This is a genomic window from Thioalkalivibrio thiocyanodenitrificans ARhD 1 (genome assembly GCF_000378965.1).
Taxonomy (GTDB): Bacteria; Pseudomonadota; Gammaproteobacteria; order Ectothiorhodospirales; family Ectothiorhodospiraceae; genus Thioalkalivibrio_A; species Thioalkalivibrio_A thiocyanodenitrificans.
The window spans coordinates 2,394,134-2,619,021 of the sequence record NZ_KB900536.1; the positions used below are offsets into that span (position 1 = coordinate 2,394,134).

The window sequence follows — 224,888 nt, forward strand, 5'->3', positions numbered from 1 at the left end:
GCGTCACCCGTTCCGGTTGTGGGTCGTATCCAACTCGCCGGGACACGGTGCCTCGCCCATCGACTCCCAACTGGGCCTGGAGGTGGTCATGCCCGGCCGCGCCGAGCTCACCCCGCTGTGGCGACAGATGTCCCCACCCTGAGGCGTCGCGTGTCCTGGATCTCCGCCAGGACGGCTGCGCGCCGCCGCGTGACGCGGACTATGGCGTGATCCGGGAACCGATCGACCCCTTCGACCATCCGGGCGCCGAGGACCGTTCACCGGCTGGCCTTGCCCAGGTGAATGGGTCGGCCCAGCGTGGCAAGCGCGGCCTCGTGGACCGCCTCGGACAGGGTGGGATGCGCGAACACCGTGCGGGCCAGATCCTCACCCGAGCCGCCCAGCTCCATGGCGATCACCCCCTGGGCGACGAGTTCCGATGCCTGGGGGCCGATGATATGCATGCCCAGGATGCGGTCGGTCTCCCCGTGGGTGAGTATCTTGACCATCCCCGTTGTCTCATCCATGGCACGCGCCCTGCCTGACGCCGCAAACGGAAACACGCCGGAGCGATAAGGGGTGCCCGCGCCCCGCAGGGCCTGTTCGGTGCGGCCCACCCAGGCCACTTCCGGCAGGGTGTAGATGACGTTGGGAATGGTCTCGTAGTGCATGGAGGTGGCCTGACCGGCGATGCGCTCCGCCACCATGATGCCTTCCTCGGAGCCCTTGTGGGCCAGCATGGGACCGCGCACTGCGTCGCCCACCGCATATACCCCGGGCTGTGTGGTCGCGCAGTAGTCGTCCACATGCAGCATGCCCCGTTCGTCCACCACCAGTTCCACCTCGGGCGCCACGAGTCCGTCGGTAGCGGGCCGGCGGCCTACGGCGACGATGAGCCGATCGAAGCGCTCCTCGTGCGTACCCTCACCGTCCTCGTAGGTGACCGCCACCCGGCGTTTCCTGCGGTCGACACTGGAGCCGGTGACCCGGGCCGCGAGCCGGATATCCAGTCCCTGGCGGGTGAAGACCTTGAGGGCCTCGCCGGAGACCTGTTCGTCACAGAAGTTGAGAAAGTTCTCCTGGGCCTCCAGCAGCACCACCTCGGCGCCGAGGCGCCGCCACACGCTGCCCAGTTCCAGGCCGATCACGCCCGCACCGATGACCCCGAGCCTTGCGGGCACCTTGTCAAAGGCCAGCGCCCCGCTGGAATCCACCACGTACTCCCCGTCATAGGGCGTGCTGGAGAGTTCCACGGGCACCGATCCGGGCGCCAGGATCACGTGCCCTGCCTCCAGCTCCCGGGGTTCCCCGTCGTGCGGGGTGAACCGTACCCGCCCCTGTCCCGCGAGCTGCCCGTGGCCCGCAAGCCAGGTGACCTTGTTGGCACGGAACAGGCTTTGTATGCCCTGGGTGAGATTGGCCACCACCCGGTCCTTGCGGGACATCATGGCACCCAGGTCCAGTTCCAGTCCCTTCAGCCGCACTCCGTGCTGTTTGAGACCGTGGCCGGCATGCTCGAACTGTTCCGAGGATTCCAGCAGTGCCTTGGAGGGGATGCACCCCACGTTGAGACAGGTTCCGCCGAGGCGGTTCTTGCCGTCGGAATCCTGCCAGCGGTCGATGCACGCCGTCGACATGCCCAACTGCGCGCAGCGGATGGCCGCCACATAGCCGGCGGGTCCGGCACCGATCACGATCACGTCGTATTTGTTGCTCATGGGGCCTCTCGGTGTATCCGTTCTATGGCGGACTGTCCGTCCGTGCCTGCAGCCGCGAAGAAACGTTGGCTCGGAGGGCCGGACGGACAGAACAAATGCGGATGGACAGGATGGTTATGAAACGTGACGTCTTGCGCCCGACATGCGGACATTGCGCGCATCCGGAAAAATCCGGTTCATCCTGCCGATCCTTTTCGCGTTGCCGGCTCAGACCTCCAGCAGCAGCCGGGCCGGGTCCTCCAGCAGATCCTTGATGGTCACCAGGAACTGCACCGCTTCACGGCCATCGACGATGCGATGGTCGTAGGACAGGGCCAGATACATCATGGGCCGGATCACCACCTGACCATTCTCCGCCATGGGCCTTTCCTGGATGCGGTGCATGCCCAGAATCGCACTCTGCGGCGGATTGATGATCGGGGTGGAGAGCAGGGAACCGAACACCCCGCCATTGGAAATGGTGAACGTGCCGCCCGTCAGATCATCCATGGACAGGGTACCCCCTTTGGCCTTCTCGCCGAACTCGGCGATGGTCCGCTCCACGTCGGCCATGGAGAGGGTGTCCGTGTCCCGGAGGATGGGCACCACCAGGCCCCGGGGCGAGGAGACCGCAACGCCGATGTCGAAGTAGCCGTGGTAGACGATGTCCTTTCCGTCAATGGAGGCGTTGACCTCCGGGAAGCGCCGCAGGGCCTCCGTGGCCGCCTTGACGAAGAACGACATGAACCCCAGGCGCACGCCGTGGCGCTTCTCGAAGGCCGCTTTGTGCTGCGTGCGCATCTCCATCACCGGCGCCATGTTGACTTCGTTGAAGGTGGTGAGAATGGCAGCGCTCTGCTGAACCTCCAGAAGGCGTTCCGCGATGCGGGCGCGAATCCGGGTCATGGGCACGCGCCGCTCCGGGCGCTGCCCCGCGGGGGCAGGGGCCGGGCGCGGTGCCTCCGCCTTTGGCGCGGGGGCCGGCGCTTCCCGCGACTCGGGGGCCTCTTCCCGCTTCGTCTCGTCCTGCTCCGCCGTTTCCAGGTGACGCAGGACATCCTCCTTGAGTATCCGGCCGTCCTTGCCGGTGCCTTCGATGGCCGAGGGGTCCAGATCGTGTTCCGCCACCAGCTTGCGCACTGCCGGACTCAGGGTGACCGAACCGGCGCTGTCCCTTGCCGCCGAGGTTGCCTCCGCCCCGGCCTTCCCGCCGGTATCCTTGCCCCTGGCCCGGCGCTCGCCGCCTGAGTCCCCCTGCTGCTTCCCTGCGCCGTTGCCGGCACCTTTGCCGATGCTGCCGATCACCTGACCGGCGGTCACCACATCGCCCTCCCTGGCCGAGATCTTCTCAATGACCCCGTCGGTGGGCGACGGGACCTCCAGGACCACCTTGTCCGTCTCGATGTCCACCACGACCTCGTCACGCCTGACCTGATCTCCCTGGGCCTTGTGCCAGGTGACGATGGTGGCGTCCGCCACCGATTCGGGTAACTGGGGGATCTTCAGTTCGGTGCTCATGGGTTGTCCTTGCGTTGTTCTTCTGGCTGAGAGTCTGATGAAGTTCTACTTGAGCGGCAGGCCCAGGGCCTTGGCCACCAGCGCCTCCTGCTGGCGCACATGCACGTCGTGATGGCCGACCGCGGGTGATGCGGATGCGGGCCGGGTGACGTGCTGCAGGTAGCGTTCCGGGCCCAGCAATGCGCGCATGTGGTGCTGGCTGTGGTACCAGGCGCCCTGGTTGCGCGGTTCTTCCTGGGCCCAGACGAACTCCTCGGCCCGGGTGTAGGGCGCGAGCGCCGCCGCCAGCTCGTCCTCGGGGAACGGGTAGAGCTGCTCGATGCGAATCACCGCCACGTTGTCCAGTGACTCGGCGCGCCGCTTTTCCAGCAGGTCGTAATAAAGTTTGCCGGCGCACATGACCACGCGTTTCACCTTGTTCGCCGCGAGGTCGTCGATCTCGCCGATGGCGTTGTGAAAGCGTCCTTCGGTGAAGGCCTCCAGCGGACTGACTGCAAGCCGGTGGCGGAGCAGGCTCTTGGGCGTCATCACGATCAGCGGCTTGCGGTAGGGGCGTAGCATCTGGCGGCGCAGCAGGTGAAAGATCTGCGCGGGCGTGGAAGGGACGCACACCTGCATGTTGTGCTGGGCGGATAGCTGCATGTAGCGTTCCAGCCGCGCCGAGGAGTGCTCCGGTCCCTGCCCCTCGTAGCCGTGGGGGAGGAACATGACCAGCCCGCACAGGCGGCCCCATTTCTGTTCGCCGGAGCTGATGAACTGGTCGATGACCACCTGGGCGCCGTTGGCGAAGTCGCCGAACTGCGCCTCCCAGATGACCAGGGTATTGGGGGCCGATGCGGCGTATCCGTACTCGAAGGCGAGCACCGCCTCCTCGGAGAGCAGTGAGTCGATCACCAGGAACCGGGAATCCTCCTCGCCCGTGAACTTGCGCAACGGAATCCAGCGCTCGCCGTTATTCTGATTGAAGAGCACGGCGTGGCGATGAAAGAAGGTGCCGCGCCCGCTGTCCTGTCCGGAGAGCCTGACCGGATAGCCCGCCTCCAGCAGCGAGGCATAGGCCAGCGTCTCGCCGAAGCCCCAGTCCGCCGGCAGTCCGCCGGCTGCCATCTTGCGCCGGTCATCCAGGATCTTGGCCACACGCGGGTGCAGTTCGAACCCTTCCGGCAATGGCTCCATACGCCGCCAGATGTCGCGCAGGGTGTCCAGGCTGAGGCTGGTATCCGTGGGCTGGCTCCATTCCTGATCCCTGAACGGTGTCCAGTCGGCCACCGGGTGGTTCGGCGTGGGCTCCTCGCGCAGGTGCGGCACCATGGCGTCACCCGCATCCAGCCGCGCCCGGCAGGTGTCCTGCATGGCGGACACCTTGTCCTCTTCCATGACGCCCGCCTCCACCAGGCGCCGGCCATACAGGGCGCGCGTGGTGGGAAGTTCGCGGATCGCCTGGTACATGGCGGGCTGGGTCACTGCCGGCTCGTCGGCCTCGTTGTGGCCCTGGCGGCGGTAGCAGACCAGATCGATCACCACGTCCTTCTTGAAGGCCACGCGGTAGTCGAAGGCGACCTGTACGGCGAACACCACTGCCTCCGGGTCGTCGCCGTTCACGTGCAGGATGGGTGCGTTGACCATCTTGGCCACGTCGGTGCAGTAGTCGGTGGAGCGTGCGTCCCGCAGGGTGCTGGTGGTGAAACCGATCTGGTTGTTGATGACGATGTGCACCGTGCCCTTGGTGGAGAAACCGCGGGTCTGGGACATGTTGAGCGTTTCCATGACCACGCCCTGTCCGGCGAAGGAGGCATCGCCATGCAGCACCACCGGCAGGACCCGCTCACCCTCAGCATCCTGGAGCCGCGTCTGGCGCGCACGCACGGACCCTTCCACCACCGGCCCCACGATCTCCAGATGCGAGGGGTTGAAGGCCAGCGCCAGATGCACGGGACCGCCGGGCGTGTTCATGTCCGAGGAGAAGCCCAGGTGGTATTTCACGTCGCCGGTGCCGGTGGCATGGTGATGCACGCCCTCGAACTCCTGGAACAGCTCCTGGGGTGACTTGCCCAGGATGTTGACCAGTACATTGAGCCGGCCCCGATGGGCCATGCCAAGGACCACTTCCCGGGTGCCCGCCGCCCCGGCGCGCTGGATCAGATCGTCCAGCATGGGAATCAGGCTCTCGCTCCCTTCCAGGGAGAACCGCTTCTGGCCCACGTAGCGGCTGTGCAGGTAACGCTCCAGACCCTCGGCGGCGGTGAGCCGGTCCAGGATGTAGCGCTGCTGTGCCGCCGTGAATCCGGCCCGCCCGCGCGTGCCCTCCAGGCGCTTCTGCAGCCAGCGCTTCTCCACGGTCTCGGGGATATGCATGTACTCGGCGCCCATGGTCGCGCAGTACGTGCTTTCCAGGATGTCCAGGATCTCCCGCAGCGGCGCCTCAGCGGGACCGCTCAGGGAGCCCGTGTTGAACACGGTGCCCAGGTCCGCCTCCGAGAGCTGGTGGTGGGCCAGCGAGAGTTCCTCGGGCGGTGCCGGCTGATTGATACCCAGGGGATCGAGCCGGGCCTTGCGGTGGCCCAGGAAGCGATAGGCGTTGATGAGCTGAAGCACCCGCACCTGCTTGCGCTCGTGCTCCAGGCTGCCCATGGCCTGCCCGGCGCGCGGGTGGCGCGCCTCAGTGAGCCGGCGGAACTCTTCGCGCACCTCGCTGTGCGGGATGTCCGTGGCGGCCGCGGCCCCACCGGGAAGTTGTTCGAAGTAGCTTCGCCAGGCGGCGGGCACGCTGGCCGGGTCGCGCAGGAAGGATTCGTAGAGGTGGTCCAGGTAGGTCGCGTTGCCTGCGTCCAGATGAGAGGTGCTCCACCGGGCCCGTAGCCCGGCACCGGAACTGGAATCGTTCATTTGATGCCGTCTTGTGACTTGAAGTGAATAGTGGACAGGCCACCAGCGCATCCGGCGAACCCGCCCGCCCGAGTTTCTCTCCCTGAAATGCCGCCGGCCGTGCCGGCCCCTTCAGCATACACTGGTCTGTGGCACGACAGTGTCCAAACATTGGTCCACACATATACATAGACGTTCCCGGCAGCGGCGTCCATGCCCATAGTCTCGTTACATGCCCGTTCGTGCGCCGTGACGGGGGCCTCCATCTGCCGAAGCGGCGGCCCGGTTTGATAAACTGCTCCGATGGACGTCTCCTCCCTCCTCGATTCCCTCAACGCCGCCCAGCGCGAAGCCGTGAGCACCGATCCGGGGCCGGTACTGGTGCTCGCCGGCGCCGGCAGCGGCAAGACCCGGGTCCTGACCCAGCGGATCGCGTGGCTGATCCAGGTGGAGGGGCTGTCCCCGCACAGCATCCTCGCCGTGACCTTCACCAACAAGGCCGCCGCGGAAATGCGCGGGCGCATCGAGGTGTTGCTGGGCATGCCCGTGCGCGGCATGTGGGTGGGCACCTTCCACGGACTGGCCCACCGGCTGCTTCGCGCCCACTGGCAGGATGCCGGCCTGCCCCAGGGTTTTCAGATCCTGGATGCCGATGACCAGTTGCGCATGGTCAAGCGGGTATTGAAGGCCCTGGAACTGGACGAGGCCCGCTGGCCGCCGCGCCAGGCCCAATGGTTCATCAATGCCCGCAAGGACGAGGGGGTACGCCCGGCGCATATGGAGGACCATGGCGACCCCGTGAACCGCCAACTGGTGCGCATCTACAGCGCCTACGAGGCCGCCTGCCGGCGCGCCGGCGTGGTGGATTTCGCCGAACTGCTGCTGCGCGCCCTGGAGCTGTTGCGCGATACGCCCGCGTTGCTGGAGCACTACCGCAGCCGCTTTCGCCACATTCTGGTGGATGAGTTCCAGGACACCAACGCGATCCAGTACGGCTGGCTGAGGCTGCTGTCCGGCGACCGGATTCCCGTGTTTGCCGTGGGGGACGACGACCAGTCGATCTATGGCTGGCGCGGCGCACGCATCGAGCATATCCAGCATTTCAGCCGGGATTACCCCGGGACGCGCGTCATCCGCCTGGAACAGAACTACCGTTCCACGGGCACCATACTCAGGGCTGCCAATGCGCTCATCGAGCACAACCAGGGACGGCTCGGCAAGAAACTCTGGACCGAGGACGCCGAGGGCACGCCCATCGCGCTGTACGCCGCGTTCAACGAACAGGACGAGGCGCGCTTCGTGGTCGGGCGCATCCAGGAGTGGTCGCGGACAGGGGGCCGCTACAGCGACGTGGCGGTGCTCTACCGGTCAAACGCCCAGTCCCGGGTGTTCGAGGAATCCCTGATCCAGTCCGCCATACCCTACCGTGTCTACGGGGGCTTGCGCTTCTTCGAGCGGGCCGAGATCAAGGACGCCCTGGCCTACCTGCGCCTGGTGGCCAGCCGCGAGGATGACGCCGCCTTCGAGCGGGTGGTCAACCAGCCCGCCCGGGGACTGGGCGAGCGCACCCTGGCCCTCATCCGGGAGCAGGCGCGGGCGCGTGACCTGCCGCTGCGGGCCGCCGGCGCCGAACTGCTGGCGCAGGGCGGTCTCACGGCCCGGGCCGGCAATGCCCTGCAGGGTTTCCTGGCGCTGGTGGATGCGCTCACCGCGGCCTGCCGGGATTTGCCGCTGCACGAACAGGCGGAACACGTCATCCGGCACTCGGGCCTGCGGGATTTCTATGCCGCGGAGAAGGGCGAGAAGGCCCAGGGCCGGCTGGAAAACCTGGACGAGCTGGTGAGCGCGGCCCGTGGTTTTGAGCACGACCCGGAGGCCCACGGTGAGATGGATACGCTGACCGCATTTCTCGCCCACGCGGCCCTGGAGGCAGGGGAAGGCGAGGCGGCCGCGTTCGATGACTGCGTGCAGCTGATGACGCTGCATTCCGCCAAGGGCCTCGAGTTTCCGCTGGTGTTCATGAGCGGCATGGAGGAGGGGCTTTTCCCCCACCGCATGTCGGTGGAGGAACCGGGACGCATGGAGGAGGAGCGCCGCCTGGCCTACGTGGGCATCACCCGCGCCCGCCAGCAACTGGTGCTCTCCTACGCGGAGTCCCGCCGGCTGCACGGCCGGGAGACCTATGGCGCCCCGTCGCGCTTTCTCGCCGAGCTGCCGGCCGGGCTGATCGAGGATGTACGACCCAGGGCGCGCATCAGCCAGCCGGTGTATCGCCGTTCCGAACCGTCCTCCGAAGGCGCCGGAGACGGGCTGCGGGTGGGCGTGCGCGTAGCTCACCGCAAGTTCGGGGAGGGCATCATCACCGACTGCGAAGGTCAGGGGGCCAATGCGCGCATCCAGGTGCATTTTTCCGAGCACGGCGCCAAATGGCTGGTGGCGGGCTATGCGAAGCTGGAGAAGGTGTCCTGACCCGCGATGCAGGATCCGGTGGGCGTGGTGGAAGGGCGAACGGCCGGCGAGGCGTGCAGCGCAGAGGTGACGCGAAGGCCGCCCGGCGGAGGCCGGGAAAACCGCACCGGTCACCGGACCCGAATGCCGTCGCCGCCGGAAATTTTTGCCGAATGCCGCCGTTCGGCCGCAGACGTGCCACAATAAGTGCTGGATACATCACGTTTTTCCCTGCAAGCAGTAGGGAAGTGTTGTGAGGGTGCCATCATGATTCGGAACGCCTCCGGGCGTGGACACAGTGGTGCGGTGGTACGGCGCATCGGTACCGCCGAGAGCGGCGGCAGTGACGGGGGTTCGGGCGATACCCGCTACCGGGGCCATATGCGGCTGTTTATCGTGGACGACCAGTCCACGGGCCGGCGTATTCTCACGGAACTCATGCAGGGGGTCTGGCCCGGGATGGAGATCACCGCGTTCTCGGACCCTGAGGCCGCCCTGGCCCAGGTCCGCGAGACCATGCCGGACCTGATCGTCACCGATTTTCGCATGCCCCGGATGAGCGGTGCGCAGTTCATTCGCGCGGTGCGTGCGCTGCCCGGCAGCGCCGAGGTGCCCATCGTGGTGGTCACGGTACTCGAGGACCGCAACGTGCGCTACGAGGCCCTGGATGCCGGGGCCACGGATTTCCTCTCCCGCCCGCTGGATCCGGTGGAGTGCCGCGTCCGGTGCCGCAACCTGCTGCGCCTGCGCCGTCAGAGCCGCCTGGTACAGCACCGTGCCCGGTGGCTCGAACGCCAGGTGAATGCGGCCACACGGGAGATCCTGGACCGTGAGCGTGAAACCCTGTTGCGCCTCGCCAAGGCGGGGGAGTATCGGGACGAGGGCACCGGCAATCACGTGCTGCGCATGGCGCGCTACGCGCGGCGGATCGCCGCCCGGCTGGGCCTGGACGACTCCGTGTGCGAAACCATCGAACTGGCCGCGCCCATGCACGACATCGGCAAGATCGGCGTGCCGGATCACATCCTGCTCAAGCCCGGGCCGCTGACCGCAGACGAGCGGGCGATCATGGAGCGTCATACGCTCATGGGCCACGAGATCCTGAAGGATTCCGCCTCGCGGTACATGCAGATGGGGGCAGTCATCGCCCTGGGCCATCATGAGCATTGGGACGGCGGCGGCTATCCGGGGGGCCTTGCAGGGGAGAAGATCCCGCTGGAGGCACGCATCGTCGCCGTATCCGATGTCTATGACGCGCTGCGCTCCATGCGGCCCTACAAGCCTGCGTGGTCCCGGGAGGCCGCCTGCGAATATCTGCGTGATCAGGCAGGGCGGCAGTTCGACCCCGATTGTGTCAACGCCTTCCTGGCGGTGTTTGAGGAGATCGTGACCATTGAGCAGGGCTTGCGTGATCCCGCCTCGGATGGGAGCATTTTCTGACCATCCGGCCTGCGCGCCGCCCGCCGGCACTCCCTGTGGAGTCCGGCGAAACCGGCGGATGCGTGGGGTCCGAACGGGCCACCCGCACGCAGCGCGCCCCGAGATGCCGGATGCATAAGGAACAGGGAGGGCCCCATGGCCGGTCCGACCGGGAATGACAACGACAAGGCGGTGTCGGGCCGGCTGAACCGGGTCCCCGGGTTCGCGGCTCTGCTCGGGCGCCTGCGCCAGCGGCCGGACTCCGAGCACCAGCAGGCACTGGTGCGCCTGATCATCGGCCTGAGCGTGTTCACCTACTTTCACACGCCGTGGTTCGCCAGTGTGGTGGCGCCGCCCGCCCTGGATTACGCCCGTCTCGGCAGCACCCTGTTCCTGGCGTTCTCACTGGCCATTCTGCTGGCCATCCTGCTGTGGCCGGAACGCAGCCCGTCGCGCCGCGTGCTGGGCATGGCCGGCGACATGACCGGCGCCTCGCTGAGCCTGCTTCTGGGGGGCGAGGCCGGCACGCCCATCCTCGTGGTGTACCTGTGGGTGATCGTCGGCAACGGTTTCCGCTACGGGGTCGGTTACCTGTATCTGTCCACGGCCATGGCGCTGACGGGCTTCGCCGCCGTGTTCGTGCTCAGCCCGTTCTGGTCCATCCACCCGGTGTTCAGTCTGAGCATGATGATGGTGCTCGTGCTGGTGCCCCTGTATACGGCAAGTCTGCTCAAGAGCCTGCACGGCGCCATTGCGCGGGCCAATGAGGCCAATCAGGCCAAAACACGTTTCCTGGCCAACATGAGCCATGAGCTGCGCACCCCGCTCAACGGGGTGATCGGCATGAGCGACCTGCTGATGGATACGCGGCTTGATACCGAGCAGCGGGAACTGGGCCGTTCCATCCATACATCGGCCAAGGTGCTCCTGGGGCTCATCGAGAACATTCTCGACATCTCCCGCATCGAGGCCGGCAAGCTCTCCACGGAAACGGTGGATTTCGATCTGCATCGCCTGGTGCGCGGCACACTGGCCATGTTCGAGGCCCAGGCGCGCGCCAGCGGGCTGCACCTGTCCGCCCACGTGGACCCCGATGTGCCGTTTGCGCTGCGCGGCGACGCGCAGCACCTGCGCCAGGTGCTCATCAATCTCATCGGCAATGCCCTGAAGTTCACCGAACGCGGAGAGGTGGAGGTGACGGTGCGGGCGGCGGGCGGCGAGCCGGACATGCCGCGTCTGCACTTTGCCGTGCGTGATACGGGCATCGGCATCCCCGAAGCGGCCCGGGCGCGTATCTTCGAGACCTTCGAGCAGGCCGATGCGTCCACCACCCGGCGATATGGGGGCAGTGGTCTGGGCATCACCATTTCCCGCCAGTTGGTGGAACTGATGGGCGGGGACATGGGGCTCCACAGCGAGGTGGGATCGGGCACCACCTTCTATTTCGAGATCCCGTTCGAGCGCCAGTTCCCGGCCGAAGGCGGCGAGCCCGTGCGGCTCGGCGGCGCGGGCGGGCGGATCCTCGTGCTCGCCGAATCCGATGTCCGATCCCGGCTGTGCCGGGTCCTGGAGGGCTGGCATCTGCGCCCGGACGCGGTGTCCAGTCCGGTCCAGGCCATGGCGCACCTGCTGGAGCCGGACAGTCTCGCCCATGACGTGGTCCTGGTGGATCGTCGCACCCTGGGGGCTGATCCGGCGGAGTTTCTGGGTCTCCTGCGCCGGGAGCCGTCCCTGGCCCGTGTGCCCGCCATCCTGCTCGATCATGAACCGGGTTCCTCGCCGCGTTCGGTATGGCTGCGTGCCGGCTATTCCTCTGTTCTGGATCTGCCGCCCGACAAGACGCGGCTGTTCAACGCCCTGAACGCGGCGCAAAGTGAGATGGAGCCCGCGGAAAACGTCATCTCCCTTGCTGATCATTACCGGGCGCGCGCAGGCAATGCCAGGGCCTTGCGCGTGCTGGTGGCCGAAGACAACGTGGTCAACCGGCAGGTCATCTCGGGCATTCTCAGACGGGCCGGTCACGAGCCCTTTCTAGTGAACGGCGGCGAGGCGGCCCTGGACGTGCTATCCGCACGGGGCGGGGACTTCGATCTCATGATCCTGGACCTGAACATGCCGGACACGGGCGGGCTGGAGGTTCTGAAGATGAGCCGGTTCATGGGCGGAGACGCCTGTCCGCCGGCCGTTATTCTCAGCGCCGACGCCACGCCGGACGCGCTGGAGGCTTGCCGCAACGCGGGTGCCGCCGCCTATCTCACCAAGCCGGTGGACGCGGCGCGCCTGCTGGATACGCTGGCGGGTCTGTCGGTGCAAGCCGCCCCGGCATCGGCAAACACGGCGGCGACGGACAACACGACGACACGGGAGGTCGATGTGCTCAACACACACGTGCTGGATGGTCTGGTCAGGCTCGGGTCGGGTCCCCTGTTCCTTCGGGATCTCCTGGAGGGTTTCAGGCGAGACGGGGAGCAGCAGCTCCGCGATCTGAAAGCCGCCGTGGATCAGGCCGATTACCCGCGCATGCGCGATGCGCTGCACGCCCTGAAGGGCAGCGCCGGCGAATTGGGAGGCGCCCGGCTCGTGGGGCTTTGCCAGGGGGCCGAATCGCTCAAGCCCTACGAGATGGGCACGGGGTCGCCGGCTGCGCGGGTCAACGAGATCGAGCAGGCGTTTCTTGACACCTGCTCGGGTGTGGACGCCTACCTGCGCGAGTGCCGCGACGCAGCCACCTGAACCCCCGTGGACCGGACCGAGGGGTGCAGCCGACACCCCCGGATACGCATCGGCCACCTACGCTGCCTTGAGCATGCGCCGTTCCTGCTGGTTGGTGAGGCGCTGCATCATACGCAGATCCCGCTCGCCCAGGTTCAGGGCCGCGTCCACCCACACCTCGGTGATCCCCAGCAGCTCTTCCCGGGTCACCGGGTTGCTCAGCGCCCTGGCCCTGCGCAATGCCCGGTAGCCGTTGCGTGCCCGGTTCTCCCGGGCCACGTAGTCGTAGACGGCCTTCTCGCCTTCTCCGTCCTCGGCCAGCACATCCACCACGCCCATCTCGTGCAGCGCCTCGGCGGTGTATACCTGGCCGGACAGGATCAGGCGTTCGGCCCGGGTCGGACCCAACCGGCGGGACAGCAGGCTGTAGGCCCCCATGCCCGGGAAAAGGTTGAACAGGATCTCCGGCAGGCCCAGCCGGGCGCTGCGCTCGGCCACCAGCACATGGGCCGACATGGCGCCTTCGAAGCCGCCGCCCAGGGCATCGCCCTGCACCAGGGAGATGGTGGTGATGTCGCGCCCGTCGATGCCGCTGATGTGGGTCCAGAGCATGTCGATGCAGGCGTGGGCATAGGTGCGCAGTCCCTCCCGGTCCCCGGTCTCCACCAGGGTGCGGAACAGGGACAGGTCCCCGCCCAGGTTGAAGATGCCGGGAACCTTGGAGGCCAGCACCATGTAGTCGACGCCCGAATCCCCGGGGTCGTCCAGACGGTGGGCCATGTCATCCCGAAAGCTGCCCAGTTCGGACAGCAGCCCGGGGGTGAAGCAGGGGCGCGGTGTGGCATGCATGTAGTACCACATGATGCGGTACCGGGTGTCGTGCCAGGTGGACAGGCTGGGTTCGTGGCTGCCCTGGGGATGTTCGGGCGCCTGGATCTGGGGCAGTTGGCTCATGGTGTGCTCCTTTGGGGTGGATGTTCCCCGACGATTGATGGGGCGAACACACTGATAATAGGGCGGATTCACGGAAGTTAGGAGCATGCCGGACCTGGCGGGGGTGTCCGGCCTCCGGTTCATCGGTCCGATGCGAGGCGGGACAGGCGGCGGCGGGTGCCCGGCACGCAGGCCCTGCCCGGCGGATCAATCCACCCAGCAGCGCTGTAACCGGGCTTCTTCGCGGATGCGGGTTTCGACTCGGGCCCGGGCGCCTGCGCCGTCCTGACCCAGTGTGAGGGCCTCCAGCCAGGCGTCCAGGGCCGCCCGGCGAAGCAGCACGGGCCAGGCGCCGCGTTCGATGGCCTTGAGCGGGCGCAGGCGGCGGTAGGCTTTGAGCAGGGCGCTGACCAGACCGTGGTCCAGCGCACCCTCCGGCCCCGCGCAGCAGTCGTGGGCGGCCACCGCCACGTCCAGGAGCAGGGCATGGCGGCAGGCATGGCCGAAACCGGTCAGCCCGACACCGCCGTCCGGGCCGGCCACCAGCCGCCGGCGATTGGGCGCCCCGTGGATAATGCCCTGGGGCAGGTCGCCGAAGCGGTAGAGGCCCTGAAACCGCACTTCCTCGTTCAACAGGTGCCGTTCCCGGGTTGGCAAACGGGGTGCCAGGGCCTCGGCCGTCTGCCGGCGCCACTGGTGACTGCGGTGCGGAGGCCGGGACGGGACGAAATCCAGGCCGGCCAGATGAACGCGTCCCAGCAACCCCCCCACGCGGGCACAGTCGCCCGGGGTGAACGTTTCCAGGTGCCTTCCCTCCGGCCAGCGTACCAGGGCGCCCGGGTACGCCCCGAGAGGGCGGATCCAGCGTCCGTCCCGGTCGCGCACCACGGTGGGCACCGGCAGCCCGTGTCCGGCCAGGTGCTCCAGCAACGCTTCCAGGAACGTGTCGCTCATGCCCGGGCCGACCAGCCAGAACTGCCCGGCGTCGGTGATCACCCGCCCGCGCCGGCCGCGCCGGCCCGGATGAAACGCCTGCAACCGGCCCAGCGCGTAGTTGCTCAGAAACTGTTCCAGTTCCTCCCGGGTGGGAGGGGGTCCGGAGGGGGGCGGGAAGCGGCGTGCCGGCGGTGCCGCACTCACCAGCGAAGGATCGTCCAGGCCGGGATCATCAGGCGCGGGTCCAGTTCGTGGGAGCGTGTCTCCAGGTTGCCGTCACCGGAGGTGTCGACGAGGTAGTACGGCGGCCCCGTTCTCGGCGTGACGCGCACCATGTAGAGCTGCCCGTGCAGGCGATACTCCTCGATGATCTCGCCATCGCGCCGGATGATGGTGACCTGGGGCTCCATGATCTCCCGGGTCACCTGCTCGCTGTCATCCAGCAGAGGAGGCGGCGGCGGGATGTCCTCGGCGGCCGCGAGGCCGGGCAACAAGAGCAGGGCGGCAAGCAGTACGCGTTTCACGGTCAGAGCTCCATCAGCTTTTCTTTCTCTTCCGGGGACGGCTCGAATCCCCGGGCCTCGTAGTAATCGAAAATGGCGTTGACCGCCGACTTGGGGTCGTCCACCAGGGTGTAGAGTCTCAGGTCCGATTCATCGATGGTGCCCTGTGCCACCAAGGTGTCCTCGAACCAGGCCAGCAGACCCTTCCAGAAGGCGCTGTGCACCAGGATGATGGGGATGCGCCGGGTCTTGCCCGTCTGCACCAGGGTCAGGATCTCCGCCAGTTCGTCCAGGGTACCGAACCCGCCGGGCAGCACCACGTAGGCGGAGGCGTACTTGACGAACATCACCTTGCGGGAGAAGAAGTGCCTGAAGGCCAGGGAGACGTCCTGGTAGGGATTGGCCTGCTGTTCGTGGGGCAGTGCGATGTTGAGGCCCACACTGGGGGACTTGCCGCCGAAGGCCCCCTTGTTGGCGGCCTCCATGATGCCGGGGCCGCCGCCGCTGACCACCGCAAAACCCGCATCCGACAATTCCCGGGCGATGTCCTCGCCCAGCTGGTAGATGGGGTTGCCGGGCTCGATGCGTGCCGAGCCGAAGATGCTCACCGACGGCTTGATGCGCGCCAGCCGCTCGAAGCCCTCCACGAACTCCGCCATGATCTGGAAGATCTTCCAGCTCTCGCGGGTCAACGCGGAGTCGTCGATGGGCTGGAGCCCCGGGTGCTCGGAACGGGAGGTGGGATTCATGGTTCTGAAGTACTCGAAATGGTTGAATCCTAGCTTATCCCCAAACCGGGGTCGGGTAAAACGCCGGGTGGGATGGTTGGCGTGGAGGTCGCAGAGGAAGGCTTATGCATTCTGTTCTCCGCGACCTCTGCGCCTGCGCGACCTCCGTATTGAATCACGTAGCGTACTCTTTCCCACATGATCCGGAATGGCCGGTGCTTTTCCAATTGAGGCGCACACGCACCATAATGCTGCCAGAGATCTGAACCGCCGGAGTGAGAAGCCGTGAGCAAGACGCCGCCCCTGGTGCTGGTGGACGGGTCGTCCTACCTGTACCGCGCCTTTCATGCCCTGCCGCCGCTGACCAACGCACAGGGGCAACCCACGGGGGCCGTCTACGGCGTGGCCAACATGCTGCGCAGGCTGCTCAAGGACTACGCCCCCGAACACGTGGCGGTGGTGTTCGATGCCAAGGGCAAGACCTTCCGGGACGAGATGTACGCCGAATACAAGGCGACCCGCCCGCCCATGCCCGACGAACTGGCGGCCCAGGTGGGGCCGTTGCACCAGTTGGTCGAGGCCATGGGTCTGCCGATGCTGGTGATCCCCGGCGTGGAGGCGGATGACGTGATCGCGACCCTGGCCCGCCAGGGGAAGGAGCACGGCCTGGAGGTGGTGATCTCCACCGGTGACAAGGACATGGCCCAGCTGGTGGAGCCCGGGGTGACCCTGGTCAACACCATGACCGGCACCACCCTGGATGCCGACGGGGTGAAGGAAAGGTTCGGGGTGCCGCCCGAGCGCATCGTCGACTATCTGGCGTTGATCGGCGACACCGTGGACAACGTGCCCGGGGTCGACAAGGTGGGCCCCAAGACGGCGGTGAAGTGGCTCGAGGCCTACGGAAGCCTCGACGGCATCATGGAGCATGCCGACGAGATCAAGGGCAAAGTGGGCGAGAATCTTCGCACGGCCCTGGACCATCTGCCCCTGTCCCGGGAGCTGGTCACCGTGCGCCGGGACGTGGAACTGGGCGTGACTCCCGAGGGCCTGCGCCTGGGCGAGCCGGACCGCAAGACGCTCAAGGATCTGTTCACCCGCCTGGAGTTCCGTACCTGGCTCAAGGAGCTGGAGTCGGGTGAGGGGCACACGCAGGCCGCTACAGACGATCCGCCCGCCGTTCAGTCCGCCCAGACCTACGAGACCATTCTTGATGAGGCGGCTCTGGACGCCTGGATCGGGCGCCTGGAGGCGGCAGCGCTGTTCGCCTTCGACACCGAAACCACCAGCCTGGACTACATGCAGGCGCAGGTGGTGGGGGTGTCGTTCGCGGTCACCCCGGGCGAGGCGGCCTACCTGCCGCTGGCCCACGACTATGCCGATGTGCCGAACCAGTTGCCCCGGGACGGGACCCTCAAGCGCCTCAAACCCCTGCTGGAGAGCGCCAGGCACAAGAAGCTGGGTCATCACCTTAAATATGACCGCAATGTGTTGCTCAACCACGGCATCGAACTGGACGGCATCGCCCACGACACCATGCTGGAGTCCTACGTGCTCAACAGCACCGCCAGCCGTCACGACATGGATACGCTGGCGGAGAAGCACCTGGATTACCGCACCACGCACTACGAGGACGTCGCCGGCAAGGGCGCGAAGCAGATCCCCTTTTCCCAGGTGCGCCTCGAGGACGCTACCCCCTACGCGGCCGAGGATGCCGACATCACCCTGCGGCTGCATGCGCACCTCTGGCCGAAGCTCGAGGCCGCCGAGGGTCAGTGCCGAGTGTACCGGGAAATCGAGATGCCGCTGGTGCCGGTGCTCTCGCGCATGGAGCGAACCGGGGTCAAGGTGGACGCGGACCGGTTGTTCGCCCAGAGCCACGAGCTCGCCGAGCGCATGGGCCAGATCGAACGCGAGGCCCACGAGGTCGCCGGCGGGGCCTTCAACCTGGGCTCGCCCAAACAGATCCAGGAGATCCTGTTCGAGCGCCAGAAGCTGCCGGTGCTGCGCAAGACCCCCAAGGGTCAGCCCTCCACTGCCGAGGACGTGCTCGAACAGCTCGCCCTGGACTATCCCCTGCCCAGGCTGATCCTGGAGCACCGCTCGCTGTCCAAGCTGAAATCCACCTACACGGACCGGCTGCCCGAACGCATCGACCCGGACACGGGACGGGTGCACACCTCCTATCACCAGGCGGTGGCCTCCACCGGGCGGCTGTCCTCCTCGGACCCGAACCTGCAGAACATCCCGATTCGTACCGAGGAAGGCCGCCGTATCCGCCAGGCCTTCGTGGCCCCCGAGGGCCGGCTGCTGGTGGCGGCGGACTACTCCCAGATCGAGCTGCGCATCATGGCGCACCTGTCAGGCGACGAGGGGCTGCTCAAGGCCTTCGCCGAGGGCCGGGATATCCACCGGGCCACCGCCGCCGAGGTGTTCGGCGTGCCCCTGGACAAGGTATCGGGCGAGCAGCGCCGGGCCGCAAAGGCCATCAACTTCGGGCTGATCTACGGGATGTCCGCGTTCGGGCTTGCCCGGCAGCTGGGCATCGAGCGCGGCGAGGCCCAGGACTACGTGGACCGCTATTTCGCCCGCTATCCCGGCGTGAAGACCTACATGGAATCCACCCGGGAACAGGCCCGGGAAGCGGGCTACGTGGAGACCCTGTTCGGGCGGCGGCTTTATCTTCCGGACATCAACGCCCGTAACGGCCAGATCCGCGCGCAGGCGGAGCGGGTGGCCATCAACGCCCCCATGCAGGGCACCGCCGCGGACATCATCAAACGGGCCATGATCCAGGTGGATAACTGGATTCGCGAATCTCGAATACCGGCTGCCATGATCATGCAGGTGCATGACGAGCTGGTGCTGGAGGTGGAAGAGGGCGCCGTGGACGACGTGCGCGAGGAACTGTGCCGGCGCATGTCCGGGGCCGCCGAATTGAAGGTGCCCCTCCTGGTGGAGGCGGGCATAGGAAAGAATTGGGATGCCGCACATTAGTCAGGGGTGAGGGGTGAGGAGGTAGGCGTGCAGGCGTCGGGGTTGCGGGTCGGGCAAAAAAAGCCCCGGCTGGCGCCGGGGCTCAAAAAAGGCTCAACTTGGGGGAGTCTGAGCCATCCACCCGCTCAGGGAGGGAAGCGGGGAAGCGCCGGGCTACAGCGCTTACCGATTATGACCGGGCGCCTGAAAAAAAGTTCTCACCCGATCGGTCGGTGACCGGAAATGTGAGCTCTGTCCGGGCTACCGCCGATCCGTCAACCGCGTGCTGCTGCCCGGGCCACCGCCGCTCCCCCGAGAACCGGACCGCCCGGTCAGGTCGCCCGCCGTGCCGCACCGCCTTCAGATATCGGAAATCCCTCACATTTTCACCCTTTCTGGCCGAGTTGCCGGGGGCCGGTAAAACTTTTCCGGTGCAAGCGTTGTCATAATGAACAAGCGCTCTAGCCCGGCGCTTCCCCGCTTCCTCCCCTGAGCGGGATCTGGCTCGAGCCCCCCAAGATCGAGCCTCCATGGTGCCCCGGCCGCCCGTTCTTCCTGAACCGGCCGCCGGGGTTCTTTTTTGGCGCCTTGCCGGGAAACCGCGGGGCACGTACTCTTCAATCCCTGATGAGCGCATTCGCCCCGCCACCCAAATCCCTGATCCGCCTCACCGGCAAGGCACTGGGGGATTTCCGTATGATCGCCGACGGCGACCGGGTGCTGCTGGGCGTCTCCGGCGGCAAGGACTCCCTCAGCCTGCTGCACCTGCTGCACCATTTTCAGCGCCGGGCCCCGGTGCGCTTCGACCTGGCAGCGGTCACCATCGATCCCCAGAGCGAGGCCTTCGACCCGTCGCCGCTGATCCCCTACATGGAGTCCCTGGGGGTCGAGTACCACTACGTGCGTGAGCCCATCATGAAGCTCGCGACGGAACACATGGACAACGACTCCTACTGTGCCTTCTGCTCGCGCATGAAACGCGGCCTGATGTACCGCACCGCGCGGGAGCACGGCTTCAACGTGATCGCCATGGCGCAGCACCTGGACGACCTGGCGGAGAGCTTCCTCATGAGCGCCTTCCACGGCGGGCGGCTCAAGACCATGAAGGCCCACTACCGCATCGATGCGGGCGACCTGCGGGTGATCCGGCCGCTGGTCTACGTGCGCGAACGCCAGACGGCGGATTTTGCCGGGGCGGCCGGATTGCCCGTGATCAGCGAGAACTGCCCGGCCTGCTTCGGCATGCCCACTCAGCGCCAGCATATGAAGGAACTGCTGGCCCGGGAGGAGGCGCAACTGCCGCGTCTGTTCCGCAACCTGCTTTCCACCCTGAGGCCGCTGATGTCGGAGGGCCTTGAGGACGTCCCGGAAGCACCGGCCGCGCCGGTCCGCAGGCAGGCCTGATCCGCCCGATGGGCGGCCTGCTGCTTCGCGCGCTGCTCGGCCTGCTGGCCCGCCTGCCTCTGCGATGGAACCATGCCGTCGGCGGGACCCTGGGCTGGCTTGCCTGGGTCTGTCCCAACAGCTTGCGGCGCATCTCCGAAGCAAACCTGGCCCGGTGCTTTCCCGAACAGGATAACGCCTGGCGCCGGCGTGTGGCCCGGGCCAGTCTAATGGAGACCGGCAAGGCGCTCACCGAGGCCCCCTGGCTTTGGCGCGCCGGGCCGGAACGTATCCGGGCCCTGCTTCGGGGCATTGAGGGTCAGGCCCATCTGGATCGTGCCCTGGCCGAATCCCGGGGTGCGTTCCTGGTTTCGCCCCATCTGGGCAGCTGGGAGTTCGCCGGCCTGCATCTGGCCACCCTGGGGCCCATGACCAGCCTGTACCGGCCGCCGCGCATGCGGGCCCTGGACGCCCTGCTGCGCGCCTCGCGGGAGGCCACCGGCGCGCGATTGGTGCCCACCACGCCGAGCGGCATCAAGGCCCTGCGCCGGGCGTTGGCGCAGGGCGAATACATCGGGATGCTGCCGGACCAGACCCCCAAGGGTGCCAGCGGCGTGTTTGCGCCCTTCTTCGGGCGGCCGGCCTACACCATGATCCTGCTTGCCCGCCTCGCCGGCCCCGCGCGCACGCCGGTGGTCTTCGGTTTCGCCGAACGCCTGCCCCGGGGCGGCGGCTATCGTTACCACGCCATCCCTGCCCCCGGGGGCCTCTACAGCGAAGACCCGGAAACCGCCGCCACCGCCATCAACCAGGCGGTGGAGACGCTGGTGCGCAAGTGTCCGGAGCAATACGTGTGGAGCTATAAGCGGTTTTCCAGGAAGTGGGAAGTGTGAATCGGGAAGTAGGAAGCAGGGTGTCTGGTTTCTCTTCCCACTTCCCGATTCACACTTCCCACTTCAATAGACGTTGCCTTCTCCCGCCGGGCGCGTCTTGAAGAACTTGAGTGTCCACAGGTACTGGGCGGGATCGCGGCGCACGACCGCCTCGATCGCCTCGTTCATGCGCCGCGCGTCCTCCTGCGCGTCGCCGCTCGGGAAATCCCCCATGGGTGGCTCCAGGCGCATCTCGTAGACGTCCTCATCCGGCCGGTAAATGCTCAGGCTCGGCAGCACGGCGGCGCCGGTGAGCTTCGCGAGCCTTCCCAGCGCAGGCAGCGTGGCCTTGGGCACCCCGAAGAACGGCACGAAAACCGAATGTTCCGGACCCAGGTCCTCATCCGGCAGGTAGTAGAAGAAACGCCCCCGACGGATATGACGAAGCGCGGGGCGCAGGCCCTGCGCCCGGGCGAAGATGTCGCCGCTGTACTGGGTACGGCTGCGGTGATTGATCCATTCCACCACGGGGTTCTTCATGGGCTTCGCGAAGGACACGCCGTCGTGGATCTGGCTCATGCGCAACCCGCCGAAATCCAGGGCCGGCGCGTGGGGGGCCAGTATGATCACCGGCCGCCCCGCCTCCCGGCAGGCCCGGTAGTGTGCCTCCCCCGTCAGGCGGATCCGCTGCGCGTGCACCCCGGGACCGCGAAACCACAGCATCCCGTAATCCAGGAAACACTGGGCGGTGATGCGAAAGTGTTCGCGCAGCAACCGCTCACGGGTGCTTGCATCCATCTCCGGAAAACACAGTGCCAGATTGACCGAAGCAATGTGCCGCCGCCGTGCGGAGAAACGCCACATGAGGACGGCGAGCCCCCGGCCCAGGGCCCGTACCAGCGGGCGCGGCAGCATGCTGATCAGCGCCACCACCCCCAGCCCCAGCCAGGTGGGCCAGTAGCGGGGATGAAGGAGGCCTGCGTGAAACGGCGCTCGATACGCTTCGGGGGCCGGGCCGGCCGGCGCCTCAGCCATCGGCACCGCCCAGCTGCTTCAGCGAGCGCCGCCGGAAGACCTGCATCTCCTTGGATGCCTGCTTGTCGCCCCGGGCCTCGGCCACGGCGATCCCCTCATCCAGGGCCTCCACGGCGGCCTGATGTTCGCCGCATTGTGCCAGTGCCTTGCCCAGCAACGTCCAGGCCGCCGAGTACCTGGGATCGTGACCCAGGGCCGCGCGCAGGTGGGGCACCGCCTCGGCGGCCCGGTCCTCGGCCAGCAGCGCGTTGCCCAGGGAAAATCGGAGCATTGCATTGTCCTGCCCGGCATCGAGCATGGATTGGAATTTCTCGATCATGGTCATGAGGACAAGTATAAGGATGAAGGATGAAGGATGAAGGATGAAGGATGAAGGATGAAAGTGAAAACCGGCGCCGACCCGCGGAAGTGAGGTGAATTGGGCGCACGTTGCGCAGGCCCCGGCCGACATCCTCCACCGCGCCCTCTTCCCGGTAAGCCAGTGGCAGCCGTAGGATGGGCAAAGCGAAGCGTGCCCATGCGGTCCCCGAGCGGCGTTCGCAACTCTTTCTTCCAACCGCCTCTGCCCCTCCCTCCTGACCCCTTACCCCTCTCGTACACTGACCAGGTACGCCACGTTGCGCAGGCCGCGGCCGACATCGCCCACCACGCCCTCCTCACGGTAGGCCAGCAGGCGCAGGGGCGAGAACAGGTGCAGGAGTTCGTTGGGGGCGAGCAGGAAGTCCGGATTGGACGGCCCCGCATCGTCCACCTTCTCGCGGGTAAAGGTTTCGTAGAACAGCAGGCCCCCGGGCCGCAGGGCCTCGCGGAGCGCGGGGGCCAGGGTCCTGTCGAGGAAATAGGACACCACGATCACGTCGAAGGTACCCTTTTCGGGCGGAGCGTTCTCCACGTCCCGGACCGACGCGGCCAGCGGCAGCCCGCGCGTGTGCGCGTGCCGGTTGAGCTTGTCCACGGCCACCGGCGAGATGTCCCAGGCCTGCGTTTCGAGTCCCAGACCGGCCAGCATCTGCGCGTTGCCCCCGAGCCCGGCGGCCACGTCCAGCGCGCGTCCGGCGGCGGGCAGCAGATGCCCGAATTCCGCCAGCACCCGGCAGGGTGTGGCCCGCGCCACGTCCGCGTCCTGGTAACGGGCATCCCATTTGTCGCGCAATGTGTCGGTCATGCGTCTCGCACGGCGATTTCCCGGGTTCAACTGCGCCAGAAGGCCGGGGTGAGGAGCACCAGCACGGTGAAGATCTCCAGGCGGCCCATGACCATGGCCAGGCACAGCATCCACTTGGCGAAGTCGTTGATGTCCGCGTAGTGGGGGCCCACGTCTCCCAGGCCGGGCCCGAGGTTGTTCAGGGTGGCCGCCACGGCGGAGAACGCCGTCACCTGGTCCAGGCCGGAGGCCATGAGCGCCAGCAGAATGATGACATACACCGCCACGTAGGCGGAAAAGAACCCCCACACCGCCTCGACCACGCGGCTGGACAGGGCGCTGCGGCCCACCTTGACGGCGATCTCCGCGTTGGGGTGCACCAGGCGCAGCACCTCGCGCTGTCCCTGCTTGAGCAGCAGCAGGATGCGGATGACCTTGATGCCGCCGCCGGTGGAGGCGGCACAGGCACCCACGAAGCTGGTGAGGATCAGCAGTACCGGCAGAAAGCCCGGCCAGTTGTAGTAATCCGTGGTGGTGAAGCCCGTGGTGGTGCCGATGGAGACCGCCTGAAAGATCCCCTGGCGCAGGCTGTCGCTCCAGCCTGCCGTTGTGGTGGTGTAATAGAGATAGCCCACGCTGATCGCGGACACCGTGGCGACGATGGTCACGTAGGCACGGAACTCCGCGTCCTGCCAGTAATGCGCGATGGTCACCCCGCGCCATGCGAGAAAATGCAATGCGAAGTTCACGCCGCCCAGCAGGATGAACGTGACCGCCACCGCCTCCACCGCCGCGCTGTCGAAGTGTCCCATGCTCGCATCATGGGTGGAAAAGCCGCCCAGGGACACCGTGGAGAAGCTGTGCGCGATGGCGTCAAAGGGCGCCATGCCCACGGCCCAGTAAGCCGTCGCGCAGGCCACGGTGAACCCCAGATACAGGTACCACAGGGCCTTGGCGGTCTCGGTGATGCGCGGGGTGAGCTTGGTGTCCTTCACCGGCCCCGGCATCTCCGCCCGGTAAAGCTGCATGCCGCCCACGCCCAGCATCGGCAGGATGGCCACCGCCAGCACGATGATGCCCATGCCACCCATCCACTGCAGCTGCTGGCGATATATGAGGATGGCGCGTGGCAGGTCGTCCAGTCCGGAGATCACGGTGGCCCCGGTGGTAGTGAGCCCGGACATGGACTCGAACACCGCATCGGTCACGGAGATGGCCAGCGATTCGTCCAGGTAAAGAGGCAGGGCGCCGAACACGCCGAGCACCATCCAGAACATGAACACGACCATGAAGCCGTCACGCAGGCGAAGTTCCTTGCGCACCCTGTAGACCGGCACCCAGATCACCAGACCCGTCAGCAGCAGGATGCCGAAGGCCTCCAGAAACGGCCACATGGCCTGTTCACCGTAGTACAACCCCACCGCGGCAGGCGGCAGCATGGCCATGCTGAACAGCATGATCAACAGGCCGAGAATGCGCTGGATGACTGTTATCTGCATGAAGGCAGTGGCAAGTGGCAAGTGGCAAGTGGCAAGGGACAGCAAAACGCGCGCTTGCGCGCGCCTCCCTTGCAACTTGCAACTTGCAACTTGCCACTCATAGGAACGTGACGCTCACCGCGAACAGGCGCTCGACCTCGTTGATGCGGCGCTTGTCCACCAGGAACAGGATGACGTGGTCCTCCGCCTCGATGACGGTGTCGTGGTGGGCGATGATCACCTCGTCACCGCGTACCAGCGCGCCGATGTTGCAGCCCCGGGGCAGTTTCAGTTCGTCGATGCGCCGGCCCACCACCTTGGATGTCTTGGAATCCCCGTGCGCCACCGCCTCGATGGCCTCGGCAGCCCCGCGCCGCAGGCTGTGCACGGCCACCACGTCGCCCCGGCGCACGTGGGCGAGCAGGGCGCCGATGGTCACCTGCTGCGGCGAGATGGCAATGTCGATGGCGCCGCTCTCGACCAGGTCCACGTAGCTCGGCCGATTGATGATGGACATCACCTTCCTGGCGCCCAGTCGCTTGGCCAGCATGGCCGACAGGATGTTGGCCTCGTCGTCGTTGGTGAGTGCGCAGAAGACATCCGTGTTGTCGATGTTCTCCTCGAGCAGCAGATCCTCGTCGGCGGCGTCGCCGCGCAGCACGATCACGTTCTCCAGAATCTCGGAGAGTTCCCTGGTGCGCTCCCGGCTGCGCTCAATGAGCTTGACCTGGTACTTGCCGGAGAGCGCCTGGGCCAGGCGCCTGCCGATGTTGCCGCCGCCCGCGATGATCACCCGCTTGTAGGGTTTGTCCAGTTTGCGCAGTTCACTGGTGATGGCGCGGATGTTCTTCTTGGCCGCGACGAAGAACACCTCGTCGTCGGCTTCGATCACCGTACTGCCTTCGGGGAATATGGGCGTGTCACGCCGGAAGATGGCCGCCACCCGCGTCTGGATTCCGGGCATGTGCTCGGACAGTTCACGCAGTTCGTGTCCCACCAGCGGCCCGCCGTAGTAGGCCTTGGCGGCCACCAGCTGTACCCGGCCGTCGGCGAAGTCCAGCACCTGCAGACTGCCGGGGTGCTCGATGAGCCGCTGGATGTAGGTGGTGACCAGTTCCTCCGGGCTGATCAGCACATCGATGGGCAGGGCTTCCTGGGAGAACAGGCTGCTGTGACACAGGTACTCGGAGGCCCGTACCCGGGCAATCTTGGTGGGCGTGTGGAACAGGGTGTAGGCCACCTGACAGGCGATCATGTTGGTTTCATCGCTGTTGGTGACGGCGACGATCATGTCCGCGTCCCTGGCGCCGGCCTGTGCCAGCACATCGGGGTGAGAACCCACGCCGACGATCCCCCTGAGATCCATGCGCGCCTGGAGTTCACGCAGGATGTCGCCGCGGACATCCACCACGGTGATGTCGTTGGCCTCGTGGGAGAGACTCTGGGCCACGGATGTACCCACCTGCCCGGCGCCAAGGATGATGATCTTCATGAAGCGCGATTCCTCGCGAAAGGTGTTCGGCGACGCATTCTATCAGCCATCACCGCGCGTCTTGCGCGGTTCGATGCCCAGGGCCTTAAGCTTGCGGTACAGGTGCGTGCGCTCCAGACCCACCCGTTCCGCCAGTCGCGTCATGTTGCCCTCGGCCCGTTCCAGCTGATGCAGCAGGTAGCCCCGTTCGAACTCCTCCCGGGCTTCGCGCAACGGCAGGTCCACGGGGATCGCGCCCGGTGCGGTTTCGGCCGGACCGCGCAGCCCGCGGCCGGAGAGCGCGAACTCCACTTCACTGCCGCTGACGTCCTCGCCGCTGCCCAGGATCAGCAGGCGCTGCACCACGCTGCGCAGTTCGCGCACGTTGCCGGGCCATTCGTGGCGGCGCAGGCGCTGCATGGCGTCGGGTGCGAAATGCCGCAGCGGCAACCCCTCGCGTTCGTGCAGGCTGGCGACAAAATGTTCCACCAGCACCGGCACGTCCTCCCGGTGCTCGCGAAGCGGCGGAATATCGAGGGGCACGACACTCAGGCGATAGAACAGGTCCTCGCGGAACGCGCCCTCACGCACCAATGCTTCCAGGTCCTTCTGGGTCGCGGCCACCACGCGCACGTCCACGGCCACCGGCTCGCTGCCGCCCACCCGGTTGATGCGTCTCTGCTCCAGGGCGTTGAGCAGGCGGCCCTGGATCTGCAGGTCCATGTCGGCCACCTCGTCGAGGAACAGCACACCGCCGCTGGCGCGCTCCAGCAGGCCCTGGCGTACCCGCTCGCCCTGTTCCTGTCCCAGCAGTTCGACGGCGGACTCGTCCGGCGCCAGGGAGGCTACCGCCACCTCGACGAAGGGATGTGCCCGGCGGCTGCTCTGGCTGTGCAGATAGCGGGCGAATGTCTGCTTGCCGACGCCGGCTTCACCGCTGATCAGCACCCAGGTGTCGTGCTGCGCGATGCGCCGCACCTGAGCACGCAGGTCCTGCATCAACGCGCTCTCTCCCTCGGGATAGGCGGCGCGCTCCAGCTGCTGGCGCAGGCCCACGTTCTCCCGGGCGAGTTGGTCCGCTTCCAGTGCCCGGGATACGGTGAGGATCAGCTTGGCCAGTGACAGGGGTTTCTCCAGGAAGTCGTAGGCCCCCAGCCGTGTCGCCTCCACGGCGGTCTCCACCGATCCGTGTCCGGACATCATGATGACCGGGAACTCCAGGCTGCCGCCCTCCTGCCATTCCTTGAGCAGTGAAATGCCGTCGCCGTCCGGCATCCAGATGTCCAGCAGGACCAGGTCAGGAGTCCGGGCGCCGCGCCGTTCCCGGGCCTCGGCCAGGGTGGCCGCCACTTCCACCTGGTAGCCCTCGTCCTCGAGTATCTCCTGCACCAGGGCCCGGATATCGGGCTCGTCGTCCACCACCAGGATAGTCGGTTCGTTCATCCGGCCTCCCGGGCGCTGTGACGCTCGGCCGCGGCCTCGCTGCTGATGGGAAGGCGGATGGTGACGCATGCGCCACCGCCCTGCCGGTTCTCGGCCCACACCATGCCGTTGTGCTCTTCGACGATCTTCTTGACGATGGCAAGCCCCAGGCCCGTGCCCTTGGGCTTGTTGGTGACATAGGGCTCGAACAGCCGGGGCATGAACTCCTCCGGTACGCCGGGTCCGTTGTCACGCACGGACAGTTCCACCACGCTGCAGCGGGCCTCCTGGACACAGCGGGTCTCCATCTCCAGGCGGGGATTCTTCACGCCCTCCAGGGCCTCCAGGCCGTTCTTGATCAGGTTGTGCAGCAACTGGCGCATGCGCCCGGCGTCCGCCTGGATGTCGGGAAGTTCGTCCGCCAGGGTCAGGGTCAGGCGGTGCCTGTCGTTGCCGTACAGGTCCGCCACCTCGCGCACGAGGTCGTTGAGACTCAACGGGTGTACGGACATGTGCGGCGTGCGCGCGTAGTCGCTGAAGGCGTTGACCATGGCCTTCATGGCTTCCACCTGCTGCACGATGGTATGGGTGGCGCGCTGGAGGACCCGGGCCTGATCGGTGTCCATGCCGGGCAGCAGCTTGCGTTGCAGGCGCTCGGCGGAAAGCTGGATGGGCGTAAGCGGATTCTTGATCTCATGGGCCAGCCGCCGGGCGACCTCGCCCCAGGCGGCATCCCGCTGGGCCTGCAGCAGTGCAGTGATGTCGTCGAACACGATCACCACTCCGCCGTGGGCGCCGCTGCCGGTCGGCAGTGCCACACCGCGGCACATGAGCACCTTGCGCCCGCCGCTGCCGAACACGGTGATCTGCGCCCGCCACTCGTCCTCCTCCCGGGGGAGGCTGGTGAGCTGCTCGTTGAATCGTTGGACCAGCGCGTTCTCGAGACCGATATCCGCCAGCTTGTGCCCGATCCGGTTCGTAAGGTCCGCCTCCAGGATCTGCGCGGCGGCGGCATTGGCGGTGCGCAGCACCCGCTGGGGATCCAGGGTGACCACGCCGGATGACAGATGCTGCAGGACGGTCTCCAGGTAGGCGTGCTGGCTCTCGGCGAGGCGCCGGCTGCGTTCCGCCTCGTCCCGGGTTGCCGCGAGCGTGGACGTCATGGCGTTGAAGGAGCGCACGAGGAATCCCAGCTCGTCGCGCTGGCTCACGGGCAGTTTCTTGTGGTACTCCCCTGCCGCGACCCGCCGCGTGCCTTCCGCCAGCTCGCGGATCGGCGCCACCAGCCGCCCCGCCGAATAGAATGCCGCCCAGACCGCGGCCAGTACGGACACCAGCAGGGCCAGTGACAGGGTGATGGCGAAGCTCTGCTTCAACGGTGCCCGCAGATAGGCGAATTCCTTGTACTCGGAAAAGGCGTCCTGGACGCTGTCCGCCAGCGCGCTCATGCGGCCCTCCACCGGATAGATGGCCTGCAGGATTCGGCCCTCGCTGCCCGGGCGCTGCGCGGCCACCGGCACCACCACCCGGATATAGAGGCCGGTGTCGTACACCGGCTCAAGCGCCACGTAGTTCTGCCGCTGGGCCAGCACCAGGAAGACCTCCGGACTCGGGAGACTGGGCAGTCTGCGCACTGTATCCCCGATGCTCGAAGCGACGATGCGGTTGTTGCTGCCGATGAGCGTCAACTCGCTCGCCCCGCTTCGCTGGCGCAGGTCGTTGAGGGTCAGCGGGGCCAGGGCGTCGGACACGTCCACCAGTTCCTCGGCCAGCCCCTCCGTCTGGCGCGTGAGCTGTCGCGTTCGAAGGTCCAGCGAGGAACGCGACAACTCCAGGGCGTCCTCCAGGGCCTTCTCCACGCGCACGTCGAACCAGCTGTCGATGCCCTCGTCCAGGAATTTCATGGAAAAGTAATACACGATCGACACCGGCGCCAGGGCCAGCACCACGAAGATCAGCACGAGCTTGAGGGTGAGCCGTGAACCGGGTTCGCGGTTCACCGCCTGGCGCACGGCCTGATACACCTTGGTGCCGATGAGCACGGACAGGAAGACCAGCCCGAGCGTGTTCAGCAGCAGAAGCCAGATGTAGAGGCGTTCGAACCGCTCGGAGTTGCGCGCCGCGTCGCCCATCACGTAGAGCGACCCCAGCAGCAGCACGAAGATCACCGCCATGGGCAGCAGACCCAGCGAGAGACGTTTCAGCGCAGCGACCATGTGTACCAATCACTCACCGGACTCCAGTCCGGGGACAGATAGGCCCGCACCCGCAGGGGCAGGGGCAGGGCGTCGACGGCGATCCGTGCCCTGAGGCGGCCGTCATACTGACTCTCCCGGTTCAGGAGGCTGGCGTCCATCAGGGGCAGGGCCTCCAGCTCACCGAGAAACGCCAGCACCGAGGAGAATCGAAAAAAACTGTGCTGCACACCGGTATTGAGATGGGTGACCAGATACAGGCGGCTGAGGGCGTGATACTCCAGCCGGTAGCGCTGGACGACCGTGGCCACGTGGGCGTCCAGCCACCAGGCGCGCACACGATGGACGTCCACCTGGACCTCGAACACCAGGGCCACCCCGTTATGCAGCGCGTCGCTCAGCGCGGGACTCAACTGGTACCGGATGCCCGCATTGAGTTGATACACTCCATCCACCAGTTGTGTGCGCGCAAAATCCACGGAAAACAGCGGTTCTTCCTTCGCCTCGACCGGCCCGGCGAAGCCCGCTATCAGCCATCCCGCGAGGAGCAGGCCCGTGAGGCGCAGGGGATGTAGGGGGGCAATGATCAAGTCTTTCTCAGCCTGGCATAGTAAAAGCCGTCCATGTCCTGCTCTCCGGCGAGGATCTGGCGACCAGGCGACCCGGGGCGCCCCCAGCCGCCGGAGATCGGGGCCTCCTCCGCATCCGGATAGGCGCGCAGGAAGTCGCGTACCTGGCCTGCGTTTTCCTGCGGCAGCATGGAACACGTTGCATACAGAAGCATACCCCCCGGGGCCAGCAGGGGCCAGAGAGCCGCCAGCAGTTGTGCCTGGCGTGTCACCAGGGGCGCGATGTCCGATTTCTGGCGCAGCACCTTGATGTCCGGATGACGGCGGATCACGCCGGTGGCGGAACAGGGTGCGTCCAGGAGAATGCGATCATAGGGGCCGCCCTCGTGCCAGGCACCGGGGACCGCTGCGTCGCCCGCCACCAGGCGCGCACGGCGGCCCGCGCGCACCAGGTTTTCGCGTACCCGTTCCAGGCGTTCGGCATCCACGTCCAGCGCCGTGAGGTCCAGTGCCCCGCCCGCGGATTCCAGCAGGTGCAGCGTCTTTCCGCCGGGCGCCGCGCAGGCGTCCAGGACCCGCATGCCGGCCCGGCACTCCAGCAGGGGCGCGGCCAGTTGTGCGGCGGCGTCCTGCACCGACACCAGGCCCTCGGCAAAGCCCGGCAGCTGCGCCACGTCCACGGGCGTTTCCAGCGTCAGCGCCGATGCCACCGCCAAGTGCGCCCGGGGTTGCATCCCCGCCGCCGTCAGGGATGCCGCGTGCTGTTCCCGGGTGGTGCGGGACAGGTCCACCCGCAGGGTCATGGGTGCCTGCCGGTTGAGGGCTTCGCCGACCGCCTCCCAGTCATCCGGCCATGCGGACTGCAGTGCCGACAGGAGCCAGCCGGGTAACGACAGGCGTGCCGCCGGTTCCCGGTTGATGGCGGATTGCAGTGCCGCGCCTTCCCGTTGCGCCCGGCGCAGCACCGCGTTCACGAGCCCCACGGCCCAGGGTTTGCCCAGGCCGCGGGCGAGCCCGGCGGCTTCCCGGATGGCAGCGTAGTCAGGCGTGCGCAGGTGCAGCAGTTCGCACAGGCCCATCTCGATGGTCAGGCCCACGTCCCGGTCCTTGGCGCGCAGAGGTTTGCTGAGCAGGATCCCGGTCAGCGCCTCGAGCTGGTGATGCCAGCGCAGGGTGGCGAAACACAGGGCCTGGGCAAAGGCCCGGTCCCGGGGCGCGAGCGGGGCCAGCAGCGGCGGCAGCGCATCGGACAGGGAACTGCCGTTGAGCATCACCTGCTTGAGTGCATTGAGGACGATCTGGCGGGGAGACACGGTTTGGAAGTGGGAGGGTTGAATTGGGAAGTGGGAAAAATCGAGGCGAAGTGTGATCCTAGTGTACTGCTTCGCCCCTGCGGGTACATTCAGACTGGCGGTGAGGAAGTGGGAAGAGTGAACTGGACGGGGCCAGAAAGTCATGTGTCCCCGCAGTTCCCTCCTCGCTGCTCCCACATCGATTTCCCACTTTCCGATTCACACTTCCCACTTCTCAAGCCGTTCCCCGAGCAGGGAACGGCTGTTGAGCACCTCGTGCGCATCCAGTGGCCGACCACCGGGGAACTGCACCCGTGTGAGGCGCAACAGTCCATCGCCGGTGGCCACGTCGATGCCTACCGGGCCCTCGGCCACCACGGTGCCGGGGGGCGCGGTGACCGGCGAGGCCACGGGCCGTGCCTGCCAGATGCGCAGGGGTTGGTCGTCCAGGTGGGTGAAGGCCACCGGCCACGGGTTGAAGGCACGCACCTGCCGGTCCAGCGTCGCTGCCGCCAGGAACCAGTCCAGTTGCGCCTCCGCCTTGCTGAGCTTGCCGGCATAGGTGGCCAGGGAGTCGTCCTGCGGCTCAGGCTCCAGACGGCCCTTCACCAGGGCCTCAAGACAGGTGAGCAGCAGGGCCGCTCCCTGGATGGCGAGGCGATCGTGCAGATCCTGGGCGGTGTCGGTCGGGCCGATGGGCGTGCGGGCCTTCATCAGCATGTCGCCCGTGTCGAGGCCCGGCGCCATCTGCATGAGCGTGACGCCGGTTTCGGTGTCGCCCGCCAGGATGGCGCGCTGGATGGGGGCCGCACCGCGCCAGCGGGGCAGCAGGGAGGCGTGGATGTTGAGGCAGCCGTGCTCGGGGATGTCCAGCACCGCCTTCGGCAGGATCAGCCCGTAGGCCGCCACCACCATCACGTCCGGCGCGTAGCCCCGCAGCCGCTCCTGCACATCGGCCGACTTGAGGCGCTCGGGCTGCTCCACGGCGATGCCGTGCTCCAGGGCGACCCGTTTCACCGGGCCGGGCATGAGCCTTCGCCCCCGGCCGGCCGGCCGGTCCGGCTGGGTGTAGACCGCCGCCACCTCGTGGGGCGAGTCGATCAGCGCCTGAAGTGCCGGCACCGCAAACTCGGGCGTGCCGGCGTAGACGATGCGCAGCTTGGGGGTCGAAGGCAAGGTTAGGCCTCGGGGTCGTAACCGCGAGAATTTAATGTCAGATGGCGTGCTGGCGGTCGATGTTCCTGGGCAGGTTGCCCTGGCGGGCCAGCTTTTCCAGCTTCTTCTGGATGCGGCTGCGCTTGAGCGGCGAGAGGTAGTCCACGAACAGCTTGCCGTCCAGATGATCCATCTCGTGCTGGATGCATACGGCCAGCAGGCCGTCGGCGTCCATCTCGCAGACTTCTCCATCGCGGTTCAGGGCGCGCACCCGCACCCGGTCGGCGCGCCGCACGGTCTCGTAATAGCCGGGCACTGACAGGCAGCCCTCCTCCATTTCCTCCTCGCCCTCCCGGGAGAGTATCTCCGGGTTGATCAGCACGAGGGGCGCATCCCGGTTCTCTGAGATGTCGATGACGATGACCTGGCGCTGTACGTTGACCTGGGTCGCGGCCAGCCCGATGCCCGGGGCCTCGTACATGGTTTCCAGCATATCGTCCACCAGCCGGCGGATGTCGTCGTCCACTTTTTCCACCGGCACGGCGCGTTTGCGCAGTCGGGGATCGGGAAAATGAAGGATTTCAAGTTTGGCCATGACCGCTTATCCGCTGTTCGTCCGTCTCTGGGGGATATTCGTGCAGTAGTGCAAGTTTTTCTGCTAATGTAGTGATCATACTAATATAATGTGGTCAGCCGAGGGCTATTCAAGCTGGCCGGAACAGGGTGCCGAGGAGCCGGCGCCATAGAACAAGCGACTGACAGGGGGAATGATGTCCGCCAATATTTCGCCTCGCACCGCACGGAGGGTGTCCGCCGCCGTGTGTATTCTAGCGTTACTGGGCGCCGGATGCGCCAGTAAGGCGCCGGACCCAGCCCCCGAACCCACCGCGGCGCCGCAACCGGCCCCCGCACCGACGGCCGCGCGTCCCGCGCCGGCCCCGGAGCCGGCCCCGAACCCGGCCCCCGCGATCCGCGAGAATGCACCGGAGCGCTATGTGGTGCAGCGCGGTGACACCCTCTGGGACATCTCCAGTACATTCCTGCATGATCCATGGTACTGGCCGGAGATCTGGTACGTGAACCCCCAGATCGCCAACCCCCACCTTATCTATCCCGGGGATGTGATCAGCCTGTACTACGTGGATGGACAGCCCCGGCTGACCGTGGATGGCGGTCCGCGGGTCCGCCCCACCGAGCGCCTGTCTCCCCGGATTCGTACCGAACCGCTGCCCCCGGCCGCGGAGGTGCCCATCCAGAGCATCCATCAGTTCCTGATGCGTCCGCGGGTGGTGACCGAGGAGGAGCTGGATCAGGCCGCCTATCTGCTCGCCTCCCAGGACGACCGCCTGGTGTTCGGTGCCAATGACCGGGTCTATGTACGCGGCATGCCGGAGGCCATGGAGGAGGAGCGCTACGGCATCTTCCGCAAGGGCGTCGAACTGCGGGATCCGGAAACGGACGAGTTCCTGGGTTTCGAAGCCATCCCGGTCGGTGATGCCGAGGTGGTGCGCGGCGGCGACCCGGCGACCCTGATCATTACCCGCAGCGACCGGGAGGCCCTCAAGGGGGACCGCCTGCTGCCCCTGCATAACGGTGACCAGGACTTCGTATTCACCCCCCACTCCCCGCCCCGGGACGCGGACGGCCGGGTCATCTCCCTGTTCGACGCCATCAGCCAGATCGCCCGTTTCCAGGTGTGCGTGATCAACCTGGGCGAGCGCGACGGCATCGAGCAGGGCCATGTGCTGGCCACCTACCAGAGCGGCCGCGTGGTGCAGGACCAGTTCGCGAGCCAACGGGGTGAGCCGGTGACGCTGCCCGACGAGCGCATCGGACTGATGATGGTGTTTCGCACCTTCGAGAAGGTGAGCTACGCCCTGGTCATGGAATCCACCCGGCCCATCCAGGAAGGCGACGCCCTGCGTCACCCCTGAGGGCCGGTTCGTGGACAGGGACGTCCTCGAAGACTGGCTGCGCCTCCGCCATGCGCCAGAGGTGGGTCCCGCCACCCTCGCCCGCCTGCTTGCGCGGTTCTCCACACCCGGCGCCATTCTCGCGGCCCCCGGTGGCCAGTTGCGTGCCCTGGGGCTGGGTGACCGGGCGCTGGCTGTCCTGGACGGGCGCGAAGTGCCGCCCGGCGTGTCCGCCGATCTGCGGTGGGCCGAAGGGGCGGATCATCACATTCTGACCCTGGACGACCCCCGATACCCGCCCATACTTCGCGAGATCGCCGCGCCGCCGGGGGTCCTGTATGTGATCGGGGACCCGGACGTGCTGGCGGACCCGCAGTTGGCGGTGGTGGGCAGCCGCCACCCCACGCCCGGCGGCACCGAGTCGGCCCGGGCGTTCGCCGCCCACCTGGCCCGCTCGGGACTGGTGATCACCAGCGGCCTGGCGCTGGGCATCGATGCGGCGGCCCACCAGGGGGCCCTGGACGCACATGGCGCCACGGTGGCGGTGATGGCCACCGGCCCCGACCGCATCTACCCGGCCCGCCACAAGGATCTGGCCCATCGCATCGCCCGCGGAGGCGCGCTGGTATCGGAGTTCCCCGTGGGCACCCACGCCCGCGCGGAGCATTTCCCACAGCGCAACCGCCTCATCAGCGGCCTGTCGGCGGGCACCCTGGTGGTGGAGGCGGCGCTCGGCAGCGGTTCCCTGATCACCGCACGCTGTGCCTCCGAACAGGGCCGGGAGGTATTCGCCATGCCCGGATCCATCCACAATCCGGTGGCCAGGGGCTGTCACCGGCTCATCCGCCAGGGCGCCAAACTGGTGGAAACCGCCGACGACGTGCTGGAGGAACTGGCGGCCATTCTGCGTCCGGTGACAGCGGCTGCGGCGCCGCCGAGCCCTGCGGCGGATGATGCGCAAGTCTCTGATGAAGCGCGTGATCCGGACCACGAACGGCTTCTGGAGGCCATGGGTTTCGACCCGGTGACCGTGGATCAGATGGTCTCGCGCACCGGATTGACCGTCGAGGCCGTTTCCTCCATGCTCCTGCTCATGGAGCTTCGCGGTCAGGTGGCTTCACTCTCCGGCGGACGCTACGTTCGCCATCAGCCGGAACCCTGAGAATGAAAGAAAACGTGCTAGACGTGCTCATGTACCTGTTTGAAAACTATGTTGACGAGGATACCGAGATCGAGCCGGACCGGACCCAGCTTCAGGACAAGCTGCTGGAGGCGGGTTTTCCCGGCGCGGAGATCGACAAGGCCTTCGAGTGGCTGGAGAACCTGGCCAACCAGGAGGACGCCATCGGACATCCCGTCAACGGCACGGCCCTGCGCGTCTATACCGACCGTGAGGCCGAGCGGCTGGATGCCCGTGCACGCGGCTTCCTGCTGTTCCTGGAACAGAACGGCGTGCTCGGCGCGGCCACCCGCGAGCTGGTGGTGGACCGGATCATGGACCTGGAGGCCGAGGATATCAGCCTGGATCAGCTCAAATGGGTCACGCTCATGGTGCTGTTCAACCAGCCGGACCAGGAGGCCGCGTATACCTGGCTGGAGAGCATGATGTTCGAGAGTCCCCCGGAGTTCCTGCACTGATGCCCCCCGTTCCACACAGGGGGTGGCCGGTCCATGGGTAATCACCTGGTCATCGTAGAATCCCCCGCCAAGGCCAAGACCATCAAGAAGTACCTGGGACCCGACTTCGAGGTGATGGCCTCATACGGGCATGTGCGCGACCTGGTGCCCAAGGAGGGTGCGGTGGATCCGGAGCACGGCTTCCGGATGAATTACCAGGTGATCGAGCGCAACGAACGCCACGTGGACAGTATCATCAAGGCGCTGCGCAAGGCCGATTCCCTGTTGCTGGCCACTGACCCGGACCGCGAAGGCGAAGCCATCTCCTGGCACCTCTACGAGCTGCTCAGGGATCGCGGCGCGCTCGACGGCAAGGAGGTCCGGCGGGTGGTATTTCACGAGATCACCCAGCGGGCGGTGAAGGATGCCATCGAACACCCCCGGGGCCTGTCCTTCGAACTGATCAACGCCCAGCAGGCGCGCCGCGCCCTGGATTACCTGGTGGGTTTCAATCTTTCGCCGCTGCTGTGGAAGAAGATCAAGCGCGGTCTCTCCGCCGGCCGGGTGCAGAGCCCGGCGCTGCGCATGATCGTGGAGCGCGAGGAAGAGATCGAGCGTTTCGTCAGCCGCGAATACTGGACGCTGGAGGCGGACCTGGACAAGGGCGGCGAGGGGTTCAACGCCAAACTCCATACCCTCGACGGCCGCAAGCTGGACCAGTTCGACATCGCCGACGAAACCGCGGCGAACAGCGCCCGCGATACCCTGCTCTCCGCGGCAGGCGGAAGGCTGCGCGTGGCCCGCGTGGAGAAGAAGCAGCGTCGGCGCAACCCGGCGCCGCCGTTCACCACCTCCACCCTCCAGCAGGAGTCGGTGCGCAAGCTGGGATTCTCCGCAAGCCGTGCCATGCGCGTGGCCCAGCAGCTCTACGAGGGCGTCGATCTGGGGTCCGGGCCCGTGGGCCTGATCACCTACATGCGTACCGACTCGGTGACCCTGGCCGGCGAAGCCCTGGCCGAGATCCGAGGCCTGATCGAGCAGCGCTACGGTCGCGACAAGCTTCCCGAACACCCCCGCCAGTACAAGACCAAGGCCAAGAATGCCCAAGAGGCCCACGAGGCCATACGGCCCACCTCGGCCATGCGTGTGCCCGATGAGGTGAAGCGCCACCTCACCACGGACCAGTTCAAGCTCTACGACCTGATCTGGAAGCGCACCGTGGCCTGCCAGATGCTGCATGCCACCCTGGACACCGTCTCCGCGGATCTGGCGGCCGGCACTGACCGCCACCTGTTCCGGGCGTCCGGGTCGTCGGTGCGCGATCCTGGTTTCATGGCCGTCTACCGGGAGGGCCGGGACGACGCCAAGGAGGAGAGTGACGAACGCATCCTGCCGCCGCTGTCCGAGGGCGATACAGTGACGCTCCAGGCACTTCGCGCCGAACAGCATTTCACGGAGCCGCCGCCGCGCTACACGGAGGCTAGCCTGGTGAAGACCCTGGAGGAATACGGTATCGGCCGCCCCTCCACCTACGCAAGCATCATCTCCACGCTGCAACAGCGCGAGTACGTGGAGATGGACAGCCGGCGTTTCATCCCCACGGATATCGGGCGCATCGTGAACGCCTTCCTGACCCAGCATTTCGCCCGGTACGTGGATTACGATTTCACCGCCCGGCTGGAGGACGAGCTGGACGAGATATCCCGCGGCGAGAAGGAATGGATTCCCGTGATGGAGGGTTTCTGGAGCGCTTTCCGGGATCAGGTCCAGGAGAAGGAGGCCACGGTGACCCGCGCCGAGGCCGTGCAGGCCCGCGAACTGGGCACCGACCCCAAGAGCGGGCGCCCGGTGAGCGTACGCATGGGCCGCTACGGGCCGGTAGTGCAGATCGGCACCAAGGACGACGAGGAGAAGCCCCGCTTCGCGGGCCTGCCCCCGGGCCGGAAGATGGACCTGGTCACCCTGGAAGAGGCGCTGGAGCTGTTCAAGCTGCCCCGGGAACTGGGCGAGACGCCGGAGGGCGAACCGGTCCAGGTGAACATCGGGCGCTTCGGCCCCTACGTGAAGTTCGGCGGCCGCTACGCCTCGCTCAAGCCCGAGGACGATCCCTTCACCATCGAACTGCCCCGGGCCTTGGAGCTGGTGGCCGAGAAGAAGGAAGCCGACGCCAACAAGTATATCCGTGTCTTCGAGGATGCCGGGGTGCAGGTGCTCAACGGACGCTACGGTCCCTACATCACCAACGGCAGCAAGAACGCCCGCATCCCGAAGGACCGAGACCCCGCGAGCCTGACGCTGGAGGAATGCCAGGCGCTGCTGGCAGCCGCGCCCGAGCGCAAGGGCCGCCGCGGTGCCGCGAAGAAGGCCGCGCCCGGGAAGAAGGCGGGCCCGAAGAAGAAGGCGGCCCCGAAGAAGAAGGCTGCGGCCAAGAAGCGGGCCGCGCCCAAGAAGAAGTCCACGAAGAAATCCGCGGCGAAGGGCTCCGGTGCCAAGTCCGGCGCCGCCTCCCGTGAGTCCGGGGCCGGCATCCCTCGCTGAACCGGGCCATGACCCGCCCCGCGCCCCCGTCCCACCGCCTGATCAGGAGCCCGAGAAAGGCCGCCGCGGTCATTCGCAGCGGGGGTGTGATCGCCTACCCCACAGAGGCGGTCTTCGGCCTGGGCTGCAACCCGCGCGATCCCGTGGCCGTGGCGCGCCTCCTGGCGATCAAGCGCCGCGATCCCGCCAAGGGGCTGATCCTGATCGCGGCAGATCCCGAACAGTTGACACCGTATCTTCGTTCCCTGGACGAGGCCGCCGATGCCCGTGCCCGGGCCGCATGGCCGGGCCCCGTGACCTGGCTGTGGCCCGCCCGCCCCGGGACGCCCCGCTGGCTTACCGGTGAGCACGATACCCTGGCCGTTCGCGTCACCGATCATCCGCTTGCCGCCGAACTCTGCCGGCATGCCGGGCCCGTCGTGTCCACCAGCGCCAACCTCGCCGGGGAGGAGCCGGTCCGCACCGCGGCAGCAGCGGTAGCCGGCCTTGGGCGCCTGCTGGACGGTGTCCTCGCCGGCCCCGTGGGCGGCCGGGACCGCCCCAGCGAGATCCGGGACGTGCTGACCGGCGAGGTCATCCGGGGTTAGTAAGCCTTCCGCCGTCACCCGCAAGAGCCCCCCCTTGACATGCCGCCACAGCCCGCCACGCTCCTGACAACTGACAACTGACAACTGACAACTGACAACTGACAACTGACAACTGACAACTGACAACTGACAACTGACAACTGACAACTGACAACTGACAACTGACTAATCCCGATACGCCCGGTACTTACGCACCGCCCCCCACAGGTTCCAGAACAGATACATTCCATTGGCAGCCCAGGCCAGGCCGGCGGGCCACGGCGGCAGTGACAGCATCACGGTCAGTGACAGCAGCACCAGCGATGCAAGATACAGCCACCACTGCCGGCGTGCATGGGATTCGGGGATGATCTGTCTCATGTTGGGCAGCCCGGCCTGATTGCCGCGCCGGTTGGTGAGGTGCAGCCAGATGAGAAATGGCACGATCTTGTAGAGCATGCCGTTGACGGCCGCCGTGGCGAAGCCGGCCAGGAACAGCACCCCGATCAGGACCTCCACCCGCGCGTCGGGCCGGTAGAGCCACACCACCCAGGCCAGCACGGCCAGCAGCAGCGAGCCCATGGCCACGCGCCAGAAGTCCAGTGTGGCGTCCGGGATCCGGCGGCGCCGGAACTGCTGCAGCCGGAGTGTCCACAGGCCGAAAGCCGCCAGGGTTGCGGCCAGCAGCAGTGAAAGCCAGACCGACGGCCACAGACTCCACAGGGACAGCAGGAGCACCACCAGCGGCACCAGCGCCCGACGCAGCCACCCGGGATAGGGCGAGGTGAGCTGGAACATGGGCACCACCTGGTAGGCGACCCCCATGATCAGCCCCGTGATCCAGACCAGCGAGGCCCAGCCGATGTGAAGGCGGGTCATGGGATGAGCGAGCGGCACCTGCCAGCCGGACCGCCACAGCAGCCAGATCACGAGCGCCACGCTGCCCAGCAGGGCCAGCAGGGCCAGCGCCATGGCGGGGATGGTCTCGTGGCGGGACCCGGAGCGCCACAGGGCATGGCAGCATACGGTGACGAACAGCAGTATCGCCATCGCCAGGAGCGCGCCACCGGACTGCAGCCCGATCTGCCATCCCCGGCCCATGCCGGCCACCAGCAGCACCGTGCCCGGTGTCCACAGTCCGTACAGCACCCGGCTGAAACCCTCGGGCCGTGGCAGGCGCGCGCCGGCCAGTACGGGCACCAGCTGCTGGACCGCGCCCGCCATGCACATCCCCAGAAAGCCCAGGGTCAGCATGTGGGTGAGCGCCAGCATCGCCGGGCTCCAGCGGGTTGTGAACAGCCCGTCGGGGGCGAACATCAGGGTCAGCCCGGCCGCCATAAGAAACAGCGGCGCGGTGAGAAAGAAGCGCAGTGGCACCCACAGGGGCGGGGTCTGTGAAAGACTGAGCGCGCCCGCGTTCACGCCGTCATTCGTGCCAGGGGGGCAGGGATGCGGCGGCCGCCCGTGCGGCCCGTGCGGCGCCGTCGTCGTCGCGATGCCAGATGAAGACCTCGCAATTGTCGGATCTGCGGCGGGTGTCGCTGTCGAAGCCCTGCGCGTCCAGCCAGGGGTAGAGGTGCAGGGGCTTCATGCGGTGGACCATGTGCAGGTACTGCCCGTCGCCCAGGCCCCGTGCGGCCTCGATGGCCCGCTGCAGGGGTTCGGGCGCCTCCAGTGCCGAGACATCGAGCAGGACCTCGCTCATTGCAGATCCCGCATCTGCCGCAGCAGTTCCTCCAGCCGGCCGGCGAGCATCCGGTCGGTCATGGGATAGAGCATCTGCTCCTCCTTGGCATTGTGCTGCTGCATCAGGATCAGCAGGGTCTCCGATGCGCCCAGGTAGTCGTCGAAACGACCAACTGCCAGTGCCTCGCCCATCTGCCCGAACAGTTCACGCATCTGCCCGTGCTCGTGGCGCATCACCGCCGTCGGCCCCATGCTGTTGCCGGTGGCCTCCTCGAAGGCCGGGAACAGGACATCCTCCTCCATGCGCAGGTGGTGTTCCATGGCGTCCACGAAGCGCGTGTGGGCGTCGGCCGCCTTTGCGTCACGTGCGGCCGCCGCCTGCTCGGCCACGGCAAACAGTTCGTCGCAGCGCTGATGATCGCCGCCCAGATACTCGCTGAATGTGTGCATCGATGGTTTCCTCCTTGGTCGCCAGAATATCCGAGTGTCGGGGTCGGGAACCATGATCACGGTCAAGCGCGCGCGCCGGCCGGCGCGGATCCGGTGTGCCCCCGGGGCTGGAGATTACTGCGCGCAGGCGGTACCGTGCATCTTCGATTCCGGACAGACCGCCCGCGCCATGACCGAACACGCCGCCATTGACCCTGTCATCGACTATCTCACCGGACTCCAGGAGCGCATCTGCCGGGGTGTTGCCGGCGTGGACGGGGAGGGGGCCTTTCTCGAGGACAGCTGGACCCGGGCCGAAGGCGGCGGCGGGCGCAGCCGGGTGTTATCGGAAGGGCGCGTGTTCGAACAGGCGGGTATCAACTTCTCCCACGTCATGGGCGACAATCTGCCGCCCTCGGCCACGGCCCATCGTCCGGAACTGGCCGGACGCCGTTTTCAGGCCACCGGCGTGTCCCTGGTGATTCATCCCCGCAATCCCCATGTGCCCACCTCCCATGCCAACGTGCGTTTCTTCATCGCCGAGAAGGAGGGTTGCGATCCCATCTGGTGGTTCGGCGGCGGGTTTGACCTGACGCCCTACTACGGGCAGGACGAGGACTGCGTGCATTGGCACACCGTGGCGCGGCGGGCCTGCGAACCGTTCGGTGCCGAGGTCTATCCGAGATACAAGCAGTGGTGTGACGAGTATTTCTTTCTCAAGCACCGCAACGAGCCCCGGGGCATCGGCGGTTTGTTCTTCGATGATCTGAACGAGTGGGGTTTCGAGCGCAGCTTCGCCTTCATGAGAAGTGTCGGTGACCACTACCTGGACGCCTACCTGCCCATCGTGGAGCGGCGCATGGCCACCCCCTACGGAGACAGGGAGCGTGATTTCCAGCTCTATCGGAGAGGGCGCTACGTGGAGTTCAACCTGGTCTACGACCGGGGCACCCTGTTCGGCCTGCAGTCGGGGGGGCGTACGGAGTCGATTCTCATGTCCCTGCCGCCCCTGGTGCGCTGGCGCTACAACTGGCAGCCGGAGCCGGGCACGCCCGAGGCGCGCCTGTATGCGCACTATCTCAAACCAAGGGACTGGGTCTGAAGACGGTGGCCGGGAAGGGTGATTCGTCCCGGCGCGCCTGAATCCTGAGACACGACACTAGTGCAGCCTGTCCTGGGGCAGGCCTTCGAATCCGGTCAGCGCGGGTGCCGGTTCCGGGAAGGTCACCGGCCGCGGCTCGTCCGCGGGCAGGCCCAGATAATGTCCCTGCACGTGATCGACCCCGATGCCGCGCAGGATCTGCAGGACCTCGTCGCATTCCACGAACTCGGCCACGCTGATCAGGCCCATGGCGTGCACGATGTCGTTCATGGCGGACACCATCGTGCGGTCGGATTCGTCCCTGTGCAGATCACGGACGAACTGCCCGTCGAACTTGACGATGTCCACCGGCAGTTGCTTGAGGTGAGACAGGGAACAGAACCCGGTGCCGAAATCATCCAGGGCGAAGCGTACGCCCAGGGTGCGCAGGGTGTCGATGAACTCGCGGGCGGCGGAGAGATTGAGGATCGCGCTGGTCTCGGTGATCTCGAAGACCAGGCAGGTACGGTCCACGGTGGTGGCGCGAACCATATCCTGGATGCGCTTCAGGGTCCCCGGATCGCCCAGGGTGCGGCCCGACAGGTTGACGTTCAGGACCACGTTGCGACCGTCGGCATGCAGGGCACGGAGTTCCCGGAGGGCACGCGCCACCACCCTGGCGTCGATCTCCGGGATCAGGCCGAAGCGTTCGGCCACGGGAATGAACTCGCCGGGCAGGATCAGACCGCCGTTGCTGCCCTTGAGCCGTATCAGGGTCTCGTACTGCTCCCGGGGGCGGCGACCGCCGCCCCCGGCCACCGCCAGGATGGGCTGGAACTGGAGGACGAACGTGTCCCGTTCCAGCGCCTCCCGGAGTTGTTCGACGTAGGCCAGATCCCGCCCCATGAAGGCGCGTACATCCTGCTCGGGTTCGCACACGTGGAACTGGTTGCTTCCGGCCTGCTTGGCCACATGGCAGGCAATATCGGCGTTGGCCAGCACATCGGCCGGGGTCTCGCTGCCGCGTCCCAGCCAGGCGGCCCCGATGCTGATGTTCAGCCGGTAATTGCGCTCGTCCACCCGAAAGACGGTTTCATGGAGCAGGCGTCGCAACGCCTCGCTGACACGGTTCAGACCCTCCGCGTCCGTCTGGGGCAGGATCAGGGCGAACTCGTCCCCGCCCAGCCGGGCCAGTACCAGTTCCTCGCCCAGGTGCGCACGCAGGCGCCGGGATACGTCCACCAGCAGGGTATTGCCGACCAGGTGACCGGCCGTGTCGTTGACGTACTTGAAGCGGTCAAGATCCAGGACCAGTACCGCGCTCTGCAGCCCGGTGGCCTGACAGCGGGCGTGTTCCGCTTCCAGCGCCCGTTCCAGGTAGCGCCGGTTGTACAACCCGGTCAGTTCATCATGCTCGGCCTGCCAGTGCAGCTGCGCCTCCATGGCATTGCGCTCGGAGATGTCCTGGAAGGCCACCACCGAACCCCTGTCCCGGTAGGATTCCACCAGCGGCTGAATACTGCCCTCCACGGGTATCAGCCGCCCCGAGCGGTGCCGGAACACCGCCTCCCAGCTGCCCAGGGTGTCGCCCCGGGCATACGCCCGGCTGAGCGGACATCGCTCGGGCGGCACCGGACGTCCCTGGCGATTGACCGCGTGGAACAACATGTGGGCCGACTGGCCCATGACCTCCTCCGGTCCGGAAATGCCCAGGATGCTGCATGCGGTCGGGTTGATGAACGTGATGCGCCCCTCGGTATCGACGCCGTAGATCCCGTCGCCGGCCGAGGTCAGGATGGCCTCCAGGCGGGAACGTCCGGCCTCCACCTCCTTGTGGGCCAGGATGGACCGCCAGAGTGCCCCGATACGTGCGAGAAAGAGGTTCTCCGCCTCGTTCTTGAACAGGCATTCCACAGCACCCGCTTCCAGGCAGTTGCGGATCACCTCGTCGTTGTAGACGCCGGTCAGGACCGCCAACTCCATGTGGGCGGTCCGCGGGTCCGCCCTCAGGCGGGCACAGAGCCGGTCGCCATTCTCCCCCGGCATGAAGTGATCCACCACGGCCAGGTCGAAGTGGTCCCGGGTCGCCAGCTCGAAGGCGGAGCCCGGGTCCGCGCAGGATTCCACCTGATAGCCCTCCCGGCTCAGCAGGCGGTGATAGAAGAAGCGTACGCTGGGGGAGTCGTCCACCAGCAGGATCCGGATACCCCGGTCCGGGCGGGCGGGTGCCACCGTGGCGGGGTTGAGCATCAGCGCCAGGGTACCGCCCACCTCATGATGGTCATCCCACGGGACCAGGGCGGAGAGGCGGCGCTCCTGGACCCACCTGACCAGCGGGTCCGCCAGCTCCTGTGTCAGCAGCACCACGGCCAGATGGGCATAGTCGGGTTGGTTCAGGCAGGCGAGCAGAGGATGTGCCGATTCGCCGGGCACCGCGGACCAGCCCAGCAGAACGCCGTCTACGTCCGATGTCCCGGCAGTGTCCGTGAGCCGCGCCAGCGCAGCCGCCGGGCTGTCGAACGCCACGGCCTCGAACCCGTGCCTTTCCAGGCCCCGGCACAGGATGTAGCGAAGTGTCGTTGATTCCTCCACCACGACGATGCGGTGCATGCCGGGCCCCATCCCCTTGTTTATCAATGCCATTTATATCCGGTAACAGTAGCCCAACGCCGTCACTGCGGCCAGCCGCCGGTCGAATCGCCCGACGAGCGGTGCCTGTTGCAGCGAAATCATACCCGATGTCGCCAAGCGCGGTTCGAAGCGCGATGGGATCCCGGCGCCCGGACGGGACGCTGTCCGGCCTATGCCGAGGCCCCGGAAGCGCATCGCCCCATGCATGGCGGGCGGCCTTCGGCTATCCTGTGGCTGCCGCTTGCGGCGCAGGCATCACCCATCCTCCGGAGTTTCGCAGCATGTCCCAGTACAACGGCTATTTTCCCCTGTCGCGCCCGCGGCGCATGCGCCGCGATGCGTTCTCCCGGCGCCTGATGCGGGAACACCGGCTGACCACCGATGACCTGATTCAGCCGGTGTTCGTGCTGGAAGGCCGCGAGTGCCGCGAACCGGTGCCGTCCATGCCGGGGGTGGAGCGCCTGTCGGTGGATCTGCTGTGCCGCGAGGCCGAGGCCTGCGCCTCGCTCGGCGTGCCCGCCATGGCGCTGTTTCCGGTCACGCCCCCGGAGGCAAAGAGCGAGGATGCGGCGGAGGCCTTCAACCCGGAGGGGCTGGCCCAGCGGGCGGTCCGCGCCGTCAAGGACGCCGTACCCGAACTGGGGGTGATCACCGACGTGGCCCTGGACCCGTTCACCACCCACGGCCAGGACGGACTCATCGACGACACCGGTTACGTGATGAACGACGAGACGGTGGATGTACTGATCCAGCAGGCCCTCTCCCACGCCGAGGCGGGTGCGGACGTGGTGGCCCCCTCGGACATGATGGACGGCCGCATCGGCGCGATTCGCGAGGCCCTGGAGGAGGCCGGGCATATTCATACGCGTATCCTTGCCTATTCCGCCAAGTATGCCTCCGGCTACTACGGTCCCTTCCGCGACGCGGTAGGTTCCGCCGCCAGCCTGGGTGCCGGCAACAAGTACACCTACCAGATGGATCCGGCCAACGGCGACGAGGCCCTGCGGGAAGTGGCCATGGATCTGGAGGAGGGCGCCGATATGGTCATGATCAAGCCGGGCATGCCCTATCTGGACATCGTGCGCCGGGTCAAGGACGCGTTCGGCGCCCCCACCTTCGTCTACCAGGTGAGCGGCGAGTACGCCATGCTCAAGGCCGCCGCGCAGAACGGCTGGCTGGACGAGCGCGCCTGCGTGCTGGAGGCGCTCACCTCCATGAAGCGCGCCGGTGCCGACGGCATCCTCACCTATTACGCCCGGCAGGTGGCGGAATGGCTTAAAGACAGTGGCTAGTCTCAAGTGGCAAGTGGCAAGGAAAATCAAGGGCCGTTCTCCCTCACCTTCAGGGAGAGGGCCGGGGTGAGGGTGGTGTTCCTTGCCACTTGAGACTAGCCACTAGCCACTGATCTTATGGATTATTACGCCGTCATCGGCCACCCCATCGGCCACAGCAAGTCGCCCCGCATCCACGCGCTGTTTGCCGAGCAGACGGGGCAGGCGCTGCGTTACGAGGCGGTGCTGGCGCCGCTGGACGGGTTTGCGGGCACCGTGCGTGATCTGGTAGCGCGGGGTTATCGGGGCTTCAACGTCACGGTGCCCTTCAAGGGCGAGGCCTTTGTGCTGGCCGACGAACTGACGGACCGCGCGCGGCGCGCCGGGGCGGTCAACACCCTCAAGGTGGAGGATGACGGGCGGCTGTTGGGGGAGAACACCGACGGCGTGGGGCTTGTCACCGATCTGACCCGCAACCTGGGTATCCGGTTGCGCGACCGGGAGGTCCTCGTGCTGGGCGCGGGCGGCGCGGTGCGCGGTGTGCTGGCGCCGTTGCTGGCCGAGGGGCCGGCGGGGCTGCACATCGCCAATCGCACGGGCAGCCGGGCGGAGGAACTGGCCCGGGATTTCGCGGACCTTGGGCCGGTTACCGGCGGGGACCTGGACAGCCTGCGGGGTCGCCATTCACACCTGTTGATCAACGGCACCTCCGCCGGGCTGGATGATGAGGTGCCGCCGTTGCCCGATGACCTGTTGCGCCCGGGGGTGGATTGCTATGACATGATGTACGGGGATCGGCCCACGGCCTTCCTGCGCTGGGCCGTCGCCCACGGCGCGGCACGCACCGCCGATGGCCTCGGCATGCTGGTGGAACAGGCCGCCGAGTCCTTCGCCCTGTGGCGGGGCATCCGGCCGAGGACGGCGCCCGTGATCCGGGTCCTGAGGCCCGTTCAGCCCTGATTCATTCAACCGAGGCATCATGAAATTCAAGGTTCAAGGTTCAAGGTTCAAGGTTCAACGTTCAAGGTTCAATGTTCAACGCTCAAGGGTGCGTGCCCCAAGCCAATGAAATCCGCATTTCCAGCCTTGAACCTTGAACCGTGAATTGTGAACCGCCTTTCCCGGAGATCGCCATGAACAAGCCGCTTCTCACGCTTCTGCTGGCCGGTATCGTCGGCTTCACAGGCTGCACCACGCTCGACCCGTACACCGGCGAGGAGCGGACCAGCCGCGCCACCCAGGGGGCGCTGATCGGCGCCGCCGCCGGTGCGGTGATCGGCAATGTCACCGGCCGTCGCGATCGCACCAAGCGTGCCATGATCGGCGCCGGCATCGGCGCGCTGGCCGGCGCCGCTGTGGGCAATTACATGGATCAGCAGGAGGCGGAACTGCGCCGGGAGCTGGAAGGCACGGGCGTGAGCGTCACCCGCGACGGCGACCACCTGATCCTCAACATGCCGGGTAATGTGACCTTCGACGTGAACCGGGACGAGGTGAAATCGGAGTTCTACGAAGTGCTCAACTCCGTGGCCCTGGTGGTGAAGAAGTATGACAAGACCGCCATCGAGGTGGCAGGGCACACCGACAGCACGGGCACCGTGGAACACAACATGGGCCTCTCGCAGCGTCGGGCCGACAGCGTGGCCCGCTACCTGGCGGGCCAGGGCATCCAGCCGGTGCGCATCGACACCATCGGCTTCGGGCCCCACCGGCCCGTCGCCGACAACAGCACCGCCGGGGGGCGCGCCCTCAACCGGCGGGTGGAGCTGACCCTCATTCCGCTGACCTGAGGCCTGGCCGGAAGGCGTGAGGTGTCAGGCGAAAGGGGTGCGCCCGTGCCTGCGCGCGATCCCTCCACCCCTCGCCTGATGCCTGACCTGTCACCTGTCACCTGTCACCTGTCACCCCTCACCCCTTCCCGAGCCCGGGCACTCGACGGTTCCGGCGAACATTGTCTATCCTCGGACGACACAGGCGTTCGTTTCGAGGATTCCTTCCATGGATCGCAGGACCCTGCGTGGGGTGGTGATCGAATGCGTCACCGGCGACATCGTGCGCCAGCCGGACATGGACGCCATCGTGAATGCAGCCAATGCCCAATTGCGCCCGGGCGGCGGTGTCGCCGGGGCGATCCATCGTGCGGCCGGCCCGGGCCTCGATCAGGAGTGCCGCGAGTTCGCGCCCATCGAACCGGGCGAGGCGGTGATCACCAGCGGGCAGCAGCTCCCGAACCGCTTCGTGATCCATTGCCTGGGTCCCGTCTACGGGCGGGACGAGCCTTCGGACAGGTTGCTGGCCGCCTGCTACCGCAATGCCCTGCGCCTGGCCGACCAGGCGGATATCGGGGCGCTCGCGTTTCCGGCGATCTCCACGGGTGCATTCGGTTTTCCCATGGATGCCGCCGCCCGCATCGCGATTGGCACCGTTGCCGATGAGGCATCGAAACTGCGCTCCGTCCGCCACGTGCGCTTTGTCCTTCACGATCCGGAGGATCAGGCGCTCCACGTGCGGGTGCTCCAGGAACTCGTCGGGTAACGGGACGACCGCGACCGGCAAATGCGGAGAATCCGGTCATGCGTCCGAATGGCGGTTCTTCAGACGAACATAGTGCTCGGCGGAGTAGCGCAGGTATTCGCGTTCGCGGTCGGTGAGTTCCCGCACCCGACGTGCCGGGCTGCCCTGCCACAGGTAACCGCCCTCCAGGTGCTTGTCGGGTGTGACCAGGCTGCCGGCCCCCAGCAGGGTGTCCGGTTCGATCACCGCCCCGTCCATGACCACGCTGCCCATGCCGATCAGGCAGCGCTCGCCGATGGTGCAGGCATGCAGCACCACCTTGTGCCCCACGGTCACGTCGTCACCCACTAAGAGCGGCAGGCCGCCGGGCATGAACCGGCTGTCGTGGGTAACATGCAACACCGAGCCGTCCTGGATATTGGTGCGCGCCCCGATCTCGATGCGCTGAATGTCCCCCCGCACCACCGTCATGGGCCAGATCGAACTGTCCGCCCCGATGGTCACCTCCCCCACCACCAGCGCCATCTCGTCCACCCACGCACTGGCGTGGATGTCCGGCACATGCCCCTCAAACGATCGGATCATTTGTTCCTTCCTTCTAGCCACTTGCCACTGCCTTATCTCATGGTCACCAGCTCTTCCGCGCTGGTGGGATGCAGCGCCACCGTATCATCCAGGTCCTGCTTGGTTGCACCCATGCGAATGGCCACAGCGAAACCCTGGAGCATCTCGTCGGCGCCGGGGCCGATGATGTGCGCGCCCACCACCTTGTCCTTTGCCCCCACTGTGATGAGTTTCATGGCCGTCATCACCTTGTGCTCCGTCAAGGCGTGAAACATGCCGGTGAAGCGGGTCGTGTAGACCTTCACCGCATCGCCGTGAGTCTCGCGGGCCTCGTCCTCGGTCAGCCCCACGGTGCCGATGGGCGGGTGGCTGAACACCACGCTGGGGATGTTCTCGTAGACGAGCCGCCGCTCGGGCTGTCCGCCGAACAGGCGGTCCGCCAGCCGGCGCCCGGCGGCGATGGCCACGGGCGTCAGCGCAGGCCCGCCGGTGACATCGCCGATGGCGTAAACGCCTTCGACATTGGTGTTCTGAAATCCGTCCACCGGGATGAAGCCGTCCCCGTCCCGGATGACACCCGCCGCATCCAGGCCAAGGTCCGCGGTGTTGGGCTTGCGCCCCACGGCCCAGATCACCGCGTCGTACTCACCGCCGCTTTCCGCCTGTTCGCATGCCACGCTGATGCCGCCCGCGGTCCGCGTCAGCCCGGTGATGGCCGTGCGGGGCAGGACGTTCACGCCGTCGGCGAGCATCTGTTCCATGAGCGTGTCGCGCAGCATGGGGTCGAAACTGCGCAGAAAGGTCTCGCGACGCAGGTACATGCTCACCCGGGTGCCCAGGGCATTGAGCATCCCGGCCAGTTCCACGGCGATGTACCCGGCGCCGATCACCGCCACCCGTTCGGGCCGGTGCTCCAGGGCGAAGAAGCCGTCGGAGTCAATGCCCAGTGCGGCGCCCGGCACGTCCGGGATCACCGGCCGACCGCCTACGCCGATGACCACGTGATCGGCACTGATGCGGCGCCCCTCCACATCCAGGGTCCGCGGCTCCACGAAGCGAGCGTGGCCCGGGATCTCGGCCACGTCGGAGTCCTCCAGGTAGGTGTGATACCAGGTGTTGATGCCGCTGATGTAGGCCTCGCGCCTGCGCGCCAGTTCCGCCCAGTCGAAGCCTCCGACCCGGAGGTCGAAACCGTAATCCGCTGCGTCGCGCAGACGGTGCGCCAGGTCTGCGCCGTACCACATGATTTTCTTGGGTACGCAGCCCACGTTTACACAGGTCCCGCCCAGACGCCCGGACTCCACCACCGCACAGCGTGCGCCGAAACGGGCGGCGCGCTCGGCCACCGACAGGCCGCCGCTGCCGCCGCCGATGGCGATCAGGTCATAGTGTTCGGACATGGTCTCTCCTCAACCGGAAGGTTTCGTTTGGTACACTCTACGGCCCCTGCGACCGGAAGCGAAAGTCCATGCCCTCCGCCCTCGAACGGCTCAAGGCCTATGCCCTGCTGGTGCGCCTGCACCGCCCCATCGGCATCTACCTGCTGCTGTGGCCCGCGCTCTGGGCGCTGTGGGTGGCCGCCGAAGGCTGGCCCCGGCCGGACGTGCTGCTGATCTTCATCGCGGGTGTGGTGCTCATGCGCTCGGCCGGCTGCGCCATCAACGACTACGCCGACCGCCACATCGATCCTCATGTGGCCCGTACCCGCGAACGGCCCATCGCGTCGGGGCTCGTCTCGCCCCGGGAGGCGCTGGCGGTATTCGTCGTGCTCTGCCTGCTGGCCTTCGTGCTGGTGCTGTTCCTCAACCGGCTGACCATCCTGCTGTCCCTGGTGGCGGTGGTGCTGGCGGGCAGCTATCCGTTCATGAAGCGCCTGCACCACCTCCCCCAGGTGCATCTGGGGGCGGCCTTCGGCTGGGCCGTGCCCATGGCTTTCGCCGCCCAGACCGGTGAATTTCCGCCGCCCGTGGCCTGGCTGATATTCATCGCCGCGGTGTTGTGGGCCACGGTCTATGACACCTTCTACGCAATGGCCGATCGCGAGGATGACCTGCGCCTGGGAGTCAAATCCAGCGCCATTCTGTTCGGTGAGGCGGACCGCATGATCACCGGCATCCTGCAGCTTCTGCTCCTGTGGAGCCTTTGGCTGGTGGGCCGTGAGGCCGGGCTGGGCCTGTGGTACTGGCTCGGGCTTGCCGTCGCCGCCGGCTCTGCCCTCTACCAGCAGTACCTGATCGTGGAGCGCCGGCCCGCCGCGTGTTTCCGGGCGTTTCTCAACAACCACTGGTTCGGCGCGGCGGTGTTTGCAGGCGTGTTCCTGGACTACCTTTTGAAGTGAGAAGTGTGAATTGGGAAGTAGGAAAAAGACCTCAATTCGCACTTCCCAATTCACACTTCCGACTTCATTTCCTACTTCCCAATTCACACTTCCCACTTTGGCGCGGGCGTAGAACCTACGCCCGCGCCAGGACCCACACCTCCACCCGCTCCACCCCGGCCCGCCTGAGCAGGAGGGCGATCTCGCCCGCCGTCGAGCCGGTGGTCATGACATCGTCCACCAGGGCCACGCGTTCGGGCGGGGCGCAGGCAAGGGCGGGCGACAGGGCGAAGGCCTGGCGCACGTTGCGGCGGCGTTCCCGGCCGCGCAGGCCCTGCTGGGATGGGGTGGGGACCACGCGCCGGATCAGGGCCGGGGCCACCGACACCCCCAGGCGTCGGCCCAGGGGGCGGGCCAGTTCCAGGGCCTGATTGAATCCCCGCTCGCGCAGGCGCGCGGGATGCAGCGGCACCGGCAGGATCAGTTCAGGCAGGGGGTCCGGGACGGACAGGGTGTCGGCCCACAGGCTGCCCAGCAGACGGCCATGGGCCAGACGCCCCCGGTACTTGAGGCCGGCGATGAGGCGGTCCACGGGTGGCGCATAGTAAAACAGGGCACGGGTGGCGTCGAAGGCCGGCGGGCGCCGCAGGCAGGTACCGCACAGGGGGCCGGCGCGGTCGGGCAGCCGGCGGGCACAGGCGGCGCAGCCGTGCCGGAACCAGGGCAGTTCGGCTCGGCACGGCGCACACAGGTCCAGATCCCCGTGGCCCGGCGCCCGGCACACCAGGCACACGGGCGGGTAGAGCGCCCGCACCAGTGCCTTCGTCAGCCGGCCCGCGATGCGTACCGTGGCTCCGGGTACCTTCCCTGTCCCATTCATCGGCCTTCCTGTATATTGGCCCGTCCCGATGGCAACACACTGTATCACTGCGCCGTTTCATGTCGAAGCCTGAACCGAGGACCGTGCCGGCGCGATCGGCCCGTACGGCGGCCAAGTTGTTCAATTACGGCAATATCCTGGCCGTCCTGATGCCGTTTCCGCTGATCATCTTCTGGTTCGGGGCGTCCATGTTCGTCTATGCCATGAACCGGCATCACCCCAACGAGCGCGTGGGTCATTACACCCAGCAGGCCGCCTACCGCTTCTACGGGATTGTGGGCGCGCTGATCGTGGTGGGCACGTTCTTCCCCCCCCGGGTGAGCTACTTTCTCACCTACTGGGCGCTCACGGCGGCCGTGCTGATACCGTGGTCCATCATCGACATCATTCGCATCAACCGGGAAGAATGGCACGATGTGGTCATCCCCGAGGAGTAACGGCATGAGCGAGATCCGTCACGACTGGCAGGTGGAGGAGATCCTGTCGATGATGGGACGGCCCTTCAACGACCTGCTGTTCGCGGCCCATACGGTGCACCGGGCGCATTTCGATCCCAACGCCGTGCAGGTGAGCACCCTGCTGTCCATCAAGACCGGCGCCTGCCCGGAGGACTGCGGCTACTGCCCCCAGAGCGCCCACCATGACGTGGCGCTGGAGCGCGAGCGCCTGCTGCCGCTCGACGAGGTCATGGAAGCCGCGCGCAACGCCCGCTCCCACGGGGCCAGCCGCTTCTGCATGGGCGCCGCCTGGCGCAATCCCACCGACCGGAATCTCGAACGCGTGGTCGAGATGATCGAGGGCGTCAAGTCCCTGGGGCTCGAGACCTGCATGACCCTCGGGATGCTCAGCGAAGCCCAGGCCGCCCGGCTCCGGGAGGCCGGCCTCGACTACTACAATCACAATCTCGACACCTCGCCGGAGTTCTACGGGCAGGTGATCACCACGCGCACCTACCAGGACCGGCTCGACACCCTGGCCCATGTGCGTGATGCGGGCATCAACGTGTGCTCGGGCGGCATCCTGGGCATGGGGGAATCCCGGCACGACCGGGCGCGCCTGCTGCAGCAGCTGGCCAACCTGCCGAAGCACCCGGAATCGGTGCCCATCAACAACCTGGTGCAGGTGGAGGGTACGCCGCTGGCCGGCACCGAGCCCCTGGACCCGTTCGAGTTCGCGCGCACCATCGCCTGCGCGCGCATCATGATGCCCGCCTCGCACGTGCGCCTGTCCGCCGGACGTGCCGGCATGACCGATGAACTCCAGGCGCTGTGTTTCTTCGCCGGGGCGAACTCCATCTTTTACGGGGACAGGTTGCTCACCACCCCGAACCCGGCGGAGAACCACGACCGGCAGCTGTTCGAGCGTCTGGGCATCCATCCCATGGAGGCCGGCGACGAAGGCGCCTCCTGCGAGAACTGCGGCGGGGTGGACATCCACGCCGCGTAGGCCCGATCGTGGTGCCGCGTCCGGGCCGCGAACGATGAAGGTCGAGGTGGAAGGATGAACAACCGGTCCCCCGCCCCATGAGCGGTTTCACCGACCATTTCGCCACCGTCTCCGATGGCTACCGGCGCCATCGGCCCGGCTACCCGCCCGAACTGTTTGCCTGGCTCGCCGACCGCGCGCCCCACCGGCGGCTGGCCTGGGACTGCGCCACCGGCACCGGTCAGGCGGCGCGGGAACTGGCCCGCCACTTCGATCGGGTCGAGGCCACCGATGCCTCGGCGGCGCAGATCCGCAAGGCGCGGCCGTGCGACGGCGTGGTGTTCCGGCTGGCGCCCGCCGAGGCCGGCGGTCTCGGCGATCACAGCGTGTCCCTGGTCACGGTCGCCCAGGCGCTGCACTGGTTTAATGTCGATGCGTTCTACGGGGAAGTGCGGCGGGTGCTTTGCGCCGGCGGGCTGCTCGCCGTGTGGACCTACGGGCTCGCGCGCACCGGCGAGCCGGCCATCGATGCGTCGCTGGCGGCGTTCCACGACACGGAGCTGGGGCCGTACTGGCCGCCGCAACGCCGCCATGTGGTCAACGGCTACCGCGACCTTCCCTTTCCCTTCGACACACTGGACACCCCCGGCTTCACCATGCAACGCCATTGGAACCTTGAACAACTCACGGGCTATCTGGGCACCTGGTCCGCCGTGGCCCGGTGCCGCGAGGCCACCGGCACGGAGCCCCTGGATGCGCTTCGCCGGCGGCTCGCGCCCCTCTGGGAAGACCCGGCCGCCGTACGCGCGGTGCGCTGGCCCCTGACGCTGCGCGTGGGCCGGGCGGGCTCCGGCCCTTCCCATGCGTGATCTGGCGGCCGAACTGGACGAGCGGCGTGCGCGCGGGCTGTACCGCAGCCGGCGCATCCTGGAGGGTGTGCAGAAACCGGTACAGGTGGTGGACGGACGCAAGGTCGTGGCCTTCTGCTCCAACGACTACCTGGGGCTGGCCGGCCATGCGAAGGTGGTCGCCGCCTTTCGCCATGCGGTCGGCACCTACGGCGTCGGCGCGGGCGCCGCGCACCTGGTCAACGGTCACACCCGGGCGCACCACCAACTGGAAGAGGAACTGGCCGCCTTCACGAACCGTGAGCGGGCGTTGCTGTTCTCCACCGGTTACATGGCCAACATGGGCGTGGCCCAGGCCCTGGCGGGCCGGGGTGATCATGTCCTGGAAGACCGGCTCAACCATGCGTCCCTGATCGATGCGGGGCTGGTCTGCGGCGCCCGCTTCCAGCGTTACCGCCACGCCACGGGCGTCGATCTGGCCCAGCGCCTGGCCACCCTGGAGGCCACCGGCGAGCGGCTGGTGCTCACAGACGGCGTGTTCAGCATGGATGGCGATCTCGCCCCGCTGCCGGAGCTGTCCCGCATCGCCGCCGCGCACCACGCATGGCTCATGGTGGATGACGCCCACGGCCTGGGCGTGCTGGGCGCCACCGGCGCCGGCAGCCTGGAGCATTTCGGCCTGGACGCAGGGGAGGTGCCCATTCTCATGGGCACCCTCGGCAAGGCCTTCGGTACCGCCGGTGCCTTCGTGGCGGGCAGTGAGGCGCTCATCGAGACCCTGATCCAGTCGGCACGCACCTACGTCTATACCACGGCCATGCCGGCCGCCCTGGCCGAGGCCACCCGCGCCAGCCTGCAGATCGTGCGCACCGACGGCAGGCGCCGGGAAAAGCTGGCGGCGCTGGTGGCGCGATTCCGCGAGGGCGCGGGCCAGATCGGGCTCAGGCTCATGGAGAGCCCCACGCCCATCCAGCCCGTGCTGGTGGGCGACAGCGCCCGCGCCGTACGGATGAGCGAACACCTGCTGGAGCAGGGCATGCTGGTGCCCGCCATCCGCCCGCCCACGGTGCCCGAGGGCACGGCACGCCTGCGTGTGACCCTGAGCGCCGCGCACACGAAACCCCAGGTGGACCGCCTGCTGGAGGCCCTGGAAGCAGCGCAGGGTGCCGAGGCGCCCGCTTGAAACGCGGGCCGGGCATCGTTCACGTCATTCGTTCGGCCAGATCCTTCGCCGATTCGGTGCCTTCGCGGCGCAGACCCTCGGCCACGCCTGCCCGGTCTGCCGCGGAGCGGTCCTGGCTCAGCTTGTATTTGCCGAGCAGCCGGGTCAGGGGGATCTCGATTCCCACCACGCCGTTGATCATCCGCAGCAGGTAGTCGGCCGGCGCGTCAGACAACTGCCACGCCGGGTTTCGGCCCGGTTCATGCCGACGGGTCAGTTGTTCCAGGTGGCTGCGCAGCCACGCGCGATCCTGGATCACTTGCAACGCGCCGTAGGCGTGCACGACCATGTAGTTCCAGGTAGGCACTGCCCGTTGCGTTTCCTGCTTACCCGGATACCAGTTCGGGGAGACATAGGCGTCCGGCCCCTGAAAGATCACCAGTGCCTCGGTGCCCGGGTCGGCTTCGCGCCAGAGCGCATTGGCGCGTGCCACATGGCATTGAAGCGTGCCGCGGGGTCTCTGGGCGGTATCCAGGATGAAGGGCAGATGGTTGGCCTCGATCCCGGCCGGCCCGAAGGTGACGAGCGTACCGAAGGGGCGTTGACTGATCAGGTTGTGAAGGACATCCGCGCGGGATTCCTCGAAGTGCGCCGGGATGTGCATGCAGGTCTCCGTTGGTGCGTCATCGTGTCGAACCGGACGAATCCGGAAGGTACCCCACCGGGTCCAGAGGGGAAACAATTTCAACCGAGTTGGCCCGCACGGCCTGTCTTGATTCCTCCGCACGGGGCGTCTAGGGTAAAAAAACGACCATCTAGAGCGCCTGCCGTTCCGGGGTTTTCGGCCTTGCATGTCCTGCGGGGCGGTTGGCAGCCTTTTCGGGAAACCACGGATTCCAGCGCACCCGGTCTCGTGCACGCCACTGGAGAGTTGCTTGATCCCTTCGAGCCTGCAGCACCGCCCATTTCGCCGCCATGCCCGCACCCTCTGGCTGCTGGTCCTCGTGGTGTCGTTCCCCGGCGTGCTGCACGCCGGTTCCCATGCGCCGGAACTCAGTGCCTCCCCGGACCTGGCCCGGGCGGGGTACTTCCATCTGCGCTGGGCGCTGGACGATGTGGATGTTGACCGTTACACGGTGGAAGAGGCCGCCGATCCGGACTTCACCGATCCCGCTGTGCTCTACGAAGGCGCCGACCGCGCCACCGTGATCAGTGGCCGCAGTGACGGCACCTTCCACTTCCGCGTGCGCGCAAGCCTGGCCGACGGCGGCGAATCCGGGTGGAGCGATACGCAGACCGTGGAAGTCGTCCATCATCCCCGGGCCCAGGCCATCGGGTTGTTCATCCTGGGCGGACTGGTCTTTCTGGCCACGGTGGGTCTCATCGTCGCCGGGACGTCTGCCGGCCGCCGTGCGGCGGGGGGCGCGTGATGCGGGCCGGGGTGCGGCCAGTGCCTGAACCCGCCGGGCGGATGCCGGGGCGGTCCGCATGAGGGTCCAGGAAACCGCGGTCCTGGATCCGGGCCTGGCCTGGCTCCTGATCGGGATCTTCACCGCCCTGTACGTGGGCCTCGGCATCTGGTTCGGGCGGCGCGACAAGGAACTGGACCAGTTCGTTCTGGCGGGCAGAAAGGTGGGCCTGGCCGTGGGTACGGCCACCGCCATGGCCACCTGGGTGACCAGCAACACCACCATGATGGCCCCGCAGTTGGCCTACCAGATCGGCATCTGGGGCATGATCGGCTACGCCTTCGGCTCCGTGGGCCTGCTGCTGTTCGCTCCGCTGGCCAAGCGCATCCGCACCCTCATGCCCTACGGCTACACCAGCGGCGACTTCGTGCGCCTGCGCTACGGCAACCTGGGTTGGCGGGTGTTTCTCGCCATCTCGGTGTTCTACAGCTTCGGCTGGCTGGTGAGCCTCGGCATGGCCGGCGGCGTACTGATCCACGCGCTGTCCGGCATCCCGTACTGGCAGGGCATGACAGTGATCCTCGCCGCATGTGTCTCCTACACGCTGATCGGCGGGTTCCGGGCGGTCATCGGAACAGACTTCATCCAGTCCATCCTGATCCTCATCGGCCTGGTGGTGCTCGCCTGGCTCGTCATCGGCGGCGTGGGTTTCGACGAGATCCACGTGAGCCTGGAACTGGAGCGCCCGGAACTGCTGAACCTGCTCATGCCGGCAGCCATCATGTTCCTGTTCAACAACCTGCTGTTCGGGATGGGTGAGATCTTCCATTCCAACGTCTGGTGGACACGCGCGTACTCCTTCCGGGAGGGCGTGGGCATGTGGGCGTACCTGCTGGCCGGTATCTTCTGGCTGCCCATTCCCATCGTCGCCGGCTTCGTGGCGCTGGCCGCGCCGTCTCTGGGCGTGAACATCCCGGCGGCGGACATGGTGGGCCCGATCGTGGCCTCCGAGCTTCTGGGCCTGACCGGGGCGATCATCGTGCTCGTGATGGTTTTCGCAGCCTTGGCCTCGAGCCTGGACTCCCTGCTGGCCGCCACCGCCATGCTGGTGGTGCGCGACATCTATCACCGCCATTTCCGTCCCCAGTCTTCCGCCCAGCACCTGCGCACGGCCACCAAGGTCACGATCCTGCTGCTGGGTGTGATCACCTGGCTGCTGTGTCTGCCGCGCATCACCACGCTGGCGGAGTTGCTGCATTTCACCGGCGCGTTCGTTGCCAGCACCATCTGGCCCATCGCCGCCGGGTTGTACTGGCGGCGCACCAACCGCCTGGGGGCAACGGCCGCCATGGCACTGGGCAGCGCCGCGGGCATTACCGCGTACTTCCAGATCGGTTTCTATGTGGCGGCACTGGTGGGCGCCGCGGTGTCCATGGCCGTGGTGCTGCTGACCACCTGGCTCAGACCCCAGGACTTCGACTGGGAACAACTCAGGGAGCCGCCCCCCGATGATCACTGACAGGAGTTGAACGCCATGGCCTCCGTGGGATTTCTCGGCTATCTAGTGACCGCGGCCACCGTGCTGACCACTCTCGCGATGTTCGTCCTGCTCGGTCTGCTGGTGCGGGATTGGGTGAAGGGCACCTTGTGGTGAGATTTCGTCGCGGGGCGTCTGTACGCGCGGGGGCGGTCGGACACCCCTCTGGGCAACGACGGTGCAGCCATCCGGTGTACGGACATCGGATGTGTCCTTCCCCTGTAGGAGCCCGGTCCTCCGGGCGATCCCACCGGGGCTGGCCGATCGCCCGGAGGACCGGGCTCCTACAAGAGCGGATCGAAGCCGATTCGACTTTTCCTGGACAAGCAAGAGAAAATCTCCGGGAGCGATTTTGCGCGCAAGCCCCGAAGGGGTGAGGCGCGTGGACGCACCGAACAAAAGTAGCTCGGGCCCCGCCCAGCGGGGTTCGAAACGCCTTTGACATCGATGCAGTATCGGCCCCAATGCACGTAAGGCCCGCCGACTCAACGTGAACCCTGATCCTCCCCCGGCCTAATCCCAGTCAATCACGTCCAGCACCAGCTGCACGTCCTCCAGGTATCTGCGGGCCGGGCGCGGCAGTTCGATCACGTAGCGCGCGCGTACCCCGTCCGGCGGGATTTCCTCCACCGGGTCACGCATGATGGTGTCGGTGTTCTGCCAGCGATAGGTGAAAGGCTTGTCCGCCGTCTCGTCTCCCAGCGCCAGTTCCAGTCGATCATCCAGGAAATGATCGCCCTCGAAGCGGGAATTGCTGAACCGCCGCTCGCGTTCGTAATGGGGCTTGATGGCCAGGTCCACCACCCAGCGTGAGTAGGCGTCCCCCGAGGCGGCGCGGTGCTCGCGCCGGTGATCCCTGTATGCGAACAGGTAGCCGGTGTAGAGGACACGATCCCGGCTGCCTTCGGGCTCGTAGTGATCGCCCGCCGCCGAGAGGGGCATCTGTTCGGCGGTGAACTCGCGCTCGTTGCGCATGTCCAGGTATCCGGCGATGCCCCGGATGGCGATGCCCACCTCGATGGTCAGGTAGCGCAGCACATCGCGCCGATCGGTGCCGGGCAGGCGGCCGGACACATGACCGAAACGCAGCCGCGCCTGGAAGGACGCGTTGCCGAACAGGAAGCGGCGCAGGTTCTGATAGCCTTCCTCGCTGTTGACGATGCCGAGCGGGCCGGAATGGGCGCGATGCACGTAGGCCCGGGGCCCGCTGTAGACATAGGCGTTCTCGGTGAGCACCAGGCCGTCGCTCTTCGCACCCACCGCAAGGCGCGATCCGCCCACCACGTAATCCGCCGCATTGGTGCCCACCAGGCTGAAGGTGCGCTCCACCGGCGGGGCATATGCACAGGGCCTGTACACATGCGGCTCGTCGGTGTCATCGAGGCCCAGGTAGCGGCGCATGTAGCGCGGCGTGAACTGGTCCTCGCGCATGCCGCCGGTCATCTCGCGCACCCAGTTCACCGGCGCCAGGCCGCCCCGGAAACGGATGCCCCGGTGAGGGGTGCCGAAGGTGAACAGCTTTTGCACCTTGACCGGCTGCAGCAACTCCGGCGCCACGCCCGGGTTGCGGTCCGGCGCGGCGTACTCCTCGAGGAAGCGCGGGTTCTGCAGGTAGCAGCGGGAGATGAGCCCGCCCATGCTGTGCGCCACCAGATTGACCCCGAAGTCATCGGGGCCGCCGCAGGCCAGCCGCACCTTGTTGAGAAACACCAGCAACTGCACCGCGTATTGGGGAAAGACCGGACGCGCCTCGTCGAACAGGGCGGCCTCCGGATCGTAATAGCGGAAGATCCACAGGGTGCGGCGCCAGTCGGTGCCTGTCGGTACGCTGTCCGGGATCGGCTCCCCCTGCGTGGAGGCGAAGCGCCCGAAGGCGTCCACGTAATCGTGGTCCTTCATCAGGCGGATGACCGGGCTTTCGAAGATATGCATCTCCGGGTCGCGGCCCATGCCCTGGCGGCACTGGGTCGAGCCCAGGTTGAACCCGTAATAGGGCAGGTTGAAGGTCTCCTCCACGGCCTTCGAGGTCATGGCATAGCCGCGCACGTACACGATGGGATACGGGGTGTTCATGGCAGCGTCTCCTTGCTGTGTGGTGGGTCCCTTGCGTGGGCTGCGGGCGCGGCCTTCGCGCAGTTTGCAGGTGCCCTCAACCCTGCGCGGTTGCCGGGACGCGGGACAACCGGGAGCATAGGACACCCCGGCGTCCGGGGCAAAAAGTCCCGGTGCTCCAACGTTTCGGGGATTGGTGCCCCGGTCCCGTCGAAGCCGGCACGGGTTTCCGTGGCCGGGTCGATGCGTATACTGGGGGCACACCCGCCGTGTGTTTTGCCCGATCGAACGGCGCCGGCCCGGGTCTTGGGGGCCGGGCGCGCGCTGACCGGGGCATGGCGGGATTCGACGGCCGGTACTTGCCGGCCCCGGGGGGGCAATCATTTCCACGCCGTAAACGGGAACGACCTGTTTCCCGTCGCCGGCCTTGCGCGCGTCGGCGGCTGCACAAAACATCATTTCCCGGATTTTCCGGTCGGGGGGCGGAGTTTTCATGATCGATGGACATACACGCGCGGCTCACCGGACGCAGGGTCCGTCAGTCCACCGGGGCAGCGCCGGGCGTGCGGCACCCGCCGCCGGCATGACGACGGCGATATGCCGGTTCCTTGTGCTGAGTGTGATCGGGTTGTGTATCGCCATGTATGCGCAGCACGCACGCGCGGACACCAGCGACACCCTCCGGGTGCAGCTGTTGTGGGAACACCAGAGCCAGTTCGCCGGGTTCTACGTGGCGCAGGTGCGCAGGCATTTCGAGGCCGAGGGACTGCGGGTTGAACTCATCCCGGGCGGCCCGGGCATCAATCCCATCACCGAACTCCAGGAAGGCCGGGCGGATGTTGCCATGTCGTGGCTGGGCAACGCCTGGGTCCGATCGACACCGGACAGCCCTGTGGTCAACATCGCGCAGATCCTGTCGGGTTCGTCGCTGGCCGTGCTTTGCAGGATCAGCATGGGGGTGCTGACGCCCGCCGACATCCAGGGCAAGCGGGTGGGTCACTGGGGACTGGGTGACGAGGAGATCATCCGCCAGATGCTGCGGCGGTTGGATGCCCCACGGGATTCGGTGGTGCTCGCGCCCCAGGCGCCCGGCGGGGTGGACCTGATTGTGGGCAATGTGGATTGCGCCAGCGCCATGGCCTACAACGAGTACTGGCAGGTGATGCAGGGCGGCGTGCCGCCCTCGGACATCATCATGGTCAGTCCGGAGGTCTTCGGTATCCCCCATATCGAGGACGGCCTCTATGTGATGGCCGACCGGCTCGAATCCCCGGAGTTCCGCGCGCAGATGGTCGGCCTGGTCCGTGCCCTGCGCCAGGGCTGGCGCGAGGCGGCCATCGCCCCCACCCTGGCGGTGGAGTCCGTCCTGCGTTTCTCGGAGGACCTGGACCGGGACCATCAGCGGCACATGCTGGAGACCATGCTCAGCACGATCCCCGACGGGGATGATTTCGGTCACTTCGACCTGGCACGTTACGACGCTGCGGTCGAAAGCTGGCTTTCGAACATCGACGGCGCCGAGACCCCGCCCCGGATCTGGACCCACATGATCTGGAATCAGCTCCGGGCCGAGGATGGCGAGTACACGCCGCTGAGCGCCGCCACCCAGCACTATTCGGCCCGTGTCATGGCCCATCCGGCCTTTGAGGCCTTCGTGCTGTTCGGCGTGCTCGTGTTTGCCTTGTCCGGCGTCCTGGAGGCCATCAACCGGGGCTATGACATGTGGGGGCGGCTGATTCTCGCCTTCCTCTCCGGCATCGGCGGCGGCACCCTGCGGGATCTGCTCATCGGCGGCGACCGCATCCCGTTCTACTATGTCAAGGATCTCTCCTATCCCCTGGGGATCCTGCTGGTGGTCGTGGGCGCTTCCGTGGTGACGTCCATCTTCCAGGGCTCCCACAAGAGCCGGGCGTTCAAGCAGACCAAGAACTACGCGGACATCGTGGGCTTCTCCGTGCTGGCCACGGCCGGTGCGCAGATCGCGGTGGCCTCCAACATGCCCTGGTACTGGGCGCCCATCTGCGCCGCGCTGACCTGCGCCGGCGGCGGCATGCTGCGTGACATCGTCATCAACCAGGAGCCCAAGACCTTCAAGGGCGTTATCTACGAGGAGGCGGCGGTCGTGGGTGCGCTGGTGTTCCTCGCCGGCATGTTCGTCGCCGACCGCTTCGAAGGGTCGGCCATCCCCGTCTATCTCAGCGTCGCGGTGTGCGTGCTGGTGATCATTGCGATCCGGGTCGCCGTCCACAAGTTCGATATCAAGTACCCGCGGCTGCAGATCTTCCACAAGGCACGTGCCGGGTAACCGGTCCGTGTGACAAGGCGCGCCGCCCGTCTGCGTTCGCATGCGGCGCCCTGGAGATGGCACCTCGCCTGCGTCGCCATGATGGTTGCCGCCTCCGGCTTGCGCATCGCAGGGACGCAACAGTCGGGGAAAAGGTTCCCGTGCCCGCCCTGTGCATTCCTCAGCCGCAGGTGACCGGCGGAACCGTGCATGGACGGGAACTCTGTCTCGCCCTGATGCGTCCTTGGGGCACCGGACACCCGCGTGTCCGGGTCTCAGACCACCCAAGTGGGGGATGCACTCATGCAGATTACAGCGCAGAAAACTGAAGACGCCGTAGACCGGCTGGAGCTTGAGCACAAGGTCAAGGACATGTACCGGCGCGTGGCCGAAGAGCCCGGCGGTGAATTCCATTTCGAGATGGGCCGCAGGCTCGCCGAACGGCTGGGATACCCGGCGGCGGACCTGGACCGGATTCCCGCGCAGTCGGTGGATTCGTTTGCCGGTGTCGGCTACCACCTGGACCTGGCGGACATCGGCCCGGGGGCCATGGTCCTGGATCTCGGCAGCGGATCCGGAATGGATACCTTTATCGCGGCCCTGAGGGCGGGACCGCAGGGTCACGTGCTGGGACTGGACATGACCGAAGCTCAGAGAGTCAAGGCGCTACGCCTGGCAGAGCAAGCGGGCATCGGCAACGTGTCATTTTGCGATGGCTACATCGAGGCGCCGCCTTTCGGGGATGCCGGCTTCGACGTGATCATCAGTAACGGTGTCATCAACCTGTCGGCAGACAAGCAAGGTGTATTCAACGAGGCGGCCAGGGTGCTGCGGCCTGGCGGCCGGCTGGCGTTGTCCGATATCGTGACCGAAGCGGCGCTGCCGATGGAGGTGAAATGCGATGCCACCCTTTGGGCCGCCTGCATTGGTGGTGCCATGCAGGTGGACGACTACCAGCGCGCGATCGAATCGGCCGGTCTGAATGTTGCGCTGGTGTGCCTGAATCCGCAGTATGGTTTTCTGACCGAATCGGCCGCCGGCGCCAGTGATACCTGGGGCGTCAAGAGCATTTCGCTGGTGGCGGTGAAGCAGTGATGCCGGGCCGGCTCGCCGTCGCGGGTTCAGTGTCTGCACACCGGACATCGCCCGGGGGCTCTTGCAATTATCGGGGGGAGACGCACGTCGATGCCAACCATTATCCAGCGCGCGATTGTCGGGGTCGGACTGGCGTTCGTCCCACTGCTATGGATCATGCCGATGGCATGGGCGGACGACGGTGCCTCCGGCCGCCTCGAAGTGCGAACCGATCCCGGATCGGGCCTTACGGGCTGGCACTGGGAGGGGCAGCGCCTGGCAGTGGAGCTGGCCCAGCTGCTGCCGGACCAGACCCGTGCCTTCTTCATGGGGCGTGGTTTCGATGCCGATCAGGCCGACGGGATCGCACAGACCTGCGTGTTCCAGAGCATCATGCGCAACCATGCCGACGATGTGCCGCTGCAGCTGGATCTTACCCGATGGCGCACACATGGAGCGGACGGCGAGGGCCGTTTGCGGCTCAACCGGGAATGGCAGGAGGCATGGCGCGCGCAGGGCGCGCCGGCGTCGGCACGCATCGCGTTTCGCTGGGCCCTGTTCCCCACCCGGCAGCACTTCGAGCCGGGTGACTGGCTCATGGGCATGATCATCTTCGACCGTGTGCCCGGAGACCGGTTTGATCTGGAGCTGCGCTGGACCGAGGACGGCCGTGAACTGCGCCGGATCCTGCCCGACATTCAGTGCGCGCCGGATGTGCGTGTCCCCGCATCCTGACCCGGAGGTGTCATGATTCTCCACAGACCGCTTCTGTTCGCCGTGCTGTTCACCGTTATGATCCCGGTCACTTGGGCCGGGGAATCCGTGCGTGGGCATCTGACCCCCATGCCCGGAACGCCGGCGGCGCCCGGGTTCGTGCTGGAGGACATGGACGGACAGGTGCACCGACTCGAGCAATATCGGGACCAGGTGGTGGTGGTCAACTTCTGGGCGACCTGGTGTCCGCCGTGCCGCGATGAACTCCCTTCCCTGCAGCGCCTGTGGGAACGCATGCGTGACGAGGGCGTGGTGGTACTGGGCATCAATATCGGCGAGGACGCGGACAGCATCTTCCTGTTCACCGCGGACTATCCCGTCGACTTTCCCCTGCTGCTGGACCAGGATTCCGCGGTCATCGAGGCGTGGCCCGTGGTGGGCATACCCACCACGTACATCGTCGACCGGCAGGGCCGCCTGGCCTACCGGGCGATCGGTGCCCGCGAGTTCGACGAACCCGCGATCCGCGCCACCCTGCGCGGCCTCCTCGAAGATTGATCCGTTTCGGGCGCGGGATCAGTCCTTGTCCTTCACCGGTTTCCCGTACAGTGCGCGCAGTTCGTCCTTGGCCTGTTCAAGCACCGCCCGGCGGTCTTGCGGGAGATTCCTGCCGGCGCGGTTGATGTAGAAGTTGAGCATGGACATGGCCGAGCGGAAGGGAGTGCTCCTGCGGCGTTCGCTGCGCTCGGCGGAGCGCTTCAGGGAGCGTGCGATTTCCCGCGGGTCGTCCAGGGAAAAGACGCCCGCTTCGAGGTCGAGAGCGTGGCTGGTCTCCGTGACCTGGTGCGACCAGTACGTGGATTTTCTTCTGGCCATCGCGCCTCCCTCCGGACGCCATGCCGCCTGATCTTCGTCGGGCCGGGCCGAGGGCGCCGCTACTCGGCGTGCAGGACCTGCTCCAGAATATGGTGAATGTCCTCGCGCCAGGCGGCAAAGGTTCTCGCCAGTGCCTCGTCGGGAAAGAAGGCGGAGAAACTCTCCGGGTCGTAGGTGATCATCAGGGTTTCCTCTTCCTCGGCGAAGAGCACGATCTTCCAGGGCAGATAGGGAATCATCTCCGGGTGCCGTTCGGTGATGGCCTGCACCTCGTCGCCCCTGCCGAAGAAGACCACCCGGTAGCGGTCGGTCTCATAGCCGCTTGCTGTGAGGCCGACGTCCACGCGTTGTACCCGCGACACCGTATAGCCATGGTCGCTGATGGCCTTCTGCACGGCCAGCATGGTCTCCGGGAAGGACTGTGTCGACCGCACCATGATCAGTTCCGACGCGGCAAGCTGAGTACCGGCCAGCCATGCGGCAAGCAGCATGAACCAGGTGAGCGCGCGTCTCATAGGGTGGCCTCCTCCAGGATGTCGCGGTAGAACGCGTACATCTCGTCACAGAGCTGATTGAGATAACTGTTGTTGAACAGCGGGCTCAGGTACTTGGGGTTGATGGACATCACCTGCACCACGCCGTCGCGCTCCACCACCGTCACCCGGCAGGGCATGAACAGGCCCACCCGCGGGTCAATGGCAAGCGCCTCGTTGATCTGCTGGAAATTGCAGAAGTAGACCATCTGCTGCTGCCGATTCTCCCGGCCCGGTTCCACCATGCCCTCGTCCAGGTACTGTTCGCGGATAATGCGGAAGTTCATGCCCACCGCTGCACGCTTCACGTTCTCCAGCGTGGTCGCGAAGTCGTGATTGGATTCGTACATAAGCACCGGACTGTCCGCCTCCAGCCGGATCGCGGTGACGGGCGGCGGCCGGTCCTCGAAGCTGCGCACGAAGCTGACGATGTCGTCGATGTCTCCTTCCTCCAGTCCCAGGTCCGTCACGGAGGGCATGGGGGTGCCCTCGCGGCCCTGCATCAGGGTGCGCTTGATCATGGCGTCGGTGGCGGCCTTGAGGAAGCCGGGATTGTTCAGGGCCGGGGCCAGGATGGGCAGGTCGCGCGGGCGTGAGAAAGTCACCCCCGTGCCGGGGCTGCCTTCGCCCCGGGCACCGTGGCAGCTTGCGCAGTGTGTGCCGAACAGTGCCTCGCCCCGTCGCGGGTCGCCGATGACCGGGGCCGTGGACAGTTCGGGGGCCGGGGGGCCGAAATCGCGGATGTAGTCGACGATGGCCTGCACTTCGGTATCGCTCAGGCGGTCGAATGCCGGCATGACCCGGCCCGGCCGGCCGTGGCGGATGGTCGCGAACAGATAGCTGTCGGGGACGTTGGCCAGGAAGTCCTCCAGGGCCAGGGGTACCCCGACGCCGCCCCGCCCGTCCGAGCCGTGGCAGGCCGCACAGTTCCGGGTATAGAGCTGCTCACCCTCGGGCACGGCCTGGCCCCAGAGCGGTGAAGCGGCCAGCAGTGATGGCAGCAGCCATGCCACGAACCATCCGAGTGTTCTCCGTCTCATGGGCTGCAGATCTCCTGTCGTCATGGATGCCCCTGGGCATGACACGCCCGCCGACCGTTCATCGTGCACCGGATCCGCCGGTGACGGAAGCTTGGGTGGGGCCAGCGCCAGGGCGGGTGGCCGTGGGGGCTGAACGAATCTTCACGAAGATCGGCGCCGGCCGCATTGATGTATATCAATCGCGACTAATATTCGAAATTCATGATTTATCTGGGTGGCGCGTGTCACCGGGGATTTCACCCCCCGAAGTGGCACCCCGCCGCCGTGCCTGCGGTGTTGGTCCGGTGAACTAGACTCTTGGCCAGAGGGGAAACAAGGAACACCGCGGACCGGCAGCCCCGGGATCCCGGGGCTGCCGGTCCGCCCGGCTGCCTTGTCGTACCGGGCTTCTCCGGCGCCGGCACCACGGCGCCCCGGCCTGGTCGGAATCCAAACTCAAGGGCCAGGGATGAGCGAACTGATCCGCCTGCTGGGTCCGCCGCACATCGAGCGGGACGGGACCCGCCTGCCGGGGCCTCGGGGTGCCAAGGCCTGGGCGCTGTTCGCCTATCTGGTGCTGCGCCGCGAAGCCCCCGGTCGCCGCCATCTCGCCGAACTGTTCTTCACCGAAGCCGAGGACCCGCTCGCCGCCCTGCGCTGGAACCTGTCGGAGCTGCGCCGCGCCTTCGCCCGGCCCGATGCCTTCCGGGGTGACCCGGTGGAACTGCGCCTCGGTGGCGGGGTCGAGGTGGATGTGCTGCGCCTGCTCTCCGCGACCCCCGAGGACCTTGCCGCCATGGTCATCACCGGGGGAGAACTGCTGGAGGCGATCTCCCTGGACTCGAACCCGGCCTTCGAGCCCTGGCTGCTGGCGGAACGCCGGCGTCTGGCCACGGTGGTGGAAGCGGCGTTGCGCGAACAGGTCCTGCTCCGCCTCGCCGCCGACGACGGGATCGAGGCCTCGCGTACGGCTGCCCGTCTCGTCGCGGCCAACCCGTTCGAGGAGGGGCACCACGAACTGCTGGTCCGCAGTTTTCTGGCCGCCGGCGATCGTGATGCCGCCGCCGGGCATGTGCAGGCCTGCACCGATCTGTTCCGCCGCGAACTCGGCGTCGAGCCTTCACGACGTCTCCGGGATCTCCTTGGCGCGGGGGCCGTCGGCGCAGCGCTGCCGGTCGGCGGCTCTGCCACCGCGCGGGCGCAGATGGAAGCGGGCGAGGCGGCACTGGCCGCCGGCGCCACCCAGGCCGGGATCGACCTCCTGCGGGGCGCGGCCCGCCAGGCCGCTGCGGTGGGCGACGATGCGCTCTCGGTCAGGGTCGGGCTGGCCCTGGGGGGTGCGCTGGTGCACACCATGCGGGGCCACGAGGAGGCCGCCACGGTGCTGCACAAGGCGGCCGACGCCGCCTGTCGCCTGGGCGATCGCGTCATGGCGGCCACCGCGTATCGCGAGATCGCCTTTATCGACGTGCAGGCATGCAGGCGACAACGCGCCCGTGTCTGGCTGGACCGCGCGGAAGCGGCCGCCGAGGGCTGGCATGATGAACTCGCCTCCATCCACGGCGTGCGCGGCATGGAACTTTCGGATGCCGCCGACTATCCGGAGGCCATCACGAGGCTGGAGCAATCCCTGGACCATGCCCGCAGAATCCAGGGGCAGCGCCAGGCAGCTCTGTCCGATTCACTGCTGGGGCGCGTCTACCTGCTCACCGGGCGCTATGCCGAGGCCCGTGCCCATCTGGAGCGGGCGGCGCAGGCCGCCGAGCGCGTGCGCTGGCTCGCATTCCGGCCCTGGCCGGAGGCCCTCCTGGCGGAAGTGGACATCGAAGAGGCGCGTCTGGATGCGGCGCGCGACAGGCTCGAACACGCCTTCGCCATGGCCTGCCAGCTGGGCGACCCGTGCTGGGAGGGTGTCGCGGCCCGTGGACTGGGGGTGCTGGAGGCGCGCAGGGGGGATCATGACCTGGCGCTGACCTGGCTGGTCGACGCCCGGCATCGCTGCCTGCGTCCCGCTTCTCCCTACCAGTGGGTGCATGGCTGGATCCTGGACGGCCTCGCCGACGTTGCCCGTGTGGGAAATGCGCTTCAGGCAGCCGACTGGGCCCGTGCGCTGGAGTCCCTGGCGACCCGTGGTGCCATGCGGGAATTCGCGGTCCGTGCCTGCCTCCACCGCCATGGCCTGGGCGACAGCCAGGCCATGCGCGCGGCCCGTGTGCTGGCGGCCGACATCGACAACCCGCAATTGCGGCAAAGGATTCACTGAGGTCCGGGCGCCATCACACGCCCGTTCACACGCCGGGAGGCCAGGATGGTTGCGTGCGGGGCGGCGCGCCCCGCGGCACATCCAACGCACGAGTCGGGGATCTGTGCCCCGGCTCCCCGCCCGGAGGAGATCATCATGTCACTCTATGAGGAAATCGGTGGAGAACAATCCATTCAGACCGCGCTGGACCGTTTCTACGACAAGGTCATGGACGACCGGCGCGTGAGCCGCTTCTTTGACGGGCTCGATGTCCAGCGTATCAAGCACAAGCAGAAGGCGTTCCTGTCCATGGCCTTCGGCGGTCCGGCCGATTACGACGGCCGCGACCTGCGCGCGGCGCACGAGAGGGCCGTCTCCCAGGGCCTCAGGGAGGCGGAGTACGAGGTGTTCATGGGGCACTTCCGTGACACCCTCGAAGAGCTTGGCGTGCCCGACCCGAAGATCCGGCAGATCCTGGACATCGCCGCCACAGGCCGCGACGACGTCCTGAATCGTTGACCCACCAGAACGGAGGATGGCAACCATGCCCAGATACGTGATTGAACGAAAGCTCGGCGATGTCAGCGAAGCGCAACTGCAGGAAGCGGCGGCCTACTCAAAGCAGGTGCGCGAAACGCAGTTTCCCGATGTGGGGTGGGATCGGTCCTATGTCGTGAAGACCGATGCAGGGCTTCATACCTTCTGCATCTACGAGGCGGACAATCCGGAGCGGGTCGTGGAGCATGCCCGCGCCGCCCGGCTGCCCGCGGATGCCATCCACGAGGTGGTGATGGTCGTGGATCCCGCGGCCCTCTGACACCCGTCCCGACACCGTGGTGTGAACGGACCCGGCGGTCTCAACCGTCCAGCTCGGGATAGCGCCGGAAGATGCCGTCCTCGTTGAAGGCGATGCGCCGGCCGGACTGGAGATAGGCGGCAACCGCCGGGTGCCGCGCGACGCGCTCGTGCAGGGCCGTGAGCCCGGGGAGCGACGGATCCAGGCGCGTCATCATGGCGGGGAAGGCGTAGCGCAGGCCGGCCATGATCTGGAACATGGACAGGTCCACGTAGGTCAGCGAGCGCCCCGCCATGTAACCGCGGCCCGAGGTGTTGCGTGCCAGCACCCGCTCGAAGTATCCGAGCAGTTCCGGACCCCGCTCCATGGTGAAGTACAGGGCCCGCCGCTTCGCCTCGGGCATCTGGTCCTCATAGTAGAGCGCGGCGCCCGCAGGGTGGTGGGTTTCGTGCACGTCCACCAGCAGGTCCTCCACCGTCAGCTGAAGCTGATGCAACCACAGCCGCGTGGCCCCGGATTCGGGCGCCAGCCCGAGGCGGGGTCCCAGGAAGTGAAGGATATTGGCCGTCTGCGCAATGATCCGCCGGCCGGCACGAAGGAACGGCGGTGCGAACGGCGGACGCGCCAGGCCGGGATCCTCCAGCACGTCCAGCATCGCCTGCATGTCCTCGCGGGCCACATCCACGTAGTCGGCCCCGGCCGCTTCCAGGGCCAGGCGCACGAATTCACCGCGTCCCTGGATCGAGGGCCAGTAGAAGAGCTCGTACTTCATCGGGGTCACCCTCCGGACGGCATGGCGGCCCGGGCGCGAGGCCGGAAACCGGCTCCCCGGGCCCGAGTCCGGCCCCCATCTCTCACGGATTGACGGAGTGTAGGCCACGCCTGCGATGTCTTGCGCGCCGCGCACCCCGCGGGCGGCGGGAGATGCGGGTCCGACGACGCCCCCGACCCCCGATTTGGCCGCAGGACGTGACCTTGCCATTATGGACCCGGCGGAATGGTCGCGGCGGCCCGGTGTCAGAGTCACGGTATCGAGCCGCATACGTTCCCGCCCCAACACCTGTGAGCGGAGCAAGGGTGTCTGAAACCTCACCGCCATCGCGCTGGCTGTACCGTCTCGTGAGCTGGCATGAGCTGCGACTCATGCTGGGGAACCTGGCCCTGATCACCGTGCTGCTGGTCATGGGCAGCCTGTTGAGCCGGGTGAACTCCGGGGCGGTGCTGGCCGGCTGGACGCTGCTCTGGCTGCCGCTGCTGCTGCTGCTCTACTGGCGGCGGCGCATGGCTCGGCTCGCCTGGCTCAGGGTTCATCTCAGGGACGGGAGCCCCTGGTATGCCCGGCTGCGGGGCGGCATCCTGATGCTGCTCGGACAGGCTCTGGTGGCGGGAGTGCTGGCCCTGGCGCTGTTGATTTCCCTGGCCCGGGGTGTCCCGCCGTCCACCTGGATCGTGCTGGTCCTGTTCGTGCCGGTCTGGGCCATGGCGTGGAGCGGTCTCGGGCGGTACCTGCGCCGCCACGCCAGCGCCGAGTTCCTGCCGCTGACCGCCGCACGGACCCTTGTCCGGGTTTCCGGTGCGGTGCTGCTGCTGGGGCTGGCGACCTGGGGCCTGTGGCGGCCCCTGCCGGACCTGGGCGCGATGACGCTCCATGAGGCCGTGCGCCACCTTGCCGGCCGGCAGGAGGCCCAAAGCCCGTTCCTGGCCCACCTGCTTGCGTTCGCGGCCGCGCTGGACGGTGTGCGCCACTGGCTGGCGCAGCACTGGTTCGACGGTTTGCCCGGCATGGCCCTGCAGTTCCTCGCATGGGTGGTGGTACTGGTCCGGGAGTGGCTGTTCATCTGGCCCTATCTGCTCCTTTGCGAAGCCCTTTCTCATGTAGCCTGTGGCCATGACTACCGCGACGAACCCCAACCATCCGGCACCTGACACCGACCACCGCCGCCTACCGTACCTGGCGGCGGTCATGGCCGCCATGGCCGCGCTGCTGTGGACCCTGGCGGCGCAGGATCCCTGGGGATGGCTGTTGCCCGGGCGCGTGGGCATCGAGATCGACCGGCAGGTCTACCTGGTGCCGGAACGTGATCTGAACCGTCTGTCGCAATCCCGCCCCGACTGGCTGTCCGACGCCGAGGCGCAGGCCCTCGCGCGCATGGGGCAGGGGGTGAACCGCGAACTGGACAGGCTGTTCGAGCGGGTGCACGGCCGGGTGCCCGGGTTCGTCGACTGGTACTACTCCATGACCGGCGTCACCCTGCGCCTGATCGCCGCTATCCCGAACCCGTTCGGGGGCAACGGGAGCGATGTCCTCTCCGGCGCCGTCACGGACCATCTGTTCCCGGCGAAGGCCTGGCAGGCGGAACTGGCTGCTCTCGACGAGGCTGTGGTCGAACTCTACGGCCGGGAACTTGCGGCGCTCGAGGACCGGTGGCTTGCCTGGCTTGCCCGGGAGCTGGCCCCGTACCGGCGGGACGAGCCCCTGCCCCCCGGCCAGGCGACCATCGACCTCAATGAGCGTGTGCAGGTGCATGTGGTGGATATCCTCGAAGCCGACCGGATCGGCATTCAGGCGGCTGCCGGTCTGGGTGCCGGCGCCCTGCTGGCCAGGGGCGCCATCGCCCGGGTGAACGCGCGCGTGGCCAGCGCCCGGGCCGCCGCCCGTCTGGGCGGCCGTGGCACGGCGGCCACCGGCGCCGCGGCCTGCGGCGTGAGTGGCCCCCTCGCCATCGGCTGCGGCGTGGTGGTGTTCACCGGCATCACCCTGGGCACGGAATGGGCGCTGCTCAGGGCCGACGAGGCGCTCAACCGGGAGGCCCTGGAACAGGCCATGCACCGGGGCGTCGATGCCCTGCGCACGTCCATGATGGAGTCCTACGGCCAGGAACTGCTGGGCGGTCTTGAAACCGATCTGGGCACCCTGGCTGAGGGTGTCCAGGGGAGCCTGCGGCCCATCGACCGGATTCGTGGGCCGGATGCCGGGGAGGCCCGTCCCATGCCGGCGCATCCTCGGGCCGACTGATCCGCGCCGGGGGTGCCGGGTGAGGATTGCCCGGATCCGGATTCAATCCGGTTCCGCGGCCGGTCCCGGATGCCGGCACGCCCAGGGTCACGGCAAGTGATGGCTGAATTCCGGAGGTCTGTTCGATGCGCATGAAATGGGTGTTCCGGCTCATCGCCGGGTTGTTCCTGTCCGCCTGGATGGCCGGGACGGCACAGGCGCAGTTGCCGGGACCGGCGCTCTGGGAGGTGCGCGACGGGGATGCCGGCCTGGTGATCATGGGCTCCGTGCACATGCTCAGGCCGGACACCCGGTGGCTGCGACCGGAGATCGGGCAGCGTTTTGACGAAACCGCCATGCTGGTGCTCGAGATCGCCGACCTGCAGGGCGCGGAAGCCGTAACGACGCCCATCGTGCTGCGCAAGGGTTTCTATCCACCCGGGCAAAGCCTTGCCGACGAACTCAGCCCGGATACCTTCGAACGTGCAGTGTCCCTCGCCGAGGACCTTGGCGCCGGCGGGGGCGGGTTCGTGCGGATGCGTCCATGGCTGGCCGGGATGGTCCTCACGCAGCTCTGGGCCGCCAGTCACGGCTACGATCCCGGTGCCGGCGTGGACCGGTATTTCAGCCGCCGCGCCGCGGCGGCGGGCAAGCCGGTGATCGGGCTGGAGACCGTCGAAGAGCAGATGGACCTTCTCATCGAGGGGCTGGGAGACGACGGCGAGACCATGATGAAACAGACCCTCGGCCAGCTTGAGGACCCCGGGTACATGGACGCGCTGGTGGGGGGCTGGCTCAAGGGCGACATGGAGGCGCTGGAGCAACTCATGCGCGAAGCGTTTGCCGGCTTCCCGGAATCCCATGAAGTGTTGATCGCCGCCCGGAACCGGCGCTGGGCCGAAGCCATCGGGGACCTGCTCGCCACGCCGGGCAGCGCGTTCGTGGTCGTCGGTGCCGCCCATCTGGTGGGTCCCGACAACGTGCTGGACCTGTTGGAGGCGCGCGGATATACCGTCACGCGGCAGTAGCGCACCCGGTGTCCGGGGCCTCCCCGGGCCGGTGTCAGGGCTTGTCGTTGTCCTTGCGGGCCGAGACGCCGGCGGTCAGCGCATAGCGCATGGCGTCCTCGAGCGACAGGTCCAGCGGTTCGATGCGCTCGCGCGGTAGCATGAGGGTGTAGCCGCCGATCTGGTAGCTCATGGGCATGTAGACCGCCACGGTGCCCTCGCCGCCCAGGTTGTCCGGAAGCCCCTCGAAGTCCTCTCGGGTGAGGAAGCCCACCAGCCTGAAGTCGGTCCCGGGCAGCGTGACCAGCACGGCCTGGCCGAAGCGCTCCCGGATGTCGCCGGCGAGCAGCCTGGTGACATCGCGCACCGTGCCGTGGATGGTCTTGACCACCGGGATGCGCTCCATCAGGTGCTCCATCCAGTCGAACAGCCAGCGCACCGCGTAGGCGCGCAGCAGGATGCCCAGGGCCAGGATCAGGGCGATGCCTGCCAGGATCCCCAAACCAGGGAAGTACAGCAGATCCGGGAGGATCGCCTGCAGCAGTCCGCCCAAGGCCCACTCGGCCGTGCTGCCCAGCCACCAAAGCAGGACCATGGTCACCGCAATGGGCAGGATCGCGGCAAGGCCGGTGAGAAAGATTCGCGCAAGAAGTTTCACGGCGGCCTCCGGAATGGAACGGGTAGCCCGATACTATCGCACCCGCCGTGTATGTCACGGGGCGCACCCCGCATCCGGCGTATCACGGGGCGCGATACGGCCGGTGTAGAGCGGGTCGCATGAGGACTCCGTGAGCAGCGCGACTCCCCGCTCCAGCAGATCGACAAACGGGGCGGTCAGGGTGACCAGCACATTGGGCTCGTCGATCGCCGGGTCATGGGATCCGCCCTGGATACGCTGCTCCACGACGGCGCAACCCTCGGGGTTGAAGTGGGTTCTGCGGTGTGGACGCCGGTCGACCGGGCGCTTCACCGCGCTGGCATCCTACCGCCTACGCTCACTCGAACTCCCGTCCCACACAGCCACGCTTAGATGCAGGATACTTGCGGGACACGAGACTAGAATGCCAGGTGTGAGCATGGCCCGCGCAACATCATTGCGCCCTGCGCCCGTGTGCGCCGCCCTGCTCGGCGCATTGATGGCGTGCCCGGCAGTTGCTGTCGGGCAGGGTGCCGACCAGCCGTCCGACGACCCCGGTCAGATGACGCGTCGGGGTGCGGATCACGCATCCGGGCCGCGGACGGATGACACGCGCCGTAGCGCCGCGGGAAGTGCCCGCCGGGACCGGGCCGTTTTTCTCTATGGGGGCCAATGGAGCGCCACCCGTTTCGTCGAGATCCTCCAGCTGCAGACGGATTTCCGGAATACGCATATGGGCGCCATCGGGGTTTCCCGGATCATGCGCCGGTTCAACCGGCACCTGCACCTGGAGGCTGAGGTGAACGTGGCCCGGCACCGGGGCATGCAGGCGCACTTCGAGGTGAATGCCGCGGTGAGTCTGCGCTGGAACACCTTCCCCTGGGACCGGGTCGTGGACACGTCGCTTGCCTACGGCCTGGGGCCCTCGTTTGCGTTGGATCGTCCGCGGATCGAGGAGCGCCCGGACCGCCCCGCGAGTCGCGTGCTCGTGTTTATGGTGGGAGAACTCGCCCTCGCGCCCCCCGGTCACCGGAACGCATCCTGGGAAGGATTCGTCCGCATTCACCATCGATCCGGGATGTTCGACGTGGTCAGCGAGTCCGCCGGCTCCAACTTCGTGACCGCGGGACTGCGCCATCGGTTCTGAGCCGGGGTCAGGCCCTGCGTATCGGTGAGATATGCGGGTTAATGCCCCCGCCTGCCGCGTTCGACCCGTGTGATCCGGCCGTCGACCAGGGTGACGACCCGGTAGAAATCCCGGGGGCCGAAGTTGTAGAGCCATTCCTGTTCCAGGGCCAGGCTCCCGTGACCGGGGGCTTCGGGGAACGTGCGAATCCACCGCACCCGCATTTCCCGGTCATCCGGGTCACCGCAGCGCGCATGCAGCTCCAGGAGTGTCATCCCCTGGCGCAAGGCATGGGGCGTGCATCGGCCGGGCGCATCCGGATTGAAGCCGTAGCCGTGGGATTGCACAGAGGCCAGGCGTGAGGCGCGGAAGCGAAGCTCCTGGATGAACCGCCGGCGCCCGAAGTTGTAAAACCACACCTCTTCGTAGGGCAGGACCATGTAGGTGCCGAACAGGTGCTCGCGTACCGGTACCCGGAGGTCCGGTTCGCCGCAGACCGCCCGCACGTCGAAACGCCGGTCCCCCGCCGAGACCAGTCCCCCGTCGCAGCGCAGCCCTGCGGCGGCCGTGCCGGTCAGCATGGCCACCGCCACCAGACACAGGGCGGTTGCGAGTCGTTTCATGGCGGAGTTCCGGTGCCTGCCGGGAATACCGGGTTGGACCGCACCCATCCGGTCGAGTGCCCTTGCGCAACCGCCTGGGGCCGGACTGATCTCCGGGCACGGGGGATCAGGTTCATTCAATGCGCTGGTTACAGTGCCGGGGGGCTCAACGCTCCCCCGCTGGAGGTTCTGAGCCTTCTCTTGACTCTGCGCCGGTGGTTGCTTCGTGATCCAAGTCGTCCTGTCCAGGCTTCAAGGCGTCCCTCGGCGCTTCCGTTGCAACGGCCGGGAGAGTCACCGTTGAAGGGGTGTCAGGTTCTTGCGTTTCTTCCGAATCACGGTGTGCCGGGTCCTCCCTTCGGATCGATGGCGGTGCCGGTATCCAGGCCCGCGGAAGCTTACCTCTGTCCATATGCCCAACCTGGACCGTGTGCCCACGCGTACACCAAGCGACGCCAGCATCGAGTGGCGAAACTCCTGGACCGCCCCCATTGCCGCCAATACGATGGAGACTGCCCGTTGCTCCCGATTGCTATCGGCAACGACCGGAATGAGGCGGGCTCGCTCGCCCTTTGAAAAACACTGTGGCAAGTCCATTATTATTCCCCCTTTGGTATGTTCGGGCGATCCCGTCCCCTGGCGGACTCTTTCTGAAACGCATCACTGAACGCGGCTGCCAGTATTCCTGTGGGCATGGCAATAAGCCCAATGCCGGCGATGGCCGTGACCCCGGCAAACGTTCGCCCAAGGACCGTGACCGGTGTGACGTCCCCATAACCCACTGTCGTGAGGGTTGCGATGCTCCACCACAATGCGCGCGGAATGCTGCCGAAAGCCTCCGGCTGGCGGCCGCCTTCCACGACGTAAAGGGCGCTTGCCGAGAATACGAGCAGTAGGCCTGCTGCGATCACGCTCACCAGTAGTTCGTACCTCCTGGTATGGGTCGCGCGGATCAGGGCCGAAAGGGCCATGCTGAACCGCCCCAGCCGAGCCAGGCGTAACAGCCGTGCCAACTTGAGAAGGCGAACAAGGAAGGTGTTGTGCGTACCGGCCGTGATGATGAATGGGAGGATGGCGGCCAGGTCCACAAGCGCCCAACCGGTGAAGACGTGGCGCATGCGACCGGCAAACCCGCGATACCGGGACTCTTCGCCCGCCGCGTAAAGCCGCGCCAGGTATTCGACGAGAAACAACGATACAATCGCCACTTCGAGCCCAAAGAACAGGCTGCTCGCCTGTTGGGTCAGGAAGGGTTCCGTTTGATCACCTCCATGCCTGCCATCTCCCCCATACGCATCCACGCCATGATCCTGCGCTACCTCTACCTGCTGCGCGGGTCCTGGCCGCGCATCCTGGAGCTGGCCTACTGGCCCACGGTGCAGATGATCCTGTGGGGATTCATCACCCGGTTCTTCACGGGCCACAGCGAGTGGGTGGCGCAGGCGGCGGGAATTCTGATCGCGGCGGTGCTGCTCTGGGATGTGCTGTTCCGGGCGCAACTGGGGGTGACGCTGCCGTTCTACGAGGAGATGTATTCCCGCAACCTGGGACATCTGTTCGTGAGCCCGCTGCGGCCCTGGGAGCTGGTGATCTCGCTGCTGGGCATCAGCCTGGTGCGCACGCTGATCGGGGTGATCACGGCGGCGCTGCTGGCCATACCGCTGTATCACTACTCCATCTTCGACATGGGGCTTCCGCTGCTGGCCTTCTTCACCCAGTTGCTCGTGATGGGCTGGGCGCTGGGACTGATGATCAGCGCGCTGGTGCTGCGCCTCGGCATGGGCGCGGAGAGCCTGGCGTGGGTGGGCGTATTCGCCCTGGCGCCGTTATCCGGGATCTACTATCCCGTGGACACACTGCCTGGCTGGCTGCAGCCCGCTGCGCTGGCCCTGCCGTCGGCCCACGTGTTCGAGGGGATGCGGGCGGTGCTCATCCGCGGCGTCTTCGACACGGGCCATTTCCTCGCCGCACTGGCGCTCAACGCCCTGTACATCGGATCGGGGGTGGTGCTTTTCCTGTGGTCGTTCCAATCCGCGCGGCGGCGGGGGGCCTTACTGCAGATGGGGGAGTGAGCGTGCACTGCATTCGACCGCAAAGCGAGCGCTATTCCTCGCAGCTGTAGCCCAGCAGCTCCAGCCCTTCGGTGAGGTAGTCGGAGACCATCGGTGTGGCGATCAGGTAGTCGGCGGTGTTGGGGGTCCAGTTGTCCTTGGCGTCCTCCACGGCCATGTCCCACTCGTCGGTTTCGTAATCGCCCCGGCCCAACCACATGAGCGCGACGATCTGCACCTGCTGTTCCGGGTCCAGATCGTCGATCTGGGTCTTCAGGTCCAGGAAGGTCATATCGTCCGCGTGGTCGGCGAGCACCTGCATGGCCCAGTCGTCCCCCGGATTGCCCGGCTCCTCCGGGATCACCACCTCCTCCTTGGCGTGGAACTCTCTTGCGCGGCTGATAATGGCGCAGACGATGTCGGGATTCATCTCCAGCATGTGCACCTCCGGGGCTTGATCAAGGCCGTTCCTGCACGGCCCCGGTGCCGTCGGGTAGCCGGGGCATGACCGTTAGCATAGATCACCGCGCCGCCGTCGGGGCGGTCATTCTTCAGTGTCCTCCTGAACCAGCACCCAGGGCGCGGCCACCACGGCCCGGAACCGGGATGCGCGCGCCTGCCAGTCCCGGGCCTGCCGGTCCGTGGCCGGACCGACCTGCCCAGCGTCGATCCATGCGCTCACGGTGTCGCGATCGTCCTCCACCATGCGGGCCGCCACCTCCACCAGGTCCAGTTCCGGTGCCACATGCACCACTCGCCCCCGGGCGAAGTGGCGCTCCAGTTCGGGCCACGTGACGGGCCCGGTCTCGGCGGTGAGCCGGGCACGCAGTCCGGAGGCGGTGTCATCGGGTGCAACGGGCATAGGGAAACGCGCCAGTGGAAGGTCGAAAGCGGAAAGATACAAGAAAAGGGCCGTTCTGACAGGTCTTCGGGAGATCAGCGGAGGGTGCATCCCCCCTACCCGGGCGGGTGATCCCCGCCGTCGCCATCGTCGGTGTCCTGGCCCCAGGCCCCCACCAGATCGCGGATCTGCTGCTCGTTGCGTGAACCCGTCAGTACCCGCTCGATCCGGCCCTCGCTGATCACCACCAGGGTGGGCGTTCCCAGGATGCCAAAGCGCCGGGCCAGTGCCCGTTCTTCCAGGGCATTGATCTTGACGATGTCCTTGCGGGTGTCCAGCAACGGGTTGATGACCATGGAGGTGGTCCCGCAGACATGGCAGCCGGGCCGCCAGAAGTAGAGGATCAGCCGGGGCTGCTCCAGCAGCTTCGCGTTCACCACGTCATCCAGGCGCGGGGCACTCCGGCCCCGCTGGTTGCGGGTGCGCCAGACCAGCCAGAACTGCGACGCAACAAAGGCGCCGATGAACAGCAGGAAGTAAAGGCCGAGCCGGTCCATGATCCTTGTATACGCAATATTTGGAGAAAGGACACATTCCGGGGCTTCTCCGCGGCTCATTCCCCGGTCCCCGTTCAGTCCCGGTTCAGTGGCGGGCAGGCAGTCTGACACTGGCGGGCAGGGTGCCCGCAATCGAGAGGAGAAGCCGTCATGCGCAAATCCGTCTTCCGGTTGGGCGCCGGCGTACTGGGCGCCGTTCTGCTGCTTCCGGGCGCCGCCCTGGCGGGCCATTACGGCCACGTCGTCCCGGGCAGCGTCACCACCATCACCTACACTACCACCCATGTGCGCGGTGGGCCGCCGGCCTGGGCCCCGGCCCACGGCTATCGCCAGAAGCGTGCCCCCCGCCACCGTGTGCGCCACTACAAGGGCTATCGGCAACCGGTGGTCGTCTACCCGGCCCCGGTGCACAGGGCGCCGGCATACCGGGCCCCGGCCACCGTCTATCACGGACCGGCCGGTCACAGCACGCTGGACTTCAGCATCCGCTACCGGACGCGGTTCTGAGGCCGGGCATTGCCGTCCGCGGATTCAGGCTGCATTCAGGGCGCCCGGGGCACCCTGGGCGTGGCAAGAGCCCCCAGGTGGAGGAGAAACTGTCATGAAACTGCGACTCACGGTACTTTCCCTGACGCTGGCCGGCATGGCCATGGGCGGTGCCGCCCAAGCCTATGATCGTCCGTCCGGCGTGTTCTACGACCAGGCCCGGGTGGTGGACGTGCGGCCGGTCATCGAGGTGGTGCGGGTGGCCGCACCCGGCCAGGAGTGCTGGACGGAACCGGTACGGCACGTTCAGCAGACCGGCCCGGACACCGGCGTCTATACACTCACCGGCACCATCATCGGCGGTGTGCTGGGTAACCAGATCGGCAAGGGCAACGGACGTCGCGCGGCCACCGCGGTGGGCACCGTGGCCGGCGCCATGATCGGCAGCGACATGGCCCGCAGCCGCCAGCAGACCCGGGTCTACACGACCCATGAGCAGCATTGCCGGACGGTGGAGCGTTTCTACGAGGAAGAACGCCATGCGGGCTATCGCGTGACCTACCGCTATCGCGGGCAGGAGTACACCCGCACCATGGCCTACGATCCGGGCGACACGGTCCGGGTGAGGGTGGCGGTGGACCCGGCCGATTGAGGCCGGCGCCGGCCGGTGCTTTCCTGACGGGCCGGAGGCGGTACACTGGGACGCTATGCCGATGCATGTCACGCTACCGCCTCCTCGCCCCGCCCGCCGTTGCCGGATCGCGGCAACAGGGGGGCTGCTGGTCCTGCTGCTGGGGCTGGGCGTCCCGATGACCCCTGTCACGGCCATGGCCGCGCCGCCGCTTCCCGGCGGGGCGTTTCCCGAGCTGGCCCAGGCCGACGGGGTCTCCCTGAATCAGGCGGTGGCCCAGGTACAGCGGCGCACCGGCGGCCGCGTGCTGTCGGCCGAGACCCGGACGGAGAACGGCGTGCCGGTGCATCACATCCGCGTGCTCACCGACAATCAGCGGGTGCGCACCATCCGCGTGGACGGGCGTACGGGGGAGTGGCTGTAATGCGCGTCGTGGTGATCGAGGACGAGGCCCCGCTGCGCGAGCAGCTTCGCGAGCGCCTGGAATCCGAGGGCTGGATGGTGGATACCAGCGCCGACGGTGAAGATGGCCTGTTCCGGCTCACCGAGTATCCCGTGGACGTGGCCGTGGTGGATCTCGGTCTGCCGCGCCTGCCGGGACTCGATGTCATCCGCCGGCTGCGCGCCGGGGGCGGGCGGGTGCCGGTGCTCATTCTCACCGCCCGCAGCCAGTGGCAGGAGAAGGTGGAGGGGCTGGAGGCCGGTGCCGACGATTACCTGGCCAAGCCGTTTCACATGGAGGAACTGGTGGCCCGCATCCGCGCGCTGGCGAGGCGTGCCGCGGGGAGTCCCGACGGGCGTCTCACCCTCGGCCCCCTGGTGATGGACACCGGTGCCCAGACCGTGACCCGGGATGGTGAACCCGTCGTGCTGACCTCCTTCGAATACCGGGTGCTGGAATACCTGGCGCGCCACGCGGGCCGGGTGGTCTCCAAGCAGACGCTGACCGATTATCTCTATGCGCACGATGACGACCGGGACAGCAATGTCCTGGAGGTGCTCATCGGCCGGCTGCGCCGCAAGCTGGACCCGGACGGGACCCTTGCCCCCATCGAGACCCTGCGCGGCCGGGGCTACAGGCTCAATCTGGTTGACGACGGAGGGTCATGAGTTCCCTGAGCCTGCGGGTGGGGTTCATCGCCGCCCTGGTGGTGGCGGTATTCGCCGTACTCACCGCGCTGGCCCTGGAACGCGCCTTCCGCGAGAGCGCCGCCCAGGCCCTGGATGAACGGCTGCACGCTCAGCTCTACCTGCTCATGGGCGTGACCGAGGTGGATGAGGACGGCCGTGTCACGCTGCCCGAACGGCTGCCCGAGGCGCGGCTCATGCTGCCCGGGTCCGGGCTGGTGGCGGAGGTTCGGGCACCGGACGGCACGCAGTTGTGGACCTCGCCCTCGGCCCTGGGCCATGGCCCGGAGGGGGACGATTTTCCTTTCCTGGTGAGTCTCACCGTGCACTGGGAACTGAGCGAAGGTCTGCATCCGCTGGAGTTTCGCGTCAGGGAGGACCGTGCCGCCTTCGAGGCGCAGATCTCGGGATACCGGCAAAGTCTCTGGGGCTGGCTCGTTGCCCTGGCCGTGCTGTTGCTCGCCGCCCAGGCGTTCGCCCTGCACCAGGGGCTCAAGCCCCTGCGCCGGGTCGCCCGGGAGCTGAGGGCCGTGGAACGGGGCCACCAGGCGGGCCTCCAGGGGCACTATCCGGTGGAACTCAGGGGCCTGACCGAAAACCTCAATGCGCTGGTGCGCCACGAACGGGCGCAGCTGGCCCGCTACCGGGACGCGCTCTCCGACCTGGCGCACAGTCTCAAGACGCCGCTTGCGGTGCTGCGCGGCACCCTCGACACCCGCGAGCTGGACCGTGCGCAGGTCCTGGAGCAGCTTGAGCGCATGGAGCGCATCGTGGCCTACCAGTTGCAGCGGGCCGCCACCTCGGGGCGCAGCGCCTTGACCGTGCCGGTGCCCGTCAAGCCGCTGGTCGAACGCCTGGCCACGACGCTCGCCAAGGTCTACCCGGAACACGACGTGGCATTCGAGTCCCGGGTCCCCGGGGACCTGCAGTTTCGCGGCAATGAGGGCGACTTCATGGAGCTGATGGGCAACCTGCTGGACAACGCCTGGAAGCATGGCGGCAGCCGGGTGCGGGTGGACGCGGGGCCGGACGGCAAACGCCTGGAACTCGCGGTCTGCGATAACGGCCCCGGCATCCCCCCGGATCAGATCCCCACCATCCTCAGCCGTGGCGGCCGCCTGGACGAGCAGGTGCCGGGTCAGGGTATCGGACTGGCCGTGGTTGCCGACATCGTCGCCGCCTACGAGGGCAGGATCGAGATCGACCGGGGCCCGCTCGATGGCACCCGTGTACGGGTATGGCTGCCGAGCGGGTGAAGCGGGCATTAAGGCGCAGAGGCAAGATACAAGAAACGGCGCACTGGAATTCACTTGTATCTTGCGTCTGCAGGGCCCTTCAGGCCCTGCCCACATTCACATCCGTTGGCGCGTGATAGTAGTCGCTGTCCTGGGCCATCTGTTCCACCACGCGCTTGAGTTCGGCCACCCGCTGTTCGGCGGTGGCGACGGGCGCGCAATCCTCGCACATGGGGTCGCCACAGGGCTGACGGCTGTAGAGCCAGTAGTGCACGGCGCCGGCAAGCAGGCCGTCGGCGACGTCCCAGGGATGGTTGTCGGGGGCGTCGGCCGCGAGCCGGTTGGCCAGCTCCACGGTTTCCGTGGCGGCGGTTTCGTAGATGTCGGGGATGTCATTCATCAGGGAGAACCTCGGGCAAGAGCGTCCATTCTATCAGACACGCACCGCCACCAGCGGTACCAGCCGTTCCGTGGCGCTCAGCCCGCCGTGCACCGCCACCATGCGGCGCGGGCCTTCCTCCGGAACCCGGTCGAACACCATCCAGCCGTCGTGCATGAGCAGCGCGTAGTCCCCCACGCGTCCCGACAGCGCGGGGTGCGCCGGGCCGGGCCCGAACCATCCGGCATTCAGGAGTTCACGGCTGTCCGCCAGGGTCAGGCAGTAACCGAAGCGGGCATTGACCAGTTCGCGGAAACGTTCATGAAGCCCGGGGCGCACGTATGCGAAGGCCACCCGGGGTTCACCGCACAGGGGATGGCGAAGGCAGGCGGTGATGTCTGGATGTGCGTCCAGATCCAGGCGCAGCGGCGCGTCGATCATGCCGTGATCGGCGGTGAGCAGCACCAGGGTGTCACTGCCGGACAACCGCTCCAGGAGCTGCGCAAAGCCCGCGTCCAGCGCGCCAAGGTGCGCGCGCAGCTCCGCGCTGTCGGCGCCATGCAGGTGGCCCAGGCGATCCAGGTCCGGCCAGTACGCGTAGGTGAATCCGGGCGACCCCAGCACCGCGCGCCGTGTCCCCTGAAAGAAACCCTCCAGGTCCTCGTAGACGTGGGACCGGGCCGCGCGGGTCATGCTGCGATTGAACGGGGAGTCGGCGATGGCGGCCGGACTGACGCAGTTGACCGGCACCGCGAGGTGCTCGAACAGGGGATCAAGGCCCAGCAGTTCCCGGGGTGTGATGTCCAGGTCCGTATACGCCGGCCCGTCGCCCCGCGGATGACCGGGCAGCACCGCCATGACGGTATCCAGCGATTCAAGATACATATGCCAGCCGGTCAGACCGTGCCGCGCGGGCGGCTGACCCGTGAGGAAGCAGGTGATCCCCGCCGCGGTGGTGCTGGGGAACACCGACGACAGGCTGAGCGCGCGGCATCCGCGAAGCGTCGGACACGGCGCCCGGCCGTTGAGCATGGCGTCACCCAGGCCGTCAATGACCATCAGCAGCACGTGTCGATGCCCGCGCACGGCCTCGGGCGGCAGGTGGTCGAGGTGGGGGCAGTCCGGGGATGCGGGCCGCCTGTCGTCGGACAGGCCCAGTGCAAGACTCATCATGAGATTGGCGACATTGTCACCCGAGTAATCCGGGACCCTCCAGCCGGGTTGCAGCGTGACGCCCGATGGCGTGTGCGTGGACAGGATCTGGGTGCCGGACATGGATTTGAGCGTAGCGCGGGACGGACCGGTTGGCCAGACACGCGTGCGCGCCGGACACGGGGTGTCGGGTGATCCGTGTGCGACACCTCTGCGGGTGATTGCATCGCGCATGCGGTGGGACACGGTGGATTGCCACCTCGACGGCGCATTGTGCACCTGCGTAAACGGCCCTCCGGGGGCCGCCGGCGTTCCTCCGGACCCGCGAAAAAAAAGTAGCGCAGAGGCGAAAAGTTGCGTAGGTTGTACCGGTGGCGGATCGTTTGTACGGTATCTCGTGCGCTGGCAGTCCGGTGGCTGTCGTCACGAAAGGGCCCGCAAAGACCTGCGCATCAACGGTAAGTGTTCAATATTTTTGTTTTGAGGTAGGAGTCCATGGCAACTGGTACTGTGAAGTGGTTCAACGAATCCAAGGGGTTCGGTTTCATAACTCCCGATGACGGCGGCAAGGACGTGTTCGTCCACTTCAGCGCCATCAGCGGTTCCGGATTCAAGACTCTGGCTGAAAACCAGAAGGTCAGTTTCGATGTGCAGGATGGCCCAAAGGGCCCTCAGGCAGCAAACGTCGTAGCAGAGTAAGACCGGAAATCGTATCCGGGAGGGCCGTCACGGCCTCCCGTATGAGCCCCGCCCGAGGCGGGGCTTTTTTTGTGCGCCCGGCACGGGCGCACTCCTGGGGGTGCAAGTCCCCCCGTAAGCTGGCCACAGCGAACGAAGCGAAGCGCAACTGCGGAAGGGTGACCGACCGTGGGGAGGAAGCGTGGAGCGTAACCCGGGAGCCGATGGACAAGAACCGGATACAAGGCGCTGCCGAGCAGGGCGAGCGGGCAAGAAGCCGCGAAGCTCTCGTGGCCAAGGCGAAGCGGCGTAAATGCGGCGGTTGTGCGGTGAAGGGGTGCGTTCTTACCCGGGGAGATCTCGCCTTGTGCCTGAAAGGGCGACGGTGTAGAGCCGGAGCGAGAAGTCAGCAGAGGCCGTAGTAGCTGCCAACAAGGGGCGAAGGGCCGAACGAGAAGGAGCGTCAAACGCCTTGTCGATGAGAACGGTAGAGCATCAGATGCCCGCATCAGCGGGGCGGGTTGTGAACGGCCAGGGTGAAGCCCTGCCCCGAAGGACCAGCGATGAAACCGGCCTCCCGCGACGAGGATCGGAGGACGCAGGGCGGGACCTGTTGGCGCAGGCGCTCGCGAGGGAGAACATGCAACGCGCCTGGAAGCGCGTGAAGGCAAACAAGGGAGCTGCGGGTGTTGACGGTCTGGACATAGCCCGGACGGGAGAACACCTCAAACACGCATGGCCGAGCATCCGGCAGCAGTTGCTGGACGGCACGTACAGGCCGCAGCCTGTGCGGCGCGTGGGCATCCCGAAGCCGGACGGGAGCGAACGGGAGTTGGGGATACCCACCGTCACCGACCGTCTGATTCAGCAGGCACTGCTGCAAGTGCTGCAACCGCAGATTGATCCGACCTTCAGCGAGCACAGCCACGGGTTCCGTCCCGGTCGCCGGGCGCGGGACGCGGTGCTGGCCGCGCAGCGCTACGTGAGCCAAGGTTGCCACATCGTGGTGGACATCGACCTGTCGAAGTTCTTCGACCGGGTCAACCACGACATCCTGATNGAGCGCCTGAGCAGGCGCGTGAACGATGCCGGGGTCATCCGGCTGGTGCGTGCCTACCTGAGCGCGGGCATCCTGGATGGCGGTGTGGTGATCGAGCGCGTGGGGGGGACGCCGCAGGGCGGCCCGCTCTCGCCGCTGTTGGCCAACGTGTTGCTGGACGAAGTGGATCGAGCGCTTGAACGCAGAGGCCATCGCTTCGCCCGCTACGCCGACGACTGCAACGTGTACGTGCGCAGTCAGAAGGCGGGCGAGCGGGTGATGCGTCTGCTGCGGCGCTGTTACGACAAACTGCGCTTGCGGATCAATGAATCCAAGAGTGCGGTGGCCCGCGTATTCGGCCGCAAATTCCTTGGTTACGCCCTGTGGCGGTCCGGGGATGGCGAGGTGCGACGCGGGGTGTCGGAAAAGGCGCTGGAGGCGTTCAGGCAGAGGGTCAGGCAACTGACCCGGCGCAACAGCGGGTGCAGCATGGCAGAGGTGATCGGCAGGTTGCGCAGTTATCTGCTGGGCTGGAAAGGGTACTTTGGGTTGGCGCAAACCCCCAGTGTCTGGCGCAGGCTGGACGAGTGGATACGCCGCCGCCTACGGTCCTTGCAGCTCAAACAGTGGCGACGCGGCAAGACGATCTACCGGGAACTGATCCGGCTGGGAGCCAGTGCCCGGGTGGCGCAATCGGTGGCGGCGCTGAGCCGCCGCTGGTGGCATAACAGCCTCTCTGCCGTGCACCACGTGCTGACGATTGCCTATTTTGAGCGGCTGGGAGTGCCGCGTCTCTCATGACCTCAACTTCTCGAACCGCCCGGTGCGGACCCGCATGCCGGGTGGTGTGGCAGGGGAACGGTCAGCTATGCTGACCGCCCCTATGCCGATTCGGACTTATATACTTGACAAACCTACTGGATGGATGTACAGTCAGCCTATATTGAGGGGAACGCTATGTGTGATCTGACTGCTCCTGAATTCCAGAACGAGGATATCGCCCGGGAACATATCGAGGCGAGCCGTTGGCCAAACGGCCCTGTGTGCCCGCATTGTGGTGGGACAGAGCGTATTTATCCGATAAAACCGAATGAAAAGAAGAAGATACGAAAGGGCCTGTATAAGTGTAATGATTGTGAGAAGCAATTCACGGTAACGATCGGGACAGTATTCGAGGGTAGCCGAGTGCCCTTGAACAAGTGGCTGATGGCGATTCACCTGATGTGCGCGAGCAAAAAAGGGATTAGTTCCAATCAGTTGCATCGCATGCTCGGTGTCACCTATAAGACAGCGTGGTTTATGACCCACAGGATTAGGGAGGCGATGCGTGAAGACGCCCCTTCCCCGATGGGTGGTGCTGGCGGTACGGTTGAGGTGGACGAAACTTTTTGGGGCAATACAAAGCCGAAAGGCGATAAGAAGGGCCGTGGTTACCACCACAAGGAGAAGGTACTTACTCTGGTTGAGAGGGGTGGGCGTGCGCGGTCTTTCCATGTGCCGTCTGTTAATGCCAAGACGCTTCGACCGATACTGAGGGCGCAGATATTGGCAGACACTCACGTCATGACTGACGAGGCGGGCCAATACTGCCATACTCGGGAACCAATGACGGCTGACTTTGCCCAGCATAGCTACGTCAAGCACGGCCTGGGTGAATATGTTCGTGGGGACGTACACACGAATACGATTGAGAGTTACTTTGCGATCCTGAAGAGGGGGCTGAATGGGACTTTCCACCATGTCGGCGCCCATCATCTATGTCGCTATATCGGAGAATTCGACTTTCGGTATAACTATCGAGCTAACCTTGGATATAGCGATAAGGATCGCGCAGCGGCTGCTCTCAAAGGCATAGAGGGCAAACGTTTGATGTACCGGGACTCACTACCAAGATGATTGATCTTACTTTTCATGTAGAAGGCATTGATGAGGACGACGGAGACGTCAGACTCAAGGCTTTCATTGATCAGTTATCTGCTCTCCGCAAAGCATTAAATGCAGCGGACGAGATAGTTACACATTCCGAAAAACCGACAGCGATTTACCGTGTTTCTGGGTTGAGTCATGAAAGTCCTGCGGCTGTAACACTAACGGCTACCCCAACTGATTCTAAACACGATTACACCGGGAGTGTGGTTGATTACTTCGTTAATGGTATTAATACCATACGAAATAGCGAAGACCTCCCGGAAGACGCCACAGAATCTTTTCTTGATAGTGTAACTAGCTTGGTTAATGGGTTAGATAAAAAATTCAAAAGGATGTGGATTGATGTTAATGGAAAGAAAAGGGTTTCTATAGACGGGAGTCTCGCGTCTGCCCTTAATAAGGTACTTAGCCGTACCATGGTGACCTACGGCACGGTTAACGGCATTGTTGAAAGGTTTAATAGTCACAGTGAACCTCATTATTTCTATCTCTATTATCCTTATACAGGGCATGCCGTTAAATGCATTTTTCCTAAAAGCATGTTGATGCTTGCTGCCCAAGCGGTAGAGAAGAATGTCACAGTAACCGGCGAATTAAAAATTCGAGACAAGAAGTTTCATCCGTCCGAGTGCGTGGTCAAAGATATAGAAATACACCCAAGCGATTCTGAATTGCCTTTAATGAATGATCTTATTGGTGTAGCCCCAGACGCTACTGGGGCAGAAAGTACATTTGAATTTATACAAAAAATAAGAGATGAATGGTGGCATTAGGAGACGGCATATACTGGGATTCCTGTATTTTCTATGCGCTATTGAAGGGTGAAAAGCATAGGGATGGTGAATTAGAGGCTATAAAGCGGCAGGCGAAAGCGTTTGATGAAGGTAATCTGTATATAATTACCTCTTCAATAACATTGACGGAGGTAATGCCAGCTAAGTTGGAGCAGGCACACCAAGAACTTTTTGCTGGGATGCACAAACGGTCTACGTTTGTCTGGGTAGACGCAAACCCTAAGGTGACCGGATTAGCGGTGGAGTTGCGTACAAAGTTCGTAAAAACTCAACCAATTACAGGAAATAATCTCTGGTTAAGTACGCCTGATGCGATTCATATAGCTTCTGCAATATCGGTTGGAGTGCCTGAATTGATTACCCTTGACGGGAATGATAAGCCCAAACTCAAAGAGACATCTATGCTGGAGTTTAGCAATGAAATTGAGGCTCAATATGGGCTGAAAATTATGCGGCCGGACACTACTGGGCAAATCGACTTGTATGAATAAGAAGCGAAAAAAATCAGATCAGGAGAAAGAACGGCATGACCCAGAAGAAGTGCTCAAACGAATGCTAAGAACACCCCCGCCCAAGAAGGAAAAGGGTGACAGAAAGAAGGAGGAGCCGGCTGCTTAGCCGGCTTTTTTATGGTGCACTGGTCAGATTGCGGGATTTACAGCGGTAGTGGAGAGTGCGATTGTGGTGCTGCTAGAGCTGGCAATAAATTCTATTCATCGCTTTGTCATCACGCTTGTATCCTGGTCTCGCACTGGAAAATCGCTGTCCAGATAGCGATACGCCGAGCATTTCGTCGGTGTGGAATATCTTCCAGCCTTGAGCATCCCCAGACGAGCTTGATCCGCCGGCTTGGTAAGCGCGTAGCGCGTCATGCCCCTGGGCATCTTCTCCGTGGGCGTGGGGCTCAACAACGCGGCGATAACCGTGATAAGTGAATTCAAGCAACCGCATTTCTCGGATTGCTTGGCAAATTGTTTGATTCACCATCCGAACATTCCTGCCCTAACTCACTGTTCATGCTATAGGGCGTGAGAAGGTTTGTAAAATATATAGGTCCGTTTTTTTTACCCCGATTCAAGGTTCAAGATGTACAAGTTTGGTAATTACCCGACACACGGGGCCTCCGGCAGTTGATCATGCCGCCTTTTTTTCCACGTTGGCGTCGTCCTTGGGGACGATGGGTGGAAGCTTCTTTGTGCCGAGCGCTTCGCGCAGCGCCTGAGCAGGGGTTCGGCCCTTCAGGCGATAGCCCTGATGGCTGCGCCTGAGGTTGTAGAACTCGAGGAACCTGTCCAGATCGCGCTGGATCTCCTCGGGCGAGAGATACCAGGTCTGGCGCCCGGCGACGCGGAAGCATTCATCGAGCAGCGTGCGGTTCATGCGCTCGACAAAACCGTTGGTGCGTGGGCTGCGGATCCTGGTGGTGCGATGTTCGATGTCATGGAGCGCCAGCAGCAGCTCGTAGGGGTGCTGCTCGGGACGCCCGCAGAACTCGCGCCCGTTGTCGGTGAGGATCGCTTTTACTGCCACGCCCAAGGTCTCATAGAAGGGCAGCACCCGGTCATAGAGCAGATCAGCCGAGGTGATGGGCATCTTCGAGGTGTAGACCTTGGCGAAGGCGAGTGAACAGAAGGCATCGACCACGACCTGGACGTAGACCTTGCCGACGCCCTTGAGGGTGCCCCAGTAGTAGGTGTCCTGGTTGAGCAGTTCTCCGGGGCCATTGGTCTCGACATGACGCATACGGAACTCGCAGGAATGGCGCTCAAGCAGGCGGACCTGGGCATCGGAGAGCACGAAGGTGTCCTCTTGGGCCCGGGCCTCGAGGCGCAACAGGCGCTTGTGGCGGGTCTCGAGATCGTGGCGAAGCCACACCCCGCGCACACCGGAGGGGCTGACGTTGACATCCCGGAGGCGCAGCTCATTGGCGATGCGCTGGGCGCCGTAAGTGGGGAACTCAAGGCAGAGCGCGAGGATCGCCTCCTCGACCTCGGGGGCGACCCGGTTGGGGTGGGGGTTTCTGGGCCCCCGGCGTTGCTCGATGAGGGCGCCCACACCGCCCACCTGGAAGGCCCGGCGCACCTCGTAGAAGGTGTCTCGGTGATAGCCCATGATCTTGCACGCCTTGGACACATTGCCCAGTTCCTCGGCCAGTTGCAGCAAAGACAGCTTGCGCTTGGTACTCTCTGTGACTGCGGTCATCGGGAGTTCTCCTTGGTAGATGGATTGTCTGGCGACTACCAATCTACCGGAGACCCCGGTGCCCGCCCTAATCAGGGCGGACTGTCGGAAAATTACTCAACTAGCTCATCAAGATTCAAGATTCAAAGGCGGCACTGAGGTTCATGCCGGGCGCCCGCCCCTTTGAATCTTGAATCTTGAACCTTGAATCGCCTCTCCCCCCTCCCTTGCAGGCTACGAGTGCCTTCGGTAAGGTCGGTGGGTTTCAGCAAGTCGCCCCTCCAAGGAGTATCCATGTCTGCACTGATCTGCGGTTCCATCGCCTACGACACCATCATGGTCTTTCCCGACCGGTTCAAGAACCACATCCTGCCGGACAAGGTGCATATCCTGAATGTGTCGTTCATGGTGCCGCAGATGCGCCGGGAGTTCGGCGGCTGCGCGGGCAACATCGCCTTCAACCTCAAGCTTCTCGGTGGTGACCCCGTGCTCATGGCCACCGTGGGCGGGGATTTCGCCCCGTACGCCAACTGGCTGGACGAGAACGGCATCAGCCGCAAGCACGTGAAGGTGCTGAACGACATCTACACCGGGCAGGCGTTCATCACCACGGACCAGGACGACAACCAGATCACGGCCTTCCATCCGGGCGCCATGAGCGAGTCCCATCAGAACAAGGTGAGCGATGCCGACGGCATCACCCTTGGCATCGTCTCGCCGGATGGCCGCGACGGCATGATCCAGCACGCGGAACAGTTCGCGGAAAGCGGCATACCCTTCATCTTCGACCCGGGCCAGGGCATGCCCATGTTCGGCAGAGAGGATCTGGTGCGCTTCGTCGAGCAGGCCACCTGGGTGACGCTCAACGACTACGAGGCCCAGCTCATGTGCGAGCGCACGGCACTGAGCATCGACGAGCTGGCCACCCGCGTGGAGGCCCTGGTCGTGACCCGGGGCGGCGAGGGATCTCTCGTCTACACCGGGGGTAAGTGTCTGGAGATTCCGTCCGCGAAGGCGCGCGAGATCCAGGATCCCACCGGTTGCGGCGACGCCTACCGCGCCGGCCTGCTGCACGGCCTGCTGCACGGCATGGACTGGGAGACCACCGGACGGATCGCCGCACTCATGGGCGCCGTCAAGATCGAACACCACGGCACGCAGAACCACCGTTTCGACCGCGACGGCTTCGCGGAGCGCTTCCAGCGCGAGTTTGGCTATCGGTTTTGAGATCTGAAACGAGCTGCGACGGAAAGGCGAACCGCGACGCAAAGACGCGAAGGCGCAAAGGTTCGCAAAGATTTGTCGGATTTAGGGAAGGCCGGCTAACGCCGGCCTTCCCCGCGGGCATTACTGTCTTTTAAATGCTCAAGAGACTTTGCGTTCCTTTGCGCCTTCGCGCCTTTGCGTCAAGGCTTTTAACCCGCCCAAATCAGGCCAGGCGCAGATCCGGCTCCACGTCCTCGTAGGCGTTGAGCACGTCCTCGCTGCCGGGGTCCACTTCCACCAGGCTGACCGGGTAGCCCCAGAGGTTGGCCAGGTGGCGCAGTACCATCAGGGTGCTGCGCTCCTCCAGCAGGCGGCCGTCCAGGATGCGATGCTCCAGGATCAGGCGGCGGTCGCCGGTCAGGTCCACGTCCACCACCTGGATGTCGGCTTCATGGCGGGCCAGGTCATACTGCGCGGCCAGCGCGCGGCGCACGTCGCGGAAACCGGCCTCGTCGTGGATGGCCTCCACTTCCATTTCATCGTCATCGGCATCATCCAGCACGGAGAACAGGCGCCACTCGCGCATCATGCGCGGACTCAGGAACTGCAGGATGAAGCTCTCGTCCCGGTACTCCGCCCAGGCGGTCTTCCACGTGCCCAGGGGGTCCTGGCAACCGGCGATGTCCGGGAACCAGCGGCGGTCCTCGTCCGTGGGGTGCTCGCAGATGCGCTTCAGGTCCTGAAGAATGCCGAAGCCCAGCGCGTAGGGGTTGATGCCCGAGAAACGCCGATCATCGAACTCCGGCTGGAATACCACGTTGGTGTGGGCGTGCAGGAACTCCATGAACGCGCCGTCGGTGATCTGCCCTGTCTCGTGCAGGCGGTTCATGATGGCGTAGTGGACCGTGGTGGCGCAGCCCTCGTTCATCACCTTCGTCTGCTTCTGGGGATAGAAGTACTGGGACACGACCCGCACGATGCGCAGGATCTCGCGCTGCCAGTGGGCCAGCCGGGGCGCGCGTTTTTCCAGGAAATACAGCAGGTTTTCTTCCGGCAGGCCGAGCTTCCTGCGCCGGGCATCCATGTCCGGATCCTCGTCCCCGTCTTCGGGCGCGCGCTTCGGCAGCGTGCGCCACAGATCATTGAAGGTCTGTTCCTCGAAACGGCGCCGTTCCCGCTCACGTTCCATCTCCCGCCTGAGGTTGAGAGGCTGGCGCCGGGGATAGCGGTGCACGCCGTGGCTCATGAGCGCGTGGGCGGCGTCGAGCACCTGCTCCACAGCGCGGGCGCCGTAGCGTTCCTCGCACTCGCTGACATAACGCTTGGCGAAGTCCAGATAGTCCAGGATCGAGTCGGCGTCGGTCCATGCCTTGAAGAGCTGGTTGTTCTTGAAGAAATGACTGTGGCCGAAGGCGGCGTGGGCCATGACCAGGGTCTGCATGGTCATGGTGTTCTCTTCCATGATGTAGCACAGGCATGGGTTGGAGTTGATGACGATCTCGTAGGCCAGCCCGGTCATACCCTTGCGGTACATCATCTCGTCCCGGGCGAAGTGCTTGCCGAAGGACCAGTGCCGGTAGAACAGCGGCATGCCCATGGAGGAATAGGCATCGAGCATCTGCTCCGAACTGATCACCTCCACCTGGCTGGGGTAGGGGTCCAGACCCATCTCGTCCACCGCGATACGCTCGATGGCGTCGAAGGCCTTGCGCACCAGGCGGTAGTCCCAGTCGGGGCCGGTGTAGATGAGCCGGGCGTCTTTCTCGAACTGGCTGATCATGTCAGGCCCTCAACTCCGCGGGCGTGAACAGGTCCTGGAACACCGGGAAGATGTCTGCGCGCTTCTTGACCCGGCGCATGGCCATGGGATGACCCGCCGCCACCAGCCGCTCGTAGACCTCCCACAGGTCGGAGGCCGCCTCCCAGCCCCGCTCCTCGGCCACCTCGATGTAGGCGAAGTAGCGGCATACGGGGAGGATCACGTCCTCCAGCATCTGTACCACCGTGGGGTTGTCGGCAGGCGTGTTGTCGCCGTCGGAGGCCTGGGCGGCGTAGATGTTCCATTCCGCCGGCGAGTAGCGTTCACGGACCACGCGCTCCATTTCCCGCAATGCCGGAGACACCAGGGTGCCGCCGGTTTCCCGGGAGTAGAAGAAGGTCTCCTCGTCCACCTCCTGTGCGATATGGGTATGGCGGATAAAGACAATGTCCACATGCCGGTAACGCCGCTCCAGGAACAGGTACAGCAGCATGAAGAAGCGCTTGGCCAGATCCTTCATGTCCTCGGTCATGGAGCCGGAGACGTCCATCAGGCAGAACATCACCGCGCGGGAGATGGGCCGCGGGGTGGGGACGAAGCGGTTGTAGCGCAGGTCGATGGGGTCGATGTACGGGATCAGGCGCGAGCGCCGGGTGAGCGCCTCGCGCTGGCGGATAAGTTCGCGCAGCTGCTCCATGTCCTTGCCGGAGCGCTCCAGTCGGTCGATCTCACGGTCAAGGGCCAGGATCTCGTCGCGTTTGGGCCGGCGCAGCGCCAGTCGCCGGGACAGCGAGTTGCGCATGGTACGGGTGAGGTTGAGGCTCGACGGCGAACCGGACACCGAAAAACCCGCCCGCTGGATGCCCTGCTGCTCCACCTTGGAGAGTTGGGTGCGGGCAAGCTCCGGCAGTTCCAGGTTCTCGAAGAACAGGTCCAGGAATTCGTCCCGGCTCACGGTGAACTGGAACTCGTCTTCCCCTTCACCGTCCGGGCTCCCCTCCGGGCCGGGCCCGCCGCCACCGCCGTCGGGGCGCGGAATGCGGTCGCCGGCATGATACTCCTTGTTGCCGGGCACCACGTGCCGGCGCGTGCCGGTGCTCCGGTCCTTGCGAAACGAGGGTTCCTGCAGTCCGTCCGAGGGGATGCGGATCTCCTCCTCGCCCTGGCCCACCTCGGTGACCTTGCGCCGCGCGGATACGTCGCGCACCGCATCCAGGATCTGCCGCTTGGCCCTTCGGATGAAGCGCTGGCGATTGGCCAGGCTCTTGTCCTTGGGGTTGAGACGCCGATCAACGATGTTCACCACAGGTGTGACCCCTCCGGCGGGTGTTCAGCCCGCCTGCTTGACGCGCATGTACCATTCCACCAGGCGGCGCACCTGACGCTCGGTGTAGCCCCGTTCCACCATGCGCTGAACGAAGTCGCTGTGCTTGCGCTCCAGGTCGGAATCCGCCTTGGTGCCGAAGCTGATCACCGGGAGCAGGTCCTCCACCTGGCTGAACATGCGTTTCTCGATCACCTCGCGGATCTTCTCGTAGGAGGTCCAGGAGGGCATCTTGCCGCCCTGGGCCGCCTGGGAGCGCAATGCGAACTTCACCACCTCGTTGCGGAAGTCCTTGGGGTTGGCGATGCCGGCGGCCTTCTCGATCTTGGACAGCTCCTGATTGAGGCCGGGGCGGTCGAGCATCTGTCCGGTATCCGGGTCCTTGAAGTCGTGGTCCTCGATCCACGCGTCGGCGTACGCCACGTAGCGTTCGAACAGGTTCTGGCCGAAGTCGTGGTAGGACTCCAGGTACGCCTTCTGGATCTCGTTGCCGATGAAGTCCGCGTAGCGCGGTGCCAGCTCCGACTTGATGAACTCCAGGTAGCGCCGCTCCGTCTCCTCCGGGAACTGTTCCCGGCGAATGGACTGCTCCAGCATGTAGAGCAGATGCACCGGGTCGGCGGCCACCTCGCGGTTGTCGTAGTTGAAGGTCTCGGAGAGGACCTTGAAGGCGAAACGGGTGGAGACGCCGGTCATGCCCTCGTCCACGCCCGCCACGTCCCGGTATTCCTGCATGGACTTGGCCTTGGGGTCGGTGTCCTTGAGGCTTTCGCCGTCGTAGGTGCGCATCTTGGAGTACAGGCTGGAGTTCTCGTGCTCCTTCAGACGCGTGAGCACGGAGAACCGCGCCAGCAGGTCCAGGGTGGCCGGGGCGCAGGGCGCCTCGCTCAGCTCACTCGTGCGGATCAGCTTGTCGTAGATGAGCCTTTCTTCCGTGGCTCGCAGGCAATAGGGCACCTTGATCACGGAGATGCGGTCCAGGAAGGCCTCGTTGTTCTTGTTGTTGCGGAACGCCTGCCACTCGGCCTCGTTGGAATGGGCCATGATCACGCCCTGGAAGGGGATGGCGCCGATGTTCTCGGTGCCCACGTAGTTGGCCTCCTGGGTGGCGGTCAGCAGGGGGTGCAGCATCTTGATGGGCGCCTTGAACATCTCCACGAACTCCAGCAGCCCCTGGTTTGCGCGGTTGAGCCCGCCCGAGTAGCTGTAGGCGTCCGTGTCGTTCTGGCTGTAGAGCTCCAGCTTGCGGATGTCCACCTTGCCCACCAGCGACGAGATGTCCTGATTGTTCTCGTCGCCCGGTTCCGTCTTGGCGATGGCGATCTGGCGCAGTTTGGACGGATAGATGCGCACCACGGAGAAGCGCGCGATGTCGCCGCCGAACTCGTCCAGCCGCTTGACCGCCCAGGGCGATATGAGACCGGTGAGGCGGCGTTTCGGGATGCCGAACCGGGCTTCCAGGTCGGCGCCGTGGGTCTCCGGGTCGAACAGACCCAAGGGGCTCTCGAACACCGGAGAGATCTCGTCGCCGGCCTTGAGCACGTAGATGGGATGTTTCTCCATGAGGCTCTTGAGCCGTTCCGCCAGGGAGGACTTGCCGCCGCCCACGGGGCCCAGCAGGTAGAGGATCTGCTTGCACTCCTCCAGGCCCTGTGCGGCATAGCGGAAGAAGCCGACGATACGCTCGACGGTCTCCTCCATGCCGTAGAAGTCCTCAAAGGCCGGATAGACCTTGATGGTCCGGTTGAGAAAGATGCGTCCCAGGCGCTCGTCCTTGGCGGTATCGAGGACATTGGGTTCGCCGATGGCGGCAACCAGCCGTTCCCCGGCGGTCGCGTACATCAGGGGGTCGTCGCTGCAGGCCTCCAGATAGGCGGCCAGCGGCATCTCCGATTCCTGGCGCTTCTGATACTCCCGAGCATACTGGGCAATCAGGGTTTCTGCGGAATCCATAACGTCTTTACCTCCTCGTCAGGACGCAGTGTGTGGCCAATTCGGCCATGCAATATGAGGGCCATGGCAGAGAACGAACCGCGCGTTCGACCCTCGGACGCCGCCTGGGGCGTGTACCCGATGTGTTCCGGTCAGCGGTATGGCTTTGGCACGCCGGACGCGCGCCCGTTTCCCGGCACTTCACCTGCTCTATTGGACGCCCCGGAGCCGATGCAGTTCCGATGCCCATTCCGGGGCGGGGCGGCGCCGTGCACCGTGACGGTACGCCTGCGCCCCCGGGTTGTGCGGAGGAAGTCAATTCGGAAAACCGGCGGCGGGGCGTCGGGTTATGCAGCACAAAACCTGACTGAAAACGATGGATCACGTCATCAACCGGCCGGCACCCGTGTCACGGTACATGGACTGGCAGTTCCTCCCGCGACCGGCGAAGGCGCTGCCTGCTCCCCTAAAGCTTAGTACAGGTGAAGGGGCAGTGAGAAAGACAATTTACTCATCCGACGAACGCGCCGTTTTGTCAAGTGAGGTGTGACAGGGGAATGTGAGAAGGGTGAATTGAGAAGTGGGAATAAAAATCGATATCGACCACCTGCGTCACCCGTCCGGGGTGAATCCTCCTTTTTTCGCACTTCCCAATTCACCCTTCTCACTTCAAAAGCGCCATCGGCCTGAACTGCAGCGTGTGGAACATCTCCAGGTAACGCTGGGTTTCCGCACGCTCCAGATTGGTCACATACTTCCAGAAGCCGTAGATGCGCGACAGGGTCATCATGCGCTGTGCATACAGGCGCCAGGTATAGCGTTCCTCCACCCGGCTGATGGCGGCCCGGGAGACGGCATCCCAGTGCGCCGGGTCCGCGGCGCAGCGCTCCAGGAACTCCGCGAGCTGTATCGCCGCGTCCTCGCCGTGATTCGGGTCGATATGAAAGCCGCTCTCCCCGTGTTCGATGATCTCCAGCGGGCCGCCGTAGCGGGTGGCGAAGGTGGGCAGGCCCGAGGCCATGGCCTCGATCACCGTCAGGCCGAAGGCCTCGAACAGGGCCGGCTGCACGAAGACCCCCCGGTGATCGGCGATGCAGCGGTAGATCTCGCCGGATACCGTCTTGTCCAGGCGAACTCCCAGCCAGCGTACGCATCCGTCCAGGCCATGCTCGTCGAACAGCGCGTGCATGCATTCGATCTGGGTCTGCTCCTCCCGGTCGTCGGAATGATGCGGGTCCACGGCACCCGCCACCACCACCAGGTTGGCCTGATTGCGCAGCTCCGGGTGTTCGGCATACCAGGACACCAGGCCCGTGATGTTCTTGATCCGGTCCAGGCGCGCCATGGTGAAGATCACGGGGCGGCCGGGATCCGACAGCACTCCCCGGGCATCGTCCCGGGGCCCGCCGAAGATCATGTCCTCGATCTCGCCGTGCAGTCCGCTGATGCGGTGTTCCGTGTCCGTATACGGAAAGTACACGCGCTCGTCGGCGCCCGGCGAGACGATGTTGAACTTGGGGTCGAATACGTTGATGCCGTGCACCACCCGATACAGATCCGGCATGGCAAAGTGCATGTAGCTCTCGTACTGGCCGATCTCGTCGTTGGTGCCGGCGATCTCCTGGTAGGTGCTGGTGATGATGAAGTCCGCCGAGTTCATGGCGATCAGGTCGGCGGTGAACTGCGTGGCGAAGTGGTACTGGGCGTCGTTGTCCTTCCAGTAGAGATCCGAATAGAGGTACTTGGTCTTCTCCAGGGCATGGGCGATGTTGCATTGGGTGACGTGCATGCGCGCCGAGAGCAGAGAGGCCACCAGGTTGCCGTCGGAGTAGTTGCCGATAATCAGGTCGGGCCGCCCGCCCAGGTCCGCCAGAATGGTGCGTTCCACCTCGTCGGCGAAGCGCTCCAGGTAGGGCCAGATCTCGAAGCGGGAGATCCACTGGGGGATGATCTCCCCGTCGTCACTTCGGAACGGCACCCGCAGAATGCGCGCGCCCTCGGTGCCGGAGATGGCCTCCTCGGGCTCATCGCAGGTGGTGCCCCGGGCCTCCGGGATGAGGCGGGTCACCACGCGGATGCGGGGCTCGATCTCCAGGCCCTGCTCCGAGAGCCGGTCGCGCATCTCGCGCTCCAGCGCCCTGACCTGGTCCAGGATGTAGACCACCTGTCCGCCCGTGTCCGGCAGGCCGAGCACGCCGGCCTGGCCGAAGAAGCCATGGGGGGAGAGAATCAGGAGGCTGAAGATCATGGGGATGCGCGCCAGGAAGCGCTCCAGGCTCTCCGGAGACGGGGCCTCGAGCAGCTCCGAAAGCAGGCGCAGCGTGTCCAGGACCCTGCCCGCGTCCCGTCCCCAGCCGGGTTCGAAGCCCAGATGCTGCAGTTCGTGGGCGATCTCGGGCCAGGCGGTCTCACGGCGCTGCCGGGACAGGTATTTCTCCGCATCGCGGATGGCGGTGCGCAGGGCGTCCACGTTGCCGATGTGGTCGTTGATCATCAGCAGCCGGCCGTCGCAGCGGTGCTCGCGCAGGAACAGGAACAGCTTGTCGAGCCCGCCGTTGGCCCGATCGAACAACTGGCTGGAGAGCTTGCGGTTGAGAAACTCCATGCCGCGTCCGATGGACCGGGTCTCGCGCATCTGCGGGAACTCCCGGTTGAAGGGTTCGATGTCGAACTCCAGCGGCCGCGTGTGACGCGGCGCGGGGCAGACCAGGTGCTCCTTGATCTCCAGGAACCGGCTCACGGTGAGTTCCTCCACCCCCAGATCATCCGCGTGAATGCGCACGAACGACCAGCGTCCGATGCGCGGGCGCAGGGCGAGACACACCCAGGGGGCAGCCAGGACCGCCTCCTGGCAGTCATCCACGATGCGCGCCAGCGGGCTGTCTGCGAGTCCGGCGTCGTCCTGCTCCAGGCAGAGGGCGTCGAACACGTCGCGTAGCTCCGAGCGCAGCAGGAAGGGGCGGCCCAGGGAAAGGTAACGCCGCAGCAAGAGGTAGGCGGCCTCGCGTTGTGCCTGCAGGCGGTCCTGAAGCTGCTGGGTCATGGGGGTCTCCGAAGGCGGGCGGGAGGCACATCCGACACCGGCGCCCGCGTTGAGTTTGTGGCGTGCCAGATGTTATTGTACAAAAATAGTTTGTTGCAAACAGATACTGTAAGCCATGTCCATGACGCATTCCTCCGTGGCCGGATCGCCGGGTCCCGACGATGCCCGCACCCCGCCCGCCGGCGTGCAGTCGGTGATCCGCCAGTTGCGCGTGGTCTACCGTGCCCTGCAGACCCATTCCCGCAGCATCGAGAAGGCCTGCGGGGTCAGCGCCGCGCAACTGTGGGCGCTCTGGGAACTGCGCCGCGCGCCGGGCCTGAGGGTGGGGGACCTGTCGCAACGCCTGTTGATCCATCCCTCCACGGCTTCCAACATGCTCGATAAGCTGGAGGACAAGCGGCTGGTGGAGCGCCGCAGGACGGGCATGGACCAGAGGGTCGTAAGCCTGTTTCTCACCGACCGGGGTGAAACCCTGCTCCGGGCGGCGCCCGCGCCGGCGCAGGGGGATCTCAATCGTGCGCTTCAGGCGCTGCCGGAACAGCAGCTGGCCGCCCTGGAGTCCGGCCTGGCAGCGCTGCTGGAGCGCATGGAGGCGCGTGATGAGCGCGCGGCCCTTCGCCCCATCGCGGGGGATGAGTAACCAGTCACGTACGCCGCAGCGGTCTGCGTTGAGTATGGGGACCTGTGCGCGGTTCCATCCGGCATGTCCGGGAGGAGCACAACGATACATGAATGAAATCAGAGTCAACTTCGAACGCCTGCGCGAGGATGTGCAGAGTCTCTCACGCATCGGCCAGAAGGAGGATCAGGGGATCCACCGCATGGCCTTCAGTGACGGCGACCTGGAGGGCAGGCGCTGGTTCCGCTCGCGCATCGAGGACGCGGGTCTCGATGTCTTCGAGGACGGCGCCGCCAATCTGCACGCGCGCCTGGACTGGGACGGCAAGCGCGCCAGCGTGATGATGGGTTCGCACCTGGACACCGTGCCGGGCGGGGGTCCGCTGGACGGCGCGCTCGGCGTGCTGGTGGGCCTGGAGGTGATGCGCACCATCCAGGAGGCGGGTGTCCCGCTCAGGCATCCCCTGGAAGTGGTGGACTTCACCGACGAGGAGGGCCGTTTCGGCGGCCTGTTCGGTTCGCAGGCGATTGCCGGGCAGCTCACGCCGGCGACCATCCACAATGCCCGGGATCTGGATGGTGTGGCCCTCACCGAGGCCATGGCCGCCTGGGGTCTGGATGCCAACGCGGCATTGTTCGCGCGCCGCGCACCGGAATCCATCCATGCCTATCTGGAGCTGCATATCGAACAGGGCCCCGTCCTGGACCGCAACCATGTGCCGATCGGCATCGTGGATGCCATCACCGGGCTCTTCAAGTGGGATGCGCACTTCAGGGGCCAGACCAACCATGCGGGCACGACCCCCATGGACATGCGTGCCGACAGCTTCCAGGGCCTGGCGGAGTTTGCCGGCGAGATCAATCGCATCCTGGAGGAACACGGCAGCCCCCACAGCCGCGCCACCATCGGCCGCGTGGAACTCAAGCCCGGGGCCGCCAATACGGTGCCCGGCGAGACCGGCTTCTCCCTGGATGTGCGCGACACCGACGGGGAGACCCTGAGGAACCTGGCGGACGCGTTTCGCCGTACGCTCTCCGCCCTGGCGCGCCGGCGTGACCTGATGTTCGAGTTCGAGGTGCTCTCCGAGATCCCGCCCACGCGCTGCGATCCCGGTCTGGTGCAGCTGCTGACCGAGACCGCCGATCGGCTGGGCCTAGAACACCTGCGCATGCCGAGCGGCGCCGCGCATGATGCCCAGATCATGGGCTCGGCGACGCGCACCGGCATGATCTTCGTGCCCAGTATCGAGGGCAAGAGTCATTCGGCCTCCGAGTGGACACCGTGGGAAGACATCGAGAAAGGCGCCAACCTGGCGCTTCACGCCATCCTTCAACTGGCCGCTGCGGATGCGGGCACGACCACCGGGGAGCAGCAAGCGAAGAGGAAGAAGGCATGAACGACAAGCCGGACAACGTGACCGACCTGTCCAGGTTCGACAACGTCGACCCGCTGCGTGATCAGTATCGCGATACGCTGATCACCAACCGGGAACTCAAGCGTGAGCTGGGGGCGCACCATGCGGCCCTGCTGTGCATCGATCTCCAGTATCTGGATGCGGCGCGTGGCCACGGGGTGTTCGCGTACGCGGAGCGCCCGGGTGTGCCCAGGGAGGCCGACGAGTATTACTTCCATCGCCTGGAGACCCTGGTGCTGCCCAACGTGCGGCGCCTGCAGGATGCCTTCCGGGCCGTGGGCCTGGAGGTCATCCACACCCGCATCCAGTCGCTCACCGCCGACGGGCGCGACCGGGGCCCGGGCCACAAGCGGCTCGACCTGCACGCCGCGCCGGGATCCAGGGAGGCGGATTTCCTGGAGATCGTGGCGCCGCAGGGCGACGAGATCGTTATCAACAAGACCGCCAGCGGCGTGTTCACCTCCACCAATCTGGAATACGTGCTGCGCAACCTGGAGATCACGTCCCTGTTCGTGGCGGGCGTGTACAGCAACGAGTGCGTATCCACGGCCATCCGCGACGCCTGCGACCTCGGGTTCTACGTCACCCTCATCGAGGACGGCTGCGCCACGGTGACCCCGGAGATGCAGAAGGCGACGCTGACCACCATCAAGGACCGCTATGCCCGTGTCATGACTACGGACGAGGCGCTGGCCGAGATCGCCAAGGTGGAAGAGGCCTCCTGAGCCGGGAAAGAGCCGCGCCAAAGACTATAAACAGGGAATCACCCCGTAATCCGTCGCGTTGACCATTGTTCATCCGTGACCCGAAGAGAGGCACGCCATGGTAGTTCCAAACGATCCGCAGCTGGAGCGTCCGCTGCAACCCAAGGACGGCACCGCAGGCATCGAACGCCCGCGCGCCCTGTTCGAAAGCCTGCCCGAGGACCCTCGCCCGCTGATGTCGCTGTCCAGCCGTCACGTGGTGTCCTCGCGCCAGTTCGACCGGGACACGCTGCTGCAGGTGTTCCGCCTGGCCGCGCAGTTCGAGAGTACGCCGGCGCTGCTGCACCCGCCGCTGGCGGGCAAGATCCTCATCAGCGCTTTCTATGAGCCCAGCACGCGCACCCGCCTGTCCTTCGAGAGCGCCTGGCATCGGCTGGGCGGGGACATTATGTCCATTACCGATCCCAAGAGCACGGGCATGGCCAAGGGCGAATCCCTCTCGGACATCGCCGAGATGTTCAACAACTACGGGGATGTGATCGTGCTGCGCAACAGCGAGGCCGGCTCCATCTACGAGATGCTGGACTCCCTGCGCATTCCCATCATCAACGCCGGTAACGGGATCGATGAGCATCCCACCCAGGCAATGGCGGACGTCTACGCCATGCTCAAGTGGCGCCCCGAGCTGGCTCGCCCGGACCTGCCGGCCGCAGAGCGGATCCGGATCGGCATCATCGGCGTGCCGAGCCGCATGCGCACGGTGCGAAGCCTGTTGCTGCTGCTCACCCTGTTCTCCTCGTCCGTCGAAGAGGTGGTGATCCTCAGCCGGGAAGACGATCTCTTCGACGAAGGGCAGCGCGAGGAGTTGGCCGGCGCGGGCCTGAATATCCGGGTCGCCACGGATCTGGATGGTGAGTTGCCCGGTCTGGACGTGGTCTACATCAACGCCATCGCCTGGGTGGGCGATACCTTCGAGGCCATGGGCATGGACATGCGCCTGACCCCCGATTCACCGCTCAAGGAAGGTGCGATCATCCTCCACCCGCTGGCGCGCGGCGAGGAGTTGTCCACGGACCTCGACAAGACACCCCACAACTGGTACTTCGCCCAGGCGCGTGGCGCGGTGTTCATCCGCATGGCCCTGCTCACCTGCATGGTGCGCCGGATCAGCGAGGTGATGGACACCCCGGACCCGTCCCGGGCCTGAATTGATTCAACGGCTGCCGCGAAGATGCGGAGTAAAGCGATCCCGGGATGCCGCCGGGATCAGGCATCGGGGATTCGCCGCCCGCGGGGCGCTTCTTATCCTCCGGATCCCGACACCCGCTTTCCTCCGCGCCTCCCCGGCAAGCCTTGACCCTGATTTCCGATTTCGCAGGAGAATGCACACATGTGTGGAATAGCTGGCGTGATGAACGCCGACCCCAATCAACCCGTCGATCCCGAGACCCTGGTGGCCATGGCGGCCATCCAGTATCACCGCGGGCCGGACGGTTTCGGTTACCGGGTGGAGAAGGACCGTGGCGTGGGTTTCTCCCATGCCCGGCTCACCATCATCGACCTGGACGAGAACCGCGGCCGCCAGCCGTTCGTCTCCCATGACGGGAACCTGTTGCTGGCCGTGAACGGCGAGCTCTACGACTATAAGCGCATCCGCACCGAACTGACCTCCCGGGGCGCCAAGTTCCGCACCAAGAGCGACTCGGAGATGGTGCTGCATCTGTATGAGCGCTACGGCCTGGAGGAGACGCTCAAGCAGATGCGCGGCGAGTTCGGCGTGGCCCTGTACGATCGTGCCCGCGACCGGCTCATGCTGATCCGCGACCGTTTCGGCGTGAAGCCCCTCTACTGGACCGAGGTGGATGGCCGGATCGTCTTCGGTTCCGAGATCAAGGTGCTGTTCGCGCACCCGGCCGTGCCGCGCCGCTTCAATGCCAGGGGGCTCTATCACCAGCTCATGCAGACGGTGGTTCCCGGCACGACGGCCTTCGACGGCATTCACCAGGTCAAGCCGGGCCACGTGGTGACCATCGAGCGCCGTCACGGCAAGTTCGAGATCCACGACGAGCGTTACTGGGATATGGACTTCCCGTTGCTCTCCGAGCGGGGCGAGCCCGAGGACGACGAGGTCTACATCGAAGGCGTGCGCCGTGAGCTGATGGAGGCCGTGCAACTGCGCCTGGAGGCGGACGTGCCGGTGGCGTGCTACCTCTCCGGCGGAATCGATTCCTGCATCACGCTGGGACTGTCCGCCGCCAACCAGCAGGCGCCGGTCAAGGCCTTCACCATCGGCTTCGACAACGCCGACTACGACGAGACCGCCATCGCTACGGAGATGGCCGAATCCGTGGGGGCCGATCAGGACATCATGCGGCTGAACGCCGACCATCTCTACGACAACCTCGTCGAGACCCTGTGGCACGCCGAGCGCACCATCTACAACACGCTGGGCGTCGCCAAGCTGCTCATGAGCCGGCATGTGAACAAGGCCGGCTACCGGGTGGTGGTCACCGGCGAGGGTTCCGATGAGCTGTTTGCCGGATATCCCGCCTTCCGCCGCGACATGTTTCTGCACGGCCTCGATACCATGGATGCGGCCGAGCGGGCGAGCTGGGAGCAGATGCTGGCCGAGAGCAACAAGCTGTTCTCCGGCGCCATGCTCGCGGAGAACGAACTGAACGATCCGGCCCTGAACGACCTGGTGGGCTTCACGCCGTCCTGCCTGCAGCCGTGGCTGGCGAGCGCAGCCCATGTGCCCGGTCTCCTGTCCGCGGCCATGCGCGAACAGGTGAAGGGCTATGAACCGGGGCGTGCCATCGCGGAGGCGCTGGACGGCGACATGATCGAGGGGCGCCATCCTCTGGACAAGGCCCAGTACGTGTGGATCAAGACCATGCTGGAAGGGCAGATCCTCACCTGGGGCGGTGACCGGGTGGACATGGCCAACTCCATGGAGGCGCGCCCGCCGTTCCTCGACCATCACCTGGCCGAGTTCGCCACGCGGATTCCGCCTTCCATGCGCATTCGCGGCCGTACGGAGAAGTACGTGCTGCGCGAATCCATGAAGGGGCTGCTGCCCAAGGTGCTCTACGAGCGCGAGAAGTTCGCGTTCATGGCGCCCCCGGCGCATACGGATCCGAAGAAGTGGGCGGCCATGCGTGCGCTGGCCGATGAGTACCTGTCCGACGAGGCCATCGAGGCCGCCGGCCTGCTGGACCCCGCGGGCGTGAAGGCGCTGTTCGATCTGCACGAGGCCGAGGACACCACCGTCTCCACCCAGGTGCAGCTGGATGCCGTGATCAACCACATGATCGGCGTGCAGGTCCTGCACCGCCACTTCGTCGCCCGGGACGTTCCGGCGCTGGCGCGGCAGAAGGCGAAGGAACTGGGGTGGGCGGCCTGAAAGTGGGAGGTGTGAATTGGGAAGTTGGAGAAGAGATCCTGACTTCCCACTTCTAAATTCCAACTTCGCACTTCGTTCGACCATGTAGATACAACCGCTGGAGCATCAAACATGGAACTCGTCCTAGAATACTTCGAACAGGTTCAATGGGACGATCTGATCTTCTCGACCCTGCGTATCCTGCTGATCCTGGTGATGGCCTGGGCGGTTATGTATGCCGTGCGCACGGCGCTGTCGCGTATGGAACGGCGGCTCGTCGAGCGGGGCAAACAGCAGGGGGACGTCCCCTCGGAGGCCAGCAAGCGCGCCGAGACCCTGGTGCGGCTGCTGCGCCAGGCGGTGATGATCGTCGTCTGGGTGATGGCCCTGCTGGTGATCCTCAACGAGTTCGGCGTCTCGGTCACGCCCATTCTGGCCTCGGCCGGCGTGCTGGGGCTTGCGGTGGGCTTCGGCGCCCAGAACCTGGTGCGGGACATCATCAGCGGCTTCTTCTTCATCCTGGAGAACCAGGTGCGGGTGGGGGACGTGGTGGTGGTCAACGGCACCGGCGGGCTGGTGGAGTCCATCAACTTCCGGACACTGGTGCTGCGCGATCTGGAAGGCAAGGTGCACATCTTTCCCAACGGCACCATCGACGCGGTGACCAACCTTACCCGGGAATGGTCCGCCTACGTGTTCGACATCGGCGTGGCCTACAAGGAGGACACCGACAGGGTGGTGGATATCCTCAAGGCCGTGGGCGAGGAGATGAGGGCCGACGCGGAATACGGCCCGAACATCATCGAGGACATGGAGATCTTCGGCGTGGACAGGTTCGGGGATTCCGCGGTGGTCATCAAGGGGCGCATCAAGACCCGGCCCATCAAGCAGTGGTACGTGGGACGCGAGTTTCTGCGTCGCGTCAAGTATGCCTTCGACGCCCAGGGTGTGGAGATCCCCTTCCCGCATCGCACCCTCTACTTCGGCGAGGCAAGCCCTCCCTTCCTTGCCCGGATGCTCAACCGGGAGCCGGCTTCCACGGACATCGATCAATAACCGCACAGATCCTTCTCAATCACTAAGGAGTCGATACCATGCACGACAGCATCGCACTGCGCGCACGCAACAACAGACGCCCGGTCCTCGCGATCCTCGGCCTGCTGCTTGCGCTGGCGTGGGCGCTCCCCGGCCTCGTGATGGCCCAGGGCGGCGCCGCGGATCAGCCTCAACTGGTACAGGTCGTCAAGAGCAACAAGTCCTTCCCCGAGACCCTGAGGGTCTTCCGGGAGGAAGTGGTCAAGGCGGGTTGGAGTGTGCTCAATGTCAACAATATGGCGGGCGTGCTGTCCGAGCGGGGCTTCACCCTGGATCCGGTGGTGATTCTGGATGTATGCAGCGGCAAGTACAGTGCGCGGATTCTGGGCAATGACGACTATCGCCCCATCTCCGCCTTCATGCCGTGCCGCGTGAGCATCTACCAGACCTCCGGCGGGGAGGTGTTCATCGCCCGCATGAACACCGGTGCCTTCGTGGACATGATGCCGCCTGAGGTGGCCGAGATCATGTCCGCGTCTGACAGCGAGATCGAGGAGATCATCGCCAGGACGGTTCGCTGATCGGGTCGGGCCGCGTCCCGCGACATTAGCGGCTCAGTGTGCCTTCCGCCACCCTGTTGCCATTGGAGTAGATGGCGATCTGATCGCCGTCACGCGTGAGTTCCATGCAGGCCTTGTTGCCCGCCAGCCGGCCGCTCAGCCACTCTCGGCAATACTGGCCGTTGTCGCTGACCCACCAGCGCGCCGATGCGCCGTGGCCGTCGACCAGTGAGCCATCCGGGTGAAACTCCAGTACATAGGCCGATTGGCTGCGCAGATAGATACCTGAAAGTGTGGCGCCGCTGAGCAATGCCTCCACCTCGGCATGATCGCGAAGGTAGTCCTGGGCCGCCACCGTGCCCCCCGATATGGTCAAGGCCAGAAACGCCAGACGTGTGATCGTGGGCGTCATGAGGCGTCCTCGTCGGTCCGAAAGGGATTTCAGCATAGCGCACATCAGCCGGCCCATCACACCGGCCGTGCATGCCGGGCCGTTCGGCTGGGGCGGCCGCGATGCGGCGTTAAAGATGTACTGTGGATACAAAATTTGACCGATATCAAGGCGCTGCACCCCGGTGGGCAATCAATAATGGAAGCCAGAAGGGGCCCGGTCCGCGGGACATTGGACACATTCGGTGACCACCACGTGCCACATGCTCGTGGTCAGCACACGAAACTTCAATGCAGACAGCATGTTAGCCTGTGAGGAACGATGCACCGATGGACCTGCCCGGATCGCCGGTGATGCGCTTACGAGACAAGATGTGGTGAAGAAATGACCGATAACTCCTGCGTCTATCTGGTGGGAACGGGACCGGGTGACCCGGACCTGCTGACCATCCGGGCACTGCGGCTGATCGAGCGGGCCGATGTGGTTGTCTATGATCGGCTGATCTCCAGGGGTGTGCTGGACCTCATCCCGGCGGGCGCAAGCCGGATCTACGTGGGCAAGGAGACGGATCGCCACACCCTGCCCCAGGACGAGATCAACCGGCTGCTGGTCAGGGCGGCCGCCAGGGCGCGGGTGGTGGTGCGGCTCAAGGGCGGTGATCCGTTCGTGTTCGGACGCGGCGGCGAGGAGGCCGAGTACCTGCGCCGGCACAACGTGCGCTTCGAGATTGTCCCGGGCGTGACCGCGGCCACCGCCGTTACCGCGTATGCCGGCATTCCGCTCACCCATCGCGGGCTGGCGACCGGCGTGCAGATCATTACCGGCCACAGCCGCAGCAACCTGCCCCTGCCCCATGACTGGGCGCGTCTGGCCAATTCCGACCATACGCTGATCATCTACATGGGGCTCTCCAATATCGACGAGATCAGTGCCCGGCTCATCCAGGCTGGCCTGTCCGGCGACACGCCCGCCGCGGCAGTCCAGGATGGCGCGACCACGCAACAGCGGCGCATCATCACCACGCTCGCCGAACTGGGTCCGCGGGCCCGCGAGGCGAAGTTTCGCCCGCCGGTGCTGTTCATCGTCGGCAGGGTGGTGTCCATGGCCGCGGCGCTGGACTGGTATCGCCCCGAGTCCCCGGAGGCGCGCGAGGACGCGCGTGAGCAGAGTGCGTAACCGGATGTCCGCATGGCTGCTGCTGGGCGCGCTGCTGAGTCTGCCGGCGGTGTCCCCGGCGGAGCCGCAGCTCAGTGAGCCGCGCAAGGCCGAGCTGCGCCATCTGCTCAAGCAGGACTGCGGCTCCTGCCACGGCCTGACCATGCGCGGTGGGCTGGGCCCGCCGATCACGCCGCAGGCCCTGGCCGAACGCGACCGGGAGACCATGGTGGCCACCGTCCTGTACGGGCGCCCCGGCACGCCCATGCCGCCCTGGTCTACTATCCTGACGGAGGACGAGGCGAGATGGCTGGTCGATCTGCTTTACGAGGGGGATATCCGGTGAGACCTTTGGAACGACTCGGGCGGTGGCTGACACTGGTGCTGCTCATGGCCCTGGGCCAGGCCGCGGTGGCCGGTGGCGAGGCGGGGCAGTTGCGCGGCACCGGCGACCTGGGCGTGATCGTCGAACGGGCCACCGGCAGCGTGCAGATCGTCGACACCACCACCCGCGAGAGCCTTGCGCGGATCACCGGCCTGGGCGATCTCTCCCATGCCTCGGTGAAGTACTCGCGCGACGCGCGCTACGCCTACGTGTTCGGGCGCGACGGCGGCCTCACCCAGTTGGACCTGCTCACCCGGCGCATCACCAATCGCATCATCCAGTCGGGCAACAGCATCGGCGGCGCCATCTCCCAGGACGGCCGCCTGCTGGCCGTGGCCAACTACGACCCCGGCGGCGTGAAGGTCTTCGACGCGCGCACCCTGGAACTGGTGGCCGACATCCCGGCGGTGGACGACAAGGGCGAGCGTTCCAAGGTGGTGGGGCTGGTGGATGCCCCGCGCCAGCGCTTCGTGTTCACCCTGTTCGAGGCCGGTGAGATCTGGGTGGCGGATTTCAGCGAGGGCAAGGAGCCGCGCATCACCCGACACCGGGAGGTGGGTCGCCAGCCCTACGATGCCCTGATCACGCCCGACGGGCGCCACTACATCGCCGGCCTGTTCGGCGAGGACGGCATGGCCCTGCTGGACCTGCGCAACCCCGATGCCGGCGTGCAGCGCATCATGGACGGCTACGGCCGCGGCGACGAACCACTGCCGGTGTTCAAGATGCCCCACCTGGAGGGCTGGGCCATGGCGGGCGACTACGCCTTCATGCCGGCGGTGGGCCACCACTCCGTGCTGGTGGTGAACCGGCGCGACTGGAGCGAAGTGGCGCGTATCCCGGTGCATGGTCAGCCCATCTTCGTCATGGCAAGCCCCGACCAGCATGCGGTATGGGTCAACTTCGCCTACCCGGACAATGACACCCTGCAGATCATCGACGTGGACACCCTGGAGATCACCGGCGAACTGAAACCGGGCCCGGCGGTGCTGCACATGGAGTTCACCCCGCGCGGCGAGCACATCTGGGTGTCGGTGCGCGACGCTGACGAGGTGCACATCTACGACGCATACTCCCTGGAGCGGCTCGGGCGCCTGAATGTGGAGAGTCCCAGCGGCATCTTCTTCACCGCCCGCGCCCACCGCATCGGACTGTGAGGCGCGCCCCCGTGGAACTCTCACCCCTGGAGAAGCACCTGCTCAACGACTTCCAGCACCATCTGCCGCTCAGTCCGCGGCCCTATGCGGACATGGCCGCGCAACTGGGGGTCAGCGAGGAGGAAGTCCTCTCCGCCCTTGCGCGGCTTCATGAACAGGGGCTGGTGAGCCGGGTAGGCGCGGTGTTCCGGCCCCACAGTATCGGTGCCAGCACCCTGGCCGCCATGGCGGTGCCGCCGGAGCGGCTCGAGGCGGTGGCCGGGCTCATCAACGGTTACCCGAACGTCAATCACAACTACGAGCGAGAACACGCGTACAACCTGTGGTTCGTGGTGACCGCCAGGGACGAGGACGAACTGTGCGCGGTGCTCGAGGACATGGAGAGCCGCACGGGCATTCCCATCCTCGCCCTGCCGTTGCTCGAGGATTATCACATCGACCTGGGGTTCGACCTGCGATGGACATGAACCGGTTCAGGAACCATCTGCGAGGCATTCGCGGGCGGGTCGGGTCGCTGGACCGCACCGACATCGCGCTGATCGGGGCCATCGAGAAGGGCCTGGCGCTCACGCCCCGGCCCTATGCGGAGATCGCCCGCCGGCTCGGGCTGAGCGAACAGCAGGTGGTGGATCGCCTGGCGGCGTTGCGCGACCGCGGTGTGATCAAGCGTCTGGGCGTGGTGGTGCGCCACCGGGAACTGGGCTACCGGGCCAACGCCATGGTGGTCTGGGACGTGCCGGACGACAGAGTGGCCGAGCTGGGGCCGCGCTTCAGCCGCTATGACTTCGTCACTCTGTGTTACCGGCGGCCCCGCCAGCTGCCGGAATGGCCTTACAACCTGTTCTGCATGATCCACGGCAAGTCCCATGACGAGGTGCGGGCGCGCATCGTGCAACTGGTGCAGGAATGCGGCCTGCGGTCCGTCGACCACGAGGTGCTGTTCAGCCGCCGCCGCTTCAAACAGTGCGGTGCGCGCTATCACGGCAGCGATGCGCCCCGGCCGACGTGCGAGGCGGGCTATGGCACATGAGGCCCCCGCCGGTGCACTGGACGCCCTGGACCGGCAGATCATCAACACGCTGCAGGACGGATTCCCGATCTGCGAGCGGCCCTACGCGCAGGTGGCGGCTCGACTGGGCACCGACGAGCAGACCCTGATCGGGCGTCTCGGGCGCCTGCTGGATGAACGTTTCCTGACCCGCTTCGGTCCCATGTATCAGGCGGAGCGCCTCGGGGGCGCGTTCTCCCTGGTGGCCATGCGCGTGCCTGCCGGAGACTTCGAGCGCGTCGCAGGCATCGTCAACGGATTCACCGAGGTGGCCCACAACTACGAGCGCGAGCACGCGTTCAACATGTGGTTTGTGCTCGCCACCGAGACCCCGCAGGCCATCGCCGAGGTGCTCGAACGCATCGAGCAGGCCAGCGGTTATCCCTGCTACAACATGCCCAAGCTCGAGGAGTATTACGTGAGGCTCAAGTTGCCCGTCTGACCTCATGAACCGCGCGACATCACAACCGACCCCGCCCTCGCGGCCGGATGACGAGGCCCCCATCGACGCCCTGGACCGGGCGTTGATCGTCGCCACCCAGTCCGGCCTGCCATTGGTCCCGGAGCCGTATCATGCGCTGGCCGGGGAGCTGGGCGTCGACGCGCAGGAGGTCATGGACCGGCTGCGCAGCATGCAGGAACGGGGCATCATCCGGCGCATCGCCGCGGTGCCCAACCACTACCGGCTGGGATTCACCCACAACGGCATGAGCGTGTGGAATGTGCCCGACGACCGCATCGGCGAACTGGGCCCCCGGGTGGGGGCCCTGGATTTCGTCAGCCACTGCTATCACCGGCCGAGACATCCGCCGCACTGGCCCTACAACCTGTTCGCCATGGTGCATGCGGACAGCCGCGAGGAGGCCGAGCGCAAGGTGTGCATCATCTCCGAACTGCTGGGGCCGGACGATCTGGGCCACGAGGTGCTGTTCAGCCGGCGCATCCTCAAGAAAACCGGCCTGCGACTGACGGCCTGAGGACAAGACCATGTTTAGAATCAGCCAGTACATGCGCGAACTCCACAGCCTGGTCGAGGGCGCCGACGCGGTCTTGCCGCCCCACCGCCGGCCCCCGGGGCCGGTGGTGATCTGGAATCTCATCCGGCGCTGCAATCTCACCTGCAAGCACTGCTACTCCATCTCGGCGGACAAGGACTTCCCGGGCGAGCTGAGCACGCAGGAGGTGTTCACGGTGATGGACGACCTCAAGGGCTTCGGCGTGCCGGTGCTGATCCTCTCCGGCGGCGAGCCGCTGCTGCGACGGGACATCTTCGAGGTCTCGCAACGCGCCAAGGCCATGGGTTTCTACGTGGGCCTTTCCACCAACGGGACGCTCATCACCCGCGACAACATCGGGCCCATCGCCGAGGTGGGCTACGATTACGTGGGCATCAGCATCGACGGCATCGAGGAGACCCATGATCACTTCCGTCGGCGCAAGGGGGCGTTCGAGGAGTCCATGAACGGCATCCGCCTGTGCCGGGAGAACGGCATCAAGGTGGGCATGCGCTTCACCATCACCATGGACAATGCCCACGAACTTCCCGAACTGCTCGCCCTGATGGAGCGCGAGGACGTGGACAAGTTCTACCTGTCGCATCTGAACTACGCCGGACGCGGCAACCGCAACCGCAAGGACGATGCCTTTCACCAGGTCACCCGCCAGGCCATGGACCTGCTGTTCGACACCTGCTGGCAGGATGTCCGGGCCGGGCGCCACCGGGAGTTCGTCACCGGCAACAACGACGCGGACGGCGTGTACCTGCTGTTCTGGGTGGCGCGCCACTATCCCGAGCATCTTGACTACATGCGCGCCCGGCTCGAGCAGTGGGGCGGCAACTCCAGCGGCGTGAACATCGCCAACATCGACAACCTGGGCAACGTCCACCCGGACACCTTCTGGTGGGACTACAACCTGGGCAATGTGCGCGAGCGCCCCTTCTCAGACATCTGGCAGGACACCCGCGACCCGCTCATGGCGGGGCTCAAGGCCGCGCCCCGGCCGCTCAAGGGGCGCTGCGCCGAATGCGCGTACCGGTCGGTGTGCGGCGGCAACACACGGGTCAGGGCCTGGCAGCTGACCGGCGACCCGTGGCAGGAGGATCCGGCCTGTTACCTCACCGACGAGGAGATCGGCGTCAGCGGCACGGGCGAGCGGCTGCAGATGTTCCCCTACTCGCGCCGCAGCATCCCGGAGAAGTATGACTTTCGATGAAACCGGGCCCCGACCGGGGCCCGAAACCGGCGGATGATACCCGATGCGCAAGCTCCCTCTACGTCACGTTGTTGCCGCGCTGTTGTGCGCGGTGGCTCTCCTGTTGATCTCGTCGCCGGGCCTCTCGGCGGAGGCCAAGCGGCTCTACGAGCAGCACTGTGCCAGTTGTCATTCCGCCGACCGGCTCGGCGGCATGGGCCCCGCGCTGTTGCCGGAGAACCTGCGGCGCCTGCGCCCGGACGCTGCCACCGAGGTGATCGCCGACGGCCGCATTGCCACCCAGATGCCGGGCTTTTCGCACGAACTGGATGCCGAACAGATCAGCCTGCTGGTGGACTTCATCTACGAACCCCTGGCCGAGATGCCCGTCTGGGGGATGGCGGAGATGGACGCCTCCCGGGTGGTGCACCATGAGCGCAGTGAGCTCAGTGATACGCCGCTGTTCGACGCCGATCCCCTGAACCTGTTCATCGTGGTGGAGCTGGGCGACCATCACGCGAGCCTGCTGGACGGCGACAGCCTGGAGGTGCTCACCCGCTTCCCCACCCGCTACGCGCTGCACGGCGGCCCCAAGTACGAGCCCGACGGGCGTTTTGTCTACTTCGCCTCACGCGACGGCTGGATCAGCAAATTCGACGTCTACAACATGAAGACCGTGGCCGAGATCCGCGCCGGCATCAACACCCGCAACGTGGCCGTCTCCGGCGACGGCCGTTATCTGCTGGTGGGCAACTATCTGCCCCACAGCGCCGTGCTGCTGGATGCCGGGGACCTCACCCCCCTGAAGATCCTGGAGGCGCGCGACGCGGAGGGAACCTCGTCGCGGGTCAGCGCCGTCTACACGGCCGCGCCGCGCGAGAGCTTCATCGTCGCGCTCAGGGATGTGGCCGAGGTGTGGGAGATCGGCTACGGGACACCCGGGTTCCCCCTGCGGCGCATCGAACTGGACGACTACCTGGACGACTTCTTCTTCGACCCCGGTTACCGGCACCTGATCGGCGCGGCGCGCAATGCCAACAACGCCCAGGTGGTCAACCTGGACGAGGGGCTCAAGGTGGCCGAACTGGATCTCACCGGCTTGCCGCACCTGGGTTCCGGGATCAGCTGGGAGTACCGCGGCCGTCCGGTGCTCGCAACCCCCAACCTTCGGGAGGGGCAGGTCAGCGTCATCGACATGCAGGAATGGAAGATCATCGAGCGCATCGACACCCTGGGCCCGGGTTTCTTCATGCGCAGCCATGGCGACTCGCCCTATGCCTGGGTGGATGTCTTCTTCGGCCCGAACAGGGACGCGGTGCACATCATCGACAAGAACACCCTGGAGATCGTGCGCACCCTGCGCCCGGCGCCCGGCAAGACCGCCGCGCACGTGGAATACGACCGCCACGGGCGCTACGCCATCCTGAGCATCTGGGACGACGACGGCGCAATCGTGATCTACGACGGCGACACTCTGGAGGAGGTCAAGCGCATTCCCATGAAGCGCCCGTCCGGCAAGTACAACGTCTACAACAAGACGCGCCTCGACCCCGGTACCAGTCATTGAGGAACGACAGGGCCGGAAGGCATGCAGCGGGGTGAAGACCCGATCCGGTCTTCGGCCTCCAACACACAGAAGAAAGACGGTACCCGCTCCAGGGCGCCGGCTCCTGACGCCGCCTTGATCCGGCCCCCGTTTTGCGCCTTAATGAACGCTTCAGTACACCGCACATCCCGGCGCCGCCCCGCGCCGGGATGCCGTGTTTCTCCAACGGCCCCGGATTGATATCAGAACGAGCGAGGCCGTACGGGAACCGGGAGGGGAGGGATCCTGCGCATGACAGTTCCTCTTCGTACTGCCGGGCATCCTGCCCGGGATACCGCCGTATGCAATCTGACGCCCGGCGGCTGCGCCTGATTGGGTGATCGGCTGATGCAGGCTGTCACCCATTACTGCGGCGTCAGTCTATTACACGGTTATGCCCTTTAAAGGACATGAGTCTTAAAGCCAAAAAACTCCGGAAGGCGCTCAGTAAGAGCGCGAAGAAGGGCTTCCGTGGCTACCCAATAGCGACGATCGCCCTCTATGGCCCAGACGACAAAACAGCCACTAAGGTGGTCGCGAGTATCGTTGCTCACGAGGATGCCGAGCCGGATGCGATGAAGAAGTGGTACTCCGACAAGGATCTAAGAAATAATGAATCCATTTTAAGTGGTATAAAGGATTTTCTCGCTGCTCATGGCGCCCGGTCCGTTGTAATGCCTGACCGCATTATCGGTTGTCCTCACGAGGAGGGAGTGGACTACCCAGAAGGACAAGAATGTCCAACCTGCCCTTTTTGGAAAGGCCGGGATCGCTGGACAGGAGAAAGGGTCCATTAAGGTCCCCCTAGACAGAGCATAGCAACCACGTCGAGCCGGCGGCTTACCCTTCCGCTGCGCTACAGGGAAACACGCGGCTCATATGGACGTATGCGGCTGGGGCGAAGGAGCGATCCTGGTGACAAACCAGAAGCGATCCCACCCACTTCAAGGCGCTGAGAGGCGAGGCATCCAGGCGCAGCCGGCGACGGGTGTAGAGATGCCGGATTTGGGAGTGTTTCTCGGACGAGAACGGGACAGATCAACGCCCGGTGAGCGCCCTCTACATGCATTCGCCAGATGAAGAGCGCAGCCAATCCTCAGATCAGGCCTGATGGGATGCAGAGAATGGCGGGCGTGCTAACTAACTGAGCAGTTCGCGGCAGACGGCGAGATTGGGTGTTCGTCGATAACCGAGGGCTTGGCAGGCGGCCCTGAGCCGGTAGGCGGCCCCGACCAGTCCCTTGAAGCGGCTTTCGAAGTGGCGCGTCATGTAGACCCAGTGACGCGGATCGATATCCAGGCGCTCCAGGATCGGGGGCAGGCTGGCGGGGATGGCGCCGCACTTGTCCTCGCGCAGGATCCGCCCGGTCCAGTCGACCAGCTCCAGGTAATCCTCCAGGCGAAAGGGAAGCCCCTTCGGCATTGCCTGGCGGGGATTGCCGACGAAGGGCAGCAGGTGGGCCGGCTGCGTCAGGCCTGTGGCCAGAGCTGCCCGGATCCGTTCCCGTACCGAGGTATGGTGTGAGGTCTCCGGCGTCTCGGCCATGCCGGCGCGAACCGGATTGAGGTCCACATAGGCCAGACAGGCCGCCAGCGCCTTTTCATCGAGCAGGGCCTGGCACTTGAAGCGCCCTTCCCAGAAGCGACCGGTGCATTGATCCTCCTCATTGGCTCCCCGGGCGATGGACTCGTTCAGGCAGCGCATAAACCAGCTGATGTCGCCCAGACGGCTGCGCCACAGGGCCACCAGCTCGTGGACCAGCGCCAGCTCCGCTTGCAGCAGTGTCTCCCCGGCGAGATGGCGTTGTACCAGCGGATGGCCGGTGAACAGTTCCCGCCAGCGCCGGATGACCTCCTTCTCACCCCATCCCTCCGCCCGGGCCCGATCCACATGCAGCACCACATGGTAGTGATTGGACATCACGGCATAAGCGCAGAGATCAATGGCGAAGACCGCCGCCAGCGCCTTCATGCGCGCTTCGATCCACTGCCGGCGGTGCTCGTGGCTTTTGCCCGACTGGGCATCCTCCCCGCAGAGAAAGGCGCGGCGCACGCAGCGCGATACGCAGTGGTAGTAGGGAGTGGCGTCGAGCGAGACGAGGGCTTTCCTTGGCTTGGGCATGATATCGATCCTTGATATCGAACGGGCCTTCAGGTTGGCATACCTGAGATTTGTGGGCAAGCTTGGGGCTGGGTGTCCAGACAGGCATCTAAGAGCGGGTGTCCAGGCAAGCAGTCCTCCGCCAGAAAGATCCCTTCAGCCAAGCATCTATCCGGGCAAAGGTGGGTGTCCGGGCAAGGATCAGGCAAAGGTGGGCAAAGGTGGGTGTCGCAAGGATGGGTGTCCGCCGGAAAGCTCACGGATGGATGTCCGCCAGAAAGATCTGCGGTTCGGAACTCACTTGGAATCAATGGTAGGGGATTTGCAGAATGGTACGGGATTCGGCTGCCCCATGGGGTTAATCTCATCAGACAGGATGGTGAGTCTGAGTACGACGTTCGTGGTGCTTGCGGCACTGTGCTGGGGCCTTTCTGGCGGGATCGGCGGCATTCTCACGGGCCAAGGCTGGGACCCGGTTGTGGTGTCGTTCTACCGGGGCGCCATCGGGTTCTTGTTCGTTCTCGTCTGGCTGGCGTTGCGCCCGCGCGGCAGCGGCCTGGCAAGTCGCCGCTTATGGTTCTGGTCGGCGGTCGCCGGTGTGGGCGTGGCCGGCAACTTCGCATTTTATTTCATAAGCATAGCGGAGGGCAGTGTCGCGGTTGCTGCGACCCTGATGTACTGCGCACCGGTGTTCGTCTATCTCGTGTCCTTCACCCTCAAGCTCGAAAGCCCCACGCTGTTCAAGTGGGCCGCGATCGCGCTGGTGATGCTTGGCGTCGTGCTGCTTACAGGTATTTACGAGATTGGGGCGGGCGACGTCACGCCGATCGCCGCCGGTGCCGGGCTGCTTTCCGGCCTGTCCTATGCGGTGTTCATTTTCGGTTTCAAGTATGCGGCACCTCACGGCAGCCCGCAGGCGATTCTCGTGATAGCGTTCGCGGTGCTCGCCATCATACTTATCTGGCTGGGTGATGCCGATCAGACCGTGGCAGTGCTGAGTACGCCGAGTTGGCCACTGTTCGTGGTGTTGGGGGTGCTTGGCGCCGGATTGTCGTTTATCTTCTATATCGTCGGCCTGAACCATACCGCGCCGGCCGTAGCGTCTGTTGTGGCGATGGTCGAGCCGGTCACCGCTTCGCTATTCGGCGTTGTGGTTCTGAATGAAAGCCTGGTCGGTCTGCAGATCTTCGGCATGGGGCTGATCTTGGTAACGGTCACCGCGCTGAGCGCGTATTCGCGCGCTCAATGAGCCTCTGTCGACTGAATGGAGCTTGTTCTTTGTCGGTTTCCTCGCACTTTCTTACATGCTCATGGCGGCGTACCTGTCATATCGATATGCCGAACAGACCAGTATCCTGATTCAAGCGACATTCGAAAAATGTTTCCCATAGAGATCTGGATTGCATACTCCGTAGCATGCGTTCTTCTCGTGCTCTCGCCCGGTCCGGATAACCTTCTGGCCATCGGCCGGGGACTCAGTCAGGGCCGGTTGGCCGCCTGCGTGTCGGGTATGTCGTCGGGTTCCGGCATTCTCTTCCATGTTGGCGCTGCCACCTTTGGTCTTACGGTGCTGCTACAGACCTCGGTGGTGGCTTTTTGGGTGGTCAAGATCCTTGGCGCTGCCTACCTGCTTTGGCTCGGTATCAAGGTGTTGCGCTCGCGCCAACTCTTTAGCTGTGAGCCGGCGGAAAAAGCCCCGCTGCGTTCGGTCGCCTCAACGGCGTTCCTCTCTGCGGCTCTTAACCCAAAGCCCGGTTTGTTTGTGTTGGCGTTCATTCCGCAGTTCGTCAGCCCGGAGCGAGGCTCCGTCACAGTGCAGATGCTCGTTTACGGAATCTGGTTCGCGCTCCTGACGGCCGTTGGGTTTGCCCTGATGGGCGTATTCGCCTCTGGCCTGAGCGCGTGGCTTCGCGCGCGTCCGCGTATTGTGGCGGGCCTGAACGTCGGCGCAGGTCTGGCATTCGTGGGTACGGGGCTGTCCATCGCAGCCCTCAAGCAGCGGTAGGGGCCCTCGGGTTGTCCCGGTACCCGGTCGTAAACGTAAGGGGTTGTGCTGCAGATGGCTTGAACCGGCGTTAGTCTTCAGGAAGAGGTGCGAATGCACAAAAGCAGACTCGGAAACATCGTCATCGACTGCCAGACTGACGACTTGCTGTCAGAAGCGCGATTCTGGAGTGCCGCACTGGGTTACCCGTTGCCCCGTGATCCGGATGAAACCAGCAACTTTATCCAGCTCGAAACGCCTCCCGGCGATGTACAGGTCATCGTTCAGCGCGTTCATCATGAGGCACGCGCTCACCTGGACATCGAGACAGACTCGATAGAATCAGAGGCGGCGCGATTGGGACAGTTGGGCGCAACAGTCGTATCCCGCAACGACGGATGGGTGGTCATGCAAGCGCCGAGCGGGCATCGGTTCTGCGTGGGCAGTCCCTATCGTGGCGGCTTCGATCAGGGGGCCAGCACCTGGGAGTGATGCCTGGCCATTCCTTCGAGCCTGCGCCGCCGGGCGGCCTGATCTCAGGTGTTAGGGTGCCGGTCCCACACTGTTCGCGCCGCGAAGGCGATGAACCAAGGCCACGAGGGTCGCTTCGGCGTCATGATTCATTCAGGCGGCCCCCCCGGGACATTGCGCCCCATCCGCATCGGGCAGCCCGGCAGTGTTGCACTGCCGGGCTGCCCGTCATGCCGTGCTCAGCCCTCCAGCCGGAATCCGATCTTGAGTGTCACCTGCCAGTGGGCGATCTTGCCGTCCTCGATATGGCCGCGGGTCTCCACCACCTCGAACCAGTCCATGTTCCGGACGGTCTTGGAGGCGCGTTCGATGGCCGTGCGGATGGCGTCATCCGAGCCCGAGGTGGACGATCCGGTGAGTTCCAGGGTCTTGTAGACGTGCGACATGGTGGTTCTCCTTGAGGCTGCTGGTGGATGTCGGGACAGTACCCGTGCAAAGGTCCGACATCCCTGAGAGTAGCGGATGCGCGGCCGCTTCGCCGCCTGCCGAGGGGCATGCATGGCGGGTTTTCGGTATGCTGGATGTATGTATCCGGAAGATGCGGCATTTCGCAAGGTGCTGGTCCTGAATCCGAAGGGCGGGGCCGGCAAGTCGACGCTGGCCACCAACCTGGCGGCCTATTACGCCGTTCGGGGATTGCGCGCCACCCTCATGGACATGGATGCCCAGGGCACGAGTATGCGCTGGCTCGGAAAGCGCGGCGAGGACCGCCCCGGTGTCCATCCCCTGAAGGCATTCGACCTGCCCGCCAACGTGACCCGCAGCTTTGCCATGCAACCGCCCGCGGACACGCAGCGTCTGGTGGTGGACACGCCCGCCGGTGTCTCCCGGGATGAGTTGCGTGAGCTGACGCGCGATGCCGACCGTATCCTGATCCCCGTGTTGCCCTCGGATATCGACATCCATGCGGCCACCCGGTGCGTCGGGGACCTGTTGCTGGCGGCGAAGATCCCCCGCTCGGACAATCGCATCGCCGTGGTCGCCAACCGCGTCAAGCGCAATACCCTGGTGTTCCGTGCCCTGATGCGCTTTCTTACCAGCCTGGAGATCCCGGTGGCGGGCGTGCTGCGCGACTCCCAGAATTATGTGCGCGCCTTCGAGGCGGGCCGGGGGATTCATGAGCTGCGCGGCGGCACCCAGGCCCGGGATGTGGCCCAGTGGACCAGCCTGGTGGGCTGGGTGGAGGAGGGCCGGGTGCCCGCCATCGAGTCGCTCTGGGAGGACCCGGCCAGGGAGCGGAAACCAGGTCCGGAGAGCCTGGTTTCGGACCTGTCCCGCACCTGAGAAGGCTCACCCCCATGGCATCCCCCGTCCTCTATATCCCCCACGGTGGCGGCCCCATGCCCCTGATGGATGACCCCTCCCACCGTGATCTGGTGGCCTTCCTCAAGGCCGTTCCTGCCCGGCTGGGGACACCCGCGGCGATCCTGGTGGTCAGCGCGCACTGGGAGGCGGAGATTCCCACGCTGACCGGTGCGCCCCGGCCGAAGCTGATCTACGACTACTACGGCTTTCCCGACGAGACCTACCGCATTCGCTATCCGGCGCCGGGCGATCCGCAACTGGCGAATCGGCTGCATGGCATGCTGCGGTCGGCGGGCCTCGAAGGGCGTGTGGATGCGCAGCGGGGGTTCGATCACGGCCTGTTCGTCCCCCTCGGGCTGATGTACCCGGATGCCCGCATCCCCTGCATCGAGCTGTCATTGCTCGGACACCTGGAGCCGGGCGCGCACATTGCCCTGGGCAGGGCGCTGGCGGCCGTTCGCGAGGACAACGTACTGGTGCTGGGGTCGGGGTTCTCCTTTCACAACATGCAGGCGCTGCTGGACCCCCGCGTAGGTGATCCCCGGGAGGTCGACGCCTTTCACGACTGGCTGATCGAGACCTGCACGTCGCTCGAACTGGCACCGGCGGAACGCGAGCGCCGGCTGATCGGCTGGCGGGACGCGCCCGCGGCGCGCTTCTGTCATCCCCGGGAGGAGCACCTGCTGCCCCTGCACGTGTGCTATGGGCTGGCGTCAGGCCGCACGCCGGCGGCGCAGGCGGTGTTCGACGGACCGGTCATGGGACGTCGTGCGGTGGCGCTCCTGTGGTGACCTGCCGCGCCACATCCAGGAAGACCTCCTCCAGATTCTGCCGGCCGTAACGCCGGATCAGGGCCGCCGGGGTGCCGGTGTCCACGATCCGGCCCGCGCGCATCATGACCACCTGGTCGCACAGGCGCGTCACCTCCGGCATGTTGTGGGAGGCAAGCACGATGGTGGCGCCGGAGCGTACCCGGTAGGCCTCCAGCCAACCGCGCACCCGGTCGGCCGTGTCCGGATCCAGCGACGCCGTGGGTTCGTCCAGCAGCAGCAACTCCGGTTCGTTGAGCAGCCCCTTGGCCAGCGCCACGCGGGTGCGCTGGCCGGCCGACATGTTGCGGTACGGGCGTTGCAGATGTGCCTCCAGGTCCAGTTCGGCCGCCAGCGCGCGGATGCGCGCGGGCAGGTTGCGCACCCCGTAGAGCCGCCCGTAGACCATGAGATTTTCCCGCACCGTGAGTCGCTGGGGCAGGTCGGTATAAGGGGAGGCGTAGTTCATGCGGCCCAGCACCCGGTAGCGGTGGCGGCCCATGTCCTCGCCCAGCACGCGGATCTCGCCGGCGCTGGGCGTCATCAGGCCCAGCAGCATGGCGAGGGTGGTGGTCTTGCCTGCGCCATTGGGGCCGAGCAGGGCGGTGGTGCTGCCGCGGGGCACGCGGAAGCTGACCTCCTCCACGGCGCGCACCGTGCCGAAGATCTTGGCGAGTCCCGTGACCCGGATGGCCGGTTCGACGGAGGTCACGGGCCGGGCTTCCAGCCAGGCAGATCCGCCAGGTCCGCGAGCATGCGGCGGTGGTGTGCCACCCGTGCCGAATCCGGGTCCGCGATGGCCGGGTGGCCCGCGATGGCTGCGACGTAATCCCCGGGGGCGCCCAGGTACCGGGCGCCGGTGGCGATGAGATCGCGGTACCAGTCATAGGGAACGGCCCGGGTGTCCAGCCGTTCCGGCAGGGCCAGGTAGGTGAAGGCACGGCTGCCGTCCGGCAGCGTCAGTGCGGTAATGCCGTAGCCGCGTTCGGCCTCGTCCAGGGGCCCGCGATCCCGGGCGGGAAAGGTGAAGATGGCACACCACACACGATCCGCGGCCCGCTCAGTGGCCACCAGGTGGCCCTTGCCGGAACCGTCATAACCGCGTTTGTGGAAGGTGAGACGCCAGCCGGTGAGACACACCCGTCCTTCCAGTTCGGCCGTGGGCACACGCTTGCGCAGGCGTTCGGGATGCAGGTTGGAGCCATAGGCCAGGTACCGGAGCCGGTTCATGCCAGCACCACCTTTTCGCCTTCGAGTCGGACGGGCACGGCGCTCAGGGACTGGCGCCGGCACGGTCCGGCGAGGCAGTAGCCGTCGTCGATGCGAAACAGGGCCCCGTGGGTGGCGCAGACGATGTGCTCGCCTTCCTCGTCCAGGAACGCGTCATCCTGCCATTCCAGCGGACCGCCGGTGTGCGGGCAGCTGTTGCGATAGGCCCGCACGATGTCCTGGCGGCGCACCACGAAGATCTCCTCCGGGCCCCGGCCCAGGTCCACGGTCAGACCCAGGGAACCCGTGGCATCCAGTTGTTCGAGTCGACAGAGTTCGGTCATATCACATCCTTCAGTCCGTCCAGCCCCCGTTGACCCACCTTTCGCCCGGCGAGGCGAACGGCCAGGTCCAGGGCCTCCGGTACGTTGCGGCCTCCGGCGAGGCCGTGAATGAGCCCGGCATTGAAGGTGTCCCCCGCCCCCAGTGTGTCGACCACCCGGGGCGGTGCCGCGGCAGGCGCATGATGCATCCCGCCGTCGTGATCCAGTGCCCAGGCGCCCGCCTCTCCCCAGGTACAGACCAGGATCCGCCCCGGACAGTTCGCGCCGGTGTGTTCCAGAAAGTCCCTGGCGCTGTCGAAGCCCCGCCCCCGGGCAAACGGCCTGGAGAAGAGCACCACATCGGGCAGGGAGAACAGCGTGTCCACGTCGGGACGCTCCTTCTCCACTTCCAGGGACACCGGCTGGTCCACCAGCCTGGGGCGCAGCGCGTGCAGCAACGCAGCGGTGGTCCGTGCGTCCCGTGCCTCCAGGTGCACCCAGTCCATGTGTTCCACGGGCACCGTGCGCAGGTGCGCCGCATCCATCTCCGGCAGGTCCCGAAAATGCACGATGGTGCGCGAGCCGGTCCGCGCGCTGAGGGTGACATAGGAGCAGGGAGTGCGGCCCTCGTGCCGGGCGCAGCAGTCCACGCCCACGCCCCTTTCCCTGAGCATGCCCGACAGGCGTTCCCCGTCCGGCTCCAGGGCCAGCACGGCGGCGAGGTCGACCCGGTGCCCGAGCTGCACCAGCACGCGCGCGCTGTTGGCGGCGTTGCCGCCCGGCGTCACCTGCTGCCCTGTGGCCCGCAGTTCCTCGTCCTCCACCGGGTAGTGGTCCACGGTGTTGACGATGTCCATGGTGGCGTTGCCGATGACGAGGATATGGGACATGGGGGAGTGCGCTTGTGGCCACGGGAGTGCGCGCCTAACCTATCACGATCCACTGGATACTTCAGGTCCCGGGCATGCGACTTTTCGAATCCTCCGAGCAGGCGGAAGCCGCCTTCTACGATGCCTTCGAGCGGGCGGACATGGACGCCATGCGCGAAGTGTGGGCCGATGAACGGGGCGTGTGCTGCGTCCATCCGGGCGGTGAGCGCCTGGATGGCGTGGCCGCCGTGATGGACAGCTGGGCGTCCATCCTCGCCGACGGGCCCATGCTGCGTTTTCGCATCACCCACCGGCAGGTGCGGGTCAGCGGCGATCTGGCCGTGCATGTGCTGCGGGAGAACCTCTACGTGGACGGCGCCCTGCGCGGCGTCGCGCTGGCCACCAACGCCTATCGCCGTGGCGAGTCCGGCTGGCGCATGATCCTGCATCACGCCGCGCCGGATCCCAACCCGCCCGGCATCGAACCGCCCGCACCGGGGGGCGTTCACTGAAGGCGCGTTAGGTGGCAAGGGGTGAGGCGTAAGGCGTGAGGCGTGAGGGGCGTATCGCTCAGGCGCCGAAGCGCACGTCTGCGAAGAAAGTCTGCGCGCCGCCGGCCTCGACGATCGAGGTTCCGCGCCCTTGTCGCCCACGGGTCAATCGGGCGGTTCCACCCGTTTGGGCGCGGGCGTCGGGAAACGCCACATGAGAATCAGCAGCAGCGGCAGGCCCGCCAGGGCGAGACCGGCGGTCATGGCGAAGAAGATCGCCCAGTCCCCGTCCAGCTGGTCCACCATCCAGCCGCTGGAGGCGGAAAGCCAGATGCGCGCCAGGTTGCCGAGCGAGGCGAGCAGGGCGTACTGCGTGGCGGTGTAGGCCACGTTGGTGAGGCTCGAGAGATAGGCCACGAAGGCGACGGTGGCGAGCCCGCCGGTGAAGTTGTCGCTCATCACGGCGATCTTGAACACGGTCATGTCGTGGCCGGACATGGCGAGCCAGGAGTAGGTGAGATTCGTGCTGGCGGCGGCGAAGCCGGCGAAGAACAGGGATTTCATCACGCCCAGGCGGAACACCAGGTATCCGCCCACCACGATACCGACCCCGTTTGCGGCGAGCCCGTATACCTTGGAGACGTTGGCGATGTCGACCAGGGCAAATCCCATCTCGCGGTAGAACACGCCCGACATGCGCCCCAGCAGCGCGTCGCCGAACTTGAACACGAAGATGAATACCAGGATCAGCACCCAGCCGTCGCGGCGCATGAAATCGGCGAAGGGGGCCACCACGGCGCCGTAGAACCAGGCGGTCAGGTCGGCCATGCGACCGCGCAGCCAGCTCATGTGGTGCAGGCGGTCGGCGACGCGCCGCTCGCGCGCCACGGTCTCGGCCGTGGGTCTGGCCGTGGGTTCGGGAGACAGCAGGATGGCCAGCACGCCGATGCCGATGGCGAATGCCAGTACGCCGTAGGCCACGTTCCAGCCGAAGGCGGACGCCAGGTAGAGCCCCCCGGCGCCGCCCACGAGGGTGCCGCCCAGATGCCAGCCCCAGATGGCGGCCGCCGAGCCGGCGCCGTATTGGTGGGGTTCGAGCACGTCGATGCGGTAGGCGTCGATGACGATGTCCTGGGTGGCGGAGACGAAGGCCACGAACAGGGCGGCCACGGCCACGGCCATCAGGTTGCCGGAGGGATCGGTCAGGGCCATGAACCCGATGGCGAGGATCAGCCATCCCTGGGCGAACAGCGTCCAGCCCCGCCGCCGTCCGAAGCGGGCCGTGAGCCACGGCAGCGGCATGCGGTCCACCAGCGGCGCCCACAGGAAGTTGATGGCATAGGGGGTGGTGGCCAGCGCGAACAGACCTATGTCGGTGCGGCTCACCCCCTCGTCGCGCAGCCAGATGGAGAGATTGCTGAACACCAGCGGCGCCGGCAGCCCGGAGGAGAACCCCAGAGCCAGCAGCGTCAGCATGCGCCGGTCGTAGTAGACCTTCAGGCTCTCGATCCAGGCGTTCATGGATGGGTGTCGTGATCCTTGAAAGGATTTGCATCCGTGTCGCGGCGGCGAATCCGTTCAGAGCTCCGGCGGGAAGGGCACATCGTAGTCCATGATCAGGGGTGCGTGATCGGAGAATCGCTCCCCGGTATAGATACTCGCCGAGCGGATCCTGTCGCGCAGGCCCGGCGAGACGATCTGGTAATCCAGACGCCATCCCACGTTCTTCGCCCGGGCCTGTCCCCGGTTGGACCACCAGGTGTACTGTTCCGGCCGGGTATCGACCACGCGAAACGCGTCCACCCAGCCCACCTGATCGAACAGCGCGTCCAGCCAGGCCCGTTCCTCGGGCAGGAATCCGGAGTTCTTCTGGTTGCTTTTCCAGTTCTTCAGGTCGATGGGCTTGTGGGCGATGTTCCAGTCTCCGCAGATGACGAACTGGCGGCGCTTGCGCCGCAGCGCCCTGAGGTGATTCATGAACAGGTCCATGAAGCGGTACTTGGCGGCCTGGCGTTCCTCGCCGGAGGAACCGGAGGGCAGGTACAGGGAGATCACCGAAAGTTTCCCGAACTGTGCCTCGATGTAACGCGCCTCCTGGTCGAACTCCTCGGAGCCGAGTCCGGTGATGATCCGGTCGGGTTCCACGCGGCTGAACAGGGCCACCCCGCTGTAACCCTTTTTTGCGGCATCGTAGTAGTAGGTGAAATGGCCTTGGGGCCAGAAGGTCTCGTCGCCGAGCTGGTGCTCCTGGGCCTTGGTCTCCTGGAGGCAGACCACGTCGGCCTGCTGTTGCTTGAGCCAGTCGAAGAAGCCCTTGCGGGCGGCGGAACGGATGCCGTTGGCGTTGAGGGTGATGATGCGCATGGGTGCGAAGGTTACCGGCATGGCCCGGAAGTGGAAAGGGCGGCATATGGATGCGGGCAGGGAAGGCCGGGACGGATCCGGCATCCCGGCGTCCGGGCGGAAAGGCGAACCGCGAAGGGTGCCCGGGTGTGTATCTCAACAGACTTCGTGGTTCGCCGTTGAGATCACCCGGGACGATGGCCGCTGTCGTCCCGTTCCCCTGACATCAAGGATCTTGTATCTTTGCCCCCCATGAAAACCTACCGGTCCGAGTTTCTTGCCTTCTGCCTGGAGCGCGGCGTGCTGCGCTTCGGGGAATTCACCCTGAAGTCCGGCCGTGTCAGTCCGTACTTCTTCAATGCGGGCCTGTTCAGCACGGGCTCCGACCTGGCCCGCCTGGGCAGCTTCTACGCCCGGGCCATCAGCGACTCGGGGCTGGCATTCGACATGCTCTTCGGCCCGGCCTACAAGGGGATCCCGCTGGCGGCGGCCACCGCCATCGCCCTGGCCAGGCATCATGACCGGGATCTGCCCTGGTGCTTCAACCGCAAGGAAGCCAAGGATCACGGCGAAGGCGGCAACCTGGTGGGCGCGCCGCTGGCGGGTCGTGTGCTCATCGTGGACGACGTGATCACTGCCGGGACCGCCATCCGCGAGTCGGTGGACATCATCCGTGCCGCCGGCGCGCAGCCCGTGGGCGTGGCCATTGCGCTCAATCGCCAGGAGCGTGGCCGGGGCGAACGCTCGGCCATTCAGGAAGTGGAGGCCGAGTTCGGCCTGAGCGTGGTCAGTATCGCCACCCTCGATGACCTCATCGCGTTCATGCGCGAACGCGGCGGCCTCGATGCGCATCTCAAGGCGGTGGAGGCCTACCGGGCGCAGTACGGGATATAGGGGGCCGTGTCCCCGGGGATCGGGCCGGCTACGAGCCGACGACCTTTCTGTTCACCACAGTCACCACCAGGAAGCCCAGCAGTACCCCTGCGCCATTGGCCGCGATGTCCAGCCATTCGAAGGTGCGCGTGGGAATGAAATGCTGCACCACCTCCAGGGCCGCGCCCAGGCCGAATGCGCCCGCCAGCACGAGCGGTGCGTGCCGCGGGTATGCATACAGGCCGAGCAGCGCGAGAATGCCGTAGGCCGCCACGTGGCTCAGCTTGTCCGGGAGTCCGGTCTCCGGGACCTGGGCGGCAGGCATCACACTGCCGGCAATGATCAGTGCCGCGAACCACCAGAAGGCGATGATCCGTATCCGGGCCCAGCGCTTGCGGGTGACGGGGTCGTTCATGCGGGTATCTCGATGTGGCCGGGCACCGTCATCTCAGGATCAGGCTCAGCCCGACCAGCAGCGTGACCGCCTCGTAGATGCGTTTGATCCACCGGTTGCCGTGGCGGATGGCCAGACCGGCGCCCAGATACCCGCCGATCAGCGAGCCCGCCAGCAGGGCGGGCAGCCAGCTCCAGCGGATCTCGCCCAGCACGCCCAGCACCAGGGCGCCCGTGCCGTTCCAGAAGACCCCCACCAGCACGAGCGTATAGGCCACCGCCCGCTTGTAATCCAGGCCGAACCAGCGTACCAGCCAGAACGTGGCGAACAAACCCGTGCCGGAAGTGAGCGAACCGTTCAGGATCCCGATAAGGAACAGGCCCGCGCCGCCCACCAGGTAGCCGTGGCGGGTACGGTGGCTGGGTGCGTAGGTCTGCCCCAGACCGGGACGGAGCACGGAATACAGTCCGAGGCCCATGGTGAGCAGACCCAGGGCGACTTCGGCGCCGCGTTCGGGCACCTGAAGGATGAAACTGGCACCGATCGTTACGCCTGGCAGGCCGGTGATCAGGATAAAGCCTGTGAACCGGCGTTCCAGTGTGTTCTCCTTGAGGTGTCTCAGCGTGGCGCCGAGACCGAGGGCCACGCTGGCCACCTTGTGGGTGGCCAGCGCCACGCCGAAGGGCAGGCCCAGGAAGATGAGCGCGGGCAGCTGCACCAGACCCGCGCCGCCTCCGGACACGGCCGAAAGCAGGTTCGCGCCCAGGGCGATGAAGAACAGCAGGATCTGGTCCAGGATGTACAAGGCGGGTGGATAACGGCCCGATTGGATTTATCATGAGTGATCGGCGGGACTGGCCATCGGAGGGGCCGCGGTCCGGGCCGGACGATCGTAACACAGGGTCCGCGAGATGCGCGTAGCAGGCAAACTGGTGTTTTTTGCGGGCCTTGGGGTGCTGCTTGTTTCCGTGACGCTGCAGGCCCAGATGTACCGCTGGACCGACCCGGACGGCCGTGTGCATTACAGTGATTCGCCGCCGCCGGAGGCCGAGCGCAGGGAGCTCCGCGTTCTGGATGAACGCGGTCTGACGGTGCGTGAACTGGATCGGCCGAGGACCCGCGAGGAGATCCAGGAGGCCCGCCGCGAGGAGGCGCTGGAGGCACAGCGCCGGGAGGAACAGGAGGCCCGGGAACGCCGGGATCGCATCCTGCTCCAGAGTTTCGGATCGGAGCGCGAGCTGATCGCTGCCCGGGATGACCGGGTCACCATCGTGGATGGCAGTCTCGACATCACCGAAGAGAAGATTCGCAGACTGGAGGAACAGATCACGCGCCTGCAACAGCGAAGGGAGCGAAGCGGATCACCGGCCGGTCTGGACGAGGACATCGCCGGACTGGAACGCCAGCTGCGGCTGCAGCTCCGCTATCGCGACGAACGCCTGGAGGAACGCCAGCGCATCATCGATCAGTTCGATGCCGACCTGGAACGCCTGCGTGAACTGAAGGCGGCGGCGAGGTGACGTTCAACGTTCAATAGTTCAATGTTCAACGACCCACCCAACCTCGGCCACGTTCGACCCTTTGAACATTGAACATTGAACATTGAATTTTGAATTGCCGTTCTTAGCTCCGGATCAGCGTCCCCACGCCTTCGTCCGTAAAGAGTTCCAGCAGCACCGCATGCTCCACCCGGCCGTCGATGATGTGGGCGGACTTCACGCCGGATTTCACTGCGTCCAGGGCGCAGCCGATCTTCGGGATCATGCCGCCGTGGATGGTGCCGTCGGCAATGAGTTCATCCACCTGCCGCGCGGTGAGTCCGGTGAGCAGCCTGCCCTGGGGGTCCATGACGCCGGTGGTATTGGTGAGCAGGATGAGCTTTTCCGCGCGCAGCACCGACGCCATCTTGCCGGCCACTAGGTCGGCGTTGATGTTGTATGCGGTGCCGTCGTCGCCCACGCCGATGGGGGCGATCACCGGGATGAAGTCCCCGGAATCCAGCATGTGCACCACCGCCGGGTCGATGCCATCCACCTCGCCCACGTGACCCAGATCGATGATTTCAGGCGCATCGGCAGTCTCGCCGGGCCGCGTGTGCGCCAGGCGCCGCGCATGGATCAGGCCGCCGTCCTTGCCCGTGAGCCCCACGGCGCGCCCGCCGAAACTGTTGATCAGGCTGACGATGTCCTTGTTGACCAGCCCGCCCAGCACCATCTGCACCACGTCCATGGTCTCGCTGTCGGTGACCCGCAGGCCGTCCACGAAGCGTGACTCCTTGCCGATCTGCGCCAGCACCTTGCCGATCTGCGGTCCGCCGCCATGCACGACCACGGGGTTGAGGCCCACCTGCTTGAGCAGCACGATGTCCCGGGCAAAGCCCTTCTTGAGGGCGTCGTCCACCATGGCATTGCCGCCGTACTTGATCACCACCGTCTTGCCCGAGAAGCGTTGGATGTACGGCAGCGCCTCGGTGAGGACGCGTGCGACCTGGGATGCGGATTCCTTGTTCATCGGGTTTTCTGGGCTCGGCTCGATTGGTCTACACATTCTACAGAAGTGAGAAGTGTGAATTGGGAAGTGCGAAACAGGGGTTCCGTCCGACTTCCCAATTCGCACTTCCTACTTGGTCCTCACTTGATCCCGGACGACCCGAATCCCCCTTCCCCCCGGTGGCTTTCCTCGAAGGATTCCACCACCTGGAACTCGGCCTGCACCACGGGCACGATCACCAGTTGCGCGATCCGTTCCCCGGGCTGCACGACGAAGGGTTCACGCCCCCGGTTCCAGCAGGAAACGAACAGTTGGCCCTGGTAATCGGAGTCGATCAGCCCGACCAGGTTGCCCAGCACGATGCCGTGCTTGTGGCCCAGGCCCGAGCGGGGCAGGATCATGGCGGCCAGGCCCGGATCGTCGATGTGGATGGCGATGCCCGTGGGGATGAGTTGCGTGTCGCCGGGCGCCAGGGTGAGCGGGTCGTCCAGACAGGCACGCAGGTCCATGCCCGCCGAGCCGGAGGTGGCGTGGGTGGGCAGGGGAATGTCCCGGCCGACGCGCGGGTCGAGAATCTTCAGTTCGATCTTCATAGAGGCGATTCAAAGTTCAAGGTTCAAAGTTCAAAGTTCAAAGTTCAAAGTTCAAAGTTCAAGGTTCAAGGTTCAAAGGGATGGGTATCTCCTCCCCCTGGAATTACCTGCCGGAATCATGGATTACACCCCCTTTGAACTTTGAACTTTGAACCTTGATCTGCCCTCAAGCGTTCCGAAATCACCCGCACCAGTTGCCGGGCCAGCTGTTCCTTGGGCTGGCGGGGGAGTTTGGTGCCGCCCCCGGGCCAGAGGAGCGCCAGGGCGTTGTCGTCCGCGTCAAAGCCTCTGCCACCGGACACGTCGTTGGCCGCGATCAGGTCCAGGCCCTTTTTCATCAGCTTGGTCCGGGCGTTGCGCTCGAGGTCCCGGGTCTCGGCGGCGAAGCCCACCGTGAACGGGCGATCCGCGAGCGCCGCCACGGCGGCCAGGATGTCGGGGTTGCGTTCGAGCCCCAGTTGCAGGTGCCCGGCGCTCTTCTTGATCTTGTGGGTGGATACGGCGGCGGCCCGGTAGTCCGCCACGGCGGCGGCGGCGATGAAGACCTGGACTTGGGCCGACCGGGACAAGACGACCTCGTGCATCTCTGCAGCCGTTTCCACGGGTATGCACTCGATGCCCTCGGGCGGGGCCAGTGCCGTGGGCCCGGTGACGAGCGTGACCCGCGCCCCCGCCTCCCGGGCGGCCCGGGCCACGGCGTAGCCCATCTTTCCCGAGCTCCGGTTGCTGAGGTAACGCACCGGGTCCAGGGGTTCCCGGGTGGGACCGGCGGTCACGAGCACGTGCAGGCCCGCCAGCGAACCGCCGGCGAACAGCGCTTCGAGACCAGCCAACAATTCGGGTGTTTCGAGCATGCGGCCCTCGCCGGTCTCGCCGCAGGCCTGACTGCCTTCACCCGGCCCCAGCAGGTGCACGCCGCGTGCGCACAGGGTGTCGGCATTGGCACGGGTGGCGGGGTGCGCCCACATGGCGCGGTTCATGGCCGGCGCCACGCACAGGGGCGCCTCGCTGGCCAGGCAAAGGGTGGTGAGCAGGTCGTCGGCCCGGCCGTGGGCCAGGCGCGCCAGAAAATCCGCGGTGGCGGGCGCCACCAGGATCGCGTCGGCCCAGCGCGCCAGGGCGATGTGGTCCATGCCCGCTTCGGCCTCCGGGTCGAACAGTGTGCCGCGCACCGGCTGGCCGGACAGGGCCTGGAAGGTGAGCGGGGTGACGAACTCGGTGGCGGCCCGGGTCATCACCACGCGCACCTCGGCCCCCGCATCGCGCAGGCGGCGCGTCAGCTCGCAGGCCTTGTAGGCCGCGATGCCGCCGGTGACTCCCAGCAGGATGCGTTTTTGGGCGAGACTGGACATCCGTTCAGTGTATGGCCCCGGCGCGGCATTTGGAACCATCGTCCCTGGCGCGCATATCTCGCCACCGTTCGTGGCGAGGGCGTCAAGATGCCGCAGTGGCGGGGCGAACGCACCGGACGCGAACCGCCAGGGTGCCGGGGTTGTGTCGGGAAGGAATTCTCCGGGCGTCCCTGGCAATTCCCGCCGGCGACTCCGGGTTTGCGTTCATTTGCTGCCGCCCAACGGGTATCCTGCCCGGACACCCGGGCTGCCCATGCCAATGACCAACACCTACCCGCCCCGTTTCCAGCAGGTGCGCTGGACCATCTTCACCCTGCTCATCCTGGCCTACATGCTGGTGTTCTTTCACCGCATGGCCCCGGGGGTGGTGGCCAGTGATCTGTCCGCCGCCTTCGGCATCAGTGCGGCCGCGCTGGGGTCGCTGGCGGCCATGTACTACTACATCTACACGGCCATGCAGATCCCCGCCGGTGTGCTGGCAGACACGCTGGGCGCCCGGTACGCGGTGTTCCTGGGGAACCTGGTGGCGGGTGTCGGCTCCATCATGTTCGGGCTCGCGGACACGTTTGCCGTGGCCAGCACGGGCCGGTTCCTGGTGGGGCTGGGCGTCTCGGTGGTGTTCGTGGGGCTGATGAAGAGCAACACCGTGTGGTTCAGCGAACGCCACTACGGCACCATCAGCGGCGCCACCATACTGCTGGGCAACGTGGGGGCCATTGCCGCCACGGGACCGCTGGCCCTGTTGCTGGTGTACACCGACTGGCGCAACGTGTTCGTGGCGCTGGGGTTGCTGGCACTCGCCCTGGCGTTCGCATCCTGGTGGAAGGTGCGTGACCGCCCCGAGGACATGGGCTTCCCGTCCGTGCGTGAGATGGAGGGATTGCCCGCCCACCCGCTTCGCCATCAGCACTGGATCTCGGACCTGCGCCATGTACTCACCCACAGGCGCCTGTGGCCGGGTTTTGTCTACGATTTCGGCGTCACCGGTTCCCTGTTCGGGTTCGTGGGCCTGTGGGCCATTCCGCTGCTCCGTGACGTGCACGGGCTGGACCGCGGGGACGCCTCCGGCTACACCACGGTCGCGCTGGTGGCCTTCGCCCTGGGGTGCCTCATCTCCGGGAGTTTCTCCGACCGCCTGAGACGGCGCCGGCCGGTGCTGACCGGCGGGGCCGTCGCCTATGCCGGCGCGTGCGGCGCGTTTCTGATCCTGCCTTGGGGCCCGGGCCCCGTGGCTTACCTGCTGTTCACGGTGCTCGGGTTGTCGGCAGGCTGCTTCGTGGTGGCCTATGCGCAGGCCAAGGAGGTCACCGCCCCGGCGCTCTCGGGCATGGCCATTGCGCTGGTCAACACGGGACTGTTTCTCGGCGCGGCACTCTTTCAGCCCCTGTTCGGGTGGATGCTGGACCTGGGCTGGGACGGCACCATGGTGGCCGGCGTGCCGGTCTACGGCGCCGCCGATTATCGCAACGGATTGCTGCTCCTGTTCGGTTTCGCCCTGCTCGCGGTGTTTGCGAGCCTCGGTTTCACGGAGACCCGCTGCCGGAATATCGCGTGACAGGTACACTGGAGTTCAAAGTTCAAAGTTCAAAGTTCAAAGTTCAAAGTTCAAAGGGTGCATGGCATCATCTCCTTGAACTTTGAACTTTGAACTTTGAACTGTATTTACGCACACGGAGGTGCAACCCCATGCCCATCACCGACTGGCCCGCAGACGAACGTCCTCGGGAGAAACTCCTCAAGCGCGGCGCGGCCGCGCTTTCCGATGCCGAACTGCTGGCCATTTTCCTGCGCACCGGCGTGGCCGGCCGCACGGCCGTGGATCTCGCCCGGGATCTGCTCTCGCGATTCGGTGGCCTGCGCCCACTGCTGCAGGCGGATCTGGATTCGTTCTGCGCGGCGCGCGGGCTCGGGCAGGCCAAGTACACGCAGCTTCAGGCCGTGCTGGAGATGGGCCGGCGGCATCTGTCGGAGACACTGGCGCGCGGTGAAGCACTCGGCAACCCGGATGACACGCGCCGCTATCTGTCGGCGCGTTTGCGGGATTACCCCTTCGAGGTCTTCGCCTGCCTGTTCCTGGACAACCGGCACCGGGTGATCACCTTCGAGGAACTGTTCAGGGGCACCATCGACGGCGCCAGCGTGCATCCCCGCGAGGTGGTCCGCCGTGCGCTGGTCCACAATGCCGCCGCCGTGATCCTGGCGCACAATCATCCCTCGGGGGTGGCCGAGCCTTCGCGCTCCGATGAGGCCATCACCCGGCGCCTGCGCGAGGCGCTGGCGCTGGTGGACATCCGGGTGCTGGACCACGTGGTGGTGGGCGATGAACTGGTGTCCTTCGCGGAGCGGGGGCTCCTGTAGCCCGTTCAGCGTGACTTGCGCGGGGTCTTGCGGCGGGCGCCCGGCCCGGTCGGGGATTTGCCGGGCGGCCGGCGGGCGGGTTTACCCGTGTCGCGCCTGCCCCTGGGCGCCTTCGGTGCCGGCTCGCCCGCCGGCCGCAGACCCAACCGGCGGCCACACACCCACACCCCCTGCAAATGCCTGAGCAGCGGCCGCGGCATCTCCGAGGGCAGATCCACGGTGGACATCTCGTCGCCAATATCGATATGCCCGATGTACTGGCTGTCGAGGCCCGCCTCGTTGGCGATGGCGCCCACCAGGTTGCCGGGCTTGAGGCCGTGGGTATGGCCCACGTCCACCACGAAGCGTTCCATCACGACCTCCGGATGCCCCTTGAGCGGCAACGGCGCCTCCGACAGGCCGCCGGGTTCACTGCCCCTGCGCGTCCGTGGCCGTTCATCACGCCTGGCGCCCGCTGCCTCGCGCGGGGCGGGCGGCGGAGGGGCGGCCCGTTCATCCAGCAGCAGGGGTTCCTTGCCCTGCGCCAGCCTTGCCAGGGCGGCGGCGATCTCCAGCGCGTCCGCGCCGGTCTCCTGCTGGTAGTCGGTGACCAGTTCGAGGAACGGCTCCAGATCATCGGCTTCCAGGGCGTCGGCAATGCGCGCCTTGAAGCGTGCGACGCGCTGGGTATTCACGTCACCCGCGGTGGGCATGTGCATGGGTTCGATGGGCTGGCGCGTGGCCCGTTCGATGGCCTTGAGCATGCGCTGCTCGCGGGGCGCCACGAACAGGATCGCCTCGCCCATGCGCCCGGCACGGCCGGTGCGGCCGATGCGGTGCACGTAGGATTCGGTGTCATGGGGGATGTCGTAGTTGAGCACATGACTGATGCGCTCCACGTCCAACCCCCGGGCGGCCACATCGGTGGCCACCAGGATGTCCAGTTGCCCCTTTCTCAGCCGCTCCACGGTGCGTTCCCGCTGGTTCTGGGGGATGTCGCCGTTCAGCGCCTCGCAGGCATGGCCGCGCGCGGTGAGGCGTTCCGAAAGCTCGATGGTCTCCGTCCGGGTGCGCACGAAGATGAGCATGGCGTCGAAGGGCTCGGTCTCCAGCAGCCTGGTGAGCGCATCGAGCTTATGCAGCCCGCTCACGCGCCAGTAGCGCTGGCGGATGGTGGTGGCGGTGGTGGTGGCCGAGCGGATGCGCACCTCTTCGGGGTCCTTGAGGTGCTTGTGCGCCACCCGGCGGATCACCTCGGGCATGGTGGCCGAGAACAGCGCCACCTGCCGTGCAGGCGGAGTCTGTTCCAGGATCCACTCCACGTCGTCGATGAAGCCCATGCGCAGCATCTCGTCGGCCTCGTCCAGCACCAGCGTACGCAGCGCATCCAGTTTCAGCGTGCCGCGGCGCATGTGATCCATCACCCGCCCAGGCGTGCCGACGACCACCTGGGCGCCCCGGCCCAGCTGCTTGAGCTGCACGCCGTAAGGCTGGCCGCCGTAGACAGGCAGCACGTGGAATCCGGACAGGTGGCGGGCATAGACCTGGAAGGCCTCCGCCACCTGGATGGCCAACTCGCGGGTGGGCGTGAGCACCAGCACCTGGGTCCGGGTGTCGGACGGGTCCAGGCGCGAGAGTGCCGGCAGGGCGAAGGCCGCCGTCTTTCCGGTACCGGTCTGGGCCTGTCCCAGCAGGTCGCGGCCCGCCAGCAAGGGCGGGATACCCTGGGCCTGGATGGGGGTCGCCTGCTCGTAACCGGTGTCGGCAATGGCCTTGAGAACAGGCGCTGTCAGGCCGAGGGTGTCGAAGCCGGCCGGGGAGTCGATGTCGCTCTTCAATGTGAGGAATCCGTAAGCTGCGCGGTGGGCGCAAAGGGTGGGATCAGGCGGACATTATAGTGGGTCGGAGCACTCGGCCGCCCCCATTTTGACGCCGGACCCACCTTCGGCCACACTCTGCTGGATTGGTTCAATCAATCGATGGCAGTGCGCCGATACCGGCGCCACGGGGATGACTGACGTCATGGGTGAAGACCTGGGAAAACTGGTTCTGCGCGTCACGCTGGGGGTGCTGATCCTCATGCACGGGATCCACAAGCTGATCCATGGCGTGTCGGGGATCGAGGCGATGCTCGCGGGGGCGGGGCTCCCTGCGTTTCTCGCCTACGCGGTCTACGTGGGGGAGGTGGTCGCCCCGATCCTGCTGATCATGGGCTGGTACGCGCGTATCGGCGCGGTGCTGGTAGCCGTCAACATGGTGGTGGCCATCGCCCTGGTCCATCCCGCCGAACTCCTCGACCTGACCCGCCATGGGGGTTGGGCGCTGGAGCTTCAGGGCATGTTCCTGTTCAGCGCGGTGGCCCTGGCGTTCATGGGCCCCGGGCGAATCAGCATCAACAACCGGTGAGGGGTCAGGAGTCAGGAGTCAGGCGTAAACCCGGCTGCACGGGTTCCCGTCTGGCGCCTTACCCTTACCCTTCCAGCATATAAAACGCCCTGTCTTCCGTCGTCGCCCCGCGCAGCGTGCACACCCGTGCCGCGAAGCGGGCCGCGCGTTCCAGGATCGTCTCCCAATGCCAGCCGCGGATGAGGCCCATGAGGGTGACGGCGCTGAATGCGTCGCCGGCACCGACCGTGTCCACGAGCCCTTCCACCGGCGGGGCGGGCCGGGAGATCCAGGTGCCATCGGCACCCGCCACCAGTGCGCCCTCGGAGCCCCGGGTCAGGATCACGGCGTCGAGTCCGAAACGCGCCAGCAGCCCGCGAACCCGCGCTTCCTGACCGGCATCCGGGTCCGCGGACAATGCGGCCAGTTCATCGTCATTGAGCTTGACCCATGTTGCCCCGGCCATGAGCGCGTGCACGGTATCCGTGTCCCACCACGGGTCACGCAGATTCACGTCCATGAAAACCCCGCCGGTCATGCTCCCCTTGAGGGTGGACAAGGCATGCCGGGCACGGGCCTCGCGAACCGCCAGGCTTCCGTGATAGAGGATGGAGTTCTCGCGCCCGGCCACCGCCCGGAGCGCCTGGTCCGTGTTCACATGGTCATAGGCCTGATCCGCGACGATCTCGTAAGCGGGTTCGCCGCTGTCCAGACTGACCCGCACCGTTCCTGTGGGGTGATCGGGATCCGTTTGCAGACCGCCCGCATCCATGCCCCAGCGGGCCATGAGGCGCTGCACGTCCCCCCCCGGTTCATCCTCGCCCACCGCCCCGACGAACAGCGGCCCGGCTCCGAAGCCCGCCAGGTTCCAGGCCACGTTGAACGGCGCACCTCCCAGCACCCGGCGGTCCGGAAAACAGTCGAACAGCACTTCGCCGAACACGACGGGTCCGGGAGTGGCGGAAGGGTGTGATTTAGCGTCGGTCATGGTCGTTGTGGTCCCCGATTGTCAGTTGTCAGTCGCCAATTGTCCGTTGCAAGAACCCCTTGACATGCCTCGGGGGCCGATCACGCTCCTGACAACTGACAACTGACAACTGACAACTGACAACTGACAACTGACAACTGACAACTGACAACTGACAACTGACAACTGACTATTGACTACTCACCCACTGCGGCAGCTTGACGTCCTCCGGCACGACCACCTCGACGCCGACGGGCAGATGATCCGAATAGTTGACGTTGTACACGTCCACCTGGCTTACGCCCAGGCCGGGTGTCACCAGGATGTGGTCGAAGGCATGGATCGGACGCCAGCTGGGGTAGGTCTTCTGGGTCGCCAGGGGTTCCTGGAGGCGCGTCTTGCGGACCAGCCGGCGGACTTCATCGGTGTGACACGAGCAGTTCATGTCCCCCATCACCACCACGTGCTCGTGGTCGCGCAGCACCTCCGCGATGTACTCCATCTGCATCTGACGGGCGCGTTGTCCCAGCGACAGGTGCACCAGCATGATCACCAGAGAGCCGGTCCCGTGTTCCGCGCCGAAGTGCGCCTCCAGCGCACCGCGCCCGGGGATCACCCCGGGCAGCTTGTGCTCCACCACCGTGTGGGGGTGAAAGCGCGACAGCAGACCCAGGCTGTGCTGGGCGATCTTGCCCAGGTTGCGGTTGGTCTGGCTGTACCAGTAGGGGTGGTCGCTGCGTTCGGCCAGATACTGCGCCAGATTGATGAACTGGCTGCGCAGGCTTCCGGCGTCCAGTTCCTGGAGCCCGACCAGGTCAAAGCCGGAGATGAATCGCGCCACGCTGTCCAGGTTGCCCAGACGCCCCTGGTACGGGAGGAAGTGCTTCCAGCTGTTGGTGAAGTAATGGTGGAAGCGCTTGGAGCTGATGCCGACCTGGACGTTGTAGCTGAGAATGCGGATTCGCCGGCCGGATACCGGCGGCGTGCTGGGGCCTGTGTCAAGCGCCCCGGCCTCTGCATCGGTGATCAGGGGGCCGAGGGTCGGAGAAGGTTCAGGCTTCACGGGGGATGGGTTGCTCATTATTGTCCGGTTAACTGTAAGGGGCGGGCGATTCGGTCAGGGGTTCCGTGCCCCGCCGCTTCCCCGATGCACGGTGCGCGCGGCACGGGATCCATGCCGGGCGACACCGGGCGGTCCGGGGTCAGCGCGATGCGCCCGACTCGCCGGAGGCCTTTTCCACCAGGTGGTCCATCACGCGCATCATCCTGTCAAAGCTGCCGCTCATGCCGGGGCTCACCAGGTGACGGCCATCAACGGCCACCGCCGGCACACCTTCGATCCGGTAGTCGCGTGTGAGCTGGATCGCCTCACGCACCTTTTCCGTGACCTCGTCCGAGGCCAGTGCACGCCGGAATTCCCCGGGGTCGACGCCCTGCTGTTCCACGAAGCGCAGAACGGAGCGCTCGTCCGCCATGCGCCGGCCCTGGGCATGGATGGCGTGGAAGAACGGTGTATGCAGCTTGTCCAGGAGATCCAGTGATTCGGCGGCGTAGAACACACGGGCATGAAAGGCCCAGAGGTCATTGAACACGGCCGGCAGATAGCGGAAGGTCACGTTTTCCTGATTTCGGGCCTTCCATTCGTGGACATGCGGTTCGAAGTTGTAGCAATGGGGGCAGCCGTACCAGAACAGTTCGACCACCTCTACCCGGCCCTCGTCGGCCTGCGTGGACACGGGCGGGTCGATGACCTGGTAGTCGATGCCCGCGACCGGTTCGTCGGCAGACGCCACGGGCAGGGCCGCCAGCCCGGTCAGCAGCAGGAAGGTGATCAGCACGGTCAGTTTGTGAATCATGAAATACCTCATAGCTCACCATAGGAATGCAGGCCGGAAAGGAACATGTTCACCCCGAGAAAGGCAAAGGTGGTGATGAACAGTCCGCCGATGGACCACCAGGCCATGCCGACACCTCGCCAGCCCTTGGTGAATCGCATGTGCAGCCAGGCCGCATAGTTCAACCAGACGATCAGGGCCCAGGTCTCCTTCGGGTCCCATGACCAGTAGCCGCCCCAGGCCTCGGCGGCCCACATGGCGCCCAGGATGGTGGCGATGGTAAAGAAGGCGAAGCCCAGTGCGATGACCTTGTAGCTCACCTCGTCCAGCAGTTCCCGGGAGGGCAGGCGCGTGGCCAGCAGGCCCTGGGGGTTGACCCGCTCGCCGCGCACGCGCAGCAGGTAGGCGACCCCGAGCATGGCGGCGATGGCGAATCCGCCGTAGCCCACGAAGTTGGCCGGAACGTGGATCTTCATCCACCAGCTCTGCAGCGCGGGCACCAGGGGTTCCACCACGTGGGCCTGGCGGTCGAACACGTACCACAGCAGGAAGGCCACCGCGGCGCTGACCACCAGCATCACGAAGCCGCCCATGGCCCGGCTGCGGGTGCGCTGTTCGTAGTACAGGTACATCAGGGTGGTCATCACCGCGAAGATGATGAACACCTCGTAGAGGTTGCTCACCGGGATGTACCCCCAGGTGGGGTCGTGCAGGTAGGTCTCGCGCCAGCGCACGAACAGCCCTGCCAGGCCCATCACCGAGCCGGTCCAGGCCAGTGCCGAACCCACGCGGGCCGGGAAGTCGCTGCGGGCGAACAGGCCGATCAGGGCCGCCGCCGCCACGATCAGGAACATGGGTGCGATGAACTGCACGCCGGTGACGACATCTGCGGCACCGACATACCAGAACCCGGCGCCCGCGAGGCCCGTGATCGCCATCACCAGGGCGGCGGGGCGCAGGGCCGGGGTGCCGTCCCTGTAGCGGAACAGGCTGCCCAGGTAGGCGGTGGTGGCGGCGAAGTAGAGTACGCACATCCACATGGTCGCCGACTGCCCGGACAACAGGTACTTGAGGAGGAAACCGCTCTCGGCCCTTGCCAGATCGCCCCGCCCTCCCAGGACACCACCGTAGCTCAACACCCCGATCACGCCCAGCGCGGCGACTGCAATGGCGTAGGGCTGGAATGCCCGCCAGTACCATCCCATCCACAGGGTGCCTGCGGCGCTCAACACCAGAATGCTGATCTCGTAGCGGTCCATGCGGGCGCCGTAGACCGACAGGACGAACGCGGTGGCAGCCACCACCAGAATGCCCCATGCCCAGTCCCGGGCGCTCAGGCTGCGCAGAAAACCCGGCGGTTCGATCTCGATTGCGTCGTGGGGGACGGACATCTTGCTTACCTCAATGATTACGGCGGCTTCGGCGGTACGCGTGATTGCTCAGGTGTGTTGTTCGGCGGATCCGCCGGGCCCGGAATCGGGGCGCCGGCCCAGAACGGCCGCGGAAAGCCCCTGAAATTCCTTGTCGAATTCCACCATATTCCGGTTGCTGGTGCCAGCGAAGACCGCCCGCGTACCCTGTTCCTGCGGCTTGACCCACACCCAGACGCGGCGGTGCGCCACGTAGAAGAGCAGGAAGATGCCGAGGGTCAGCATCACGCTGCCGAAATAGACCACGTTCTGCCCCGGGGCCTTGGTGATCATCAGCCCGGAGGCCTCGATCGGGTTGAAACCGGTCATCTGGATGAACACCGGGGAGCCGTAGAACGTTGCGGCGTTGATCGCGGCGACGGCGTCCTCCAGGAATATCCGGTCGGCCTCGGTGATCTCGTCCACGCCCTCTTCGGCCAGCACCTCCAGGTACAGGGCCTGGAGACCGGCATGCAGCACGCGCACGAAGACGTCGGTGACCTGCTCCGCCTGATCCGGCGGAGTGCGGGTCTCGATCTCGTGGGCCAGGGCGTCATAGCCGCCCTGGGCGAAGACGTTCATCAGGCGCTCCATGGTCTGCACCAGCTGGGCCTGCATGGTTTCGTCGCCCACCGGCATGGCGCCGGAGGTGGCCGTCTGCCGCGCCACGTCCGCCACCACCCCCGGATTGCGCAGCATGGCCTGAAAGGTCATGAAGCGTTCGATGCCGCCGTCGGGGGCTGCGGGAATGTGCAGGAACCGGAACTCCCGGGTCGCGTCCTCGCGCATGCCACTCAGGTAGAACAGGCGGCCCTCTTCCTCCACGGGTGTCAGGTAGTTCTCGAACTCCCGGGATTCGCCGGTCTGGCTGCGCAGGCGCAGATGGACGCTGGGGCCGAACTGGCGCGTGACCACCTCGCCGTCATCTTCGATGAAGCGGCGCGTGTTGTGCATCTCCAGATTCATGATCTCCAGCCGCCACTGGCCGCTGTCCGCCACTTCCATGGGATAACTCTCGAACACCTTGCCCTCGAACGGCACCGGTTCGATCCCCCGGGGTCCGAAGGGCCAGATGTTGAAGCTCAGCTCGGAGCCTCCGTCGCCGAAGCTGGCCTGGTAGATGGCATGACCCTTGTAGATCAACGGGTGATTGACCCGGATGGTGTGTTCCAGCGGCTCGGGCAGGTCGTCGTCGTAGATGACCAGGTCGCTCTCGAAGGTGCGCGGTGTGCCGGTGGAGAAATGCTCCACGCGGAACTCCCTGACCTCGATGCGGAACGGCAGTTCCTGAACCACGTAGCCGTCGCGCACGGTGATGAAGATGATGCCCGCGCTCTGTCCTTCGGCCAGTTCCACGCCGCCCCGGAAGGAAGGGTTGTTCGGCCCGAGGCGGCTGATCGCCGGCACCCGGGAGGCCGGGAGGTCGCGGGTTTCCACCACCAGGCGGCCGGTGAGTTCGGCCAGTTTCAGGGGCATCCGTCCGTCGAGCACGGCGCCCACGCAGATCACCACGATGGCCACGTGGGTGAACAGATACCCCATGCGGTTGGCGGCCCCCTTCATGGCGGACAGGATCTGATGGTCGCCGTGATCCTTGACCCGGACCCGGTAACCCCGGCTGGTGAGCGCGCGCCGGGCCCGGTCCAGCACGGCATCGGGAGGCGTTTCCAGGTCGGCGCTGACGCTGTGGCGGATGCTGCGCAGCGACTTTTCCTTGACCGCCACCCGGAACTGCCGCATGTCGCGGATCATGGTCGGGGTATGCCGATACACGCACACGCTGGTGGAGACCACCAGGAAGGCCACGATGGCCAGAAACCAGCCGGCGGAGTACACGTCGTAAAGACCCATGCCGGCGAAGATCTCGTGCCAGAACGGCCCGAAATTGAGCAGGTACTCCTGGTAGGGGCGATGCTGCTCCAGCACCGTGCCGATGATCGAGGCAATGCCGACCGCCACCAGCAGCGTGATGGCCAGGTTCATGGAACCCAGAAACTCCAGCACGATGGCCGCGGTGGTCCGCCCCCTTCGCCGGGGTCGGGTGTCAACGGTGGTACTGCTCATTGTCTGTTTTCGCGTGTCTCTTCAACCGATAGGGGCGACCACCGTTGGCGGGCGGCCTGCGCCCGCGGGAACCCCGGCGCCAATGGATTGGACTGCATTCCGGTCACAAGTTCACCCCCATGGCCGGGGGCCGGATCCGCAGAGACAACAAAGGGTGGCCGCAAGGCCACCCTCGTCGCATACCCGCCGGATCCGGAAGGCTCAGTCGCGCCGGAGACCCGCCATGAACTCGGAGACGGCCTGGATCTCCTCGTCGGTCATGCGCCGGGCGATGTTGCGCATCATGCGACCGGCATCGTTGGCACGCGAGCTGTCCCGGAACTGACGCAGCTGGTTGGCGTTGTACTGGGCATGCTGGCCAGCCACCCTGGGGAACATGGCGGCCGGGTTGCCGTCGCCCGCCGGCCCGTGGCAGGCGATGCAGGCCGCCACGCCGGTGGCCGCATTGCCGCCGCGATAGAGGGCGCCGCCGAGGTCCACCATGGCTTCGTCCGCGGTGCCGGCACTGGCGGTCTGGGAGGCAAAGTAGGCCGCCAGATCGCGCATGTCCTGCTCGCTCAGGTTTGCCACCTGGCCCGCCATCAGCGGATCCTGCCGGCGACCTTGCTTGTAATCCGACAGCTGCTTGTACAGGTAGGCCTCCCCCTGGCCGGCCAGCTTCGGCCACTCGGGGTTGACGCTGTTGCCGTCCGCGCCATGGCAGGCGGCGCAGGCGCCGGACAGTTCCTGGCCGCGGTTCGGATCACCGGCATCCGCCAGCAGGGGGGCGGACATGGACAGTCCGAGGGCGGCAAGCGCAATCAGGGCATACGTCTTCATCGTGGATTTACTCCTGAACACCATCAAAACAGGGAAGGATCGACCCGGCCGGCCTGCCGGATCCGGGCGAACCCGGCAGGCCGCTCACGCGCGCCGGATCAGTCTCGGTTCGGCTGGCTGAAAACCCCGGCGGCATCCATGACCATTGACCGGGGCCTTGTGGTTGTCGAAAAATGGCGCACTGTATATCACAAATCACCCGTACCCGCAAAAGCACGAGGGGCGCTGCCCCGGGTCTGGAGCAGCCCTTGAATCCCTTCTACCGACAGGCCCGGTATCTCATCAGCGCCTCGCGCATCCAGGGGCTTCCGCCCGACGAGGGTCGGGAGGTGGCCTTCGCCGGCCGGTCCAATGCCGGCAAGTCCAGCGCCATCAACGTGTTATGCGACCAGAAGGCGCTCGCCCGCACCAGCAAGACGCCCGGCCGAACGCAGATGATCAACTTTTTTGCCCTGGACGACCGGCGCCGTCTGGTGGATCTGCCGGGCTACGGTTACGCGAAGGTGCCGGCCGCCATGCGCGCGGCCTGGCAGCGGCTCATGTCGCGCTATCTGGGTGAGCGGCAAAGCCTGGCGGGGCTGGTGGTGGTGATGGATATCCGTCGTCCGCTGACGGCACAGGACTGGGAGATGCTCGGCTGGGCTGCCGAGCGGCATCTGCCCGTGCATGTTCTGCTGACCAAGGCCGACAAACTGCGCCGGGGTCCGGCCATGGATACCGCCCGGGCAGTGGCCGACGCCCTGGGCGAGGCCGGTATCGAGGCGACCGTCCAGCCATTCTCCGCCCTCAGGCGCGAGGGGGTGGACGATGCCCACGGCATCCTCGATGCATGGCTGGGAATCTGACGGGCAAAAAAAACCCCGGCACCTTCCTGGCGCCGGGGCCAGGCCATCCTGGCCCATTGGTGATATGAAGCTCCCTGGTGACGTCCTGCCACGACCGGACGCCGGCGTCCTGCCGATGACTGTCCGGGTCTCCTGGACCCTCCCTCCGTGGCTTCCATGAAGATGATCCGCCATCCGCCATACCCGCGAAAGCCGGAGAAACCGGGTAATTGTGAGGTTGGTCCACATTTGGTTGTAGGATTCCGCCTACGCTCGCGCCGGGGTGAGCCCGGATCGGCTCCTGTCCGGCCACCGCTTGCCACGGGGCGTGGCGGCGCAGCCCGTCGGGTGGTCGGCGTCACGGGGTGGTGAGATGTAGGGGTTCGAGAGGCTATGATGGAGATCCCTTGCCGGTTCGAAGGCGAAACTCTGCCTTCGGGCGGGACGATCATCCCTGTTGCCGGAATCAGCCATGAAGAGCCTCTATCCGCCCATCGAACCGCACCGCGTCGAAACCCTGGCGGTGGATGACATCCACCGCTTGCATCTGGAGACCTGCGGCAACGCCGGCGGCCTCCCCGTGGTGTTCCTCCATGGCGGTCCCGGGTCCGGGTGCGAGCCCTGGCACCGGCGTTTCTTCGATCCCGCCCGCTACCGGATCGTGCTGTTCGACCAGCGGGGATGCGGGCACTCCCGGCCGCATGCGGCGCTCGAGGGCAACACCACGGCGCACCTGGTGGCGGACATGGAGTGCATCCGGGAGCACCTGGGCATCGATCGCTGGGTGGTCTTCGGGGGTTCCTGGGGTTCCACCCTGGCGCTGGCCTATGCAGAGGCCCATCCCGAGCGGGTGCTGGGGCTGGTGCTGCGGGGCATCTTCCTGTGCCGCCCCCGGGACATCCGCTGGTTCTACCAGGACGGTGCCGGCCGGCTGTTTCCGGACTACTGGGACGACTACCTGGCGCCCATTCCCGAGGCGGAGCGCGATGACATGGTCGCCGCCTACTACCGGCGCCTGACGGGGCAGGACGAGGTGGCCCGGATGGCGGCGGCCAAGGCGTGGTCGGAGTGGGAGGGTCGCACGGCCACCCTGCTGCCCAACCCGTCGGTGGTTGCCCATTTCCAGGATCCCCACGTGGCGCTCAGCCTGGCCCGGATCGAGTGTCACTACTTCATGAACGATGCCTTCCTGGAACCGGATCAACTGTTGCGCGACGCCCATCGCCTGGCGGATATCCCCGGCACCATCGTGCATGGCCGCTACGACGTGGTGTGTCCCCTGGATCAGGCCCACGCCCTGCATCGGGTCTGGCCCCGGGCCGGGTTCGAGATCATCGCCGATGCCGGACATTCCGCCGGCGAGCCGGGGATCGTGGACGCCCTGATCCGGGCCACCGATGCATTGGCGGAGCGCCTGGCTTGATCGGCCTGTTGCAGCGGGTGACCGGGGCGTCGGTGCGGGTGGAAGGCGAAACGGTGGGCGAGATCGGTCCGGGTGTGCTGGCACTGGTGGGGGTGCGGCGGGGCGATACCGGGGCGCGGGCGGAGCGCCTGCTGGAACGGATCCTGGGTTACCGGATGTTCGAGGATGGGGCCGGGCGCATGAACCTCAGCCTGCGCGACGTCGGAGGCGGCCTGCTGCTGGTGCCCCAGTTCACCCTGGCCGCCGACACCCGCAAAGGCATGCGGGCCAGTTTCACGCCCGCCGCAGACCCGGACACCGGGCGCATGCTCTTCGAGGCGCTGGTGGCGCGGGCCCGCGAGGTGTATCCCGGGGTGGCCGCCGGGCGCTTTGGCGCGCACATGCAGGTGAGTCTCGTGAACGACGGCCCGGTCACGTTCTGGATCGAGGGGTGAGGAAGGCGATTCAAGATTTAAAATTCAAAGTTCAAAAGGAAGGGCCTCCCTCTTGAATCTTGAATTTTGAACTTTGAATCGCCTTTATCCGCGATGCTTGTCCGAGTGGGGTTCGTCCACGCTCTGGGCGCCGGCCACCTGGTGCATGCGGTCCATGTCCAGGATCTCCACCAGCTTGCGGTCCACGGACAGCAGGCCGCTCTCCTGGAACCGGGTGAACAGCCGGCTGACCGTCTCCACCGCCAGACCCAGGTAGTTGGCGATGTCGTTGCGTGACATGGTCAGGTTGAACTCCTGGCGGGAGAAACCCCGTTCCCCGAAGCGGCTGGACAGGCTCAACAGGAAGGCGGCCAGCCGCGCGTCGGAGGATTTCTTGGCCAGAAGGGTCATCAGGTGCTCGTCGGTCTGGATCTCCCGACTCATGATGCGAAACAGCTGCCGCTGGAGACCAGGCACCCTGCCGGAGAGCTCCTCCAGGCGGTCGAAGGGGATCTCGCACACGGAAGTGGTCTCCAGCGCGCGCGCGGCGCACGGGTGTGTCCCCTCGCTGATGGCGTCCAGGCCCAGGAGTTCTCCGGGCAGGTGAAAGCCGGTGACCTGCTCCTGGCCGTCGTCGCTCAGGGCCGAGGTCTTGACCGAGCCTGAGCGCACCGCATAGAGCGCCTCCATGCGGTCGCCGGGACGGTACAGGTAGTCGCCCCGGTGCAGGGGCCGGCGCCGGTTGATGATCTTCTCCAGGGACTCGAGCTCCTCATTGGTGATACCCATGGGAATGCACAGGTCGTGGAGGCTGCAAGCGCTGCAGGCCTGCTTGAGTCCGTGAAGGTCGACGATATTCGAGGATGGCATTCGCTCGGTTCCCGTGGCTTGGGGCGGCGCAACGGCAGCCGCATACTCAAGATACCCGAGCCTTGACATCCCCACAACCTGTCCCGGAGTGATAGGGCGTGTAAGCACAGGCGCCTGTGCTATGATGACAACCCGTTACAATCCTGCGGATTTCCTGCATCACCATGTCCAAGCGAATCGCCGAGGTCTCCCGCGATACCCTGGAAACCCGGATCCGGGCCCGGGTCAATCTGGATGGCCAGGGCCGGGGCCAGTTCAGCACGGGCGTACCCTTCCTGGAGCACATGCTGGACCAGGTGGCCCGGCACGGGGTCATGGACCTCGAGATCGACGCCGAAGGGGACCTGCACATCGATGCCCACCACACGGTGGAGGACATCGGAATCACCCTGGGTCAGGCCATGGCGAAGGCGCTGGGCGACAGGAAGGGCATCCGCCGCTACGGGCACGCCTACGTGCCCCTGGACGAGGCGCTGTCCCGCGTGGTGGTGGATTTCTCCGGCCGTCCCGGCCTGGAATACCACGTGGATTATCCCCGGGCGCGCATCGGCGAGTTCGATGTGGACCTGTTCGGCGAGTTCTTCCAGGGCTTCGTCAATCATGCTGCCGTGACGCTGCATATCGACAATCTGCGCGGGCAGAACGCCCATCATGTGGCGGAGACCGTCTTCAAGGCCTTCGGCCGGGCGCTGCGCATGGCGGCGGAAGCGGACCCGCGTATCCCGGGGGCCACGCCCTCCACCAAGGGCAGCCTCTGAGAGGGCCCGCACGGACTCATCCATCCAGTCATCGCAGATTCCCGGATCCTCGCAGAATGAACACCGTGGCAGTGGTCGATTACGGCATGGGCAACGTGCGCTCCGTGGTCAAGGCGCTGGAGCACGTGGCGCCGGCAGGTACCCGCGTATCGCTGACCGACAGCCCCGAGGTGATTCTGGATGCCGAACGGGTGGTCTTTCCGGGCCAGGGGGCCGCACGGGACTGCATGGCCGCGTTGACCGCCCGGGGGCTCGACGAGGCGCTGCGCCGCACCGCCGCTGATCGCCCCTTTCTCGGCGTCTGCATGGGCATGCAGGTGCTGGTGGACTATAGTGAGGAGAATGGTGGCACCCGGTGTCTGGGCGTGCTCCCGGGCCAGGTGCGATTTTTCGGAGAGGATCTGCAGGAGGCCGGGGGTGGCCCCCGGCTGAAGATTCCCCACATGGGCTGGAACCAGGTGCATCAGATCATGGAACATCCCCTGTGGCGCGATATCGCCCAGGACAGCCGCTTCTATTTCGTGCACAGCTATCATCTGCAGGCCGGCGATCCAGCCCTGGTGGCGGCCACCACCGAGTATGGCATTCGTTTTACGTCGGCCATCGCAAGGGACAACATCTTCGCCATTCAGTGCCATCCCGAGAAGAGTGCGGCCCCGGGGCTCACCCTGCTCAGGAATTTCATGCGCTGGGATGGCAAGGGGTCATCATGACTTTCGTGGGAGAAACAGGCATGTTGGTGATACCGGCCATTGACCTCAAGGACGGCAAGTGCGTGCGTCTGCGTCAGGGCAAGATGGATGATGCGACCGTTTTTTCCGACGACCCGGTGGAAGTGGCCGGTCGCTGGCTGGATGCCGGGGCCCGGCGTCTGCACGTGGTGGATCTGGACGGTGCCGTCTCCGGTGAACCGCGTAACGCCGGCATCATCAGCGAGATTGTGGCGAAATACCCGGATCTGCCCGTGCAGGTGGGCGGCGGCATCCGCGACGACGATACAGTGCAGGTCTACCTGGATGCCGGCGTACAGTGGGTGATCATCGGCACCAAGGCGGTGAGCGCGCCGCATTTCGTCAATGACCTGTGCCTGGAATTCCCGGGGCGGATCATCGTCGGCCTGGATGCGAAGGACGGCAAGGTGGCCATCGACGGATGGTCCAAGCTGTCCAATCACGACGTGGTCGACATGGCCATGCACTTCGAGCAGGACGGGGTGGCCGCCATCGTCTATACCGACATCTCCCGCGACGGCATGATGCAGGGGGTGAACGTGGACGCCACCGTCAAACTTGCCCAGGCGGTGCATGTGCCGGTGATCGCCTCCGGCGGGGTCACCGATCTGGAGGATATCCGGCGCCTGTGCGCGGTCAGCGAGGAAGGCATCGACGGGGTGATCGTCGGCCGCGCCCTCTATGAAGGCACCATTGATCTTGCCGAGGCCCAGAAGGTCGCCGACCAATAGGGGGCGGGATGCGAGCGGCGGGTCCGCCCCCCTACCGCATCCTGTATCCCTCAACCCGTATCCGCCTTATGAGTCTCGCGAAACGCATCATTCCCTGTCTCGACGTGGACCGTGGCCGTGTGGTCAAGGGGGTCAACTTCGTGGACATCCGCGACGCGGGCGATCCGGTGGAGATCGCCCGGCGCTACGATGCCGAGGGCGCAGACGAGATCACCTTCCTGGACATCACCGCGAGCAGCGACGATCGCGAGACCATGGTCCATGTGGTGGAGGAGGTGGCGTCCCAGGTGTTCATTCCGCTCACCGTCGGCGGCGGCATCCGTCGTGTCGAGGACATCCGCCGGCTGCTCAACGCGGGTGCCGACAAGGTGTCCATCAATACCGCCGCGGTGTTCAACCCGGATTTCGTGCGCGAGGCGGCCGAACGGGTGGGCTCGCAGTGCATCGTCGTGGCCATCGACGCCAAGCGGGTCTCAGCACCCGGCGAGGCGCCCCGCTGGGAGATCTTCACCCACGGCGGGCGCAAGCCCACGGGGCTGGACGCCGTGGACTGGGCCCGGCGCATGGTGGCCTGCGGTGCCGGCGAGATCCTGCTGACCAGCATGGACCGGGACGGCACCAAGCAGGGCTTTGACATCGAGCTGACCCGCGCCGTGTCCGACGCGGTACGCGTGCCCGTGATCGCCTCCGGCGGCGTGGGCACCCTCCAGCACCTGGTCGACGGGGTGACACTCGGGCGCGCCGATGCAGTATTGGCCGCCAGCATATTCCACTTCGGCCAGCACACGGTGGGCGAGGCCAAGCGCTTCATGGCGGATCGGGGGGTCGAGGTGCGCCTTTGAAGGCGGCGTCCCTGCCGCCGTCCCGGGGGCGGCGCGGTTTAAACTTTCATGATTAGCGTATAAAGTCGCACACTCCGGCTTTTCCGGCCGGGCGGGAGTATCATGTCCGAAGACTGGCTAGACACGATTCACTGGAACGCGGACGGTCTGATACCGGTGATCGCCCAGGAGACGGGTACGGGCAAGGTCCTGATGCTTGCCTGGATGAACCGTGAGTCCCTGGAGCGGACTCTGGCCACCGGGGAGGCCGTGTACTGGTCCCGCTCCCGCCGGCGCCTCTGGCACAAGGGCGAGAGTTCCGGCAACACTCAGCGGGTGGTGCAGATGCGGCTTGATTGCGACGCGGATACCCTGCTGCTGGAAGTGGAGCAGCATGGCGGCATTGCCTGTCACACGGGGCGTCACAACTGCTTCTTCCACCGCTACGAGGACGGGGGCTGGCGGGTGGTGGATCCGGTGTTGAAGGATCCCGAAGAGATGTACGGTGGCACCAAATGAACAGTGACCGGATTCTTGACGAATTGGCGAGGGTGCTGGAGAGCCGCAAGCAGGCGCCCCCGGACAGTTCCTATGTGGCCGGCCTGTATGCCAAGGGCCTTGATGCCATCCTCAAGAAGGTCGGAGAGGAGGCCACCGAGACCGTGGTGGCCGCCAAGAACGGGAACCGGGAACAGCTGGTCCACGAGACAGCGGACCTGTGGTTCCATTGCCTGGTCATGCTGGCGCACCAGGGGCTGGGACCGGACGCCGTGCTTGCCGAACTGGGGCGGCGCTTCGGGGTTTCGGGTATCGACGAGAAGGCCGGCCGGGCCGCGCAGACATAACCACTGCAATCTGGACACAGGCAGACATTTCGGAGAAAGCACATGGGTATCGGTGGCATCAGCATCTGGCAGCTCCTGATCATTCTGGTGATCGTCATTCTTCTGTTCGGCACCAAGAAGCTGCGCAACATGGGCGGCGACATCGGCAGCGCCATCAAGAACTTCCGCAAGTCCGTCCGGGACGGCGATGGCGATGACGACGCAGAGGGCGGCAACGGGGACAACGCCGAGCGCCGGGAAGTGGAAGACCAGACGGAAGGACGCGTTATCGACGCCGAGGTCAAGAAGGAATCCGGCTCCAAGGACGAGAAACGCCAGGCCTGATCCCCCCTGGCGCGTGAGCGGCGCGCGGCGCTGCTCCTATCTCATGGCGGCAGGGCACGCTAATGTTCGACATCGGCTTCTGGGAAATCCTCATCATTCTGCTGGTGGCCCTGCTGGTCGTGGGGCCCGACCGGCTGCCCGGCCTCGCCCGGGAGGTGGGCTTGTGGGTGCGCAAGCTGAGGAGTTTTGCCACCAGTGTGCGCTCGGATATCGAGCAGGAATTCCAGACCGAGGAACTGCGCAAGCTGCTCAATGAGCAGAACAGGGAGATCGACCAGTTAAAGAACCTGATGAAGGACACGGAAGATGCCCTGCGCAGCACCGAGGAGAACCTTCAAAGTGAAATGAAGGAGACCTCCTACCTGGTGAAGTCCATCGAGAACGAGGTCAAGGGCGAAACCGAATCCTCCGCCGGCGGCGACTTCGAGTCCGAGGCCGCCGAGCACGTGAAGCGTCGCCAGGCCGGCGCCCCGGAAGGGCCCGGTGGCGGACCGGACGCCGCCGAGACACCTCCCGCCCGCAAGGACCGTGATGACCCCCAGACCTGAGCAGCCGGACGCCGAAGGCTCCCAGGGGGAAGGGACGCTGCTGAGCCACCTGTTCGAGTTGCGCAACCGGCTGTTGCGCATCGTGCTGGCGATCCTGGTGGTGTTCCTGGCGATGTTCCCGTTCGCCAACCAGATCTACACGCTGCTCGCCGGGCCGCTCATGGCGCATCTGCCGGAAGGCAGCAGCATGATCGCCATCGAGGTGGCGGCCCCATTCCTGATCCCCTTCAAGCTGGTGCTGCTGCTCGCGGTGGTGCTGACCATTCCCTACCTGCTCTACCAGTTGTGGGGTTTCGTGGCGCCGGGGCTGTATCGCCATGAGAAGCGCATGGCGGTGCCGTTGGTGGTCTCCAGCACACTCCTCTTCTACGCGGGCATGGCCTTCGCCTATTTCGTGGTCTTCCCGCTGATCTTCGCCTTCTTTATCGGCACCGCCCCGGAAGGGGTGGCGGTGATGACCGATATCGGCCGTTACCTGGATTTCGTCATCCTGCTGTTTCTTGCCTTCGGCATCGCCTTCGAGATGCCGGTGGCCACCATCCTGCTGGTTTCCATGGGCGCCACTACGCCGGAGAAACTGTCGCAGAAGCGCCCCTACGTGATCATCGGCGTGTTCGTCATCGGCATGGTGCTCACCCCGCCGGACATCATCTCCCAGACCCTGCTGGCGCTGCCCATGTGGCTGCTGTTCGAGATCGGGCTGATGCTCTCGCGCGTGATGCTGCGCCGCCGGGAAAAGGAGGCGGCCCAGGCGGCCGCCGACGAGGGCGGCGGCTGGAGCCAGGACGATCTGGATGAGGGCGCGGCACGGTCCGGTTCGAAACCCGGACCGAAACCCGGACCGAAACCAGGACCGGCTCCGGCCGGTGCCGCGGCGGCGGGCGCCGGATCCTCCCCGGCGACGGACGGGGAGGATGCGTACCGCCCGCTGAGCGAAGAGGAGATGGACGCCGAGCTGGACCGCCTGGAAGGGGAACAGGCCCGCGGCTGGCGCGCCCCGGAAGCACAGGATGCCGGGGACGGGGAACCGGACGATGACGGCAGCACCGGGGATGCATCCGGAAGTAAGGATGCCGAGGGCGGGCCTGACGAAGACGGGCCCACCCGCAAGGACTGATCGCGACGGCTGCGGCCCGGCCCGGCGGCCTTCGGTTGTCCCCTGTCGGCAGTGTGCCATGCCGTGGCGTCGCGACGTGTTCCGGTCGAACTGTTAGAATCAGTCGCCTCGAACCGGGCGGTACCGCACCCCCCGGACGCGTGACTCGTATCGAACCGGAACACCGTCATGAGCGAAGAGCACAAGACCCCCAGATGCCCCACGCTGCTGGTCATCCTGGACGGCGTGGGGATGAATCCGAGCAAGCTGAACAACGCGGTTCAGGAAGCCCGCACGCCGCGCCTGGACGAGTACATGTCCACGCACCCGCACACCCTGCTGGAGGCCTGCGGCCGGGCGGTGGGCCTGCCCGACGGGCAGATGGGCAATTCCGAGGTGGGCCACCTGACGCTGGGCAGCGGGTCTGTGGTGCGCCAGGATCTGGTGCGGATCGACGATGCCATCGCCGACGGCAGCTTCTACGAGAATTCCGCATTGAACGCCGCGGTGCTCGCGGCCCGGGACGCCGGGCGGCCGGTGCATCTGTTGGGGCTTGTCTCTGACGGTGGCGTGCACAGCCATGTGCGTCACCTGCATGCCCTGATCAGACTGTGTCAGCGTCTGGAGGCCAGGCCGCTGGTGCATATGATCACCGACGGGCGGGATACCGCCCCCAAATGCGCCGCCGGTTACCTGGAGCAGCTGGAGCCGCTGCTCGAGGAGGCGGGCGGCCGCGTGGTCACGGTCACCGGGCGCTACTATGCCATGGACCGCGACAAGCGCTGGGACCGCACCCGGATGGCCTTCGACGCCGTGGTGCATGGCAGGGGTGAGCGGGCGGACTCCGCCGCCGCGGCCATTGCCGCGGCCTACGAGGCGGGCGAGGCCGACGAGTTCATCAAGCCCCGGATCATCGATCCGGAGGGCATGCTCAGGCCCGGTGATTCCCTGGTGTTCTTCAACTTCCGCAACGACCGGCCGCGCCAGATGGCCGCGGCACTGGGCATGCGCGACTTCGACGCCTTTGACCGGGGGGATTTCCAGACCGTCTCCGTCACCTGCCTGACGGAGTACGACCCGCGCTTCCTGTCACCGATCGGTTTTCCGCCGGAGCGTCCCTCGGTCACGCTTGCCGAGGTGATCAGCACGGCGGGGATCCGCCAGTTCCATTGCGCGGAGACGGAGAAGTACGCGCACGTCACCTTCTTTTTCAACGGCGGCAAGGAAGAGCCGCTCGCCGGTGAGGACCGTGTCATGGTGCCCTCGCCGCCCGTGGCCACCTACGATCTGCAGCCGGCCATGAGCGCCCGGGAGGTGGCCGACGAGACCATCAAGGCCATCGAAAGCGGTCACTACGGCTTCGTCGTGGTGAATTTCGCCAACGGTGACATGGTGGGCCATACCGCGGTACGCGAGGCGGTCATCGCGGCAGTGGAGGCCATGGATACCGAGGTGGGCCGGGTCCTGGACGCCGCCGTGAGCCGGGGATTCTCGGTGGTGCTCACCGCCGATCACGGCAATTGTGACGAGATGGTGGACCCGGTCACCGGCGAGCCTCACACCCAGCACACCATGTACCCGGTGCCCCTGATGATCATCGACAAGGCCCGCTGGCGCCTGACGTCCTGCGGCGGGTTGAGCGGTGTCGCGCCGACGGTGCTGCAGTTGATGGGCATCCCCCAGCCAAAGGCCATGCGGGGCCGGTCGCTGCTGCTGGAAGAGCTGCCGGCGGCCGCGTAACGGGGTCCGATGCCATCCGGTGTGCCCCGAGGCATGCCGGCCCGGCCGTGCGTCAGGCCGGAGACCGGGCCGGTCTGTAGATCTCCGTGCTGTCCTCCTCCGAGCGGGTCCAGGGCGGTTCGCGGCAGAAGAAATAAACGAGATTGTCGCCGTTGTCGGTGAGCGCCTGCCCCAGGCTGATGTAGCCGGAGCCGGTCAGCAGCAGTTCACCCTGATGCACATGGAACGCGTCCCCATTCTGGAGGCGTACGCAGGTGCCGTTGAGGCTTTGATCGATCAGGATGAACCGGCCCTGACGAAAGACGATTCGCGCGTGTTCCCGTGACACGTAATCCTGCTTCACCACCAGATTGCAGGTCTGGCGGCGGCCCATGATGAACGGGCCCCCATGGGCGTGCAGGTTCATCACCTGATCGTGATAGTGGAGCATCAGTGAGCCCTGGTTCGCCTTGCGGACCGCCTTCAGGGCGTCCAGCGCTGTAGGGTTGGATCGCCGGTCCACGAGCCGCCGGCGGTTTCGCACCACCCACTGTCCGGTGCTGTCCCGCAACGGGTACTCGGGGGGCTTGTCAAAGCGTCTGCGTTCACTGCGTCTGCGGATATCCATGGCCTGCATGTCCTTCAGCGTCTCCCGACCGGAAGCATACGGAACGAATGCGCGGCCCGGGGCGCGGATGGCGGGTACGCGTATCAGGTGACGGCGCGGCACGCCCGATCACCGCTCAGTCTAGTCCAATGTCGCGGATGTGGGTGAGAGGATATCGAAATTTTCGGGACGCCTATCGTCTGTCCCCGAGCTGACTGGCGGCACCTTCCGGCGGGGCGATTTGCAACCAAACGGCCCCTTGATTGCAGTCTGCAACCGGGGTGTGTGATGGGCCGACATCTCGCAGCGGCGCGCCCGGCCGCCTTCGGTCCATTGGCACGAGTGCTGCTATGCTTGAATGACAGGTTTCATCAGGATGCCGCCCCCGACATCCTGCGGAGGGGTGAATGTTTCGATACAAGTCCATCTGGCTGATGGCGGTGCTGTTGTGCCTTCTGCCCATGGGTTCGGTTGCGGCCACGCTCACCGGCGAATCGGAACGCGCCTGGATCGAAGAGGCCGGTGAACTGGTGGAGGCCGCCGACAGCGGCAAGGCGCCGGCGGTGTTGTTCCAGCGTGACGTGAGGGCGAGCCGCGAAGCCCTGCGCGAGCTGGTGCGCAATGCGGATCCGGAGGATCGCGCGCAGTACCGGAACATGATTCTCATGGTGGCCCTTCTCGACGCGGCCGCTGCCTGTCACAGGGGCGGCGTGATCGTCTGTCCGCCCGACCTGATGCGCCAGATGCGCGCACAGATGGCCAGGCTCCGGGCCCAGCTCGGGGGCACGGGCTGATGGGCCGGCAGCGGACTGACAGGTGACGCCGGACTCCCTGCCGGATGCGCTTCATGCGCTCGTGCTCACGGGCATGTCCATCCTGCTGGATGCGGGCTTCTGGATCGTCGTCAGCCTGGTTGCGGCGGGTCTCGTCTACGAGTATCTGGGCACCTCGAGACTGAGCGGTTTCATGCGTCACCAGGGGCCGGGAAGCCTGGCAGGTGCCCTGGGCACCGGCGCGATCCTGCCCATGTGCAGTTGCGGCGTCATCCCGCTGGCGGTGAGTCTGCGCCTGTCGGGCGTCCGGCTGGCCGCGGTGATGACATTCACCGCGGCCACGCCGGTGATCAATCCCGCCGCGGTACTTCTGTCACTTGCGCTCCTGGGTCCCAAGATCACCCTCGCCTACGTCCTGTTCGGGCTCACGGTGCCCGTGCTGGTGGGGCTGGTGGTGGAACGCTACGGCACGCATCGGGACACGCCCGTGGCGGCGCAGCTCAAGAGCTGTTGCGGAGGAGGTCCATCCGGGACCGGGACACTGGCCGGTTGGCCGCGGTTGCTCCGGTCCATGCGCTGGGGCTTCATGGAGCTGGGCCCCACGCTGGGGCTCTATCTGGCGGTGGGTATCGCGCTGGCCTCGGTAGTCATGACGTTCTCCCCGGCCCACTGGATACCGGAGCATCTGGGCGCCTCGGCGCCGCTCACTTCTCTGCTGCTGGTCGCCCTGGTGGGCATGATCATCTACGTCTGCGCCGTTGCGCACATACCGCTGGTGGCGGCGCTGCTGGTGGCCGGGGCGAGCCCCGGGGTGGCCATTGTCTTTCTGGTCACCGGCGCCGTGACCAATCTCCCGGAACTGATCGCCCTGCAGAAGATCCTGGGCCGTCGTACCATCGCCATCTACGTGGCCTCCCTGGTGGTGGCCTCCATCATGGCCGGCTGGCTGCTCAACCTCTGGCTCCTGCCCGGGTTCACCCCGGCGCTGGATCCCATGGACAGTCTGCACTGGGGCGACCTGGCCAACCGGGTGACGTTCATTGCGCCGCAATCCCTGACCATCGCCAGCGCCGTGCTGGTGGGCGGGCTGTGCGTGTGGGGGGTGGGGCGCTGGGTGCTGGCCCGGATTCCCGGAAGAATGCGCGTGCGCACGGCGCCTTGACGGGATTGCAGAACGCACCGCCGGGGGCGCATTTCGCCATTCTGCAATCCAAGCGCACCCATTAGTTTTACGTATATGCCTATAAATCAGCGCGTTGCAATAGCGCTGCGGGCGTGGCGTGTAAATTGCATCCCGTTCTCGTGTTGGGACAAGGCGGTCCACGGCGACCATGGGCGCGACCGGCGCCCGGCGTCTTCCAAGTCTATAAAAGGTGGAGGTGTTTCCAGAATATTTCCCAAGCGGGGGGTGATCTCATGACCGAAACAATACAGAAGCGCACGCGTGGACCCGCGTGGACAACGACCTGCGCATTCATTGCTGCGTCCGGCCTGGTGCTGAGCGGATGCGGCAGCGAGGGGAAGGTATCCGAAGAACCCGGTACCCCGACCCAGGCCCTGTTCGCGTTCTACACAGACGAGGACGGTCAACGTCAGGTGGCCCGGATCGACCCGGTGACGCTTCAGGTGCTGGAAACCAATCACATCCCCTTCGGTGCCGGCGGTGGCAAGCAGAAATCCTGGTACTACGAGGGCCGCTACGTGTGGACCGGAGGCGGTGGCAATGTCTGGGGGCTGAATCCGGAGACGCTGGAGCCGGTTCAGGGCCTCGGTGGTCCATACATTCAGGCCAACCGTTCCGGCGAGGTGGGTCTGGCCCAAGTGAACACGGTGGGCGCCAGCGGTACCGCCGGGATCTCGGCACAGAGTACCATCGACAGCGATGCCTACAGCCTGTTGCAACGCACCTCCTGGACACCGGAGGAGATGGCCAAGGTGGATCTGTGCACCCTCAACCACTCCGTGACCAACGCCACCCGCATCATGGCCATGGGCGGTGATGTTTCGGTCATGGAGCATCTGGAGGCCTCGGACGTCCTGTTCCACAACATGGGCTACAGCCCGGTGGGCATCGAGCCCGCCCCGGACGGCAAACTGGTCATGTTCGGCGTGCGCCAGGGCGACCATATCCTGTTCTTGGACACGGATCCCGAGTCCGAGGACTTCGGGCGCCCAGTGCGCTTCGTGCATCCTCGCTTCGGTACTGTCAAGGACAGCAACAATGCCGTGGTAGCCAACTTTACGTCCGTCTATGACCAGACACCCGGCGGGACGGCGCCGGGTGATAACCGCTGGACCCGGTCGGGCAACGCCGCCCCGAGTGAGACCATCGGCGGCGGGGAGACCTTCGTGGAGCCCTGCGACTCCACCATGCTGCGCAACGCACAGGGCGAGGTCTGGTCCTGGACCCCGGACGTGGATGGCGACACCATCACCGGCGTGAACGTGGACACCATCAATACCGCTTCCCCGGAGGTCTATAATTTTGCGCTGCCCGTGGTGCGTGCACGGAACTTTCAGGCCAACATTCCCACAGCCGGGCCGTGGATGGCTTCGCTGATCAACCGCAATGCGGGCGACAACGAGTTCCTGTTCTTCGTGGAATATGAGGGCGAGAACGCGGAGGGCATCTTCGATATTTCGGATCCGGCCAGCACCTACGAGATCCAGCGTATGTACGTGGACCTGCTGGAGGTGCTGGAGGATGACAGCATCACGAACCTGGTGAACGGCAACGTGTACCAGGTGAACGTCGACTTCACCAGTACGGGCGGCGCCTCGAACTCGGTGAGCTACCGCTATGTGTCGCTGGCCGGCGACGACGGCAGTGGGGTCAGTGCCACCGGTTCTACCACGGCGTATCTCCAGAAGGTGGACAGCGCCGACCCCGGCCCGATCTACCTGCTCAACGGCCTGACCGGACGCGCCAGCACCAGCAACGGCTCGATCAACCGCAGGGCAGGCAGTGGTGAGGATACGATCATATTCAGTGACGAGGTGTGGCTCACCACGACCCAGGGTCCGGGCACGTTGCAGATCGTGGACCTGCGGACTTCACCGCCGTTCCGGATCAGCGAGACCGTGGATATCCCCTCGGCATTCCAGGGCTACTGGTCTCCGGATGGCAGCAAGTACTTCCAGGCGGTGGGCGGCAACATTCAGGTGATCGATCGCCAGAACCGCAGCCTGAGTGACGTAATCAGTCTGCCGGGACCGGTGAATGCGATCGCGCTGGGTACCTATACCAGTACGGCTGCTGCGCCGGCCCCCGGTGCCCCCGGCGCCCCCGCGCCGGGCAACGGCGGAGGCGTCGCGCCTCCGCCGAACCCCTGCGGCTGATCGTCTTCCCCGGGGCCGCCCCATTGACAGGCGGCCCTGGGGAAACCGCACGCAAACCCTGCAGAGCGTTAATTAAGGAGAGGACCCCATGCGCATCGCCTATGTGTTCGCCACCCAGAACGGCAGCTACATCCTCGAGAAGATGATCCTTCCGCAGCTCGAAGCCGGTAATCACGGCGTGGATGTGGTGGGGATGTTTTTCTTCGTCGACAACAACTACATGCTGGAGGAAGGCAACCCCACGGCCCTGCGCCTGAAGGCCGTTGCCGAGAAGAACGGCATGATGGTCATGGGCTGCGACCAGTGCTGTGAGCTGCGGCGCATCGACGAGAAGATCCAGGAACCGTTCACCATCGGTTGTTTCCCCAACCTCTATGGCGCCATCCAGGAGGCCGGGGGGCTTGACCAGGTCATCACCCTCTAGGGCGTTTCGGCCCGTCTGCCGCACACGGCGCCGGTCGGCAGACGGGCGCCGTTTTTCTTGTTGTCTCCAGGTCGTTGCATGTTCGGGTGGGGCCGGGCCCGATCAGCTACACTGTTATTGGAGGTTTCGCGGGTAACATATGGACATGGCGAGTGTTTGACGTCTAAAGTGACCCGGTTCCGGCCTGGATGGTCCGCTGAACCGACCTTGTGCGGCCACCGGCGCCGGGTATGCATGTTCTGATATGGGCCGGGCCAATCGGCCGGATTCACATGACCGCGGTGATCAATTTGGAACGAGTGAGCCACTGGCTCGGACGGCTGGGCCCCGGGGGTCTTGCCGTCTGGGTGACCGCCGCCCTGCTGATCGCGCTGGCCTTCAGCCTGGCAAGGCTGACCTGGGAGGCGCTGTACCCCGAGACGGTGGTCGCGGAGGCACCCGCGCCGGATCCGGCGATACCGGGTGCGGGCCTCAACGGGGTGTCCCCGTCGCCTCCCGCGCTGGATTCGGTGGCGCGCCTGCATCTGTTCGGCCAGGCCTCCCCCGCGGATCGGCCGACCATGGTGGACATCGACGCCCCCGAGACCCGGCTTCGCCTGCAGTTGCGGGGTGTGGTGGCGGCTGTCCCCTCGGGTCAGGGCATTGCGCTGATCGCCAGCGATTCCGGGGAGGAGCGCCACTACCTCCCAGGTGCGGAAATACCCGGCGGCGCCAGGCTCGAGCAGGTGCATCCGGATCGGGTGGTGCTGAGCCGGGCCGGGCGGTACGAGCTGCTGCGCCTGCCCAGGGACGAGCCCCTGTCCGGCGAGGCCCCGCAGGACCCCGCCGCGCAACCCGGGGCGGGCACCGGTGGGGCGTCCCTGCCGGCGGAGACACGCCGCCAGTGGCTCGAGGATCCCACGGCCTTGTTCGATGCGGTCCAGGTCCAGCCCGTCATGGAGGACGGTTCGATACACGGTTTTGCCATCTCGCCGCGCAGGGATGCCAGAATGTTTCGTGCGATCGGGCTGCGGCCCGGCGACGTGGTGACATCCGTCAACGGCATGACGGTGGCGGGAATGACGGATCCGACCGCCATACGGGACCAGTTGGCCGGGGCCAGCGAGATCAGGCTCGACATAGAGCGCAACGGGCGGCCCGATACGGTGGTCATTCCGATCGGGCAGTAAGGGATTCGCAAGCGAGCGCCGTTTCGGCGGCGCCCGGGGGACAGATCGATGATTGGTGTTAAACGAAGGGCGGGATACATGGTTGCCCGGCGATGCCGTCTTGCCGGGTTTGGGTTGCTGCTTGTGCTGTTCGCGGCACCCGGCTGGCTCAATGCCGATGACATTGTGCTCAACCTCAAGGAGGCTGATCTCCAGGCCCTGATCAGCATGGTCTCCGAGGAGACCGGCACCAACTTCGTGGTGGACCCCCGGGTGCGCGGCCGTGTCACGGTGGTCTCCGGTGCGCCGGTCAGCCGGGACGAACTCTATCGCATCTTCCTTTCCGTTCTCCGTATCCACGGGTTCTCCGCGATCCCCGGCGAAGGGGTGGTCAAGCTGGTGCCCGATGCCCTGGCCAAGCAGGCCGAGGTGCCCACGGTCACCGAACCCGGCGTGCGCCGGGGTGACGAGTACGTCACCCGCGTGATTGCGGTGGATCACGTGGACGCGGCCCAGCTGGTGCCGATCCTGCGTCCCCTGGTGCCCCAGAGCGGTCATCTGGTGGCCTCGGCCGAATCCAACGTGCTCATCGTCTCCGATTCCGCGGCCAACGTGGATCGCATCGCGGAACTGGTGTCGCGCATCGACCTGGATGGTCGCGAGGAGATGGAGCTGATCCCGCTGCGGCATGCCTCCGCCGCCGAGGTGGTGAGGGTGCTGACCGGTCTGCAGGGCGGAGAAGAGCGTGCCCGGACCCGGGTGCACATGGTGGCCGACGAGCGGACCAACAGCATCCTGCTGGGCGGCGACCCCAAGCGCCGCGTGGCCCTGCGCGCGACGATCTCCCATCTGGACACCCGGATCGACGGCGGCAATACCCAGGTGATTTATCTGCGCTACGCCTCCGCGGAGGAAATGGCCGAAGTGCTGCGGGGCCTGCTGGAGGGCATGGATCTGCCGGAAGCCGGCGAAGGCCGCGCGGGCGCTCGGGGGGTGAGTATCCACTCCCACGAGAGCACCAATGCCCTGGTGCTCAACGGTCCTCCGGATGTCGTGCGCGATCTTCGCGCGGTGATCCAGCAGTTGGATGTGCGCCGGGCCCAGGTGCTGGTGGAGGCCGTGATCGCCGAGGTGTCCTCGGAGAAGGCCGCTGAACTGGGCGTGCAGTGGGGCATTGGTGATCCGAGGAGCGGTGTGGGCGTGGTGAATTTCGGTCGCACGGGCTCCGGCATCGTGGAACTGGCCGGAGGCATCGATGCGTTCCTGCGCGGCGCCGTGGCGACGCCGCCGAGCCTGGGTGACGGCGCATTCATCGGAGGTGTCGGGCGTTCCGGTTCCACCACCATCGCCGCGCTGGTGCGGGCCCTTTCGGGCGACAGCTCCAGCAATATCCTGTCGACCCCGAGCCTGATGACCATGGACAACGAGGAGGCGGAGATCGTGGTGGGCCAGAATGTGCCCTTCATCGCGGGACGTTCCATCGAGCAGTCCGGACAGGCCTTCGATACCATCCAGCGCGAGGACGTGGGCGTGATGCTGCGCATCAAGCCCCAGATCAATGAAGGCAATGCCATCCGGCTGGAGATCGAACAGGAGGTCTCCCAGATCGCGCCGGGCGCCAGCACGGCGGCGGATCTCATTACCAACAAGCGCAGTCTGCGCACCATCGTCATGGTCGAGGACGGCCAGATGGTGGTGCTCGGCGGCCTCATCGACGATCAGCTCGTGCAGACCCGGGACAAGGTGCCCGGCCTTGGTGACATACCGGCCCTGGGCCGCCTGTTCCGCTATGACACCGCGCGCATGGAGAAGCGCAACCTGATGGTGTTCCTGCACCCGGTGATCGTGCGTGACGCCGCAGTGCAGGATCAGTTGACCTCCTCGAAGTACTCCTTCATCCGAGCCCAGCAGGTGGCCGCCCGGGGCCGGGACGTGCTGATGATGCCGGATGACACATCACCGGTGCTGCCGCCCTGGGATGCATTGCTGGACCTGCCGCCACCGTTCGAAGCCGCCGAGGCGGTGTACACCCTGGAGGAACCGGGCAGCCTCAATGTGAGGCCGCCCCCGGCGAGGCCATGAGCATACGCCCCTCAGTCGATGACGCGGGTCTTGCCGGGGAGGGACCGGCAGCCCCCTTGGCGCCCGAGGCCGATGAACGCCAGTTCCGCGGTCTGAGTTTCGGTTTCGCCCGGCGTCACGGCGTGGTGGTCCTGGAGGACGCCGGGGACGCCGGCGGACAGGCGCACGTGGCCTGCCGCCCCGGCGTGAGCAGTGCCACGCTGGCGGAGCTGCGGCGGCACCTGGGCTGTCCCCTGAGCATCGAGCGCGTCTCCCAGGAGCGTTTCGACGCCCTGCTTCGAGCCCGCTACGAACACAGCTCCAGTGACGCCATGCAGCTCATGGGCGACATGGGGGAAGAGGACCTCAACAGCGTCGCCCGGAGTCTCGCCGAACCCGAGGACCTGCTGGAGACGGAGGACGACGCGCCCATCATCCGGCTCATCAATGCCCTGCTCACCGAGGCGGTCAAGGAGAACGCCTCGGACATCCATGTGGAGCCCTTCGAGAACCGGCTGATCGTGCGCTTCCGGGTGGACGGCGTGCTGCGCCAGATCCTGGAGCCGCCGCGGGTGCTGGCACCGTTGATCACTTCACGCATCAAGGTGATGGCACGCCTGGACATCGCGGAGAAGCGCCTGCCCCAGGACGGGCGCATCTCGCTGAAGGTGGCCGGGCGCGCCGTGGACGTGCGCGTCTCCACCCTGCCGTCCGGCCATGGCGAACGGGTGGTGCTGCGCCTGCTGGACAAGCAGGCCGGCCGCCTGGATCTCACGCAGTTGGGGATGGACGACCGCACCCACGAGGTCATGCGCCGCGCCATTCACCGGCCCCACGGTATCCTGCTGGTCACCGGTCCCACCGGGTCGGGCAAGACCACCACCTTGTACGCCGCGCTTTCGCAGCTCAACGATCGCAGCCGCAACATCCTCACGGTCGAGGATCCCATCGAGTACGATCTCGACGGCATCGGCCAGACCCAGATCAACAGCAAGGTGGACATGACGTTCGCCCGGGGTCTGCGGGCCATTCTGCGCCAGGATCCGGACGTGGTGATGGTGGGCGAGATCCGTGACCTGGAAACGGTGCAGATCGCCGTGCAGGCGAGTCTCACCGGCCACCTGGTGCTGTCCACCCTGCACACCAACACGGCCGTCGGCGCCATCACCCGCCTGCGGGACATGGGGGTGGAGCCCTTCCTGCTCTCCTCGACGCTGGTGGCCATCCTGGCCCAGCGTCTGGTGCGCCTGCTGTGCGACCACTGCAAGGCGCCGTATACGGCCAACGAAAAGGACTGTCAGCTCCTGGATCTGCCGGCGGAGCCGGCACCCACCCTCTACCGCGCGGTCGGCTGCGAGCACTGCAATCAGCTGGGCTACCGGGGGCGCACGGGGATCTACGAGCTGGTGGAGGTGGACGACGAATTGCGCGGCCTCATCCATGACGGCGCCGGCGAGCAGGTGCTGGAACGCCACGCGCGGCTCCATGGTCCAAGTATTCGTGCCGACGGCCGCCGCCGCATCCTCGCCGGCCACACCACGGTGGAAGAGGTGCTGCGGGTAACTAAAGAAGACTAGTGACAAGTGGCAAGTCTCAAGTGGCAAGGGACAACACCCTCACCCCGGTCCTCTCCCTGAGGGAGAGGGAGAAAGTCCTGTGATTTTCCTTGCCACTTGAGACTTGCCACTGCCTTCAAGCCACTTGAGACTGCAGTCAATGCCTGCCTTTGAATACAGTGCACTGAACCCCGGGGGGCGCGAGGTCCGCGGTGTCCTCGAGGGCGACACCCCGCGCCAGGTGCGGCAGCAGTTGCGCGACGGGGGACTGACGCCCCTGGAGGTGGAGGAGGTGCGCAGCCGCGAGGGGCGGCGGGTGCGCCTGCCGGGCTTCTCCCGCGGCATCAGCGCCATGGATCTGGCCCTGCTCACCCGCCAGCTTGCCACGCTGGTGCGCTCGGGCCTGCCCCTGGAGGAGGCGCTGGGCACGGTGGCGCGCCAGAGCGAGAAACCGCGTATCCGCAACATGCTCATGGCCGTGCGCACCCGGGTGATGGAAGGCCATTCGCTCGCCCGGGGGCTGGCCGACTTTCCCCACGTGTTCCCGGACATCTACCGCACCACCGTGGACGCGGGTGAACAGTCCGGCCACCTGGAGGTGGTGCTGGAACGCCTGGCCGATTACACGGAGAACCGCCAGCAGATGCGCCAGAAGATCCAGCTGGCCATGTTCTATCCGGCCCTGCTCACGGGCATGGCCCTGCTGGTGACCGTGGCCCTGCTCACCTACGTGGTGCCGGAGGTGGTGCAGGTGTTCCAGGGCATCGGCCAGGAGCTGCCGTGGCTGACCCGCACCCTGATTGCGCTGAGCGACGGCCTGCGGGAGTACGGGCTGCTGATCCTGGTCGCCCTGGTGGCGGTCGTGGTGCTCGCCGGCTGGCTGCTCAGAAAACCCGGACCGCGCAGCGCATGGCACCGATTGCAGCTTCGCCTGCCGCTTTCCGGCCGGATGACCCGGGGGATGAACACGGCCCGGTTTGCGCGCACGCTTTCCATCCTGTCGGCCAGCGGCGTCGCGGTGCTTGAGGCGCTTCGCATCGCGGCCCAGGTAGTGGCCAACCTGCCCATGCGCGAGGCCATCCAGACCGTCACCCAGCGGGTGCGCGAGGGGTCGGGCATCGGCGACGCCCTGGAGCGTTCCGGCTATTTTCCGCCGATCACCGTGCATCTGATCAAGAGCGGCGAAGCCAGCGGCAGTCTCGACGACATGCTCGAGCGCGCCGCCGTGAACCAGGAGCGGGAACTGGAGACGCGCATCGGCATGCTCATGGGCGTCCTCGAACCGCTCCTGATCCTGGTGATGGGCATGATCGTGCTGGTGATCGTGCTGGCCATCCTGTTGCCCATCTTTGAACTCAACCAACTGGTGAACTGAGATGATTGCGCCAAACCGTTTGCTGCCGGCGTGTCTGCTGACGCTCGTGGCGGCCCTGGGCGCACCGGCCTGTCAGACCCTGGAAGAACCGGCCTCCGAGACGGCCGATGTGGCGAGGCTCGTGGTCTTTCCCGCCCCCGGATCCGCGCTCGATCCGGCCTCCGAAGCGGGCCTCGGCCGCCTTTCCGTGGCGGCCGGCGTGCCGCTGGAGTACATGGATCGGGCGGGCGGCGGTTACCGGGTGGTCACCGTGGAGCCCGTCACCGCGAACCAGGTGCGCGAGATCATCCGGCGTCTGCTGGATCACCCGGCCGTGACCCACGCGGCGGAGGACCGGCGCGTGACGCATCAGTGAGGGGCAGGTGACCGTGTCATGAATGCACGCACCATGAGACGTTGCTGCACATGGCTGGTCGCGGTCGCATGTGTCCTGCCCCTGTCGGTCCTTGCCACACCCACGGATCGCATCATCGTCAGGGTGAGCGAGGCCATGCGCCCGGCGGTGCTTGCCGGTGGCGCCCCCGCGCCGCGCGCCGACGAACGGGTGGCGGTGGCTTCCGCCGCGACCGGGCGCGACGTGACCTGGCTGCGGGCCATGTCCGGCGGTGCCGACGTGCTGCGCCTGCCCGAGGCGTTGCCCGAGGATGAGGTGATGGCGGCCGCGCAGGCGCTGATGGCCCTGCCCGGGGTGGAGTATGCCGTGCCGGACCGGCGGGTGTTTCCCATGCGCCAGCCCAATGATCCCGGGTTCAGCGACCAGTGGCATCTTCAGCCCCCCCCGCCCGCCGGTGACGATTTCGGTATCAACGCGCCGGCCGCCTGGGACGTCACCACGGGCGATGCCGTCACCGTGGCCGTGGTGGATACGGGCATCCGCTTCACGCACGAGGATCTGCGCGGCAGGATCCTGCCGGGCCATGACTTCGTCAGCGAAGACGTCCGGGTGGTGGACGGCCAGGTGCAACGGTTCTTCTTCACCGCGAACGACGGCGATGCGCGTGACCCCGTGGCCGCCGATCCCGGTGACTGGGTGACCGGCAGCGAGGGCGTGGCCTGGGGCTGTTCCTCCGGCTCCAGCTCCTGGCACGGCACCTACATGGCCGGGATCGCCGCCGCCGCGACCGACAACGGCGTGGGTCAGGCGGGCGTCAGTTGGGGTGCCATGATCCTGCCGGTCCGGGCCTTGGGCAAATGCGGCGGCTACACCTCCGACGTCGTGGACGGTATCCGCTGGGCGGCAGGCCTGCCTGTGCCGGATGCGCCCGTCAACCCGTACCCCGCGCGCGTCATCAATCTCAGCCTGGGCGGCCGGGGGATTTGCGACAGCTTCTGGCAGAGCGCGATCAACGACGCCACGAATGCGGGCACACTGGTGGTCACCGCGGCCGGCAATGCATCGCCGCTCGGCGAGTCACTGGACCTCGTGTCCTGGACGCCTGCCACCTGCGGCAACACCCTGACCGTGGCCGCGACGGATCGCGATGGCAATCGCGCCGCCTTCAGCAACTACGGCACGGCCGTGGACATCAGCGCGCCCGGCATCGACATCCGCTCGACCGGCAATGCCGGCATCACCTACCCGCTGGAGGATGGCTATGGCAGGGTCACCGGCACCAGCGGTGCCAGCGCGCAGGTGGCCGGCGTCGCCGCGCTGGTCCTCAGCCGCAATCCCGGCCTTGCGCCGGGCCAGGTGGCGGCGATCCTCACGGGGAACGTGACCGGGTTTCCGGGGGCCGGCTGCGGTTCCCAGGTGGGTTGCGGCAGCGGCATTCTCAACGCGGGCCTGGCGGTGGCGGGCACCCCGGACGCGGGCGGGCGGCCTGCGGGCACGGTGGACTTCGGCGAGGTGTCCGGCGCGGACAAGGATGCGGTGGTCACGTCCGGCCCCGTGGTGTTGAGTATCCCGACCGGCGGGCTCCCCGTCTCCGTGCAGGGCGGTGAGTACAGCATCGGGTGCGACGGCGGCTTCACCGCGCAGGCGGGCACGGCCGGTGACGGAGACACGATCTGCCTGCGCCATGCGGCATCGGCCTACCCGGAACACCCGGCCGCCACCTTGCTCGCCGTGGGCAATCACCGGGCGGCCTTCGTGAGCACCACCGGTCCCGCGGACACCCGGCCCGATGCACTGTCCGATTTCATGCCGCAGACGGGTGTCAACCCGGAGGCCACGGTGACCTCGGAGATCATCCGGGTGCAGGGCATCGACGCGCCCGCGCCGGTGCAGGTCAGCGGCGACGCACCCGGGCGCAACAGCCGCTACAGCCTGAACTGCGACTCGGCGTCGGCCGGATTCATCGCCGAGGCCGGGTACATCGCACCCGGCGGCAGCATCTGCGTACAGCACGTGGCCCCAGAGGAGCGGGGTACCGAGGCCACCACGACCCTGACCATCGGCGGCGAGTCCGTCGCGTTCACCACCACGACCCGGCGCTCCTCCGGCGGCGGCGGTGCGTTGGCGCCGTGGTTCCTGGCGGTCCTGCTGGCCTACGCGGGTCTGCTGCGGTTCAGGAGGATCAGAATGCCGCCGCAGGCGAGCCCCGCGAGGGCCCCGTAGAGGTGCGCATCCACGATGACGTTGCCGCCGATCAGCCGGGCCGTACCCTCACCCGGGCCCAGGAACTGTTCCACAGTGAGTTTGACCGCAAGCAATCCCAGCAGGACCGCGCAGATACCGGGCAGCCGCCGGAATCCGGCCAGGGCGCCGGCCGCGATGAGCCCGTGGAGGATGCCCGAGAGGCCCGCGTACCAGGGCACCTGGGGCGACAGCAGGAGCAGGCCCAGGCTGACGCCGGCCCCGCAGGCCAGCACCGTCGCCGCCCAGCGCCCGGGTGTCATGGCCGGGCCCAGCAGGGCCCAGACGACGGCAAGCCCCGCCAGGTTCATCAGCAGGTGGCCCCAGCCCAGATGCACCAGGTGCCCGGTCACCAGACGCCAGGGCTCCGCCAGGACCACCGCGCGTTCGAGGCGCCAGCCTTCGGGCCCGCCGGTGATCTGCAGGGCCACGGCCGCGGCAGCCAGGGCGATCGGCAGCGCCCAGCGGGCAGGTGTGGCGGATTGCCGTGAACCGGTCATGGGGGCCGTCCGTCAAAAATGGCAGAATAGTCCGTGTTGCGAACCACAGGAAAACTTCGGGTCATGAAACAGAGTATTTCACGCAATCGACGCGCAACGCGCGGATTCACCCTGATCGAGGTCATGGTCGTGGTGGTCATCCTCGGCATTCTGGCCGCCATCGTGGTGCCGCGCATCATGGATCGCCCGGACGAGGCGCGCGTCACCAAGGCGCGCAACGACATCCGGGCCCTGGAGAGCGCGCTCAACCTCTACCGGCTGGACAACTTCCGCTATCCCACCACGGACCAGGGTCTGCGCGCCCTGGTGGAGCGCCCGGGGGGACAACCCGAGGCCCGCAACTGGCGCAGCGGCGGATACATGGACCGACTGCCCACCGACCCCTGGGGCAATCACTACCAGTATGTGCACCCGGGCCGCCACGGGGACATCGATATCTACAGCTTCGGCGCCGACGGCCGGCCGGGCGGCGAAGGCATCAACGCCGAGATCGGCAACTGGAACATCGATTGAGCAGCACGCCGCCGGACAATCGGGTGCGCCCGGTGCGGGTCCGGGGTTTCACCCTCATCGAACTGGTGGCGGTCCTGTTCATCATCGGCGTGATGGCCGCCTTCGCCGTGATCGCCATGGGCGACGGCGGCCATGACCGGATCATGGAGCAGGAGGCCCGGCGCCTGGCGAGCCTTCTGGAACTGGTCCGGGACGAGGGCATCCTCAGCGGCGAGACCCAGGCGGTCGGGTTCACCCGCCAGGGTTACGTCTTTCTTCGCCAGTACCGGGTGGATGAGCGCAGTTACGAGTGGCTGCCGGTGGAGGATGATCGGGTGCTGCGCCCCCGGGACGTGGCGGACCGCAACCTGGAGTTCACCCTGTATGTGGAGGGGGTCGCGGTGACGCTGCCCCGTGCCGCCGACCGGCCGCCGCCCCATGTCTATCTCGGCCTGGCGGGCGAGATGACCCCCTTTCAACTGGACATCGCCCCCGAGGGCGGGCGCACGGCCGCCTGGCAGGTGCGCAGCCTGCCCGGCGGGCGCGTCGAGATGCGAAGGCCTTGAGAACAGTGGCAAGTGGCAAGTGGCAAGTGGCAAGGACGGCACAGCAGGGTGGGTTCACGCTGCTGGAGGTGCTGGTGGCCGTGGCCATTCTCGGGGTGGCGCTGGGGGCGCTCATCAAGGTGGGCAGCGACAATGCCGCCAATACCGCCTACCTGCGTGACCGGACCTATGCCCACTGGGTGGCGCTCAACCAGGTGACCCGCTACCAGGTGGGATTGGAGGCGGTGCACGGCGGCACCCGGCGCGGCGTCAGCGAGATGGCCGATCGCCGGTGGTACTGGCAGGCCACGCTGAGCGACGAGGACGTCAGGGTGGAGGGCATCGCGCTGGAAGGCCTGACCCGTCTGGAGTTGGAGGTTCGCGATCGGGATGACGCTGACGCGACGCCACTGGCCCGGGTGGTGGGGTTTCTGCAATGAAACAGTGGCAAGTGGCAAGTGGCAAGTGGCAAGGGAAGGCCGGAAGTCCAACCCAGGGCGGGTTTACGCTGCTGGAGCTGCTGGTGGCGCTTTCGGTGTTCGCGTTCGTGTCCGTGATGGCCTACGGGGGATTGCGGGTGGTGCTCGATACCCGGGGACACACGGATCAGGCGTCCCGGGACCTGGGCGAACTGCAGGTGGCCCTCACGCTGCTGAGCAGGGATCTGGCCCACGTGGTGGCGCGTCCGGTGCGGGACGTCCATGGCGATCCCCAGGCGCCCCTGCGCTTCAACGCCTACAGCGACCGGCCCCGCCTGGAAGTGGTGCGCACCTCGTCCCGCTCGGGCCTGCAGCGCGTGGCGTGGGAGATCGACGAGGCGCGGCTTTACCGGATGTACTGGACCGCACTGGATGGCGCCGATCCCGCCGAGCCCCAGGGGCGCCTGCCCGTCATGGGTCCGGTGGAGGATGCGCAGCGCACCTCACGCGGCGTGACCGACTGGAACCTGCGGTTCCATTATCACCTGCCCGACGGCACCTTCGGCACCTCCGAAAACTGGCCGCTGGAAATCAACCCGGGTGCCCTGGATGAGTTGCCCGTCGCGCTGGAACTCACCCTGGCGCTGGACGGCGGCGGGACGGTCACCCGCTGGCTGGCGGTGCAATGATGCCTCGCGCCTCGACACCACCGGGATCCGCGTCTTCGCGCGGCCAGCGTGGCGTGGCGCTGATCACCGCCCTGCTGGTGGTGGTGCTGGCCACGGTGGCCGCCGTTTCCATGACCTCGCGGCAGCATCTGGACATCCGCCGGGCAGGCAACGTGCTCAACCAGGACCAGGCCTGGCTCACGGTGCAGGCCGCCGAGCGCTATGCCCTCAAGCTGCTTACCGGACCCGAAGCGGAAGGCGATCGGGAGTTGCCCTGGGAAGGCTGCCTGTCGCCCGTGCTGCGGGTCAACCTGGCCGATACCGAGATGGACATCTGGGTCGAGGACATGCATTGTCGTTTCAATCTCAACAACCTCTCCAGCGGCAACGAACTGGCCGTGAACGGGTTCATCCGCCTGCTGGAGAACCTGCGCGCGGAGTACCCGGAACTGGCGTTCGATCCTGAGCAGGTGGTGGCGGCGGCCCGGGACTGGATGAACCCCGAGACCGACGACCCGGTCTACCGGCTCGCCGATCCGCCCTACCTGAGCGCCAACCGTATGATGATGGTGGCCGCGGAGATGCGGCTGGTGCACGGTGTATCCGCCGAGTTGTGGGAGGCGCTCGCACCGCTCGTCACGGCCCTTCCCGCGGCAGGCACCCAGCTGGACACCGAGAACGCCGCCGACATGCTGCGCGAGGCCTTTCCGGCCACCGGGGCCGCCCAGACGCGCGCCACCTACTACCGCCTGGGCGTCCATGCGCAACTGGCCGGACGCCGCCTGCTCATGTGCAGCCTGCTGGACACCGCTTCGGGGCGGGTTGTCTGGCGTCTGCAGGGGGCGTGCGATGCCTGATACGATATGTCGCCGGGCGCCGACGCCCAACCGCCACTGATGGGAGCACCGTCAAGATGATCCAGCGAAACCTGCTGCTGCGATTGCCGGAACACGATGGCCCGGCGGCCTTCGTGCTGCGTGACAGCGCCGGCAACCTCCTGATGGGCGGCGCGGATGAGCTTTCCCGGCTGGCGGAGCTTGCCCGCAGCGTACCCGTGCCCACGGTGCGCGTGCTGGTGCCCGGCACGCGGGTGCTGCTGACCCGGACCACGGTGCCCACCCGAAACCCCCGGGCCCTGCAGCGGGCCCTGCCCTACGCCCTGGAGGACCAGCTGGCCGGGGACGTGGAAGCCCTGCATTGCGTGCCCGGCCCGGTGGAGGAAGACAACACCGTGCCGGTGGCGGTGGTGGAACGCGCTCTGATGGATGACTGGCGTGAACGCCTCGCTGCCGCCGGACTCGATGCCCGCGCCCTGGTGCCGGAGACGGCCGTCCTGCCCCGGGACGAGGAGGGCGGCTGGCTGCTCTGGCTCGAGGGTGACGAGGCGTGGCTGGCCCTCGGACCGGGGGACGGTCTGGCCCTGGACCGGGACAATGCCGCCATGCTCGTGCGGATGCGTCTGGACGAGACGCCCGACGGTCAGCACCCGGCCCGCATCGTGATCGTGTGTCACGGACCCGCGCGGGAGTCGGACAGTGCCCTGGACGAGCCGGGGGTCTTCGGAGGCGTGCCGGTGGTGCGCCGAGAGAGCGAGGAACCGCTGTTGGAGGAGATCTCCCGGCACCTGCCCCCGCGTCCGCCGTTCAATCTGCTCGTTGGGCCCTATGGCCGTCGCGAGCAGTGGAGCCACCTGTGGCGCCCCTGGCGGGTCGCCGTGATCATCGCGGTGCTCTGGGGGGCAGTCCACCTGATCCAGTTGCATACCGAGATCCGGTACATGGGCCAGCAGCAGGCCATACTGGACGATCGCATGCGCGATATCTATCAGGCCGCGTTCCCCGGCAGCCGGGCCGGCGGCGATCCGAGACGTCAGATGGAGAGCGCGCTGGTGAGCCTGACCCGGGGCGGGTCCGATGAGGCCGGCCACGATTTCCAGGCGGCGCTCGCCCATGTGGCCCCCGTCCTGGTGGAGGTGCCGGGCTTCCGGATTGAGAGCCTGCGCTACCGGCCGGGCCAGATGGATCTGGACCTGCGGCTCGACAGTCTCCGGGCCCTCGACGGACTGAAGCAGCGCCTGGAGCGGGGGGAGCAGTGGTCCGTGGAGATCCTCTCGGCCAGTGCGCAGGACGACTTCGTGGAAAGCCGTATTCAGGTGAGGAGGGCGGGCACATGAATGCCTTCTGGGCAAGGCTCGGTCCCCGTGACCGGCGCATCCTGATCATCGGAGCCGTGTGCCTGGGCGTCATTCTGCCTTACTGGCTGGTCCTGCAATCGCTCACCGAGCAGGCCGAACGCATGGAGCGGTCCGTGAGCGCACTGTATGAAGACGTGGCCTGGATGCAGGCGGCCGCCGAGCGGGTGCGCGGTGTCGAGGGCGGCGCCACAGGGGCGCCCGCTGCCGCGGGAGACGGGTCCCCCCTGAGTGTCATCGACCGTACGGCGCGGGAAGGGCCCCTGACCGGGACCGTGCGCCGCGTGCAGCCGGAGGGTGCCGATGCCGTGCGCGTGTGGCTGGAGGACGCGCCGTTCGACGATCTGATCCTCTGGCTTGGTACCCTGGAGACCCGCTACGGGCTGCGCGTCACGAGCCTGGTGGTGGACCGTCAGCCGGTGGAGGGGCGCGTGAATGCGCGCTTGAGCCTGGAACGGGCGGGACGGGGACAATGATGAAGGATGAAGGATGAAGGGCGTCTGACTTGAGGAGTGATCGCCGCGCGCGCCGCACCTGGGTGGCCTGGGCACTGACGGGGCTGCTGGCCTACGGGGTGTTCCTGGTGGCCCTGCTGCCGGCGGGTCTGGTCTGGGATCAGGCCGGACAGCGGGGCCTGTTGCCCGGCGGGCTGTCGGCCCGGGCCGTCACCGGCACGCTATGGTCCGGATCCGCCGCCCGTGTCAGGCTGCCAGGGGCGGTGACGGTCGAGCGGGTCGCCTGGCGCTTCCGGCCCGGCGCGTTGTTGGGTGGACGCATGGGCTGGACGGTGTCCGCCGATCTGGCCGATGGGCACCTGCAGGGCGGCGTGGCCGCCGGCATCGGTGGTGTCCGGGTGACCGATACCCGGGCCGACCTGCGTGCCGCCGCGGCCATTTCCCCGTATCTCGAACTCCCCGTGGTCATCGAAGGTCGCCTGCTGCTGGACCTGCGACACCTGGTTCTGGACCGTGACGGACGGGTGCGTGAGGCCGAGGGCGTGCTGGGGTGGCTGGAGGCGGGCGCGGGCATTCCCGAGCCCGTGGCGCTTGGGGATCTGCGCGCGGAACTGCAGGCCACCGGGGAGGGCGGGCTGCGGCTGCTGATCGGTGAACAGGGCGGGCCGCTGGTGGCACGGGGCCGGGTGGACGTGGTCCCCGGCGGTCAGTATCGCATCGAAGGGGAGGCCGGCACCCGCGAGGGCGCCGACCCGCGTCTGGTCCAGGCGTTGCGCATGCTGGGCACGCCGAATCCCGACGGCACGGTGCCCATTGGCCTGTCCGGTTCGCTTTGAGGGGATTGCGTGCCTGCCGTGTGATCCCGGGTGTCCCGGGGGTGCACATGCCAGGTTTGATGAAGTCCGCCGACCAGAACCGTTATGATGAACGACGCTCAACACGATTCAGGACACTGATGCCTCAACATTCATCTCAGGTGCCGTTCGTCCGGGCCACTCGCGCGGCGCTGTTAACCCTGATGGTCGCTGCGATCCTGGCCGGTTGCGCCATGCCCGGGGATCGCGTCCCGGACAACGATGCGGCGGCCTACCGGGAGGTTGCCGATGCCGTGGCGCGCAACGACTGCACCGCGGCCCGTCGCGCCGTGGAGGCCATGCAGTCCGGGCATCCGGACAGCCGCCGGTTGCCGGATGCCTATCTGGAGTCCGGCTACGTCTGCCTGGGGACGGGGGATCTTGAAGCGGCGGAGGTCCTGGTCGAGGACTTCCTGGAGCGATTCCCCGGACATCCCTCCGAGGATTACGGGCATTATCTCAGTGCGCTGGCGGCCTACGCCCGGTGGCGTGCCCTGCCGCCCGAGGCGCCGGGTGCCCGCTCGGCCGATCAGGCCCGGGAGGCCTTCGGCCGGTTCCGTCTGCTGCTCACCGCGCATCCGGACACGGCCTATGGTTCGGACGTGCGCCCCCTGCTCATGGAGCTGCGCGAGGGTCTGGCGCGGGTGGAGCTCAACGCCATTCGCAATGACCTGGATGCACGGCGCCATGACGCCGTCGTCCCGCGTGCCCGGTACCTGCTCACCCACTACGGAAACACCGAGTCCGCCCCCTATGCCATGGCCGCCCTGGTGAGTGCGCACCGTGCCCTGGGCGAATCGGCCCAGGCACGGCGGCTTCTCCAGCAGCTGGAGTCGGACTGGCCGGATCACCCGGTCCTCGACACGCTCGCCCCGGAACCGCGCGACGGCTGAAGGCCCCGATCGCACGCCGGCGCCGATCACCGGCCGGCCGGCGGGCGCTGCATTGAATCCCCGGATGGCCTGATGCAGGCTGGTGATGTTGCCGGACGCAGGGTGTCTGTCGATGCTGCACCGGATCACCGCGCTCATGCTTGTGCTTCCTCTTGTCCCCGGGCCGGTCAGTGCCCAGGCGCGCCTGGACCCGCTGACGGTCACCGCGCCGCGGCTGGAGCGCCCCTGGCTCGAAACCCCCGCTGCCCTGGACGTGGTGGAACGCGAGGATCTCTCCCAGGCCCGCCAGGGGTTGCAACTGGACGAGGCCCTGGTACGCATCCCCGGGGTCAGCGCACAGAACCGTTACAATTTCGCACAGGATCTGCGCGTGTCCATGCGCGGCTTCGGCGCACGTGCCGCCTTCGGTATCCGCGGCATCCAGGTGCGGGTGGACGGCCTGCCCGAGACCACACCGGACGGGCAGACCCAGGTGGATGCCATCGACCTCACCGCGCTCGAGCGGATGGAGGCGATTCGCGGCCCCTCCTCGGTCCTGCATGGCAATGCCACCGGCGGCGTACTGGAGATCACCACCCGTTCCGGACCTCCGGAGACGTTTGTCCAGCCGAGGCTGGAGGCCGGCAGCTACGGCTACCGCCGCCTGGGGGCCCAGGCGGGCGGCCGGGAAGGGGACCTGGCCTGGCATGTGAGCGGATGGGATCTGGCCATGGACGGCTACCGGGCGCACAGCCGGGCGGAGAAACGGCTTCTGCATTCGCGCGCGGACTGGACTCCGGGGGGGTCCCATCGTCTGACCGCGCTGCTCACCGTGCTGGACGCGCCGCGCACGGACGATCCCGGTGCGCTCACCTCGGTCGAGGTCGCCGACGACCGGCGTGCCGCCCATCCCAATGCACGGATGTTCAACGCGGGGCAGGCGGTCACCCAGCAGCGCGCGGGCCTCGTCTACCGGGCGGATCCTGCCGGGGGCGGGCGGTTCGAGGCGCGCGCCTTTCACACCTGGCGGGACTTCGACAACCGGCTGGCCTTCGAGTCCGGCGGCATCGTCGAGTACAACCGGCTGTTTTCCGGGGCGGGCCTGCAGTACACCCGGGACAATCGCTTGGGCCCGTGGGCCGGACGCATGACGGCCGGACTGGATGTGGAACGCCAGCGCGACATGCGACGGCGCCACGACAACCTGGGCGGCACGCGCGGTGATCTGACGCTGGATCAGCGTGAGACGGCCCGGGCCGCAGCCGTGTTCGTGCAGCAGGAAGCGGCGCTCACCGAACGTCTGGACGCCACGCTCGGCCTGCGCCGGGATCGGGTGCGCTTCTCCATCGACGACCGCTTCCTGGCGGACGGCGACGACTCCGGACGCCGGGATTTTCGCGAGACCAGCCACGCCCTGTCCATGGCCTACGCCTGGCGTCCGCGGCACCGCGTTTACGCCACCTGGGGCACCGCCTTCGAGACGCCGTCGTTCACCGAGTTCGCCAATCCGGATGGCGGTGGCTTCAACCCGGCCGTGGAGCCGCAGCAGGCCCGCAACCTGGAACTGGGTTTCAAGGGGTTCGCCGAGCGCATGCAGTACAGCCTCGCCCTGTTCAGGGTCGACGTTCGCGACGAACTCGTGCCTTTCCAACTGGCGGATCCCGACGACGATCGTACCTATTACCGGAACGCCGGTCGCACCCGGCGCCAGGGGCTGGAGGCCGGTCTTGTCTGGCTCCCGGCCACGGACCTGGCGCTGACGGGTGCCTGGACCTGGTCGGATTTCAGCTTCCGGGAGTTCGTAGACGACGGCGCCTCCCTGGCGGGTCGGGAACTGCCCGCCATCCCGCGCCGGCAACTGTTCCTCGAGGCCGCCTGGCGCCCCGGGCGCCGTTACCTGATCGTCGATGTGCTCGCCCGGGATCGTCAGTTCGCCGACAATGCCAATACCGAACGGGTGTCCGGGTCGGCGGTGGTGAACCTGCGCGGGGGTCGGGTGTTTCGCAGCGGCGGGCTGGAGGTGGAGGCCTTCCTGGCGGTGAACAACCTCTTCGGCGAGGACTACTTCTCCAACATCCGGCCGAACGCCGCCTTCGGCCGTTACTACGAGCCCGCGCCCGGGCGCAACGTGTACCTGGGCCTGCACCTGACGCGCCGCGCACATGATTGAATCCGGCTGCGGAAACGCAAGCAAAGGCGAAAGCCATCACCCATCCGGGACACCCACGCGATGCGTGGAGCGATAGAATAGGGACTGCGCCGTACAAAGGGAGCACATACTCATGGCAAACGTACTGCTCGAGGACGGCACGCCCGTCCCCGTTCACACCATCTTCTGCATCGGTCACAACTACGCCGCCCACGCCCGGGAGCGCGGCACCCCCGTGCCGGAATCCCCCGCCGTGTTCATCAAGCCCGACACCACGCTGGTGGTCGACGGCGGCCCGGTCCGGCTGCCGCGCCTGAGCACCGACGTGCATCACGAGGTGGAGATGGTGGCCCTGCTGGGTGACGGTGTGCTGGCACGGGCCGGGCGCGAGATCCCCGAGGCCGAGGCCCTGGCGTGTGTGCGCGGTTACGGGGTGGGGATCGACGTGACCGCCCGGGATTTTCAGCAGCGCGCCCGGGAGCGGGGGCTGCCCTGGGCGGTGGGCAAGGGGTTCGACACCTTCGCGCCCGTGAGCCGGTTCGTGGACGCGGCCCGGGTGGCCGATCCGCAGGCACTGCGTCTGTGGCTGGACGTGAACGGCGAGCGCCGCCAGGATGATCTGACCAGGGGCATGACCTTCGGCCTCGCGTCCGTGATCCATTATCTGTCGACCATATTCACGCTGACCCCCGGGGACCTCATATTCACGGGCACACCGGGCGGCGTGGCGCGCTTCGAGCATGGTGACCGCATCGAGGCCGGACTGGGGCCCGACGGCGCACCCCCGCTGTGTACCCTGGCCGTCGGCGCCCTGCGCGAGCCCGTGTTAAGCTGACGGGCCGTCTGCGGCGCGGCAAAACGCACCGCACAGTCCGTCATCGATAACCGAGGAATGGATATTCATGCCGTATCGCACGCTGTCCCTGATCCCGCTGGTCCTCTCCCTGGCCCTGTGGCTTCCGGCCTGCGGTCCGTCTTCCACCGCAGAGGACGAGGCGGCCGCCCCGGATGTCGCCGCCGGTGTCGATGCGGCCGCGCTGGCCACGGCCGAGGGCTGGCTTGCCCTGGTGGACGCCGATGACTACGAGGCCAGCTGGCGGGCGACCGGGACCCTGTTTCAGCAGGAGGTGTCTGCCGGTGAGTGGCGGGACAGCATGACGCAGGTGCGCGAGGACATGGGGGCCGTGGCCGAACGCCGCCTGCATGACCAGACGCTGGAAACCGTCATGCCGGGTGTCCCCGAGGGCGTGTACCTGATGCTCGAGTACCGCTCCGTGTTCGAGCGGCAGCCCCAGGGCGCGGAACTGGTGGTGCTCGCGCGGCAGGAGGACGGTTCGTGGGGGGTGATCGGGTACTTTCTGCAATGAGGAAGTGGGAAGGGCGAGTTTGGAAGTGGGAACGGAGAAAAAGACACCGCCAACATCGTACTTCCCAATTCACACTTCGCACTTAATTTGGCGGCCCCCCGGGCCCCGCATCCTTGTCCTTGGTGATCAGGTAGACGCCGCCCGCGGCCATGGCCATCCAGAGGATCAGCGACCATGCGCCGAGTATCTCCCACAGGCGGCCCATGAACAGCAGCATGACCGCGGCGAGACCGAGGATCACATTGCCCAGGATGAAATGCAGGCGTTTTCTGTCTTCGGGCGAGCGCATGCGGCGATTGTAACAGCCCCGGAACCGGCCGGTTCCGGGGTCACCCGCCTCCGAGTCTCGGGTGATCGGCGCAGGGCCGGTCGAGGTGGTAGCCCTGGGCCATGTCCACGCCGAATTCGCGCAGCATGTCCAGCGTCGCCCCATCCTCCACGAACTCCGCGACGGTGACCTTGTCGAGTCCCCGGGCCACATCGATCATGGCCTTCACGAAGGCCTGGTTGTCCCGGTTGTTGGGCAGATCGCGAATGAAGATGCCGTCGATCTTGAGGATCTGGACGTTCAGATACTTCAGGTAGGCAAAGGTGGAGAAGCCGGACCCGAAATCGTCCAGGCAGATGAGGCAGCCGGTGTGCTGCAACGCCTCCATGAAGCGTTGCGCGTCCTGCATCTCGACCACGGCCGCCGTTTCCGTCAGTTCGATGATCAGCCGCTTCGGATCCACACTGCGCTTCTCCAACTCCCCATGAATGTAATGCGGCAGGCCCGGATCTTCCAGGCTGCGGCCCGAGATGTTGATGGACAGCGCGGGAAGGTCCGGATGGGCCGCCAGCGTCTTGATGCTGCGCTTGATCACCCATCGGTCGATCTCCAGGACCTGCCCGGTCTTCTCCGCCACGGGTATGAACTGGCCGGGCATGATGACGCGTTCGTCCTCCAGCGGATCACGCATGCGTACCAGCGCCTCCAGATGGCTCAGACTGCCGTCGCGGGTGTGGTAGATGCCCTGAAAATGCAGTTCGAGACGATCCCGCTCCAGGGCCTTGGCGATGCGGCTGCGCCAGGTCATGCGCTCCACCATGGCCTGGGCGGTGTTGCGGGTTGCGTCGTAGACGGCCCAGGTGTTCTTGCCGCTGTCCTTGGCCTGGTACATGGCGGCGTCGGCGTGGGCCACCAGGTCCTCGGTGTTGTCGCCGTGTTCCGGATAACAGGCGATGCCGATGCTCGCCGTGAGACGAAGATTGCTGCCCCGGAAGCGGAACGGGATTGCCGAGATGGCGTGGATGATGCGTTCGGCCAGAGGCACCGGATCATCGCCCGGTCTCATCTCGATGAGAAGGGCGAACTCGTCACCCCCCAGGCGCGCGAAGATCTCGCCGCCGCGCACCAGGCTCGCCACCTCCCCGGCCGCCCGCACCAGCACCGTGTCGCCCGCCCGGTGGCCGAAGGTGTCGTTGATGTACTTGAATTCGTCCAGGTCGAAGTAGAGCAGCGCGAAGCGCCTGTCGGCGCGCCGGGAGCGCTGGATGACCTGTTCCAGGTGCTGCTGGAACCGATGCCGGTTGTGCAACCCCGTCAGGGCGTCGTGTTCCGCCAGGTAAATGAGCTGCTGCGCGGTCTGACGCTCGTGGGTGACGTCCTCGTAGATCCACAGCCGGCCGATGATCCTTCCGTCCGGATCCGGCACGGGATAAGAGAGCTGGGTGAGGATACGGCCGTCGTAGAGATCCACCTCGAAGCGTTCGCTGATCTCGTGGGTGTCCAGCACGTGCAGGATATGCCGGGAGGCGTGATCCGGCCGCGCGAACCGGTGGGTGGAATGCTCCAGAACGTCCCGGCTCGGGCGCCCCACCAGCTCCACCGCCTCCGGGATGGCCCACATGCGCCGGAAGGCCGGATTCACATACTCCACCCGTTCGTCGCGATCCTCGAACAGGATGCCGATGCTCATGCCGGACAGCAGCGCGGCCATGCGGCTCTGCTCCCGCTGGGCGACGGACAGCAGTTCCGCTTGCCTGTGCTCGGATTCGCGCAGCTCCGCGAGGGCCTTCATCAGCGCATCCCGGTTCTGCATGCGCTGGGTGATATCGTGACTGACGGCCACGAAGCGCGGCGATTCGCCCTCGGGCGTCACGTACTGGAGAAAGACCTCCACCGGGATGTCCGTGCCGTCCCGCCTGCGATGCGGCGTCTCGAAACGCAGGCTCGGCAGGCTTCCGTCGCGCAGCGGTTCGATCAGCTGGCGGAAACGGGGTTCGGGCAGATCGGGCTTGATGTCGTAGGCGTGCAGGTTCAGCAGCTCCTCGCGGCTGTAGCCAGTCTGGTCCAGGGCTCCCTGATTGACGTAGGTGAACCGCAGTGTCTCCGGGTCGAGCATGAAGACGCCGTCGAGCATCAGGTCCAGGGTGTTTCTGAATCCCCTGAGTGCCGATCGTTCGCGGCGCAGTTCCTCGTTGGCGGCCACCAGCGCGCTGGCGTCCATCACGTGGCCCTGCAGGTAAAGCAGTTCGCCCGCCTCGCCGTGGATGCCCTGGCCTCGTTCATGTACCCAGCGTTCGGTGCCGTCGCGGGCGATGATTCGGTAGGAGATCTCAAAGGGGCGGCGTGTCTGCAGGGACGCCTGCACGGCGTTCCAGACCGACTGCCGGTCCTGCGGATGGATCCACGACCCCATGGAGACGGTGTTCGGGTCGAGAAAATCCTCGATCCGGTAACCGCCCAGTTCCTCCACGTTGCCGGCCATGTAGACCAGCGGCCAGTCCGGCGTGTTCCTGCAGCGGTAGACGAAGCCGTCGATGGTGCCGAGCACCCGCAGCAGGTCGTCGCTGCTGCGGCTGCCGGCATGGCGCACCAGGCTCATCAGCCCCACCGCGGCGGCGATGGCGCACAGGGCGCGCAGCAGTTCTACCGGAATCCCGGTCGCGGCGAGGAAATCGCCGCTCGTGGGCAACCAGTCCGGAAGGCCGGCGGCGGGCGCGGATGGCCATGGCGTCAGCAGACCGTAGGCGAGAAGCGCGCCGCCAATGACCATGATCCGCATGGGCAGCCCACGCTCGATCGCGGCCACGTCGATGCGCCGGGCACGCGCCTGGCGCAGCGCCAGCAGTGCCGCGCCGGCCAGCAGAGCACCGGGCGCGCCGATGAAGTATCGGGCGCCGGCGGCGAGCCCCGCCAGCGAGTCGCCGGCCGCGACGGCCGGCGCGGCGACGGCCAGTCCCGCCGCGCCGTAAACCAGGAGTGGATTGAGCCGGAGCCGGGCGCGGGGAACCTCCATCAGGCTGCGGCGGCCAAACTCCAGGAGCGGAACATACGAAAGTGTCAGGAGAAGGTCGGCCAGGCCCGCCAGCCAGGGGTCATCCCGCTGCAGCCGATGCCATTCCACGAACTCCAGCGTGCCATGAAGGATGCCGAAGGCGGCCAGCAGCCAGAGATGGCGGGCGAATCGCAGGCTGTCGTCATGGCGCGGAAGTACGTAAGCCAGTACGCCGAGCACGAAGAAGGACAGGCCGTAGATCTGGTAGACGAGGCCCGGGTTCCACTGGCCCCAGTCGCTCACTGCACACCCCGGGAGTGCGCGAACGGCACCAGGCATCGAAAGGGAAGGGAGCGGATCAACGGCGCGGGCAGCGCGGCGCACGGCTGTCTCGCAGCCGGGTATTCCATCATCCGGACATCTCCCTGAGGCAGATCCACCTGGTGGCCCGTGGTCGGGCCTTTATCGTTCTTCTCGTTCTTTTGGGTGATAACCATAGGGGATCGTGCCGGCGAATTCCAGTCGCAATCAGTTGCGTCAATCGCCGTCACCTGCGCCTTGATGCGCGTTGTGCACACGCATGCGCGGCGGAATGTGCCGTCAGGCAGAACGCATACGCACGTCACGCGCTGCTCCCTGGTCCATCTGCCGCGCGGAGGCCTGACATTTGTCAATGGCGGCCCGCCGGTGCAGGTCTATACTTTGATTGCGAGTTGCGATCCATCACTCTTCCGAATTCCGTCAGCCCGCCGTTCCCCTTCCGGCGGGCAGGAGTCAATACGATGAACCAGGAACCTGTGCCGCTGGTGGAGCTGGCCTTTCGTAACATGGATGCATCCCCCGCGGTGGAGGATCGGGTGCGGGACCGGATCGCGAAACTGGCGCAGTTCCACGACCACCTCATGGCGTGCCGCGTGGTGATCGAGAGCCACCACCGCCACCATCACAAGGGCAATCTCTACCATGTACGTATAGACCTGACGATTCCCGGTGGCGAACTGGTGGTCAACCGCGAGCCCGGCGAGCATCAGGCGCACGAGGATGTCTACGTGGCCGTGCGCGACGCCTTCGACGCCATGACGCGCCAGCTTCAGGATGCCGTGCGCAAGCAGCGGGGCAAGGTCAAACACCATGAAACGCCGCCTCACGGGCATATCCGGGAAATAGCGCCGGGGGCCGATTACGGTGTGATCGAGACCTCCGATGGACGTGAGATCCGCTTCTCAAGCAAGAGTGTGGTGGACTACGACTTCGCAAAACTGGAGGTGGGTGACCAGGTCCGGTTCACCGAGGTGGACAGTGACGACGGGCCGGCGGCCAGCACGGTGCACGTGGAAGGCAAGCATCACATCGTCGGTTGACGGCGTGTAAGCAGTCCGTTGAATCCCATGGGAGGTTGCCGTCATGAGAGTCGGTGAATTCTGCAATCGTGAAGTGATCGTGATCGGTGGTGACGAGTCGGTGAAGGACGCGGCGGCACTCATGCGCCAGCATCATGTGGGCGACGTGGTACTCGTCGAGGAGCGCGAAGGCAGGCGCATCCCGGTCGGCATCGTCACCGACCGGGATCTGGTGGTGGAGGTCATGGTGCCGGGTCTGGACGCGGAGTCGCTGGCCGTCAGGGATATTCTTACCGCGCCCCTGTCCACCGCGCGCACCGATGACGGTCTGTTCGACGCCCTGGAATTGATGCGTTCAAAGGCGGTGCGGCGCCTTCCCGTGGTGGATGCCGACGGCGCCCTTGCGGGGATCATCACGGTGGACGACGTGATGGGGCTGCTCACGGAGATGATGGGCAGGCTGTCGGCGGTAGTCGAGCGGCAGCGCTCCCGGGAGGCACGCACCCGGCCCTGACGGGGGCCGTGGCCCGTTGCATGTCTCCGGGCTACATGCCCACGCGCTTGACGGCCTCGATGGAGGCCGACATCACGTAGTCCTCCACGCCGCGTCCGGGCGCCCAGTCCCTGATGAATTCGCGGGATTCGTCTTTGGGCGTGATGCGGATCTCCGAGAACCCGGCGTCCCGGAGCATGGCCTGCAGGTCATCGAGCAACGGCGCGCCGGCGATGCAGCCCGCGTAGAGCGCCGGGTCGTTCTTCATCTCCTGGGGCAACGCCACGCCGGCCACCACGTCCGAGATCGCCAGGCGTCCGCCGGGCTTGAGGATCCGGAAGGCCTCCCGGAACACCTGCGGCTTGTCCGGGGACAGGTTGATGACGCAGTTGGAGATGATCACGTCGGCGGTGTTGTCGGCCACCGGCAGGTATTCGATCTCGCCCAGGCGGAACTCCACGTTACCGAAATGCCCTTTCTCCGCGTTGCCGCGGGCCTTGCTCACCATGGCGGGGGTCATGTCCACGCCGATCACGTGCCCCGACTCACCCACCTCGGGCGAGGCCAGGAAGCAGTCGAATCCGCCGCCGCTGCCCAGGTCCACCACCACCTCGCCCGGCTTGAGGCTCGCAATGGCCCGCGGATTGCCGCAGCCGAGCCCCATGTCCGCCCCCTCGGGGACGGCGGCCACGTCATCGCCGGAATAGCCGAGACGGGTCGAGATCAGGGTGTTGATGGCAGTGTCGTCGGAGACGCCGCAGCAGCCGGATGCCTCGCCGCAGCACGCGCCGCCGTTGCTGGCCTCGGCGACATTTGCATAGCTCTCGCGCACGTGCTGGCGGATATCATCGGCGTGTTTCCGGCTCATGAGGCCCTCGGTTCGATTCGCTGTTCGGGATGTCGGACCCCAGTATAAGGCCGGTGATCCATGGGGGTCATCCGCCGCCTGCGGTCCGCCGAGTGTGTCGTGGCTCGTCGGCCAGGAAAAATTGGCCACAGAGGGCACAGAGGAAGAACTCCGGAGGATCCGGTGCGGTTTGATATTCGAGGCAGGGCCGGGGCCCATCGCGATTGCATTTCCCGCTCTGTTGAGAAGAGGTGCCCCCCCGGGCCGGTCCACGCCCTCACAGGGTCATGCGCGGCCAGTACCCCGGCAGGCGCGCGGGGCCATGGGTGACGATCACGGCGCGGCGGGCTTCGAGCCAGGGGACGAGGCCTTCCAGCACCCGGGTCTCGGTGTCGGCGTCCAGGCCCGAGAAGGGTTCGTCCAGCAGGGCGACAGGGCTGTCGCGCAGCATCAGCCACGCCAGGGCCACCCGCCGGGCCTGCCCGCCGGACAGGCGGTGTCCCTGCTCCCCCACCCGGTCGTCCAGTCCCCGGCCCTGATCCCGCAGCGCGTCAGCCAGGCCCACCTGCCGGAGCGCTGCCCAGAGGGTCCGGTCGTCCAGATCCGCCCGGCCCAGCCGCAGGTTGAAGGCGAGGGTGTCATCCAGCAGCACGGTCTCCTGGGGCAGGTAGCCGATGTACTGGTATCGGACATGTTCCGGCCACGACGTCAGGGAGCGGCCACCCAGCCGGACGTCTCCGGACAGGGGCGGCAACTCCCCGGCCAGGGTGTCCAGCAGACAGCTCTTACCCCGGCCGCTGGCGCCGTCGATCACCAGCGGCCGGCCCGGCTCGAGTGTGAACTCCAGGTCCTCCAGGATCGGGCGGCGGGGGTCGAAGCCCACGGCCAGACGGTGTACCCGCACGTGGTGCTCCGGGGGCCCGTGATCGGCCGGTGACGGGCGCCTGGCGTCTTCCGGGCGTGGGGTGGGAGCCGGCTCGCCCGGCGCCAGTGCCTGCAGTCGCCGGACGGCCTCCAGGCTCTCCCCCACCTGCCACCAGGCCCCGGGCAGGCCGGCCAGCGCCTCGTTCAGTCCCAGGGTCAGGAGGCTGAGCAGCACCGCCACGGGCGCGCTGATGACGCCCTGCAGGTACCAGTGCAGGCACACGCCCAGCATGGCCAGGGCAGCCAGGGTGACCAGCAGTTGCACCCCCTGTTCCGCCAGGATCCCGACCCGCTCGCGGCTCAGCCGGCGCCTGGCCTGTGCCTGTGCCTGCCGGTGCAATGCGTCCTGATGATCTGACAGGCGTCCGTAGGCAAGGAGGTCGGCCAGTCCGCCGAAGTAATCCAGCAGGGCGATGCGCTCCCGGGTATGCGCGCGCACCAGTTCGCGGCCGGGTTTCCGCCCCTGCCGGGCGGCCGCCATGGCCGCCGCCAGGGTCATCGCCGCCGTGCCCAGGATCAGGAGCGCGGCGCCCGCCGGGGCCAGCGCGATGGCCAGCGCGGCGGCCGCGAATACCGCAAGCACGGCCGCGACCATGGGGCCGGTGACCCGCAGAGGGACGGCATCCAGGGTGTCGATGTCGCCGGTCAGCCGCTGCTGAAGATCCCCGCTGCGCAGCGCCCGCTGATGTTCCGCCGGCAGCCGGGCGATGGCCGCGAAGGCGTGCCCCCGCAGCCGCGCCAGGATCCGCAATACGGCCTGGTGTCCCACCACCCGCTCGCCGTAGCGCGCCACGGTGCGCACGATGGCCGCCGCGCGGATGCCCGCCGACGGGGTGAAGATGTCCAGGGCCAGCAGCAGGCCGGCGCCCGCCAGCGCCGTGGCGGTGATGAACCACCCGGACAGGGCCAGCAGGCCGATGCCCGCTCCCCAGGTGAGCGCCAGCAACAGGTACGCCGCAGCATTCCACAGCCGGGCGCCGCGGAACAATGTTCGCAGGTAGCGCCACTCAGTCACGGTCGTTCTCCCGCACTGAACCTGCCGGCAGGTGCAGGATGCGTGGAAAGCGCGCCAGCACGTTCGGCTGATGGGTGGCCATGAGTACCGTGATCTTCCGGCTGCCCGCGTGATGGAACAGGGTGTCGAGCAGGGCCTCCTCGGTGAGCGGATCGAGGGCATTGGTGGGTTCATCCAGCAGCCACAGCCGGCTTCCGGAAAGCAGCGCCCGCGCCAGGGCGACCCGCTGCGCCTGGCCTCCCGAGAGCCCGCGGTTGCCCTCGCCGATCCGTGTATCCAGGCCGTCGGGCAGCGCCGGGTCGTCCACCGGGAGTCCGGCGGCCTCCAGGGCGGCCTCCAGTTGCCGGTCCGATGCAGGCGTCTGCCTCGCCAGGCGCAGGTTGTCACGCACGCTGCCGTGAAACAGGTGGGTCCGCTGGCCGATCCAGGCGAAGGCCCGGGCCTCGGGGCGCGCGCTGATCCGGCCCTGCTCGATGCCCATGAATCCGGCGCATACCGCCAGCAGGGTGGACTTGCCGCTGCCGCTGGGTCCCGCCAGGGCGAGCATGTCCCCGGGGTGGATGTCCAGGCTCAGGTCCCGGATCGTGGCCGGTGCCCCGGGTTCATGGCGCACCGTGACGTGCTCAAGCCTGAGCAGGGGACCTTCGTGGCGTCTGCCCCACGCCGGGGCCCGCGCCGAGGCGGCCCCTTGGCCGACCAGCGGCGCCAGGGCCTGTGCGGCCGCCAGGGCACCGGCGCGGTCGTGGTAGGTCTGGGCAAACCGGCGCAGGGGCCCGAAGTACTCGGGTGCCAGCAGCAGGACGAACAGGCCGGTAAACAGGGTCAGGCCGGGCGCGGGCCCGAACTCGAGGAAACCCAGCAGGCCGAAGCCGACGTAGATGGCCACCAGGCCGATGGCCACGGCGCTGAAGAACTCCATCACGGCGGAGGACAGAAAGGCCACCCGCAGCACCCGCAGCGTCAGGCGCCGGTAGCGGTCGGCCGCCTCGGCGACATCCATCTGCGCCGAGGCCAGGGCGCGGCTTCGACGCAGCAGGTCCAGGCCCCGGATACGATCCAGAAAATGGCCCGCCAGACGGTTCTGTTCCTCCTGCTGGCGGGTATGGACCTGCTCGGTGCCCATGCCGATCAGGGTCATGAACGCCGGGATCAGCGGCGTGGACAGCAGCAGCAACGTGCCCGCCAGCCAGTCCAGCCGGAAGACCGTGGCCAGAATCACCGCGGGGACCAGGATGGTGAGCAGGCGCGCCGGCAGGAAACGGGCGTAGTAACCGCCCAGCGCCTCCACCTGATCCTGATAGCGGCCGGCCCACTGCCCGGCGTGCCCCCGGTGAGCCATGCGTACCGGCCCGGTGTGGCCCGCGGAGGCGATCAGCCGTGCGCGCAGATCCCCCTGGACGGCCAGGGCCAGGCGCTGACCGCACCCGTCCCTCACGGTCTGGAGTCCGTGGCGCAACACCGCCGCTGCCATCGCCAGTATCAGCGGCGGCAGGAGGGCGGTGTCCCCGGGTGCGAACAGGGCGCCGTGGATCAGGTGTGCCACCAGGCCGGCCACGGCCACGGTGGCCAGGCCCGCGCCCAGACCGGCGATCCAGGCCCCGTGCAGCCAGCGACGGTGTGGCCGCATCCAGCGGGCAAGCACATGTCCGGCTTCTGGAGATACGGCATCGGGCACGCGCTAGTGATATCCCGTGTCGGCGCGCACCTTGCCGCGAAAGACGTAATAGGTCCACGCGGTGTACATGAGCACGAAGGGCACCACGAACAGCACGCCGAGGAGCAGGAAGAGCTGGCTCTCCGGCGCCGATGCCGCGTCCCGGAAGGTGTAATCGGGCGGTACCACGTAGGGCCACTTGCTGAACAGCAGTCCGCCGTAGAACAGGGCGAACAGGACGATGGTGGCCAGGAAGGGGGTGGCCTCGTAGCCGCCCCTCAGGGTGTGCCACAGACCCGCCGCCACCAGCAGGGTGAACACGGGCAGTATCCACAGCCAGGTCACGTGGTCGAACCAGCGGCTTTGCACGTAGTCATCCGTGAGCGGCGTCCAGATGCTGACGATGACGAAGACCGCCATCACCGCCGCGAACAGGCGATAGGCCCAGCCCCGGGCCCATTGCTGGGTGTCGCCCTCCGTCTTGAGCAGCAGCCAGGTCGCGCCGAGCAGCGCATAGCCGGCCACCAGGCCGAGGCCGGTCATGACGGTGAACGGGGTCAGCCAGTCCAGGGCGCCGCCCACATAACGCATGTTCTCGGTCTCGAAGCCCTGGATGAACGTGCCCACCACGGCACCCTGGGCGAATGTCGCCACCAGGGAGCCACCGAAGAACGCCCAGTTCCAGAGACGGCGCCTGCCGGGTGCGGCCTTGAACCGGAACTCGAAGGCCACGCCGCGGAAGATCAGGCCCGCGAGCATCAGGAACACGCCGATGTACAGGGCCGGCAGGAACACGGCATACACCAGGGGAAACGCGCCGATGAGTCCGGCCCCGCCCAGGACGAGCCAGGTTTCGTTCCCGTCCCACACGGGCGCCACCGTGTTCATCATGATGTCCCGGTCGGTTTCGGATCGGGCAAAGGGAAACAGGATGCCCACGCCCAGATCGAAGCCGTCGGCCAGCACGTACATGAGGATGCCGAAGGCGATGATGCCTATCCAGATATAGGTGAGATCGTACATGTCAGCGCTCCTCAGTTGGACGGCAGGTCGGTGGAAGCGCCCAGTGGCGTGTCGACTGCCGACATGGGGCGCTTGGGCCGGCCCATGGCCTCCTCCGCGTATTCCTCGGGGATGGGCATGCCCTGGCGCACGATCCTGTTGAGGTAGTACACGCCCGCGGTGAACACCACGGCATAGACTGCGATATAGCCCACCAGCGTGAACAGGGCCATGCCGCCCGTGAGGCTCGGTGTCACGCCTTCCTGCACCGTCATCATCCCGTAAACCAGGTAGGGCTGACGTCCCACCTCGGTCACGAACCAGCCGGCCAGTACGGCCACAAAGGGCAGGGGGATCATCCAGATGAGGATGCGCAGATACCGGGCCCGTTCCTCCAGGCGCCGGCGAAACAGCAGCCAGGCGCCCCCCAGGGCGACCACGATCATGATCATGCCGATGCCCACCATGATCCGGAATGCCCAGAACACGATCGCCACCGGGGGACGCTCCTCGGGCGCCCACTCCTTCAGGCCGCGGATCTCGCCGTCCCATTCATGGGTGAGGATCAGGCTCGCCAGCTTCGGAATGCCCACCTCGAAGCGGTTGGCCTCATTGGCCTGGCTGGGGATGGCGAACAGCAGCAGCGGGACCCCTTCCCGGGTTTCCCAGGTCCCCTCCATGGCCGCCACCTTGGCGGGTTGATGCTCGAAGGTGTCCAGCCCGTGCAGATCCCCCACCACCAGCTGCAGCGGTGCCACCACGACGAGCATCACCAGGGTCATCCTGAGGGCCCGGCCGCTGGCCTCCACCGCATGGCCGCGCAGCAGGTAGTAGGCGGAGATGCCCGCCACCACGAAACCGCCGGTCAGCAGCGAAGCCAGCGCCATGTGGATGAAACGATAGCCGAAGGACGGGTTGAAGATGGCCTCCATCCAGCTGGTCACGAAGACCATGCCGTCACGCATCTCGATGCCGGCGGGCGTCTGCATCCAGGAATTGGCCGACAGGATCCAGAACGAGGAGATGAAGGTCCCCGCGGCCACCATCACGGCCGACAGCAGGTGCAGTCCGGGGGGCACCCGGTCGCGCCCGAACAACAGCACGCCCAGAAAGGCCGCTTCCAGGAAGAAGGCGGTCACCACCTCGTAGGACAGGACCGGCCCCATGAAGTTGGCGGTCCGGTACGAGAACTCGCTCCAGTTGGTGCCGAACTGAAAGGCCATCACCAGGCCCGAGACCACCCCCATGCCGAAGACCACGGCGAAGATCTTGATCCAGAAGCGGGACAGCCGTGCCCAGTGGACATCGCCCGTTCGGAAGGCAATCGCCTCCAGCACGGCGATGTACGAGGCCAGTCCGATGGTGAATACCGGGAAGATCGCGTGGAAGGACACCACGAACGCGAACTGGATACGTGACAGAAGCAGCGGGTCGAGTTCCATGTGAAGCCCCTTGTCATCGCTGCCGCGAAACCGTCTGGTGGTGAAGCGGCCTTGGTGCGTCGGTGCGCGGAGGACGGATCAATTGTGGGTGCCGGCGGGTTTGTGGTCTGCCCGTGAGGTGTCCTTTCCGGGCGCGTGGATCGTGCAAGCAAGGCCGCACCCTTGCGTGCGGCACGACAGCAGGGACCTTCTCTGAAGAGGCGCCCGAATCTCTGAATAAGTTTAGACCGTTTTCCACGCCGTGGGCCGGGTCCCGGGGCAGCGCGCTATGGGGCGCTGCCGGGCAGCGCCCGGCCCAAGGCCCGCCTTGCCGGTCGTACGGCCAGGACCGCCAGAAGCAGCAGGGCCATCCAGCCCAGCCACTGCGGCAGCAGTTCCCGCGCGGCGCCCATCTGACCCGCGATGTCGAGACCGGCCCGGGTGACCAGCAGGTCCACCAGCGTGCCCAGCAGGACACTGCTCACCCCGATGCCCGTGAGGTAACGCGCAAGCGCGCCGGCGCCCAGCTCGCGGCGCAGCACGCCCAGGGTGGCCATGCTGGTGATGGGGCCCGCCAGCAGGAATACCAGCGCCGTGCCCGGTGAGACGCCCGCCAGAATCAGACCCGCTGCGATGGGTGTGGCGGCCGTGGCGCAGATGTACATGGGTATGCCGATCAGGGCCATGAACACCATGGGCAGCAGGCCGCTGCCCCAGGCCGCCAGGTTTTCCGGGGGCATGAACGCGATCATGCTGCCCGCCACCAGCAGCCCGATCAGCAGCCAGACGCTGATATCGTCGAGCACGTCCGTGAATGCATAGCGCAGCCCCCCGGCGAGCCGTGTGTAGATCGCCTGTTCGCGACCCTGTTGTGCCGGGGCATCGCAACCGGCGGCACAGCAGTCAGTCTGTGTCGCGCCGTGGCGTGGCATTCCGGTCTCGCGCGCCGCGCCCACCAGCAGCCCGGTGGCAATGGCCGTGCACACCGCCCCGAGCGCGCGTGCCGCCATCATGAAAGGGCCGAGCAGGGCGTAGCTGATGGCCACCGAGTCCACGCCGATGCCCGGTGTGCCGACGAGAAACGCCGTGGTGGGTCCGCGCCCCGCCCCGCCGCGGTGCAGGGCGAGCGCCGTCGGGATCGCCCCGCAGGAACACAGGGGCAGCGGCGCACCGATCACCGCCGCACGCGAGACGGCAGCGATCCCCCGCCCGCCCAGCCAGCGTTGCAGCATGGTCTCGGGGATGAACGCCTTCACCAGCCCCGCCGCCAGCAGACCCAGCAGCAGCCAGGGGGCGGCGGTCAGGGCGATGGAAAGGATTTCGTCGAGGAGGGTCATGACAGTGACCAGGCGACAAAGTCACGACCAATGATTGCAGGTACCAAACCCCTGTGCCAGTTCCCGGACTGTAGGTTGGGGTGAGCGCAGCGAACCCCAACATGACGGAGTTTCCCCGTGCCCCGGTGTGTTGGGGTTCGTCCCTCACCCCAACCTACAGGTTTCTGAGGCACACGGCATGCAGCCGGGCCCCCGTAGGTTGGGGTGAGCGCAGCGAACCCCAACATGGCGGAGGTCTCCCGCGCCCCGCATGTTGGGGTTCGTTCCTCACCCCAACCTACAGGTTTCTGAGGCACACGGCATGCAGCCGGGCCCCGTAGGTTGGGGTGAGCACAGCGAACCCCAACAACACCGCCGGGGAGACCGTTTCAACACCCACTGCTCCGCCTCTCACCAAACTCATTCTTGTCCGGCGCAAAGCGCCCACCCCAGTCTGCAGGCAGAATGCCACGCTCAATGAAGCGATGAATGCTGGAATAAGGCCATTCAGCCGGTTTCGCCACGAGCCCATGTTTCACCGGGTTGTAATGGATGTAATCCACGTGTCTCTCAAAGTCGGGATCGTCGCGGACAACATGTTCCCAATAACGTCTCTGCCAGACACCGCGCTCCCCCTTGGCGCGTCGGCTCGCATTCCGTGAGTCGATCCTTGGCATCCCTCTCGAAAACGCGCCCTTGATGAGCATCCACCGGATGTCGAAGTCCTGATCACCGTCAGGCAGGGTCCAGATGATGTGCATGTGATCAGGAAGGATCACAATGGCATCAATCGTGAACGGGTGGCGTAACTTCACTTTGCGGATTGTCGACCGAAGCAGGTCGATGTGATCGGTCAGCCAGGACCGGCGGCGGTCGGCGAGATTGACAGTGAAGAAGTATGTGGCTCCGGCGACGCGGGCACGGCGGTAGTTCATGATCCGGCATCCTTGCGATCCTGTCCGTGAGGGAAATCGTAGCATCGTCTGTTGGGGTTCGTCCCTCACCCCAACCTACAACTGCTCTCTTGCCACAGAGGGCGCAGAGGTCACAGAGAAAAAACAGAATGGTAGGTTGGGGTGAGCGCAGCGAACCCCAACACGCCGGAGACCGGGAAATCTCTGCCATGTTGGGGTTCGTTCCTCACCCCAACCTGCAGGTTTCTCCGCGCCTCCTCTACCCGCTTCACCGAGGCCTTCTCCACGGTGCCCAACTCCTGTGCAAACAGGCCCACGCGCAGTTCCTCGATCAGCCAACGATAGCGAACCAGCGCCTCCGAGGGTGAATCACCCGCCGCCTCGACTCGCGCCTTGCAGTCCTCCCACAAGGGCTCCACGTCCACGCGCATGCGCCGATCCTTGTCAGGGGCCTGGTCGAGCCGGTCCAGCCGCCGTTGGATGGCAGAGAGATAACGGGGGAAGTGTTCCACCCACTCCCGCGGGGTTTCCAGCAGGAAATGCGGACGGATCAGGTGTTCGAGCTGGTCACGGATGTCCGCGGCCGCCTCGATCCAGGACAGCGGCAGGCTGCCCTTGAGCCGTGCGCGGACCTCGTGAAATGCACCGAGTATCCGTCCGGCCAGTTCGCACAGCGCCTGTGTCTCGCCCACCAGTTCCCCACGCCCCGCCTCAAGACGCACCCGGAAGGCGTCCGCGTCCCGCGGCCAGGGTTCGTTCATGAACACCCGTTCCACGCCGGCGAACACCAGGTCGTCCCTGAGCGCCTCGCAGCGGTCCACCGGGTTGTACTGCAGACACAGGCGCTGGATGTCCGGCAGGTTGCGGTAGAGGTATTTCACCGGCTCGCGGGCCTGGAGCATGAACAGCCTGCGCAGCCCCGCGCGGTGGATGCGCCGTGCCTTGGCCGGGCTGTCGGCCAGCACCAGCGCCACGGCGTCCGCGTCGTCCCGAAGCGCCGGATACCCGCGCAGTGTCGCGCCGTGCTGCTCGAACTCCACGAACTCCGGCAGTTCGCCGAAGTCCCAGTCGGTCAGGCCCCCACGTTCGAAGCCTTCGGGGCGCTGCGCATCGAAGGTCTCACGGGCGCGCCCGGACAGCCGTGCCTTGATGGCCTCGAGATCCCGTCCGGCAGCCAGTTCCTTTCCTTCTGCATCCACCACCCGGTAACGCAGCACCAGGTGCGGATCCAGTGTCTCCCCGCGCCAGGCGTCGGGCGGCACCTGCGTCCCGGTGATCTCGCGCAGCACGCGGGTGATCGCGGGAATGAGCGGGCCTTCTCTCGATCCGAGCCGCTGCACGCAGGCGCGCGCGAACTCGGGCACCGGTACGAACTGGCGGCGCACGCCCTTGGGCAGGCTCTTGATCAGCGCCGCGATCTTCTCCTCCAGGAGTCCCGGCACCAGCCACTCCCCCGCGTGCGGGTCGAGCCCGTTGAGGGCGGCAAGCGGCACCGTCACTGTCACGCCGTCATCCTCCGCACCCGGCTCGAAACGATAGGTGAGCGGCAGCCGCAGTCCGCCGGTCTCCAGTGAATCCGGGAAGCGGTCGGCGCCCAGTTCCGCAGTCTCCTGCTGCAACAGGATCTCCCGGGTGAGCCTGAGGATCTCAGCGTTCTCTAGCTCCGCCTTCTTGCGCCAGCGCTCGAAGGTCGCACCGTCGTGCACGTCCTCCGGGATGCGGCTGTCGTAGAAGTCGTAAAGCACCTCTTCGTCAGCGAGCAGATCCCGGCGCCGCCCGCGGGCCTCCAGGTCCTCGATCTCGCGGATCAGGTCGCGGTTCTGTGCAAGGGCCGGCGCCTTGCTTCGCAGCCGCCCGGCCACCAGCCCCTCGCGGATGAACACCCGCCGGGCATCGGCCGGGTCGATGCGCCCGTAGTTCACGCGCTTCTTCGGATTCACCGTAAGCCCGTAGAGGGTGACGCGATCGAAGGCCGCCACCGTCCCCCGGCGTTCCTCGAAGTGCGGTTCGAAGTAGTGGTGCTTGAGAAGGTGCGGTGCAACTGTCTCCAGCCACCGGGACTGGATCGCCGCGCACTCGCGCGCGTACACCTTCGTGGTCTCGGTGATCTCCGCGGCCATGACCCACGCCGGGTTTTTCTTGAAAAGTCCCGAGGCCGGATGGATGTGGAAACGGCGGTTGCGCGCCCCCAGGAAGTCGCCGCGCTCGGTCTTCATGCCCACCTGGCTCACCAGTCCCGCAAGCAGTGCGCGGTGAATCGCGTCCGGTTCCGCCGGTTGCTGATTCTGCTTCAACCCCAGCTCGGTCAGCGACTGGCGCAACTGCCCGTGCAGGTCCTGCCATTCGCGCATGCGGATGAAGGAGAGAAACCGCTCCCGGCACCAGGCCCGAAGCTTGGACTTCGAGAGATGTTTCTGCTGTTCCCGCCAGTCATCCCAGAGCCTGGGCCAGCCGAGAAAATCGGAGCCCGCCTCGCGGTAGTGCGCATGGGCCTCGTCCGCCGCCTGGCGCTTCTCGGCGGGGCGTTCACGCGGATCCTGAATGGCGAGAAAGGCCACGATGCGCGTGACCTCCGTCACCGCGCCCTCGCGCCCGGCGGCCAGCAGCATGGCGCCCAGGCGCGGGTCCAGCGGCAGGCGCGCGAGCCTTCGGCCCGCCTCCGTGATGCGGTGGCGGGCATCCACCGCGCCCAGTTCCTCCAGCAGCTTGTAGCCGTCGCGGATCAGGCGCGCATCCGGCGCATCCACGAAGGGAAAGCGCTCCGGGTCGCCCAGGTTCAGGTTCGCCATCTGCAGGATGACGGACGCCAGATTCGAGCGCAGGATCTCCGGGTCCGTGAACTCGGGCCGGAGCGAGAAATCCTCCTCCGAGTAGAGGCGTACGCAGATCCCCGGCCCCAGCCGCCCGCAGCGCCCGGCGCGCTGGCTGGCCGAGGCCCGGGAGATCGGTTCGAGGGAAAGCCGTTGCACCCGCGAGCGCCACGCATAGCGGCTCACCCGCGCAAGCCCCGAATCGACCACGTAGCGGATGCCCGGCACCGTGAGCGCCGTCTCGGCCACGTTGGTGGCGAGCACCACGCGACGTCCGGTATGCGGTGCGAACACCCTGTTCTGTTCGCCGGCGGAGAGGCGCGCATAGAGCGGCAGGATCTCCGTGTGTTTCGGGTGATGCTTGCGCAGCGACTCCGCCGCCTCGCGGATCTCGCGTTCGCCCGGCAGGAACACCAGCACGTCGCCGGTGCCCTCCGCCGCCAGTTCGTCCACCGCCTCAACGATGGCGGTGTTCAGGTCGCGATCCGATTCCGCGTCCTCGTCCTGCACCGGCCGGTAGCGTACCTCCACCGGCCAGGTGCGCCCGGGTACCTCGTAGACCGGTGCATCACCGAAGTGTCCCGCGATGCGTTCCGGGTCCAGGGTGGCGGAGGTGATGATGAGCTTCAGGTCCGGGCGCCGGGGCATGAGCTGCTTGAGATAGCCCAGCAGGAAATCGACATTGAGGCTGCGCTCGTGGGCCTCGTCGATGATCAGCGTGTCATAGGCGCGAAGCTCCGGGTCGGCGCGCAGCTCGGCCAGCAGGATGCCGTCGGTCATGAGCTTCACGAAGCTTTCCGGCCGCGTGTGATCCGAGAAGCGCACCTTGAAGCCCACCGCCTCGCCGATGCGTGAATCCAGTTCCTCCGCGATGCGCGCCGCCACCGAGCGGGCCGCGATGCGCCGTGGCTGGGTGTGGCCGACGAAGCCGTTGACGCCGCGCCCCAGGTCCAGGCAGATCTTGGGCAACTGCGTGGTCTTGCCAGAGCCCGTCTCGCCGCAGATCACGACGACGGAGCTGTCCGCGATCAGCTTCGCGATCTCTTCGCGGTGTTCCGAGACGGGCAGGTCCTCGGGGAAGCGTGGCTTCGGCAGCGATGCCCTGCGCACGTCACGAGCGGCGTGCGAGGTCTCGATGCGGCGTTGGAGTTCGGCGGCCATGCGGTCTGCGGGCTTGCCGGTGGCCAGGCGTTTATTCAGGCGCGCAAGTTCGCGTTCCAGGGCGGGGCGGTCCCTGGAGAGGCATTCGGCGATCAGTGGTGCCAGCGTGTCGGGGGAGGTCAAGAGAGGAATGGTCAGGATGGACAGGATTTCTCAGGATGGACAGGATACTGCAGATGGCTGGAGGCTGCAGGAGGCAACTGCTTGATTCGACTATGCTCGGCAGGTCGCAGTCAGCCAGCGGTCGTAGGCCGGATAAGGCGCAGCCGCATCCCGGTGAGTTCATCCGGGAAGTCTATCTGGAACCCTTTGGCCTGAGCGCGCGACAGTTGGCCGTGAAGCTCGGCGTGTCTCCCTCCACGCTGACGCGCGTGATCAACGGCAGCAGCGGCGTGAGTCCGGAGATGGCCGTCTGGTTGTCCAGGGCGCTGGGCCGCTCCCCGGAAAGCTGGCTGGCGATGCAGGACGCCTATGACCTGTGGCAGGTACGCCGGCGCGTGCGGCTTGACGATGTGGAGGTGATCCGGTTCGAAGTGGCGTGAGTTGCGGGTCTGCTTCGATCAGGGCCCGGTGGTGAAGTCGCAGGTGCGGGTGGGCACTACCATGTGCCGGTGTCCGGCGCCCTGCGGGAAGCGCCCCCCAGGACTCGCAGCCGCACCCGATTTCAGTTCTGGATCCGCCAGCTGCCGTCGGGCTGACGGCATGCGGTGCCGTAGACCTGCTCCACGCGCCCGCCGACCACGGCGTCGATGGTGTACTCCCGGCAGGGTCCGGCGGTGGTCTCGTAGGTGCGGGTGGGTACCACCGTATACTGGTGGCCGGTGTCCGGGTTCACCCACTTGGCGGGCACGCCGGTGCGCACGGTCTCCAGTGTCTCGGCGGTCTTCATGCGGTCCACCTCGTCCATGGATTGTCCCACCGCGCCGCCGATGGCGGCGCCGATCAGGCTCCCGGCAATGATCGCCGCGGTGCGTCCGCGGCCCGCGCCCACTTCAGAACCCAGCACGCCGCCGAGCACGCCGCCGATGACCATGCCCGCCTGTTCCGAGGGGCCCTGGTAGGTGGCGCAGCCCGCCATGGCGACACTGCCTCCGAGTATGAGAGCATAAAGCGTCTTGCGTATCATGAGGCTGTTCTCCGGAATCGGCCGCGTTCTTCGGTCCATGACCCATGACTCTAGCCCATCATGTCCGCCATGGCCGTGATCCGGATCATCTGATCGCCCGATTCGGGCGGCACCGTCCGTGGACCCGCGGGATCTCCCCGCTCACCGGGGCCCGAAGGAGACAGCATGGATCACGACATAGACCGTTTGCCCAAGGTGGAGCTGCACATCCACATTGAAGGGTCGCTCGAACCCGAGTTGATGTTCGCCATGGCCGAACGCAACGGGGTCGCCCTGCCGTATGCCTCGGTGGAGGATGTCCGGCGCGCCTACGAGTTCTCCGACCTGCAGTCTTTTCTCGATATCTACTACGCGGGCGCCCGCGTGCTGTTGACCGAGCAGGACTTCTACGACATGACCTGGGCGTATCTGGAGCGCTGCCGGAACGACAACGTGCGCCATACGGAGATCTTCTTCGATCCCCAGACCCATACGGACCGCGGCGTTGCTTTTGAAACGGTGATCGATGGCATCAGTCGGGCACTGAGCGACGGCGAGCGGCTGCTAGGCATTTCCAGCCGCCTGATACTGTGTTTCCTGAGGCACCTGAGTGCCGAGGCCGCCATGGCCACGCTGGAGCAGGCGCTTCCCTTCGGGGACCGGATTGCGGCCGTCGGTCTGGATTCGTCCGAGACGGGTCATCCGCCGGCCAAGTTCCGGGCGGTGTTTGATCGCGCGCGTGCCGTAGGGTTTGCGTCCGTGGCGCATGCCGGCGAGGAGGGCCCGCCGGATTACATACGCCAGGCACTCGATCTGCTCAAGGTCAGGCGCATCGATCACGGGGTGCAGTGCGTTCGGGACCCGGATCTGGTCCGCCGTCTGGCCGACGAGCAGATCCCCCTGACCGTCTGCCCGTTGTCGAACGTCAAGCTGTGCGTGTTCGACCGGATCGAGGACCATAATCTGAAACAGCTCCTCGGGGCCGGCGTCTGTGTGACGGTCAATTCCGATGATCCGGCCTACTTCGGAGGTTATATCGGCCGCAACTTTCGCGCCACGGCCAGGGCCCTGGATCTCGACCGGACGGAGATCGAGCAGCTGGCGCGAAACGCGGTCACGGCGTCGTTTCTCGATGCCGCCGGCAAGCAGCGGCTGCATGCCGAAATCGACCGATGGCGCGCGGGGCCGGTTCCGGAGGCATGAGCGATCCGGCGCCCCGGCCGGTTCCTGTTCCGCCGGCGATGGCTATACTCGGTGGCAAAACCCGGGCCGGTCCTTCGGGTCCGACGCGCACGGGCCGTCGGACGTGCCCGTATCGCACGACCGTTGCATCCCCGTTCATACCCTGTCCAGGGAGAGATCTCGCATGGCTCCTTTGAAAACCATCGTTGTCGTCGGCGCCACCGGTGCCCAGGGGGGCGGACTGGCGCGCGCCATTCTCCATGATCCGGACGCCCCGTTCCGGGTGCGTGCGCTCACGCGCAATGCCCGATCGGAAAAGGCGGAAGCACTCGCCCGGCTCGGGGCGGAGGTGGTCGAGGCCGATCTGGATGACCGGGAAAGCCTGAAACGGGCCTTCCAGGGCGCCTGTGGCGCGTATTGCCTGACCAACTTCTGGGAGCATTTTTCTCCGGACAAGGAACTGGTACAGGCGGCGAACATGGCCGCGGCTGCTGCTGACGCGGGCCTGGAGCATGTCATCTGGTCGACGCTCGAAGACACCCGCAAGTGGGTGCCGCTGGATGATGACCGCATGCCGACGCTCATGGAACGGTACAAGGTGCCTCACTTTGACGCCAAGGGCGAGGCCGATCGTTTGTTCTCCGATCGAAGCCTGCCGACGACGTTCCTGCTGACCTCGTTCTACTGGGAGAACTTCATCCATTTCGGCCTCGGGCCGAAGCGGGGCCCGGATGGCGTGCTCGCCCTCACCCTGCCCATGGGCGACGCAAAACTGCCGGGCATCGGCTGCGAGGATATCGGCCGGTGCGCCTACGGCATCTTCAGGCGCGGTGGCGACCTGATCGGCAGGACCGTGGGCATCGCCGGCGAGCATCTCACGGGCGCGCAGATGGCGGCGGCCCTGACCCGGGCGCTGGGCGAGGAGGTGCGCTACAACGATGTGCCGGCCGAGGTATTCCGCGGCCTCGGCTTTCCGGGCGCGGACGATCTGGGCAACATGTTCCAGTTCAAGCGCGACTTCAACGACGATTTCTGCGGCGCGCGGAGCATCGATGAGGCCCGGGCACTCAATCCCTCGCTGGAGACGTTCGACCAGTGGTTGGCCCGGAACAGGGGCCGTATTCCCCTTGAGTGAGAGACGCACACGGTGCCCGGGTTTGCCGTTGGCTTCGCACGCACACGACCGTCAGGTCTTCATGGCCGGCAGATGAAGTAGTCGTTCTGGATGTCGTGGGCCAGTTCGTGGATCTCCACGCTGTCGAATCCCGCCGCCTTCATGTATTCGAGCGCCTTCTGCCGGCCCCACATGGTGCCCAGCCCCTCACCACCCTGCGCCAGGGACACGGTCATGCAGTGCATGACCGAGACGGAAAACAGGAATGCGCCCAGGGGGTGACTCACGTTCTCGTGGTGGGCGGTGGATGCCCGGATATCCTGGGCCAGGTAGATGCCGTCATCGGCGAGCGAGCGGCGGATCCCCTTGAGTACGGCCAGCGGTTTCGCCTGGTCATGAATGGCATCGAAGGTGGTGACCAGATCGAAGGCCCCGGGCGCGGCGGTCCGGTCGAAGTCGGTGAGATCCCGGCTCTCGAAGTGCAGGTTCTCCAGGCCCATCTCCCGGGCCTGTTGCCGGGCCCAGCCGATGGCCTCCTCCGACAGGTCGTAGCCGGTAAAGCGGCTTTCGGGATAGCGTTCCGCCATCATCATCAGTGCCCGCCCCCGGCCGCAGCCCACATCCAGCACGCGGATGCCCGAGGCCAGGCGCCCGGACAGTTCCGGGGCCAGCGGCAGGATGTGATCGAACAGGGCGCTCAGCACCGTCTGGCCGCTGTCCTCGGCCATGACCTCGTGGAAGCGGGTATAGCGTTCATAGGGGACGCCGCCGCCTTCCCGGAAACACCGGACGATGTCGTCCTCCACCTGACCCATCATGGGCACGAACTGGGCATAGACGGCCAGGTTGACCTCGCCTTGATCGGTAAGCAGGGCCGCGTGTTCGGAGGGCAGGCGGTAATGCCCCTCGTCCGGATCCATGACCACCACGCCCGCCGCCACCATGCCGCCCAGCCACTCGCGCACATAGCGTTCCTGAAGCCCCGTGCGCCGGGCCAGCGCCTCGCTGGACAACGGCGGTGCGCCGGCCATGGCGGCCAGCAGTCCCGTGCGGTGGCCGATGGATGTCATCAGCAGCATGCCGGCTTCGTTGAGTGCGGTGACCAGGCGCGTCTCGAAGGCGCCGGCTGCATCCTGTTCCTGTTGCCCCATCATTGTTGCGCTGCACATAACCAGACCTCCCCGAAAGCATTCAGTGGACCCAGGCTACGTGAGGGGCGGGGTGCATGCTAAAGTGAAAAATGACGTCATCTGGTGTTTTCTGCCATGCCGGATTCATCCCGCAAGCTCACCGTTGCCCTGCTGACCATGCCGGAGACCACGGCGTCGGCAGTCTTCGGCATCTACGACCTGTTTGCCTCCGTGGATCGGGACTGGGCGTTCGTCACCCGGGGCGCAACGGCGGAATCCCCCTTCCGGGTGATGACCGTGGCCGCGGACACGGCCGGTTTCCGTATGGCCAACGGCGTCTATCTGAAGCCGGATGTGGACATTGAATCGGCGGGCACCCCGGACATGGTCTGTATCCCGGAACTGCTCGTGAACCCGGACGAGGATCTGTCCGGGCGCTATTCGCGGGAGATCGCCTGGCTGAGGACCTGTCACGATGCCGGTGCCTACCTGGGGGCTGCCTGCTCGGGTGCCCTGCTGCTGGCGGAGACCGGCCTGCTGGCGGGCGGCGATGCCACCACCCATTGGGCCTATTGCGACGCCCTGGGGCGGCGCCACCCGGACGTGCGGATCCATCCTCGCCAGGCACTGGTCACCACCGGGCAGGGTCAGCGGATCGTGATGGCGGGCGGCGGGTCCTCCTGGCAGGATCTGGCCCTCTATCTGATTGCCCGCACGGCCGGTCTGGACCGGGCGCTGCAGGTGGCCAAGATCTTCCTGATCGACTGGCACCATATCGGCCAGCAGCCCTATGCGCTGCTGACGCGCCACTCCCAGTCGGGGGACGCGCTCATCGCCCGCTGCCAGCAGTGGGTCGCCGAGCATTACAACGCGCATCATCCGGTGCGCGCCATGACGGAACTCAGCGGGCTGTCGGAGCGCTCTTTCAAGCGGCGTTTTCTGAAGGCCACCGGCCTGACGCCCATGGCGTACGTCCAGACCCTGCGCCTGGAGGAGGCCAAGCAGTGGCTTGAGTCCGGCGACACGCCCGTGGAGGCCATCGCGGAGGCCGTGGGCTACGAAGACAGCAGTTTCTTCAGCCGCCTTTTCCGCCGCGAGGTCGGCCTGACCCCGGCACAGTACCGCAAGCGTTTTGGTGCGCTGCGCCGCGTCCTGGCAGCCGAATCGGAACGGGCGGGCTGACTCGCCGGCCCGGCCTTCGTGGCGCAGGGCGCTTCAACCCCCGCTGAGGGCCTGGACGATCACCACCTCGTCATCCTCGCGCAGGGGCAGCGACAGGTCGAACACCGCCTCGTTATTGACGAAAAAGCGCATGTGCGGCCGCATCCGGTTCTGTTCATCGATCACACGGAAACGGATTCCAGGGAACTGTCGATCCAGGTCCTCCATCACCTCCGCGAGCGTCGATCCTCCCGCCTCCACGCGGGCGCGGCCGGTGTAGGCGTGCAGTGGTGTCGGTATGAGCACATTCATGGGCGTCAGTCTCCCGGTGCGGCTTGCGCGGCCTCCACGGCGTAGATCTCGGGGAGGTGCCGCGCGATGCGCACCCAGTGCCCGCCCTCGTCACGACTCGCCCACAACTCGCCGCTGGTCGTACCGAAGTACAGGCCGACCGGGTCCAGGGTGTCGGCGGTCATCGCCTGGCGCTTCACGGTCCACCACGCCTGCTCGGCGGGGAGCCCGCTGTCGGACCGTTGCCAGCTTTCACCGCCATCGCGTGTCCCGTAGACCGCGGGTTTCCCGTCCGGACAGGTGCGCGGCCAGACGTCGGTGCCGTCCATGGGGAATACCCACGCGGCGTCCGGATCGCGGGGATGCACGACCATGGGAAAGCCGACGTCGCCCGCCTGTTCCGGCATCCGCCGGCCGATGCGCACCCACGCGTCGCCGGGCCGGTCGAGCCGGTAGATCCCGCAGTGATTCTGCTGGTAGAGGCGGTCGGGATTGCCGGGACACATCCGCACGCAGTGGGGGTCATGGAAACTGACGTCGGATGGATCGAACCCTTCGACCACCTCCATCCCCTTGACCAGCGGCACGAAGGTCCGGCCACCATCGGTGGACTCGTGCACGCCACCGCCGGACATGGCGAAGTAGAGGTGTGCCGGATCGCGCGGGTCCACCAGTATGGAGTGCAGTTTCGGGCCGTCCGGGGTGCCGTCCTGCACGGTGCCCATCCAGGCCCGGTACTGCGGGTCGTCGTTGATGTGGGAGAACGGTGCCCAGGTGACGCCGCCGTCATCGGAGCGGAACAGGCCCTGGGGGGAGGTGCCGGCATACCAGGCGCCGGGTTCGTTGCCATGGCAGGGGGTGAGCCAGAAGGTGTGGTCCACGGCGCGGCCCCCGCCGCCCGGCTCCGGCGCGAAGGCGGGCGGGCGTTCGGCCTCCCTCCAGGTGCGCCCGAGATCGGTGGAGCGGTACACGGTGGGGCCCAGGTGCCCGGTGCTTGCCGCCGCCAGCAGGGTGCGGCCGTCGCGCGGGTCGAGCACCATGTGGTGGATGATGTGACCGAGAAAATGGGGCCCGTCGATCCGCCAGTCCCGGCGTTGCGGATCGCCATGGAACAGCCACGCGCCCTTGCGCGTGGACACGAGTACGACCAGGCGCCGCGCCGCGGGTGTTGCAGGTTTGCTGTCTCTTGCCATGCGTCCATCCTCAGGTTGCCGGTTCTGTTCAGAGGACGAACGAACGGCGTGCGGATCGACATACTGCTATAGCATCAATCGGCCGCGAGGCCAGGCATGCCCCGTCCCACGGGCCGTTGTGTTTGCCGGAGGCGGCGGCCGGGTTAAGCTGAAGCACAGGCAGGTTGTACGGCATACCAATGAAATCACCTTTCCGACATCTTCTCGTCCTGCCGGCCGCCCTTCTCAGCCTCGCGGCGGGAAACTACGAGCCCAGGGATGGCGATATCGTCTTCCAGGACTCGCAGGCGCCGGAATCCCTGGCGATACAGATGGCAACGGACTCGCCCTACAGCCACGTGGGCATCGTGGTCGTCCGGGATGGCGAACCTGTCGTCTGGGAGGCCGTGAATCCGGTTACCGCAACGCCATTCGCGCAGTGGGTGGCCAGGGGGCGGGAGGGCCACTTCGTGGCGAAGCGCCTCGTGGATGCCGGCGAGTTGCTGGGTGACGAGGGCGCGCGACGGCTGCAACAGACCCTGGAGGACTTTGCCGGCCGTCCCTACGATTTCCGTTTCTCCTGGTCCAGCGACGCGATCTACTGTTCGGAGCTGGTATGGAAGTCATACGACAAGGCCCTGGGCATCCGGCTGAGCACGCCCAGGCGCATGGGCGATTACGATCTCTCGCATCCCGCGGTGCGGGAACAACTGGGCGAGCGATTCGGGGATGCGGTGCCCCTGGATGCGCCGGTGGTCTCGCCCGCGGCCCTGTTCGACTCGCCGCGCCTGCGCAAGGTCCACGAGCCATGAGGTCCCGTGCCACGGTTCTCACGCCTCGGGTGCATGATCCGGAGCCGTGGATGCGGTGATGATGCAGGCCCGGGGTGCCGGCGGCACGATCGTCACGGCGGCGAACGCGCCCGACCGTTTCCCCGATTCGCATCTGCTATGGTTCTGTGAGACGGTGTTTCCCCCTCGGGTTGCCTGGAGCGTGTGCTGATGTCCGGTTTTCACAAGGAGCCGAATCGCCCGGAAGGCGATGTGCCTGACGAATTGTCGCCGGAGTCGCTGTTTCATGCCTGCGATCCGCGGCTTCTGGATTTTGAAACCACCGCGGATCTGCCGGAACTGGACAAGGTCATCGGTCAGGATCGGGCGCTGGAGGCGCTCGATTTCGGCATCGGCATGCCTCACGAGGGTTACAACCTCTACGTGCTGGGTTCCACGGGCCTCGGCAAACGCACCCTGGTGAACCGGTTGCTGACGGAGGCCTCGGCCGGTCGTCCGGTGCCGGGCGACTGGTGCTACATCAATGATTTCGACGCGCCCCACCGCCCCCGCGGCCTTCGGCTGCCGCCGGGAATGGGGCAGGCGCTGCGCCGCGACATGCAGCAGGTGATGGAGGACATCATCAGCGCGCTGGCCGCGGCCTTCCAGAGCGAGGCGTACCGGACCCAGGCCCAGGAGATCCACGACGAGTTCAAGGAGCGCGACGAGCAGGCCTTCGCGGCGCTGCGGGAGAAGGCCGGGGACCGCAACGTGGTGCTGCTGCGAACCCCTGGCGGCTACACCATGGCGCCGACCCGGGACGGGGAGATCCTCGACGCGGGTGAGTTCGAGAAACTGACCGAGGAAGAGCAGAAGGCCATCGAGTCGGCGGTGGAGGAACTCAAGCAGGACCTGAAACAGCTCATCGCGCAGATTCCCCGCTGGCAGCGGGAGATGCGCGAGCGCCACAAGGAACTGAGCCTGAGCGTCTCCAGCTTCACCGTGGACCAGCACCTGGGGGAGCTGCGCAGGAAGTACCAGGACCTGGAGGACGTGCAGGCCTTCATCGATGCCCTGCGCAAGGATCTCCTGGAGAACGCCGAACAGATCCGCAGCCTCGGCGAGGAAGAGGACGGCGGGTCCAATCCGCCGGGCCAGGCCGCGCGGCAGCTCAACCGCTACAAGGTCAACGTGCTGGTGGACAATGCCCGCACCGAGGGCGCCCCCGTGGTCTACGAGGACAATCCCACCTACCAGAATCTGGTGGGGCGCGTGGAGCACACGGTGCAGTTCGGCACGCTGGTGACCGATTTCTCCCTGATCAAGTCCGGGGCGCTGGCCCGGGCCAACGGCGGTTATCTGGTGCTGGATGCGGACAAGGTGCTCAGCCACCCGTTTGCCTGGCAGGCCCTGAAGCGCGCCCTGCGCGCCCGGGAGGTGCGCATCGAATCCCTGGAGGCCATGCTCAGCATGGCCAGCACCACGACGCTCGAACCCGAGCCCATCCCCCTGGACCTGAAGGTGGTGCTGGTAGGCGACCGGCTGCTCTACTACCTGCTCCAGGAATACGATCCCGAGTTCGCGCGCCTGTTCAAGGTGGCCGCCGACTTTTCCGAGGACATCCGCCGTGACGAGGAGGCCACCCGCCTCTATGCGCGCCTCATCGCCATGCAGCAGCGCGCGGGGGGATTGCGGCCCCTGGCGCGGGATGCGGTGGCCCGGGTGATCGAGCAGGCCGCGCGGCGCGTCTCAGACGGCGAGCGCCTGTCGCTGCACATGGGCGCGCTGGATGACCTGCTCCGGGAAGCCGACTACCTGGCCGGGCAGGACGGCGCGGACCGGGTGGAGGCGGCGCACGTTGAACAGGCGGTGGCGGCGGGTATCCGGCGCCTGAGTCGTATCCGGGAGCGGGTGCACGAGGAGATCGCGCGCGGCATCCAGCTGGTGGAACTGGACGGCGAGCGGGTGGGGCAGGTCAACGGCCTGTCCGTGATCAGCCTGGGCGAGTTCAGTTTCGGCCGGCCCTCGCGCATCACCGCGACCGCGCGCCTGGGCGAGGGCGAGGTGGTGGACATCGAACGGGAGGTGGAGCTGGGCGGCGCGATCCACTCCAAGGGCGTGCTGATCCTGTCGTCCTACCTGGGCTGGCGTTTCAGCGCGGATCAGCCCCTCTCGCTGGCCGCGAGCCTCACCTTCGAGCAGTCCTACGGGATGGTGGAAGGCGACAGCGCCTCGGTGGCGGAGTTGTGCGCCCTGCTCTCGGTGCTGGCCGACGTGCCGGTGCGCCAGGCCCTGGCGGTGACCGGGTCGGTCAACCAGCACGGAGAGGTGCAGGCCATCGGCGGGGTCAACGAGAAGATCGAGGGCTTCTTCGACGTGTGTTCGGCGCGCGGTCTCACGGGCAGGCAGGGGGTGATCATCCCGGCCGCCAACCGGCCTCACCTCATGCTGCGCCTGGATGTGGTGGAGGCGGTGCGCGAGGGCCGGTTCCATGTGCATGCGGTGCGTCACGTGGATCAGGCGGCCGCGCTGCTCACGGGCGTGTCCGCCGGTGCGCCCGACGCCGGGGGGCAGTGGCCGGCCGACAGCCTCAACGGCCGGGTGCAGGCGCGGCTGATGACCCTGGCCCGCCTGCGCCAGGCCTGGTCGGCACGCAACGATGACCGCGATTCTCTCTGAACTGCGCCTGCGCCGCGTCCTGCTGGCACTGGACGTGGCCGGTGCGCCGCCGGCCGCCCTGTCCTATGCGGTGACCCTGGCGGCGCGTTTCGAGGCGGATCTGGAAGCGATGCTGCTGGCTCAGGCGGAACTGACCCGCGTGGCCACGCTGCCCTTTGCCACGGAGGTGAGCCTCCTGGCCGGCATGGAGCGGCGCCTGGATGCCGCCCTGATGCAGCGCAGTCTTCAGGGCACGACGGCACGGCTGCGCGCCTTGATGGCGGAACTGGCCGGGCCGGCGCGCGTGCGCTGGTCGCTTCAGGTGGCCGGCGGCCCGGGATGGGAGACCCTGCTGGCGGAACTGGGCGAAGGCAGCCTGCTGGTACGGGCCCATCACGGCCATCACGTGCCCGCGGCAGGCGCACAGCCGCACGGGGGGGTGTGCGCGGTGTTCGATGAAAGCCCCGCCGGCCGGTCCGCGCTCGAGCTTGCCCGGTCGCTGGACACGCGGGCCGTGTGCGTGCCGGCCGCCGGTGCCGGGTTGGCCGCGCGGTTGACCGCCCTGCGCCCGCAGACGCTGATCCTGCCGGCGGGATTCTTCGCGCAACACGCCCCCATGCTCCGCCCGCTCCTCGCGCGCCTGGGCTGTACGCTGCTGGTGGTGGGACAGGAGAGGCTGAAGTAGGAAGGGAGAAGTGGGAAGTGGGAAGGGGGAATTGGGAAGTGGGAACTGAATGCCTCACTTCGCCCTTCCCAATTCGCCCTTCCCACTTCCCTCCCCCTTCCCACTTCCAAAGTCATTCCCTGCCCACCAGGGGTACGAATACCACGCCCAGCACGTTGCGGGTCTCGAGCCCGCCGTCCTCGCCGCGCACCCCCAGGACCAGGTCCTGTCCGTACCAGCCCGTGTCCACGGGGATCACCAGCCGACCCCCCGGGCGCAGCTGTTCCACCAGGGTCGGGGGGATCTCCTCGGCCGCGGCGGTGACGATCACCGCGTCGAAGGGCGCCGCCTCGGGCCAGCCCAGCCGCCCGTTGCCGGCACGCACGTGTACGTTTTCATACCCCATCTCCCGAAGGCGTGACTCCGCCTGCGCGGCCAGTTCCGGCACCACCTCAATGCTGTAGACCTCGCCGGCGAGTTCCCCCAGCAGGGCCGCCTGGTAGCCGGAACCCGTGCCGATCTCCAGCACACGGCTCTCCGGGGTCAGTGCCAGCAGTTGGGTCATCAGGGTCACCACGAACGGCTGGGAGATGGTCTGGCCGTAGCCGATGGACAGCGCGGTATTCTCCCAGGCCAGGTCGAGGTCGCGTTCCGTCACGAACCGGTCCCGGGGCACGCGCCGTATCGCCTCGATGAGGGCCTCGTCAGGAGCCGGGATGCCGGTGCTGCCCGCGGTTTCCCGAAAGTCGCGTTTCAGAGTATCGATCAGGGCCTGGATGCCCTTGCGGCGTTTCGCATTCATGGCCATGTGCCGTCCGTTCGAGAGGGGTTCGTCCGTCGGGCCGGACCGGTGCGACGGCCTTGCCCGACATCCCGCTGCGACGCGTCTTTATTGCCGCTGACCGACGATCCCGTTCTGTCCTGTGCGCCGATCCCCGGTGGCTGGCGGTTGAAAGGGACAGTCAGGGGCATCATGAACAGTTTAGCCGATCCGGGGAGCGCCCCGCCGTCGCAGTGCCTGGCGATGCAGAGAAACGGTGCGAGTCGGTCGGCGGGGGCCGCTGAAGCGGGGCCGCGCGGCACCCGGCGGCCCCGGGTTGTGACGAGGCACGTCCATCCTGGTCTATGCTCTATGCCCGGCAGGGGTGTACGAGGCGAAAGGGTCCATGGGCGTCTGGAACAACACAGCACAGGTCATCGGCGGCACGCGGCTGCTGGTCACCCTCGTTGCGCTGGCCGTGGTGCTGACGTTCGCCGTCTATCAGACGCGCTGCACACCCGGCGTGGTGTCGTCCGAGTTGCTGGATACGCCGGTGCTGGAGGTGCGCCACGCCGGCGACGAGTTGTATCACCTGCGCGTGGAGCCGGTGGATGGGGACGTCGTCTGGGTGCGCTGGTACACGCACAGGCAACCGCCGGCGGTGGGTGACTCCATCCAGCTCAACATGACCGTCCTGGAAACCGGCGAGCGGAACTACCTGGTCATACGGGACATCATCCCCTGACGATCCTGGCCCGTCGGCCAGGCTTCCTGGCCACTTGCCACTGCCTTTAACCGGATTCCGGCAGCCTCATGAGCAGGGTCTGGATCTGGTTGGCGTGCAGGCGTTCCCGCACCTTGTTGAGTTCAGTGGTGTCGCGGAAGGGTCCGACGCGCACCCGATGCCAGGTGTCGGAGTTGACCTGGACCCGCTGGATGTCTGCCTCCACACCCAGCAGGGCGAGGCTTGCCTTCATGCGGTCAGCCTCCTGGAACTGGCGGAAGGAGCCGGCCTGAAGCATGTAGGTGCCGGGTTCCTCCACTGTCCTGGGGGCGGGCGGCGCCTCTCCGGGGCGCCTGGGCAGGACCTCCGGCTCGGGCACCACCACCTCCAGTTCCGGAAGCATGGTGTAGAAGTCGAATCGTGGCCTGGGCGCCGCGGGCGCCTCTTCCGGTCCGGTGCGGCGCACATCGCGGGTGTCGCGCTGGGGGGGTGCCGTGGACGTGACGCTTCGGGCCTCGGACGAGACGTTGTTGCCGCCGAGATAGACGAGAAAGGCGGCAAACAGTCCGACGGACAGGCCCGCAATCCCCCACGCCCATCCCGGGAGACCGCCGCCGGATTTCTTCTTCCGGCGGCTCACCGAGTGCTTGTAGTCTCTGGCCATTACATCTCCTGCGGCGCGGACACGCCCAACAGCTCAAGGCCGTTGGCGACCACCTGGCGAACCGCCAGAATCAGGCTCAGGCGCGCGTCCCGGATTGCGGCGTCGTCCACCAGGAACTGGTGGGCGTTGTAATAGGTGTGGAAGTCGTTGGCCAGCTCGCGCAGGTAATTGGCCACCTGGTGCGGCTCCTCGGCCAGGGCCGCGGCCTCCACCACCTCCGGGTAGCGGGCCAGTGTTGCCAGCAGGGCCTGTTCGTGATCCTCGGTGAGCCGGGCAAGGTTGGCCTCGCCGTTTGCCGGATCATGGCGGTAGCCCTTCGCTTCCATCTGGCGCAGCACGCTGCACACGCGGGCGTGGGCGTACTGGATGTAGTACACGGGGTTGTCGGCGGACTGGGACCTGGCGAGATCCAGATCGAAATCCAGATGCTGTTCGCAGCGGCGCATCACATAGAAGAATCGGGCGGCGTCTTTGCCCACCTCGTTGCGAAGCTCCCGAAGGGTGACGAAGCTGCCCGAGCGCGTGGACATCTGCACCCGCTCCCCGCCCCGGTAGAGGATGGCGAACTGCACCAGCAGCACGTCCAGGCGTGACGCATCCTCACCCAGCGCCTTGAGCGCCGCCTTTACCCGGGGCACGTAGCCGTGATGGTCCGCGCCCCAGACGTCGACCACGCGCTCGTAGCCGCGCTCCAGCTTGTCCATGTGGTAGGCGATGTCCGAGGCGAAATACGTGGTCTGGCCGTTGTCCCGCTGCACCACGCGGTCCTTTTCGTCGCCGAAGTCGGTGGAGCGGAACCACAGGGCGCCGTCCTGCTCGTAGAGATGGCCGGCCTCGCGCAGCCGTTCCAGGGCGAGGTTCACCGAACCCTTCTCGGTGAGCGAGCGTTCCGAATACCAGGTGTCGTAGGTGACGCCGAAATCGGCCAGGTCGGCGCGGATGTCGTCCAGGATGACGTTGAGCCCCAGTTCGAAGACGAAGCGATAGTGATTGTCGCCGAGCAGTTCCTGCGCGCGGGCGATCATGGCGTCGATGTATGCCTCCTTGTCGCCACCGTCGGGTTCGTCCGGGGGCAGGTCGCCCAGGACCTCGTGGGCCTCGCGCTTGTAGTTGTCGCCGTGTTCCCGGTGCAGGGTGGCCGCGATGTCGTAGACATAGTCGCCGCGGTAGGCGTTGGCGGGAAACGGCAGCTCCACGCCGGCCAGTTCCAGGTACCGGAGCCATACGCTGGTGGCCAGGATATCCATCTGCCGGCCCGCGTCGTTGACGTAGTACTCCCGATGCACATCGAAGCCCACGGCTTCGAGCAGATCCGCCACCGCCGCCCCGTACGCTGCACCGCGCCCGTGACCCACATGCAGGGGGCCGGTGGGGTTGGCCGAGACGAACTCCACCTGCACCCTGCGCCCGCGGCCGAGCTCGCTGCGCCCGTAGCGCCCGCCCTGTTCGCAAACGGTGGTGATCACGCCCAGACGCGCCCGCTCGCTCAGGAACAGATTGACGAAGCCGGGCCCGGCGATCTCGGTGCGTGCGATCAGGCCCGACTCGGGCAGACGGGCGATGATGGCCTCGGCGACATCCCGGGGGCTGCGCCGCGCGGGTTTGGCGAGCTGCAGGGCCACGTTGGTGGCAAAGTCACCGTGGGCCTTGTCCCTGGTGCGGGTTACCTGCACGTCAGCGGTCGTGTCCGCCGGCAGGGTGCCGTCCTGTCGAAGTGCATCGATGGCCTGTTGGATGAGTGCCTGGAGCTGATCTTTCAAGGTGGGGGATCCGGGGTCGCGGGGCTGAAGATTGGGGGCCAATTCTAACGCTCTTGAAGTGAGAAGTGGGAATATGGAAGTGAGAAGGGAGAATTGGGAAGTGAGATTAAAAGTACGAAGTGGGAACCGGGAAGTGGGAATGAACACCTCACCCCCTCCATCACATTCCGGGCATCCTGCCCTCCACCCTTCAGGCCAGCCTGTCGGCCGCTCAAATCCGCTCCCGACGGATTTGTCCTGAGCGCGAGGGAAAACCCCGCGGCACGGGCAGGGCCGGGTGCGTGCCTCCCCGGTTCCCACTTCCCGATTCCCACTTCCCAGCCCCCACTTCGTACTTCCCAATTCCCAATTCCCAATTCCCACTTCCGAACTCACACTTCAAGAGCGTCCACGTCCAGCGACCAGCGTACCTTGCGGGCGCCCGGGAGTTTTCCCAGGTTGGGCACCCATTGCCGCAGGGCACGATGCAGTGCCGGGCGTGACTCGCTCTGGATCATCAGCTGGGCCCGGTAGCGTCCGGCGCGGCGTTCCATGAGCGCGGGCGCGGGCCCCCAGGCCTGTACGGAATCGGGCTGCAGGGCCTCCAGCGCCCCGCGGGCGGCCTCCAGAAAATCGTGGGGTGCCCGGGCGGCGGTGGCCTCGGCCCGCAGCAGGGCAATGCTGGCGAAAGGGGGCAGGCCGGCAGCCTTGCGCTCGGCCAGCGCGGCCTCGGCGAAGGCCTCGTAGCCGCCCTCCACCAGGGTTCGCAGCAGCGGGTGCTCGGGGTGGTGGGTCTGGATCACCACCTCGCCCGGCCGGCCGGCGCGCCCGGCGCGTCCGGCCACCTGGATGATCAGTTGGGCCATGCGCTCGGCTGCGCGGAAATCCGCACTGAACAGCCCCTGATCCGCGTCCAGGATGCCCACCAGAGACACGTCGGGAAAGTGGTGGCCCTTGGCGACCATCTGGGTGCCCACCAGGATGCGGAACCTGCCGCTGCGCACGTCCTCCAGGACGGATTCAAGCGCACCCTTGCGCCGAGTGCTGTCCCTGTCCAGCCGGCCCGTGGACACGCCCGGAAAGTGCCTCTCCAATGCCTGTGCGATCCGCTCGGTGCCCTCCCCGAGTCCGCCCAACGTCCCGCCGCAGGCCGGGCATCGGGGCGGGCGGGGGCGTTCGTGGCCGCAGTGATGGCAGCGAATCCGGCCGTCGCCGTGATGCCAGGTCATGCGCGCGTCACAGCGGGGGCAGTCGGCCACCCAGCCGCAGGCGTGGCAGATGAGCGTGGGCGCATAGCCCCGGCGGTTGAGAAAGAGCAGGCACTGGCCGCCCGCCTCCAGGTGCGTCTCCATGCGTTTCAGCAGGCCGGTGGAGATGCCTTCATCCAGCGTCTGACGGCGCAGGTCCAGCAGTTCGGCCCGTGGCGTGCCGGCCCCGCCGGCGCGCTCGGTGAGCCGCAGGTGCGTGTACTGTCCGCGCGCCACGTTGGCGAGGCTTTCCAGGGACGGTGTGGCGGAACCCAGCAGAATCGGGATGTCCTCCATGCGCGCACGCATCACCGCCACGTCCCGGGCATGGTAGCGAAAGCCTTCATGTTGCTTGAAGGAGGTGTCGTGTTCCTCGTCCACGATGATGAGCCCCGGCCTGACCCAGGGTACGAACACGGCCGAGCGGGTGCCGATGATCACGCCCGCCCGGCCGCCTTGCGCGGACAGCCATGCATCCAGACGCTCCCGGTCGCCAAGCCCGGAATGCATGACCGTCACCGGCGCGGCGAGCCGGCCGCGAAAACGGCGCACCAGTTGAGGGGTGAGGGCGATCTCCGGCACGAGCACCAGCACCTGCCGACCGGCATCCAGGACCGCCTGGATCAGATGCAGGTAGACCTCGGTCTTGCCGCTGCCGGTCACGCCCTGCAGCAGATGACACGAGAAGCCGTCCAGAGCGCGGCTGACCGCTTCCACCGCGGCTGTCTGTGGCGGATGAAGCGGGGGCCCCGGTTTCGGCACGGCTGTGCGCGGCGGGACCCGGCTCGTCTCCCGGGATCGGACCCAGCCCTTCTCCTGCAGGGCCCGCAGCGGGCCCTGCCATCGCCCCGGGGGAATGGATTCCAGTTCAGTCGCGGACAGTCCCTCGGGAGCGTCCCGGAGAAGCTGCAGCAGAGCGGCCTGTCGCGGTGCCCGGGCCGGCTCGTCCCGCGCCTGGCGGCGGCCTTGTGCGGTGATCCGGTAGTACCGCCGTGTGCCGGCGCGGGCAGGCCGCCCCTGACGCAGGAGCACGGGCAGTGCCTGGTGAAGGACTTCTCCGAGGGGGTGGCGGTAGTACTCCGCGCTCCAGGTCAGCAGTCTGAGCAGGTTCGGGTCCAGGACAGGGGCCTCGTCCAGCACCTGCGTAACGGGGCGCAGCCGTGCCCGGGGCAGGTTGCTGGACGCCGGGGTGGCGGTCACCACACCCACCACCTCCCGGCGCCCCAGGCCGACGCGCACCCGCTGACCGGGGGCCGGAACCGGCATGCCATCGGGCATGAGATAGTCCAGGGCTTCCGCGAACGGACCCGGAACCGCGACCTGGCAGATCGGGGGAGTCGTGGGCATCGTGGTTACGTGACGTTCTTCATGTAATTTCCCACTAATGAAGCTAACCGCTTAAAACTTGTGACCTAAATCCGCTTTTCCACAAAACCTGTGGATAACTATGTGGAAAGCGTGTCATAAACGGGTGCCGAGGCGCTTGATCGTTGGCCGATCATTAACTTGAACAAAAAATGATCAGTCTGCAATAGTATTAAAAAACAATACCTTGAGATCCCATCGCCCGATTCTGTCACGGCCGGGCAGTGATCGTCCGCCCATGACCGTGACTTGTGAACAACTGTGTATAACGAGCCGGGCCGGATGCGGGCATCCCGGATGCGTCCTGCGCCCCCGCGCGGCCCCGAAGTTGTGATTCTATAGGCATTTTTGCGCCGGGTCCGTTGAGCCGGGTCATGCGGGTCCTGTACAAGTTCAGGCCATGGAGACGGGTCCATGGCAGCGCAACGCCGGCGCCTTTGCGGCTGACGCGCGTACGGCGGATGGCTGGGAGGCGGGACGGAATGAGTGCCGGCAGCCGGGTGAATCATGGGCTGGAAGATCCGACCCTTGACGTGATCCAGGGTCAGCCCCTGTTTCATGGTGTCGGGGCCGACGGACTTTCCGCCCTGCTTGCCACGGCGGGCATCCGGAACCTTGCCGCGGGGGAGACGCTGCTGGCGCCGGGTGACGGCAACGACCGCCTGTTCGTGGTCGTCACGGGGCACCTCGTGCTGCGCGTGTCGGACGATGAGGAGGCCGCGCGGGTACTGGGGCCGGGTGATCTGGCGGGTGAGGTCTCCCTGATCGCCAATGCGCCGGTGTACTCCCGGGTCATTGCCCGGGACGCCGCGCGCGTGCTGACGATTCCCCGCACCACCCTTTGGCGCATCGCCCACCGGGAACCCGTATTCACATGCAATCTCCTGCAGTACCTGGCGCGGCAGCTCGCCGGTGTGGGCAGCGCCATGCGTACCGCGCGGGCCCTGCAGGAGGAGTATCGGCAGCATGCCCATACGGATCCGCTCACGGGCCTGTTCAACCGCAGATGGATGGACGAGCGCCTGACCTTCGAGATCGCGCGCAGTGAGCTTCGCGCCAGGCCGTTGTGCCTGATGATGATCGACATTGACCATTTCAAACCCTACAACGACACGCACGGCCATCTGGCCGGTGATCTGGTGTTGCAGACCGTGGCCGCGACCATTCAGAACGTACTGAGAGAGAGTGACCTTGCCGTGCGCTTCGGCGGAGAGGAGGTGGTGGTCATCCTTCCGGGCACGGAAGCCTCCGAGGCCCTGGGCGTGGCCGACCGGCTGCATCGGGCACTGGCCGGGAGCGGTTACCCGGTCGTGGGAGGGACACCCCTGCCACGGGTGACGGTCTCTATCGGTGTGGCCGCCTGGCAGGCGGGGGACGATGCGGTCCGGCTGATCCGCCGGGCCGACAGGGCGCTCTACCGGGCCAAGGATGCGGGTCGGAATCGTACTTCGTTGTGAGGGGTGAGGGGTGAGGAGTAAGGCGTAGGCAGTGGTCACACCTATCGCCTCACCCCTCACCCCTGACGCGCCAGCCCCTAGCCGATCTCCTTGATGGCCGTGATCAGCTCACCCGCCACCTTCTGACCGTCGCCGTAGAGCATACGGGTGTTGTCGGCGAAGAACAGGTGGTTCTCCACGCCGGAGAATCCGGCGCCCTGGCCGCGCTTGATGACGATGACATTCTTCGCCTGGTCGGCGTTGAGGATCGGCATGCCGTAGATGGGGCTGTCCGGGTTGGTGCGGGCCACCGGGTTCACCACGTCGTTCGCGCCGATCACCACCGCCACGTCGGCGGTCTTGAACTCGTTGTTGATCTCGTCCAGGTCATAGATGATGTCGTAGGGTACGCCCGCCTCGGCCAGCAGCACGTTCATGTGCCCGGGCATGCGGCCCGCCACCGGGTGGATGGCGAACTTCACCGCCACGCCGCGTTCCTGGAGGAGCTGGGTCAGTTCCCAGATCTTGTGCTGGGCCTGCGCCACGGCCATGCCGTAGCCGGGCACGATGATCACCTTGTCGGCAAACGCCATCATGACGCCCGCATCGGTCGCCTCGATGGACTTCATGGTGCCGGTGATCTCCTCGGCCTCACCGCCGCCGCTGGTGCCGAACTGGCTGAACAGCACGTTGCTGATGGGCCGGTTCATGGCCTTGGCCATGAGCTGGGTGAGCAGCGTGCCGGCGGCGCCCACCACGATGCCGGCGATCATCAGCGCCGGGTTGTCCAGCACCAGGCCCTTGAAGCCTACGGCCAGACCGGTCAGGGCGTTGTAGAGCGAGATCACCACCGGCATGTCCGCCCCGCCGATGGGCAGGGTCATGAGGATTCCGAAGGCGAGCGCCAGCACGAAGAACACCAGCAGTACGCTTCCGCTCACCTCCGTTCCGCTGAAGGCGAGGATCAGGCCGCTGATGACGGTGACCGCGAACACCGCCAGGTTGACCCACTGCTGGCCGCCGAAGTGCAGGGTCTTCTTCATGATGCCCTGCAGTTTCGCGTAGGCGATCAGCGAGCCGGAGAAGGCCACCGAGCCGATCAGCACACCCAGCACCGCGATGAACTGGATGGTGAACGACATCTCGTAGACATGGGCCTGGAGCAGCGCGATCAGGCCGATGCCGGCGGCGGCGCCGCCGCCCATGCCGTTGTAGAGCGCGATCATCTGCGGCATGTCTGTCATGGGCACACGCTTGCCGCTCCACCAGGCCAGCGCGCCGCCGATGCCGATGCCGAGGATGATCAGCAGGTAGTTGACCAGCCCGCGCACCTCCGGGTGCACGAAGGTCACCACCGTGGCGATGATCATGCCGACGCCGGCCCAGACAATACCGCGCCGCGCATTGACCGGCGAGGCCATCTGCTTGAGGCCGATGATGAACAGTACGGCCGCTGCAAAGTAGGCAATGTTGATGATGAAGCTCATTTACTTGCCTCCCTTGCTGCTCTTGAACATCTCGAGCATGCGTTCGGTGACCACGTAACCGCCCACCGCGTTGCCCGCACCGAGGATCACGGCCACGAAGCCGATGGCCTGCTCCAGCGGCGTGGTCGCATGTCCGAGCGCCACCATGGTACCCACCAGCACGATGCCGTGGACGAAGTTGGAGCCGGACATCAGCGGGGTGTGCAGGATCACCGGCACCTTCGAGATCACCTCGTATCCGGTGAAGGCGGCCAGCATGAAGATATACAGTGCGACGAAACCCTCGATGCCGATCATGACTGACCTCCTTCCACCAGGCTGCGGGTCGCTTCGTGTTTGATCTCGCCTTCGTGCGTCAGGCAGCTCTTGGCGATGATCTCGTCTTCCCAGTCGGGCTTGAACTCGCCTTCATTGATGTGGGGCGAGAGGAAGTTGAGCAGGTTCTTGGCGTACATCTCGCTCGCGTGCAGAGCCACCTGGGAGGGGATATTCAGGGGGCCGTGGATGACCACGCCCTTGTGCTCGATGGTCTCGCCGGGCTTCGTGAGTTCGCAGTTGCCGCCGCCCTCGGCGGCAAGGTCCACGATCACCGCGCCCGGCTTCATACCCTCGACCATGGATTCCGGGATGAGCTTCGGAGACGGCCGACCGGGAATGGCGGCGGTGGTGATGAGCACGTCGGCCTTGCTGATGTACGCGGCCAGGGCCTCCTGCTGCTGTTTCTTCTCCTCGTCGGTCAGCTCGCGGGCGTAACCGCCTTCGCCTTCGGCCTTGACGCCCAGGTCCAGGAACTTGGCGCCCAGGGACTCCACCTGTTCCTTCGTGGCGGAGCGCACGTCGTAGGCCTCCACCATGGCGCCCAGACGCCGGGCGGTGGCGATGGCCTGCAGGCCAGCCACGCCGGCCCCGATCACGATCACCTTGGAGGGCCGGATGGTGCCTGCGGCGGTGGTGAGCATGGGAAAGAATCGGCAGGAGAGGTCCGCGCCCATGATGGCGGCCTTGTAGCCGCCGATGGCCGCCTGGGAAGACAGGGCGTCCATGCTCTGGGCGCGCGAGATGCGGGGGATCAGTTCCATGGCGAAGCTGGTGATCTTCTTCGCCTGCATGGCCTTGACCAGGTCGGGATTCTTGTGGGCGTGGAAGAAGCCCACCAGAGTGGCGCCGTCCTTCATGCGCTCGACATCCTCGACGCCCGGCGGGGCAACCCGGACCACGATGTCGGCCTCGCCGCACAGGGCGCCGGCGTCGTCCACCATGCGGGCGTCACCGTAGGCGTCGTCGGGGAAATGCGCCGAAGCCCCGGCGTCTTTCTGTATCAGGACTTCGAGGCCCAGCTTGGTCAGCTTGGCGACCACGCTGGGATCCAGTGCGACCCGGCGTTCGCCGGGGGCTGTTTCTTTTGGCACGGCCAGTTTCATGGGCATTGCTTACTCCGTCAGCCGGCGTAGGGCCCGGGGTCATCACTCGACCCTTCGCCGGACGTTTGGCGGGAACAGGATTTCGGAACGTGATTTTCCTGGCGGCGGATCTTGCGGAGGTCCGCTTCAAAAAGGGCGCTAATGGTATCGGATTCCTGCCCCACTTTGAAGTCAATTCCCTTTGTGCGTGCGGGGGAAAGTTGCTTTTCAGGGCCCGATCCGGTGCCGAAGGTGCGAGTCGGCTTGATAATTGCTTTGCATGCGGCTTCCGGATAAAGTCATGGCGGAACCGACAGGCTCGCCGAGGGTGACCCGGTGTTCGAATTGAACCAGCAAGTGCTTCGTACCGATGCGGCCGGCATGCCGCTGGAGTGGATCGACTACCAGCAGGCTGTGCGGCTCTACCATGCCGGGCAGGTGGCCTACACCTGCGGTGTGCTGCTCTATCGCGTCAGGGGCGGCATCAACGCGTTGTCCGGCCTGCGGAGCGTGGTGGAGGTCAATTCCATCATCGCCACCTTCGGCAGCAACCGGGCCATCCACGCGGGCTATGTGCCGCCGCTCAACAACCACGCGCTGTTCAAGCGCGACGCCCACCTGTGCATGTACTGCGGCCAGCACCACCCGGCCCATGAACTCTCGCGGGACCACGTCACCCCCCTGAGCCAGGACGGCGCCGATCACTGGCGCAACGTGGTCACCGCCTGCAAACGCTGCAACAACCACAAGGCCGGACGCACCCCGGAGCAGGCCGGCATGCAGCTGCTGGCCGTGCCCTTCGTGCCCACCCATGCCGAGTACATCTACCTGCAGGGCCGCCGCATCCTCGCGGACCAGATGGAGTTCCTGCAGTCCCACTTCCCCCGCTCCAGCCCGCTTCGCACCCGCGCACTGCAGTAGAGCCTTCAGAAGTGGGAAGTGTGAATCTGGAGGTGGGAAGTCCCCCACCCCAACCCTCCCCCGCGAGGCGGGGGAGGGAGTATCAACGGTGGTTATGCCGTTCTCCCCCTCCTCCCCCCTCGCCCTCTCCCTCTCCCTCAGGGAGAGGGCCGGGGTGAGGGTGGTTTCATTCCCACTTCCCAATTCACACTTCGCACTTCATACCTCACTTCCCAATTCTCACTTCGCATTTCTCATTTCCCACTTCAATTCTGTATCCTGCGACTGTATCCCACCACGCCGGATCATCCCCATGCGCTACGACGGCGAATCCGATTACCGCCACGGCAGTCCCGAATGCCTTGGGGTGCTGATCACCAACCTGGGCACTCCGGACGCGCCGACCGTCGGCGCACTGCGGCGCTATCTGAAGGAATTTCTCTGGGATCCCCGAGTGGTGGAGATCCCGCGGCCCCTGTGGTGGCTCATCCTGAACGGTCTCGTGCTGACCCGGCGCCCGAAGCGCAGCGCACCGCTGTACCGGAAGATCTGGACCCCGGACGGTTCCCCCCTGCTGGTCATCGGCCGCCGCCAGGCGCAGGGGCTGGCGGGGCGTCTCGCCGGGCGAATGACCGGCCCGGTGCATGTGGAGCTGGCCATGCGCTACGGCCAGCCTTCCATTGAAAGCGGCCTGAAGCGCCTGCGTGACGCGGGTGCCCGGCGCATGCTCGTGCTGCCGCTCTATCCCCAGTATTCGGCCAGCACCGGGGGTTCCACGCTGGATGCCGTCTCCCGCGTGCTGCGGCGCTGGCGCTGGGTTCCCCATCTGCGCTTCGTGGGGGATTATCATCAGGATGCCGGCTACCTGGACGCGCTGGCCCGCAGCGTACGGAGCTACTGGGACGCGCACGGGCGTGGCGACAAGCTGCTCATGTCCTTTCACGGCGTACCGAAGCGCTACCTGCTATCGGGTGATCCGTATCATTGCCAGTGCCAGGCCACGGGGCGGATGCTTGCCGAGCGGCTGGGGCTCGGGGAAGGCGAGTGGATCGTCACCTTCCAGTCGCGTTTCGGCAAGGCTGAGTGGCTCAAGCCCTACACCATCGAGACGGTGGCACAACTTGGCCGGGAAGGACTGGGCCGGCTGGACGTGATCTGCCCCGGGTTCTCCGCCGACTGCCTGGAAACTCTGGAGGAGATTGCCGAGGACAACCGGGAAACCTTCGAAGAGGCCGGTGGCGGGGAGTTCCATTACATCCCCGCGCTCAACGACAACCCCGATCACCTGGATGCCCTGGCGGATCTGGTCATGCGCAACGTGCAGGGCTGGCCCGAGGCCGATCCCGGTTACGCTCCCGGCGAGCGGGAACAGGCGGCCCAGGCGAGCCGCGCCCGGGCCCTGGCCATGGGGGCCAGGGACTGAATCAGCCACAGAGGTCACAGAGGTCACAGAGCAGGAACACCGATTCAGAAAACCGCTTCATCGGCCAAGGTGTGCTGAACCCGGAACCCCATTGCCTTTGCCCTTGAACCCTCTGTGACCTCTGTGACCTCTGTGGCTCAATAAACACTGTAACTGACATTTCGAGATGCACATCGGCGCACTGATCATCGGGGACGAACTGCTCTCGGGCAAGCGTCAGGACAAGCACCAGACCTTTCTGATCGGCGCCCTGGCGCGCCGCGGGATGCAGCTCTCCTGGGTCCGGGTGGTGGGTGACGACGAGGAACTGCTGGTGCGCACCTTTCGGGAGACGCT

214 protein-coding genes and 1 pseudogene (2 of these 215 running past the window's edge) are annotated in these 224,888 nt (G+C 66.4%); 124 read left to right on the forward strand and 91 right to left on the reverse strand.

Annotated features, from left to right (window positions below; all coding sequences use genetic code 11):
* Positions 1–142: the 3' end of a PA14 domain-containing protein gene (locus tag THITHI_RS0111385; RefSeq protein ID WP_026186282.1), read on the forward strand. The gene continues 683 nt to the left of window position 1, outside the view; only the last 142 of its 825 coding nucleotides appear in the window; its start codon lies off the left edge, out of view; the stop codon is at positions 140–142.
* A gap of 115 nt (positions 143–257) precedes the next feature.
* Here THITHI_RS0111385 and lpdA read toward each other — a convergent pair whose 3' ends face one another.
* The 3 genes from lpdA to THITHI_RS0111400 all read right to left on the reverse strand — a co-directional run bounded on the left by lpdA (position 258) and on the right by THITHI_RS0111400 (position 6,080).
* Positions 258–1,697, reverse strand: coding sequence for a dihydrolipoyl dehydrogenase (gene lpdA, locus THITHI_RS0111390; protein ID WP_018233221.1), 1,440 nt, complete (start codon positions 1,695–1,697; stop codon positions 258–260).
* A gap of 207 nt (positions 1,698–1,904) precedes the next feature.
* Entirely contained in the window at positions 1,905–3,194 is a 1,290-nt protein-coding gene (gene odhB / locus THITHI_RS0111395; RefSeq protein ID WP_018233222.1) for a 2-oxoglutarate dehydrogenase complex dihydrolipoyllysine-residue succinyltransferase, read from the reverse strand.
* Between the two features lie 45 nt (positions 3,195–3,239).
* Positions 3,240–6,080, reverse strand: a complete 2,841-nt coding sequence (locus THITHI_RS0111400) for a 2-oxoglutarate dehydrogenase E1 component (protein ID WP_018233223.1) — start codon at positions 6,078–6,080, stop codon at positions 3,240–3,242.
* Positions 6,081–6,362: 282 nt separating this feature from the next.
* Between THITHI_RS0111400 and uvrD the strand changes: the two genes are divergently transcribed.
* The 3 genes from uvrD to THITHI_RS0111415 all read left to right on the forward strand — a co-directional run bounded on the left by uvrD (position 6,363) and on the right by THITHI_RS0111415 (position 12,659).
* Positions 6,363–8,528: a DNA helicase II gene (uvrD, locus tag THITHI_RS0111405; RefSeq protein WP_018233224.1), complete on the forward strand. Its 2,166-nt coding sequence runs from the start codon at positions 6,363–6,365 to the stop codon at positions 8,526–8,528.
* A 246-nt stretch (positions 8,529–8,774) separates the two neighbouring features.
* Complete coding sequence (locus THITHI_RS0111410) at positions 8,775–9,947, forward strand: HD domain-containing phosphohydrolase (RefSeq protein ID WP_156820529.1); 1,173 nt, start codon at positions 8,775–8,777, stop codon at positions 9,945–9,947.
* Positions 9,948–10,082: 135 nt separating this feature from the next.
* The gene (locus tag THITHI_RS0111415; protein WP_018233226.1) at positions 10,083–12,659 is read left to right on the forward strand and encodes an ATP-binding protein; all 2,577 of its coding nucleotides are present in this window, start codon (positions 10,083–10,085) and stop codon (positions 12,657–12,659) included.
* A gap of 57 nt (positions 12,660–12,716) precedes the next feature.
* On the opposite strand, the gene THITHI_RS0111420 is transcribed toward THITHI_RS0111415, so the two are convergent.
* The 4 genes from THITHI_RS0111420 to THITHI_RS0111435 form a co-directional block, all read right to left on the reverse strand.
* Positions 12,717–13,592: a crotonase/enoyl-CoA hydratase family protein gene (locus tag THITHI_RS0111420; protein ID WP_018233227.1), complete on the reverse strand. Its 876-nt coding sequence runs from the start codon at positions 13,590–13,592 to the stop codon at positions 12,717–12,719.
* Between the two features lie 186 nt (positions 13,593–13,778).
* Positions 13,779–14,711 (reverse strand): homoserine kinase, encoded by a 933-nt coding sequence (locus THITHI_RS0111425; RefSeq protein WP_018233228.1) that lies wholly within the window; start codon positions 14,709–14,711, stop codon positions 13,779–13,781.
* Complete coding sequence (locus THITHI_RS0111430; RefSeq protein ID WP_018233229.1) at positions 14,708–15,031, reverse strand: DUF2782 domain-containing protein; 324 nt, start codon at positions 15,029–15,031, stop codon at positions 14,708–14,710. The genes THITHI_RS0111425 and THITHI_RS0111430 overlap by 4 nt, the downstream gene beginning before the upstream one ends.
* A 2-nt stretch (positions 15,032–15,033) precedes the next feature.
* On the reverse strand, positions 15,034–15,759 hold the full coding sequence (locus THITHI_RS0111435; protein WP_018233230.1) for an LOG family protein: 726 nt from the start codon (positions 15,757–15,759) through the stop codon (positions 15,034–15,036).
* Between the two features lie 264 nt (positions 15,760–16,023).
* On the opposite strand from THITHI_RS0111435, the gene polA reads away from it, so the two are divergent.
* The 3 genes from polA (at position 16,024) to THITHI_RS0111450 (ending at position 20,990) form a co-directional block, all read left to right on the forward strand.
* The gene (polA, locus tag THITHI_RS0111440; protein ID WP_018233231.1) at positions 16,024–18,735 is read left to right on the forward strand and encodes a DNA polymerase I; all 2,712 of its coding nucleotides are present in this window, start codon (positions 16,024–16,026) and stop codon (positions 18,733–18,735) included.
* 606 nt (positions 18,736–19,341) lie between these two features.
* Positions 19,342–20,118 (forward strand): tRNA 2-thiocytidine(32) synthetase TtcA, encoded by a 777-nt coding sequence (locus tag THITHI_RS18940; protein WP_018233232.1) that lies wholly within the window; start codon positions 19,342–19,344, stop codon positions 20,116–20,118.
* A gap of 8 nt (positions 20,119–20,126) precedes the next feature.
* Positions 20,127–20,990: a lysophospholipid acyltransferase family protein gene (locus THITHI_RS0111450; RefSeq protein WP_018233233.1), complete on the forward strand. Its 864-nt coding sequence runs from the start codon at positions 20,127–20,129 to the stop codon at positions 20,988–20,990.
* A gap of 63 nt (positions 20,991–21,053) precedes the next feature.
* Here the strand turns inward: THITHI_RS0111450 and THITHI_RS0111455 are convergent, their stop codons facing one another.
* From THITHI_RS0111455 to def, 11 genes are all read right to left on the reverse strand, one after another.
* Positions 21,054–22,004 carry an LpxL/LpxP family acyltransferase gene (locus THITHI_RS0111455; protein ID WP_018233234.1) on the reverse strand — a complete coding sequence of 317 codons (951 nt, stop codon included), beginning with the start codon at positions 22,002–22,004 and terminating at the stop codon, positions 21,054–21,056.
* Positions 21,997–22,329 (reverse strand): tetratricopeptide repeat protein, encoded by a 333-nt coding sequence (locus THITHI_RS0111460; protein ID WP_026186283.1) that lies wholly within the window; start codon positions 22,327–22,329, stop codon positions 21,997–21,999. Before THITHI_RS0111460 ends, THITHI_RS0111455 begins: the two co-directional genes overlap by 8 nt.
* Positions 22,330–22,587: 258 nt before the next feature.
* On the reverse strand, positions 22,588–23,169 hold the full coding sequence (locus tag THITHI_RS0111465; RefSeq protein ID WP_018233236.1) for a class I SAM-dependent methyltransferase: 582 nt from the start codon (positions 23,167–23,169) through the stop codon (positions 22,588–22,590).
* A gap of 26 nt (positions 23,170–23,195) precedes the next feature.
* Positions 23,196–24,647: a TrkH family potassium uptake protein gene (locus tag THITHI_RS0111470; protein WP_018233237.1), complete on the reverse strand. Its 1,452-nt coding sequence runs from the start codon at positions 24,645–24,647 to the stop codon at positions 23,196–23,198.
* Positions 24,648–24,744: 97 nt separating this feature from the next.
* Positions 24,745–26,118 (reverse strand): Trk system potassium transporter TrkA, encoded by a 1,374-nt coding sequence (trkA, locus tag THITHI_RS0111475; RefSeq protein WP_018233238.1) that lies wholly within the window; start codon positions 26,116–26,118, stop codon positions 24,745–24,747.
* Positions 26,119–26,160: 42 nt separating this feature from the next.
* Positions 26,161–27,540 carry a sigma-54-dependent transcriptional regulator gene (locus THITHI_RS0111480; protein ID WP_018233239.1) on the reverse strand — a complete coding sequence of 460 codons (1,380 nt, stop codon included), beginning with the start codon at positions 27,538–27,540 and terminating at the stop codon, positions 26,161–26,163.
* Positions 27,537–29,735 (reverse strand): sensor histidine kinase, encoded by a 2,199-nt coding sequence (locus THITHI_RS0111485; protein ID WP_018233240.1) that lies wholly within the window; start codon positions 29,733–29,735, stop codon positions 27,537–27,539. Before THITHI_RS0111485 ends, THITHI_RS0111480 begins: the two co-directional genes overlap by 4 nt.
* Complete coding sequence (locus tag THITHI_RS0111490; RefSeq protein WP_018233241.1) at positions 29,720–30,304, reverse strand: DUF4390 domain-containing protein; 585 nt, start codon at positions 30,302–30,304, stop codon at positions 29,720–29,722. Before THITHI_RS0111490 ends, THITHI_RS0111485 begins: the two co-directional genes overlap by 16 nt.
* Positions 30,301–31,596, reverse strand: a complete 1,296-nt coding sequence (gene rsmB / locus THITHI_RS0111495) for a 16S rRNA (cytosine(967)-C(5))-methyltransferase RsmB (RefSeq protein ID WP_156820530.1) — start codon at positions 31,594–31,596, stop codon at positions 30,301–30,303. Before rsmB ends, THITHI_RS0111490 begins: the two co-directional genes overlap by 4 nt.
* Positions 31,597–31,794: 198 nt before the next feature.
* Entirely contained in the window at positions 31,795–32,751 is a 957-nt protein-coding gene (gene fmt, locus THITHI_RS0111500; RefSeq protein WP_018233243.1) for a methionyl-tRNA formyltransferase, read from the reverse strand.
* A gap of 37 nt (positions 32,752–32,788) precedes the next feature.
* Positions 32,789–33,325: a peptide deformylase gene (def, locus tag THITHI_RS0111505; protein ID WP_018233244.1), complete on the reverse strand. Its 537-nt coding sequence runs from the start codon at positions 33,323–33,325 to the stop codon at positions 32,789–32,791.
* A gap of 175 nt (positions 33,326–33,500) precedes the next feature.
* Here def and THITHI_RS0111510 point away from each other — a divergent pair, with 175 nt between their 5' ends.
* From THITHI_RS0111510 to THITHI_RS0111530, 5 genes are read left to right on the forward strand one after another with little or no spacing between them, the layout of a single operon-like run.
* Positions 33,501–34,664: a LysM peptidoglycan-binding domain-containing protein gene (locus THITHI_RS0111510; RefSeq protein WP_051079996.1), complete on the forward strand. Its 1,164-nt coding sequence runs from the start codon at positions 33,501–33,503 to the stop codon at positions 34,662–34,664.
* Between the two features lie 10 nt (positions 34,665–34,674).
* On the forward strand, positions 34,675–35,805 hold the full coding sequence (gene dprA, locus THITHI_RS0111515; protein WP_018233246.1) for a DNA-processing protein DprA: 1,131 nt from the start codon (positions 34,675–34,677) through the stop codon (positions 35,803–35,805).
* Positions 35,806–35,807: 2 nt separating this feature from the next.
* Positions 35,808–36,281, forward strand: a complete 474-nt coding sequence (locus tag THITHI_RS0111520; protein ID WP_026186287.1) for a DUF494 family protein — start codon at positions 35,808–35,810, stop codon at positions 36,279–36,281.
* Between the two features lie 33 nt (positions 36,282–36,314).
* On the forward strand, positions 36,315–38,798 hold the full coding sequence (locus THITHI_RS18945) for a DNA topoisomerase I (protein WP_018233248.1): 2,484 nt from the start codon (positions 36,315–36,317) through the stop codon (positions 38,796–38,798).
* 8 nt (positions 38,799–38,806) lie between these two features.
* Complete coding sequence (locus tag THITHI_RS0111530) at positions 38,807–39,385, forward strand: Sua5/YciO/YrdC/YwlC family protein (RefSeq protein ID WP_018233249.1); 579 nt, start codon at positions 38,807–38,809, stop codon at positions 39,383–39,385.
* A 165-nt stretch (positions 39,386–39,550) separates the two neighbouring features.
* Here THITHI_RS0111530 and THITHI_RS0111535 read toward each other — a convergent pair whose 3' ends face one another.
* From THITHI_RS0111535 to THITHI_RS0111545, 3 genes are read right to left on the reverse strand one after another with little or no spacing between them, the layout of a single operon-like run.
* Positions 39,551–40,786, reverse strand: coding sequence for a hypothetical protein (locus THITHI_RS0111535; protein ID WP_018233250.1), 1,236 nt, complete (start codon positions 40,784–40,786; stop codon positions 39,551–39,553).
* 4 nt (positions 40,787–40,790) lie between these two features.
* Positions 40,791–41,069 (reverse strand): DUF2249 domain-containing protein, encoded by a 279-nt coding sequence (locus THITHI_RS18950; protein ID WP_018233251.1) that lies wholly within the window; start codon positions 41,067–41,069, stop codon positions 40,791–40,793.
* Positions 41,066–41,500, reverse strand: coding sequence for a hemerythrin domain-containing protein (locus THITHI_RS0111545; RefSeq protein WP_018233252.1), 435 nt, complete (start codon positions 41,498–41,500; stop codon positions 41,066–41,068). The genes THITHI_RS18950 and THITHI_RS0111545 overlap by 4 nt, the downstream gene beginning before the upstream one ends.
* A 169-nt stretch (positions 41,501–41,669) precedes the next feature.
* On the opposite strand from THITHI_RS0111545, the gene hemF reads away from it, so the two are divergent.
* Positions 41,670–42,581: an oxygen-dependent coproporphyrinogen oxidase gene (hemF, locus tag THITHI_RS0111550; RefSeq protein ID WP_026186288.1), complete on the forward strand. Its 912-nt coding sequence runs from the start codon at positions 41,670–41,672 to the stop codon at positions 42,579–42,581.
* Between the two features lie 57 nt (positions 42,582–42,638).
* Here hemF and THITHI_RS0111555 read toward each other — a convergent pair whose 3' ends face one another.
* Entirely contained in the window at positions 42,639–45,203 is a 2,565-nt protein-coding gene (locus THITHI_RS0111555) for an EAL domain-containing protein (protein ID WP_018233254.1), read from the reverse strand.
* 269 nt (positions 45,204–45,472) lie between these two features.
* On the opposite strand from THITHI_RS0111555, the gene hemB reads away from it, so the two are divergent.
* The 4 genes from hemB to THITHI_RS0111580 all read left to right on the forward strand — a co-directional run bounded on the left by hemB (position 45,473) and on the right by THITHI_RS0111580 (position 48,997).
* The gene (gene hemB, locus THITHI_RS0111565) at positions 45,473–46,483 is read left to right on the forward strand and encodes a porphobilinogen synthase (protein WP_018233256.1); all 1,011 of its coding nucleotides are present in this window, start codon (positions 45,473–45,475) and stop codon (positions 46,481–46,483) included.
* Between the two features lie 117 nt (positions 46,484–46,600).
* Positions 46,601–47,422: a shikimate dehydrogenase gene (gene aroE, locus THITHI_RS0111570; RefSeq protein ID WP_018233257.1), complete on the forward strand. Its 822-nt coding sequence runs from the start codon at positions 46,601–46,603 to the stop codon at positions 47,420–47,422.
* A 173-nt stretch (positions 47,423–47,595) separates the two neighbouring features.
* Entirely contained in the window at positions 47,596–48,252 is a 657-nt protein-coding gene (locus THITHI_RS0111575) for an OmpA family protein (RefSeq protein ID WP_018233258.1), read from the forward strand.
* A 208-nt stretch (positions 48,253–48,460) separates the two neighbouring features.
* Positions 48,461–48,997, forward strand: coding sequence for a macro domain-containing protein (locus THITHI_RS0111580; RefSeq protein ID WP_018233259.1), 537 nt, complete (start codon positions 48,461–48,463; stop codon positions 48,995–48,997).
* Positions 48,998–49,033: 36 nt separating this feature from the next.
* Here the strand turns inward: THITHI_RS0111580 and THITHI_RS0111585 are convergent, their stop codons facing one another.
* Together THITHI_RS0111585 and gorA are read right to left on the reverse strand one after the other, a co-directional pair.
* Complete coding sequence (locus tag THITHI_RS0111585) at positions 49,034–49,561, reverse strand: gamma carbonic anhydrase family protein (protein ID WP_018233260.1); 528 nt, start codon at positions 49,559–49,561, stop codon at positions 49,034–49,036.
* 32 nt (positions 49,562–49,593) lie between these two features.
* A complete protein-coding gene (gene gorA, locus THITHI_RS0111590) occupies positions 49,594–50,940 on the reverse strand; it encodes a glutathione-disulfide reductase (protein WP_018233261.1) in 1,347 nt (448 codons plus the stop codon).
* Between the two features lie 68 nt (positions 50,941–51,008).
* On the opposite strand from gorA, the gene ubiA reads away from it, so the two are divergent.
* Positions 51,009–51,878, forward strand: coding sequence for a 4-hydroxybenzoate octaprenyltransferase (gene ubiA, locus THITHI_RS0111595; protein WP_018233262.1), 870 nt, complete (start codon positions 51,009–51,011; stop codon positions 51,876–51,878).
* Positions 51,879–51,993: 115 nt separating this feature from the next.
* On the opposite strand, the gene THITHI_RS0111600 is transcribed toward ubiA, so the two are convergent.
* On the reverse strand, positions 51,994–52,737 hold the full coding sequence (locus tag THITHI_RS0111600) for a ComF family protein (protein WP_018233263.1): 744 nt from the start codon (positions 52,735–52,737) through the stop codon (positions 51,994–51,996).
* Between the two features lie 59 nt (positions 52,738–52,796).
* Here THITHI_RS0111600 and THITHI_RS0111605 point away from each other — a divergent pair, with 59 nt between their 5' ends.
* The 4 genes from THITHI_RS0111605 (at position 52,797) to bioF (ending at position 56,193) form a co-directional block, all read left to right on the forward strand.
* Positions 52,797–53,174, forward strand: coding sequence for a hypothetical protein (locus THITHI_RS0111605; RefSeq protein ID WP_026186290.1), 378 nt, complete (start codon positions 52,797–52,799; stop codon positions 53,172–53,174).
* A 4-nt stretch (positions 53,175–53,178) separates the two neighbouring features.
* Complete coding sequence (gene bioB / locus THITHI_RS0111610; RefSeq protein ID WP_018233265.1) at positions 53,179–54,183, forward strand: biotin synthase BioB; 1,005 nt, start codon at positions 53,179–53,181, stop codon at positions 54,181–54,183.
* A gap of 77 nt (positions 54,184–54,260) precedes the next feature.
* Positions 54,261–55,031 carry a class I SAM-dependent methyltransferase gene (locus THITHI_RS0111615; RefSeq protein WP_018233266.1) on the forward strand — a complete coding sequence of 257 codons (771 nt, stop codon included), beginning with the start codon at positions 54,261–54,263 and terminating at the stop codon, positions 55,029–55,031.
* Positions 55,024–56,193, forward strand: coding sequence for an 8-amino-7-oxononanoate synthase (bioF, locus tag THITHI_RS0111620; protein WP_018233267.1), 1,170 nt, complete (start codon positions 55,024–55,026; stop codon positions 56,191–56,193). Before THITHI_RS0111615 ends, bioF begins: the two co-directional genes overlap by 8 nt.
* Before the next feature lie 19 nt (positions 56,194–56,212).
* Here bioF and THITHI_RS0111625 read toward each other — a convergent pair whose 3' ends face one another.
* On the reverse strand, positions 56,213–56,836 hold the full coding sequence (locus THITHI_RS0111625) for an FMN-binding negative transcriptional regulator (RefSeq protein WP_018233268.1): 624 nt from the start codon (positions 56,834–56,836) through the stop codon (positions 56,213–56,215).
* A gap of 271 nt (positions 56,837–57,107) precedes the next feature.
* On the opposite strand from THITHI_RS0111625, the gene THITHI_RS0111630 reads away from it, so the two are divergent.
* Both THITHI_RS0111630 and THITHI_RS0111635 read left to right on the forward strand, forming a co-directional pair.
* Entirely contained in the window at positions 57,108–57,602 is a 495-nt protein-coding gene (locus THITHI_RS0111630) for a hypothetical protein (protein ID WP_018233269.1), read from the forward strand.
* Positions 57,603–57,660: 58 nt separating this feature from the next.
* Entirely contained in the window at positions 57,661–59,100 is a 1,440-nt protein-coding gene (locus tag THITHI_RS0111635) for a sodium:solute symporter family protein (protein ID WP_018233270.1), read from the forward strand.
* Positions 59,101–59,631: 531 nt separating this feature from the next.
* Here THITHI_RS0111635 and THITHI_RS19820 read toward each other — a convergent pair.
* Complete coding sequence (locus THITHI_RS19820) at positions 59,632–61,191, reverse strand: esterase/lipase family protein (protein WP_018233272.1); 1,560 nt, start codon at positions 61,189–61,191, stop codon at positions 59,632–59,634.
* 472 nt (positions 61,192–61,663) lie between these two features.
* On the opposite strand from THITHI_RS19820, the gene THITHI_RS19825 reads away from it, so the two are divergent.
* The 4 genes from THITHI_RS19825 to THITHI_RS0111665 all read left to right on the forward strand — a co-directional run bounded on the left by THITHI_RS19825 (position 61,664) and on the right by THITHI_RS0111665 (position 65,800).
* Entirely contained in the window at positions 61,664–63,475 is a 1,812-nt protein-coding gene (locus THITHI_RS19825) for a TRIC cation channel family protein (protein ID WP_083908717.1), read from the forward strand.
* Positions 63,476–63,757: 282 nt separating this feature from the next.
* On the forward strand, positions 63,758–64,549 hold the full coding sequence (locus THITHI_RS0111655; protein WP_018233274.1) for a methyltransferase domain-containing protein: 792 nt from the start codon (positions 63,758–63,760) through the stop codon (positions 64,547–64,549).
* Positions 64,550–64,711: 162 nt separating this feature from the next.
* Positions 64,712–65,263, forward strand: a complete 552-nt coding sequence (locus THITHI_RS0111660; RefSeq protein ID WP_018233275.1) for a hypothetical protein — start codon at positions 64,712–64,714, stop codon at positions 65,261–65,263.
* 12 nt (positions 65,264–65,275) lie between these two features.
* Entirely contained in the window at positions 65,276–65,800 is a 525-nt protein-coding gene (locus tag THITHI_RS0111665) for a TlpA family protein disulfide reductase (protein WP_018233276.1), read from the forward strand.
* Between the two features lie 18 nt (positions 65,801–65,818).
* On the opposite strand, the gene THITHI_RS0111670 is transcribed toward THITHI_RS0111665, so the two are convergent.
* From THITHI_RS0111670 to THITHI_RS0111680, 3 genes are read right to left on the reverse strand one after another with little or no spacing between them, the layout of a single operon-like run.
* Positions 65,819–66,118, reverse strand: a complete 300-nt coding sequence (locus tag THITHI_RS0111670) for a DUF3175 domain-containing protein (RefSeq protein ID WP_018233277.1) — start codon at positions 66,116–66,118, stop codon at positions 65,819–65,821.
* Between the two features lie 59 nt (positions 66,119–66,177).
* On the reverse strand, positions 66,178–66,633 hold the full coding sequence (locus tag THITHI_RS0111675) for a DUF302 domain-containing protein (RefSeq protein WP_018233278.1): 456 nt from the start codon (positions 66,631–66,633) through the stop codon (positions 66,178–66,180).
* Complete coding sequence (locus THITHI_RS0111680) at positions 66,630–67,691, reverse strand: c-type cytochrome (protein ID WP_051079937.1); 1,062 nt, start codon at positions 67,689–67,691, stop codon at positions 66,630–66,632. Before THITHI_RS0111680 ends, THITHI_RS0111675 begins: the two co-directional genes overlap by 4 nt.
* A gap of 448 nt (positions 67,692–68,139) precedes the next feature.
* Here THITHI_RS0111680 and THITHI_RS0111685 point away from each other — a divergent pair, with 448 nt between their 5' ends.
* From THITHI_RS0111685 to THITHI_RS0111695, 3 genes are all read left to right on the forward strand, one after another.
* Complete coding sequence (locus tag THITHI_RS0111685) at positions 68,140–69,933, forward strand: tetratricopeptide repeat protein (protein ID WP_018233280.1); 1,794 nt, start codon at positions 68,140–68,142, stop codon at positions 69,931–69,933.
* Positions 69,934–70,068: 135 nt separating this feature from the next.
* Entirely contained in the window at positions 70,069–70,431 is a 363-nt protein-coding gene (locus THITHI_RS0111690) for a group I truncated hemoglobin (RefSeq protein ID WP_018233281.1), read from the forward strand.
* Positions 70,432–70,456: 25 nt separating this feature from the next.
* Positions 70,457–70,729 (forward strand): DUF4242 domain-containing protein, encoded by a 273-nt coding sequence (locus tag THITHI_RS0111695; protein ID WP_026186291.1) that lies wholly within the window; start codon positions 70,457–70,459, stop codon positions 70,727–70,729.
* A 40-nt stretch (positions 70,730–70,769) separates the two neighbouring features.
* On the opposite strand, the gene THITHI_RS0111700 is transcribed toward THITHI_RS0111695, so the two are convergent.
* Positions 70,770–71,480 (reverse strand): glutathione S-transferase, encoded by a 711-nt coding sequence (locus THITHI_RS0111700; RefSeq protein ID WP_018233283.1) that lies wholly within the window; start codon positions 71,478–71,480, stop codon positions 70,770–70,772.
* A 305-nt stretch (positions 71,481–71,785) separates the two neighbouring features.
* On the opposite strand from THITHI_RS0111700, the gene THITHI_RS0111705 reads away from it, so the two are divergent.
* From THITHI_RS0111705 to THITHI_RS0111715, 3 genes are all read left to right on the forward strand, one after another.
* Complete coding sequence (locus tag THITHI_RS0111705) at positions 71,786–72,634, forward strand: hypothetical protein (RefSeq protein ID WP_026186292.1); 849 nt, start codon at positions 71,786–71,788, stop codon at positions 72,632–72,634.
* Positions 72,597–73,724 (forward strand): hypothetical protein, encoded by a 1,128-nt coding sequence (locus THITHI_RS0111710; RefSeq protein ID WP_156820532.1) that lies wholly within the window; start codon positions 72,597–72,599, stop codon positions 73,722–73,724. The genes THITHI_RS0111705 and THITHI_RS0111710 overlap by 38 nt, the downstream gene beginning before the upstream one ends.
* A gap of 125 nt (positions 73,725–73,849) precedes the next feature.
* Positions 73,850–74,731, forward strand: a complete 882-nt coding sequence (locus THITHI_RS0111715) for a TraB/GumN family protein (RefSeq protein WP_018233286.1) — start codon at positions 73,850–73,852, stop codon at positions 74,729–74,731.
* A 34-nt stretch (positions 74,732–74,765) separates the two neighbouring features.
* Here THITHI_RS0111715 and THITHI_RS0111720 read toward each other — a convergent pair whose 3' ends face one another.
* Complete coding sequence (locus THITHI_RS0111720; RefSeq protein WP_018233287.1) at positions 74,766–75,368, reverse strand: DUF502 domain-containing protein; 603 nt, start codon at positions 75,366–75,368, stop codon at positions 74,766–74,768.
* Positions 75,369–75,422: 54 nt separating this feature from the next.
* Positions 75,423–75,680 carry a hypothetical protein gene (locus THITHI_RS0111725; RefSeq protein ID WP_018233288.1) on the reverse strand — a complete coding sequence of 86 codons (258 nt, stop codon included), beginning with the start codon at positions 75,678–75,680 and terminating at the stop codon, positions 75,423–75,425.
* A 106-nt stretch (positions 75,681–75,786) separates the two neighbouring features.
* Between THITHI_RS0111725 and THITHI_RS18970 the strand changes: the two genes are divergently transcribed.
* Complete coding sequence (locus tag THITHI_RS18970; protein WP_198005605.1) at positions 75,787–76,494, forward strand: hypothetical protein; 708 nt, start codon at positions 75,787–75,789, stop codon at positions 76,492–76,494.
* A gap of 38 nt (positions 76,495–76,532) precedes the next feature.
* Here THITHI_RS18970 and THITHI_RS0111735 read toward each other — a convergent pair whose 3' ends face one another.
* The 3 genes and pseudogenes from THITHI_RS0111735 to THITHI_RS0111740 all read right to left on the reverse strand — a co-directional run bounded on the left by THITHI_RS0111735 (position 76,533) and on the right by THITHI_RS0111740 (position 78,376).
* Positions 76,533–77,096: a DUF2845 domain-containing protein gene (locus tag THITHI_RS0111735; RefSeq protein ID WP_018233291.1), complete on the reverse strand. Its 564-nt coding sequence runs from the start codon at positions 77,094–77,096 to the stop codon at positions 76,533–76,535.
* A 369-nt stretch (positions 77,097–77,465) separates the two neighbouring features.
* A pseudogene (locus tag THITHI_RS21035) lies at positions 77,466–77,672 on the reverse strand (hypothetical protein); the annotation flags it as partial.
* Between the two features lie 2 nt (positions 77,673–77,674).
* Positions 77,675–78,376 (reverse strand): ion transporter, encoded by a 702-nt coding sequence (locus tag THITHI_RS0111740; RefSeq protein ID WP_018233292.1) that lies wholly within the window; start codon positions 78,374–78,376, stop codon positions 77,675–77,677.
* On the opposite strand from THITHI_RS0111740, the gene THITHI_RS0111745 reads away from it, so the two are divergent.
* Positions 78,347–79,147, forward strand: coding sequence for an ABC transporter permease (locus THITHI_RS0111745; protein WP_018233293.1), 801 nt, complete (start codon positions 78,347–78,349; stop codon positions 79,145–79,147). The two genes, THITHI_RS0111740 and THITHI_RS0111745, sit on opposite strands and share 30 nt — an antisense overlap.
* A 31-nt stretch (positions 79,148–79,178) precedes the next feature.
* Here THITHI_RS0111745 and THITHI_RS0111750 read toward each other — a convergent pair whose 3' ends face one another.
* From THITHI_RS0111750 to THITHI_RS0111760, 3 genes are all read right to left on the reverse strand, one after another.
* Complete coding sequence (locus THITHI_RS0111750) at positions 79,179–79,565, reverse strand: DUF3775 domain-containing protein (protein WP_018233294.1); 387 nt, start codon at positions 79,563–79,565, stop codon at positions 79,179–79,181.
* 105 nt (positions 79,566–79,670) lie between these two features.
* Positions 79,671–79,988, reverse strand: coding sequence for a DUF2288 domain-containing protein (locus THITHI_RS0111755; RefSeq protein WP_018233295.1), 318 nt, complete (start codon positions 79,986–79,988; stop codon positions 79,671–79,673).
* 95 nt (positions 79,989–80,083) lie between these two features.
* Positions 80,084–80,524, reverse strand: coding sequence for a thioredoxin family protein (locus tag THITHI_RS0111760; protein ID WP_018233296.1), 441 nt, complete (start codon positions 80,522–80,524; stop codon positions 80,084–80,086).
* A 150-nt stretch (positions 80,525–80,674) separates the two neighbouring features.
* On the opposite strand from THITHI_RS0111760, the gene THITHI_RS0111765 reads away from it, so the two are divergent.
* From THITHI_RS0111765 to THITHI_RS0111785, 5 genes are all read left to right on the forward strand, one after another.
* Complete coding sequence (locus THITHI_RS0111765) at positions 80,675–81,031, forward strand: hypothetical protein (RefSeq protein WP_018233297.1); 357 nt, start codon at positions 80,675–80,677, stop codon at positions 81,029–81,031.
* Positions 81,032–81,125: 94 nt separating this feature from the next.
* A complete protein-coding gene (locus THITHI_RS0111770; protein WP_018233298.1) occupies positions 81,126–81,662 on the forward strand; it encodes a glycine zipper 2TM domain-containing protein in 537 nt (178 codons plus the stop codon).
* A gap of 61 nt (positions 81,663–81,723) precedes the next feature.
* Positions 81,724–82,065, forward strand: coding sequence for a PepSY domain-containing protein (locus THITHI_RS18975; RefSeq protein ID WP_018233299.1), 342 nt, complete (start codon positions 81,724–81,726; stop codon positions 82,063–82,065).
* Positions 82,065–82,751, forward strand: coding sequence for a response regulator transcription factor (locus tag THITHI_RS0111780; protein WP_018233300.1), 687 nt, complete (start codon positions 82,065–82,067; stop codon positions 82,749–82,751). The genes THITHI_RS18975 and THITHI_RS0111780 overlap by 1 nt, the downstream gene beginning before the upstream one ends.
* On the forward strand, positions 82,748–84,025 hold the full coding sequence (locus THITHI_RS0111785) for an ATP-binding protein (protein ID WP_018233301.1): 1,278 nt from the start codon (positions 82,748–82,750) through the stop codon (positions 84,023–84,025). The genes THITHI_RS0111780 and THITHI_RS0111785 overlap by 4 nt, the downstream gene beginning before the upstream one ends.
* 79 nt (positions 84,026–84,104) lie before the next feature.
* Here the strand turns inward: THITHI_RS0111785 and THITHI_RS0111790 are convergent, their stop codons facing one another.
* Both THITHI_RS0111790 and THITHI_RS0111795 read right to left on the reverse strand, forming a co-directional pair.
* Positions 84,105–84,404, reverse strand: coding sequence for a hypothetical protein (locus THITHI_RS0111790; protein ID WP_018233302.1), 300 nt, complete (start codon positions 84,402–84,404; stop codon positions 84,105–84,107).
* A 33-nt stretch (positions 84,405–84,437) separates the two neighbouring features.
* A complete protein-coding gene (locus tag THITHI_RS0111795; protein WP_018233303.1) occupies positions 84,438–85,658 on the reverse strand; it encodes an alkaline phosphatase family protein in 1,221 nt (406 codons plus the stop codon).
* Positions 85,659–86,030: 372 nt separating this feature from the next.
* Here THITHI_RS0111795 and cspE point away from each other — a divergent pair, with 372 nt between their 5' ends.
* The 5 genes from cspE to THITHI_RS20260 all read left to right on the forward strand — a co-directional run bounded on the left by cspE (position 86,031) and on the right by THITHI_RS20260 (position 90,466).
* A complete protein-coding gene (gene cspE / locus THITHI_RS0111800; protein WP_018233304.1) occupies positions 86,031–86,234 on the forward strand; it encodes a transcription antiterminator/RNA stability regulator CspE in 204 nt (67 codons plus the stop codon).
* 619 nt (positions 86,235–86,853) lie between these two features.
* Positions 86,854–88,053 (forward strand): group II intron reverse transcriptase/maturase, encoded by a 1,200-nt coding sequence (ltrA, locus tag THITHI_RS0111805; protein WP_018231193.1) that lies wholly within the window; start codon positions 86,854–86,856, stop codon positions 88,051–88,053.
* A gap of 156 nt (positions 88,054–88,209) precedes the next feature.
* Positions 88,210–89,148 (forward strand): IS1595 family transposase, encoded by a 939-nt coding sequence (locus THITHI_RS0111810; protein ID WP_026186294.1) that lies wholly within the window; start codon positions 88,210–88,212, stop codon positions 89,146–89,148.
* Positions 89,145–89,954, forward strand: coding sequence for a hypothetical protein (locus THITHI_RS20600; RefSeq protein WP_156820533.1), 810 nt, complete (start codon positions 89,145–89,147; stop codon positions 89,952–89,954). The genes THITHI_RS0111810 and THITHI_RS20600 overlap by 4 nt, the downstream gene beginning before the upstream one ends.
* Entirely contained in the window at positions 89,942–90,466 is a 525-nt protein-coding gene (locus tag THITHI_RS20260) for a PIN domain-containing protein (protein ID WP_083908719.1), read from the forward strand. The genes THITHI_RS20600 and THITHI_RS20260 overlap by 13 nt, the downstream gene beginning before the upstream one ends.
* A 643-nt stretch (positions 90,467–91,109) precedes the next feature.
* Here the strand turns inward: THITHI_RS20260 and THITHI_RS0111820 are convergent.
* Complete coding sequence (locus THITHI_RS0111820) at positions 91,110–92,177, reverse strand: IS481 family transposase (protein WP_018233308.1); 1,068 nt, start codon at positions 92,175–92,177, stop codon at positions 91,110–91,112.
* Positions 92,178–92,450: 273 nt separating this feature from the next.
* Between THITHI_RS0111820 and THITHI_RS0111825 the strand changes: the two genes are divergently transcribed.
* Positions 92,451–93,383: a carbohydrate kinase family protein gene (locus THITHI_RS0111825; protein WP_018233309.1), complete on the forward strand. Its 933-nt coding sequence runs from the start codon at positions 92,451–92,453 to the stop codon at positions 93,381–93,383.
* Between the two features lie 202 nt (positions 93,384–93,585).
* Here the strand turns inward: THITHI_RS0111825 and THITHI_RS0111830 are convergent, their stop codons facing one another.
* The 4 genes from THITHI_RS0111830 to THITHI_RS0111845 form a co-directional block, all read right to left on the reverse strand.
* Complete coding sequence (locus THITHI_RS0111830; protein ID WP_018233310.1) at positions 93,586–95,142, reverse strand: SpoVR family protein; 1,557 nt, start codon at positions 95,140–95,142, stop codon at positions 93,586–93,588.
* 1 nt (position 95,143) lies between these two features.
* Positions 95,144–96,427, reverse strand: a complete 1,284-nt coding sequence (locus THITHI_RS0111835; protein WP_018233311.1) for a YeaH/YhbH family protein — start codon at positions 96,425–96,427, stop codon at positions 95,144–95,146.
* 24 nt (positions 96,428–96,451) lie between these two features.
* The gene (locus THITHI_RS0111840) at positions 96,452–98,398 is read right to left on the reverse strand and encodes a PrkA family serine protein kinase (protein WP_018233312.1); all 1,947 of its coding nucleotides are present in this window, start codon (positions 98,396–98,398) and stop codon (positions 96,452–96,454) included.
* Positions 98,399–99,041: 643 nt separating this feature from the next.
* Positions 99,042–101,420, reverse strand: coding sequence for a sucrose synthase (locus THITHI_RS0111845; protein ID WP_018233313.1), 2,379 nt, complete (start codon positions 101,418–101,420; stop codon positions 99,042–99,044).
* A gap of 115 nt (positions 101,421–101,535) precedes the next feature.
* On the opposite strand from THITHI_RS0111845, the gene THITHI_RS0111850 reads away from it, so the two are divergent.
* From THITHI_RS0111850 to THITHI_RS0111880, 7 genes are all read left to right on the forward strand, one after another.
* Positions 101,536–102,060 (forward strand): MarR family winged helix-turn-helix transcriptional regulator, encoded by a 525-nt coding sequence (locus THITHI_RS0111850; RefSeq protein WP_018233314.1) that lies wholly within the window; start codon positions 101,536–101,538, stop codon positions 102,058–102,060.
* Between the two features lie 88 nt (positions 102,061–102,148).
* Positions 102,149–103,435, forward strand: a complete 1,287-nt coding sequence (locus THITHI_RS0111855; protein ID WP_018233315.1) for a Zn-dependent hydrolase — start codon at positions 102,149–102,151, stop codon at positions 103,433–103,435.
* The gene (locus tag THITHI_RS0111860; RefSeq protein WP_018233316.1) at positions 103,432–104,178 is read left to right on the forward strand and encodes a cysteine hydrolase family protein; all 747 of its coding nucleotides are present in this window, start codon (positions 103,432–103,434) and stop codon (positions 104,176–104,178) included. Before THITHI_RS0111855 ends, THITHI_RS0111860 begins: the two co-directional genes overlap by 4 nt.
* 97 nt (positions 104,179–104,275) lie before the next feature.
* Positions 104,276–105,364 (forward strand): aspartate/ornithine carbamoyltransferase family protein, encoded by a 1,089-nt coding sequence (locus tag THITHI_RS0111865; RefSeq protein WP_018233317.1) that lies wholly within the window; start codon positions 104,276–104,278, stop codon positions 105,362–105,364.
* 183 nt (positions 105,365–105,547) lie between these two features.
* Positions 105,548–107,560: an asparagine synthase (glutamine-hydrolyzing) gene (gene asnB, locus THITHI_RS0111870; RefSeq protein WP_026186296.1), complete on the forward strand. Its 2,013-nt coding sequence runs from the start codon at positions 105,548–105,550 to the stop codon at positions 107,558–107,560.
* Positions 107,561–107,671: 111 nt separating this feature from the next.
* Entirely contained in the window at positions 107,672–108,595 is a 924-nt protein-coding gene (locus THITHI_RS0111875) for a mechanosensitive ion channel family protein (protein ID WP_018233319.1), read from the forward strand.
* A 38-nt stretch (positions 108,596–108,633) separates the two neighbouring features.
* A complete protein-coding gene (locus tag THITHI_RS0111880; RefSeq protein ID WP_018233320.1) occupies positions 108,634–109,155 on the forward strand; it encodes a DUF302 domain-containing protein in 522 nt (173 codons plus the stop codon).
* Between the two features lie 25 nt (positions 109,156–109,180).
* Here THITHI_RS0111880 and THITHI_RS0111885 read toward each other — a convergent pair whose 3' ends face one another.
* On the reverse strand, positions 109,181–109,546 hold the full coding sequence (locus THITHI_RS0111885) for a hypothetical protein (protein WP_018233321.1): 366 nt from the start codon (positions 109,544–109,546) through the stop codon (positions 109,181–109,183).
* Positions 109,547–109,909: 363 nt separating this feature from the next.
* Between THITHI_RS0111885 and cobA the strand changes: the two genes are divergently transcribed.
* The 10 genes from cobA (at position 109,910) to THITHI_RS20265 (ending at position 117,845) form a co-directional block, all read left to right on the forward strand.
* The gene (gene cobA / locus THITHI_RS0111890) at positions 109,910–110,701 is read left to right on the forward strand and encodes a uroporphyrinogen-III C-methyltransferase (RefSeq protein ID WP_018233322.1); all 792 of its coding nucleotides are present in this window, start codon (positions 109,910–109,912) and stop codon (positions 110,699–110,701) included.
* The gene (locus THITHI_RS0111895) at positions 110,685–111,026 is read left to right on the forward strand and encodes a c-type cytochrome (RefSeq protein WP_269646184.1); all 342 of its coding nucleotides are present in this window, start codon (positions 110,685–110,687) and stop codon (positions 111,024–111,026) included. The genes cobA and THITHI_RS0111895 overlap by 17 nt, the downstream gene beginning before the upstream one ends.
* Positions 111,023–112,222 carry a cytochrome D1 domain-containing protein gene (locus tag THITHI_RS0111900; RefSeq protein WP_269646185.1) on the forward strand — a complete coding sequence of 400 codons (1,200 nt, stop codon included), beginning with the start codon at positions 111,023–111,025 and terminating at the stop codon, positions 112,220–112,222. Before THITHI_RS0111895 ends, THITHI_RS0111900 begins: the two co-directional genes overlap by 4 nt.
* Before the next feature lie 11 nt (positions 112,223–112,233).
* A complete protein-coding gene (locus THITHI_RS0111905; protein WP_018233325.1) occupies positions 112,234–112,689 on the forward strand; it encodes an Lrp/AsnC family transcriptional regulator in 456 nt (151 codons plus the stop codon).
* Positions 112,686–113,252: a siroheme decarboxylase subunit beta gene (ahbB, locus tag THITHI_RS0111910; protein ID WP_083908781.1), complete on the forward strand. Its 567-nt coding sequence runs from the start codon at positions 112,686–112,688 to the stop codon at positions 113,250–113,252. Before THITHI_RS0111905 ends, ahbB (THITHI_RS0111910) begins: the two co-directional genes overlap by 4 nt.
* Positions 113,242–113,712: an Lrp/AsnC family transcriptional regulator gene (locus tag THITHI_RS0111915; RefSeq protein ID WP_018233327.1), complete on the forward strand. Its 471-nt coding sequence runs from the start codon at positions 113,242–113,244 to the stop codon at positions 113,710–113,712. Before ahbB (THITHI_RS0111910) ends, THITHI_RS0111915 begins: the two co-directional genes overlap by 11 nt.
* A gap of 4 nt (positions 113,713–113,716) precedes the next feature.
* Positions 113,717–114,247, forward strand: a complete 531-nt coding sequence (ahbB, locus tag THITHI_RS0111920) for a siroheme decarboxylase subunit beta (protein ID WP_018233328.1) — start codon at positions 113,717–113,719, stop codon at positions 114,245–114,247.
* A gap of 10 nt (positions 114,248–114,257) precedes the next feature.
* Complete coding sequence (gene nirJ, locus THITHI_RS0111925; protein ID WP_026186302.1) at positions 114,258–115,484, forward strand: heme d1 biosynthesis radical SAM protein NirJ; 1,227 nt, start codon at positions 114,258–114,260, stop codon at positions 115,482–115,484.
* A 43-nt stretch (positions 115,485–115,527) separates the two neighbouring features.
* On the forward strand, positions 115,528–117,030 hold the full coding sequence (locus THITHI_RS0111930) for a nitrite reductase (protein WP_018233330.1): 1,503 nt from the start codon (positions 115,528–115,530) through the stop codon (positions 117,028–117,030).
* Between the two features lie 428 nt (positions 117,031–117,458).
* Positions 117,459–117,845, forward strand: a complete 387-nt coding sequence (locus tag THITHI_RS20265; protein WP_083908720.1) for a hypothetical protein — start codon at positions 117,459–117,461, stop codon at positions 117,843–117,845.
* A 343-nt stretch (positions 117,846–118,188) separates the two neighbouring features.
* On the opposite strand, the gene THITHI_RS0111935 is transcribed toward THITHI_RS20265, so the two are convergent.
* Positions 118,189–119,169, reverse strand: a complete 981-nt coding sequence (locus tag THITHI_RS0111935; RefSeq protein WP_018233331.1) for a hypothetical protein — start codon at positions 119,167–119,169, stop codon at positions 118,189–118,191.
* Positions 119,170–119,524: 355 nt separating this feature from the next.
* Between THITHI_RS0111935 and THITHI_RS0111940 the strand changes: the two genes are divergently transcribed.
* The 3 genes from THITHI_RS0111940 (at position 119,525) to THITHI_RS0111950 (ending at position 121,624) form a co-directional block, all read left to right on the forward strand.
* Positions 119,525–120,397, forward strand: a complete 873-nt coding sequence (locus tag THITHI_RS0111940; RefSeq protein ID WP_198005645.1) for a DMT family transporter — start codon at positions 119,525–119,527, stop codon at positions 120,395–120,397.
* Between the two features lie 129 nt (positions 120,398–120,526).
* Positions 120,527–121,153 carry a LysE family translocator gene (locus tag THITHI_RS0111945; RefSeq protein WP_018233333.1) on the forward strand — a complete coding sequence of 209 codons (627 nt, stop codon included), beginning with the start codon at positions 120,527–120,529 and terminating at the stop codon, positions 121,151–121,153.
* A 93-nt stretch (positions 121,154–121,246) separates the two neighbouring features.
* Positions 121,247–121,624: a VOC family protein gene (locus THITHI_RS0111950; RefSeq protein WP_018233334.1), complete on the forward strand. Its 378-nt coding sequence runs from the start codon at positions 121,247–121,249 to the stop codon at positions 121,622–121,624.
* A 218-nt stretch (positions 121,625–121,842) separates the two neighbouring features.
* On the opposite strand, the gene THITHI_RS0111955 is transcribed toward THITHI_RS0111950, so the two are convergent.
* The gene (locus THITHI_RS0111955; protein ID WP_018233335.1) at positions 121,843–122,049 is read right to left on the reverse strand and encodes a dodecin; all 207 of its coding nucleotides are present in this window, start codon (positions 122,047–122,049) and stop codon (positions 121,843–121,845) included.
* A 139-nt stretch (positions 122,050–122,188) separates the two neighbouring features.
* Here THITHI_RS0111955 and THITHI_RS0111960 point away from each other — a divergent pair, with 139 nt between their 5' ends.
* On the forward strand, positions 122,189–122,947 hold the full coding sequence (locus THITHI_RS0111960; protein WP_018233336.1) for a ParA family protein: 759 nt from the start codon (positions 122,189–122,191) through the stop codon (positions 122,945–122,947).
* A 14-nt stretch (positions 122,948–122,961) separates the two neighbouring features.
* On the forward strand, positions 122,962–123,759 hold the full coding sequence (locus tag THITHI_RS0111965) for a DODA-type extradiol aromatic ring-opening family dioxygenase (protein WP_018233337.1): 798 nt from the start codon (positions 122,962–122,964) through the stop codon (positions 123,757–123,759).
* Here THITHI_RS0111965 and THITHI_RS0111970 read toward each other — a convergent pair.
* Genes THITHI_RS0111970 through THITHI_RS0111985 form a run of 4 tightly spaced genes read right to left on the reverse strand, consistent with a single transcriptional unit; the run spans position 123,725 to position 126,199 of the window.
* Positions 123,725–124,489, reverse strand: a complete 765-nt coding sequence (locus THITHI_RS0111970; RefSeq protein WP_018233338.1) for an ABC transporter ATP-binding protein — start codon at positions 124,487–124,489, stop codon at positions 123,725–123,727. The two genes, THITHI_RS0111965 and THITHI_RS0111970, sit on opposite strands and share 35 nt — an antisense overlap.
* Complete coding sequence (locus THITHI_RS0111975) at positions 124,486–125,007, reverse strand: gamma-glutamylcyclotransferase family protein (protein WP_018233339.1); 522 nt, start codon at positions 125,005–125,007, stop codon at positions 124,486–124,488. Before THITHI_RS0111975 ends, THITHI_RS0111970 begins: the two co-directional genes overlap by 4 nt.
* Positions 125,004–125,330: a Rieske (2Fe-2S) protein gene (locus tag THITHI_RS0111980; protein ID WP_018233340.1), complete on the reverse strand. Its 327-nt coding sequence runs from the start codon at positions 125,328–125,330 to the stop codon at positions 125,004–125,006. Before THITHI_RS0111980 ends, THITHI_RS0111975 begins: the two co-directional genes overlap by 4 nt.
* A complete protein-coding gene (locus THITHI_RS0111985; RefSeq protein WP_018233341.1) occupies positions 125,327–126,199 on the reverse strand; it encodes a PfkB family carbohydrate kinase in 873 nt (290 codons plus the stop codon). Before THITHI_RS0111985 ends, THITHI_RS0111980 begins: the two co-directional genes overlap by 4 nt.
* 74 nt (positions 126,200–126,273) lie before the next feature.
* Between THITHI_RS0111985 and THITHI_RS0111990 the strand changes: the two genes are divergently transcribed.
* Positions 126,274–126,690, forward strand: coding sequence for a YybH family protein (locus THITHI_RS0111990; protein ID WP_018233342.1), 417 nt, complete (start codon positions 126,274–126,276; stop codon positions 126,688–126,690).
* A gap of 144 nt (positions 126,691–126,834) precedes the next feature.
* Here THITHI_RS0111990 and THITHI_RS0111995 read toward each other — a convergent pair whose 3' ends face one another.
* The gene (locus THITHI_RS0111995) at positions 126,835–128,190 is read right to left on the reverse strand and encodes an AmpG family muropeptide MFS transporter (protein WP_018233343.1); all 1,356 of its coding nucleotides are present in this window, start codon (positions 128,188–128,190) and stop codon (positions 126,835–126,837) included.
* 57 nt (positions 128,191–128,247) lie between these two features.
* Positions 128,248–129,033, reverse strand: a complete 786-nt coding sequence (locus tag THITHI_RS0112000; protein WP_026186304.1) for an exodeoxyribonuclease III — start codon at positions 129,031–129,033, stop codon at positions 128,248–128,250.
* Positions 129,034–129,264: 231 nt separating this feature from the next.
* Between THITHI_RS0112000 and pyrE the strand changes: the two genes are divergently transcribed.
* Positions 129,265–129,906 carry an orotate phosphoribosyltransferase gene (gene pyrE / locus THITHI_RS0112005; protein ID WP_018233345.1) on the forward strand — a complete coding sequence of 214 codons (642 nt, stop codon included), beginning with the start codon at positions 129,265–129,267 and terminating at the stop codon, positions 129,904–129,906.
* A 28-nt stretch (positions 129,907–129,934) separates the two neighbouring features.
* Here pyrE and THITHI_RS0112010 read toward each other — a convergent pair whose 3' ends face one another.
* A complete protein-coding gene (locus THITHI_RS0112010) occupies positions 129,935–130,300 on the reverse strand; it encodes a VanZ family protein (protein ID WP_018233346.1) in 366 nt (121 codons plus the stop codon).
* A 28-nt stretch (positions 130,301–130,328) separates the two neighbouring features.
* Complete coding sequence (locus tag THITHI_RS0112015; RefSeq protein ID WP_018233347.1) at positions 130,329–131,084, reverse strand: sulfite exporter TauE/SafE family protein; 756 nt, start codon at positions 131,082–131,084, stop codon at positions 130,329–130,331.
* Positions 131,085–131,190: 106 nt separating this feature from the next.
* Between THITHI_RS0112015 and THITHI_RS0112020 the strand changes: the two genes are divergently transcribed.
* On the forward strand, positions 131,191–131,799 hold the full coding sequence (locus THITHI_RS0112020) for a DUF4124 domain-containing protein (RefSeq protein WP_018233348.1): 609 nt from the start codon (positions 131,191–131,193) through the stop codon (positions 131,797–131,799).
* Between the two features lie 103 nt (positions 131,800–131,902).
* Here THITHI_RS0112020 and argB read toward each other — a convergent pair whose 3' ends face one another.
* The 3 genes from argB to coaBC form a co-directional block, all read right to left on the reverse strand.
* Positions 131,903–132,790: an acetylglutamate kinase gene (gene argB / locus THITHI_RS0112025; protein ID WP_018233349.1), complete on the reverse strand. Its 888-nt coding sequence runs from the start codon at positions 132,788–132,790 to the stop codon at positions 131,903–131,905.
* Positions 132,791–132,909: 119 nt separating this feature from the next.
* Positions 132,910–133,362 carry a dUTP diphosphatase gene (gene dut, locus THITHI_RS0112030; RefSeq protein ID WP_018233350.1) on the reverse strand — a complete coding sequence of 151 codons (453 nt, stop codon included), beginning with the start codon at positions 133,360–133,362 and terminating at the stop codon, positions 132,910–132,912.
* A gap of 116 nt (positions 133,363–133,478) precedes the next feature.
* Positions 133,479–134,714 (reverse strand): bifunctional phosphopantothenoylcysteine decarboxylase/phosphopantothenate--cysteine ligase CoaBC, encoded by a 1,236-nt coding sequence (gene coaBC / locus THITHI_RS0112035; RefSeq protein WP_018233351.1) that lies wholly within the window; start codon positions 134,712–134,714, stop codon positions 133,479–133,481.
* 259 nt (positions 134,715–134,973) lie between these two features.
* Here coaBC and THITHI_RS0112040 point away from each other — a divergent pair, with 259 nt between their 5' ends.
* Together THITHI_RS0112040 and radC are read left to right on the forward strand one after the other, a co-directional pair.
* Entirely contained in the window at positions 134,974–136,269 is a 1,296-nt protein-coding gene (locus tag THITHI_RS0112040; protein WP_018233352.1) for an MFS transporter, read from the forward strand.
* A gap of 131 nt (positions 136,270–136,400) precedes the next feature.
* Complete coding sequence (gene radC, locus THITHI_RS0112045; RefSeq protein WP_018233353.1) at positions 136,401–137,072, forward strand: RadC family protein; 672 nt, start codon at positions 136,401–136,403, stop codon at positions 137,070–137,072.
* Positions 137,073–137,077: 5 nt separating this feature from the next.
* On the opposite strand, the gene THITHI_RS0112050 is transcribed toward radC, so the two are convergent.
* The gene (locus THITHI_RS0112050; protein ID WP_018233354.1) at positions 137,078–138,889 is read right to left on the reverse strand and encodes a DEAD/DEAH box helicase; all 1,812 of its coding nucleotides are present in this window, start codon (positions 138,887–138,889) and stop codon (positions 137,078–137,080) included.
* Positions 138,890–139,061: 172 nt separating this feature from the next.
* Between THITHI_RS0112050 and THITHI_RS0112055 the strand changes: the two genes are divergently transcribed.
* Positions 139,062–139,457 carry a DoxX family protein gene (locus THITHI_RS0112055; protein WP_026186305.1) on the forward strand — a complete coding sequence of 132 codons (396 nt, stop codon included), beginning with the start codon at positions 139,062–139,064 and terminating at the stop codon, positions 139,455–139,457.
* A gap of 64 nt (positions 139,458–139,521) precedes the next feature.
* Here the strand turns inward: THITHI_RS0112055 and THITHI_RS0112060 are convergent, their stop codons facing one another.
* From THITHI_RS0112060 to THITHI_RS0112085, 6 genes are all read right to left on the reverse strand, one after another.
* Positions 139,522–140,379, reverse strand: a complete 858-nt coding sequence (locus tag THITHI_RS0112060) for a carbohydrate kinase family protein (protein WP_018233356.1) — start codon at positions 140,377–140,379, stop codon at positions 139,522–139,524.
* 214 nt (positions 140,380–140,593) lie between these two features.
* Positions 140,594–141,484 (reverse strand): endonuclease/exonuclease/phosphatase family protein, encoded by an 891-nt coding sequence (locus THITHI_RS0112065; protein WP_026186306.1) that lies wholly within the window; start codon positions 141,482–141,484, stop codon positions 140,594–140,596.
* A 121-nt stretch (positions 141,485–141,605) separates the two neighbouring features.
* Positions 141,606–142,259 carry a thiol:disulfide interchange protein DsbA/DsbL gene (locus THITHI_RS0112070; RefSeq protein ID WP_018233358.1) on the reverse strand — a complete coding sequence of 218 codons (654 nt, stop codon included), beginning with the start codon at positions 142,257–142,259 and terminating at the stop codon, positions 141,606–141,608.
* A gap of 8 nt (positions 142,260–142,267) precedes the next feature.
* The gene (gene ccsB, locus THITHI_RS0112075; protein ID WP_018233359.1) at positions 142,268–143,629 is read right to left on the reverse strand and encodes a c-type cytochrome biogenesis protein CcsB; all 1,362 of its coding nucleotides are present in this window, start codon (positions 143,627–143,629) and stop codon (positions 142,268–142,270) included.
* A gap of 48 nt (positions 143,630–143,677) precedes the next feature.
* Complete coding sequence (locus tag THITHI_RS0112080; RefSeq protein ID WP_018233360.1) at positions 143,678–145,711, reverse strand: cytochrome c biogenesis protein ResB; 2,034 nt, start codon at positions 145,709–145,711, stop codon at positions 143,678–143,680.
* Between the two features lie 201 nt (positions 145,712–145,912).
* Positions 145,913–146,530, reverse strand: coding sequence for a c-type cytochrome (locus tag THITHI_RS0112085; RefSeq protein WP_018233361.1), 618 nt, complete (start codon positions 146,528–146,530; stop codon positions 145,913–145,915).
* 248 nt (positions 146,531–146,778) lie between these two features.
* Here THITHI_RS0112085 and yihA point away from each other — a divergent pair, with 248 nt between their 5' ends.
* The 3 genes from yihA (at position 146,779) to dtd (ending at position 149,211) form a co-directional block, all read left to right on the forward strand.
* Positions 146,779–147,375: a ribosome biogenesis GTP-binding protein YihA/YsxC gene (yihA, locus tag THITHI_RS0112090; protein WP_018233362.1), complete on the forward strand. Its 597-nt coding sequence runs from the start codon at positions 146,779–146,781 to the stop codon at positions 147,373–147,375.
* Positions 147,376–147,826: 451 nt separating this feature from the next.
* On the forward strand, positions 147,827–148,777 hold the full coding sequence (gene pip, locus THITHI_RS0112095) for a prolyl aminopeptidase (protein ID WP_018233363.1): 951 nt from the start codon (positions 147,827–147,829) through the stop codon (positions 148,775–148,777).
* Complete coding sequence (dtd, locus tag THITHI_RS0112100) at positions 148,774–149,211, forward strand: D-aminoacyl-tRNA deacylase (protein WP_018233364.1); 438 nt, start codon at positions 148,774–148,776, stop codon at positions 149,209–149,211. The genes pip and dtd overlap by 4 nt, the downstream gene beginning before the upstream one ends.
* Positions 149,212–149,295: 84 nt before the next feature.
* Here the strand turns inward: dtd and fnr are convergent, their stop codons facing one another.
* Positions 149,296–150,060, reverse strand: a complete 765-nt coding sequence (gene fnr, locus THITHI_RS0112105; protein ID WP_018233365.1) for a fumarate/nitrate reduction transcriptional regulator Fnr — start codon at positions 150,058–150,060, stop codon at positions 149,296–149,298.
* A 164-nt stretch (positions 150,061–150,224) separates the two neighbouring features.
* Between fnr and hisB the strand changes: the two genes are divergently transcribed.
* From hisB to gpmI, 10 genes are all read left to right on the forward strand, one after another.
* Positions 150,225–150,818: an imidazoleglycerol-phosphate dehydratase HisB gene (hisB, locus tag THITHI_RS0112110; RefSeq protein WP_018233366.1), complete on the forward strand. Its 594-nt coding sequence runs from the start codon at positions 150,225–150,227 to the stop codon at positions 150,816–150,818.
* Positions 150,819–150,874: 56 nt separating this feature from the next.
* Positions 150,875–151,531: an imidazole glycerol phosphate synthase subunit HisH gene (gene hisH / locus THITHI_RS0112115; protein ID WP_018233367.1), complete on the forward strand. Its 657-nt coding sequence runs from the start codon at positions 150,875–150,877 to the stop codon at positions 151,529–151,531.
* Positions 151,532–151,551: 20 nt separating this feature from the next.
* Positions 151,552–152,280 (forward strand): 1-(5-phosphoribosyl)-5-[(5-phosphoribosylamino)methylideneamino]imidazole-4-carboxamide isomerase, encoded by a 729-nt coding sequence (hisA, locus tag THITHI_RS0112120; RefSeq protein ID WP_026186308.1) that lies wholly within the window; start codon positions 151,552–151,554, stop codon positions 152,278–152,280.
* A gap of 68 nt (positions 152,281–152,348) precedes the next feature.
* Positions 152,349–153,122, forward strand: a complete 774-nt coding sequence (gene hisF / locus THITHI_RS0112125; RefSeq protein WP_018233369.1) for an imidazole glycerol phosphate synthase subunit HisF — start codon at positions 152,349–152,351, stop codon at positions 153,120–153,122.
* 102 nt (positions 153,123–153,224) lie between these two features.
* The gene (hisI, locus tag THITHI_RS0112130) at positions 153,225–153,620 is read left to right on the forward strand and encodes a phosphoribosyl-AMP cyclohydrolase (protein ID WP_018233370.1); all 396 of its coding nucleotides are present in this window, start codon (positions 153,225–153,227) and stop codon (positions 153,618–153,620) included.
* Entirely contained in the window at positions 153,617–153,946 is a 330-nt protein-coding gene (locus THITHI_RS0112135) for a phosphoribosyl-ATP diphosphatase (protein ID WP_018233371.1), read from the forward strand. Before hisI ends, THITHI_RS0112135 begins: the two co-directional genes overlap by 4 nt.
* Before the next feature lie 42 nt (positions 153,947–153,988).
* On the forward strand, positions 153,989–154,270 hold the full coding sequence (gene tatA, locus THITHI_RS0112140) for a twin-arginine translocase TatA/TatE family subunit (protein ID WP_018233372.1): 282 nt from the start codon (positions 153,989–153,991) through the stop codon (positions 154,268–154,270).
* 62 nt (positions 154,271–154,332) lie between these two features.
* The gene (tatB, locus tag THITHI_RS21205; protein ID WP_018233373.1) at positions 154,333–154,818 is read left to right on the forward strand and encodes a Sec-independent protein translocase protein TatB; all 486 of its coding nucleotides are present in this window, start codon (positions 154,333–154,335) and stop codon (positions 154,816–154,818) included.
* Entirely contained in the window at positions 154,802–155,935 is a 1,134-nt protein-coding gene (gene tatC / locus THITHI_RS0112150; protein ID WP_018233374.1) for a twin-arginine translocase subunit TatC, read from the forward strand. Before tatB ends, tatC begins: the two co-directional genes overlap by 17 nt.
* A 168-nt stretch (positions 155,936–156,103) precedes the next feature.
* Complete coding sequence (gene gpmI, locus THITHI_RS0112155) at positions 156,104–157,654, forward strand: 2,3-bisphosphoglycerate-independent phosphoglycerate mutase (RefSeq protein ID WP_018233375.1); 1,551 nt, start codon at positions 156,104–156,106, stop codon at positions 157,652–157,654.
* A gap of 52 nt (positions 157,655–157,706) precedes the next feature.
* Here gpmI and THITHI_RS0112160 read toward each other — a convergent pair whose 3' ends face one another.
* Complete coding sequence (locus THITHI_RS0112160; protein ID WP_018233376.1) at positions 157,707–158,363, reverse strand: FHA domain-containing protein; 657 nt, start codon at positions 158,361–158,363, stop codon at positions 157,707–157,709.
* A 284-nt stretch (positions 158,364–158,647) separates the two neighbouring features.
* Between THITHI_RS0112160 and THITHI_RS0112165 the strand changes: the two genes are divergently transcribed.
* The 10 genes from THITHI_RS0112165 (at position 158,648) to mprA (ending at position 171,473) form a co-directional block, all read left to right on the forward strand.
* Complete coding sequence (locus THITHI_RS0112165; RefSeq protein ID WP_018233377.1) at positions 158,648–159,034, forward strand: hypothetical protein; 387 nt, start codon at positions 158,648–158,650, stop codon at positions 159,032–159,034.
* A gap of 22 nt (positions 159,035–159,056) precedes the next feature.
* Positions 159,057–160,175 carry a permease gene (locus THITHI_RS18980; RefSeq protein ID WP_018233378.1) on the forward strand — a complete coding sequence of 373 codons (1,119 nt, stop codon included), beginning with the start codon at positions 159,057–159,059 and terminating at the stop codon, positions 160,173–160,175.
* A 254-nt stretch (positions 160,176–160,429) separates the two neighbouring features.
* Positions 160,430–162,352, forward strand: a complete 1,923-nt coding sequence (locus tag THITHI_RS0112175) for a hypothetical protein (RefSeq protein ID WP_156820537.1) — start codon at positions 160,430–160,432, stop codon at positions 162,350–162,352.
* An 88-nt stretch (positions 162,353–162,440) separates the two neighbouring features.
* On the forward strand, positions 162,441–162,776 hold the full coding sequence (locus tag THITHI_RS0112180) for a DsrE-related protein (protein WP_018233380.1): 336 nt from the start codon (positions 162,441–162,443) through the stop codon (positions 162,774–162,776).
* Between the two features lie 272 nt (positions 162,777–163,048).
* Positions 163,049–163,945, forward strand: coding sequence for a type II secretion system protein GspC (gene gspC / locus THITHI_RS0112185; RefSeq protein ID WP_018233381.1), 897 nt, complete (start codon positions 163,049–163,051; stop codon positions 163,943–163,945).
* Positions 163,946–164,023: 78 nt separating this feature from the next.
* Positions 164,024–166,006, forward strand: a complete 1,983-nt coding sequence (gene gspD, locus THITHI_RS18985; protein WP_051079941.1) for a type II secretion system secretin GspD — start codon at positions 164,024–164,026, stop codon at positions 166,004–166,006.
* A complete protein-coding gene (gene gspE, locus THITHI_RS0112195; RefSeq protein ID WP_033336944.1) occupies positions 166,003–167,562 on the forward strand; it encodes a type II secretion system ATPase GspE in 1,560 nt (519 codons plus the stop codon). The genes gspD and gspE overlap by 4 nt, the downstream gene beginning before the upstream one ends.
* A 139-nt stretch (positions 167,563–167,701) precedes the next feature.
* Entirely contained in the window at positions 167,702–168,916 is a 1,215-nt protein-coding gene (gspF, locus tag THITHI_RS0112200) for a type II secretion system inner membrane protein GspF (protein WP_018233384.1), read from the forward strand.
* 1 nt (position 168,917) lies between these two features.
* A complete protein-coding gene (locus THITHI_RS0112205) occupies positions 168,918–169,271 on the forward strand; it encodes a hypothetical protein (protein WP_026186309.1) in 354 nt (117 codons plus the stop codon).
* Between the two features lie 18 nt (positions 169,272–169,289).
* The gene (mprA, locus tag THITHI_RS19830; RefSeq protein WP_018233386.1) at positions 169,290–171,473 is read left to right on the forward strand and encodes an MprA protease, GlyGly-CTERM protein-sorting domain-containing form; all 2,184 of its coding nucleotides are present in this window, start codon (positions 169,290–169,292) and stop codon (positions 171,471–171,473) included.
* Here mprA and rrtA read toward each other — a convergent pair.
* Positions 171,404–171,991, reverse strand: coding sequence for a rhombosortase (gene rrtA / locus THITHI_RS0112215; RefSeq protein WP_018233387.1), 588 nt, complete (start codon positions 171,989–171,991; stop codon positions 171,404–171,406). The genes mprA and rrtA overlap by 70 nt on opposite strands.
* Before the next feature lie 63 nt (positions 171,992–172,054).
* On the opposite strand from rrtA, the gene gspG reads away from it, so the two are divergent.
* The 12 genes from gspG (at position 172,055) to THITHI_RS0112275 (ending at position 182,003) form a co-directional block, all read left to right on the forward strand.
* Positions 172,055–172,504: a type II secretion system major pseudopilin GspG gene (gene gspG, locus THITHI_RS0112220; RefSeq protein ID WP_018233388.1), complete on the forward strand. Its 450-nt coding sequence runs from the start codon at positions 172,055–172,057 to the stop codon at positions 172,502–172,504.
* Positions 172,501–173,049, forward strand: coding sequence for a type II secretion system minor pseudopilin GspH (gene gspH, locus THITHI_RS0112225; RefSeq protein WP_018233389.1), 549 nt, complete (start codon positions 172,501–172,503; stop codon positions 173,047–173,049). The genes gspG and gspH overlap by 4 nt, the downstream gene beginning before the upstream one ends.
* A gap of 26 nt (positions 173,050–173,075) precedes the next feature.
* Positions 173,076–173,468 (forward strand): type II secretion system minor pseudopilin GspI, encoded by a 393-nt coding sequence (gene gspI / locus THITHI_RS0112230; protein WP_018233390.1) that lies wholly within the window; start codon positions 173,076–173,078, stop codon positions 173,466–173,468.
* Positions 173,465–174,136 carry a type II secretion system minor pseudopilin GspJ gene (gene gspJ, locus THITHI_RS0112235; protein ID WP_156820538.1) on the forward strand — a complete coding sequence of 224 codons (672 nt, stop codon included), beginning with the start codon at positions 173,465–173,467 and terminating at the stop codon, positions 174,134–174,136. Before gspI ends, gspJ begins: the two co-directional genes overlap by 4 nt.
* Positions 174,137–174,189: 53 nt before the next feature.
* Complete coding sequence (locus THITHI_RS0112240) at positions 174,190–174,972, forward strand: type II secretion system protein GspK (protein ID WP_018233392.1); 783 nt, start codon at positions 174,190–174,192, stop codon at positions 174,970–174,972.
* Between the two features lie 56 nt (positions 174,973–175,028).
* Positions 175,029–176,288, forward strand: a complete 1,260-nt coding sequence (gspL, locus tag THITHI_RS0112245) for a type II secretion system protein GspL (RefSeq protein WP_018233393.1) — start codon at positions 175,029–175,031, stop codon at positions 176,286–176,288.
* Positions 176,285–176,782 (forward strand): type II secretion system protein GspM, encoded by a 498-nt coding sequence (gene gspM / locus THITHI_RS0112250; protein ID WP_018233394.1) that lies wholly within the window; start codon positions 176,285–176,287, stop codon positions 176,780–176,782. Before gspL ends, gspM begins: the two co-directional genes overlap by 4 nt.
* Before the next feature lie 29 nt (positions 176,783–176,811).
* On the forward strand, positions 176,812–177,597 hold the full coding sequence (locus tag THITHI_RS0112255; RefSeq protein ID WP_018233395.1) for a type II secretion system protein N: 786 nt from the start codon (positions 176,812–176,814) through the stop codon (positions 177,595–177,597).
* A 119-nt stretch (positions 177,598–177,716) separates the two neighbouring features.
* Entirely contained in the window at positions 177,717–178,508 is a 792-nt protein-coding gene (gene bamD, locus THITHI_RS0112260) for an outer membrane protein assembly factor BamD (protein WP_083908721.1), read from the forward strand.
* A gap of 136 nt (positions 178,509–178,644) precedes the next feature.
* Positions 178,645–180,657: a TonB-dependent receptor family protein gene (locus THITHI_RS0112265; protein WP_232199417.1), complete on the forward strand. Its 2,013-nt coding sequence runs from the start codon at positions 178,645–178,647 to the stop codon at positions 180,655–180,657.
* Between the two features lie 112 nt (positions 180,658–180,769).
* Positions 180,770–181,471, forward strand: a complete 702-nt coding sequence (locus THITHI_RS0112270; RefSeq protein ID WP_018233398.1) for a fumarylacetoacetate hydrolase family protein — start codon at positions 180,770–180,772, stop codon at positions 181,469–181,471.
* A gap of 67 nt (positions 181,472–181,538) precedes the next feature.
* Positions 181,539–182,003 carry a DUF4019 domain-containing protein gene (locus THITHI_RS0112275; RefSeq protein ID WP_018233399.1) on the forward strand — a complete coding sequence of 155 codons (465 nt, stop codon included), beginning with the start codon at positions 181,539–181,541 and terminating at the stop codon, positions 182,001–182,003.
* 82 nt (positions 182,004–182,085) lie between these two features.
* Here the strand turns inward: THITHI_RS0112275 and THITHI_RS0112280 are convergent, their stop codons facing one another.
* Both THITHI_RS0112280 and THITHI_RS0112285 read right to left on the reverse strand, forming a co-directional pair.
* Complete coding sequence (locus tag THITHI_RS0112280; RefSeq protein ID WP_018233400.1) at positions 182,086–182,292, reverse strand: hypothetical protein; 207 nt, start codon at positions 182,290–182,292, stop codon at positions 182,086–182,088.
* A 40-nt stretch (positions 182,293–182,332) separates the two neighbouring features.
* On the reverse strand, positions 182,333–185,566 hold the full coding sequence (locus THITHI_RS0112285; protein WP_018233401.1) for a sensor domain-containing protein: 3,234 nt from the start codon (positions 185,564–185,566) through the stop codon (positions 182,333–182,335).
* Positions 185,567–186,045: 479 nt separating this feature from the next.
* On the opposite strand from THITHI_RS0112285, the gene THITHI_RS0112295 reads away from it, so the two are divergent.
* Positions 186,046–186,624: an HPF/RaiA family ribosome-associated protein gene (locus THITHI_RS0112295; RefSeq protein WP_018233403.1), complete on the forward strand. Its 579-nt coding sequence runs from the start codon at positions 186,046–186,048 to the stop codon at positions 186,622–186,624.
* A gap of 43 nt (positions 186,625–186,667) precedes the next feature.
* Positions 186,668–187,117 (forward strand): CBS domain-containing protein, encoded by a 450-nt coding sequence (locus tag THITHI_RS0112300; RefSeq protein ID WP_026186313.1) that lies wholly within the window; start codon positions 186,668–186,670, stop codon positions 187,115–187,117.
* Positions 187,118–187,148: 31 nt separating this feature from the next.
* Here THITHI_RS0112300 and THITHI_RS0112305 read toward each other — a convergent pair whose 3' ends face one another.
* From THITHI_RS0112305 to hrpA, 8 genes are all read right to left on the reverse strand, one after another.
* Positions 187,149–187,964 (reverse strand): arsenite methyltransferase, encoded by an 816-nt coding sequence (locus THITHI_RS0112305; RefSeq protein ID WP_018233405.1) that lies wholly within the window; start codon positions 187,962–187,964, stop codon positions 187,149–187,151.
* Positions 187,965–188,220: 256 nt separating this feature from the next.
* A complete protein-coding gene (gene cydC / locus THITHI_RS0112310) occupies positions 188,221–189,882 on the reverse strand; it encodes a thiol reductant ABC exporter subunit CydC (protein WP_018233406.1) in 1,662 nt (553 codons plus the stop codon).
* Positions 189,875–191,509: a thiol reductant ABC exporter subunit CydD gene (gene cydD / locus THITHI_RS0112315; RefSeq protein ID WP_018233407.1), complete on the reverse strand. Its 1,635-nt coding sequence runs from the start codon at positions 191,507–191,509 to the stop codon at positions 189,875–189,877. The genes cydC and cydD overlap by 8 nt, the downstream gene beginning before the upstream one ends.
* 51 nt (positions 191,510–191,560) lie before the next feature.
* Complete coding sequence (gene cydB / locus THITHI_RS0112320) at positions 191,561–192,559, reverse strand: cytochrome d ubiquinol oxidase subunit II (protein WP_018233408.1); 999 nt, start codon at positions 192,557–192,559, stop codon at positions 191,561–191,563.
* An 11-nt stretch (positions 192,560–192,570) separates the two neighbouring features.
* The gene (locus THITHI_RS0112325; RefSeq protein WP_018233409.1) at positions 192,571–193,980 is read right to left on the reverse strand and encodes a cytochrome ubiquinol oxidase subunit I; all 1,410 of its coding nucleotides are present in this window, start codon (positions 193,978–193,980) and stop codon (positions 192,571–192,573) included.
* A gap of 266 nt (positions 193,981–194,246) precedes the next feature.
* Entirely contained in the window at positions 194,247–195,296 is a 1,050-nt protein-coding gene (locus tag THITHI_RS0112330) for an SO_0444 family Cu/Zn efflux transporter (RefSeq protein WP_018233410.1), read from the reverse strand.
* A 368-nt stretch (positions 195,297–195,664) separates the two neighbouring features.
* Positions 195,665–196,210 carry an REP-associated tyrosine transposase gene (locus tag THITHI_RS0112335; RefSeq protein ID WP_018233411.1) on the reverse strand — a complete coding sequence of 182 codons (546 nt, stop codon included), beginning with the start codon at positions 196,208–196,210 and terminating at the stop codon, positions 195,665–195,667.
* Between the two features lie 110 nt (positions 196,211–196,320).
* Positions 196,321–200,283: an ATP-dependent RNA helicase HrpA gene (gene hrpA / locus THITHI_RS0112340; protein WP_018233412.1), complete on the reverse strand. Its 3,963-nt coding sequence runs from the start codon at positions 200,281–200,283 to the stop codon at positions 196,321–196,323.
* A gap of 92 nt (positions 200,284–200,375) precedes the next feature.
* On the opposite strand from hrpA, the gene THITHI_RS0112345 reads away from it, so the two are divergent.
* A complete protein-coding gene (locus THITHI_RS0112345; RefSeq protein ID WP_018233413.1) occupies positions 200,376–200,702 on the forward strand; it encodes a HigA family addiction module antitoxin in 327 nt (108 codons plus the stop codon).
* Between the two features lie 122 nt (positions 200,703–200,824).
* Here the strand turns inward: THITHI_RS0112345 and THITHI_RS0112350 are convergent, their stop codons facing one another.
* The gene (locus tag THITHI_RS0112350; protein WP_026186315.1) at positions 200,825–201,286 is read right to left on the reverse strand and encodes an RT0821/Lpp0805 family surface protein; all 462 of its coding nucleotides are present in this window, start codon (positions 201,284–201,286) and stop codon (positions 200,825–200,827) included.
* 165 nt (positions 201,287–201,451) lie between these two features.
* Between THITHI_RS0112350 and THITHI_RS0112360 the strand changes: the two genes are divergently transcribed.
* Together THITHI_RS0112360 and THITHI_RS0112365 are read left to right on the forward strand one after the other, a co-directional pair.
* Positions 201,452–202,468, forward strand: coding sequence for an adenosine deaminase (locus THITHI_RS0112360; protein WP_018233416.1), 1,017 nt, complete (start codon positions 201,452–201,454; stop codon positions 202,466–202,468).
* 163 nt (positions 202,469–202,631) lie between these two features.
* Positions 202,632–203,582 (forward strand): NmrA/HSCARG family protein, encoded by a 951-nt coding sequence (locus tag THITHI_RS0112365; RefSeq protein ID WP_018233417.1) that lies wholly within the window; start codon positions 202,632–202,634, stop codon positions 203,580–203,582.
* Positions 203,583–203,641: 59 nt separating this feature from the next.
* Here THITHI_RS0112365 and THITHI_RS0112370 read toward each other — a convergent pair whose 3' ends face one another.
* Positions 203,642–204,730: a methyltransferase domain-containing protein gene (locus THITHI_RS0112370; RefSeq protein ID WP_156820539.1), complete on the reverse strand. Its 1,089-nt coding sequence runs from the start codon at positions 204,728–204,730 to the stop codon at positions 203,642–203,644.
* A 96-nt stretch (positions 204,731–204,826) separates the two neighbouring features.
* Between THITHI_RS0112370 and THITHI_RS0112375 the strand changes: the two genes are divergently transcribed.
* A complete protein-coding gene (locus THITHI_RS0112375) occupies positions 204,827–205,873 on the forward strand; it encodes a GlxA family transcriptional regulator (protein ID WP_018233419.1) in 1,047 nt (348 codons plus the stop codon).
* A gap of 33 nt (positions 205,874–205,906) precedes the next feature.
* Here the strand turns inward: THITHI_RS0112375 and THITHI_RS0112380 are convergent, their stop codons facing one another.
* Both THITHI_RS0112380 and THITHI_RS0112385 read right to left on the reverse strand, forming a co-directional pair.
* Complete coding sequence (locus THITHI_RS0112380) at positions 205,907–206,164, reverse strand: MoaD/ThiS family protein (RefSeq protein WP_018233420.1); 258 nt, start codon at positions 206,162–206,164, stop codon at positions 205,907–205,909.
* A gap of 5 nt (positions 206,165–206,169) precedes the next feature.
* Positions 206,170–207,336 carry a sialidase family protein gene (locus tag THITHI_RS0112385; RefSeq protein WP_018233421.1) on the reverse strand — a complete coding sequence of 389 codons (1,167 nt, stop codon included), beginning with the start codon at positions 207,334–207,336 and terminating at the stop codon, positions 206,170–206,172.
* A 179-nt stretch (positions 207,337–207,515) separates the two neighbouring features.
* On the opposite strand from THITHI_RS0112385, the gene THITHI_RS0112390 reads away from it, so the two are divergent.
* The 3 genes from THITHI_RS0112390 to THITHI_RS0112405 all read left to right on the forward strand — a co-directional run bounded on the left by THITHI_RS0112390 (position 207,516) and on the right by THITHI_RS0112405 (position 211,428).
* Positions 207,516–208,127: a YiiX family permuted papain-like enzyme gene (locus tag THITHI_RS0112390; protein WP_018233422.1), complete on the forward strand. Its 612-nt coding sequence runs from the start codon at positions 207,516–207,518 to the stop codon at positions 208,125–208,127.
* 189 nt (positions 208,128–208,316) lie between these two features.
* The gene (locus THITHI_RS0112400) at positions 208,317–210,764 is read left to right on the forward strand and encodes a Lon protease family protein (RefSeq protein WP_018233424.1); all 2,448 of its coding nucleotides are present in this window, start codon (positions 208,317–208,319) and stop codon (positions 210,762–210,764) included.
* Positions 210,745–211,428 (forward strand): hypothetical protein, encoded by a 684-nt coding sequence (locus THITHI_RS0112405; protein ID WP_018233425.1) that lies wholly within the window; start codon positions 210,745–210,747, stop codon positions 211,426–211,428. Before THITHI_RS0112400 ends, THITHI_RS0112405 begins: the two co-directional genes overlap by 20 nt.
* 112 nt (positions 211,429–211,540) lie before the next feature.
* Here THITHI_RS0112405 and THITHI_RS0112410 read toward each other — a convergent pair whose 3' ends face one another.
* The gene (locus THITHI_RS0112410; protein WP_026186317.1) at positions 211,541–212,209 is read right to left on the reverse strand and encodes a protein-L-isoaspartate(D-aspartate) O-methyltransferase; all 669 of its coding nucleotides are present in this window, start codon (positions 212,207–212,209) and stop codon (positions 211,541–211,543) included.
* A gap of 364 nt (positions 212,210–212,573) precedes the next feature.
* Between THITHI_RS0112410 and THITHI_RS0112415 the strand changes: the two genes are divergently transcribed.
* Positions 212,574–212,912 carry a hypothetical protein gene (locus THITHI_RS0112415; protein WP_018233427.1) on the forward strand — a complete coding sequence of 113 codons (339 nt, stop codon included), beginning with the start codon at positions 212,574–212,576 and terminating at the stop codon, positions 212,910–212,912.
* A 46-nt stretch (positions 212,913–212,958) separates the two neighbouring features.
* Here the strand turns inward: THITHI_RS0112415 and THITHI_RS0112420 are convergent, their stop codons facing one another.
* The 3 genes from THITHI_RS0112420 to THITHI_RS0112430 all read right to left on the reverse strand — a co-directional run bounded on the left by THITHI_RS0112420 (position 212,959) and on the right by THITHI_RS0112430 (position 217,888).
* Complete coding sequence (locus tag THITHI_RS0112420) at positions 212,959–213,555, reverse strand: SPOR domain-containing protein (RefSeq protein ID WP_018233428.1); 597 nt, start codon at positions 213,553–213,555, stop codon at positions 212,959–212,961.
* Positions 213,555–215,315 carry an arginine--tRNA ligase gene (gene argS, locus THITHI_RS0112425; RefSeq protein WP_018233429.1) on the reverse strand — a complete coding sequence of 587 codons (1,761 nt, stop codon included), beginning with the start codon at positions 215,313–215,315 and terminating at the stop codon, positions 213,555–213,557. The genes THITHI_RS0112420 and argS overlap by 1 nt, the downstream gene beginning before the upstream one ends.
* 371 nt (positions 215,316–215,686) lie before the next feature.
* Complete coding sequence (locus tag THITHI_RS0112430; protein ID WP_018233430.1) at positions 215,687–217,888, reverse strand: primosomal protein N'; 2,202 nt, start codon at positions 217,886–217,888, stop codon at positions 215,687–215,689.
* A gap of 500 nt (positions 217,889–218,388) precedes the next feature.
* Here THITHI_RS0112430 and THITHI_RS18995 point away from each other — a divergent pair, with 500 nt between their 5' ends.
* Positions 218,389–219,363 carry a GGDEF domain-containing protein gene (locus THITHI_RS18995; protein WP_018233431.1) on the forward strand — a complete coding sequence of 325 codons (975 nt, stop codon included), beginning with the start codon at positions 218,389–218,391 and terminating at the stop codon, positions 219,361–219,363.
* 77 nt (positions 219,364–219,440) lie between these two features.
* On the opposite strand, the gene THITHI_RS0112440 is transcribed toward THITHI_RS18995, so the two are convergent.
* Genes THITHI_RS0112440 through THITHI_RS0112450 form a run of 3 tightly spaced genes read right to left on the reverse strand, consistent with a single transcriptional unit; the run spans position 219,441 to position 222,256 of the window.
* Positions 219,441–220,829 carry an NAD(P)(+) transhydrogenase (Re/Si-specific) subunit beta gene (locus tag THITHI_RS0112440; RefSeq protein ID WP_018233432.1) on the reverse strand — a complete coding sequence of 463 codons (1,389 nt, stop codon included), beginning with the start codon at positions 220,827–220,829 and terminating at the stop codon, positions 219,441–219,443.
* Positions 220,830–221,123: an NAD(P) transhydrogenase subunit alpha gene (locus THITHI_RS0112445; RefSeq protein ID WP_408643400.1), complete on the reverse strand. Its 294-nt coding sequence runs from the start codon at positions 221,121–221,123 to the stop codon at positions 220,830–220,832.
* Positions 221,123–222,256 (reverse strand): Re/Si-specific NAD(P)(+) transhydrogenase subunit alpha, encoded by a 1,134-nt coding sequence (locus THITHI_RS0112450; RefSeq protein WP_018233434.1) that lies wholly within the window; start codon positions 222,254–222,256, stop codon positions 221,123–221,125. The genes THITHI_RS0112445 and THITHI_RS0112450 overlap by 1 nt, the downstream gene beginning before the upstream one ends.
* Positions 222,257–222,610: 354 nt before the next feature.
* On the opposite strand from THITHI_RS0112450, the gene THITHI_RS0112455 reads away from it, so the two are divergent.
* The 3 genes from THITHI_RS0112455 to THITHI_RS0112465 form a co-directional block, all read left to right on the forward strand.
* A complete protein-coding gene (locus tag THITHI_RS0112455) occupies positions 222,611–223,150 on the forward strand; it encodes an HNH endonuclease (RefSeq protein WP_051079998.1) in 540 nt (179 codons plus the stop codon).
* A gap of 292 nt (positions 223,151–223,442) precedes the next feature.
* Positions 223,443–224,552 (forward strand): ferrochelatase, encoded by a 1,110-nt coding sequence (gene hemH, locus THITHI_RS0112460; protein ID WP_018233436.1) that lies wholly within the window; start codon positions 223,443–223,445, stop codon positions 224,550–224,552.
* Between the two features lie 166 nt (positions 224,553–224,718).
* On the forward strand, positions 224,719–224,888 hold the beginning of the coding sequence (locus THITHI_RS0112465; protein ID WP_018233437.1) for a competence/damage-inducible protein A. The gene runs 604 nt beyond the window's last position; the window shows 170 of its 774 coding nt (coding positions 1–170); the start codon lies at positions 224,719–224,721; its stop codon lies off the right edge, out of view.

Excerpts from the sequence above, each read along its gene's own strand:
- THITHI_RS0112410 (WP_026186317.1), bottom strand. The coding sequence starts at position 212,209 with ATGAATGCGAAACGCCGCAAGGGCATCCAGGCCCTGATCGATACTCTG.
- THITHI_RS0111790 (WP_018233302.1), bottom strand. The coding sequence starts at position 84,404 with ATGAATGACATCCCCGACATCTACGAAACCGCCGCCACGGAAACCGTG.
- hemB (WP_018233256.1), top strand. The coding sequence starts at position 45,473 with ATGTCCCAGTACAACGGCTATTTTCCCCTGTCGCGCCCGCGGCGCATG.
- THITHI_RS0111675 (WP_018233278.1), bottom strand. The coding sequence starts at position 66,633 with ATGAGACGCGCGCTCACCTGGTTCATGCTGCTTGCCGCATGGCTGGCC.
- THITHI_RS0112420 (WP_018233428.1), bottom strand. The coding sequence starts at position 213,555 with ATGGCCAGAGACTACAAGCACTCGGTGAGCCGCCGGAAGAAGAAATCC.
- THITHI_RS0112455 (WP_051079998.1), top strand. The coding sequence starts at position 222,611 with ATGCCGCTGGAGTGGATCGACTACCAGCAGGCTGTGCGGCTCTACCAT.
- THITHI_RS0111845 (WP_018233313.1), bottom strand. The coding sequence starts at position 101,420 with ATGACCCAGCAGCTTCAGGACCGCCTGCAGGCACAACGCGAGGCCGCC.
- THITHI_RS0112380 (WP_018233420.1), bottom strand. The coding sequence starts at position 206,164 with ATGAATGTGCTCATACCGACACCACTGCACGCCTACACCGGCCGCGCC.
- THITHI_RS0111665 (WP_018233276.1), top strand. The coding sequence starts at position 65,276 with ATGATTCTCCACAGACCGCTTCTGTTCGCCGTGCTGTTCACCGTTATG.
- THITHI_RS0111990 (WP_018233342.1), top strand. The coding sequence starts at position 126,274 with ATGCGACTTTTCGAATCCTCCGAGCAGGCGGAAGCCGCCTTCTACGAT.
- THITHI_RS0112295 (WP_018233403.1), top strand. The coding sequence starts at position 186,046 with ATGAACCAGGAACCTGTGCCGCTGGTGGAGCTGGCCTTTCGTAACATG.
- THITHI_RS0111950 (WP_018233334.1), top strand. The coding sequence starts at position 121,247 with ATGCACAAAAGCAGACTCGGAAACATCGTCATCGACTGCCAGACTGAC.
- THITHI_RS0111820 (WP_018233308.1), bottom strand. The coding sequence starts at position 92,177 with ATGACCGCAGTCACAGAGAGTACCAAGCGCAAGCTGTCTTTGCTGCAA.
- gspM (WP_018233394.1), top strand. The coding sequence starts at position 176,285 with ATGAATGCCTTCTGGGCAAGGCTCGGTCCCCGTGACCGGCGCATCCTG.
- cydB (WP_018233408.1), bottom strand. The coding sequence starts at position 192,559 with ATGTACGATCTCACCTATATCTGGATAGGCATCATCGCCTTCGGCATC.
- tatB (WP_018233373.1), top strand. The coding sequence starts at position 154,333 with ATGTTCGACATCGGCTTCTGGGAAATCCTCATCATTCTGCTGGTGGCC.
- THITHI_RS0111755 (WP_018233295.1), bottom strand. The coding sequence starts at position 79,988 with ATGCCCGTTGCACCCGATGACACCGCCTCCGGACTGCGTGCCCGGCTC.
- THITHI_RS20265 (WP_083908720.1), top strand. The coding sequence starts at position 117,459 with ATGAGTCTTAAAGCCAAAAAACTCCGGAAGGCGCTCAGTAAGAGCGCG.
- THITHI_RS0111545 (WP_018233252.1), bottom strand. The coding sequence starts at position 41,500 with ATGCACACATTCAGCGAGTATCTGGGCGGCGATCATCAGCGCTGCGAC.
- rrtA (WP_018233387.1), bottom strand. The coding sequence starts at position 171,991 with ATGACCGGTTCACGGCAATCCGCCACACCTGCCCGCTGGGCGCTGCCG.
- dut (WP_018233350.1), bottom strand. The coding sequence starts at position 133,362 with ATGAAGATCGAACTGAAGATTCTCGACCCGCGCGTCGGCCGGGACATT.
- THITHI_RS0112385 (WP_018233421.1), bottom strand. The coding sequence starts at position 207,336 with ATGGCAAGAGACAGCAAACCTGCAACACCCGCGGCGCGGCGCCTGGTC.
- gspE (WP_033336944.1), top strand. The coding sequence starts at position 166,003 with ATGAGCATACGCCCCTCAGTCGATGACGCGGGTCTTGCCGGGGAGGGA.
- THITHI_RS0112165 (WP_018233377.1), top strand. The coding sequence starts at position 158,648 with ATGTTTCGATACAAGTCCATCTGGCTGATGGCGGTGCTGTTGTGCCTT.
- uvrD (WP_018233224.1), top strand. The coding sequence starts at position 6,363 with ATGGACGTCTCCTCCCTCCTCGATTCCCTCAACGCCGCCCAGCGCGAA.
- THITHI_RS0112000 (WP_026186304.1), bottom strand. The coding sequence starts at position 129,033 with ATGCGCATCATCACCCTCAACGCCAACGGCATCCGTTCCGCCGCCCGC.
- THITHI_RS0111880 (WP_018233320.1), top strand. The coding sequence starts at position 108,634 with ATGCACGACAGCATCGCACTGCGCGCACGCAACAACAGACGCCCGGTC.
- fnr (WP_018233365.1), bottom strand. The coding sequence starts at position 150,060 with ATGCCATCCTCGAATATCGTCGACCTTCACGGACTCAAGCAGGCCTGC.
- THITHI_RS0111715 (WP_018233286.1), top strand. The coding sequence starts at position 73,850 with ATGCGCATGAAATGGGTGTTCCGGCTCATCGCCGGGTTGTTCCTGTCC.
- THITHI_RS0111450 (WP_018233233.1), top strand. The coding sequence starts at position 20,127 with ATGGGCGGCCTGCTGCTTCGCGCGCTGCTCGGCCTGCTGGCCCGCCTG.
- THITHI_RS0111785 (WP_018233301.1), top strand. The coding sequence starts at position 82,748 with ATGAGTTCCCTGAGCCTGCGGGTGGGGTTCATCGCCGCCCTGGTGGTG.
- bioF (WP_018233267.1), top strand. The coding sequence starts at position 55,024 with ATGCGTGATCTGGCGGCCGAACTGGACGAGCGGCGTGCGCGCGGGCTG.
- THITHI_RS0112275 (WP_018233399.1), top strand. The coding sequence starts at position 181,539 with ATGCCGTATCGCACGCTGTCCCTGATCCCGCTGGTCCTCTCCCTGGCC.
- THITHI_RS0112280 (WP_018233400.1), bottom strand. The coding sequence starts at position 182,292 with ATGCGCTCGCCCGAAGACAGAAAACGCCTGCATTTCATCCTGGGCAAT.
- mprA (WP_018233386.1), top strand. The coding sequence starts at position 169,290 with ATGAATGCACGCACCATGAGACGTTGCTGCACATGGCTGGTCGCGGTC.
- THITHI_RS0111795 (WP_018233303.1), bottom strand. The coding sequence starts at position 85,658 with ATGTCCGGCACCCAGATCCTGTCCACGCACACGCCATCGGGCGTCACG.
- THITHI_RS0111960 (WP_018233336.1), top strand. The coding sequence starts at position 122,189 with ATGTATCCGGAAGATGCGGCATTTCGCAAGGTGCTGGTCCTGAATCCG.
- odhB (WP_018233222.1), bottom strand. The coding sequence starts at position 3,194 with ATGAGCACCGAACTGAAGATCCCCCAGTTACCCGAATCGGTGGCGGAC.
- THITHI_RS0112080 (WP_018233360.1), bottom strand. The coding sequence starts at position 145,711 with ATGAGCAGTACCACCGTTGACACCCGACCCCGGCGAAGGGGGCGGACC.
- THITHI_RS0111765 (WP_018233297.1), top strand. The coding sequence starts at position 80,675 with ATGCGCAAATCCGTCTTCCGGTTGGGCGCCGGCGTACTGGGCGCCGTT.
- trkA (WP_018233238.1), bottom strand. The coding sequence starts at position 26,118 with ATGAAGATCATCATCCTTGGCGCCGGGCAGGTGGGTACATCCGTGGCC.
- gorA (WP_018233261.1), bottom strand. The coding sequence starts at position 50,940 with ATGTCCGAACACTATGACCTGATCGCCATCGGCGGCGGCAGCGGCGGC.
- THITHI_RS18945 (WP_018233248.1), top strand. The coding sequence starts at position 36,315 with ATGGGTAATCACCTGGTCATCGTAGAATCCCCCGCCAAGGCCAAGACC.
- THITHI_RS0111935 (WP_018233331.1), bottom strand. The coding sequence starts at position 119,169 with ATGCCCAAGCCAAGGAAAGCCCTCGTCTCGCTCGACGCCACTCCCTAC.
- hemF (WP_026186288.1), top strand. The coding sequence starts at position 41,670 with ATGACCGAACACGCCGCCATTGACCCTGTCATCGACTATCTCACCGGA.
- THITHI_RS0111945 (WP_018233333.1), top strand. The coding sequence starts at position 120,527 with ATGTTTCCCATAGAGATCTGGATTGCATACTCCGTAGCATGCGTTCTT.
- ahbB (WP_083908781.1), top strand. The coding sequence starts at position 112,686 with ATGAACCGGTTCAGGAACCATCTGCGAGGCATTCGCGGGCGGGTCGGG.
- THITHI_RS0111400 (WP_018233223.1), bottom strand. The coding sequence starts at position 6,080 with ATGAACGATTCCAGTTCCGGTGCCGGGCTACGGGCCCGGTGGAGCACC.
- THITHI_RS0112205 (WP_026186309.1), top strand. The coding sequence starts at position 168,918 with ATGATTGCGCCAAACCGTTTGCTGCCGGCGTGTCTGCTGACGCTCGTG.
- THITHI_RS0111600 (WP_018233263.1), bottom strand. The coding sequence starts at position 52,737 with ATGAATGGGACAGGGAAGGTACCCGGAGCCACGGTACGCATCGCGGGC.
- hisF (WP_018233369.1), top strand. The coding sequence starts at position 152,349 with ATGAGTCTCGCGAAACGCATCATTCCCTGTCTCGACGTGGACCGTGGC.
- THITHI_RS0112370 (WP_156820539.1), bottom strand. The coding sequence starts at position 204,730 with ATGTGCAGCGCAACAATGATGGGGCAACAGGAACAGGATGCAGCCGGC.
- THITHI_RS0112430 (WP_018233430.1), bottom strand. The coding sequence starts at position 217,888 with ATGCCCACGACTCCCCCGATCTGCCAGGTCGCGGTTCCGGGTCCGTTC.
- THITHI_RS0112065 (WP_026186306.1), bottom strand. The coding sequence starts at position 141,484 with ATGAGCAACCCATCCCCCGTGAAGCCTGAACCTTCTCCGACCCTCGGC.
- THITHI_RS0111975 (WP_018233339.1), bottom strand. The coding sequence starts at position 125,007 with ATGAACCGGCTCCGGTACCTGGCCTATGGCTCCAACCTGCATCCCGAA.
- THITHI_RS0111695 (WP_026186291.1), top strand. The coding sequence starts at position 70,457 with ATGCCCAGATACGTGATTGAACGAAAGCTCGGCGATGTCAGCGAAGCG.
- THITHI_RS0111555 (WP_018233254.1), bottom strand. The coding sequence starts at position 45,203 with ATGGCATTGATAAACAAGGGGATGGGGCCCGGCATGCACCGCATCGTC.
- def (WP_018233244.1), bottom strand. The coding sequence starts at position 33,325 with ATGGCCAAACTTGAAATCCTTCATTTTCCCGATCCCCGACTGCGCAAA.
- gspD (WP_051079941.1), top strand. The coding sequence starts at position 164,024 with ATGGTTGCCCGGCGATGCCGTCTTGCCGGGTTTGGGTTGCTGCTTGTG.
- bioB (WP_018233265.1), top strand. The coding sequence starts at position 53,179 with ATGAGCGAGATCCGTCACGACTGGCAGGTGGAGGAGATCCTGTCGATG.
- THITHI_RS0112375 (WP_018233419.1), top strand. The coding sequence starts at position 204,827 with ATGCCGGATTCATCCCGCAAGCTCACCGTTGCCCTGCTGACCATGCCG.
- THITHI_RS0111460 (WP_026186283.1), bottom strand. The coding sequence starts at position 22,329 with ATGACCATGATCGAGAAATTCCAATCCATGCTCGATGCCGGGCAGGAC.
- THITHI_RS0111885 (WP_018233321.1), bottom strand. The coding sequence starts at position 109,546 with ATGACGCCCACGATCACACGTCTGGCGTTTCTGGCCTTGACCATATCG.
- THITHI_RS0112180 (WP_018233380.1), top strand. The coding sequence starts at position 162,441 with ATGCGCATCGCCTATGTGTTCGCCACCCAGAACGGCAGCTACATCCTC.
- THITHI_RS0112325 (WP_018233409.1), bottom strand. The coding sequence starts at position 193,980 with ATGGAACTCGACCCGCTGCTTCTGTCACGTATCCAGTTCGCGTTCGTG.
- THITHI_RS0111930 (WP_018233330.1), top strand. The coding sequence starts at position 115,528 with ATGCGCAAGCTCCCTCTACGTCACGTTGTTGCCGCGCTGTTGTGCGCG.
- lpdA (WP_018233221.1), bottom strand. The coding sequence starts at position 1,697 with ATGAGCAACAAATACGACGTGATCGTGATCGGTGCCGGACCCGCCGGC.
- THITHI_RS0112270 (WP_018233398.1), top strand. The coding sequence starts at position 180,770 with ATGGCAAACGTACTGCTCGAGGACGGCACGCCCGTCCCCGTTCACACC.
- THITHI_RS18995 (WP_018233431.1), top strand. The coding sequence starts at position 218,389 with ATGAGTGCCGGCAGCCGGGTGAATCATGGGCTGGAAGATCCGACCCTT.
- THITHI_RS0112175 (WP_156820537.1), top strand. The coding sequence starts at position 160,430 with ATGACCGAAACAATACAGAAGCGCACGCGTGGACCCGCGTGGACAACG.
- THITHI_RS0111955 (WP_018233335.1), bottom strand. The coding sequence starts at position 122,049 with ATGTCGCACGTCTACAAGACCCTGGAACTCACCGGATCGTCCACCTCG.
- cobA (WP_018233322.1), top strand. The coding sequence starts at position 109,910 with ATGACCGATAACTCCTGCGTCTATCTGGTGGGAACGGGACCGGGTGAC.
- THITHI_RS0111940 (WP_198005645.1), top strand. The coding sequence starts at position 119,525 with ATGGTGAGTCTGAGTACGACGTTCGTGGTGCTTGCGGCACTGTGCTGG.
- aroE (WP_018233257.1), top strand. The coding sequence starts at position 46,601 with ATGGATTATTACGCCGTCATCGGCCACCCCATCGGCCACAGCAAGTCG.
- THITHI_RS0112135 (WP_018233371.1), top strand. The coding sequence starts at position 153,617 with ATGAACAGTGACCGGATTCTTGACGAATTGGCGAGGGTGCTGGAGAGC.
- THITHI_RS0112040 (WP_018233352.1), top strand. The coding sequence starts at position 134,974 with ATGACCAACACCTACCCGCCCCGTTTCCAGCAGGTGCGCTGGACCATC.
- THITHI_RS0112405 (WP_018233425.1), top strand. The coding sequence starts at position 210,745 with ATGACCGCGATTCTCTCTGAACTGCGCCTGCGCCGCGTCCTGCTGGCA.
- THITHI_RS0111810 (WP_026186294.1), top strand. The coding sequence starts at position 88,210 with ATGTGTGATCTGACTGCTCCTGAATTCCAGAACGAGGATATCGCCCGG.
- THITHI_RS0111485 (WP_018233240.1), bottom strand. The coding sequence starts at position 29,735 with ATGGTCGCTGCGCTGAAACGTCTCTCGCTGGGTCTGCTGCCCATGGCG.
- THITHI_RS0112010 (WP_018233346.1), bottom strand. The coding sequence starts at position 130,300 with ATGAACGACCCCGTCACCCGCAAGCGCTGGGCCCGGATACGGATCATC.
- THITHI_RS0112350 (WP_026186315.1), bottom strand. The coding sequence starts at position 201,286 with ATGATACGCAAGACGCTTTATGCTCTCATACTCGGAGGCAGTGTCGCC.
- gspG (WP_018233388.1), top strand. The coding sequence starts at position 172,055 with ATGAAACAGAGTATTTCACGCAATCGACGCGCAACGCGCGGATTCACC.
- THITHI_RS0111580 (WP_018233259.1), top strand. The coding sequence starts at position 48,461 with ATGGATCGCAGGACCCTGCGTGGGGTGGTGATCGAATGCGTCACCGGC.
- cydD (WP_018233407.1), bottom strand. The coding sequence starts at position 191,509 with ATGCGGCCACACCGTCGCTGGCTGCACGGGGCCTGGATCGCCGGTCTG.
- THITHI_RS0111770 (WP_018233298.1), top strand. The coding sequence starts at position 81,126 with ATGAAACTGCGACTCACGGTACTTTCCCTGACGCTGGCCGGCATGGCC.
- THITHI_RS0111510 (WP_051079996.1), top strand. The coding sequence starts at position 33,501 with ATGTCCGCCAATATTTCGCCTCGCACCGCACGGAGGGTGTCCGCCGCC.
- THITHI_RS0111410 (WP_156820529.1), top strand. The coding sequence starts at position 8,775 with ATGATTCGGAACGCCTCCGGGCGTGGACACAGTGGTGCGGTGGTACGG.
- THITHI_RS0111780 (WP_018233300.1), top strand. The coding sequence starts at position 82,065 with ATGCGCGTCGTGGTGATCGAGGACGAGGCCCCGCTGCGCGAGCAGCTT.
- THITHI_RS18940 (WP_018233232.1), top strand. The coding sequence starts at position 19,342 with ATGAGCGCATTCGCCCCGCCACCCAAATCCCTGATCCGCCTCACCGGC.
- THITHI_RS0111660 (WP_018233275.1), top strand. The coding sequence starts at position 64,712 with ATGGCATGGGCGGACGACGGTGCCTCCGGCCGCCTCGAAGTGCGAACC.
- THITHI_RS0112365 (WP_018233417.1), top strand. The coding sequence starts at position 202,632 with ATGGCTCCTTTGAAAACCATCGTTGTCGTCGGCGCCACCGGTGCCCAG.
- ubiA (WP_018233262.1), top strand. The coding sequence starts at position 51,009 with ATGCCCTCCGCCCTCGAACGGCTCAAGGCCTATGCCCTGCTGGTGCGC.
- THITHI_RS0111670 (WP_018233277.1), bottom strand. The coding sequence starts at position 66,118 with ATGGCCAGAAGAAAATCCACGTACTGGTCGCACCAGGTCACGGAGACC.
- THITHI_RS0111825 (WP_018233309.1), top strand. The coding sequence starts at position 92,451 with ATGTCTGCACTGATCTGCGGTTCCATCGCCTACGACACCATCATGGTC.
- THITHI_RS0111840 (WP_018233312.1), bottom strand. The coding sequence starts at position 98,398 with ATGGATTCCGCAGAAACCCTGATTGCCCAGTATGCTCGGGAGTATCAG.
- THITHI_RS0111735 (WP_018233291.1), bottom strand. The coding sequence starts at position 77,096 with ATGAAACGACTCGCAACCGCCCTGTGTCTGGTGGCGGTGGCCATGCTG.
- nirJ (WP_026186302.1), top strand. The coding sequence starts at position 114,258 with ATGTTTAGAATCAGCCAGTACATGCGCGAACTCCACAGCCTGGTCGAG.
- THITHI_RS0111635 (WP_018233270.1), top strand. The coding sequence starts at position 57,661 with ATGAGGGTCCAGGAAACCGCGGTCCTGGATCCGGGCCTGGCCTGGCTC.
- THITHI_RS0111965 (WP_018233337.1), top strand. The coding sequence starts at position 122,962 with ATGGCATCCCCCGTCCTCTATATCCCCCACGGTGGCGGCCCCATGCCC.
- THITHI_RS0111585 (WP_018233260.1), bottom strand. The coding sequence starts at position 49,561 with ATGATCCGATCGTTTGAGGGGCATGTGCCGGACATCCACGCCAGTGCG.
- THITHI_RS0112415 (WP_018233427.1), top strand. The coding sequence starts at position 212,574 with ATGGGCGTCTGGAACAACACAGCACAGGTCATCGGCGGCACGCGGCTG.
- hemH (WP_018233436.1), top strand. The coding sequence starts at position 223,443 with ATGCGCTACGACGGCGAATCCGATTACCGCCACGGCAGTCCCGAATGC.
- cspE (WP_018233304.1), top strand. The coding sequence starts at position 86,031 with ATGGCAACTGGTACTGTGAAGTGGTTCAACGAATCCAAGGGGTTCGGT.
- THITHI_RS0112265 (WP_232199417.1), top strand. The coding sequence starts at position 178,645 with ATGCTTGTGCTTCCTCTTGTCCCCGGGCCGGTCAGTGCCCAGGCGCGC.
- THITHI_RS0111480 (WP_018233239.1), bottom strand. The coding sequence starts at position 27,540 with ATGAACGAACCGACTATCCTGGTGGTGGACGACGAGCCCGATATCCGG.
- THITHI_RS0112345 (WP_018233413.1), top strand. The coding sequence starts at position 200,376 with ATGCTCGGCAGGTCGCAGTCAGCCAGCGGTCGTAGGCCGGATAAGGCG.
- THITHI_RS0111980 (WP_018233340.1), bottom strand. The coding sequence starts at position 125,330 with ATGACCGAACTCTGTCGACTCGAACAACTGGATGCCACGGGTTCCCTG.
- hisA (WP_026186308.1), top strand. The coding sequence starts at position 151,552 with ATGTTGGTGATACCGGCCATTGACCTCAAGGACGGCAAGTGCGTGCGT.
- THITHI_RS0112085 (WP_018233361.1), bottom strand. The coding sequence starts at position 146,530 with ATGAAGACGTATGCCCTGATTGCGCTTGCCGCCCTCGGACTGTCCATG.
- THITHI_RS20260 (WP_083908719.1), top strand. The coding sequence starts at position 89,942 with ATGGTGGCATTAGGAGACGGCATATACTGGGATTCCTGTATTTTCTAT.
- asnB (WP_026186296.1), top strand. The coding sequence starts at position 105,548 with ATGTGTGGAATAGCTGGCGTGATGAACGCCGACCCCAATCAACCCGTC.
- THITHI_RS0111995 (WP_018233343.1), bottom strand. The coding sequence starts at position 128,190 with ATGAACGCCTGGATCGAGAGCCTGAAGGTCTACTACGACCGGCGCATG.
- THITHI_RS0111465 (WP_018233236.1), bottom strand. The coding sequence starts at position 23,169 with ATGACCGACACATTGCGCGACAAATGGGATGCCCGTTACCAGGACGCG.
- THITHI_RS0112300 (WP_026186313.1), top strand. The coding sequence starts at position 186,668 with ATGAGAGTCGGTGAATTCTGCAATCGTGAAGTGATCGTGATCGGTGGT.
- THITHI_RS0111575 (WP_018233258.1), top strand. The coding sequence starts at position 47,596 with ATGAACAAGCCGCTTCTCACGCTTCTGCTGGCCGGTATCGTCGGCTTC.
- argB (WP_018233349.1), bottom strand. The coding sequence starts at position 132,790 with ATGAACAAGGAATCCGCATCCCAGGTCGCACGCGTCCTCACCGAGGCG.
- THITHI_RS0111750 (WP_018233294.1), bottom strand. The coding sequence starts at position 79,565 with ATGCTGGAGATGAATCCCGACATCGTCTGCGCCATTATCAGCCGCGCA.
- bamD (WP_083908721.1), top strand. The coding sequence starts at position 177,717 with ATGCCTCAACATTCATCTCAGGTGCCGTTCGTCCGGGCCACTCGCGCG.
- THITHI_RS0112335 (WP_018233411.1), bottom strand. The coding sequence starts at position 196,210 with ATGAACTACCGCCGTGCCCGCGTCGCCGGAGCCACATACTTCTTCACT.
- THITHI_RS0111710 (WP_156820532.1), top strand. The coding sequence starts at position 72,597 with ATGACTACCGCGACGAACCCCAACCATCCGGCACCTGACACCGACCAC.
- THITHI_RS0111470 (WP_018233237.1), bottom strand. The coding sequence starts at position 24,647 with ATGCAGATAACAGTCATCCAGCGCATTCTCGGCCTGTTGATCATGCTG.
- gspL (WP_018233393.1), top strand. The coding sequence starts at position 175,029 with ATGATCCAGCGAAACCTGCTGCTGCGATTGCCGGAACACGATGGCCCG.
- gspF (WP_018233384.1), top strand. The coding sequence starts at position 167,702 with ATGCCTGCCTTTGAATACAGTGCACTGAACCCCGGGGGGCGCGAGGTC.
- THITHI_RS18950 (WP_018233251.1), bottom strand. The coding sequence starts at position 41,069 with ATGAGCGAGGTCCTGCTCGATGTCTCGGCACTGGAGGCGCCCGAACCC.
- THITHI_RS0112330 (WP_018233410.1), bottom strand. The coding sequence starts at position 195,296 with ATGACCCTCCTCGACGAAATCCTTTCCATCGCCCTGACCGCCGCCCCC.
- THITHI_RS0111530 (WP_018233249.1), top strand. The coding sequence starts at position 38,807 with ATGACCCGCCCCGCGCCCCCGTCCCACCGCCTGATCAGGAGCCCGAGA.
- THITHI_RS0112070 (WP_018233358.1), bottom strand. The coding sequence starts at position 142,259 with ATGATTCACAAACTGACCGTGCTGATCACCTTCCTGCTGCTGACCGGG.
- THITHI_RS0112055 (WP_026186305.1), top strand. The coding sequence starts at position 139,062 with ATGACTGACGTCATGGGTGAAGACCTGGGAAAACTGGTTCTGCGCGTC.
- hisI (WP_018233370.1), top strand. The coding sequence starts at position 153,225 with ATGTCCGAAGACTGGCTAGACACGATTCACTGGAACGCGGACGGTCTG.
- THITHI_RS0111760 (WP_018233296.1), bottom strand. The coding sequence starts at position 80,524 with ATGGACCGGCTCGGCCTTTACTTCCTGCTGTTCATCGGCGCCTTTGTT.
- THITHI_RS0111455 (WP_018233234.1), bottom strand. The coding sequence starts at position 22,004 with ATGGCTGAGGCGCCGGCCGGCCCGGCCCCCGAAGCGTATCGAGCGCCG.
- THITHI_RS0112360 (WP_018233416.1), top strand. The coding sequence starts at position 201,452 with ATGGATCACGACATAGACCGTTTGCCCAAGGTGGAGCTGCACATCCAC.
- pyrE (WP_018233345.1), top strand. The coding sequence starts at position 129,265 with ATGAAAACCTACCGGTCCGAGTTTCTTGCCTTCTGCCTGGAGCGCGGC.
- THITHI_RS0111435 (WP_018233230.1), bottom strand. The coding sequence starts at position 15,759 with ATGAATCCCACCTCCCGTTCCGAGCACCCGGGGCTCCAGCCCATCGAC.
- ccsB (WP_018233359.1), bottom strand. The coding sequence starts at position 143,629 with ATGTCCGTCCCCCACGACGCAATCGAGATCGAACCGCCGGGTTTTCTG.
- THITHI_RS0111690 (WP_018233281.1), top strand. The coding sequence starts at position 70,069 with ATGTCACTCTATGAGGAAATCGGTGGAGAACAATCCATTCAGACCGCG.
- THITHI_RS0111860 (WP_018233316.1), top strand. The coding sequence starts at position 103,432 with ATGAACGACAAGCCGGACAACGTGACCGACCTGTCCAGGTTCGACAAC.
- THITHI_RS0111520 (WP_026186287.1), top strand. The coding sequence starts at position 35,808 with ATGAAAGAAAACGTGCTAGACGTGCTCATGTACCTGTTTGAAAACTAT.
- THITHI_RS0111615 (WP_018233266.1), top strand. The coding sequence starts at position 54,261 with ATGAGCGGTTTCACCGACCATTTCGCCACCGTCTCCGATGGCTACCGG.
- coaBC (WP_018233351.1), bottom strand. The coding sequence starts at position 134,714 with ATGTCCAGTCTCGCCCAAAAACGCATCCTGCTGGGAGTCACCGGCGGC.
- THITHI_RS0111625 (WP_018233268.1), bottom strand. The coding sequence starts at position 56,836 with ATGCACATCCCGGCGCACTTCGAGGAATCCCGCGCGGATGTCCTTCAC.
- gspC (WP_018233381.1), top strand. The coding sequence starts at position 163,049 with ATGACCGCGGTGATCAATTTGGAACGAGTGAGCCACTGGCTCGGACGG.
- THITHI_RS19820 (WP_018233272.1), bottom strand. The coding sequence starts at position 61,191 with ATGAACACCCCGTATCCCATCGTGTACGTGCGCGGCTATGCCATGACC.
- THITHI_RS18975 (WP_018233299.1), top strand. The coding sequence starts at position 81,724 with ATGCATGTCACGCTACCGCCTCCTCGCCCCGCCCGCCGTTGCCGGATC.
- THITHI_RS0112440 (WP_018233432.1), bottom strand. The coding sequence starts at position 220,829 with ATGAGCTTCATCATCAACATTGCCTACTTTGCAGCGGCCGTACTGTTC.
- hisB (WP_018233366.1), top strand. The coding sequence starts at position 150,225 with ATGTCCAAGCGAATCGCCGAGGTCTCCCGCGATACCCTGGAAACCCGG.
- THITHI_RS0111420 (WP_018233227.1), bottom strand. The coding sequence starts at position 13,592 with ATGAGCCAACTGCCCCAGATCCAGGCGCCCGAACATCCCCAGGGCAGC.
- THITHI_RS0112400 (WP_018233424.1), top strand. The coding sequence starts at position 208,317 with ATGTCCGGTTTTCACAAGGAGCCGAATCGCCCGGAAGGCGATGTGCCT.
- THITHI_RS18970 (WP_198005605.1), top strand. The coding sequence starts at position 75,787 with ATGGCCCGCGCAACATCATTGCGCCCTGCGCCCGTGTGCGCCGCCCTG.
- THITHI_RS0112450 (WP_018233434.1), bottom strand. The coding sequence starts at position 222,256 with ATGCCCATGAAACTGGCCGTGCCAAAAGAAACAGCCCCCGGCGAACGC.
- THITHI_RS0111865 (WP_018233317.1), top strand. The coding sequence starts at position 104,276 with ATGGTAGTTCCAAACGATCCGCAGCTGGAGCGTCCGCTGCAACCCAAG.
- THITHI_RS0111915 (WP_018233327.1), top strand. The coding sequence starts at position 113,242 with ATGGCACATGAGGCCCCCGCCGGTGCACTGGACGCCCTGGACCGGCAG.
- tatA (WP_018233372.1), top strand. The coding sequence starts at position 153,989 with ATGGGTATCGGTGGCATCAGCATCTGGCAGCTCCTGATCATTCTGGTG.
- gspJ (WP_156820538.1), top strand. The coding sequence starts at position 173,465 with ATGAAACAGTGGCAAGTGGCAAGTGGCAAGTGGCAAGGGAAGGCCGGA.
- THITHI_RS0111830 (WP_018233310.1), bottom strand. The coding sequence starts at position 95,142 with ATGATCAGCCAGTTCGAGAAAGACGCCCGGCTCATCTACACCGGCCCC.
- pip (WP_018233363.1), top strand. The coding sequence starts at position 147,827 with ATGAAGAGCCTCTATCCGCCCATCGAACCGCACCGCGTCGAAACCCTG.
- THITHI_RS0111850 (WP_018233314.1), top strand. The coding sequence starts at position 101,536 with ATGTCCATGACGCATTCCTCCGTGGCCGGATCGCCGGGTCCCGACGAT.
- THITHI_RS0111700 (WP_018233283.1), bottom strand. The coding sequence starts at position 71,480 with ATGAAGTACGAGCTCTTCTACTGGCCCTCGATCCAGGGACGCGGTGAA.
- THITHI_RS20600 (WP_156820533.1), top strand. The coding sequence starts at position 89,145 with ATGATTGATCTTACTTTTCATGTAGAAGGCATTGATGAGGACGACGGA.
- THITHI_RS0112020 (WP_018233348.1), top strand. The coding sequence starts at position 131,191 with ATGCGCGTAGCAGGCAAACTGGTGTTTTTTGCGGGCCTTGGGGTGCTG.
- THITHI_RS0111680 (WP_051079937.1), bottom strand. The coding sequence starts at position 67,691 with ATGAGACGGAGAACACTCGGATGGTTCGTGGCATGGCTGCTGCCATCA.
- THITHI_RS0112390 (WP_018233422.1), top strand. The coding sequence starts at position 207,516 with ATGAAATCACCTTTCCGACATCTTCTCGTCCTGCCGGCCGCCCTTCTC.
- radC (WP_018233353.1), top strand. The coding sequence starts at position 136,401 with ATGCCCATCACCGACTGGCCCGCAGACGAACGTCCTCGGGAGAAACTC.
- THITHI_RS0112305 (WP_018233405.1), bottom strand. The coding sequence starts at position 187,964 with ATGAGCCGGAAACACGCCGATGATATCCGCCAGCACGTGCGCGAGAGC.
- THITHI_RS19825 (WP_083908717.1), top strand. The coding sequence starts at position 61,664 with ATGATCGATGGACATACACGCGCGGCTCACCGGACGCAGGGTCCGTCA.
- THITHI_RS0111745 (WP_018233293.1), top strand. The coding sequence starts at position 78,347 with ATGCCTGCCATCTCCCCCATACGCATCCACGCCATGATCCTGCGCTAC.
- gpmI (WP_018233375.1), top strand. The coding sequence starts at position 156,104 with ATGAGCGAAGAGCACAAGACCCCCAGATGCCCCACGCTGCTGGTCATC.
- THITHI_RS0111855 (WP_018233315.1), top strand. The coding sequence starts at position 102,149 with ATGAATGAAATCAGAGTCAACTTCGAACGCCTGCGCGAGGATGTGCAG.
- THITHI_RS0111655 (WP_018233274.1), top strand. The coding sequence starts at position 63,758 with ATGCAGATTACAGCGCAGAAAACTGAAGACGCCGTAGACCGGCTGGAG.
- tatC (WP_018233374.1), top strand. The coding sequence starts at position 154,802 with ATGACCCCCAGACCTGAGCAGCCGGACGCCGAAGGCTCCCAGGGGGAA.
- THITHI_RS0111875 (WP_018233319.1), top strand. The coding sequence starts at position 107,672 with ATGGAACTCGTCCTAGAATACTTCGAACAGGTTCAATGGGACGATCTG.
- THITHI_RS0111985 (WP_018233341.1), bottom strand. The coding sequence starts at position 126,199 with ATGTCCCATATCCTCGTCATCGGCAACGCCACCATGGACATCGTCAAC.
- THITHI_RS0111605 (WP_026186290.1), top strand. The coding sequence starts at position 52,797 with ATGTCGAAGCCTGAACCGAGGACCGTGCCGGCGCGATCGGCCCGTACG.
- THITHI_RS0111685 (WP_018233280.1), top strand. The coding sequence starts at position 68,140 with ATGAGCGAACTGATCCGCCTGCTGGGTCCGCCGCACATCGAGCGGGAC.
- ahbB (WP_018233328.1), top strand. The coding sequence starts at position 113,717 with ATGAACCGCGCGACATCACAACCGACCCCGCCCTCGCGGCCGGATGAC.
- hisH (WP_018233367.1), top strand. The coding sequence starts at position 150,875 with ATGAACACCGTGGCAGTGGTCGATTACGGCATGGGCAACGTGCGCTCC.
- THITHI_RS0111415 (WP_018233226.1), top strand. The coding sequence starts at position 10,083 with ATGGCCGGTCCGACCGGGAATGACAACGACAAGGCGGTGTCGGGCCGG.